Below are 224,978 nucleotides of genomic sequence, written 5' to 3' on the forward strand. Positions count from 1 at the left end.
TCAGCGAGGGCCACGGGATCGATCGCGCGACGGGCGAGTTGGTCCGCACCGCGCTGACACATCATCCCGATGTTGCGGCCGTGTATTCGATCGGCGGCGGAAACGCCTCCATCGTGCAGGCATTCGCCGAGATGAAGCGGCCCTGCCTTGTGTTCATCGGCCACGATCTCGACGCCGACAATCTCGACTTGCTGCGAAGCCGGCACATCTCGGCCGTGCTGCATCACGATCTCAGGCAAGACATGCGTTCGGCCTGCATCCACATCATGCGGGCACAGGGCGCGTTGCCGAAATCGGTCGCGCCGGGCGCGTCCAACATCCAGATCATCACGCCGTTCAACATGCCGGCCTGAGCAGACGGTGCATCAGATCCGCAGGCCGAACCTGATCCCGTCATAGATGGCGGCATGGATGTTGCGTGAGGCGACCGCGTCACCGATGCGGAACAGCACGAAGCCCGCCCCTGGATTGCGCGCCGGGAAAATGTCGCCGCCGCCGACCAGACGTTCGTAGTCGACCGCCCCGCCATTCTTCGACAGCGGCTTCAGGCTGAGATAGAGATCGTCGAGCGGCGCCGTGCCGTGCTCGACCACCACCTGGTCGACCCTGCGCTCCCCGCGCCAGCCATCGGCAAAGTCCGAAGCGAGTTCCGCGACCAGTTGATTGCCCTCGCGGCGCACCGAGCGCAGGCGCGTGTTGATGGTGATGGTGACGCCCTTTTCCTGGAAGGCGCGCATATAAGGCACGTGGTTCATGCCGCCCATTTCAGGAGCGAAGAAACGCTCCGGCGAAACCAGTTCCAGCCTCGCGCCGCTGTTGGCGATCAACTCGGCCGCACCCATGCCTTGATGGCCGCCATTGTCGTCATAGATGAGCACGTTCTCGGCCGGCTTGACGCTGCCGGCCATGATGTCCCAGCTCGAAGTGACGAGATTGTCGCCCGCTGTCAGCGGTGGGTTTTGCGGCAGGCCGCCGGTGGCGACGACGACCACATCGGGCGCCAGCGCCAGGACATCATCCTGCTCCGCCCAGGTGTCGTAACGGATTTCGACACCGAGCCGGTCGAGTTCGGCCAGCCGCCAGTCGATGATGCCGATCAGTTCCTTGCGGCGCGGGTTCTGCGTCGCCAGACGCACCTGGCCGCCGGCCTGGCTCGATGCTTCAAGCACCGTGACCTGGTGGCCGCGCTCGGCCGCGACACGCGCCGCCTCCAGTCCGCCGGCCCCAGCGCCGACGACAACGACCTTTCTTCTCGGCCCTTCGGTCTTGACGATGATGTGCGGAATCTCGGCCTCGCGGCCGGTCGCCGCGTTGTGCACGCACAGCGCCTCGCCGCCCTCATAGATGCGGTCGAGACAATAGGTGGCGCCGACACAAGGACGGATCTCATGCTCGCGGCCCTCCATCACCTTCCTGATGATGTGCGGATCGGCGATGTGCGCACGGGTCATGCCGACCATATCGAGCTTGCCGGTGGCGATCGCATGGCGCGCGGTGGCGACATCGGAAATGCGCGCCGCGTGGAAGGTCGGGAACTTTGTCGCCGCCCTCACCTCGCCGGCGAAATCGAGATGCGGCGAAGATCGCATACCGGCCACCGGAATGACCTTGGTCAATGCCGCGTCGCTTTCAATCGAACCACGGATGATATTGAGGAAATCGACCTTGCCGGAGCCGGCCAGCCGCCTGGCGATCTCGACGCCTTCCTCCTTCGACAGGCCTTTCTCGAAATCCTCGTCGGCGACCATGCGGATGCCGACGACGAATTTTTCGCCGACCGCCGCGCGCACCGCGTCCAGCACCATGTTGGTGAAGCGCAGCCGGTTGTCGAGCGAGCCGCCATACTCGTCATCGCGATGATTGGTGGCCGGCGACCAGAAGCCATCCATCAGATGGCCGTAGGACTCGAACTCGATGCCGTCGAGGCCGGCGGCCTGGCAGCGCTGCGCGGCCGACGCATAGTCGGCAACAATGCGTTCGATGTCCCAGTCCTCGATGGTCTTGGGGAAAGCGCGATGCGCCGGCTCGCGCACGGGCGAAGCCGAGAGCACCGGCAGCCAGTCGGCCTTGTTCCAGCCGGTGCGGCGGCCGAGATGAGTGATCTGGATCATCACCTTGCAGTCATGCTCGTGGCAGGCGTCGGCGAGTTCGGCAAGCCACGGCACGATGCGGTCATCATAGACATGCAAATTGCCGAAGGCGGCCGGGCTGTCGCGCGAGACGATCGCCGAGCCCGCGGTCATCGTCAGCGCCATGCCGCCCCTCGCCTTTTCGGCATGGTAGAGCCGGTAGCGTTGTTTCGGCATGCCGTCCTCGGAATAGGCCGGCTCGTGGCTGGTCGACATCACCCGGTTCTTCAGCGTCAGATGCTTGAGCTGGTAGGGTTGGAGAAGCGGGTCGCTGCTGGTCATCGTCTTCCTGCCGTTTCAAATTGTGTTGGAGCAACATGTGCCGCTCCAGTTCCTATTCAAGCATCGGATTTATCCGAAAACCGCTGCGCACTTTCCGGTCCGATGCTAAGGAGCGGCGAAAATCGAAAGAGATCCCGCCCATGATCGATACCAAGACCCTTACCCAGCTCGGCGCCCACGTCGAGACGCCACAGAGCCCCGAACAGGCGGTCCTGGAGACCGTGCCGTTTTCGCGCGGCGACGGTCCGCCGGCGATCGTGCGTTTCACCTGCCCGGAATTCACCTCGCTGTGCCCGGTGACCGGCCAGCCGGACTTTGCCCATATCGTCATCGACTACGCACCCGATGCGGCTTTGGTGGAATCGAAGTCGCTGAAGCTGTTCATGACCTCGTTTCGCAACCATGGCGCCTTCCATGAAGATTGTACCGTCATGATCGGCCGCCGCATCGTGGCGGCTACCAAGCCGCTGTGGTTGCGCATAGGCGGCTATTGGTATCCGCGCGGCGGCATTCCGATCGACGTTTTCTGGCAGACCGGCGCGCCACCCGAAGGCGCCTGGCTGCCGGACACCGGAGTGGCCCCCTATCGCGGGCGCGGCTAGTTCAGCCATCATTCGCACTGATATTGGCTGAGCGCCCATTCGCCCGTCACCGACAGCAGGTCCGATATCTTCCAGTCGCCGCCGACCTTCTTGAACTTCCATTCGAGGCGGTGCTGATGGCCTTCGACGACGAAGGCGACCACCACCTTGGCTTGATCGCCGTTCACGGCCTCGATGCTCTTCAGGCTCTTGTCGATTGCGAGCTTGTCGTAGTCGGCATTGTCGAGCGCCATATTGGGGTCCAGACACTCGCCCTGCCCCGAAGCCCGCAGCGCATCGCTCTTGTCGAGCACTGTCTTGGCCGGATCGACAAAATTCTTGCGCTGGGTCGGATCGAGCTCCAGCCCGGGATGGTCGTAGAACGGCTTGACCACCGCCGTCGGCGAGCCCGGCAACACGGGCGCGGCCGGCTCGGATGGCGGCCATGCCAGCGGTGGCGTTGCCGGTTCCACCGCGTTGCCGGGTGGGTTTGCAGGGGGTGCATCGCCGCTGCCCGGCGTGGCCTGCGCCGGGGCGTTTGCCGGCGGGGCGCCGAACAGTCCCTGGGCAACAGCGCCGCTCAAACCCGCCGCCAGCAGGCACATTGCCGACAGGGCCAAGAATACGCGACGGGCCATCGCATCACTCCGGATCTTGGCCCGCCACGCATTCGAGCTGGCTCAGCGTCCAGTCGCTGGTCTTCGAGGCAATGTCCGAGACCTTCCACTTTCCGCCGACCTTCTTCAGCGACCAGTTCATCTCGCGTTTTGAATCGTCTCCGTCCGAAAAAAGGCTGAAGCTCGCCACCACTTGCGCCGTATCGCCATCCACCGTCTCGGACAGTTTCAACGTCTTGGAGACGGTCTTCTGGTCGAAATCCTGCGCATCCAGGCCAGGATCGAAGTCGATACAGGCGACCTGGTCGGGATTTTTCCTGGTCGCCTGATCGTTGAGATCGAACAGTTTCGTCACCGGCTCGGTGAAGCGGTCCCGATATTGTGCGTCGGCCTCGAACCTGACCGCCGGGACATAGAAGAACTTCACGGCGTCGGACGCCGGCCCCGCCAAGGCGGCCGCGGGCAAGGCTGTCGTAAGGGCGGCAAGAAGCACTGTCCGTCTCATGCAGAATCTCCGGCTTTTGATGGCTTGAAGCTATCAACACCACGCATCCTGCATATCGGCTTTTTTGCGGCTCATGAAGTCCCTGCCCGGTCTCCTTTCAGCCGTCGAGCCAAACGTTCTGGAGATCCATTTCGAAGGTCTGGTGGACCCCGTAATTCCTGACCTTCTTGTTGGTGTGGCTGAAGAGCTTCTGCCAGAACGGCTGAATGATGACGCCCGAATCCTGCAGGATCTGCTCGACGTCCTTCATCACCTCCTTGCGCTTGGCCACGTCGATCAGCGATAGCGCCTGTTTGAGCTTGGCGTCGAAGTCGGGATTGGAAAAGGCGGATTCATTCCACGCCTCGCCGGTGCGATATCCCAGCGCCAGCACCTGAACGCCGAGTGGGCGCATGTACCAGATGGTCATCGAATAGGGATATTTCGTCCAGTCGTTCCAGAAGGTCGAACCCGGCAGCACCGTGCGCTTTACCTTGATGCCGGCGTCGCGCAGCTGACCGGCGATCGCGTCGCCGGTGTTCTTCTGCCAATCGTCCTCGATGGTGATAAGCTCGTGCTCGAAGTCGGCCTGGCCGGCTTCCGCCATCAGCTTCTTGGCGCCGGCGGCGTCGCGCTCCTTCTTCGGCAGGGGATAATATTCAGGATGGATCGGGCTGACATGGTGGTTCTCGCCGACCGTGCCGCGCCCGTTATAGCCGAGTTGCAGCACGGCGTTGTTGTCGACAGCCATCTGCAGCGCGTTGCGCACCCGTTTGTCGTCATAGGGCTTATGGGTGACATTGGTGCGGGCAACGAGTGTCGTCGCCGTCGCGACCTCGGATTTCTGCAGACCCATCTTGTCGAGAATGTCGATGAAGTCGGCGGGCGATTCGAAATTGAGGTCGATCTCGCCGGAGTCGAACGCGTTGACCGTGGCGTTGAAATCGGTGCCGTAGTCGATGAACTCGACGCCGTCGAGCGGCGCCTCGCCACCCCACCATTTGCCGTTCTCGCGGCGCTTCACCACCGCCTTCTGGCCGACATCGTAGGAGACCAGTTCGAATGGTCCCGTGCCGACCGGCTTCTTGATCGGATCGGCGCCGTCGGCGTCGAAGTTGCGGTGCACGACAAGCGCGGGATAGTCGGTGAAGTTCGGGATCAGCGAGATGTCGGGTTCGCTGAGCTTCAGCTTGACCGTGTTGTCATCGACCTTGGTGATCGCGCCATCCCTCGCCTTTCCGGTTTTTGCGTCGATCAGCGCGCCGACGCGGGCGGCCATCGAATTGCCGGCGACGCCTTTCTCGCACCAGCGCGTGACGTTGTGAACCACGTCATCGGCGTTGAAAGCATCGCCATTGTTCCAGGTGATGCCCTTGCGCACATGCAGGACGTATTCGGTGGCGTCGTCGTTGATGTCCCAGCTTTCAAGCAGCACCGGCTCGAAGGTGAACTGTCTGGTATAGCGCACCAGCGGCTCCAGCCAGCTGCGCGAGATATTGGCAAGCTCCACCCAGTCATAGGTGCGCGGGTCCTTCTGCGCCTTTACCGACATCGAGACGTGCAGCGTGCCGCCCTTCTTCGGCTCCTCGGCCAGAGCCTGCTGCGGGGCGGCAAGACCGATCATGCCATAGGCCAAGGCCGTCGATGCGCCGAAAGCGCTTGCCAGGGCCAGGAACTCACGCCGGTCCATGCGGCCCGCGCGCGCATCTTCCGCCATCGCCTCGATAGCGCTTGGGACACGATCGCCATTGCTTCTGAAGAATGTCATTTCTCTCTCCCATTGGTTCCGTCGGGTCGTTGCCCGTTCTTTCTCAACTGACGGTGTCCGGCAGCTTCTCCTCCCGCCGCGCGATCAAATCCCTGAGACCCTCGGCGATCCCCTCATCCAGCTTCGGCTCCTCATAATCGGCCAGCATGTTGCGCGCTTTCTCGCGGCCGCGTGTATCGTGATCCTTCGCCCCTTCGGCATTCCACTGCTCGTAGGAATTGAAGTCCATGATCGAGGGCATGAAGAAGGCGGACTCGAAGTGTTCGAGCGTGTGCTGGGTGCCGAGGAAATGGCCTTGCGGCCCGACCTCGCGGATCGCCGCCATCGCTTCCTTGAAATCGTCGAAGGAGAGCCCGCCTGCGTATTTGTACCAGCCGACAAGCTGTTCGCAGTCCGTGGCGAATTTCGAATAGCCGCAGGTCAGGCCCGCTTCCAGCCAGCCGGCGGAATGCCAGATGTAGTTGGCGCCGGCGAGAATGGCGGCATGCATCAGCATGTTCGATTCGTAGCCAGCCTGGACGTCGTTCAGCTTCGAGCCGACATGGAAACCCGACGTGCGCCATGGCAGGCGATATTTCCGTGCCAAGGCGCCCATCAGGTACATCATCTGGGCGGCTTCCGGCGTGCCTCCCATCGGCGCGCCGGTCTTCATATCGACCGTGACCATGAACTGGCCGTAGATCTGCGGCGAGCCTGGGCGGATGAGCTGGGTCAGCGCCACGCCGGCAAGCGCCTCGGCGTTGACCTGCGCCACCGCGCCGACGGCGGAAGCCGAGGTCGAAGCGCCGCAGAGCGCGAAAGGCGCCAGGATCAGCGGCTGATTGTGGCTCGCGTAGACCCGCATGGCGTCGATCATGGTGGCGTCCCATACCAATGGCGAATTGCAGTTGGTGATCGCCACCAGCACAGGGTTGTCGCGTACGAACTCCTCGCCGAAGACGATGCCAGCCATCGCCATCGTGTCCTCGGCGCGCTCTTTCGACGTCACTATGCCCATGAACGGCTTGTCGGAATGCTTCAGCGCCGAGTGGATGATGTGCAGATGCCGTTTCGGCACCGCTATCTCCATCGGCTCGCAGATGACCGAACTCGAGGAATGCAGCGCCGGCGCCATGTAGGCCATTTTGTGGAAATTGTTGAGGTCGGCGAGCGTGCCGTAACGCCTGACATTGTCGAGGTCGCGGACGTAGGGCGCGCCATACATCGGCACGAAAATCGAGTTCGTGCCGCCGACGCGCACCGTGCGCTCGGGGTTGCGCGCATGGAGCGTGAACTCCGATGGAACCTTCGAGACGAGTTCCATCAGCAGCGCGCGGTCGATGCGGACACGCGTATCCCTGACATCGGCGCCGGCCGCCTTCCAGAGCTCGATCGCGCCGTCGTCGCGGAATTCGCAGCCCACCTCCTCGAGGATCTTGAGCGATTCCTCGTGGATCAGTTCCACCGCCTCGTCAGGCACGATCTCATAGGCGGGGATCTTGCGCACCAAGGTCGGAAAGGAAGCGATCGGAGCGCTTCTGAGCGCCTTGCGGCCAAGACGGCCACCGCCGCGGCGATGGGTCTGTTCGGTCAATTCGACGGCCGGTGCGTTCATGGAGCCTCCTTCTTCCCGCTACACACGTTAGCGACCCGAAATATGGCTGTGACGCTGGAAAATCCTGATCTTCTGTATAAGCTGTGCTTATGCGAAGCCTGCGCCACCTCCTGCCCTCCGCCGGCAGCCTGATCGTCTTCGAGGCAGCCGGCCGGCTGTCGAGCTTCACCGCCGCCGGACGCGAGCTCGGCATGACGCAGGCAGCCGTCTCCTATGCGGTGCGCGGGCTGGAAGAGCAGCTCGGCGCCAAGCTGTTCCAGCGCCGTCATCGGCAGGTCAGCCTGACGGAAGCCGGCGAACGCTTCCACGCCGATGTCTCGCTGGGCCTGTCGCACATCCGCAAGTCGGCCGAGGATCTGCGCCTGCAGGCAACCGGCGGCCATGTGACGCTCGCCGCATCGACCGCTTTCGGCTCCTTCTGGATGATGCCGCGCCTGCAGCAGTTCCGCGACGAATTGCCGGGCATCGATCTGCGCATCCAGACCGCCGACCGCGACCTCAACATCATCGCCGAGGGTATCCCGCTCGGCGTGCGCGGAGGCGTGCCCGGACAATGGCCGGACTATCATTCGATGCCGCTCTCCGACGAGGAGATCTTTCCGGTCGCGGGCCCCAGCTATCTCGCCAAGTTCGGCCTGCCCAGGACGGTCGCTGAATTGGCCGCGCACCGTCTCATCCATCTTGAGGAGCCCTATCGAGAGGCCCCCAATTGGGACGAATGGTTTGCATCCGCCGGAACCAGCCTGCGCAATGCCGAGCGCGGACTGCGCATCAATGACTATGCCCTGGTGATCCAGGCGGTCATGGAGGGGCAAGGCATCGCGCTCGGCTGGCGGCATCTCGTCGAGCGGCTCGTGGCATCCGGCCTGCTGGTGCCGGTCACCGACCATGTGATGAGGACCGGCATCGCTTTCTACGTCATCTGGCCGAAGAACCGCGACCTCAGCGAGAATGCCCGTAAGGTAAGGGATTGGCTGGTGGCGCAGGCGTAAGTTCAATGCAATCCGGCGTGTGGCCGGATTGCATTCGCAGGCTGGAGCGATCAGACCGAACCGTCATTCTTGAGGCCCAGCACGTCGACCTTGTCGATGGTCGGCGGGCCAGCGAACAGCGTTTCGGCATTGGCCATCAGCGCCTTTGCAATCTCGCCAGTGAGATGGGCCTGCCGCCCTGCCTCGTCATGAAAGGCATCGAACACACCGAAGACGCTTGGCGAAAGCTGCAAGGCAAACCAGATCGGTGTTCCTGCTTCCCGATTGGCCAGCTGCAGTCCGGCTTCGAGGAACTCGGCGACGTCCTTCTCCTTGCCCGGTTTGGCTTCGAAGCGTGCGAACAATGCGAGTTTGATCATTTGTCTTCTCCTCGTCGTTTGTGCGGCCGAGGCGGCCGTCGAAACAACAGTTGCAGCATCAAGTCGCAAAGCGTATTGGCAAAAATGACATCTTTGATACCATTATCGCCATGAACATTTCCGTCCTTGCGCTTGATGGCGTCTTCGACACCGGACTGGCCACGATGCTCGACGTGTTCGGCACCGCCAACGAACTGGTCGGGATGCTGGCGTCGCCGCCCGGCCGCTTCGCAACGACTATCGTCGGGGTGAGCGCCTCGGTCCGTACGGCACAGGGCCTTCAAGTGCCGGTCGTGGCGATGGGCAGCCAGCCAGATCCCGATTGGCTGGTGATCCCGGCGATCGGCCAGAAGATGCCGGGCCCGCTTGCCGACGCCCTGAAACGCAGCGATATCGCCGACGCAACCAAGGCGTTGCGCGCTGCCGCCGAAACAGGCACACGCATCGGAGCTGCCTGTATCGGCACTTTCATCCTGGCGGAAACCGGCCTGCTCGACCACAGGCCGTCAACGACGACCTGGTGGCTGGCGCCGATGTTCCGCCAACTTTATCCGCGAGTGCGGCTCGATGCCGCGCGCATGCTGATCAATGACGGGCAGTTCGCAACTGCCGGAGCCGCGCTTGGCCACATCGATCTCGCTTTGATGATCATTCGCCAGACAAGCCCGGAACTCGCTGCGCTGACGGCGAAATACCTCATCGTCGACAGCCGGCCGTTGCAATCGGCCTATGCGATCTCCGACCACCTTGCCCATTCCAACCCGCTGGTCGAACGCTTCGAACGCTGGGCGCGCGACCATCTCGCCGCCGGGTTCAATCTCGACGAAGCAGCCACGGCACTCGGCGCCAGCAAGCGCACGCTGTCGCGACGGGTCAACGATGTGCTCGGCAAGACGCCGCTATCCTATTTTCAGGATCTGCGCGTCGAGCAGGCTGTGCATTTGTTGAAAACCACATCCGACAGCGTCGACGAGATCGCCGCGAAGGTCGGCTATAGCGAGGGGGTGACGCTGCGCAATTTGCTGCGCCGACGGCTGCGCAAGGGTGTGCGCGAAATCCGTACCGCCAACTGATCCACCGCCAACGCAATTCTGCCTCTCCCGCGAAGCCCGAATCCGCCTATAGTGCCCCATGCCCATTCGTCAGCTTTCCGAAACGATGATCAACCAGATCGCCGCAGGCGAAGTCATCGAGCGTCCGGCAAGCGTGGTCAAGGAGCTGGTCGAGAACGCGCTCGATGCCGGTGCTTCGCGCGTCGAAGTCGTCACGGCAGGCGGCGGGCTGAACCTGATCCGCGTCACCGATGACGGTTCCGGCATCCCCCAGCGGGAGCTGGCGCTGGCGATTGCCCGCCACTGCACCTCCAAGCTCGCCGAGGATATCAACGACATCCGCTCGCTCGGCTTTCGCGGCGAAGCGCTGCCGTCGATCGGCTCGGTGTCGCGGCTGTCGATCCGCTCGCGCACGGCATTGAGTGACAGCGCCGCCGAAATCGGCATCGAGGGCGGCCGCGTCCTGCCCGTCAAGCCGGCGGCGGCCAATCGGGGAACCACGGTCGAGGTGCGCGACCTGTTCTTCGCCACGCCGGCGAGGCTGAAATTCATGAAAGGCGAGCGCGCCGAAAGCTCGGCGACCAGCGATGTCGTCAAGCGTATCGCCATCGCCTTTCCGGCCGTGCGGTTCACGCTGGCCGGTTCCGACCGCTCGACGCTGGAATTGCCGGCGACCGATGACAGTCCGGAAGGCAGCCTGCGCCGCGTCGCCCAGGTGATGGGGAGCGAATTTCCCGACAATTCCATTGCCATCGACGCGATGCGCGAAGGCGTGCATCTGACCGGCCATGTGTCGATCCCGTCCTTCACCCGCGCCAATGCGCTGCAGCAATATGCCTATGTCAACGGCAGGCCGGTGCGCGACAAGCTGATCGCCGGCGCCATCCGCGGCGCCTTCGCCGATGTGCTGCCGCGCGACCGCCACGCCGTAACGGTGCTGTTCCTTTCGCTCGATCCGGCCATCGTCGACGTCAATGTCCACCCGGCCAAGGCCGATGTGCGCTTCCGCGATCCGGGCCTGGTGCGCGGGCTGATCGTCGGCGCCATCCGCCAGGCCCTGGCGGACGCCGGCATCCGCTCAGCCACGACCGGAGCCGCCGGCATGATGGCGGCGTTCCGGCCGGGCGCCGCTCCCTACAATCATGGCGGCCCGGCCAACGGCCATCGCTCCTACGAAGCGGCATTCCACGCATCCGGCTCCACCGGTTTCGACCCCTCGCGCTCGCCGCAGCGGCCGCTCGACATGCAATTCGAAGGCTCTGGCTTTGAACGCGCCGGCGCAAGGCATGGCGGCTTTGGGGAACCCGGCCAGGCCACGTTCGATACCGGCCCGCTTGCCAGCGCCGATGCGCGCGCCGGGCAGAGCGAGGCGGCGGAGACGCTGCTTGGCACGGCGCTGGGTGCCGCACGCGCCCAGGTGCACGAGAACTACATCGTTGCCCAGACCAGGGATTCGCTCGTCATCGTCGACCAGCACGCGGCGCATGAGCGGCTGGTTTACGAAGCGCTGAAGAACGCCCTGCATTCGCGCCCCGTGCCTTCGCAGATGCTGCTCCTGCCGGAAATCATCGATCTGCCGGAAGAAGATGCCGAGCGGCTGGCCATGCATTCTGAAACATTGGCCCGCTTCGGCCTGGGCATTGAGCGTTTCGGCCCGGGCGCCGTTGCCGTGCGCGAGACGCCATCGATGCTTGGCGAGACCAATGTCCCGCAATTGGTGCGTGATCTCGCCGACGAGATCGCCGACAACGACACGGTCGAAACGCTAAAAGAACGGCTGGACAAGATCGCCGCCACCATGGCCTGCCACGGCTCGGTGCGTTCCGGCCGGCTGCTCAAGGCCGACGAGATGAACGCGCTGCTGCGCCAGATGGAGGCGACGCCGGGTTCGGGCACGTGCAACCATGGCCGCCCGACCTATATCGAGCTCAAGCTGGCGGATATCGAGCGGTTGTTCGGGCGGCGGTAGGTGTGCCCTCCGACCGCCAACACCAAGGCCCGATGCCCCGCGTCATTTCTTTTTCTGATATTTCTTGGTCGCGCGATTGAAGACGTAGTCCGTCGTGTAGCCCGCGCCGCCACCGCGAAAATTCACTGAAACGACGTCCTTGCCGTGCTCCACCGACTTCTGGACGTTCATGTAGATGGGCGTCATCAGCATGCCCGCATTGCAATCATCGTCATCGAAGCGGATTTGCTGGACGACCTTGCCGGTGCTCTTTTTGATCACCTGCATTTTCGTCATGCAAATGCTGGCGCTGGTGTTCGCATAAACGCCGGCAAACCTGTCGGCGGCGGTCTCGGCCCAGAAGGGAATCTCCACGGTGCCGACGATCTTTGCGTCGCCGGTGTCATCAAGGCTCGCGACCTTCTTGAGAATGACGGGCAACCTGTCGGCGCCCTTGCTCAAGCTTCCCGTCGCGCCGTCCGCGTTAACATCAAGGACGATCGGGCATCCGGCGGTGTCGACTGGCGTCTTTGACCCCATCACCATGACCCGATAGAATTCCTTGTCATCCGCGATCTCGCAAAGCGAGATTTTGGTGCCGTTGACGGTGCCATACAGTGCGGTCGGCCTCTGTTCTGTGTCGCGGAAGTAAGTTCCCTCGACGGTAATGCCGCTGCCAAAACTGTCATATCTCTGCAGCGACAAATGAACCGGATCAGGCCCAATGGTTCCTTCGTAGTTTTCGACCTGATACCAGCCTGCGACGGCTTCCCCGGTCAGTAACAAAACGCAAAAGAGCGCCGATACGAGCAGTTTTCCCATTCCGTCCCCCAGTGAAAGCAGCTCACCATAACGGCCCTTCCTCTGGGTGTCTGCACGCCGGTGGATACGGTTTCCGGTTTGAGTCCGCAAACGCCTCCAACCTTCTGTTTTACCTCTTTAAATTCACCACGATGACGCCGCCGAGCGCCAGCACGCCGCCGAGGATACCGAGCAGCGTCGGCACTTCGCCCAACCAGAAGAAACCGATCAGGGCGGACATGGGCGAGACCAGGTAGAGAAAGTTCGATGCACGCGCCGCCGGCAGGCGCGACAGGGCCGTCGCCCAGGCCGCATAGGCGATCAGGCTCGGCACGATGCCGAGATAGATGACGGCGCCGAGGCCGGCTGTGTTGGCGACAGCCGCCTGCTGGAAAGCGGCGGGCAGGAAAGGTGCCAGGCAGAGCGCGCCGAGCGCCATGTTTGACGCAGCGATGGTCAGCGGATGGTGGCGGGCAAACAGCGGCTTCTGGACGATGGTGTTGACCGCCGAGCAGAGCGCGGAGCCGAGCACCAGCAGTGCGCCGGCATTGAAGTGCAAGCCATGGCCGTCGGCCACGGCGATGATGCCGATGCCGGCGAAGGAGATGGCCGTGCCAAGCCAGGCCAGACGCGAGAAACGCTCGCCGAGAAGCGCCATCGCCATGATGGCGGTGAAGATCGGGCTGACATTGATGATGAAGCCGGCGGCTCCCGCCGAAACGGTCAGTTCGCCGAAATTGAGCATGGCCGTATAGAGCGCGACGAAAATGGCGCCGCCAAAGGCGAAGCGCCACAATTCGCCGACCCTGGGCAGCGCCGGGCGTTTGACCGCAAGAAAGATCGCCGCCGGCACCGCGGCGATGGCAAAGCGCAGGGAGCCAAGCTCCAGCGGCTGGAAGGCGGCAAGGCCGGCACGGATCGCCGGAAAGGCCGACGCCCAGCCGACAACCGTCAACGCCACGGCGACGGCGGCCGTGGTGTCCATCCGCTGTGTCTGATTCAACGTGCCCGTCATTGCGCTCATCTCACTGTCCTCGTGTTCCCCGTCCTGAAAGCCACAAAACGCCCTTTCCCGCTTGTTGACAAACGACCAAATCGAGGATCACCTGTGACTATGGATCACAGCTCAGACACAATGGTGCCGCTCGAAACCCTGCGTGCGTTCGATGCGGCGGCGCGGACAGGCAGTTTTTCGGCGGCGGCCGAAAAGCTCAACATCACCCATGGCGCGGTCAGCCGGCAGATCGCCAAGCTCGAGGACTGGCTGGGGCTGAAGGTGTTCGATCGCGGTGCGCGCGGGGTGACGCTGACGATCGAAGGCAACCGGCTGCATCTGCGCACGTCCGAAGCTTTCGCGCTGATATCGACCCATTCCGACCGCTGGGTCGAGCCGCGCGGCACGGCGGTGGTGCGGCTGACCTCGATCCCCTCGGTGAGCGGACTGTGGCTGATGCCACGCATGGCGGCCCTGGAGAACAATCCGACCAAGCTGCGCATCGTGCTCGATGTCGACATCCGCCAGGCCGACCTTGCCGATGAAGGCATCGATCTGTCGATCCGTTGCGGCCGCGGCGGCATTCCGGGCCGCGTCTCGGTGCAGCTTTTCGAGGAGCATGTCTTCCCTGTCGCCTCGCCGGAGCTTGCACGCGAGATCGGCCGCGGCGACCCGGCCCGGCTGCTCAAATTCCCTCTGATCAACGATTCCGACGCCTCAGGCTGGCGCGCTTGGTTCGCGGCACAAGGCATGGACTACCGTCCGCGTCCGCAGGACCGGCGTTTCGAGGACTATAATCTGGTGCTGGACGCCGCCGCCTACGGGCTCGGCATCGCATTGGCACGTCCGCCGCTGACCGGGCATCAGCTGAAATCGGGCCGCATCACCGCGGTCGAAGAGCGCACGGCGCTCAATCCGGTGTCCTACTGGCTCGACCGGCCAATGGGACGGCCACGCACGGCCGCGGCCGATCTTGCCCGCCGCATCGCGCAGCAGGCCGGATTGGCGCCCGAGAAGATCGAAGCGTTTATCGAGGCGGATCGATAGGCCTAGGCTGGCCGGCCCGTCAACCGGTTCACACTCAGCGAAGCAGCAACAGAACGAACCCGAAAATCACGGTTGCCAATAGACCGGTCATGATCGAAACAAAACCGATCCTCACCAGCATGCGCTCGGGGTTCGGCGCCGCACCACGGGATTGATTGCCAGGCCTTCGGTGTCCCGCCGGTGTACCCAGGGCGGCTGCGTTTTTCGGGACCGGAACCTGCGGTGGGATAAACGACAGCAAGGACACTCCCGCAGCCCTGGCGGGAGCGTTGTCATTGGCCGTTGCCGTGGGTGGCAAGGCACCTCGCTGCGTTTCGGTTTGCGGCGCCGCTTTCCTGGCCACGACGGTTGCCAACGCCGCCTCGTCCCTCGTCTCGATCTGGGCCTGATAGGCCTCGACGATACCGGCTGACGCAATCTGCTGCGATTTGACGGCCATTGGCGCCGCGGGCATTGCCGACAGGGCCGGCGCCGTACGTTCCGCGAACAGGGAAGGCGCCGGGGGCTGGACCAGTTCCCTGACCAGGGCCGTCCTGACCGGATCTGCCTTTGCCAACGGCACGGGTTGCGGCGTCATCGCCTCCTTGAGCAAGGAAGCCAGGCGGGCGGAAGAAATATCCATCATGCCCCCGATAAAAGCGCTTTTCAGCCTCTCGTAGCGCCTCAGCATTGTCCGAGGCTTGTCGCGAGCTTGACCTGGCCGGAGATTTGTGGCGATGAAATCTCCATGAACCTCGGCACCACCGCATGATGAACCGTTTCGAAGGCCCGGGCGGCAAGGAAGCCCGCATCCGCTACCTCGATGGCGATTTCCAGGTCACCAGCCCCGGCTCGTTCGTGCGCTGCGCCGTGACCGGGGAAAACATCCCATTGGATGAACTGAAATACTGGAGCGTCGCCAGGCAGGAGCCCTACGTCAGCGCCGCCGCCTCGCTGCGCCGCGAAATCGAAGCGCATCCGGAGCTACGCAGCCGGCGTTGAGTAGGTGGAAGCACCTCTGAGTTCGTTATGGGCGACGCCAATCGCGCCTTACCCTCTCAGCTTTCGCTGCCGCCAGGCATCGAGCGTTTCCTCGATGATGCGTTCAGGCACGTGGTCAAGCTCGAAAACCGTGTCGATCTCCAGCACGTCGAGACCGTCGAGAAAGCCCTGCGGGGCGCCGTGACGCAACCGGGCGGCGTCCTTGGCGGTGGTGATGAGGCCGAGGCCTTCGGTGCGTGCCGTCGCCGCCAGTTCGGCAAGCTCGTCCTCGGCATAGAAATGATGGTCCGGAAAGGGCTTTGAAAGAACCACCTCGCCGCCGGCCTCGCGTACCGTGTCGAAGAATTTGTCGGGATGGCCGATGCCGGCGAAGGCGAGGAAGCGCTTGCCGGCAAGCCCTGTCTTGCTGCTGGGCTGCGTATGGGCCTCGAAGATCGGCCGGCCGGCGCGCGCCGCCTGGCGCACCACGGCGTCGGCGGCGGTGCCCTCGCCCATCTTCAACAGCCCGCTGGTGAAGACCAGCTGGTCGACGATTTTGGCCCGAAGCGGGCCGCCAGGAATGACGCGGCCATTGCCGATGCCGTAGCGGGCATCGACGACGACCAGCGCGTAGTCGATATGGATGCGCGCACTCTGAAAGCCGTCGTCCATGATCAGGAAATCGCAGCCGTGCCTTTCCAGCAGCAGCCGGGCGCCGGCGGCGCGGTTCGGCGTCACGGCCACCGGCGCGTGTTCGGCCAATAGCAGCGGCTCGTCGCCAACATGCCTGGCGCTGTCATGACTGATATCGACGACATGCGGTTCGGCGAAGGAGCCGCCATGGCCGCGGGACAGGAAACCGGGCTTCAGCCGCATGCGCCTGGCCTGTTCGGCGAGCGCGATGGCGACCGGCGTCTTGCCGGTGCCGCCGACGGTGAAATTGCCGACACACAGAACCGGCGCCTCGATCTTCTCGCGCCGGGCCCGCCGCATGCCGCGGCCGGCGACGAGCGCATAGACGGCCGACAGCGGCGACAGCGCCAGGACTTTCCAGTCCGGCTCTTCCCACCAGAATGGTGGTGCTTCGGAGGCCACCTTAACGCCCGTTCGCGCCCTTCAGGCGCGACTTGACGACCAGCGGCTGGATATAGGGTTCAAGCGATTTCAGCGTGCGCGCCAGAGCGCCGCGCATCTCATCGACGGTCGCCACCCCTGCCGCCATCATCTCATGGCGCGCCACTTCGTTGGTCAGAAGGAAGTTGACGGCGCCGGCCAGCATGTCGCGATCGCGCACCAGCTTGGCGCCGCCGCTGTCGATCAGGCGCTGATAGGCTTCGCGAAAATTCTGTACATTGCGGCCGGCAAGGACCGCGGTGTCGAGCATGGCCGGTTCGAGCGGATTCTGGCCGCCCTCGGAGGTCAGCGAACGGCCGACGAAAGCGATCTCGGTCAACCGGAGATAGAGCCCCATCTCGCCGATCGTATCGCCGAGCAGGATATCGGTGTCGGGCCCGATACGATCGCCCTTGCTGCGCCGCGCGACCTTCAGCCCCATGCCCGAAATCTGCGCGGCAAGGGCCTCGGCACGATCGGGATGGCGCGGCACGACGATGGTCAGCAGGCCGTGGTGGCGCTTGTGCAGCGTGGCGTGGACCTCCGCCGCGACCACTTCCTCGCCATCATGTGTCGAGATCGCCGCCCAAGTCGGACGGCCGCCGATCTGCCGCTGCAAGGTGGCCAACGCGCGTTGGTCAACCGGAGGCGGATTGGTGTCGACCTTGAGGTTGCCCGACACCGTGACCGGCCGGGCACCAAGCGCGCGGAAACGCTCGCCGTCGACATCCGACTGGGCAACGACATGGGCAAGGTTCTCAAACAGCGCCTCGGCGATGTTTGCGCGCTTTTTCCAGGAGCTGAACGAGCGGTCGGAAAGCCTGCCATTGACCAGAACCTGCGGCACATGGCGCGCGCCAAGCTCGAGGATGGTCATCGGCCAGATTTCCGATTCGGCGATGATCGCCAGGTCCGGCCGCCAGTGATCGAGGAAGCGGCTGACCGCCGGCTTCAGGTCGAGCGGCACATATTGGTGGATGATGCGGTCGCCGAGCCGCTCGTCGGCTACCTGGGCCGATGTCACGGTGCCGGTCGTCAGCACGATGTTGACCCCATAGTCGAGAATGCTCTCGACGAGGGGCACGACGGCTATGGTTTCGCCGACGCTCGCGGCATGGATCCAGATAACAGGCCCTTCGGGGCGAGGACGACCGGCGACGCCGTAGCGCTCGCGGCGGCGGTTGCGGTCTTCCTTGCCGCGCGAGGTGCGCCAGGCGACATACGGTCCGACCAGCGGATAGGCCGCGGCACCTGCGAAACGGTATGCCCCCAGCATGGCGCGCGCCCAGCGGCCACTCATCGCCGGCCATCCACGAGACGGTAGGCCTCGGCGGTGGCGGCGTTGAGCGCGGTCGTGACTTCCTGGCGCTTGCGCTCCATTTCGGCGTCATCGGCGTCCGCCGCCACAAAGATCGGCTCGCCGATGGTCACCGCGGAACGGCCGAACGGCAGGTTGATGGTGGTCTTGTCCCAGCTTCTTTCCAGCACCTTGCGGCGGCTGGTGGCAATGGCGACAGGCAGGAGTGGCCTGCCCGAGAGACGCGCCAGGAGAACGATGCCGAGCCCTGCGTCGCGGGGCGTGCCGTGGGGAATGTCTGCAATCATGGCGACGTTCTTGCCAGCCGTGAGCGACTTTTTGAGGGCGATCAGGGCCTTGGCCCCGCCCTTGTCGAGATGCCTTGCATTGTCACGCCCGCCCGAACCGCGCACCGCCTCGATGCCGAATTTCTCCAGCATCAGCGCGTTGAGCTCCGCATCGGCGCTGCGCGACACCATGGCGACCAGCGGCTTGCGCTTCGGATAATAGGCCGGCGTCAAAAGATGCTGGCCGTGCCACAAAGCGATGATGCCGGGCTCGAATTCAGCGTAGGCGCCGCCCGAAAAGCGCGCCGATCCGGCGACCAGCGGGCTGGTCAGGCGAACCAGGCGCACGAACTGGGCGAGCAGGCTGGCAATGGCGTTCTTGACGAATCGCGATTGCGCGAGCGGTTCGCGTATCTTGCGCCAGAAGGTCTTGGTCGTGCGGCTGCCGCCCCTGCCCTTGGGCGCGGCGTCGCTGGCTGGCCCTTTCGCCAGGTCCTGCTCCATCGAAGTCAACCGGCGTCCTTGCTGTCGGGATCCAGCAGGCGGTGCAGATGAACGACGAAATAACGCATATGGGCATTGTCCACGCTGGCTTGCGCCTTGGCTTTCCACGCTGTGTGCGCGGATTGATAGTCTGGATAGATGCCGACAATGTCGAGCCCATCGAGATCGCGGAACTCGGTACCCCCAAGTTTCTTCAGTTCGCCGCCGAACACCAGATGCAAAAGCTGTTTCTTACCGTCTTCCGCGGTCATGTCGGTCCTTCACATATTGTGAGTTTGTGACAGGTCTAGACCAAAGCCGCCGACTTTGGAACCTTCGAAAATGCTTTCACGCATCCAGCCCGGCGATGACATCGACGAGCACCGCCAGCAATTCACCGCTGCCGGCGGCGAGCGCGCTGTGGCGGGTCACCTCGCCGGCATAGAGCGGCGCGCGGCCATTCGGGTCAAGCAAGCGGCCGCCGGCCTCGCGCAGGATGAGATCGGCGGCGGCAATGTCCCAGTCATGCGCGTTCGGCTTGACGAAGGTGGCGTCGAGCGTGCCGTTGGCGATCATCGCCAGGCGATAGGCAAGCGATGGGCTGTAGGGCGCCCGTGTCAGCCGCTTCTGCCAGCCGGCCGGCACCAGGTCGATCAACTGCTTCAACCCTGATATCTCAGCCTTGTCGCCAAGCGCGCGCACGGCGATGCGCTTGCCGTTGCGGAACGCGCCCTGGCCGGGCAGCGCCCAGTAGGTCTCGTCCATTGCCGGGCATTCGAGCACGCCGGCGAGCGTGCGGCCCTGCTCGACGACGGCGACGCTGACGCACCAGGTGCGCTGGCCCTCCAGGAAGCCGCGCGTGCCGTCGATCGGATCGACGACGAAGGTGCGGCGCGCCGAAAGCCGTGCCGGATCGTCAACCGTCTCTTCCGACAGCCAGCCATAATCCGGCCGCGCCGCCAGCAGGGTGCGGCGCAGATAGGCATCGGCCGCATGATCGGCTTCGCTGACCGGCGAGGTGCCGCCCTTCATCCAGACTTGCGGGCTGTTGCCGAAATAGCGCATGGCGATGAGGCCCGCTTCGCGGGCGGCATCCTGCAGCAGCGGCAGATCCCCAGCGGCGTCAGAAGGGGCACCGGCGGTGGTCAGCTCAGGCTCCGGCAAGGGTCATGCCTTCGATCAGGAGCGTCGGCGCCGCGGTGCCGAAATTGCGGTCGAGGTCGCTTGCCGGCACCATGTTGAGGAACATCGTCTTCAGGTTGGAGGCGATGGTGACTTCGGCGACCGGATAGGCCAGTTCGCCATTCTCGATCCAGAAACCGGAAGCGCCTCGGCTGTATTCGCCGGTGATCATGTCGACACCCTGGCCAAACACTTCGGTGACATAGAAACCGGTCTTGAGCGACTTGATCAGATCCTCGGGTGAGCGCTCGCCCGGCTCGATGGCGAGATTGGTTGAGGACGGCGAAACGGAGGAGCCGCTGCGCGATCCGCGCCCGTTGGTGATCAGTCCCAGTTCGCGCGCCGCCGAAGTCGACAGGAACCAGTGGTTGAGCACGCCCTTCTCGATCATGAGAAGCTTTTCGCCCTCGACGCCTTCGCCGTCGAAGGGACGCGAGGCCTGGCCACGCGGCCTGAGCGGCTCGTCGGTGACCGTGATCGCGGATGCGGCAACCTGCTTGCCCATCATATCACGCAGGAACGAGGTCTTGCGCGCGACGGAGGCGCCATTGATGGCACCGGCAATATGGCCGGCGATGCCGCGCGCCACGCGCGGATCGAACACCACGTCGACCGGCCCGGTCGCCGCCTTGCGCGCGCCAAGGCGGCGCACGGCGCGCTCGCCGGCCTTGCGGCCGATATCCGCCGGCGCGTCGAGATCGGCAAAATGCTGGCGCGAGGAGAATTCATAGTCGCGCTCCATGCCGGTGCCTTCGCCGGCGATGACGCTGGCCGAGCGCGAGAAACGCGAGCCGACATAGTGGCCAAGGAACCCGTGCGAGGTGGCCAGCACCAGGCCGCCAAGACCCGCGCCGGCGCTGGCGCCGGCCGAATTGGTCACGCCCTTGACGGCAAGCGCTGCCTCTTCCGCCGCAAGGGCCGCTTCCTTCAACTGGTCGGCGGACACTTCGGTGGCATCGAACAGGTCGAGATCGCGCGTTTGCCTTGCCAGCAGCGCCGGATCGGCCAGCCCCTGATAGGGGTCCTCGGGCGAGACCTTCGCCATGGCCACAGCGCGCTCGGCAAGCGCTGCCGGGTCGGACGCAGCGGTGGCCGAGACACTCGCCACTCGCTGACCGACGAAGACGCGCAACGAAACGTCCTCGGCCTCAGACGATTCGGTGGCCTCGACCTTGCCGAGCCGCACCGACACGCCGGTGGATCGGCCGCGCACGGCCACAGCGTCGGCTGCATCGGCGCCTGCCTTCTTGGCGGCCTCGACTAGCGCCGCGACGCGGTCGGTCAGTTTTGCTGCATCTGATGTATCGGCCATGCCCAGGATCCTGCTGCTACGGCCAGCCCATGGCCGCCGCACACCATCTATTGTTCCAATCAGGCTTGTGCAATGGCGAAGGCCGGAATCAGTGGATCGATTGCAGGTGTCGGCGCCGGCTTCCTGGCGGGCAGATCAAGGGCGAAGCCGGTGGCTGACCGGTTCACGGCTCGCCACGGGCGTCCAGATCACATCCTCGATCTTCCGGGCACCGGTCGCCAGCATCGCCAGCCGGTCGAAACCGAGCGCGATGCCGCTGGCCTGCGGCATGATGGCAAGGGCGGCGAGAAAATCCTCGTCCAGCGGGTAACGTTCGCCATAGATGCGCTCCTTCTCGTCCATCTCGAGGATGAAGCGCCGACGCTGCTCTTCGGCATCGGTCAGTTCGCCAAAGCCATTGGCGAGCTCGACGCCGCAACAATAGAGCTCGAAGCGCTCGGCGACGCGGGCGTCGCGCGGGCTTGGCCGCGCCAGCGCCGCCTCGGCGACTGGATACTCGCACAGGATGGTGGCGGAGCCGATGCCCAGGTTGGGCTCGATCTTTTCCACCATCACCCGACTGAACAGGTCGGCCCAGCTGTCGTCAGGCGCGGTTCGCAGGCCGGCCTTGATCAAGGCGGCGTGAAGTGCTTGCCGCTCCGTGCCGCCATCGGCGGCGACGGTGGCCAGCAAATCGATGCCGGCATGGCGGGTGAAGGCATCCGCCACCGTCAGCCGTTCGGGCTCGGCGAACGGATCGCAGTCACGGCCCCGGAAGGAAAAGCGCGTCGCCCCTGCCCTCGTCGCGGCCAGTGCCAGCAGATCGGCGCAATCGCGCATCAGGCTCTCATAGGTCTCGCCCACACGGTACCATTCGAGCATGGTGAATTCGGGATGGTGCAAGGGGCCGCGTTCGCGATTGCGGTAGACTGGACCCAGGCTGAAAATCCTGACCTCACCGGCGGCGAGCAGCTTCTTGCAGGCGAATTCCGGCGAGGTGTGGAGATAGAGCGGCGAGCGCGCGCCATCCGGGCCGACCGCTTCCGTGGCGAAAGCCGCCAGATGCGCCTCGTTGCCGGGCGATACCTGCAGGGCCGATGTTTCCACCTCGATGAAATCGTTGCGAGCAAACCAGTCGCGCAGGGCAGCCGTCAGGCCATTGCGCAGCAGCAGGCGCGGGCGGCGGTCCGCGTGAACATCAGGCGTCCACCAGGGTGAAGCGGCGGTCATGAGCGGACTGAAGGCGCGCTGGTGCGGGCCATGTCAGTTTGCAGCGGGGGCTGGCGGTTCGCGCCAAGATGCGCTACCAGCGCCGCACAAGCCGGCAAACGCCCGTCAACTCTCGCAGGATTTAAAACCGTGGTGAAAGTCATCGCCAGTTCGCTCCGCAAAGGCAATGTCGTCGACAAGGACGGCAAGCTTTATGTGATCCTCTTTGCCGAAAACATCCACCCAGGCAAGGGCACGCCCGTGACGCAGCTCGACATGCGCCGCATCGGCGACGGGGTGAAGGTTTCGGAGCGCTACCGCACCACCGAACAGGTGGAGCGCGCCTATGTCGAGGAGCGCGAGCACACCTTCCTCTATGCCGACGGCGAAGGCTATCACTTCATGAACCCGGAGACCTACGACCAGGTGGCGGTGACGGAAGCCGTGGTCGGCGACGCCGCCCCCTATCTGCAGGAAGGCATGCCGGTACAGGTCTCGCAGTTCAACGGCATCGCGATCGCCCTGGTGCTGCCGCAGCGCGCCACCTTCGAAGTGGTCGAGACGGAGCCGACGACCAAGGGCCAGACGGCGTCGTCCTCCTACAAGCCCGCCGTGCTCTCCAACGGCGTTCGCACCACCGTGCCGCCGCACATCGCGCCTGGCACCCGCGTGGTGGTGATGACAGCCGATGGGGCTTATGTGGAGCGCGCGAAGGACTAGAGCGTTTCACGGAAACGGCGAAACGCTCTATCTCATTGTTTTGACGCATTTTCCCAAGGGAAAGCGCTCACACTTTTCCTGGAATTGCTCTAGGCCCGCCGTCAGAGCACGTCTTGTGATGGCTTGGCGCCCTATGACGCAAGGTTTGGCAATTCGTTGCGCTCACTGACGCCGCGACTGCTGTAATCCGGCCGACAGCCGGATTGCAAATAGGGCCTTCGGATGTAAACTATCATTCGGGAGAAGGTGCGCGGACAGGTGGATGTCTCGCGGGCCCAGTACCGAGATGTTCGTAGGGCATAACCCCTACCTGGTCGCGCTCTCGGTGGTGATCGCGATCCTGGGAGGATACACAGGTTTCGGGCTCGCAGCCCGCGTGCGCGGTACCGCCGGTGCCGGGCGTAGGCTTTTGCTCGCCGGCGCCGCCTTTTTCCTGGCGGTCGGTATCTGGACCATGCACTTCGTCGGCGTGCTGGCGGCACCGCTCCCGAGCGACGCCGTCTATCTCGTCCTGCCGACCATCGTCTCCTTCCTGATCTGCGCCCTGGTCGTCGGCGTGTCGCTGTTCTTCGTCTCGGTGGGCGAGCCCTCGGACGGCCGTGTCATGGCGTCGGCGCTGTTGCTCGGGGCCGGTATCGTGTCGATGCATTATGTCGGCATCCACGGGCTGGCCGGCGCCTTCCGCGTCGAGCACGAGCGCGCCATGGTGCTGATGGCGGTCCTGATCGCTGTCGGCACGGCGTATGGCGGCCTGCGTGTGTTCCTGGCGCGTCATGTCGGCAGGCGCCTGGCGCTCAGCGCGGCGGCTTTCGGGGTTGCGGTTTCCGGCATGCATTACACCGCCATGTACGGCATGCGCTTCGTGCCGGCGCCGGCTCTGGACCACGGCTCGGACGGCCTCATCGCCTCGCCGCAGGTCCTGTCCCTGATCGTCTCGCTTCTGTGCTTCCTGATCGTGGCCGGCTTTCTGCTGTTCCTCGTCCCCGAGCCGCGCCCTCGCGTTTCGGTCGCGTCCGGCGCGGCCGATGGGCAGGATTTCGATGCCGAGGAAAGCACGAGGCCCGATGGAAGCGGTTTCGACCTGACGGGCCTGCAGGCGCAACGGCATTTGCCGCTGCGAGGACTGGGACAACCGCGCATCGCCGCCGCGACGCGACTGCCCGTCGAGGGCAGCGACGGCACGCATTTCATCGATGTGGGAGAGATCCGCAGCGTCAAGGCGGACGCCCACTACACGCTTGTCCATGACGGCAATCGCGAACGCATGTGTCCATGGGCGATCTCCCAGGCCGAAACGCAGCTCGATCCAGCCACCTTTATCCGCGTCCACCGCAGTCATATCGTCTCAATCCCCCACGTCACGATGATCCGCAAGGAGGGAGACGGCGCCGTGGTGGAACTCGACGGCGTCGTACCGCATCTTGTGCCGGTGAGCCGTGCCAAGATCGCCGAACTCAGGGCGCGGCTGGGCCTGATCCGACGCGCCACCTGACCACCTCCCCGGCATAGGTCACGATGACTGACGCAATTCGTGCGGAATTTACCGCATTTCGTGCCTTTCCGCGCTCTTCGTGACGCCTGGACCCCGCATGTCTTGCGCATGCCGGACAGCGGGGACAGCCTCCCCACCATGTTATTCGTGACCGGAACCGCATCCGAGTTCCGGCTCGAGGGAGGATAGACCGACATGATTCCAGGACCTTTCAGCTATCACCGCCCGGCGAGCGTCGCCGATGCGATCAAGCTGCTCGCCGACCTTGGCGAGGAGGCGCGGCCGCTGGCGGGCGGCCACAGCCTGATCCCGATGATGAAACTCAGGCTCGCGACGCCCGACCATCTGATCGACCTCCACGGTATAGATGGCCTCAAGGGCATCAGACGCGATGGCGACCGCATCGTCATCGGCGCCATGACCACCCAGCACGACCTGCTTGCCTCGGACGTGATCGCATCCTCCTTGCCGGTCCTGCACGAGACGGCACTGCTGATCGCCGACCCGCAGGTGCGCTATCGCGGCACCATCGGCGGCAATGTCGCCAATGGCGATCCCGGCAACGACATGCCGGCGCTGATGATGGCGCTCGGCGCCGACTACCTATTGGAAGGTCCCGACGGCATCCGCACTGTGGCCGCGCGGGAGTTCTACCAGGGCGCCTATTTCACCGCGCTCGAACCCGGCGAGATACTGACCTCGGTGTCGGTCCCGGTACCGCCGGTCGGCCATGGCTACGCCTACGAGAAGCTGAAACGCAAGATCGGCGACTATGCGACCGCCGCTGCCGCCGTGATGCTGACGATGAGCGGCGGCAAGGTCGCGACCTGCGTGATCGGGCTCACAAACCTGTCGGAGACCCCGCTGCTGGCCGAGGACGCCGCACAAGCGGTCATCGGCACCAGCCTCGACGACGCTGCCTTGAAGAGATCGGCCGAGGCGGCGGAGGCGGTGATGGAGCCTGCCGGCGACGGCAGGGGGCCGGCCGAATACAGGAAACATGTCGGCGGCATCATGGTCCAGCGGGCGTTGAAACGCGCCGCGGCCAAGGCGGCCTGAGGAGGAGACCCAGATGGCAACCCAGGCAAGGAAAACCCAGGTCAGCATGAAGGTGAACGGTGTCGAGGTCGACGGCCTCGTCGAGCCGCGTACCCTGCTCGTTCATTTCATCCGCGAAAACCTGCAACTCACCGGAACCCATATCGGCTGCGAAACGACGCATTGCGGCGCCTGCACCATCGATCTCAACGGCATGTCGGTGAAGAGCTGCACGATCTTTGCCGTGCAAGCCGACGGCGCCGAGATCACCACGGTGGAGGGCATCGCCAACGCGGACGGCACGCTGGCGGCATTGCAGGAAGGCTTCAGGCAGATGCACGGACTGCAATGCGGCTTCTGCACTCCGGGTATGATCGTGCGCGCGCACCGGCTTCTGCAGGAGAACCCGAACCCCACTGAAGAAGAAATCCGTTTCGGCATCGCGGGCAATCTGTGCCGCTGCACCGGCTACCAGAACATCGTCAGGGCAATCCAGTACGCAGCCGCCAAGATCAACGGCACGGAATTCCAGGAGGCAGCGGAATGAACGACATGACCCCCACGCGCGAACAGCGCGAAGCGAAACTGGAAGGCATGGGCTGCAAGAGGAAGCGGGTCGAGGATATCCGCTTCACGCAAGGCCGGGGCAATTATGTCGACGACATCAAGCTGCCCGGCATGCTGCATGGCGACTTCGTGCGCTCGCCGCACGCCCATGCCCGCGTCAAGTCGATCAACGCCGAGAAGGCGCTCAAAATCCCCGGCGTGCTCGCCGTGATCACGGCGGAGACGCTGAAGACCGTGAATCTAGCCTGGATGCCGACGCTGGCGGGCGATGTGCAGATGGTGCTGGCCGACGGCAAGGTCCTGTTCCAGAACCAGGAAGTCGCTTTCGTCGTCGCCAGCGACCGCTACACCGCAGACGACGGCATCAATGCCGTGGAGGTCGAGTATGAGGCGTTGCCGCCGCTGGTTGATCCTTTCAAGGCGATGGACACCGATGCGCCCGTGCTGCGCGAGGATCTTGCCGGCAAGACGACCGGTGCGCATGGCCCGCGCAAGCACCACAACCATATCTTCGAATGGACGGTGGGCGACAAGGATCTCACCGACGCCGCCTTCCGCAAGGCGGAGGTGACGATCAAGGAGATGATCTCCTACCATCGCACCCACCCGTCGCCGCTCGAAACCTGCCAGTGCCTCTGCTCCTTCGACAAGGTGAAGGGCGAACTGACCATTTACGGCACGTTCCAGGCGCCACACGTCATCCGCACCGTGGTGGCGCTGATCGCCAAGATTCCGGAACACAAGATCCATGTCATCGCGCCCGACATCGGCGGCGGCTTCGGCAACAAGGTCGGCGCCTATCCCGGCTATATCTGCGCGGCGGTGGCATCGATCGTGACGGGCAAACCTGTCAAATGGGTCGAGGACCGTATCGAGAACCTGACCGCCACCTCCTTTGCCCGCGACTACCACATGACGACGGAGATCGCGGCGACCAAGGAAGGCAAGGTCACCGGGCTGCGCGTCCACGTGCTGGCCGATCACGGCGCCTTCGACGCCTGCGCCGATCCGTCGAAATGGCCCGCCGGCTTCTTCAACATCGTCACCGGTTCCTACGACTTCCCGGTGGCGCATCTGGCAGTCGACGGCGTCTACACCAACAAGGCGCCGGGCGGTGTCGCCTATCGCTGCTCGTTCCGGGTGACGGAAGCCGCCTACTGCATCGAGCGGGGCATGGATATCCTTGCCCAGAAGCTCGGCATGGACCCGGCGGAGTTGCGGCTCAAGAACTTCATCAAGCCGGAGCAGTTCCCATACCATTCCGCGCTCGGCTGGGAATATGATTCCGGCGACTACCAGACCGCCATGAAGAAGATGATGGAGACGGTCGACTACGCAGGGCTGCGCAAGGAACAGGCCGCCAGGCGCGAAGCGTTCAAGCGCGGCGAGACGCGCGAGATCATGGGCCTCGGTGTCTCCTTCTTCACCGAGATCGTCGGCGCCGGCCCGTCGAAGAACTGCGACATCCTCGGCATCGCCATGTTCGATTCCTGCGAGATCAGGCTGCACCCGACGGGCGCCGGCATCGCGCGGGTCGGGACCAAGAGCCAGGGCCAGGGTCACGAGACGACGTGGGCGCAGATCATCGCGACCGAGATCGGCATTCCGGCCGACGACATCATGGTCGAGGAAGGCAATACCGACACCGCGCCTTACGGACTTGGCACCTACGGCTCGCGCTCGACGCCGGTGGCGGGCGCCGCCATCGCCATGGCCGCGCGCAAGATCAAGGCCAAGGCACAGATGATCGCCGCCTACAAGCTCGAGGTCCATGAAGACGATCTCGAATGGGACATCGACGGCTTCCGGGTAAAGGGACTGCCGGAGAAATTCCTCGGCATGAAGGACATCTGCTGGATCGCCTACAATTCCCCACCGCCCGGCATGGAGCCGGGCCTGGAAGCGGTGAGCTATTACGATCCGCCCAACATGACCTATCCGTTCGGGGCCTATATCTGCGTCATGGATATCGACGTCGACACGGGAGTCTACAAAGTCCGCCGCTTCTACGCTCTTGACGATTGCGGCACGCGCATCAACCCGATGATCATCGAGGGCCAGGTGCATGGCGGACTGACCGAGGCCTTCGCCATCGCCATGGGCCAGGAGATCGCCTATGACGAGGCCGGCAACGTCACCACCGGCTCGTTCATGGATTTCTTCATTCCGACCGCGGTCGAAACGCCGCGCTGGGAAACCGACTTCACCGTGACGCCGTCGCCGCATCATCCGATCGGCGCCAAGGGCGTCGGCGAAAGCCCCAATGTCGGCGGCGTGCCGGCCTTTTCCAACGCCGTCAACGACGCTTTCTCGTTCCTCGGCTCCACGCACATCCAGATGCCGCATGACTACTGGCGCAACTGGCGGGTGGCGAAGCAGCTGGGGGCGGTGGGGTAGTCCTTCCCATGGCCCTCCCCCGCGACGAGATCGCCGGCCGCCTTGCCGCGGCAGGCTACATTGCCGACGCCGAACTGGCGACCGCCATCGGCATCATGCAGTTGCTCAAACGGCCGCTGCTGCTGGAGGGCGAGGCGGGCGTCGGCAAGACCGAGGTTGCCAAGGCGCTGGCCTTCGTGCACGACACGGAACTGATCCGCCTGCAGTGCTACGAGGGCCTCGACCAATCGGCGGCGCTCTACGAATGGAACTATCAGCGCCAGTTGCTTGCCATCGAGGCGCACAAGGCCGGCACCGACCGCAACGCCGACACGATCGAGGACAGGATATTCTCCGAAAAATACCTGCTCGAGCGGCCGCTGCTGGCCGCCATCCGGAGGAAAAAGCCGCCGGTACTGCTGATCGACGAGGTCGATCGCGCCGACGAGGAATTCGAAGCTTTTCTTCTTGAACTGCTTTCCGATTTTCAGGTCTCGATCCCTGAACTCGGCACCATCACGGCCATATCCGTTCCGCACGTCGTGCTGACCTCGAACGGCACCCGCGAACTGTCCGATGCACTGCGCCGGCGCTGCCTCTACCACTATGTCGACTATCCCGACGTCGATCGCGAGGCACGCATCATCATGGCGAGAATCCCGCAGGCAGGCGCCGCGCTCTCGCTGCAGATCGCCCGCATGGTCGAAAGCATCCGCAAGGAGGAATTGCGCAAGGTGCCGGGCATCGCGGAAACGCTCGACTGGGCCGCGGCGCTTGTCGGCCTCGATGTGACGGACTTGCACGAGAAGCCCGAAAACGTGCACGAGACGCTGATCTGCCTGATGAAAACCCGGGAGGACAGCGCGCGCATGACGCGTGAGGTCACGCAGCGCATATTGGGGAGAGTGGCATGAGTTGCTGCGGCACCCCTCCGACCCTCGACGAGATGGACGAGGTCTCGCGCCTCGTCTCGCGCAAACTCTCGGCCTTCCTTGCCACGCTGCGCGGCGCCGCCTTCGCGGTGGGGGCGCGTGAAGGCCAGGATGCCGCGGCGCTGCTTGCCGCTGGGTACGGGAAAAAACCGGGCCTGCTGCGCTCGGCCTTCAAGCATCTGTTCTCGGCCCGCAAGGCCGACTGGGAGAAATTCGACGGCATCTTCGATGCGTTCTGGCTGAAGAAGCGTGTGCGTTCGCGCATTGCCGCTTCAGGCAGGCCCGCCAACGCCAACAATCCGTCGGTGAAGTCGCTTCAGGACGGGCAGGACAAGCAGAAGGGTGGCGAGGCATTCGACCAGATCGCCTCCGGCGGCGAGGCAAGCGCCGAGGAACGGTCCGGCGAAGGACGCGCCGAGGGCGCCTCGCGGACGGAAACCATCGCCGAAACCGATTTCCGCAAACTCTCCGACCCCGCCGACATAGCCGAGGCGCATGCCATCGCCGAACAGTTGGCGCGTCTCATGCGCACAAGGCTGACGCGGCGCGACCTCGCGCGTCGGCGCGGCTACCGGCTCGACCTCCGGCGCACCATCCATCGCAACATCAGCCATGGCGGCGTGCCGGTCAGCCTGGTCAGGCGGCAGCGCAAGCAAAAGCCGCTGCGGCTGGTGATCCTGCTCGATGCGTCGGGTTCGATGAGCATGTATACCGGCGCCTTCCTGCGGTTCATCCACGGCGTCCTCGACGCCTTTCGCGAAGCCGAGGCCTTCCTGTTCCACACCAGGCTTGCCCATGTCTCCGACGCCATGAGGGAGAAGGATGCGGCGCGCGCGCTCGACCGTCTGTCGATGATGGCCCAGGGCGCTGGTGGCGGCACGAGGATCGGAGAGAGCCTGCAGACCTTCAACCGCTGGCACGCCGCCCGCGTCATCCATTCACGCACCTGCGTGATGATCGTCTCGGACGGCTACGAGACCGGCGACGCAGCCCTGCTCGGCCACGAGATGGAGCAGCTTGGGCGGCGTTGCCGGCGCATCGTCTGGCTGAACCCGATGATGGGCTGGGACGGCTACGCGCCGGAGGCCGCCGGCATCAAGGCAGCGCTGCCGCATGTCGATCTGTTCGCGCCGGCGCATACGCTGAAGAGCCTGGCCGCGCTCGAACCCTATTTGAGCAAACTGTGACGGAGACGGGAGGTTTTGCCATGAACGCCCATGTCGATGTGCTCGATATCGTATCGCGCCTGAAGGCGGCCGAAGAGCCCTTTGTGCTCGCCACCGTGGTGCGCACCGTGTCGGTGACGGCGGCCAAGGCGGGCGCCAAGGCCGTGATCCGTCCGGACGGCCGCATCGAGGCCGGCTGGATCGGTGGCGGCTGCGCACGCGGGGCCACGCTCAAGGCGGCGCGCGAGGCGCTGGCCGACGGGCAATCGCGGCTGATCTCGATTCAACCGGAAAATCTTCTGGAGGAACTGGGAGTGCACGCGGGCGACGATCGTGACGGGATAAAATTCGCCAAGAACATGTGCCCGTCCAAGGGCACGATGGACATCTTCGTGGAGCCGGTGCTGCCGCGCCCGTCCCTTGTCGTGCTGGGTTCCAGCCCGGTGGCGCTGGCACTGATCGAGCAGGCGAGGCCTCTCGGCTACCACGTCACGCTGGCATCGCCGATGGCGGACCTGTCCGCCATGCCCGACGCGGATCTGCTCGTCGACGGATTTCGGGCCGAAGCACATCATGGCGCAAGACGCTTCGTCGTCGTTTCCACGCAAGGTAAAGGCGATGAGGCGGCACTGAAAGCGGCGCTCGGCATGGATGCCGACTACCGCGGCTTCGTCGGCAGCCGCCGCAAGATCGCGGCGTTGCGCGAACAACTGATAGCCGACGGCGTCTCGCCTGTGGCGCTGGACGGCATCAAGGCGCCGGCCGGACTCGACCTCGGCGCCATCACACCCGAGGAGATCGCCTTGTCGATCCTCGCCGAAATCACACAACGCCGCCGCGAAGGACAGCGCTCTACGGCGGCAAATCAATCCGCAGCAGAAAAGGCATAGACGATGGATATGAACGGGCAAGAGCGCATCGAGGCGCCAATCGACGCGGTATGGCGAGCGCTGAACGATCCGGAGACCCTGCGTGCCTGCATTCCGGGCTGCGAGACGCTGGAGAAGACGTCGGATACCGACATGACCGCGACCGTCGTGCTGCGGGTCGGACCGATCAAGGCGCGTTTCGAAGGCACGGTGGAACTGACCAATCTCAACCCGCCGCGCTCCTACACGATCTCCGGAGAGGGCAAGGGCGGCATTGCCGGCTTCGCCAAGGGCGGGGCCGATGTCTCGCTGACCGAGGATGGGCCAAATGCCACGATCCTCTCCTACACGGTGAAGGCCGATGTCGGCGGCAAGATCGCCCAACTCGGCAGCCGGCTGATCGATTCGACCTCGCGCAAGCTTGCCGGCCAGTTCTTCACCAATCTCGGCAGCCAGATGACCGGGCAACCGATCTCGGCCTGACAAGGCAGAAGGAAAAGCTGCCAGCTCGGCACCCGCCGGTGCACGCGACTACTTCAGGGTGCAAGGCGTCGGCTTGAAGACGGTTGTCGTTTCGGGCGGATGACACGCTTTTCACGCGCCTCCACCACCCTCTCCAGCTCCCGCTTGAGCTGATCCTTGATATCAGCCGTCTCGCTCATAAGGGCGTCGATCTTCAGGAAATCGAGCACGCGGTATTTTGATACTGCCGGGCGGACCAGTATGTCGGGGCGGCATTGTTGCAGCTTGTTGGCGATGATCGACTGCATCATCAGCTGCGTGGCGCCGAACATCAGGTCGACCGAGGTGGGCTGCTTGCGGTCGACCTCTTCCGGCGCGCCGACGACGTCGACGCCGATGATGATGTCGGCGTCGTTCTCGATCAGGTCGAATGGCACGGGATTGTAGATGCCGCCGTCGATCAGCAGCCTGCCGTCGCGCATCACCGGGCGGAACACGGCGGGAATGGCCGCCGAAGCGGCCAGCGCGGAATGCAGGTCGCCATCCGCGAACACCGCCAGCTTGTGGCCGAAGTAATCGGTCGCCGTCACCTTCAACGGGATTTTCAACTCGGCGAAGGTTTCGGGGATGGCCTCGGGCAGAAACGCCTTCAGGATTCGCTCGACATTGAACTGGCTGACACGGATGCCGTTCTGCATGGCTTCCGCGATCGTGCCCGGACGAGCGCGCCACATGCGGCTCGCCACCTCGGCGCGCCGGCCGAGGATCGAGCGGGCATAGTCGCGGATATCCTTGCCGGTCATGCCCGCGGCCATGCCGGCGCCCATGATGGCACCGATCGATGAACCGGCGATCGTCACCGGCTTGATACCGAGTTCGTCCAGCACCTCGATGACATGGATATGCGCCAGCCCGCGCGCGCCGCCGCCGCCGAAAGCTATGCCGAAGGTCGGGCTCATCCCTTGCCGGCCCTCGACAGCGGAGGCCCGACCACCATGATGGTCGGCTCGGCCGTCAGCAGCTTCTGCGCAGCCGCCTTGACCTGGTCGAGCGTCACCGCGTTGATGTAGCCGGCGCGGCGCTGCATATAGTCGATGCCGAGATCGTCGAGCTGCAATTCGACCAGCGTCGCGGCGATGGAACTCGATGAGTCCAGATTGTTGATGGCATAGGCGCCGATGAGATATTTCTTGGTCGCCGCGAGTTCTGCCTCGGTCGGACCGTTCTCGGCCAGTTGCTTGACGACATCGCGCACGATACCGAGCGTCTCGGCCGCACGGTCGGAGCGCGTTCCGGTGGTGACAATCAGCGCGTTGGCATGGTCCTGGTTGACCAGCGAGGAGTTGACGCCATAGGCCAGCCCGCGCTTTTCGCGCACCTCTTGGAACAGGCGCGAGGTGAAGGTGCCGCCGCCGAGGATCTCGTTCATCAGCACCGCCGGGAAGAAATCCGCCGACTTGCGCTTCACGCCGGGCCAGGCGAGCTGCAGCGAGGTCTGCGGCAAGTCGTAATTGACTTCCAGATGCTGCGCCAATTTAGGCTCGATATCGGCGACAGGCGCGAGCGCCTGGTTCTGCGGCAGGTCGCCGAACACCATGTCGAGCTTCTTCTTCAGCGTCTCGGCGTCGATGGCGCCGACCACGGCGATATGCAGGCCGCTGCGCGCGAACACCGCCTTGTGCAGGGCCTTCAGATCATCCCGCGTGATGGCCGCGATGCTCTGCCTGGTGCCCTGGTCCGAGCGCGAATAGGGATGGTCGCCATAGATGGCGCGCGCCCATTTGTTCTGCGCCACCGTGTCGGGGTCGTTCTCGTTTGCGATGATGCCGGACAGGATCTGGGCGCGGATGCGATCGATCGGCGCCTGGTCGAAGCGCGGCTCGTTGACCGCCAGCCGCAACAGGTCGAACGCCTCGTCGCGCTGCTCGGCCAGCATGCGCATCGAACCATAGACGCCGTCGCGGCTCTCGTCGAAGCTCATCTCGGCTCCGGCATCGTCGAGCTTGATCTGGAAGGCTTCCGAATCGAGCGGGCCGGCACCCTCGTCGAACAGGCCGGTCATCAGATTGGCCAATCCTTCCTTGCCCACCGGATCCTGCGTCGAGCCGCCGCCGAAGACGAAACGAACGGCGACGACCGGTACGGAATAATCCTCCACCAGCCAGGCCGTGACGCCCTTCGACGAGGTGACGGACTGGATTTCCATGGCGCGGGCGGCAAGCGCCGGCAGGACCAGGAAGAGGATGGTGAGGAAGAGGATTGCGAGCGCGGTGGCCACGCGCGGTCTTCCCTTCTCCCCTTGTGGGATAAGGTGGCCTCGCGAAGCGAGGTCGGATGAGGGGTGTTCCAGCTTGGCGAGGACGGCACTCCGTGGCGCACCCCTCATCCGTCTCGGCGCTATGCGCCGATCCACCTTCTCCCACAAGGGGAGAAGGGAAGGCGCTTTCACCGCCTCGCGCATATGCATAGAGTTCATCATCAATTCCCCGCCTGTTGCTGCGGCAAGAGATAGCCGGTGGTCGAGCGAGCCAGCACCAGGTAACGTGCGGCGACGGCCTTGACCTCGTCGGCCGTGACCTTTCGGATACGGTCCGGCCATTGCTGGACATCCTGCACATTGCCGCCGGTGGCGAGCGTCGAGCCATACATTTCAGCCATGGAGTCCTGTTTGTCGCGGGTAAAGACCATCGACCTGATATAGCGGTCCTTGGCCTTTTCAAGCTCATCGGATGTGACGCCATCGCTGACGATACGCGCCACCTCGGCATCGACCGCGGCCTCGACGTCGGCCAGCTTGGCGTCGCCGCGCGGCGCGCCATAGACGGTGAAATTGGTGTCGTCGAGCATGGTGCCCTGGAAATACGCACCGGCATTGGACGCGATGCCCTGCTTGACCACAAGCGCCTGGTAGAGCCGGCTGCGGTTGCCGCCGCCGAGGATTTCGGCAAGCAGGTCGAGCGCCTCGGCCTCGCCCGCCTTGGCGGTGTGGTAGGACGGCACCACCCATTGCGTCGAGAAACTCGGCACGCTGACGCGGGCGTCGGAGAGTGTGACGGTGCGCTTGGTGTTCTGCTCCGGCTCGACCGGGCGCACGCGCGGCGGCAGGTCCGGGCCGCGCGCCACCTTGCCATAGGTCTTCTCAGCCAGCGCCTTCACCGTCTCCGGTTCGACATCGCCGGCCACGATCAGCACGGCATTGTTGGGCCGGTAGTATTTGTCATAGAAGGCGGTGGCGTCGGTGCGGTTCAGCTGTTCCATCTCCTGCATCCAGCCGATGACCGGAATGCGATAGGGCTGGTTCTGCCACAACGTGGCATCGACTTCCTCGTCGAGCACCGCCTGCGGATTGTTGTCGATGCGCGAACGGCGTTCCTCGAGGATGACATCGCGCTCGGTCTTGATGACATCATCTGTGAGGATGAGGTTGCGCATCCGGTCCGCCTCGAAGCCCATCATCTGCTCGAGCGCCGACGGCGCCACCGTCTCGTGGAACGCGGTATAGTCGTAGGAAGTGAAGGCGTTGTTGGAGCCGCCAATGTCGGAGACGGCGCGGTCGAACTCGCCGGCCGCGTGATTTGTCGTCGCCTTGAACATCAGATGCTCGAAGAAATGGGCGATGCCGGATTTGCCTGGCGGCTCGTCGGCGCTGCCGATCTTGTACCACACCATGTGAGTGACGATCGGCGCGCGATGGTCGGGAATGACGACCACTTCCATGCCGTTGTCGAGCAGGAAGTTGGTGACCGTGCCATCATCGGCCGCAACGGCGGGGCTGATCAGCGCCAGAGCGGTCGTCAGCAGCATTGCGCGCAGCCATTCAGGACGTTTCATCGATGGCTCCGGTTGTCATGGCGGGGACGATAGGCGGGGTTGCCAGTCGAGGCAAAGCGAATTTGTTCGTCATTTTGAAGGCACTCGGCCTACCCGTTGCCTTCGGAAGGGATCACAAACGCGGGTGTATCAGGCAGCCTCGATGAAACGGATGACGGTTTCGCCGTAATTGCGCTCATCCAGCACGGAAAAGCCCGGGCCTGGTTCGAAGGGAACCACCGCCGTCTCCTCGACCACGCACAGCGCGCCGGGGCGCAGCCAGCCGCCGGCTTTCGCCGACCGCAAGGCAAGCTCGCCAAGACCCTTGCCGTAGGGCGGATCGGCGAAGACGAGGCCAAACGGCGCCAGCGTGCCCGCCTCGCCAAGGCCTGTCGCATCGCGACGAAAAATCTTGGTGCGGCCGGTCAGGCCGAACGCCTCGACATTGTCGCGGATCAGGCCACGGCCTTCGGCCGATTCCTCGATGAAGACACCATAGGATGCCCCGCGCGATAGCGCCTCCAGACCCAGCGCGCCGGTTCCAGCGAACAGGTCGAGCACGCGCGCGCCGTCCAACTGTTCGGCAAAACGATGCGCCAGCACGTTGAAGACGGCCTCGCGGGTGCGGTCGGTCGTCGGACGGATGGCGCTGCTGCGAGGCGTCGCCAGCGGACGCCCGCGAAACTCACCGCCGACGATTCTCATCTTGTCCGGGGACCCTTGGGGCCGCCGCGCGGCCGCTCACCGCCGCCGGCGCCGCCAGGACGCTCGCCACGCGGCTTGCCGAATGGCTTGGCGCCTGCCGGTTTGCCGCCGGGTTTGCCATAGGACGGTTTGAACGACGCCTTGCGCGCCTTGGCGTCGGCCGCCTTGGCGGCATCGGCTTCCGCCCTGCCCTTGCCGATCGGCCGGGCACCAGGCGCCATCCAGACATTGGCCTTGCGCTGGCCGGGCGGCTCGATCGGCCGCTGCTCGCGCTCGGATTTCTTGCCGCCACGAGGTTTGTCGCCGAAGCCACCGCGCGGCTTGTCGCCAAAACTGCCGCGTGGCTTGTCACCAAAGCCACCACGCTCTGGCCTCGGACCACGCTCGCCAAAGCTCTTTTCCGGCCTCTCGCTTCTGTCGGGGCTTGTCGACAGTTTGCCGAGCGCCTCGTCGCGGCTGCCTTCCCGGCGCTTGCGGTTCTTGATCAGCCCGCCCTCGCCGATCGGCCGGCGCTCGCCATCACGCGTGAATTTCGGCCGTTCGGGTTCCGGCTCGCGAACTTCAGTGCGCCGCACCGGCTTGTTGGAAAAGGGTTTTGCTATCTCGGCGTCGAAATTGGCGCCGGATTCCTCCACCAGGCGTTCGCCAAGCTGGTCGCGCAGCACGCGGCCCTTGATCTCCAGCACGTGACCTTCGGCAAGGTCCTCGAGCTGGAACGGACCGTAGGAGATGCGGATCAGCCGCGTCACGTCGAGGCCGAGCGCGCCGAGGATGTTCTTCACTTCCCGGTTCTTGCCTTCGCGCAGGCCGATCGTCAGCCAGGCATTGGAGCCCTGCTCCCGGTCGAGGCTGGCTTCGATGGCGCCATAGAACACGCCGTCGACGGCAATGCCTTCGCGCAGGCCGGCAAGCGCGCTCTCCTCGACCTTGCCGTGGACGCGCACACGGTAGCGGCGCAGCCAGCCGGTGGCCGGCAGTTCGAGCACGCGCGACAGGCCACCATCATTGGTGAGCAGCAGCAGGCCTTCAGTGTTGATGTCGAGCCGGCCAATGGTCATCAGCCGCGGCAATTCGGCCGGCAGCACGTCGAAGACGGTCTTGCGGCCCTCGGGATCGCGGTTGGTGGTGACGACGCCGGCCGGCTTGTGAAACAGGAACAGGCGTGTGCGTTCGATCGGCGGGATTTCCATGCCGTCGAGATGGATGATGTCGCCAGGCATGACATTGAACGCCGGCGAAGACAGCGCCCGGCCATTGACCTTGACGCGGCCGGCGGCGATCAGCTCCTCGGCATCGCGGCGCGAGGCAAGCCCGGCGCGCGCCAGCCGCTTCGCGATGCGTTCGCCGGCTTCTTCCGTGGCCTCGGCGGGCCGCGGTCGCGGCTTGAAGCCGCCTGAAGCCCCTTGCGGCCGATCACTGAAGTCGCGCTTGGGACGATCGCTGAAGTCGCGCTTCGGACGGTCAGAAAAGTCACGCTTCGGACGATCGCCGAAATCACGCTTGGGGCGTTCGAAACGCTTTTCGCCACCCTCTGCCGAAGCGGCAACCGGACGGTCGCCACGCGGCGCGTAGGGTTTGCGTGGCCCTTCACGTTTTTCATACGGCTTGCGTTCGCCTTCGGCCGCCATCGGACGGTCGCCGCGTGGGGCATAAGGCTTGCGTGGTCCTTCACGCTTCTCGTAGGGCTTGCGTTCGCCTTCAGCCGCCATCGGACGGTCGCCGCGCGGGGCGTAAGGCTTGCGCGGTCCTTCACGCTTCTCATACGGCTTGCGTTCGCCTTCAGCCGCCATCGGACGGTCGCCGCGCGGCGCGTAGGGCTTGCGCGGTCCTTCGCGCTTCTCATACGGCTTGCCCGCTGGGCGCGGCCCCTTGCTGAACGGCTTGTCGCCGCCCTTGAAGTCACGCTTCGGGCGCTCGCCCTCGGCGGCCATCGGACGATCGCCGCGCGGCGCGTAGGGTTTCTTGGCGCCAAAGGATGGCTTGCCGCCCCTGTCGCCTCGCGGAGCCGCGGGTTTCTTGCCCGGACCTTTTTGGCGCGGAGATTTCCTGTCGTTGTCGTCCATGTGGCCTTTGTCCGTTTGCGCTGCTACAGCGTGGCGCATCCTTTCGGGCGCGCAACGAACGCTGTAGCACTTTGATTTGGCGCATGATCTTTTCTGAAAATCGAGTCCGATTTTCAGGCTGATGCGCTCAATAACAGGATCATCAGAGTTTGTCAGGGAAAAGTGGCGACCGGTTTTTCCGGCAAGACGAACGAAAATCAAAAGTCTGGAGTGGCGAGGAGATAATCGGAATGGAAACCGCGTGAAGCGGCCGGATTTCATGGCGGCGGCGCTTAAGGAGGCCGAAGCGGCAGCCTTGCGCGGCGAAGTGCCGGTCGGCGCCGTCATCGCCACGGGCAACACAATCGTGGCCAGTGCCGGCAACCGTACCCGCGAACTGGCGGACCCGACTGCGCATGCCGAGATGCTGGTTATCCGCGAAGCCTGCGGGAAACTCGCTAGCGAGCGGCTTACCGGCCACGATCTCTACGTGACGCTGGAACCGTGCGCCATGTGCGCAGGCGCCATTTCCTTCGCCAGGTTGCGCCGTCTCTATTTCGGTGCCGCGGACGAAAAGGGCGGTGCGGTCGTGAACGGCGTGCGCTTCTTTGCCTCGCCGACCTGTCATCACACGCCCGACATCTATCCGGGCATGGGAGAGACCGAAGCGGCCCTGCTGCTCAAGGAATTTTTCAGGGAGCGTCGCGACTGATCCCACGCCATGCCGTCCGAAAAGGCAGCGCGGGCGTTCCTAGAGCATTTCACCGTTTCACGGAAAAGGCGAACCACTCCAACTCTTTGTTCTGACGCAATCCCCTAGGGAAAGCGCTACGCGCTTTTCCCGGGAAAACCGTTCACACTTTCCCTGGAATTGCTTTAGAGCGACGGCAGCCAGTCGAACCAGCCGCCCTTCTTGCCTTCCGCCTGTTTCTTCAAACGGCGTTCCTTCTTGTACTCGTCCTCGCCGAGTTCGTTCTGTGGCGCGGTGTCCGATGCGACACGGTAGGCCAAGGGCGGCTCGCTCAAATACTTGCGCGTGTTCGGATCGCCCTGCTTGCTCTCGGCGAGACGGCGCTGGATTTCGGCGGCGCGACCCTTGTCGGAATCAGCGGGCGACCAAGCCGGAGGATGGCTGGAGCCAGACTCTTCCATGGCCTTTTTCACCGCGGCCGGATCCGTCTGCACATCGTCAACGATCTCCGCCTGGTAGTTCGGATCGTTCTGGTGGGCGGTGGCGTCGGCACGCAAGCGCGCACGGCGCTGCTCGGGCGATTCGGGCCATTCGGCGCTTGCCGTCATGCTGTCCTGCGGTGCAGGCAGGGCTTCCTTCTGTCCGGGAGCGGGCTTTACCAAGGTGGGGCGCGGCTTGTAGTCGATCGGGTCCTTGCGCTTCGGCGCGAAGGAAACGGCGCCGGTGAGATCGCCGGCCAGCTGTTCGGCGGCGGTCTTGTCGGTGCCATAGGTCGGAGAGCCCATGCAGCCGGACAAAGCGAGGCCCGATGCGACAAGCGGCGCCAGCAGCGCAAGGCGCGCATTATATCTCTCGGTCATGCCAAAAAGTCCCACTCTAGACAGCCTCTCGATCGCCACCGGTCTTGATGTCCGGCCCCCATCGTCCAAGCACTTGCGACGGAAATCCGGCGACAATTTGTCTTCCGGAGTTTCGCGTGTTTACCTCAACCGCTCGTTAAGGGCAACGCACGGGCGGATCCGCGCCGCCCGGCGTGGCATTTGTGCACCGATATGCCTCGCATTCCGGCCACGCGCGCCGTGACCCCAAAACCGCCGCACACCTTCGGGTCAGACCCGAGGGTGTGGTTTTGGGCGACATGCATCAAAGCCGGCCGAGCGCCTGCAGCTCATGCAGCACGGCAGCGTCGCGGGCCGAGACATCGGGGAATGCAGCATCCTGGCCGACATCGGCCGTGTAGCGCCAGGAACGCGCGCATTTGACCAGACCGCGATCCTCGGCCTTCTCGACCACCACGGCAACGCCCTTGACGTCGTCGAGCGTGAAGGCACCGTCCGGCGCCTGGCCATGGACAATGACGAGATCGCTGGTGATCGCCATCTCTGCCATGTCGACGTCCGATATGGCAGCCTCAAGCGCAGCGTCGTTGATCGTGACCACCGGCACCGCCTCGAGCGAGGAGCCGATCACCTTCTGCGCCCGCGCAATCTCCAGCGCGCCGGTGACGACACGGCGGACCTGCCGCACCTTGCGCCATTTTTCCGCCAGCGCGTCATTCTTCCAATCCGCCGGGATTTCCGGGAACTGGTCGAGATGCAACGAAACGGCATCGGGATGCCGGTCGAGCCAGGCCTCTTCCATGGTGAAGGGCAGCATCGGCGCCAGCCATTTCACCAGGCAGTCGAAGAGATGGCGCACCACCTGCACCGAGGCCTTGCGCTTCACGCTCGACGGCGCGTCGCAGTAAAGCGCGTCCTTGCGGATGTCGAAATAGAAGGCCGACAGTTCGACCACCATGAAATCGAGCAATGCACGGGTGATGCGCTTGAATTCGAAGGCGTCGTAGCCCTGGCGCACCACCTCGTCCAGTTCGGCCAGCCGATGCAGCATCAGCCGTTCGAGCTCCGGCATTTCTTCCAGCGGCACCGCCTCGCCATCGTCATGGGCGAGCGTGCCCAGCATCCAGCGAATGGTGTTGCGCAGTTTGCGGTAGGCGTCGATGTTGGTCTGCAGCACGTTCTTGCCGAGCCGCTGGTCTTCCCAATAATCCGTCGTCACCACCCACAGGCGCAGAATGTCGGCGCCGGATTGCTTAATCACGTCCTGCGGCACCACGGTGTTGCCGAGCGATTTCGACATCTTGCGCCCGTCCTCGTCCATGGTGAAGCCATGGGTGACGACGGTGTCGTAAGGCGCCCTGCCCCTGGTGCCGCAGCTTTCGAGCAGCGAGGAGTGGAACCAGCCGCGATGCTGGTCGGAACCTTCGAGATAGACGTCGGCCGGCCATTTCAGGTCGGGACGGTCCTCCAGCGTGAAGACGTGCGTCGAGCCCGAATCGAACCAGACATCGAGGATGTCCATCACCTGCTTCCAACGGGAGGCGTCGTGATTGCCGAGGAAACGCTCCTTGGCGCCGGCGGCGAACCAGGCGTCGGCGCCTTCCTTCTCGAAGGCATCCATGATGCGCTGGTTGACGGCCTCGTCCTTCAGCACATTGCCGTCCTCATCGGCGAATACGGCGATCGGCACGCCCCAGGCGCGCTGGCGCGACAGCACCCAGTCGGGGCGCTCCTCGATCATGGCACGGATGCGGTTCTGGCCGGCAGCCGGCACGAAGCGCGTGTCGTCGATGGCCTTCAACGCGCGGCTGCGCAGCGTCGTGCCGTCGCCGAGGTCCTTGTCCATGTAGACGAACCATTGCGGTGTGTTGCGGAAGATGACCGGCTTCTTCGACCGCCAGGAATGCGGATAGGAGTGCTTCAGCCGGCCGCGCGCGAACAAAGCGTTGCGCTTGATCAGTTCGTCGATGACCGCCTGGTTGGCGTTGCCCTTCTTACCGTTGTCGTCGATGACGCGTGCCGGTCCGCCTTCGCGATCCGGGCCAAAGCCCGGCGCGTCCTTGGTCAGGAAGCCGGCGTCGTCGACGGTAAACGGGATCGCGGTATCGACACCGCGCGTGCGCAGTTCGGGTGCCGCATCCATCCAGGCGTCGAAATCCTCGCGGCCGTGGCCGGGCGCCGTGTGGACAAAACCCGTGCCGGCATCATCCGTGACATGGTCGCCGGCAAGCATCGGCACGGGGAATTCGTAACCGCCGCCAAGGCCCTTGAGAGGGTGCGAAAGCACAAGATTTCCAAGCTGTTCGGTGCTGATGCCGTGAAGGCGCTTCAAGGTCACCTTGGCCTTGGCCTGGCTTTCCTCGGCCAGGGCGTCGGCAAAGATCAGCTTCTCACCGGGTTGCGGACCAAACGCATTCTCGGCCGCTGTCACCTCGTAGAGCCCGTAGGCGACGCGCGGCGAATAGTTGACGGCGCGATTGCCCGGGATGGTCCAAGGCGTCGTCGTCCAGATGACGACATGTGCATCCAGCAAATCCAGCGACCGCCCGCTCAGATCCGGATTGAGTTCCGCCGGCTGCCCGTCCACGACACTGGCAACGACAAGATTGGCGACAGGAAACTTCACCCAGATCGTATCGGACTCGTAGTCCTGGTATTCGATCTCTGCCTCGGCCAATGCGGTGCGCTCGACGACGCTCCACATCACCGGCTTCGAGCCACGATAGAGCTGGCCCGACATGGCGAATTTCAACAGCTCGCCGGCGATGCGCGACTCGGCGTGGAAGGCCATCGTCGTATAGGGATTCTTGAAGTCGCCGACGACGCCGAGCCGCTGGAACTCGCCACCCTGCACAGAGATCCAGTGCGCGGCGAATTCACGGCATTCCTGACGGAATTCGTTGACCGGCACCTCGTCCTTGTTCTTGCCCTTGGCGCGGTACTGCTCCTCGATCTTCCACTCGATGGGAAGGCCGTGGCAGTCCCAGCCGGGCACGTAGTTCGAGTCATAGCCGCGCATCTGGAACGAGCGGGTGATGACATCCTTGAGGATCTTGTTCAGCGCGTGCCCGATATGGATGTTGCCGTTGGCGTAGGGCGGGCCGTCATGCAGCACGTATTTCGTGCGGCCGGCGGCACTCTCGCGCAGCTTGCGGTAGAGGTCCATGTCCTGCCAGCGCTTGACCAGCACCGGCTCCTTCTCGGGCAAGCCGGCGCGCATCGGGAAATCCGTCTGCGGCAAGTAAAGCGTCTTGGAATAGTCGATCGTCTCGGCCTTGTCGGCGGTAGGGGTATCGGTCATTGATCTGCCATCTCAATTGCCCGGCGGCGGGAAAGCCCCGGGGCTTGAAGTCTTGGGTTGATGCATATCGTTTTCCCAAAACCGGACCCACTTTTGGGCGATATGCGTCGATGTTCTGGAAAAAGCGCGAGGGTGCGCGCAAAAGTCCCGGCGGCTCCGGCGGCGCTCAGGCCGCCCGGAACACCGGGCCGGTAATTCGTATCGTCAGCACACGAAAGCGCGAAAAGCTCATCATTGGTGGGCTTTTAGCGGAGATAGGCGCAGGAATAAAGCGTCTCGTTCGATTCGCCTACATCTTGAAGTCGAAGCGATAGGTGGTCGACACACCGACCATGAACTGATTGCGATCGCCGCGCTCCCTGACCAGGCTGGAATCGGCCGCCGGACCCTCCAGGCGCGAATATTCGCCGAACAGGCTGGCGGTCATCGGATCGGTCACCTTCCAGGTCACCGCACCGCCGAGGCCGACGGATTTCAGGCCGCCACCAGGATTATACTGGCTCAGGCCCGAGGCCACGGCTTCCTGTGCGTTGACGCCATAATAGGCGTCGAAATAGTTGGCCGAGGCAAAAGACACGCGCGGGCCACCCGAAATCCTGACTGTTGGCGTCACATCGTAGAAGGCGTCGGCGGCGATATCGGCGACAAAGCCATTGTGGGCACGGATGCCGTGCCGCAATTCGGCGCGCGCGCGCATCCAGTCCGTCGGATAGAATTCGAAAAAGCCGCCGACTTCACCACCCCAACGGATCGGATCGAGGCCCTTGAGCTCGTCGGCATCGCCGTCGTCGCGCGAGAACAGGAACTTGCCGGTCAAACCGGCGCGAACGCCGCCGTCGTCGACGAGCGCCAGCGAGATGTTGTCGTTGCGCGAGGTGAAGCGTGCCTGGGGACCGGCCTTGCCCAAAGAGATGATGGGCTGGGCGCTAAGCATGTATTTCTTGCCGCCCTCGAAATTCGGCGCAACCAGGCCAGTGGCGCCAACCGTCAGATACCAGTCGCCGGACAGCCAGCCGAAAGCGCCGTCGCCGGCCTCGGCCGCGCCCGATGTGGCCAGCATGACGGTAGCCAAGGCTGCAGAAATCTTTCCGAACGGACTCATGGCTACTCCACTAACACGATACAACTGCCCTTCGGCGACAGCTTTGACGAGGCTTTGGTAAAATTTGATTTAAAGCAGAGACATAAGCCTCGCATTGCTTGCATCATCCGATCCGCCCTCGGCTGGACGCCGGTCGGCCCCAAGGGTAACTTCGTTTTATTCTGGCAGTCCTCAAGGGAGGTGGCGACATGACACTGCACGGCGATACACTGAAGAACGCGATCGGCCAGACGCGAGCAAAGTGGGGATGGTTTGTCGGTCTGGGCGTATTGCTGTTGATCCTCGGCGGCATTGCCTTCGGCAATTTGTTCATCGCCACTGTGGCTTCCGTCTACGTCGTCGGCTGGCTGATGCTGGTGGCCGGCATCATCGAGATCATGCATGCTTTCGGGGTCAAGACCTGGGGGCGCTTCTTCTACTGGCTGCTCAGCGGCCTGCTTTACGCGGTCGCCGGGTTTTTCGCTTTCGACAATCCGCTGCTGGCCTCGGCGGTGCTGACCTTCCTGCTGGCCGTCGCGCTCGTCGCGTCCGGCGCGCTGCGGGCATGGGTCGGCTTCAGTCACCGTCCGGAACAAGGCTGGGGCTGGATTGTCGCGGCAGGCGCCATCAGCGTGCTTGCCGGCCTGATCATCGCCATGGGTTGGCCGGTCAACAGCGTGTGGGTGCTCGGACTGTTCCTGGCGATCGACCTGATCTTCCAGGGCTGGACCTTCATCGCCGTCGGCCTGGCGCTGAAAAAGTAAAGTAGAGCCTTCCCGGGCACGGTCTTGCGCGAAAACCGGTCCGCCGGCGCGGATATCCGGTCCGGGATAGCGCTTTTAAAAGGCGATGGCAGCGTCGAGTTGTGAAAGCGGCTTGACGCCTGCAAGCAGCGCCCTCGCCTCGGCTTCGTCCCTCTTCATCTGCATGACCAGCGCGTCGAGCCCGTCGAATTTGATCTCGCTGCGCAGGAAGCCGAAGAACGAGACCTGGCAGATCTCGCCATAGAGATCGCCGGAAAAATCGAAGACAAAGGTCTCCAGAAGCGGCGCGCCATTGTCGTCGACGGTCGGGCGGCGGCCGAAGCTGGCGACGCCATCATGCAACGTGCCGTCGGCGCGCCGAAAGCGGACGGCATAAATTCCTTCCTTGAGGGTGGCTTCCGCGGGAAGCCGCATATTCGCGGTCGGAAAGCCGAGCGTTCGGCCGAGCCGCTGGCCACCGACCACCTCGCTTTCCACAGTGAAGCGATAGCCGAGCAGACCGGCGGCCTCGGCCACCTCGCCATCGCAGAGCAAGCCCCGGATCCGGCTTGACGAGACCACCTCGGCGCCCTCGTCGCGAAAAGCGTCGACGAGCGTGACGCCAAAGCCATGGAGTTCGCCGGCTGCCATCAGATAGGCCGGTCCACCCTGGCGGTCCTTGCCGAAATGGAAATCGAAACCGGTCACGGCATGGGTGATGCCGAGCGTCCTCTCCAGCACGTCGGTGACGAAAGCTTCCGCCGACAGCGAGGCGAAGTCACGCGTGAACGGCTGCTCGACGAGCGCGGCAAAACCGAGCAACGACAGAAGCTGCGCCTTCATCGGCGGCGGGGTCAGCACGAACAACGGCATGTCGGGCCTGAAGACCTTGCGCGGGTGCGGTTCGAAGGTCAGCACCAAGGCCGGCACGTCGCGCCGCCCAGCCTCGGCCAACGCCCGCTCGAGCACCGCCTGATGGCCACGGTGGACACCATCGAAATTGCCGATCGCGACAACGCCACCCCGCAGATCGGCTGGCAGCGGCGCGGTTGCCGAGAGATGCTGGAAGGCCACCATTGTCACCTACTGCAGTCTGGCTATGACGGCCACCGGACGATAGCCGTGCCGTTCCAGGAAGAGACCGAGCTTTGCCGGATCCGGCCGGGACGCTTCGCCGTAGTCGCGGGCATGGATGCCGCCGGAGACATAGAGAACGTCGAAACCATTGTCGGCCGCGCCCTTCACATCGGTCATCATCCCGTCGCCGATGGCCAGCACCTGCGAACGCTCAACCGGGCGCCCAAGCACCTCCGCCACTTCTTTCATCGCGACGTCGTAGATCGGCGTGTAAGGCTTTCCCGCGATCAGCGTGCGGCCGCCGAGCTGGGCATAGTCGCGCGCCAGGGCACCCGCACACCAGATGATCCGTTCGCCGCGCTCCACCATGATATCGGGATTGGCGCAGATGAACGGCAGGTTCCTGGCACGCAATCGGCGCAAGAGATCCGTATAATCCTCAGGCTTCTCGATCTCGTCGTTGAACAGCCCGGTGCAAACAACACCGGCGGCCTCGAATTCCTCGACGAGATCGACATCGAGGCCGTCATAAAGGGTCAGATCGCGTTCGGCGCCGATGTGGAAGATCTTGCGCGGGCCCTCCGCGATCAGGTCGCGGGTCACATCACCCGAGGTCACCACACGGTCGTAGGCCGATGGCGGAACGCCGATCACGCTCATCTGAGCCACGACGTCGGCGCTGCGGCGAGGCGAATTGGTGATAAGGACAACCGGGATACCGGCTGTCCTGGCCTCGGCAAGCGCCGCCGCGGCCGCCGGAAAATGCCATTCGCCATTGTGCACCACGCCCCAGACATCGCAAAGGATTGCCGAATAGGCTTTCGAGACGTCTTCGAGCGAGCCGACGATTTCAGGCGAATTCGCCATGCCGTTTCCTTCAATATGAGCGTTGCGAGTACCGCGGCCGACGGGCCGCCGCAGCGGGTTCGAATTATCCGAACCGCTCCATGCTGTCACCAGCTTTCGCCTGGCAGCCTCGTCAATTGATCAATGAGGTTTGGACTGGACGACCATGAGCGCCGTCTTATCCTTGTTATTTGTCAGCCCGATATGCCCACGTCCTGCCTCGGCAGGCGTCTTTCTGGGCGGCGTCAGGGCCGTGGCCTTTTGATTGGTTAGCGGTTGGTGAAGCGCCGACCAAGCAATAGAGCGGTTTCCCAAACCCGTCTTTCAGCGTTTTGTGAAAAGCTGGCGCAGACCGAGAATCCGCCGGCGGGGGCCGCTGCAAGACATGCATGAAATCTGGCGTCAGTTTCGCCGCGACCGGCGCGGCAACTATGCTCTTATGACAGTCGTGGCGATGGTACCGCTGATGGGCGGCCTGGCGATCGCGGTCGACTTCACGGAAATGAACCGTGAAAAACAGATGGTGACGAATGCGCTCGATGCCGCCAACTTCGCCACGGCGCGTCGGCTGACGGAAGGCGCGACCGACGACCAGTTGAGGGCCTACGCGCTCGACTTCTTCAACGCCAACCTGAACGATGTCGATCCGGCCAGCACGACGCTCAACGTCATCTTGCCGAGCAACACTAGCGGTGGTGGCCTGCTCACCATGACGGCGCAGCTTGCCTACAAGCCCTATTTCTACCCGGCCTTCGCGCAGCTTGTCGGTAAATCCGCAATCGACGCGAACCAAAGGATCAGCTTCAACGTCAGCTCCCAGGTGCGGCTGAAGAACACGCTGGAAGTTGCCCTGGTGCTCGACAATTCCGGGTCGATGACCACACTCGGCACCGGCTCCGGACAAAAGCGCATCGATCTTCTCAAGACCGCGTCCAAGCAACTGGTCGACACGCTGGCCCAGCAGGCGGCCATGATCAAGCAGGTCGACAAGCCGGTGCAGTTCGGCCTCGTGCCCTTTGCCGCTTCGGTCAATGTCGGCCCCGGCAATGGCAACGCGTCGTGGATGGACACAGAGGGCCTGTCGCCGGTGTCGAACGAGAATTTCGACTGGTCGACGCTGAATGCGGCCAACAAATACGCCCAGCAGACCAACGGCATCTGGTACAAGCGCGGCACCGGCTGGGGCAGCGAGGAAGGCCAGATGCTGACCCGGTTTTCGCTCTACCGGGACATGCAGGTCGTCACCAACCACGAGCGCGTCGTCAACAGCAAGCGGGTGGTTTGCGACGCATACAATTCGAACAACACCTGCAAGCGCAGCCACGACGAATATGACTACATCGACTCCTACGGGCCGTTCGCCAGTTGACAAGGCTGCGTGGAGGCCCGGCCCTACCCCTACAATATCAACGACACGCCGCCATCCGGCGGCACCGCCAACACCGGCATAGGCGTCGGCGATCCGGCAACGATGTTCGTGCCCATGTTCGCCCCGGACGAGCCCGGCAACCACTGGAAGCTCACCCAGGATCCCGACGAGGCCGCACCGGTAACCTATGGCGCGGTGAACAGCTGGTGGAATGACGATCCTTCGAGCAGCACCGGCCAATCGCGGCTGCGCAACATGGCCAAGTATTTCCAGCCGCGGCCGATCAATGCGCCGGCGCTGCCTGCCGGCAACGGCCCGAACTACAGCTGCACCACCAATCCAATCACGCCGCTGACCGATGTCAGCGTCACCGATGGGCTCACCTCGATCAAGGCCGCCATCGACCTGATGCAGCCGAATGGCGGCACCAATGTTCCCGAGGGCATGGCGTGGGGTTGGCGCGTGGTTTCGAGTGGCGAGCCGTTCACGCAAGGGCGGGCGGAAACCGAGAAAGGCAACGACAAGGTGGTGATCGTGCTGACCGACGGCGCCAATACCTATTATACGCCGTCCTCGCTGAGCTATTCCGATCCCGCGAACTCGAAATCGACCTATGCGTCCTATGGCTATCTCAACCCCGGCTACAACGGCACTTCGGTCGGCCGCCTGTTCATGGGCACATCGAGCGCCATCGGTCAGTTCGACTATTCGAACGGCAACTACACCAACGCGCTCAACGAGCAGATGGCAGCGCTTTGCAACAACGCCAAGGCGGCCAACATCATGGTGATGACGGTGGCGCTCGACCTGTCGACGACCAAGGCCAGCGACAAGCTGGCGATCGACGCGCTGAAATCCTGCTCCTCTGACTCGCGCTTCCGCAAGGATCCGACGAACCCGAGCAAACCGGCGAAGCTGTTCTGGAATGCGACCGGCGCCAGCCTGTCGAACGATTTCAAGGAAATCGGCAATGAACTGTCGAACCTGCGGGTGGTCGGCTAGAGCGCGTCGCGTCGAACGGAATCATGCACCCGCTGGCGCAATGCCTGCGCCCCCCAAGCCCTTGCGGGCGCCCGCCGCGACAGGCAGATATTGGCCGCTCGCGGGATCGCGCATCCATCGCGGCACGCTTGGGGACAAACAATGCCCGATACCGCCAACCATCTCGCCTTCGCGCTGGTCTGCCTCGGCATGGTGCTGACGCCAGGCCCGAACATGATCTACCTGATCTCACGCTCGCTGTCGCAAGGGCCGAAGGCCGGACTGATCTCGCTTGGCGGGGTTGCGGTCGGCTTCCTGTTCTATGTGCTTTCGGCGGCGTTCGGGATCACCGCACTGCTGCTCGCCGTGCCCTATGCCTACGATGCGTTGCGCTTTGCCGGCGTGCTCTACCTCTTGTGGTTGGCCTGGCAAGCGGTGAAGCCTGGCGGACGTTCGCCCTTCCAGGTGCGCGACCTGCCGAAAGACGGGCCGCGCAAGCTGTTCGCCATGGGGCTGATGACCAATCTGCTCAATCCGAAAGTGGCCGTTCTCTATCTGTCGCTGCTGCCGCAATTCATCAGCATCGGCAAAGGCCATGTCCTGTCACAGCTACTGGTTCTGGGCGCGACGCAGATCACGATCAGCCTGACCGTCAACGCCATCATCGCGGTGACGGCCGGTTCGATCGCCACATTCCTTGCCGGACGGCCGCTGTGGCTGGTCATCCAACGCTGGATGATGGGAACCGTGCTGACGGCACTGGCGCTGAAGATGGCGACCGACGCGCAGCGCTGAGGCCCTCCAGCACGACCTTTCCCAAAACCGGTTCCCGCTTTTGAGGATCATGCCCTATCCAAGCATGATCTTTTCCCAAAACCGGTTCCCACTTTTGAGGATCATGCCTTAGCCTACATCGGCCGGCGGATCGGCCGGATCTGCGCCGGCTCGATCACCTTGCGGTAGAGGTGCCAGGTGGCGTGACCCAGGATCGGCATGACCACGGCCAGCCCGGCAAACAGCGGGATCGAACCGATCACCAGAAGCACGGCGACCAGCAGCCCCCACAGCGCCATCTGCAGCGGGTTGGCCATCACCGCCCGGGCCGAGGTCTCGATCGCCGAGACGGCACCGACATCACGGTCGAGCAGCAGCGGAAAGGCGATCACCGTCGTGGCCAGCACCACCACCGCAAAGACAAAACCGGCCGCGTTGCCAAGCAGAATCAACGTCCAGCCCTTGCTGGTCGTCAGCACATCACGGACAAAAGCGCCGATCGAAGCCGGTGGCTGGTCGCCGAACAGGCTGGTGTAGATCGATTGGGCGGTGAACAGCCACAACAGGAACAGCGCAAACAACATGATGCCGATGACCGCGATCGACGGCAGCGCCGGGGAGCGGCGCACATCGAGCGCATGGCGCCAATCCGTGTTCATGCCGAGTTCGCGCCGACGGCTGATCTCGTAAAGCCCGATCGCGGCGAAAGGCCCGACCAGGGCAAAGCCCGACATCAAGGGATAGACAAGCTGGATGGCGTTGGAGCCCGATGTCCACTGCGTCAGGATCAGGCCGACGACCGGGTAAATCAGGCACAGGAACACGTAGTGCGAGGGCTTGGCCCAGAAATCCTCGGCGCCGAGCCTGAGCGCGTCCCAGAGATCCGCCGTGGTGATGCGGCGCACCGTGGGCTGCACATGCATCCCGTAGGCGTCCGCCATGACATGAAAGCCGGCCATAACCATCCTCCGTTTTTCTTCGGGGGGCGGTCACCGCCTGGGGTGGCCGCCCGTAGCTGCCACTTCATGAACGAAGGCATCATAGCCGATCTTCCCGGGATTGTCGCTGCGTGGACGGCGTTTCGGCTCTCCTTACGGGATTTTCGTCTCCGGCCCGGCAGAACCCAATCCGGCCGCCATCAGGGCGAATTGAAAACCGCCTCTAGGTGATGGCCATCCGGATCGATGACAAACGCGGCATGGTAGTGCGGGCCATAGTCGGGCCGCGGGCCTGGCGCGCCGTTGTCGCGCCCGCCGTGAGCAAGCGCGGCCGCATGGAACCGCGCGATGCTCTGACGATCCGGCGCGGCGAAAGCCAGATGGAAACCCGGACCGGGCGGGCGCTGTCCTTTCGGGCGAAGTTTCAGCGCCAGCTTGTCGCCGCCACCGGCAATCCCGTAGCCGACGGCCTGATCGGGCTCGCCGGGTCTGAGATCGTCCCAGACCCTGACATAGCCGAGCGGCGCCAGCACGGCATCATAGAAGGCAGCAGAGCGCTCGATGTTGGAAACGCCAAAGGAGATGTGATGCAGCATGTCTTGGATCTCCTTTTCGAATCGGCTCGTGGCCTGTGGTAGCGATTTTCACCGCCCTGCCCGGCAAAAGCCATGATCGCGACTATGTCAGACGGGCATGACAGCTGAAAAAGTCGAAATCCGTCAAAAAGGCCTGAACAGGCGCACATGGCTCAAGGCAGCCGGCCTCGCGGCCTTGGCCGGGCTCGCCGCCTGCGGCACCGTCTCGCTGCCGACCGGGCAAGGCGCCGGGGTTTCCTCCTCCGCGACCGGCACGCTGGCGAGCCTGCGCGCCTCGGCGGGGCTTGGCCCGCTCGTTCCCGACGCCCAACTCGAACAGGCGGCGCTTCAGCAGGCCGGCTACATGGCATCGCGGGAGCGCATGAGCCACACCACGGGCTGGGGCAAGGACTTTGCCTCGCGCGTCAAGGACAATGGCATTGCCGGTGCCGCCGCCGAAAACATCGCCGAGGGCCGCTTCGACCAGCAGAAGCTGTTCGACATCTGGGCGCATTCGCCCGGCCATCGCCGTAACATGCTCGACCCGCGCTTCACCCGCTTCGGCCTTGCCTATGTGCGCGACGGCCGCGACTCCAGCCTGCGCTACTGGGCTCTCGTGCTCGGAAAATAGAACTTCCCTGCCCGGCCTACTTGGTCGTCGCCTTGAATTTTCCCATCAGATAGGGGCCGGAGCGCACAGGCTCGTATTTCGGCGCTTCGCCGTCGGCGAGGCAGGCGTGCAGCACCTTGATCTCCGCGTCCCAGTTCGGCTGGTGGAAGAAGGCCATGGACTGGCGCCGGTCCTTGCCACCCTCATCCGCCGGCGGATTGACCACGCGATGCACGGTGGAGACCCAACGATCGTTGGTCCAGCGCGCCATCAGGTCGCCGATATTGATGACGAAGGCTCCCGGGATCGGCGGCACCTCGGTCCATTCTCCATCCGGCGTGATGATCTGAAGGCCGCGTGATCCGGCCTGCGGCAGGAGGATGGTCAGGCTGCCATAGTCGGTGTGGGCGCCGGCGCGGATCTGGCCGGGTTTCGGCGCGACATGCTGTTCGGGATAGTTGAGCGCCCGAAGCGCGCTGATCGGCGCATCGAGATAGCTGTCGAAATGATTTTCGGGCAGACCAAGCGCGGTGGCGAAGACACGCATGACGCGCAGCGCCAGATCCTCGAGCGCCGCATAGTAGGCTTTCCAGGCGTCGACGAACCCCTCCGGTTCTCCGGGCCAGATCGTTTCGGCATAGCAGAAGGCGAGCGCCTCGGGATCGGACATGCCTTGCGGCACGCTCAGGGGGCCGCCGTTGAAACTCTCCTTGAGGTCGGGCGGCGTGTCGACGTTGCGGGATTTGGCCAATGCTTCGAGTTCAGGGCCAAGATAGCCGTAGGGATAGCCCTTGTAGGGCGCCTTCGAGCGCTGCTTTTGCTCCGGCGCCAGATCGAAAAAGGCCCGTGCCTTCGACCATGCCGCATCGATCACCGCCTGTGGAATGCCGTGATTGGTAACAGCCAGGAACCCGGTGTCGCGGCAGATGCGGTCGACCTCGGCGCCGAGCGCCTGCTTCTCCTCGGCGCCGGCGTCTTCGAACCGCCCGAGATCGAATACCGGAAATGTCTGGTGCCGCATCGTTCTTACGCCCCGCTGGGTCAACGGCCAAACGATGCAGGCCGCTTCCGCAATGAGCTAGCACCAACCGACGCGGCAATCCTAGTCCATATCGGCGGCAGGCATATTGCCTGCCGCGGCCTAGTCCATATTGGCGGCGGGCACATTGCCTGCCGCGGCCTAGTCCATATCGGCGGCAGACAGATTGCCTGCCGCGGGGCCTAGTCCATATGCGCGGCGGGTGCGCCGCCGCCGGCCGGGCCGGCTTTCGGCTTGCGCAGCAGGAAGACGAACGGGATGGCGAGCAGCGTCATCATCATCAGTATTTTGAAGTCGTTGACGTAGGAGATCATCATCGCCTGGATATTGACCATGCGATCGACCTCCGACAGCGCCGTGGGATCGCCGCCGGCGGCCGCGGGCGAGACTGCCCAGAGGTTGGGATTGAACGGGTTGATGAAGGCAGAAAGCTCGGCGTGGTTGATCTGCGTGTTGCGCACCAGCAGCACCGTCACGACCGAAACGCCGATCGACGAGCCAAGATTGCGCACCAGGCTGAACAACGCGGTCGCATCGGTGCGGAAGCGTACGTCGAGCGTGGCGAACGTAACCGTCGACAGCGATACGAACACCATGCCCATGCCCAGGCCCTGGATCACCCCGGAGCTGATGATCAGCCAGTTGTCCATTTGCGGCGTGAAACTGGCCATGGTGTAGAGCGACTGCGCGGTCAGCAGAAAACCGATGACGACGAGAATTCTGGCGTCGATCTTTCCCATGATGCGCCCCACGACGAGCATCGAGATCATCGTGCCGACACCGCGCGGACCGATGACGATGCCGATGGTGATGGTCGGATAGCCGAATATGGTCGAGAGCATCGGCGGCAGCAGCGACATCGAGGCCAGGATGAGCACACCCATGACGAAGATGAACGCCAGGCCGGTCACGAAATTGCGATCGAGGAAGATCTTGGGGTCGATAAAGGGATGTTCTGCCGTCATGGTGTGGATGATGAACACCCAGAAGCCAGTGATGGCCAAACCGAGTTCGATCCATATCTCGACCGAGGAAAACCAGTCGACCTCACCGCCGCGATCGAGCATCAGTTGCAGCGCGCCGACGCCGAGCGATATCATGGCAAAGCCGAAGAAATCGAAGCTGCGCACCCGCCGGGCAACGGCCGGCAGATAGGCGGCCATGCCAATGAAGGCGACGATGCCGACCGGCAGGTTGATGAAGAACACCCAGCGCCAGTTGAAATTCTCGGTCAGCCAGCCGCCCAGCGTCGGGCCCAGGATCGGTCCCAGCATGATGCCGGCGCCCCAGATGGCCATGGCCTGGCCGTGACGCTCCTTGGGGTTGATGTCGAGCAGGAAGGTCTGCGACAGCGGCACGATTGCGGCGCCGAACACGCCCTGCATCAGCCGGAACAGCACGATGGTTTCGAGGCTCCATGCCAGGCCGCACAGCATGGAGAAGATGGTGAAGCCGACCACGGCCGTCAGGAATAGCTCCTTGCGGCCGAAGCGGTCGGAGAGCCAGCCGGTGACCGGCGTCATGATGGCGGCGGCCACGATGTAGGACGTCAGCACCCAGTTGATGTTGTCCGGAGAGGCGCCGAGATCGCCGGTCATGGTCGGCAGGGCGACGTTGGCAATCGTGGTGTCGAGCGCCTGCATGACGGTCGCCAGCATGAGCGCGACCGTGATCAGGCCGCGATGCGGCACTTCTTTGAAGGATTCGGGCGTGCTCATCCGCGGAACTTCCAGCCGGTAACAAAAACGTGTACATAGGGTTTCCGGGCGGCAAAGCCTTCCGTTGAGAGCCTCATCGCGGTGGGACGCGATTATCGATGTGGGGGTTACATCGACCGAGGGTCTCTGATGAGCGGATGCCTGCCGCCCGGAAACATGAGGACCGACGGGTCCGTGTCGAAGATTTCAGATTCGGCCAAGCCGCAACGCGGCTCGAACCAGGCGCTGATCCTTCCCACTCCTCCCATCAGACCAATCCTTTTATCCACGTCCACCCGCCTGGTCCGCGCGGGCTTCCGCTGACTTATTGCGCGGCCTCGCCAGCCTTGGCGTGACCGAATATCGCGGGGAAACCGCGGGCAACGCCGGTGTCAACGGTGACAGAAGCGCTCATGCCCGTCCGCAGCGCCATCTTGGCGTCGGGATCAGTGAGTTCCAGGCGCACCGGGATGCGCTGCGTGACCTTGACCCAGTTGCCGGTGGCGTTCTGTGCGGGCAGCAGCGAGAATTCAGCACCCGTTCCCGCACCGATCGCCTTGACCGTCGCCTCGAAGGTCTTGCCCGGATAGGTGTCGACCACGATCTCGGCCTTCTGGCCCGGCTTCATGTTGGTGAGCTGGGTCTCCTTGAAATTGGCATCGATCCAGGTGTCGCCGGTCTCGACCAGCGAAAACAGCGGCGTGCCGGAGCCGACAAACTGGCCGACCTTGAACGACGAGGCCTGCGAGATGACGCCATCGGCGGGCGCCTTGACCGTGGTCTGCGCCAGGTCGTAGGCGGCCTTGTCGCGCGCGGCGAGCGCCGACATCACGGTTGGATGCTTGTCGGTTTCGATGTCGGGGTTGCCGCCAAGTGCTGCCTTGGCACTGACAATGCCTTGCTGGGCGACGGCGACCTGCTGCTTTGCCTTGTCGAGGTCGTTGCGGGCCTGATCCAGCGACGACTTGGCGTTGATGCCCTTCTGCGCGAGATCGGCGGCGCGGTCATATTGCGACTGGGCGTAGTCGACCTCGCTGCTGGCGGACTTCTCCTGCGCCATCGACTGGCTGTAGGCGGCACGCAGTTGCTCGACATTGAGGCGTGCCGCGGCAACCGCGGCGTCGGCCTGGGCGAGCGCGATCCGGTAAGGCTCGGGGTCGATTGCGAACAGGAGATCCCCCTGCTTGACTAACTGATGGTCCGATATGGCGACCTGGACGATGCGGCCTGCCGTGTCCGAGGCGATCGACACCTTGGCCTGCTGCAGATTGGCGTTCTCCGTCTCCTGATAGCGCCCACCGGTCACCCAGACATAGCCGCCGCCGATGATCAGCGCGGCCGGCAAGGCGAACATCAAAAAGAAGCGGCCCATGCGGCGCTTCTTCTTTGGCGCCGCCGGCACCGGCACTACGGGCGGGGCGACCGCGACAGGGGCGGCAACCGGCTGGGCCGGTGCTTCCATCTCGACCTTGGGGGCGTTTTCGTCGACCTTGGCTACCGCATTCATGCTGCTGCGCCTTCCGCACTCTTTACCTTTTCAAGCGACGAAGCCTCGCCGTCCGTCAGATTCTGCACGATTACATCGAGCGCCCTGATCAGGACGCGGCGGTCCTCGGGCGAAACGCCGACAAGCGATTCCTCATAGACTTCGCCGGCGAGGCTCTTGACCTCGGCATAGGCGGCGCTCGCCTTGGCTGTCGGGAAAATCATGCGCACGCGGCGGTCGGCGGCGTCGGCGCGGCGTTCGATCCAGCCGCCCTCCTCCATCCGGTCGACGAGGCGCGAGACGCTGATCGGCTCGATTTCGAGCAGTTCCGCGAGCCGCGCCTGGGTAACGCCTGCCTCCTTGGCGACACGCACCATGAGGCGCCATTGCGCCGACGAAAGGCCAAGCCCGCTGGCACGCGTCTCGAAGCGCTTGCGCAGCAGACGTTGCACGTCGTGGATCAAAAAGCCCAGTCTATCTATGCCATCAGAAACCATGAGCGATACATATAATAAGCGTGCTTACTATTCAAGATGTCACGTGACGGCCGAAGCCGGCAAATGTGCATGGCGGTCTTGCAACGCGATCGCGGCTGGCAATCAGTGAACCGCTGGAGACAGCCGGCCAGGCAGGAATCGGCCTTTTCACAGGCGGTTTCGGACGACCAGCGTGACGACGAAGAAGGCACCGAGTGAGCTGGTGATGATGCCTATCGGCAGTTCCTGCGGCGGCAGCAGCGTCCGGGCGAGAAGATCGCTTGCCAGCAAGAGCACCGCCCCGAACAATGCACAGCTTGCGATCAGGCGCAGATGCAAGGGGCCGGCCAGCGGCCGCGACAGATGCGGGATCATCAATCCGACAAAGCCGATGACGCCGGCGACCGAGACGAGAATTGCCGTCGAGAAGGCCGCAATGAGAAACGTCGCTCTGCGCATGCGCGCCACCGGCACGCCAAGGCTTTCGGCAGCACTTTCACCGGCTAGGAAGGCGTCCAGCCTGCGGTGGTTCCACAGCCCGTAGGCCGCGATCGTGCCGGCTCCCAAGGCGCCCAGCCAGACATTATCCCAGCGCGCCAGCCCGAGCCCGCCCATCGTCCAGAACAGCACCGAATGGGCCGCACGCTGGTCTCCGGCAAAGACCAGATAATTGGTCAATGCCGTGAACAGGAAGGAGACGGCAAGGCCGGCGAGGATCAGCCGCTCCGGTCCCTGCCCCCTTACCCGTGCGACCAGCAGCAGGACGATGCAGGCGGCCAGTATGCCGCCGGTGAAGGCGGCGACCGGCAAGGTCCAGATGCCAAAACTGTCGCCGAAGACGGTGATGACGGAAACAGCGCCGGCGGCGGCCCCCGACGACAGGCCGAACAGGAAAGGATCGGCGAGATCGTTGCGGGTCACCGTCTGCAGCAAAGCACCTGTTATACCGAGGCCGGCACCGACACAGACCGCCAGGATCGTGCGCGGCAGCCTGAGATCGACGACGATCTTGCCGACCGGGCCCGACACCTGGTGTTCATGCATCCCGACGGCATGGCCAAGCGAGGCGATGACGTCGGTCAGCGGGATCAGCGTCGAACCATAGGCTATCGACAGCAGCACGAGGGCGACGACCGCCACCGTGCCCGCCACCATGGCCAGCGCGAATGCCTTGTGCCCCGAAAGCGCGCCGGATTTTTGCCCTGGGGCAAGAAGCATCAGAACGCTTCCGGATGCATCGCCTTGGCGATCTTGGCGATCGCCTCGATGTTTGCCGGTCCAGGCGTCAGTTCGGCATAGCGAAGGGCCACGAAACGCTCGTTCTTGACCGCGTCCGTCTCCTTCATCGCCGGATGCGCCTTCAGGAAATCGAGCAGTTTCCTGTAGCCGCCGCCATCCTGGTAGTCGAGCAGGATGAGGAATTGCGGATTGCGCGAGGCCACTGTTTCCCAGTCCGTGTTGCCCCAGCTGGTGTCCATGTCGGCCATGATGTTGTCGCCACCGGCGGCTGATATCATGGCGCTGGGGATGGCGAATTTTCCGGCGGTGAACGGCTTGTCCTCGCCGGAATCATAGAGGAACACGCGGGTTCCCTTGGCGTCGCCGACCTTCGTGGTGATGTCGGCGAGTTGCGCCTTCCAGCCGGCGACAAGCTTCTGCGCCTCGGTCTCCTTGCCAAAGATCTTGCCCAGCTTTTCAACATCGTCATAGAGCAGGTCCATGGAAGCCGCCGGGCGGTTCTTGTCGAGATGGACGCAGCTCTCGGTCAGCACCAGTGTCTTGATGCCATGTGGGGCGAGCGTGTCGGGCGTCACGTCGCCGCCCGGCTTCATGCCATAGTACCAGCCGGCGAAGAAGAAATCGGGCTCGACGGCGACCAGGTTCTCGAGCGTCGGGTATTTGGGCGCGAGTTCCGGGATAGAGCCCTGCTCGGCCTTGAATTCGGGGCCGACCTTGTACCATCCGGTGATGCCGGTCAGGCCGACGATCGACGGCTGCAGCTTCAGCGCGAAGGCCATCTCGGCCATGTTGAGATCATGGATGACTGCGCGCTTGGGCGGCCCGTCGAAGGTCAGCGGCTTGCCGCAACTGTCGACGGTGACGGGGAAAGCGAAGGCGGTAGAGGCCAGCAAGGAAAAGACGAGCGACAAGGCGAGACGTTTCACGGATTTTGCTCCTTGGTTGAACAGTGCTGATGAGGGATGGTTCGATCAGGATGGCGGCGCGGCGCGGTTCGGAACATCGAACACCGTCAGTTCACGGTCCTCGGTGGGGTGGCGCAGGCGAAACACGTCGACGCCGAAAATCTCGCGGATCAGCTGTTGCGTCAGCGCTTCGCGCGGTGCGGCCAACGCGTGCAGCCGCGCTTCGTTCATCACCGCGACCCTGGTGGCGAACGGCGCCACCAGGGCCAAGTCGTGCAGCACCGCGATCACCGTCATGCCGAAGCCGGCGACGAGTTCGAGAAGCTCGCCGCGAGCACGCGGGTCGAGATGGTTGGTCGGCTCGTCGAGGAACAACACTTTCGGTTGCTGCGCAATGGCGCGCGCCAGCTGGGCGCGTTGGCGCTCCCCGCCAGACAGCGAGCCAATGGTGCGGCCAAGCAGCGGCAGAAGGCCGGTCCGGCGCAGCGCGTCCACCACGATGTCACGCTCCTCGCTCCTGCGCCTCAGGCCGGCATGCGGAACGCGGCCAAGTTCGACATAGTCGATCACCGCCAGCCGCGGATCCGGCTGGTCGGTCTGGCCGACGACGGCCATGTGCAGGGCCCGCTCGGCTGTCGAGATCCTGTCCAGGCGTCGCCCGCCAAGCTTCACCTCGCCCGAACTTGGCCTGAGCATGCCCGACAGCATGCGCAGCAGCGTCGTCTTGCCGGCGCCATTGGGGCCGATGATGGCGAGACGATCGCCGGTGGCGATAGAAAGGCTGACCGCATGGACCAGATTCCGGCCATTCGCCACGGCACCCAGGTCGCGCGCCTCGAGGAGTGGCATTGTCATCGGCTATCACCCGCCAGCTTGCCCGGCGCCGGGATGCGGGCCAGCGTCTTGCCGGCCAGTCGCGGCGGACGTTGGCCGGAATTGCACCAGCCGTCGGCGAGCGAGGCGTAAAGCCAGGCAAATCGCACGAGATCGCCAGCGTCGGCCTCGGCATCGATGGAGCCGAAGAGATAGGTGGCCTTGCCCGGCGCCTGGAAGGCTACCGTCAGCGGCCGTGCGCAGCCCGCCATGCATTCGACGCCCTCGATCGTGAAGCCATGCGACACGGCGGGTTCATCGTGGGCCGAGAGCCGGGAGCGCAAGTCGGCGCACAGGCTTTCGCCCGACCGGATGCCGGTCGGAACGTCACGGCAAAGCGTGCACACGATGATGCGGTGATCGATGGCGCCGTCCAACTTTCCGTCACTTTCCAAAACTGGCGACGGAAGGATGTTGGCGAGCCGGCAGACAAGACCGACGTCCACGTTTCCTCCCGGCACACCCCGTCCGGTCAACTCAGTGATGGCAGGTCTCCTGGCTCGCGGGTCGTTGCGCAATCCTGCCTTCCCAGCCTTGCCGGCCAGTGGCATTTCGGATCTTGCTCACCGCTTACAGTTGCGGGGGCAGCCACGGCTTCGACCTATTGGGTCTCACCGTGTTCCCTTTTCACCCCTCGCCTTTCGACTCGGGGACCATCACCACTCGATCGTAGTTTTCCCCCAATTGCTTCGCAACGGATTTCTCGGTGCATTGTCGATCCCGCGGCGGCGCTCAAATTGTACATGTTATGTAATTACATTACATCTTAGATCATGCCGCGCGGGGACGTCAAGTGAGGGCTTGCTGCCGGAAGAAGACAGCGAGCCAGTCTCGCTCCTGGAGATGCGGCTGGCCGCGGAGCGTTGCCGTCCGGATTGCACGGCAAGCGCAATTTCGATCAAACTGCCGCGCGCGAAGGCCGCAAGATGATCCGCTCAATGCGAGGAACCCATGAACCCGACCGAGAAAGCGCTGTGGTTTGTCGAGAGCCATCTGCCGGAGGCGATCTCGCTCGACGATGTCGCCCAAAGCAGCGGCGTGTCGCGCTTTCATGTGACGCGCGCCTTCGGCGCCGCCACCGGCCGCTCGGTCATGGGCTACATGCGCGCACGCAGGCTGACCGAGGCGGCGCGCAGGCTGGCCGGCGGAGCGCCCGACATCCTCTCGGTGGCGCTCGATGCCGGCTACAGTTCGCATGAGGCTTTCACCCGCGCCTTCCGCGAACAGTTCGGCACCACGCCGGAGATGGTGCGCGCGCGAGGCTCGACCAAGACCCTCGACCTCGTGGAGCCGATCCTGATGGACCAATCCTTTCTTTCGGCCCTCGAACCACCGCGCTTCGAGACCAGCCGGCCGTTGCCGATCGCTGGGCTCGGCGAACGCTACACCTGTGAAACCAGCGCCGCCATTCCGATGCAGTGGCAACGCTTCGGTCCCTATATCGGCAACATTCCAGGCGAGACCGGCGACGTCGCCTACGGCGTCTGCGCCAACGGCGACGATGCCGGCAATTTCGACTACGTCGCCGGTGTCGAGGTCACCGATTTTTCCGACCGTCCAAGGGAACTCAGCCGCGTGCGCATACCCGCCCAGAAATATGCGGTGTTTGCGCATCGCGAGCACATCTCGACCATCCGCCGCACCGTCAACACGATCTGGAACAAATGGCTGCCGGCCTCCGGGCACGAGATAGCGGACGCGCCGGAATTCGAACGCTACGGTCCGGAGTTCGATCCGCGCAGCGGCGATGGCGGGCTAGAGATCTGGGTGCCGATCAAGGATTGACCGGCACTACAATTCCAAGTCCCAGGTCTGGCCAACCAGATCCTTGCCGAAGGAGTGGTGAGGTTCTTCCTCGGTCAGTCTGAAGCCGACCGCCTGGTAGATGTGCCGGGCGGCTATCAGGATATCGTTGGTCCACAAGGTCAGCGTCTTGTAGCCCTTCGCACGGGCAAAGCCGATGCATTCCTCGACCAGCCGCCTGCCGATGCCGAGGCCACGCACCGAAGGTTCGACATAGAGCAGGCGCAGCTTCGCCACCTTGGGCGATTTGCGCACGACGAAGACCGAGCCGACGACCTCGCCATCGCGCTCGGCGATCCAGCTTCGTTCCCATTTCGGATCGAAGGATTTGACGAATGCCGCGAGGATTTCGGCAACCAGCGCCTCATAGGTTTCGTCCCAGCCATAGTCCTGCGCGTAGAGCATGCCTTGCCGGCGGATGATCCAGCCAATGTCGCCGACCTGCAGCGGCCGCAACAGATAAGGGATCCTTGGCTCGGCGCTTTCACCCAGCAGAGCCTGGACCGTCCGCATGGATTTCACCAGCCGGTCCTGCTCCGACGCAGGCAGCCGATCGAGGAGCGCCGCGACCTGGTCGTGCGAATCCTTGTTCAGCGGCGCGAAGGCATTCCTGCCCGCCAGCGTCAGCGCAATCGACGATTGCCTGGCGTCCGAAACCATCGTCGACCTGGAGATGAGGTGAAGGCGCTCGAACTTCTTCAGCAGACGGCTGACATAGCCGGCGTCGAGACCGAGGTCGCGCCCGAGGTCGGTCGCGGTCAGACCGTCGCGGTGCGCCAGTTCGTAGAGCACGCGCGCCTCGGTCAGCGAGAAGGCGCTTTTCAGCAGCCCTTCGTCGAGCAGCCCGATCTGGCGGGTGTAGAAGCGGTTGAAAGCCCGCACCGCGTCGATCAGGTCTTTGTTGGGCGCTTCGTTACCGGGCTGATGGTGAATCGTCATGGGCATCTCCTGTCCGCACAGGATTGATCATTTGGTTGACTGAGTCAATAAAATGGTTGACCCAACGCACCTCACAACTTCATCATTCTAGGGCGGAGCAAGGAGCGAAGCGACGCGCGCAGACCCTGGAATCCATTCCGTGACGGTGGCCGAAGCGCGCCACGCCGCAGAACGGGCTTCATGTGTCTGCATTAGGCGCCAAGAATCCATTTCGTTGCATAGCGGAAGGGGGCATGGATTCTAGGGTCTGCGCTCCGCTTCGCGTCGCTCCGCCCTAGAATGACGACATCGCGGGGTCGGTGCGCCAATCACGACCGCAGTGGCGCCCCTCAACCCATCGGCAACACCGGCCAGCGATCAACGATCTTGCCGCCAGAAAATACCGCGATCGGCCCGAATTGCTGCAGCACAGCCTCGCTCTGCGTCGGCCTCAGAAAGGCATAATCCCCCGGCTTCACCTGCGCTGTTGCCGGCAAGCTCATGAATTGCTGGTTGGAGGAAAACCCCATCAGACCGTTTGGTTTCATTCCTTCCGGGAACACCGCTTCGGCCATCCACTTGCCGCCATAGAGATAGCAGCCTTTGCGCGGGAAGAGGCCGAGCGCCTGCAAGGCCTTCGAGAACCAGACCGGGCCTGGCAGCGCCGCATCGGCCGCCTTGAGGATCGGGGTGGCGATGAAGGCGGCCGGCTGGAATCCGTTGAGCCCCGGCTTGTCGAAATCGCTGGGCAGGACGAAAGCCGAGCCGATCGAGACTTCGTTGGCAACGCCCGCGCCATGCAGCAGCGCCGTCTTCGAGCCGCCGATGTTGAGGATGCGGCGCTGATCCGGTTCGAGTGCCACGACGAAATCTGCCGCCAGCGCCGAGGCTTTCATCAACGCCTTGGCAGCACCGCCAAACAGCCCGGGGATTTCCGGCGCATGCGCCTCATAGGCCATGATGCCTTCGCAACACAGGCCCTTCGGCACCGTCAGCGCCTTGATCTCGGCCGGGCGGGCAAACCCGCCGCGATGGAGGCCGACATCGACCTCGAAGGCGATACGCAGCTCGATAGCGAGATCGGCGGCCAGAGCGCCATATTCCGCCAGTCTTTCGTCGCTGTCGACCAGCCAGCAGACACGCGACCAGTCGGCGTCGCCCTTCACCAGCACCGCTCTTGCCGCGCTGACCGGCATTGGTTTGCCGTACAGCAGATCCGCATGCGGGAACGCCTTCAGCACCGCCGCGCTGATCGGCGGATGGAAAGTCATGAAGCGATCGCTTCCAAGCGTCTTGCCGATATGCGAAAGCAGCGGCAGGCAAGCGAGCGACTTGTCGACCAGCCGCACGGCAAGGCTGGGGTCAAGCCTGTCCTTCACCAGGGCGATGTTGCTGTCCAGCCGGTCGCGGTCCAGCACCAGACAGGGCTGGAAGATACCGGCCTGCTTCAGCGCCTGCGATAGAGTGGCGAAATAGGCGCTCATGGTTCGATGCCGAACAAGCCAGCCATGTAGGGCGAGACGAAACGGTTTCGCGGATCGATGTCGCGGCGCACCGCCATGGCATCGTCCCAGCGCGGATAGAGCTTCTTGAAGTCCGCCGCCTTCAGGCTGTGCATCTTGCCCCAATGCGGCCTGCCGCCATATCTGCGAAAGACCGGCTCTGCCGCCTGCATGAACGGCAACGGATCGTTCGCCGCGTCGTGGTGGATGGCGATCGAACAGGTCGGCCTGTTGTAGAAGGGCGAGAGCCAGAACTGATCGGCCGCGACGCTGCGCACCTCCATTGGGAAATAGACTTCGGGAAAGCGCTTTTCGGTCAGCTCGATGATTTCGGCCAGCGCCTTCGGTCCTTCCTCGAACGGAAGGTGATATTCCATCTCGTTGAATCTGGTCTGTCGGTCGCTGGCATAGACATTGAGCCAGTCCTGCACATAGTCCTCGGCCGGCACCTTGGCGACGGCGCCCTGGATCAGCCGGCGGCGCAGTGACGGCAGCCAGGCTAGCCCGGTGCGCAGCCGGCGCAGTGTCCGCAGTCCGGCCTCGTCATTCTCGGTAGGACGCGCGGTGGTCGCCGCGTCGCTCAAGTCGCTGGCGATGAACTGCGCATGGCCGGAGAACGGGATGTAGTAAAATTCGGCCGACCGGTGCGTGCTCATCATCGTTTCGAAATCGCGCAGCATGTCGGCGATCGGCAGCACCCATTTGCGGCGGCGCAGCCTGTAGGTCGCAATGTTGTTCAACGTCACTTCGCTCATGACGCCGAAGGCACCGAGCGCGACGCCTATGGCGTGGATCGTGTCCTGATCCCCTGCCCTGGTGAAGTCGCGAACCTTGCCAAACCCGTCGACGATCTGCACCGTCTCCAATTGCGTGTGATAGGCGCCGAGCGTCGGTCCCGAACCATGGGTCGCGGTTCCCAGCGCCCCGCCGATCGCCTGGCGGTCGATGTCGCCCATATTGGGCAGGCCCTGGCCGATATCCTGCAGGATGTGCATGAGCGAACCAAGCCGCGTGCCCGCCCGCACGCGCGCCTGATGCTTTTCAGCGTCATGCGAGACCAGCCCCTCCAGTTTCTCCAGGGACAGGATGGTGCCTTGCGATTTCACCAGCGGCGTGAAGGAGTGACCGGCACCGACGACACGGATCGGGCCGGGTGCGGTGCGAATGAGATCACCTACTTCACCGGCATCGGCGGGGCTGGCGATCAGCCGCGGCTCGGCCGTGACATAGCCCGACCAGTTGCTCCAGCTGGACATATTACCCCCGGTCAGGCAACGGCGCGGCGGTGCCGCGAGACGAGGACGAACAGGCCGAGCAGCAGCACGCTGGCCAAGGCACTGCCGACAGCGAATTCCGGAACCGGGCGAAAATCCTTGCCGTCAATGAGCAGCGACGCCGCGACGGGCCCGGCCGCCAGGCCAAGGAGCTGCGCGGCAGGCACCAAGAGCACGGCCGTGCGGGTCTCGTCCGCCGTGATCGTCAGCCGGATCTGATAGGGCACGATGAACAGGAGAATAAAACCCATGACCAGGGCGGCGACCCAGAACGTGGTGAGGCCGGGTCCGCTGGCGAGGATGAGCGAGGCGACAAGTGCGACGGTGCCAATTGCCGCTATGGCAAGGCGATAGTCGATGCGGGCCTCGAACACGGTCGCGGTCATCGCGCCCAGAACCTGCATCGCGAGGCTGGCCGATACGATCAGGCCAACGGTGCGGCCGTCGATGCCGAATTGGGCGCCAAGCGGCTCCAGAAAGGCCCAGATCGAGCCAAAGAACATGAAGTAGCAGAAGATGCACAACAACGCCGTGATCGAAGGAACCGTCAGCACATTGGCCAGATCCTCGTCCTTGGGCAGATCGGCATAGTCGGCGGGGACCGTGAAGGCGACCCCCAGCGACAGGACGCAGACGACCGCCAGAACGAGGAAGCCGCCGGCCGACCCGGCCGCTGGAATGACATAGAGCGCCAGTAGCAGGGCCAGAGGGCACTGCGCCAGCGTCTGCATGGTGACGAAATAGCCGCCGATGCGCTCGGCCCGGCGCGAGCGGGCGATCAGTTCGGTGGCGACCGCGACAAGGCCGCCTTCGGCAAGGCCGGCCACGGCGCGGGCCGCCATCAACATGTTGGCGCCGGCGGCATAGGCGGTCCAGACATTCGCCAGTGCCAGCAGGAGCAGGAGGGCCGCACTTTTCCAGCGCATGTTGCGGGCCGAGAGCAGCGTTGCAACGATCGCCGAACCGATGGCGATGGCGATCAGTTCGGCGGTGGCGACCAGTGCCAATTCATCGCCGCTGACATGGCCCTCTGTATAAAGGGCGCCGAGCAAAACCGGCTGCATACCGAGAATGAGCAGACCGACCGATCCGATCCACAGGGCGGAGGCAAGCTGGCCGCCGGTCGGGTTGCCGACCAGCCAGTCGCCGCTTCCGGTATGCGAGTCACCAGATGTCAAAGGCGCCTCCCAACATCCTTGCCGCACGGCAGAAAAGCTGACAATCTGTCAGCATTTTCAGGACCTGATACTTGATCATATTTCTTGTCAACCAGAATTTGGCAGTTCGAGCGAAAGACCGGTGCATGACACAAGCAAGGCGAACAGCGACCGAACCGAGGCGCATGCCGAAGCAGGAGCGCAGCCGCGAGCGCATCGACGCCATCCTGTCGACGACCATGAAGCTGATCGGCGAGAAGGGCATCGACGCCGTCACCATGAAGGAGGTCGGCATGCTGGCGGGCGGGCCGATCGCCACAGTCTATCACTACTTCCCCAACAAGTCGGCGATCCTGGCGATGCTCTATGAGCGGTTTTCGGAGGTCAGCCGCGCGCGACTGACTGATATCATCGCCGATGTCCGCGAAGCCAAGGACGTCATCGTCGCGGCCGACCGGCTGCTTGACGATTACCTCAGCCGCGTCGCCGGCGATCCGGCCATCCAGGATCTGCAGAACGCCATCCAGGCCGACAAGGCGCTCAAGAATCTCGACATCGCCGAAACGCGGCACCAGGCCAGGATGTTCTGCGACCACGTCATCGGCCTGATCGAGCCGCGGAAGCACGAGCAGTTCGAACGCATCGTTCTGCTGATCTTCCAGCTCGCCGGCGGCGTGGTGCGCCTGGCACTTGCGGAGGGCGAAGCGGAAAGCCGCCGCACCATCGAGGATTACCGGTCGATCATTCACACCCAGTTGCGGCTGTTTCTTTAGACGGAGCGTCGGCCTCAGCCGCTTGTTAGCCTATCTTGCCTGACGGATGAAGCCTTCGAAGCCGTCGGCCAGATCGGCGGCGCCGGCCGCGAACATCTTCGCGAGACTCTGGGGACGGCCGGGAGTCTTGTTGGCATCAAGCAGAATGGCCCTGCCCTCATGCAGGACGAAATCGAACTTTCCGTAGTCGAAGCCGAGTTCGCGCCGCCGCTCACGCATTTCGTCGGGAACCGGGACGGGCTCACGCCGGATCGTTTCGGATGCCTTGACCAGGCTGTTTGGCGAGACGTAGCGGGTACAGCGCTCGCGCTCTCCGCAAAACACCCAGAAACGCGCCGCAAAACCGTCGGGTTCTCTTTCCGGGATGAACTTTTCCACGACCAGATCGTCGTTTCCGAAGATGCCGTCCGGAACCTCACCGAGAGATCCATAGACCTCATAGGGTTGCAAGGTTGGCAGATGCGGAAAAGGCGGCGGCTTCCCGGCGCGCCTCGATCGCCGGTTGAGGAGTGTCTCCGGAATACCCCGATTGTTGAGGTCACTCTTGACGATGACCGGGCCCTGCCAGGCGTCGCCTTCCGATATCAGAGCCCCGCTGATCCGCCGTTTCGAGATATCGGACGCCCCGACATTGAGGCAGAACGCAAAGCCCTTGGCATAGTCGACATGGTCCGCGGGCGTTACTGTCGCATCGACGTGCAGAACCGCGATATCGGCATTGTATATCTTCGATGGGCCTTGCTGGATCCGGACCGAATGGCCGCGCCGCTTCAGTTGTTCCAGAACATCGAAAAGCAGATAGGGGCTGCCCCTCCGCAACATAAGATTGCGCTTGCCCAGGAACCGGTCATGCTCATGCGTTATGACGACGATATGCGACACAGCAATTCCCCTTGGCTTCCATGCCCGCTTCCATTAAGCGGCTCTCATCGCTCGATGCCAGACCTTCCTGGGCTCCAACGGGTTTGAATGCCAAATCATTGGGATAATTATCATCGGCACTGGAAGCTCCTGGACGCCCCGCTCCGGCCGACCGCGGAAACCGTCGACATATTCGATCGCGAACTTGGTCTCGGGAATGCCGATGTCCTTCTGCTCGGCGTGACACCCGAACTGGCAATCCTGGGCAGGTCGATGCTGGCGATCGATCAATCGGCAACCATGATTTCCGGCGTGTGGGCGGGCGACAACGCCTCGCGAAGGGCGATGGCCGGCAATTGGCTAAGCCTCCCCCTGGAACAAGCCAGTTTCGACGCCGTCATCGGCGACGGCTGCCTGTCGGCAGTCGATTCCAAAGCCGCCCGCCATGCGCTGCTGGGCGAAATCGCAAGAGTGCTGAAGCCCGGCAAGCGCGCGGCGATCCGGGTTTTCGCCCGGCCGGAAGCGGCGGACGATCTGCTCGACATCGAAGCTTCGGTGCTGGCTGGCGGGGTCGAGAATTTTCACGCGCTCAAATGGCGCATCGCGATGGCATGCACGACGGACGACGGCGACAATACCGTCAAAGTACAGGCAATCCGTGCAACATTCGACAGGCTGTTTCCGGATCGCGAAGCCCTTGCCGCACGGACGGGATGGAGCATGGTGTCCATCAACACGATCGACGTCTATGCAGGTTCCGAAACCAGGTACAGTTTTGCGACGCTTTCCACGCTGTTGGATGAGGCAAGCGCCTGGTTCGACCAGGTGCGCGTCGTGCCGAGCGGCTCTTACCCGCTGGCCGAACGCTGCCCGCTTCTGGTGCTTGAATCGCCGAGGCGCCGGCAGGAAGAACAACCCGTGGTTCGATCTTGACACTCCGGAAAATGGCTTGTGCCTCGGATACCGGGTTCCGCTTGACAGGACTGCATTCGAACGGGAGTTCGCGCGGCAACCGGGATTTTTCGGCACCGCCGGTCAGCGCGAGAAAAATTTCCCATGACTGCCCCTTCCCGTGCGCCTTGACTCTCGCAGGTCGGCGGCCTATTTCAGCGCCACGTTAGCACTCGCCCTTGGTGAGTGCTAACCATATGTCCGGCTTCGCCGGACGGAGGAACTGTTTCTCACCGTTCTCATTCGAGGAAGAAAAAATGGCAAAGTCGAAGTTCCGCCCGCTTCATGACCGCGTGGTCGTTCGCCGGGTCGAATCCGAATCCAAGACCGCCGGCGGGATCATCATCCCGGATACGGCGAAGGAAAAGCCGCAGGAAGGCGAGATCATCGCCGTCGGCTCCGGCGCCCGCGACGAAAGCGGCAAGCTCGTGCCCCTGGACGTCAAGGCTGGCGACCGCATCCTGTTCGGCAAGTGGTCGGGCACCGAAGTCAAGCTCAATGGCGAAGACCTTCTGATCATGAAGGAATCCGACATCATGGGCATCATCGGCTGATTATCGGCCTCACCGTCAACTGAATTCCGGGCTTACCCCAAGCCCCTGCCAGGAGCTTAAAAATGGCTGCCAAAGACGTAAAATTCTCCCGTGATGCCCGCGAGCGCATGCTGCGCGGCGTCAACATCCTCGCCGACGCGGTGAAGGTGACCCTCGGCCCCAAGGGCCGCAACGTCGTCATCGACAAGTCGTTCGGCGCCCCGCGCATTACCAAGGACGGCGTCACCGTCGCCAAGGAAATCGAGCTTGAGGACAAGTTCGAGAACATGGGCGCGCAGATGGTCCGCGAAGTCGCTTCGAAGACCAATGATATCGCCGGCGACGGCACCACGACCGCGACCGTTCTGGCGCAGTCGATCGTCCAGGAAGGCCACAAGGCGGTTGCCGCCGGCATGAACCCGATGGACCTGAAGCGCGGTATCGATCTGGCCGTCACCGAAGTCGTCGCGGCTCTCGGCAAGGCTGCCAAGAAGATCAAGACCTCCGAGGAAGTTGCCCAGGTCGGCACGATCTCGGCCAATGGCGACGAGTCGGTCGGCAAGATGATCGCGGAAGCGATGCAGAAGGTCGGCAACGAAGGCGTCATCACCGTCGAGGAAGCCAAGACCGCCGAGACCGAACTCGAAGTCGTCGAAGGCATGCAGTTCGACCGCGGCTATCTCTCGCCCTACTTCGTCACCAACGCCGACAAGATGGTTGCCGATCTCGAGGACGCCTACATCCTGCTCCACGAGAAGAAGCTCTCCAACCTGCAGGCCATGCTGCCGGTTCTCGAAGCCGTCGTGCAGACCTCGAAGCCGCTGCTCATCATCTCGGAAGACGTCGAAGGCGAGGCTCTGGCCACGCTCGTCGTCAACAAGCTGCGTGGCGGCCTGAAGATCGCCGCCGTCAAGGCACCGGGCTTCGGCGATCGCCGCAAGGCCATGCTGGAAGACATCGCCATCCTCACCGGTGGCCAGGTCATTTCGGAAGACCTCGGCATCAAGCTCGAGAATGTTGGCCTCAACATGCTCGGCCGCGCCAAGAAGGTGTCGATCTCCAAGGAGAACACCACCATCGTCGACGGCGCCGGCAAGAAGGCCGAGATCCAGGGCCGCGTTGCCCAGATCAAGCAGCAGATCGAAGAGACCACCTCGGACTACGACAAGGAAAAGCTGCAGGAACGTCTCGCCAAGCTGGCGGGCGGCGTTGCGGTGATCCGCGTCGGCGGCGCGACGGAAGTCGAAGTCAAGGAAAAGAAGGACCGCGTTGATGACGCCCTGAACGCGACCCGCGCGGCCGTGGAAGAAGGCATCGTCGCCGGCGGTGGCGTGGCCCTGCTGCGCGCTTCGGCCAACATCAAGGCTGCCGGCGCCAATGCCGACCAGGCTGCTGGCATCAACATCGTGCGTCGCGCACTGCAGGCTCCGGCCCGCCAGATCGCGTCGAACGCCGGTGCGGAAGCTTCGATCGTTGCCGGCAAGATCCTTGAGAACAAGGGCGCGACCTTCGGCTACAACGCCCAGTCGGGCGAGTATGGCGACATGATCGCGATGGGCATCGTCGACCCGGTCAAGGTCGTGCGCACCGCTCTCCAGGACGCGGCCTCGGTCGCCGGCCTGCTCGTCACCACCGAAGCCATGATCGCGGAGGCTCCGAAGAAGGAGTCGGCTGGCGGCGGCATGCCTGGCGGCATGGGCGGCGGCGGCATGGGCGGCATGGGCGGCATGGACTTCTAAGAAGTCCATAAGCACGCCCATGAGCCACCTGGCTTATGCATACGGAAGGGCGGCAGCGATGCCGCCCTTTTTGTTGTGCGGTTGGCCCGGCCGGTAATAGCTCTCTTATGCGGCGGTCTCTGCTTGCTGCGCCACCTCTCCAGCCAGCACCGCGCCTTCAATCAGCGCCGCCACCTCATCAGCGACCGCGTGTAACGGGGCGCGGTCGCGCGTGGCACGGGCGATCACCATAAGCCCTTCCAGCGACGATTCGACCAGCAATGCCAAAGCGTGGGCGCGGCGCTCGGGCACCCCTGCCCTGACGAAGGCCTCCCGCAGAAGGCCTATCCACTGCTCGAAGGCCGAGCGGCACAAATCCGCCAGCTCAGGCACGTCGGTCGGCGAGTCCAGCACCACCGGTGCGATCGGACAGCCAAGCGAAAACTGGTTGTCCTCCAGCATGCGCGCCACCGACTGGTAGATATGATGGACGGCCACCGCCGGATCCCTTTCAGCGGCCAGCGCCTCGCCCAGCCTCTCCGTCACCTTGGCGACACTGTCACGCGTCACTTCGATGACCAGCTGATCCTTGCCGCCGGGAAAATGGAAATAGAGCGAGCCGCGCGGCGCGCCGCTGGCGCTCAATATGTCGTTGAGCGAGGTGCCGTGATAGCCGCGCTTCCGGAGCAGCAGCGCCGTCGTCTCGAGTATGCGGGTGCGGGTGTCGTTCGCCATGTCAACCTCTGTCAGCAGCGGTCATTATAGGCCTTGCACCTAATATGACAATCGGTCTACATAATATGTAGATCAGTCTATATATTAGAGGAAGCCGACATGCGAACTTATCGTCTTGAAGGGTCCGGTGGCACCGAATGCCTGGTGATGCGCGACGGGGCGCAGCCGCGGCCGAACTCGCATGAGATCGTGGTGCGCGTTCACGCCACCTCGCTCAACCGGCGCGACACGATGATCCTCAACGGCACCTATCCGCTGACGCCGCGCCAGGGCGTCGTTCCGCTGAGCGACGGGGCCGGTGAAGTTGTCGCCATCGGCGATGCCGTCACCCGCTTTGCCGTCGGCGATCGCGTGACCGGCAGCTATTTCGCGCGCTGGATCGACGGCCGCATGCATCCGGGCGTGGTCGACCAGCTCGGCTGCACGCTGGACGGCATGCTAAGCGAATTCGCCCTGCTCGACGAGCAATGGGCGGTCCGCTTGCCGGAGCATCTCTCCTGGCATGAGGCTGCGACACTCACCTGCGCCGGGCTGACGGCCTGGAGCGCGTTAACGGGCGCGGACGCTCCAAGGCCCGGACAATGGGTTCTGACCATCGGCTCGGGCGGTGTCGCGTTGTTTGCCTTGCAGTTCGCCAAACTCATGGGCTGCCGTGTCGCCGCCATCACCTCGCGCACCGAGAAGGCCGACAGGCTCCGCGCGCTCGGCGCCGATCTCGTCATCGCCACCGCCAACGCGCCGCAATGGGGCATGAAACTGCGCGAGCAGACCGGCGGAATCGATCTGGTCGTCGAGACCGGCGGCCCGGCGACCTTTGGTCAATCGCTGATCGCCAGCGCTCTCTACGGGCGTATCGTGCTGCTCACCGTGCAGGACCAGAAGGGCAGATCGGTGGAGATTCCAGCCGCCGTCTACCAACGCAGCCTTGCCACCATCGGCCGCGTGTTCGTGGGCAGCCGCAACGGGCTGGAAACGATGCTCGCCGCCGTCGCCGCGCATCGGCTGAAGCCGATCATCGACAGGATCTTCCCGTTCACCGATGCGCGCGAGGCCTACCGCCATTTCCGGCAGGGCGACGTCTTCGGCAAGGTCGTCATCGACGGCGCGTGATAGCAGCATTCCCCAAACCAGAGAGGAGTATCAGCCATGACAATCCGCGAAGCATCAGCCCAATGGCAGGGCACGCTAAAGGAAGGAGCCGGCCGGCTGCGGCTGGGCAGCGGCGTGTTCGAGGGCGCCTATTCCTTCCCCTCGCGTTTCGACAATGGTCCGGGCACCAATCCGGAGGAACTGATCGCGGCCGCGCACGCCGGCTGCTTCTCGATGGCGCTTGCCGCCGTCCTCGACAGCGAAGGCCGCACGCCCGGCAGCATCCATACGATCGCACAGGTGCATCTCCGCGCCACGACAGCCGGCCCGACCATCACCCGTATCGAACTGAAGACGCAGGCAAGCGTCGCCGGCCTGGCGGCTGAGGACTTCGAGCGGCTGGCGCAATCGGCCAAGGCGGGCTGCCTCGTCTCACGGGCGTTGGCCGGCGTCGCCACGATCTCGCTGAAGGCCGACCTCGTCGACGCCGCCATTGACCACGAAAGGAAGGAACCCATCCAATGACCAGGGAAGTCATCATCGACATCGCCACCGCAAAGCGCTCCAGCGAAACGGCCGAAATCATGCAGCGCTACAACGACGTGTTCCAGCGCCACGATCCGTCCGCGCTCCACGAACTGGTGGCGGAGGACTGCGTGATCGAGAACACCACGCCGGCGCCGGACGGTGCCCGTCGCGCCGGCAAGGCCGCCTGCGTCGAACTGTGGTCGGCGATCGCCACCGGGCCGGGCACGCGCTTCGACATCGAAGAGACTTTCGTCGCCGGCGACCGCGCGACCATCCGCTGGTGCTACTGGATGGCCGACGGCAACTCACTGCGCGGCGTCAACCTGATGCGCGTCGCGCACGGACGGATCGTCGAGGCGATGGGCTATGTGAAGGGGTAGAGCGTCGGGCCACCCCACAGAAGATTTCCTGCCGGCCTTGCATCAGGAACCGGATGACGACAAATACAGGAGAGCGGATCTGCTAAACCGCGCTGCTCCCCGCACCAGGCGTGCGACACGACAATTCGTGGCACGGCGCGATGGCGAAGATGCGCCGCCTTGCGCGCCTCCCTGCCATCAAGGATAACGGCCGACTATTCCTCGGTCTGTTTCGTCAATAAAATCAGATACTTCCATCAATTCTCCGTGATCCTGTAAAGACTGCCGGACAATATTTCTTAACACATTCGCCATTACTAAAGGGTGAGAGCAAGGCGAAGCTGCTCGAGCGTGTGGTGTCGGGTAACCAGCGATGCAATTTTTCCGGCGATTTTTGCGGAACCGCGACGGCAACATCCTGATCATCTCGGCACTGGTAATGCCGGTCCTGATCGGCATGGCCGCCCTGGTGACCGAATATGGCGCCGCGCTGGTCCAGCAGGCCGACAATCAGCGCGTTGCCGACCTGTCGGCCTATGCAGGCGCGCTCGCCTACAATGCCAACAAGTCCACCGACCAGATGACTGCCACAGCTGTCGGCGTCGCGGTGCTCAACGGCGTCGCCGCCGCCAATGTCCAGGTCAGCCTGGTTGCCTCCCCCAGGACAGCCGGCGTCAACGCCGTTTCGGTGTCGGTCAACACCTACAGGACCTTGTTCCTGGCCCGCATCCTGAACGATCGCCAGCAGCTGCAGATCTACGCCAATTCGGTGGCCGAGGTCGGCGCGCAACCACAGACGCCCGGATGCATGCTCGCGCTCGACGGCACGCAGACCGGCGTGACGCTGAGCGGCGGCACCTCGATCTCGGCGCCGAAATGCACCGTCTCTTCCAACAACACGGTGACCGTACCTTGCGGCACCAGCATTTCGGCGATCGGCGTCAACTATAATTCCGCCGCGGCTCCAAGCCAGCCCTGCAATGGCATCACCGGCCCAGGCGGGGCGGCTGCGGTGATCACCAAGAAATCGACCCCTGACCCGCTGGCCGGCAATGCCGCGGTCACGGCCGCCGTGGCCCGCTTTTCAACCGTGGCCGCCCTGTCGGCGACGACCGCCCCTTCTGCTCCGACCAATACGACCGGCACCAACATCGACTTCGCGTGGGACCAGACCGCGACAATGAACGCAGCTGCGGCCGCTGGCTGTACAGCGTCCTGGTCGCAGCCGACCTGGACGTTCAGCTGTGGCAGCAAGACGACCGTCAATCTGGGGACCGTCACTATCGGCGGCGGCATCAACCTGAATTTCGCCCTGAACGGTGCGGCAACGACCACCTACAATTTCGCCGGCGATTTCACCACCAGCGCCACGACGAGTTTCGGTCCCGGAATCTATAATTTCGCCAAGACCCTGACGACGGCGGGAACGACCACTTTCAAGGCCGGTACCTATAATTTCGGCAAGCAGGTGACCACCGCCGGGACCACCACCTTTGGCGCCGGCACTTTCAACTTCACCAAGGGTTTGACCACCGGCGGCGGTGCCACCACAACCTTTGGAGCCGGCACCTTCAAGATTGGTCGCAGCGACACCGCCTGCAGCGGCTCGGGGCAGGTCAGCATCTGCAATACCTCCACCTTGACCTTTGGCGGACCCAGCGTTTTCGAGCTGCCCGGCGGCTATACCAACACCGGCGGTTCGACACTCACCTTCGGCTCGGGCACGACCAATTCCTACAAGATCGGCCCCGGCAGCAACGGCGATGCCATCACGATCGGCGGCGGGTCCACGACCATCATGGCCGATGCGACCGGCGCGAGCAGCGTCTTCCAGGTCGTCGGCAATGTGAATGGCGGCGGCGGCGGCAGCTGCTTTGTCGTCAGCGCCGCGGCACAGCACGACATCTCCGGCAACTTCATCGGCTCGGGCGCCATCCTGCTCGGCGCCGGCGTCTATACAGTGGACGGCTATTTCGCGCTTGGCGGCAATGGCGGCGGCAGCGCCAACTGCAACGGCAGCACGATCAGCGTCAGCGGCGCCAATGTGACGCTTGTGCTGTCAGGCAAGGCCAAGTCCAGTTCGGGAAGTTGCAACGGCTATGTCTTCTGCGTCGCCGCCGGCTACAGCAACATCGTGCTCACAGCACCGCAGTCGGGAGCAACGGCAAAGCTGGCGGTTATCGGTCCGACGGCGACCACAAACACCGGCGGCGCGACATTCGCCGAAGGCGGCTCCAACGCCCAGATATCAGGTGCATTCTACTTTCCCTATGGCCCGATCGTGATGAATGGCGGCTCGAGCGTGCTGGGATCGAAAACCGACTCGACCAAGTGCCTGCAGATGATCGGCTCGCGCATCACGCTATCGGGCGGCACCGCGGCAGCTTCGGAATGCATCGCCGCGCCCAGCACCGGCGCCAGCAGCAAGGTGAGCCTCGTGGAATGAGAAATCCGTCACGCCTCTGCCTCAGCCTGCTCGCCGGCGGGGCTCGTTCATTCACGGACTTCCTTCGGCGTCAGAAAGCAGGCGTATCGGCGGTCGAGTTCGCGCTCGTCACTCCGGTGCTGCTCGTCATCCTTGCCGGAACCGTCGACATAGGCGGCTCGCTGAAGGCCAAGTTCGAACTGAGCTCGGCGGTCTCGGCCGGTTCGAACTATGCGCTGCTCAATGGCGACAAGGTCAACTCCTCCGGCGGCAGCGCATTGGCCGGCAACATCGCCACGGTGGTGACGAGCGGCCTGAGCGGCAATGCCGGCAACATTCAGGTCGTCGTCAACAACGGCCCGACGATTGCGTATGACGCCAGCACATCCAAGGCGACCCAGAGCGGCACGGCCGCGAATGCGGACCTCTGCTACTGCCCGGGCAATTCCGGGACCGTCGCCTGGAGCACCCCGGTCGCATGCGCCAGCATCTGCAGTGCCGGCGGGATCGCCGGAAAATTCGTGACGATCGCGGCCAGCAAGCCCTACACGCCGCTTTTCGGCGGCTTCGGCATCGTCACCAACGGCAATATCACCGTCAACTCGGTGGTGCAGCCGCAATGAGCCGTTGCCGGTCGTTCCTGCGCGACAGATCCGGCGCCAACGCCGTCGAGTTCGCGCTGCTGTCGGTGCCGTTGCTGATGGTGTTGATGGGCACGTTCGAGTTCGGTCGCATGTACTGGGCGCAGCACGTGCTGAATGAAATCGCCGCCGCGGGGGCTCGTTGCGTCGGCGTGCTGCAGAGCGGATGCACGCAGAACGGCGCCTACAACGCCGCCAGCGCCATCAGCTATATCAGCAACAGGGCGGCAACCGACGGCATTGTCCTGAGCACGACCAACATCACCGTCAGCAACAACACCACCTGCTCGGGCCTGTCCGGCTTTTCGAGCGTCCAGGTCTCCTACACGTTCGCGACCGTGCTGCCGGCCTTCCTGACCTCGCTGGCGAATGGCCCCAACCTCAGCGCCAAGGCTTGCTTCCCAAATCAGGGTGCCTGATGCAGTTCGCCCATAAGCGATCTCGGTTTTGAGAGAGCGACACGCATCGAAACAAGGGCGTGGAGCTACCGATCGGCAAGTGCCAGCTTGGCGCCGAGCATGACAAAGGCGCCCGCGAACGTCCTGCGCATCCAGGTCAGCACCATCGGTCGCGACACGACGTGACTGCGGATCGAGGCGGCGAAGATGCCGTAGCCGACGAAAACGACGAAGGTCAAAAGCATGAAGACGGAGCTGAGTTCCAGCATCTTCGACAGCGCGTTTGGCTCGGTGGTGCTGACGAATTGCGGCAGGAAGGCGAAGAAGAAGATCGACAGTTTCGGATTGAGCACGTTGACGAGGATGCCGGTGGCGATCACCTTGCCGGCCGAGCGCGGCGCGACATTGTCCTCGACGCTCAAGCCGCCCTTCTCCTTCAGCGTGTTCCAGGCCATGTAGAGGAGATAGGCGACGCCGAGATATTTCAGCGTCTCGAAAGCAACCGCGCTGGTGTGCAGCAGTGCCGCAAGGCCGGTGATGGCCGCCGCCATGTGCGGGATGATGCCGAGCGTGCAGCCGAAAGCCGCAATGATCGAGGCCCGCGCACCGCGCGAAAGTCCGGCGCTCAGCGTGTACAGAACGCCGGTGCCGGGCGAAGCCACGACGATCAGCGACGTCAACAGGAATTCGATGCTCACGATGGTTCCTCCGGCACCCTGCCCTGACGCAGCGTAGCCAGCAAGGAGGCTTCGTCAAGCCGCCCACAATTCTAGGACGTCGGCAGTCCGTGCTCCCGGCGTGCCATCAAGCACTCTGCGTCGCCAGGCATGCAGGCGCGGCATACGTCCGGTCGGACGTCGTATACGCCGCACGCGGTCGCTTTGCCGACTTCGCCTGTCAAGGCCGAACAGCGCACGCCCTCACAGCGCATGCCCGACAGGTCGGCCGCTACATATTTTTCAGGGATGCGGTCGAGCTGCGCATCGTCCTCGGTGGAGAAGCGTGGCCATTCGGCCGAATAGGAACAGCACGCGCCGCAGCTCTGGCAGTCGAAGGCGGGCGCCAACAGGCCGCGCGGCGCAAGAACGGCAAGGTTGCGATCGGCGTCCTGCGGCAAGGCGCTACTTCTTCTTGCCTGTCTTGCCCTTGGGTGCGTCCACCGGCGACTTGAACAGATCGGTCGCCGCCTCGGCGACCTTCGGTGCGGCAGCCGGCTTGGCCGGCTTTGCAGCGGGAGCCGGCGTTGCCGGCTGGTCCTTGGCGGAGAATTTAATGGCCATGTCAGTCCTCGTCGGCGAAACGCGATGATGGTGCGCGCGGATTGCGCAAGCGGCCGATCAGCGCCGAAACCGCCGTGATGTTCATTTCCTCGGGCGACCAGTTCCTGGCTTCCGCGATGTGATGCGGCGCCAGTTCACGATGCGTGCTGCCGCTATAGGCGGCATCCTGGTAGGTCACCCGCTCCTGGGTCTTTTTGTCCTCGCGGACATATTCGATCAGGTAGTTCGGGGCTTCGGCACGGCCACGCACGCCAACGCGCACCTGGGCATCGCCATGGGCGCGCTTACAGCGTTCGAGTTTTTCCAGCACGCGCCGGACGTATTCGACCGGCTTGTCCAGGGTTTCGACCATGTCGGCAATGGTCGCATCGGCCGCGATCGGCGTCTGTGGTACGCGCTTGGTGGCCATCAGCGTTTTCCGGCTCGTTTCGGCTGCACCGCAAGTGCTGCCGCCGCCGCCATCTCGTCGGCTTCCTTTTCCAGGCGCAGTTCGCGCAAACGGGCGGTCTTGGCTTCCCGCGCCTCGCTTACGGCATCGCGCTCGGATATAATGCGGTTGAGCGACATTGACTGGGTTTGCGTCCTGCTGAACAGCGACGCCGCCGGATCGGCGGTCTTCGAATGGGCGGTCAAAATCTTTCTCCTGTCAGGAGCCTGGTGCCGATAGGACGAGACCGGCTCTTCGGTCAGGACCACGCACGAAGCAACACGGCATTGGGGCAATAGGGCAGCGGATTCAAATTGCTGAGGCGTTCCTTAGCACGTTCAGCCCGACGCGCAGCGCATTTTCGGCAGCAACAAGCGTAAAATGAAAAAGGCCAGGCACCGCCTGACCTCCGTAGGAGTACCGCACATCCAGATGGATGCATAGGAACACTCCGTTCATGCTCATGATGTGCCTTGGAAACTCAGGTTTCCGAGGCCATGCGCCCGAATTCGCCCATCACCGGTGCCAGTACATCCGTGGTCACCGGGAGGGCTGAATTCTTTCTTCAGGCCGCCTTCAACTGGTCGGCGGACATCTTGCCCGACTTGTTGTCGCGGACCATCTCGTAGCCGAGCTTCTGGCCCTCGACGATGTCGCGCATGCCGGCGCGCTCTACGGCCGAGATGTGGACGAAAACGTCGGCCGAGCCGTCGTCAGGCTGAATAAAACCAAAACCTTTGGTGGCGTTGAACCATTTAACTGTGCCGGTGCTCATAAACGAACCCTTTCCATGGCAAATATTCGTTAATCGCGGTGCGAATGCACAACGATTTTTGTCTCGATTTTTGATGGGGAAGTTCGTCAAAGGCGCGCAAGCGTGCGCGGATAACAAAAGTCAGTCAAACAAATATCGACATATTTCTTGTAGGCTTCTTTTGCCGCCGAGTCAATTTGTGGTTTTCCATCGGCCTGAATTCAACCTATGATTGCCCAGACATAAGACCTCAACTGGCGAAGCGGCCGAAAGACAACGTCCAAAAACGCACCACAACCGGAACCAACTTGTATGTGCCAGGAGGCCGAAGCCGGGCCGCGAGCCTGGCTATATAATGGCGCTGATCAGCGGCAGGATCTCGTAGTGGAAACCGCGGCCGGAACGCGACACTGGATCGCCATCGATCACGGCCCTCGCCTCGGCTTCGCTCCCGACACGCAGGATCAATAGGCCCCAGGGGCCGGCCGGGTCGGCAACCGGGCCAGCCACGATCATGCTACCCTCGCGAAGCTTGCAGCGAAGGTAGTCGGCATGCCGCCCCATCAGTTCCTTTTCTTCCTCGGTCATTGTGAAGGCGAAATCCGGTCGAGGCGGGATCAGCCGGCAATGAAATATCAATGGCGCTGTGGGCGGTCCGTCGTTGCTGGCCATCGGCCCTTCTCCAAAACCCCGTCAATCGGCCATCGGTATTCCGCCTCGATTGACCTATTCGTCCGGTCCCGGTTCCGGCCAGGGCTCCTTCGCCGCTTCCGCGTACCAGTGCCGCATCGCCGGCGTGGCCAGCACGGCGTCGACATAGGCCCTGGTGTCGGGCGCGAGTTCACCGCCATAGGTGTCGAAGCGGGTGACGACCGGCGCGTACATGGCATCGGCCGCGGTGAAATGGCCAAACAGGAAGGGGCCGCCCTTGCCGTATTTTTCGCGACACGCGCGCCAGATGGCCTCGATGCGAGCGCGCTGCACTTCGCCTTCGGCGTCGAGCGGCTTGTGGCCCTTGGGCCGGCGCAGATTCATCGGCCAGCCATAACGGACCTCGCGAAAGCCGGAATGCATTTCGGTGGCCACCGAGCGGGCCAAGGCCCGGGCGCCGATATCGTCGGGCCAGAGCCCTCTGTCCGGAAACAGGTCGGCAAGATATTCAAGAATGGCAAGGGTTTCCCAGACGATCCTGCCCCCGCCCTGCGACGGCTTGTGATCCAAGACGGGTACCTGTCCGGTCGGCGAAACCTTGGCAAGATTGGCAAAGGTCTCGGGCGTCCGCAGGCGCACGAAGCTTTCCTCGAACGGGATCTCCAGATGCTTCATCGCCACCCATGGCCTGAGCGACCAGGAGGAGAAACATTTGTTGCCGATGTAGAGCGTGAATTCAGCCAAGGCGATTTCCCCCAAATTTTCGTCACACTAGAGCAATTCCAGGAAAAGTGTGTAGCGGTTTTGCCGGGAAAAGCGCGTAGCGCTTTCCCTTGGGAAATGAGTCCAAACAAAGAGTTAGGGCAGTTCGGTGTTTCCGTGAAACGATGAACTGTTCCAGCCACGCAACGCAATGGCAGCAAAGCGTTTCGGCCGCCTTGCAGCTTTCACCCGGCGATGAACTCAGTTTGCCTGCGCAGCCAATTGCGCCCCAGGCGAAACCCCGGCGCGGGCGCGGATCGCGGCGACCGCGCTGGCAATATCGGCATTGACGCGCAGCGCCTCGCGTCCGGCTTCTATGGTGAGGTCGACCTCTTCGACCGGCAGCTTCAGCCGGGTCGGTATGGCGTTGAGCCTGATTTGCACCGCCGGATCGAGGTCGGCGAAAGACAGGTGCTGCACCACGAGCCGGACGTCGCGGCAATTCCAGCCGCCCGTCGAGCCTCGATAGGCGGCCACCGTCGGGGTCGGCAAGGCGCAGCGGTAGCGCACCAACTCCTCCTTCCACTGCGAGACGGCCAGGGTCAGGGCATCGAATTCGTCGCGCACCGAGGAAGAAAGCGTGGTGCTGGTCACGGCGTCGAGCAGTTCCGAGGCCTTTGGCCCATGGAGTGATTTCGCCCAACTCACATCCCTGTTGCTGCCCGCATCGGCGACGATGAAGATCAGCGTCGTCAGGCGAACGGCCGCCGAAGGCGACAGCGGCCCGTAGGGCGTGCCGGCGGCCGAGCGCTCGAGCGAAAAGCCGGTGACGCCGATATTGTCGGTCAAGCCGCCGTCGAGCAGCTTCACATAATCGAGCGGATCGGCGTTCTGGTAGGAATCGAGCGCGCTGGCGTAGGCCTTCAGCCTGAGCGAGGCGTTGCGGTCGGCAAGCGCCCGGCTCAGCCACAATGGCTTGCGGTAACCGCAATTCGGCTTGGTGGCGGCGACCACGATCGGGGCGAAGACGATGGGCACGGCGGCGGAGGCGGCAACCGCATCGGCCAGCCGCACCTTGTCGAGGTCACTGCACAGAGCCGCGAAGGTGTCGTAGGTGAACATGAACGGCGTGCGGTTGTAGATATCGGACGCGTTGACCCAGACGATCGGCCGGTCCGGCTTGCGGAACGCCTCGAAGGTCGCGCCGTCGAAAAGATGGTCGTTCAGCCATTTGGCGAAGCCGCTGCGGTCATTGACGCCGCCATAATAGGCGCGCACGAGATTGAGCGGCGACACCGATGTCCTGAGATCGGCTTCCGCGTCCTGGATCAGGAAACGCTGGCGAAAATCCTGGTAGCCGTCCTTGCCCTTGTAGCCGAAATAAGCCGCCGCGATGGCGCCGCCGGACGCTCCGGAAATCATCCTGATGTCGTCGACCAGCGTGCGGCGGTACGGCCGCTCGTCGATGACGATGTCGTCCAGGGCCTGCAGCACGCCATAGGAGAAGGCAGCCGCCCTGGTGCCCCCGCCGGAAAAGGCGAGGCCGACCACGGTCGAACCATCGTCACCCGGATCGGGGATGAAGGTCGGTGAAGGGTGGCCTGCTTCGGATGTCAGGACGTTGATCGGTCCGACATCGTCGGCGATGCAACCTGCCGTCAGCACGCAGACAGCGACCGCCAAGGCAAGGCGAAACAGAAAACGCATAGAACTCCCCCGGCCGCCCGTAGGCTGGTCCCGCGCAGACCCTAGCCGCATTGCCTCGCCAGAGGCAACCAGTTGTCTGGCGGCACCCTGCGGCCTGCGGAACCTAAGCAAGGCTGGACCGTTTGCCCTTCGCGAGTGAAAATCCCGAAATCCCAGGAGATGCGAAATGGTGAACAAGGATCAGGTCGCCGGCGTGGCTAAGCAGGTCAAGGGCTCGATCAAGCAAGCAGCCGGCAAGGCCACCGGCAACCGGCGGACCCAGGCCGAAGGCATGGCCGACAAGGTCGCGGGCAAGGTGCAGAGGGCCTATGGCGACGTGAAGGACAAGGTCAGGAAGGCGTTCTGATTCAGCATCGGGAAGATCGGAAAAGGCGGCTGCCCGAGGCCGCCTTTTTCATGTGCTCCAGCCCTTGCTGAAAGCGTTGGTGAAAGCGATCTCGCCGTGGTCGTCGGTCGCCTCGCCCAGCACCACGTCCATGCCGTCGCTGGTCACCCTGGCCAGAGCGAAACCTCCCATATAGGCAGCCTTCGGCTTGAACAGGTCGAGCCCGTCACGGCGGTAGATCAGCGAGGTTTCGTGCTGATGGCCGTGGAAGACGGCAATGACATTGTAACCCTTCAGCGCCGCCACCAGCGCCTGCCTGTCGGCCTCGCCCCACCAGTGCGGCGCACCGGCGCCGCCATCGTCATAGGTCCGCTTGGCGGGATCCCACCGCTCCGTCGAAAATGTGTCCCAGCCATAGTGCTGGAACAGGATGACAGGACGGCCATCCGACGCATAGGTCGCCAGATCCTGCTTGAGCCATGGCAGGCTCGAATCGGCGCCATGGCCGGTATCGCCGGCGAAACGATGCGTCTGGACGAGATGCAGGCCACCCCAATCCCATGAATAGCAGTCGGTCTCGACATCGTAGTCGGTGGCCGGCACGGGCGGCTTGAAGAACACGCCGGCGCGATGGTTGACTTCGACATAGTCACGCAGTTCGCGCCGATACCAGTCGACATGATGCGGCGGACCGTTCTGGTCGAGATCGTGGTTGCCGAGCCCGATATAGACCGGCATGTGAATGCGATCCGGGCCGACGCCCTGGCTGTAGCGCTGGCTGAATTGAAGCAGCTGCGTACCCTCGCTCGGCTGGGTGATCTGGCCGCCGCCGTCGTCGGTGATATCACCGCCGATGACAAGGCCGAGCGGCATGCCGATCCGGCGGCCCGCTGAACGCAAGCGGGTGGCGACGCCATTGATCTCGGCAGGCCAGTCCTTGTCGCCGATGGCATTCAGTGCCGCGACATTGCGCAGCAACGCGGCGTCGGTCTTGCCCTCCTGCTGGCAGTTGGGACTCAAGCCACTCGCCATGCGGCAGGCATGGATATCGGCGATGAACAGGAAGGTGGCGTCGATGGGCTGGATGCGCTGCCCTGTCTGGCTGAACGCCGGGCGTGAAACCGCACCAGCCGTGGCAAGACCGGCTACCTGCATCAGAAAGCTGCGTCGTGAAAGCAATTTTGGCCGCCGGTGATTCATCATCGGCGGAATTTCAGCACAAGCGGCGTCCGTCCGTCCAGTTTCGGCGATGTCGTCAGCCGATGTGCGTACCCCTGACGCATGAGTGGAAATTGAAATGAAGCGCCGGAAGCCTTTGGACTGGTCTGGTCAAAAGCGGCTTGGACGGAAGTTCGCAAGCAGCGGATGCCCAGTGCCGCTGGCGATCTCGCCGGCGAGCAGTTCGCCCGCAATCAGGCCAAGCGTTGCGCCGCTGTGGCTGAAGGCGACGTAATATCCCTGGATGTCCTTCAGTTGGCCGAAGACCGGCTCGCCGTCGCCGGGGATCGGCTTGGGGCCGACGCCGTAGCTTTCCAGTTCCAGTTTCGGATGGCCTTCGAGAACCTTCGAGGCTTCATCGAGAAGCCCCTGGACGGTCGAACCCTTCACACCATAGGTGCCGTCGGAATTGACGGCCACCTCTTCTTCCGACCAAGCGGAATCGAGCACCAGGGCTCCGTCCGGCGTCGGGCGGATGGCGACGCGCGGTGTGTTGAGCACGGCCCGGAGGGGCAAGTCGACCGACTTGGTCCTGACCAGCAGCGCGATCGGCGTTCCGTCGGCGATATGCTTGCCGGTGACCGCAACCATTCGCGGCACGTCGCCGCCGGTCGCCAGCAGTACCGCATTGGCAGCGAAGCTGGCGCCGCTTGTCGTGGTGACGCCAGTGGCGCGGCCGTCGATGACCGTGACCGCGGCGCTTCCGGCGTCGGTGACCAGCTGCCCGCCGCGCTGCAGAAATTCCGCGATCAATATCTCGATCAGCGACGGCAGGTCGACCCAACCCTCGCCCGGATTGAAGATCGCGCCTTGAGGCGTGACAGCGCTTGCAGCGATGCCGGGCGTGGCTGAAGCTATCGCGCCCGCGGACAGATGTTGCGCGTCATAGCCGAGGCCCTTTTCATGGGCGAAGACATCCGCGATCTCGTTCGAGGCGTCATCGGCATCCCATGTCAGGCCGCCGTCAAAGCGCAGCCAGGCAGCATCGGGATATCTTGCCGACAGCGTGCGGTAGCGGTCGATACCGATCATGCGCAGGCGATGATACTCCGCCGATCGCCTGCGCGCGGAATTCAGCCAAGCGAGCGAGCGGCCGGAAGCTCCCTTGGCGAGCGGTCCATTATTGACCAAAACGGTTTCGATCCCGAGCCTCGCAAGATGAACGGCCGAGGAGACACCGAAAATGCCGCCCCCGACAACAATGACCTTTGAGACCGAACGTGATGTAGCCATGGGGTATTCTTTCACTGGTGGAGGTTGGATCGGGCGACCGTCTCAGGGTCTGCGATCGTGGGATCAAAGCACTTCGGCAAGGAAGTGTTTCAGACGCGTGCTCTTTGGAGTGTCGAAGATCGCGGCGGGCGTGCCGGCCTCAATGACGCGGCCTTCATCCATGAAGACGACCTGATCGGCGACCTTGCGGGCAAAGCCCATTTCATGCGTCACCACGACCATTGTCATGCCGCGCCGGCCGAGGTCCGCCATCAGGTTGAGAACGCCCTTCACCAGTTCGGGATCGAGAGCGCTCGTCACCTCGTCGAACAGGATAACCTCCGGGTCCATCGCAAGCGCGCGGGCGATCGCCACGCGCTGCTGCTGTCCACCGGAAAGACCGCCGGGACGATGGTGTTTGCGGGCGGCGAGCCCGACATCGGCAAGGCGCGCCTCGGCGATGCGCTCGGCCTCCTGCACCGGAATGCCCTTGACCTTGGTCAGCGACAGCATGACGTTTTCCAGGGCTGTATGGTCCGGAAACAGGTTGAAATGCTGGAAAACCATGCCGACACGCCGGCGCAGTTTTTCAGGCTTCATCGCCAGGATGCTCGCGCCATCGAGCAGCACGTCACCACCCTTGGGCTCGACCAGGCGGTTGAGACAGCGCAACAAGGTCGACTTGCCCGACCCTGACGGGCCGATGACGCAGGTGACCGTCCCCGGCTTGACCGCCAGGCTGACGCCCTTGAGGACATCGAGATTGCCATAGGCCATGTCGAGATCGGTGATGGTGAGACTGCCGCCCTTGAAGCGGGGAAGCGCGGAATTGTCCTCAAGACCGCTCTGCGCAGGTGGATTGCTGACGGCGTTTTCCAGTTCATCGACCTCGGCAAGACCGCTGGTGACGTGGCCGGCCTTTTGCTTTCCAGCCCGCAGCGAGTTGTCGATGTAGTTGACCATGTGGGTCAATGGCACAGTGATGACGAGATAGAACACGCCGGCCAGAAGCAATGGCGAGAGGTTTCCGGTGACCACCGCCTGGTCCTGGCCGACACGGAAAATCTCGCGCTCCGATGCGAGCAGGCCGAGGAAGTAGACGAGGCTCGAATCCTTGACGTTGCCGATGAACTGGTTGACCAGGGCCGGCAAGACACGGCGGACGCCTTGCGGTATCACGATCAGGCGCATGCCTTGGCCGTAGCTCATGCTGAGCGCCCGGCAGGCCTCCATCTGCCCGCGCTCGACGCTCTGGATACCCGAGCGGAAGATTTCGCCGATGTAGGCGCCGGCGATCAGACTGAGGGCGAGAATGCCGAGCGGATAAGGCGAAGGCCCAAAGATTTCACGGCCGATGCGGGCAAAGCCCTGGCCGATCAGCAGGATGGTGACGATCGCCGGAAGGCCACGGAAAATATCGGTGTAGACCCGGGCGGGAAGGCGTAGCCAGCGCGATTGCGAGATGCCCATGACTGCCAGGATCATGCCGAGAACGACACCCAGTACCGTGGACGCGGCCGCGAGGATCAACGTGTTCTTCAATCCGATGGTGATCATGCTGGGCAGCACGTCCGCCATGGCCTGCCAGTCGAGGAAACTGCGCCGCAGGTTTTCAAGCCAGTCCATTCGCACCCCTTTCGGTTGCGCTGTCCGCATCGTCCGCCATCGAGTGCGGCAGCATAAGGCCCGGCCGCCGGTGTGAAAGCCGGCGGCCGGGTGCGATTACTTCTTGGGGAGATACTGGTCGGGCATCGGCGAACCGGGGAACCACTTCTCGTAGAGCGTCTTCCAGGTGCCGTCCTGCATGGCCGCATGAAGGGCGGTGTTCAATGCCTCGCGAAACTTGTCGTTGCCCTTGCGCACCACGAAGCCGGCGGGTGCGTCAAAGGAAGGAATATTGACCGCGATCTTCAGGTTCGGATAGCGAACGCCATAGTCCTTGGCGGCCTCGTAATCGAGGAAATGCGCGTCGACGGTTCCGTTGTTGAGTGCTGAAACGGCAGAATTGTTGTCGGGGAATTTGACGAGATCGGTTCCGACAAAATTCTTCGCCGCGTAGATTTCCTGGAGCGTCCCCTGCACGACGCCGAGACGCTTGCCCTTGAGCCCTTCCGCCGACGTGATCGCCTTGTCGGCGGTCAGCACGGAGAGATAGCCTGCAAGATACCCGTCGGAAAAGTCGACGGTCTTCTTGCGCGCTTCCGTCGTGCCGATTGCCGCGACCGCGACATCGAAGCGCTCGTTCGCAACCGAAGGCATCAACGCCGAGAATTCCTGGCCGGTGAAGATCACCTGGTCCGGCTTGAATCCCAAGCGGCTCGCGACGTTGCGGAACAGTTCGATGTCGAAACCGGTGAAGGTGCCATCCGCCTGGGTGAAAGCGTAGGGTTTGGCATCGCCCATGGTCCCAACGCTGATGACTTTCGCATCAATAAGACCGTAGGGATTGTCATCCGCGGCGGCGGCTGTCGAAAGCAAGCCGGCGCCGATGCACACGGCCATAAGAGCCATTGCGCCGGTCCGCACCGGTGACATCAACGACTTGAGAATTCCTATCCTGCTCATGTCTTCTCTCCACTCTGAAGGTCTGTTCTTCTTGGTATTTGTGTCGAGCCCGCACTCTCGCGCCTGACATCGCCCGCCACCGCAATCGCGGGACGTTCCGTCACAGCCTCCTGGCTCGCAATTCTCTAAAAGAGACCGGTCTCTTGTTGATTGAGACCGGTCTCTTTGATAATCGTTATCGCCAGATTGACCTTCCGTCAACAACTCTTGTAGTCGTTCATCCGATGAAAAGAACCGCGCCCAAGACCCCGTCGATAACGGTCAGCGATGTCGCCCGCGCGGCAAACGTCTCGAAGGCGACAGCCGCGCGCGTGCTCGGCGGATACGGCGTCGTCAGCGACACGATCCGCGCTGATGTCGTGGCCGCGGCCAAGGCACTGGACTACCGTCCGAACGAGCTGGCTCGCAGCATGACGACCGGCCGGTCCGGCATCATCGGGGTGGTTGTCGGCGACATCGAGAACCCGTTCTTCAGCCTCGCGGTGCGTGGCATCAGCGACGCCGCAAGGGCAGCCGGGTTCAACGTCATTCTGGCTAACTCCGGCGAGCGGATCGAGGTTGAAAAGGCAGCTGTGCGGCTATTGATCGGCAAGCGCGTCGACGGGCTGATCGTCACGCCATCGGAATCGCGTGACATCTCACACCTGCGCGACATCCATCGTTCAGGCCGGCCGCTTGCCCTGCTCGACAGGGCGCTGCCCGATCTGGATGTCGATACAGTCACGGTCGACGATCGCGGCATCGCCATGCGAGCGACCCGCATTCTTGTGGATGCCGGACACCGCAAGATCGCCTATGTGACCGCGGTCGACGCCGAAGGGCACGAGTACCGCGATCTCGGGCAAATCTATACCTCCTCGGTTCGCGAGCGCATCGACGGTTACCTCACCGTGTGCCGAGATGCCGGAATTGATCGGCCAGAACGTTATGTCCGCCTTGGTGCAACAAGCCCCGCCGAAACGCGCAGGGCTGCCGACGAGATGCTGTCCGGGCCGGATCGGCCGACGGCGGTCCTTGCCTCCGACAGCGTCATAGCACTGGAGATATTCAGGGTGATCCGCGAGCGCGGCTTGCGGGTTCCCGAGGACATTTCGCTGATCACCTTCCACGATGCGGACTGGACGAGTGTGACAACGCCACCCATCACCGTCATCGACCAGCCCGTCTACGCGCTTGGCAAGAGTGTCGCGGAATTGCTTATCCGTCGATTGAAGGGAGAGCCACGCCCGGCGGAAAGACTCATTCTGCCAACATCGATATTTGAGCGCGGGTCCGTTGGCCCGCCCTCGTCAACTTCGCGATCATTGGTCCGGCGTTAGGCTCCCAATGCCTCGATGATGGCCCCGGCGACAAAGGCCGGATCCTCCCAATGCGGGTTGTGGCCACAGGCTTCGGCGCGCGCGAGTCTCGCCCCCGCCAGGCTGCGCAACAGCGCCTCCTGGTGCGCCTCGCCAAACAGCGGGTCGCACGCGCCGGCGATGATCAGCGTCGGGGTCCGCACTGCCTGTGCCGCACTGGTCAGGTCGGCCGGGCATATCTCTTCCAGAATGGCGCGCCAGCGCGCCGCGGGCATGGCCGATGCGTCTTTCGCCAGGCCGGCTAGAAACGGCTGGGGCACATCGGACCGGCAGGCATGCCACCAGTCATAGAACGGGTCGGCTGGCGATATCGGGTCACGCAGGGCCTGAACACCCGTCACGAGTGGATGGTCGCGTGCGAAATCGGGCTTCAACGTGCCTGCCATGACCACCAGCCCCCCGAGGAGCTCGGCGTATCGCGCAGCCAGAGCGATGGCCACCATGGCGCCCAGCGAATGGCCCACGACAACAGGCCGATCGAGTTGGAGATGCCGGATCAACCCGGCAATGTCATCGGCGAAGTCGGTAATGCCGCAACCTTTGCCCGACGGCGAGGCGCCATGGCCGCGCAGGTCGGGCATGATCAGCCGGCGGCCGGCCAGGTGAGGCGCCAGCAGCGAAAAGCTGCGGCTGGTGTCGGTGAAGCCGTGCACCAGAACCAGTGCCGGCTCGGCGCCCGATATCTCGACATAGGCGATCTCGAGGCCGCCGGGATTGACGAATTGCTTGCGGCCGGCCCAGGCGTCCTGCTCCGCAGCCGATGCCGCCTTCAGTTCGACCGCCGTCACAGGCCGAGCTTCTCCTTGACCGCGGCAAGGCCGGGCTTGCCGTCGAAGGTGGTGACGCCGGCGAGCCAGGTGTCGAGGCGGTCCTTGTTCAGCGTGATCGCCTTCGATGCCCCGTCCTCCGGCTTCATGCCGTCATTGATCAGGTAGCCCATGCCGACATTCTCGAAATCGATGTCGAAGGCGAGATTTTTCAGGAACTGCGCGACATTGGGACATTGCTGCAGATAGCCCTTGCGGACCTGCGTCGTCACCGTCGCGGCGCCGAAGTTCGGGCCAAAGAACTTGTCGCCACCAGTCAGATATTTGAAATCGTACATGGTGTTCATCGGATGCGGGGCCCAGCCCTGAAAGACGATGAACTGCTTCTCCTTGATCTCATAGCCGACCTCCGAGAGCATGCCCGCTTCGCTCGACTCGACCACGTGCCAGCCGTCAAGGCCGAAGGCCGGATCGGCGATGGCGTCCATCATCAATTGATTGGAACCGGGTTCGATGCCGTACATTTTCTTGCCGAACTTGTCGGCGAATTTGTGCAGGTCGGAAACGTCCTTGACCCCGGCCTCCCAGACATAAGTCGGTACGGCGAAGGTGTATTTGGCCCCGACGAGATTGACGCGGACATTCTCGATCGAGCCGTCCTTCTTGTAGGGCTCGTAGTAGGTGACCATCGCCGGATCCCAGTAACCCAGGAACAGGTCGAGATCCCTGTTTTTCATGCCCTCGTAGATGACGTTGATGCCGAGCACTTCGCTCTGCGACTGATAGCCGAGCGCTTGCAGCAGGATGTTGGCCACACCAGTGGTGAAGGCGAGATCGTTCCAGCCAGGCTCGGCCATGCGAACGGTCCTGCACTCTTCGGCCTCTGCCGCCTGGGCCGCGTGAGACGCCAGCACCAAAGCGGCAAGGCACACGCCATTTGCAAGGATGCGCAACATTTCGGTTCTCCTCTTGTCCTTAATTGACCAATTGGTCTTTTTATTGTCCCGTCGGTCAATAGTTGATCTAGGCGGACGAAGATGTCAACGTGGATTCGCAATGCGTGGATCGAACCCGTGAAACTCAGGCGTCTCGGTGACATACGCCGCAAGGAGTTGCGGCAAGCCGCTTTCGCGGTGCTGGAGCGCGAAGGCATTGCCGGCGCGACCCTGGAAAAGGTTGCCGCCCATGCCGGCGCCTCCAAGGGCATCGTGCTGCACTATTTCCGCAACAAGCAGGAATTGTTCGAACATGCGATGCGCGAAGCCAACGCCGTGCTGCGCGACGCCGTGGTCGCCCGGCTTCGTCGGGCGCGCTCGCCAAGGGAACGCCTCGATGCGGTGATCGATGGCAATTTCGAGGAGCATCTGTTCCAGCCATCGCTTTGCCATGCCTGGCTTTCGCTCTGCGCCGAGGTGCCGCGCGACGAGAAGCTGGCGCGGATCCAGAAGGTGCTTCACGCGCGCATGCGCTCGAACCTGTTGTCCGGCCTGCACGGCCTCACCTCGCCCAAGGTTGCCGATGACATCGCGCTTGGCGTCACCGCGCTGATCGACGGGCTTTGGTTGCGGCTCGGCCTGGAGCCGGGCAGCGTGTCGCGTGAACAGGCCATCCGCCAGGTCAAGGATTTCGTCGCCGCGCGGCTGGCCATGCACCAGCCTGCGACCGTCAGCGCATAGGCCGGCCCCGGCCTTTGGGCAGGCCGAATTCCATGCCAAGTGAAGGGCGTACCGTCAGGGTGGCCAGCCGGTCGCGCGCTTGCGCCGCTCAAGGCCGGATTTCAGGTTGCCGCCGGCGGCGGCGTGATCCTTCAGGAGCCTCGCCCATGCCGCCACCGCTGCCGCGCGTGTCAGGCGGGTCCTGGCGAAATCCTGCGCCTCCGCGGCTATCTCGGCCTCCAGTTTCGGATTGGCGCGCAGCCACTCTATGCGTTCGGCCAGATCGGACAGGTCGCGCGCCACCGGGACATAGTGGCGAAACGGTTCGATATCGTCGAAAAACCACTCGCGCCACGGCCGATCCTGCAACAGCACGACCCGTTTGGTGTGGAGCAGCATCTTGAAGCGGCCACTGTAGCCCGCGCCCTCGACGTCGATCATGTACCTGTAGGTGGCGACCTGGTCTTCCATTGTCTTGAAGGTCGCGGAATACCGATTGATGCTGGTGTTGTAGTTCGGCTCGGTGTTGTAGGCCTCAATCAGATCCGGCCGCGCCTTTGCAATCTCGACTATCGCCTGGCGAGCATGGTTCATGCAGCGCCCCGCCCAGAACAATCTGTCATCGCGCGGCGGCTCTTCGGAGGCGGCAGCCATCGCCCGCGTTTTCTGGTCGTAATCGTCGAACTTCGCGTCCGGCCAGCCATCGAAAACGAAATCCGGCGCGGCTACCTCGCCATAGCCGTCGGCTTGAGAGAAGGCAAAGCGCGTGCGGAAATAGCGATACCTTCTGCGCGACGGCGTATCGCCGAGCAGCATATAGAAGGGCGGCAGGCTTTCGACGCCCAGGGACGCCAATGCCTCGGCGATCAAGGTCAGGACCTGCACGTGCCGCTCAAGCCAGGCAGCGCGGGAGCGCACCTTGAGCGTCCCGCCTTCGAAACGGCAATGGATCTCGCCGCGATTGAGCCCAGGCAGAAAGCGCCTGCCAACCTCGACGACATCGACAGCCATGGGAAGCGCTTTCGGTCCATTCTTGAGTGGTGCCATTTTCAAAAGACGCTCGCCGCGGCCCGTTTCGATCAAACGCGGCTATCCCGTTGGCGCGGCGGATGCAAGGGCAGACAATCCCGGCGTCGGCACCTGACGAAGTTCATACCGTGGGATAGGCCCGCGGCTTGACCCGGGCCGCGACCATGCGGTGCTCTGGCCTGACCCAAAACTTCGGAGCGCCAAATGAGGCTTCAAGACAAGCATGCGCTGGTGACCGGCGGCTCGGACGGCATCGGCCTGGCAATCGCCGAGGCGTTCCTGCGCGAGGGCGCCGATGTCCTGATCGTCGGCCGCGACGCCGGCAAGCTCGAAGCCGCGCGCGAGAAACTGGCGGCTGCCGGCCCAGGGGGAACCGTGGAGACATTGTCGGCCGACCTTGCCACAAGCCCCGGCATCGCAGCGGTTGCCGAACACGTGAAAGGCTCCGGCCGGCCGCTCGACGTTCTCGTCAACAATGCCGGTGTGGCCTATCTCGTGCCATTCGAGACCGTAAGCGAGGCACAGTTCCAGCACTCCTTCGCGCTCAATGTGACAGCCGCGTTCTTCCTCACCCAGGGACTGCTGCAGCATTTTGGTGCTGGCGCCTCCGTCATCAACATCTCCTCCTATTTCGCTAACAAGATGATCCCGAAGCGGCCGTCCAGCCTTTACTCCCTGTCCAAGGGCGCGTTGAACTCGCTGACCAAATCGCTGGCCTTCGAGCTCGGCCCGCGCGGCATCCGTGTCAACGCCATCGCGCCCGGCACGGTCGACACAGCCATGCGGCGCCGGTCGATCGAGAACCTGCCGGCGGCCGCGCAGGCCGATCTCAGGGCCTATGTCGAGCGAAGTTATCCCCTCGGCCGCATCGGCCAGACGAGCGATCTGGCCGGCATCGCGATCTATCTGGCGAGCGATGAGGCGGCGTGGACCAGCGGCGGCATCTTCTCCATCGACGGCGGCTACACCGCGGGGTGAACTGCGGGCTGGCGTCTTGCGCCGTGGACAAGCCGGTGTACTTGACCGACGTCCGATTCCGCGTCTGTCACGAAGAGCGAGAATATCCCGGACACGCGTGCCGCCATGTCGTCAGACGATCCGCTGATCCTCTTCTACACGACGTTCTTCGGCAAGCCCGTCGACATTGGGTCCATCCATTGCGAATTGCCGGGGAGGTGGACGCTGGACAAACGCCGGATTTCCGAGGCGGCGGCAGTCGTTTGCCACATTCCGAACTTCCGCGAAATCGGCGACGCCTACAAGTACCCTGGCCAATACTGGGTGGCCTGGTCCATGGAGAGCCGCCAAAACCACAACCGCATTGCCGATCCCAAGATCATGCAGCACTTCGACCTCACGATGACGCATGAATCCGGGTCGGACGTCTGGGTGCCCTACCTTCCGCCCAAGCAATGGTGGGAAGAAATATTGGCCAAACCAATCGGGCCGAAGACGGAAGAGGCACCGGTCGCACTCTTTCAATCGGCCGGGCTGAACCACAGCGGTCGCGTCGATCTGGCGACCGAACTGTCACGCCACATCAAGATCGATTCCTATGGCCGACACTTCAACAACCGGTCGATCATCGGCCCCGATCTCGGTCAGAAGACCAAGATCGAAACCATTGCGCGGCACAAATTCTGCTTTGCCACGGAGAACTCGATAGAGCCCGACTATGTCACCGAGAAGATCTACGACGCATTCGCGGCCGGCACCGTGCCGATCTACCTTGGCGCCCCGAATGTTGATGAATTCGTCCCTGCAAATTCATACATCGACGCCAACGCTTTCCCCAACGCCAGGGACCTGGCGGCCTATCTCCAGCATCTGATCGAAACGCCGCAAGACTACGAGACCTACTTTGCCTGGCGCTCGACGCCACTGCCCGACAGTCTCGTCAAACGTCTGCAAGGCTTGGAAATCCCTGCCTTCTGTCGGTTGATGAACCTTGTGGGTCAACGCCGGGAAGAACGGCCAAATCCGCCATCGGGACGGCCAATTCTCCCTTTCGGCCGCATCTCCTTCCTGCGTACGCGGTTGCGTCGCTGGAAGAAAAAGGTCCGGGGCTGACGATCGGGGCATGAGGGGAGAAGGAGGAATGCTCCTTCAACCGATTTGCATTCACACCACCCGCAATCTCCGCTTGAAGGCCATTGTGCAACGCGATACGCCCTTGCCCAAATCGACAGACCGGAGACTTGCCGTGAGCACGCCAAAGACCAGAACCGAAACCGATACGTTCGGCCCCATCGAGGTTGCAGCGGACCGTTATTGGGGGGCGCAGGCGCAGCGCTCCCTGGGCAATTTCAAGATCGGCTGGGAAAAGCAGCCGGCTTCGATCGTGCGCGCGCTCGGTATCGTCAAGCGGGCCGCGGCGGAAGCCAACATGGAGCTGAAGCGGCTCGATCCGGCGATCGGCAAGGCGATCATCGCGGCCGCGCAAGAGGTCATCGACGGCAAGCTCAACGACCATTTCCCGCTGGTGGTCTGGCAGACCGGCTCCGGCACGCAGTCCAACATGAACGCCAATGAGGTGATCTCCAACCGGGCGATCGAGATGCTTGGCGGCGTGATGGGGTCGAAGAAGCCGGTGCACCCCAACGATCACGTCAACATGAGCCAGTCGTCGAACGACACCTATCCGACGGCCATGCACATTGCCTGCGCCGAGCGCATCGTGCACGATTTGCTGCCGGCGCTGAAGCACCTGCACAAGGCGCTGGACGCCAAGGCCAGGGCCTTCAATCACATCATCAAGATTGGCCGCACGCACACGCAGGATGCCACTCCCCTCACTCTCGGCCAGGAATTTTCCGGCTATGCGGCGCAGGTCGCCTCCTCGATCAAGCGCATCGAAATGACGCTGCCCGGCCTGCAGGAACTGGCGCAGGGCGGCACCGCCGTCGGTACCGGCCTCAATGCGCCTGTCGGCTTCGCCGAGCGGGTGGCTGATCGCATCGCCGCCATCACCGGCATCGCCTTCGTCACCGCGCCGAACAAGTTCGAGGCGCTCGCCGCACACGATTCCATGGTGTTCTCGCACGGCGCCATCAACGCGGCTGCCGCAGCACTCTTCAAGGTCGCCAACGACATCCGCTTCCTCGGCTCCGGCCCACGCTCCGGGCTCGGCGAATTGTCGCTGCCGGAGAACGAGCCCGGCTCTTCGATCATGCCCGGCAAGGTCAACCCGACGCAGTGCGAAGCGATGACACAGGTCTGCGTGCAGGTGTTCGGCAACAACGCCGCGGTGACCTTCGCCGGCAGCCAGGGCCATTTCGAGCTCAATGTCTACAATCCTCTGATGGCCTACAACTTCCTGCAGTCCGTGCAGCTCCTCGCCGACGCGTCGGTCTCCTTCACCGACAATTGCGTCGTCGGCATCGAGGCCCGCGAAGACAACATCAAGGCGGCCCTCGACCGCTCGCTGATGCTGGTAACGGCGCTGGCCCCGACCATCGGCTATGACAACGCCGCCAAGATCGCCAAGACGGCGCACAAGAAGGGCACCACGCTTCGCGAGGAAGCACTGGCCACCGGGCTGGTCAGCGAGGCTGACTATGACCGGCTGGTGCGGCCGGAGGACATGACGCATCCGGGATAAGGTGTTTTCGGCGGGAGAATTTCCTCCCGCCGCCCCGCCTTTCGACACGAATTTCGCGCGTCTTGCCCGATCATGGAAATGTGCGGACTGTGAACAATGTGTCGCCAGATAGGCGGCTTTGGTGAACAGTCGGCATCGTCTATCTCTGGCTCATTCAACCCATTCGGAGAGCCACCATGTCCATCAACACTTCAGCCGCCGGCGCCGGCACCGCGTCCAACAGCTCTGTCACCATCCTCCTCGGCCGCATCCTGCTCGCGGTCATTTTCCTGCTTTCCGGTTTCGGCAAGCTCACCGCCATTTCCGGCACCGCCGCCTATTTCGGCGGCCTCGGCTTGCCGGCGCCAACGGCAACGGCCGTCATCGTCGGTCTGATCGAACTGCTTGGCGGCCTTGCCGTCCTCGTCGGCTTCCAGACCAGGCTCGCCGCCTGGGTGCTCGCTGTCTTCACCGTCGCCACCGGTCTGGTCGCGCACACCGGCTGGGCCGACCAGATGCAGATGATCCAGTTTCTCAAGAACCTCGCCATCACCGGCGGCTTCCTGCTGCTGGCTTCATCGGGCGCCGGCGCCTACTCCATCGACGCCAAGCGCGGCTAATCCTTCTTCCCATACCTGAGAGAAGCGGTGCGGAATTTTCCGCGCCGCTTTTTCGTTGTCTGGAATAGCCAGTTCGGTTTCGGCTCCAGCTTCGCAGGCGTAAGCTGCGCGGCGCCGGCTCGATCCCAATCGGGCGCCGGCAAGGGAGGTGGCCATGACCCGCAACGCATTGCTTCTGGTTTCGCGACTGCTGTTTGCCGTGCTGTTCGTACCGTCCGGCTTCCAGGCCCTCGCCAACATTGCCGGCACGACCAGTTATTTCGCCGGCCTCGGCCTGCCGCTGCCATACCTTGCCGCCTGGGGCACGGGCCTGTTCGAGCTGATCGCCGGATTGCTGGTCCTCGTCGGCTTCCAGACCCGGGTCGTGGCGCTGCTGCTGGCGGCCTTCTGCGTCGTTGCCGGCTTCATCGGCCATTACGGCCAGGGCGCTGACGATGCGACGCTCGCCTTCCTGCACCAGCAGATGCTGATGAAGGACATTGCGATCGCGGGTGGCTTCCTGGCGCTGGCCATGGCCGGTGCCGGAGCGTGGTCGGCCGACGGACGCAGTTTCGGCATCGGTGCGGACGCGACCTGAGCCTCGATCCACCGGAACGTGCTATTTGACCGAAACGCTCGGCCCGCCTTCCACTGCCAGCACCAGCCTGCGGTTGGTGATCCGCGCCAGCTGCGCCAGCCGGCCGGCCGGCCGCTCGCCGTAGAGGTCGGAGAGCGAGGCCGGCAACACCAGCGCCAGCACGCCATTGGCGCGCGGCTCCCATTTCAGCCTGGGCATGATGCCGGGCATCGAGGCCGTCAGCAGATAGACGACGCGCATCATCGCCGCCAGCACCCGGGCACGCTCGAGGTAGCGTGGCGTCGCCAGCGCCTTGATTTCCGGCGCGATGGATTCGTTGAAGATGCCGTCATGACGATAGGCGTTGGCCAGCGCCAGGAAGGCACGGCCCGGATGGTCGACGCCGAAGAAAGAGGCATGGGCAATGATGTTGAGCGATTGCCTGCCGCGATACTCGGGATGCGCGCGCCAGCCGATGTCGGCCAGCAGTGCGGCGGCATGGCGGTAGCGCGCCTCGTCTTCGGTCTCGTCGATGCCGAAGGCGGCGAAGGATTTGGCCGTCCAGTCGACCAGTTCATGCGCATGGGTGACCGAGCGCGAACGCAACCGGGCGAGCTCCTCGGACGCCGAAATCAACGGATCCGCCTTCTGCTCCGCCTCATCGAGCAACGAATAGAGGAAGCCTTCGCGCACACCGAGTGCCGAGACGATGATCTTCGACGGCTGCATCGCCGCCATGATCTCCTGCAGCACGATGGCGCCGTAGGGCAGCAGCGAACGGCGGTTCTTCGAGACGCCTTCGATCCCCTTGACCTTCTCGATCTCGGCTTTGCCCACCTGCTTGAGAAAGTTCGCCGCACTGTCGGCTGATATCTCGTAATGGTGCATGACGCCGAGCGGGTAGTTGGTCATCTCCATGTGCAGCCGGGCGAGGTTTCGCCAAGTGCCGCCGACGGCGTAGAAGGGCCGGCCCTGCCCGCCCTTCAACAGCTTGGCCCGCGCAAGCTCTTCGCGCGCGATCTTCTGCGCCTGGGTGAGCGAGTTCTTCGCCATGTCCTGAAGGCGCAGGCCACCGAGCGGCAGCGTTATGCCGTCACCGATTGCCTCGCCACTGACGTCGACAAGCTCGAGGCTGCCGCCGCCCAGATCGCCGGCGATGCCATTGGCCGGATGGAAGCCGGAAATGACGCCGAGCGCCGAATAGTGGGCCTCCTGACGCCCGCTGATCACCCGGATCTCGGTCTTGAGCACGTCCTCGGCCCGATGGATGAAATCGGGTCCGTTGATTGCCTCGCGCGCGGCGGCGGTGGCCAAGACATACATATGCTCTGCGCCGGCCTGATCGGACAGCGCGCGAAAGCGGCGGAACTCTTCCATCGAGCGCGTCACCGCCTCGGGGTCGAGTTTGCCGGTCGAAACGATGCCGCGGCCAAGACCAGCCAGCATCTTTTCGTTGAACAGCATGGTCGGCGAGCGCGCCAGCCCTTCATAGACAACGAGGCGGATCGAATTCGACCCGATGTCGATGATGGACAGCGGTCGGCGGTCCTGCAGCCGGCCCTGGGAATCAGACAGCATCAGGTGGACGCTGCGGCGTTCTTCTTGCGGCGCTTGAACTGCGCAATGCGTTTGGGCGCATGCGACTTCAGCGCGTCACCCCGTCCGGACAGGCTCGGATTGGTCATGAAATATTCCTGCGCGTTGAACGGTTCCTCGCCCTCCTCCAGCACCACGCGCCGGGAGGTTCCATCAGCCAATACGTCGAAACTTTGCTGATTGTCCATGATGTTGCCGAGCATGATCTGGCCGAGCACCTGTTCATGCACAGTTGGATTGGTGATCGGCACCATGGTCTCGACGCGACGGTCGAGATTGCGCGGCATCAGGTCGGCCGAGGAGATGTAGACGATCGCCTCGTCCGACGGCAGGCCATGGCCGTTGCCGAAACAATAGATGCGGCTGTGCTCCAGGAAGCGGCCGACGATCGATTTGACCCTGATGTTTTCCGACAGGCCCGGCACCTGTGGCCGAAGGCAGCAGATGCCGCGCACGACGAGGTCGATCTCGACACCGGCGCGGCTGGCATCATAGAGGGCGTCGATGATGATCGGGTCCACAAGCGCGTTCATCTTCATCCAGATGCGCGCCGGCCTGCCTTCCAGCGCATGGGCGACTTCGTCGGAAATGTGCTGCAGGATGCGGTTGCGCAGCGTGAACGGCGAGATCGCGAGCCGCATTTCGGCGGTCGGCTCGGCATAGCCGGTGATGAAATTGAACAGCTGCGCGACGTCGCGGGCAATCGTCGGGTCCGTGGTGAAGAAGGACAGGTCGGTGTAGATGCGCGCGGTGACCGGATGGTAGTTGCCGGTGCCAAGATGCACGTAATTGCGCAGCTTGCCGTCCTCGCGCCGCACCACCAGCGACATCTTGGCATGGGTCTTCAGTTCGAGGAAACCGAACACGACCTGCACGCCGGCGCGCTCCAGGTCGCGCGCCCAGCGGATGTTGGCTTCCTCGTCGAAGCGCGCCTTGAGCTCGACCAGTGCGGTCACCGACTTGCCGGCCTCGGCCGCGTCGACCAGCGCGCGCACGATCGGGCTGTCGTTGGAGGTGCGGTAAAGCGTCTGCTTGATCGCCACCACTTCGGGGTCGGCCATTGCCTGGCGCAGGAACTGGACCACCACGTCGAAGGATTCGTAGGGGTGGTGGACGATGATGTCCTTCTCGCGGATGGCGGCAAAGCAATCGCCGCCATGCTCGCGGATGCGCTCGGGAAAGCGCGGATTGTAGGGCCTGAATTTGAGGTCGTCGCGGGGCACGGCGACGATCTCGGAGATCTGGCTGAGCGCCAGCGGCCCGGTCAGGACGCTGATGCGGCTCGATGAGACGCCGAGTTCGCTGGCCACGAAATCGCGCAATTCGCCAGGCATCAGCTTGTCGAACTCGATGCGGATCACCGATCCGCGACGGCGGCGCTTCAGCGCGGTCTCGAACAGGCGCACCAGATCTTCCGATTCTTCCTCGACCTCGATATCGCTGTCGCGGATGATGCGGAACGTGCCTGAGCCCTTGACCTCGTAGCCGGGAAACAGCTTGCCGATATAGAGCCCGACCGCCTCTTCCAGCGGGATGAAGCGGACATGGTGCTTGCGATCCGGAAGACGGATGAAGCGCTTCAGCGCCACTGGCAGGCGCAGGAGCGCGCTCATTTCTTCGCCATTCTTGCGATGGCGAAGCTGCAGCGCCATCGAGAAGCCGAGATTGGGAATGAACGGGAACGGATGCGCCGGGTCGATCGACAGGGGGGTAAGCACCGGAAACACCTGGTCCTGGAAATGCTCTTCCAACCAGATCTTCTCGTCCTTGGTCAGAGCGTCGCGGGTGATGGTCTCGATGCCTTCCTTGTTGAGCAGCACAGTCAACGCCGAAAGGCTCTTCTGCTGGTCTTCCTGCAGCCGTTCGACCTCGCGCAGCAGCTGTTCGAGCTGCTGTTCGGGAGTGCGGCCATCAGGGCTCTTCAGCACGATGCCCTCGCGGACCTGGCCGGCGAGGCCGGCGACCCGCACCATGAAGAATTCGTCGAGATTGGCAGCCGAGATCGAGAGGAAACGAACGCGCTCCAGCAGCGGATGATGGGTGTTCAGCGATTCCTCGAGCACGCGGCGATTGAACTGCAGCCAGGAAAACTCGCGATTGACGAAACGATCGGGATTGCCGCCTTCCGGGCTCGCCGCTTCGACATTGATGAATTCGCTCTGCACCGGCTTCAGTTCGTTCATGGTTCCTGCTCTTTCCACCGCTCAGCCGGTTAACCGGCTTAACTTATCCTCTGACAGGCTTTTGCGACAGTTTCATTTCATCGATCTTGCAAAGAGACCTGTTATGATCCAGATGCATGCGAGACTGCGTTAAGGAGACGACGATGGCAGGCGGTTCCATTCCCCATTTCCAGAACGATGCGGGCCATCCGGCGATCGACATCGGCGTCAGGGAATTCATGTGCACGGGCGCCAACCCGCCTTTCGATCACCCGCATGTGTTTCTCGACATGGGCGACGACAATGAGAAGGTCTGCCCCTATTGCTCGACGCTCTACCGCTATTCGCCGAAGCTGAAGGCGACGGAAACGCTGCCTGCCGGCTGCCTCTACATCGACCAGGCCGCCTGATTCCCTCGCGACGGACCTGATGGACGACCAAGGCTCCCGGCAAATCGTCATCGCCGGAGCGGGCGTCGCCGGGCTGACCTCCGCACTTGCTTTTGCCAGACGCGGCTACCCCGTGCAGGTGTTCGAGCAAGCGCCGCGCCTGGAAGCTGTAGGCGCCGGCCTCCAGCTTTCCCCCAACGCGACACGCATCCTGCGTGACCTCGGCGTACTCGACCGGCTGTTGCCGGCGGCGGTGCGGCCGGAGGCCGTGGTGCTGAAGGATGCGAGGACGTTGCGCGAATTGGCGCATGTGCCGTTGGGGCAGTCGGGTGAAGACCATTGGGGCGCTCCCTATCTCGTCGCGCACCGGGCCGACCTGCAGAGCGCGCTGATGGCGTGTGCTGCCGAGATGCCTGATATCCATCTCACCGTCGGGGCGCGCGTCCAAGGAATTGCGACTGGCAGCCATGGTGTCACGGCAACCGTCGAGATCGGCGGCAAGACCGCGGAGGAACAAAGCTTCTTGCTGGTCGGCGCCGATGGCGTCTGGTCGTCGGTGCGCGGGCTTGTCGATGCAAGAAGGATGGCATCGCCAAGAAGCCGTTTTTCGGGAGAGTTGGCCTGGCGCACCACCGTCACGGCCGACAGCAGCGCCGGGCGGGCCTTCGCCGCGATCGGCGCAGCCGATTGTGTCACGACGTTCCTGCATCCGGGTTTCCACATGGTCGCCTATCCCGTCAGCAAGGGCGACGCATTCAACCTCGTCGCCTTCACCAAGGGCGAGCGCATTGCCGAGGGCTGGTCCGGCCATGCCGATCCCGGCACCCTCGCCGCCGCCATGCGCGGCACCGCGCCAGGACTCGTGAAGCTGGTGGAAATAGCCGGGCCGTGGCTGACCTGGCCGCTGCATACCGTCGAACAGAAACAGCCTTGGACAACGCCGACCGGCATTGCGCTGATCGGCGATGCCGCGCATGCGATGACGCCATTCGCGGCACAGGGCGCGGCGATGGCGATCGAGGATGCCGCGACGCTTGCCACTCTGGTCGCCGACTTCCCCGCCGATCCGCGAAAGAGCCTCACCATCTGGGAGAATCTGCGGCGGCCGCGCGTGGAGAAGGTGCTCAAGCGCGGTGCGCTCAACCGGTTTGCCTGGCACGCCCGGGGCCCGGTGGCGCTGGCCCGCAACCTGGTGCTGGCGACGCGGCCGGCGGAGAAGCTCGCGGCTGATCTCGACTGGCTTTATGGCTGGGAGGAACCGAAGGTCGTTAGGCGGTAGGACGTCGGGACAAGTCAGCCCGATAGGTTGACGGGACAGCGCCTCTCTGTCCTGCCGGACATCTCCACCACCTGGGGAGATTGGCGGCTTTGGCGCCGGCGTCCATCTTGGAAACGTTGCCGAGTCTCAATTATACAACCGCATCGACCACCCCAGCGACACCGGCAGCGGGTTCCACCAGCCGGTCCGCAGGCCTGCGGTACGCAGAGCGGCAGCGGTCCAGGTGTTGCAGCCGACCAGCGCGTTGAAATGGCCTTTGGCTTCGAAAAAGCCGTCGAATTTTGAATAGGCAGCGTTCTGGACATGGATCGGACCGTTCGGCCCCTGCTGAAAACTGGCCTGGATGAAATCGAGCAACGCCGCGAACCGCTTCCCGTCAATGTCGAAGCCCGCGACATCCGGATGTGGTTCGGCGATGGCGCCGGCGACATCGACGTGCATCACCGAGGCATCGAGGGTCAGCGCCTTCATCACCGGACCGGCCTTGAGTTCGGACCAGGTCGGTGTTTCCAGATAAAAGGCGCGGCCGCCCCAGCCGAAGATGATGTAGCGCACCTCCGGACTATCGGCCGGGATGCCGGCCTCGACCAGAAAATGAAAGCGCTGGCGCACGGCATCGTCCACCGGAATGGCGATGTCGGTGTGGATCGGGTTCTTCAGCACCAATATATGCCGCGTGCCCTCGCCCGCGGATGCCGCCGGCCAGAGCGGACGCGGTACCAGCGTGCCGAGGGCCGCTGCAAGCACGATCACGGCGAGCGACATGGAAAGGAAACGCAGGACTTTTCTCATCGATGACGCCCGCTGCCCTGCCGCCAATCGCATCAGCCGATCCATAAGAAAAGAGCCCGGCCGCATTGCGGCCGGGCTCTTGCGCTCGGTGTGAAACCGGTCAGTGCAGGATCTGCGACAGGAACAGCTTCGTGCGCTCATGGCGCGGATGGTCGAAGAATTCGGCCGGCGTGTTCTGCTCGACGATCTGGCCCTGATCCATGAAGATCACCCGGTTGGCGACCTTGCGGGCAAAGCCCATTTCGTGCGTGACACACAGCATGGTCATGCCTTCCTCGGCGAGCCCCACCATGGTCTCCAGAACTTCCTTGATCATTTCCGGGTCGAGCGCCGAGGTCGGCTCGTCGAACAGCATGATGCGCGGGTTCATGCATAGCGAGCGCGCGATCGCCACGCGCTGCTGCTGACCGCCTGAAAGCTGTCCCGGATACTTGTTGGCCTGCTCCGGGATTTTCACGCGCTTGAGGAAATGCATGGCGATTTCCTCGGCCTGCTTCTTGGGCGTCTTGCGCACCCAGATCGGCGCCAGCGTGCAGTTTTCCAGGATGGTCAGATGCGGGAACAGGTTGAAGTGCTGGAACACCATGCCGACCTCGCGGCGCACCTCGTCGATCTTCTTCAGATCATTGGTGAGTTCCTTGCCGTCGACGATGATCTTGCCCTTCTGGTGCTCCTCCAGCCGGTTGATGCAGCGGATCATGGTCGACTTGCCGGAGCCTGAGGGCCCGCAGATGACGATGCGCTCGCCACGCATCACCTTCAGATTGATGTCCTTCAGCACATGGAATTCGCCATACCATTTGTGCATGGCGATGATGTCGATGGCGACATCGGTGGTCGAGATGTGCATCTTGGCGGCGTTGACCTTGATCTCTTCCGCGCTGACGGCATTTTCGGTGGCCATTGACAGGGTCCCCTTGGTCTTTCGTTTAGCGTTTGTAGCCGGTATCGAGCCGGCGTTCGGTGTACATTGAATAGCGCGACATGCCGAAGCAGAACAGCCAGAAGACGAAGGCGGCGAACACCAGGCCGGACCGGGCCGTTTGCGGCGTCGCCCAGTTGGCGTCCGAGAAGTTCTGCTTGACGACACCGAGCAGGTCGAACATCGAGATGATCAGGACGAGGCTGGTGTCCTTGAACATGCCGATGAACGTATTGACGATGCCGGGAATGACCAGCTTCAGCGCCTGCGGCAGAACGATCAGCCCCATCTTCTGCCAATAGCCGAGGCCGAGCGAATCGGCGCCCTCATACTGGCCTTTGGGAATTGCCTGCAGGCCGCCACGCACGACTTCGGCCATGTAGGCGGCGGCAAACAGCGACACGCCGATCAGCGCCCGCAGGAACTTGTCGAAGGTGACGCCAGCCGGCAGGAACAGCGGCAGCATGACGCTGACGAAGAACAGAACGGTGATCAGCGGGATGCCGCGCACCGTTTCGATGAAGATCACGCACAACGTCTTGATGATCGGCATTTTCGAACGCCTGCCCAGCGCCAGCACCGTGCCCAGCGGCAGCGACACGGCAATGCCGACGAAGGACAGGCTGAGCGTGACCAGCAGGCCGCCCCAGCGCGAGGTCTCGACATGCGGCAGGCCGAACACGCCGCCGATCAGCAGGAAAAAGGAGACGATCGGCAGCACCAGGAAAAGCAGGATGGCGTTCAGCCCCTTGCGGGGGACACGCGGGATCAGCATCGGCACCAGCAGCGCCACGAACAGGATGGCAACCAGGATCGGCCGCCAGCGTTCCTCGATCGGATAGGTGCCGAACATGAACTGGCCGAACTTGGCATTGACGAAAGCCCAGCAGGCGCCGGTCCAGCCATCCGGCTGAATGCCGCCTTGTGCAACGGTCGCACAGACGGTGCGGTCCGGCCCTGTCCACTGCGCGTTGAGGAACGCCCAGTTGATGACCTGCGGCAGGATCCAGGCAACGATGACGATGCCAAGGATGGTGAGGATGGTGTCGCCAACCGTGCCGACCAGGTTCTTGCGCACCCAGGCCATCGGGCCGCGGACGCTTGTCGGCGCGGGCTGCGCCAGGGCCATTTCGGTGCGCACCCAGGACATATCGTGTTCCTGCATGGCTCTACCTTTCCACCAGCGCCATTCTGGCGTTGACCACGTTCATGACGGCCGAGGTCACCAGGCTGAGGATGAGATAGGCGATCATCATGATCAGCACGCCTTCGACCGCCTGTCCGGTCTGGTTCAGAACCGTGCCGGCTGTCGCCGTCAGGTCCGGATAGCCGATGGCGATCGCCAGCGACGAGTTCTTGGTCAGGTTGAGATATTGGCTGGTCAGCGGCGGGATGACGATGCGCATGGCCTGCGGCACCACAACCAGCCGCAGGATAGACCCGGATCGTAGCCCGAGGGCCGCCGCCGCTTCGGTCTGCCCCTTGTTGACACCCCTGATGCCGGCGCGCACGATTTCGGCGATGAAGGCCGCCGTGTAGCAGGACAGCGCCAGATAGAGCGACAGGAACTCCGGCTTGACCTGGAAGCCGCCGGTCAGGTTGAAGGTGGATTGTTTCGGAAGATCAAAGCTCAGCGGAAAACCGCTCAGAATGTAAGCGAGCAATGGCAGGCCGACGATCAGCGCCACGGAAGTCCAGAACACCGGAAATTGCTGGCCTGTCACCATCTGCCGCTGACGCGCCCTGCGGGCGACGAACCACGCCATGGCGATGCCGACAAGCAGAGCGACGAAGATCAACCAGGAGCCCTCGCCCCACACTGCGCGGGGAAAATAGAAGCCACGCTGGTTGAGGAAGGAGCCGAAGGGCAGATGATAGCTGTCACGCGGTGCCGGCAGCACCGCCAGCACGCCGGAATACCAGAAGAAGATGACCAGCAGCGGCGGGATGTTGCGGAAGACCTCGACATAGACCGTGCAGATCTTCTGGATCAGCCAGTTCTGCGACAAGCGGCCGATGCCGATGACGAAGCCGATGATCGTTGCGGTGATGATGCCCGCGACGGCGACGATGATGGTGTTGATCAGGCCGACGAGGATGGCGCGGCCGTAGGTCGAGTCCGACGTATAGGCGATCGGCGTATCCGAGATGTCGAACCCGGCGCGTCCCCTGAGGAAGCCGAAGCCGGAGGCGATGTGGAGGCGCTGCAGATTGTCGATGACGTTCTGCACGATCCACCAGACAGAGCCGAACAGGACGATGACGACCAGCGTCTGGAAGAAGAGACTGCGGACTTTCGGATCATTGATGAAGGAAGCCCGGCTGGGCTCTTCGCGAAGAACTTCCTGCGATGCCATGTGACCGTCCCCTGGAAAGAGAAACCGGAAGGCAGAGTATCTGCCTTCCGGATCACATTTCGGTCAGCGGATCGGCGGAGCGTATTGGAGGCCGCCCTTGGTCCACAGCGCGTTGATGCCGCGCGCGATCTTGAGCGGGCTGCCCGAGCCGACATTGCGATCGAACATTTCGCCGTAATTGCCAACGGCCTTGACGATGTTGACGACCCAGTCATTGGAGACGCCGAGATCGGTGCCGATCTTGGTGTCGGCCTCCTGGCCGAGCACGCGCTTGATCTCCGGGCTGGCCGAATTCTTCATCTCATCGACATTGGCCTTGGTGATGCCGAGCTCCTCGGCGTCGAGCAGCGCGAAATAGGTCCACTTGACGATATGATACCACTGGTCGTCGCCCTGGCGCACGGCCGGGCCGAGCGGCTCCTTGGAGATGATCTCGGGCAGCACGACGTGATCGGCCGGCGAGCCGAGCGTCAGGCGGATGCCGTAAAGGCCCGACTGGTCGGTGGTGTAGACGTCGCAGCGGCCAGCATCATAGGCGGCATTGACCTCTTCGAGTTTCTCGAAGACGACCGGATTGTACTCCATCTTGTTCGCCTTGAAGTAGTCGGCGAGGTTGAGTTCGGTGGTGGTGCCGCTCTGCACGCAGACGGCGGCGCCCGAGAGCTGGAGGGCCGAATTGACGCCCGGCAGCTTCTTGGCGTTGATCATGAAGCCCTGGCCGTCATAGTAGGTGGTGCCGACGAAATTCAGGCCGAGCGCGGTGTCGCGGTTGATGGTCCAGGTGGTGTTGCGCGACAGGATGTCGACCTCGCCGGACTGCAGCGCGGTGAAGCGTTCCTTGGCGCTGAGCGGCGTGAACTTGACCTTGGTGCCGTCACCGAAGACGGCGGCCGCGACAGCGCGGCAGAAATCTGCATCGATGCCCTGCCAGTCGCCCTTGTCATCCGGCGCCGAGAAGCCGGCCAGACCGGTCGAGACGCCGCACTGGATGAAGCCCTTCGCCTTGACGGTGTCGAGCGTCGTGGCCGACGCTGCCGACGCCATCAATCCAAGCGTAGCGGCGCCAAGAATGCCGATAGCAATATGTTTCATGACCCACAGACCCTTTTCTCTGTTTTTCAGGCAAACCCTGATCTTTTTTCCCGTGTGAACGCAGCTCCCATCCCGGCCCATTTCCGGAACCCCGCATCGTAACCGACGCGCCGCCTCCCATTCACGAATGGCATCGAAGGCGATAATTCCTGTGAGGTCAAGGAAAATGACCGAATCCGAACGTGTTTGAAAATCGATTGCCTGAAATGCCCGAACCGCAGACAAACGCGCTCGATATCCAAGCCGTGACCCCATAAATCTGCCGGGCGGACTGCATGCAAGATCCTCTGTGACCCGATAGCCAACTTATTATTACTGCACAGCAGCGCATCAACGCTGCACCAACAGCCGACATTTCTTGATCAGCTGGCGCTCAAGCGCTCGATTTTGCCGACAGCATCGTGAATGCTCCACATGGTCCCGATCTCGTGAGCGATCCGGCCAGCAGCGGCTCGAATTCTGGAATCGGCGAGTGCTCTCTCTATTGCCGCGCGCAGCGATGTCGTATCGGGGTTCGGCAGCGCGATGCCTGCGCCGGCTGCTTCCACCCTCCGCGCATTTTCGGGCTGATCGGCGTTCAAGGGTGTGAGGACGATCGGCAACCCGTTTGCCAATCCGGCCAGGACCGTGCCTGCACCGCCGTGGCAGACGAGAGCCGCTGCCCGTGGAAATATCTCGCGCTGAGGTACCCAAGCCTCGACCGTCACATTCTCGGGAACGGCACCGAGCAGCGACCGATCCATCTCCGCGCCGGTCGAAAACAGCGCCCGAACAGGCAAGTCCGCGACGGATTTCAGGGCCGTGCGAAACAGCTCGTGATTCTTGGACGATCCCGCCGCCAGCGTGCCAAACGTAATGAAAACCAGCGGTCTTCCATCGTCGAGCGCCCATGTCGGAACGGCACTTTCCGGGTCCAGGCTCTCCCTCTCCGTCCGCACACGGAACGGCGCCAATGAGCCGACCGTCTCCACATCGCCGTCCAGGGACGCGGGAAATGACGTGAAAGTCGGCGTGGCGCGCAGAGCCGCCCCGACATCCGGTTCGAGTCCGGCTTCCTGACGCAGGACGTCAACCGGCGCCACTGCGCTTGCCATTGCGACCGCTTCTGAAAGACCGTTGATGGTCGCGACGCTGGCAACCGGAATGTCATTCTCCGCGGCCACAATCGCGGCCGCAAACTCCAGCGACTCACGCACGATAACGTCCGGCTTCCAGGTCCGGAACGTTTCGCGAAGCCCTGGCAGTGCGGCTCGCGCGTTGAGGTCTGCGAAAACGTCGCGGACCATTGTGCGGCCCATTTCCTCGGCGGTCATATTGGAGGTCGTCGCCCATACCTTGCCAAGTTTCTCGTCACCCGGATGACCGAAAGGCGCGTGCGCCAACCCTGTGTCCCGAAGTATTGGACCGGCGCTCTCCGGTGAGGCGAACAAAACTTGATGGCCGTGCTTCATCAGCGTATGCGCGTAGGGCAGCAATGGTCGTATGTGGCCTGTCATCCGCATGGATGAAAATAGGACGCGCATGCCGCTCCCCTGATCTTGTAAGCAGACCGACTTTGCAGACCGTCCAAGTGACGATGTGCATGAAATGAATGGACCCTGTTTTACAAAACAAAGCAATGCCGCGGCATGTCACCCTCGGCCCACTCGCGACCGGTCAAATCGGCGGATGGCGTTGCCCGAGACGTGATCCAAGCTCCGAGACCGAAGCCCGAGCCATGCGCTAGGAAGCGATTATGACTGGACCGGTGTCAAGCCGTTGCTGCTGCCCGACAAATCGCGCGAGGTCGGCGGGCACATGACAGAAGACGGCCTCCGCGAAAGAAATTGGCATATCCGAAGTCGGTTTCCTGGCGAACGCCATGCTGTTGCACGGCCCATGCCGCCGCACTATGGCTAGCGGCTTATCAGAAGAGGCAAGATGAATGGCAAAAGACGGCAACGAGCAGGGTTCAGGCAAAGTGGGCATCAACACGCGGCTTGCCCATTCGGGTAACAACCCGCACGACTATTTCGGTTTCGTCAATCCGCCGGTCGTGCATGCCTCGACGGTGCTGTTTCCCAATGCCGCCGCGATGGCGAGCCGCAGCCAGAAATACACTTACGGCACGCGCGGCACGCCGACGACGGACGCCCTTGCCCAGGCCATCGACGCGCTGGAAGGATCCGCCGGCACGATCGTGGTGCCGTCGGGCCTTGCGGCGGTGACCATTCCGCTGCTCGCCTTCGTATCGGCCGGCGATCATCTGCTGATCGTCGACAGCGTCTACCATCCGACCCGTAATTTCGCCGACACCATGCTGAAGCGGCTCGGCGTCGAGGTGGAGTATTATGATTCGCGTATCGGCGCCGGCATCGCCGCCCTGATCAAGCCCAACACCAGGGTGGTGTTCACGGAATCGCCGGCGTCCAACACATTCGAGGTGCAGGACATCCCGGCGATCGCCAAGGCGGCGCATGCGGCCGGCGCCATCGTGATGATGGACAACACCTGGGCGACGCCGCTCTACTTCCGGCCGCTCGACCATGGCGTCGACATCTCCATTCATGCCGCGACCAAGTATCCGGCCGGCCATTCCGACGTGCTGCTCGGCACCGTGTCGGCCAATGAAAGCCACTGGAAGCATCTCTATGAGAGCTTCTGCACGCTTGGCTGCTGCGTAGGCCCCGACGATGCCTACCAGGTGCTGCGCGGCCTGCGCACCATGGGCGTGCGCCTGGAACATCATCAGCGCAGCGCGCTTGCCATCGCGTCGTGGCTCGAAGGCCAGCAGGGCGTGGCGCGCGTGCTGCACCCTGCCCTCCCCAGTCACCCGGACCACGAATTGTGGAAGCGCGACTTTTGCGGTTCGAGCGGCATCTTTTCCATCGTGCTTGCCGGAGGCGGCCAGAAGGAGCAGCACGCTTTCCTGGACGCGCTGCAGATCTTCGGGCTCGGCTATTCCTGGGGCGGCTACGAGAGCCTTGCGGTGCCGGTCTGGCTTGGCGACCGCGTCGTGGCACAAGCCGCTTACGAAGGCCCGCTGATCCGCCTGCAGATCGGCCTTGAGGATGTCGACGACCTGAAAGCCGACATCATGCGCGGGCTGGCCGCAGCCGCGGCCTGAGCGGTGCGCGCGAGCTGACTGCCGCACAGAGTCAGCAAACGGTCGCAAGGCCTTGACGCTGATGACAAAGCGCGAGCCGCTCGCGGCATCCCATTGCCGCGCGGCGCGCAATATTATTCTCCCGGGCCGCGACTTTCCGGATTTGTTTGACTTTCAAATCCGCGGATTCGGCCGCATTGCGTGCTGCACGGCATTCCGACCAATCCATTTGTCACAAAGCTTGCCATGGCCTTTCGTCTTTTTGTCCCCATCCTTGCCGGCGCGACGCTGCGCGAACGCATCCTTGCGTGTATCGGCGCCATGATCGGCATCGCGCTGACCGGCGTGATCAGCGGGCTGGCGATGGGTGGCGGCCCGCACGTGGCCCTGCTGGTGGCGCCGATGGGCGCCTCCGCCGTGCTTCTCTTCGCCGTGCCCGCGAGCCCTTTGGCGCAGCCCTGGTCGATCATCGGCGGCAATTCCGTGTCGGCGCTGGTGGGCGTGACCGTGGCGCATTTCGTCCATGATCCGGTCATTGCCTCGGGCCTCGCTGTAGCTTTCGCCATCGCGGCGATGTCGTTCACGCGCTGCCTGCACCCGCCAGGCGGCGCGGCGGCGCTGACGGCCGTGCTCGGCGGGCCTGCCGTTGTCAGCGCGGGCTTCCTGTTCCCCTTCGTGCCGGTGGCCTTGAATTCAATCATCCTGGTCACGCTCGGCTTCCTCTTCCACAGGCTGGCGCGGCGCAACTATCCGCATGTCGCAGCACCCGCCGCCAACAGCCATGGGACAGCCGATCCGCCGGCGCAGCAGCGCGTCGGCTTCCGGCCCGAGGATATCGACGCGGCACTGACCACGCTCGACGAAACCTTCGACATCGACCGCAACGACCTGGAGCGGCTCCTGAGACAAGTCGAGCTGCAGGCCATGGTGCGCTCGCACAGGACGTTGCTCTGCGAGGACATCATGTCCCGCGACGTCGTGTCAGTGCCGGAGCAGGCCACCATCGAGGAGGCGCGCCAGCAACTGCTCGATCACAATATCCGGACCCTGCCGGTGGTCGACGCGGACGCCCGTCTGGTGGGCGCGGTCGGCCTGCGTGAACTGACGAGGGCCAGCGACACGGTGAAGGGCGTCATGTCGAAGGCCGGCACCGCCTCGCCCGACACGCCGGCGATGAGCCTGCTTCCCGTGCTGACCGACGGGCGCAGCCACGCCGTGGTCATCGTCGACCGCGAACGGCGCATTCTCGGCCTGATCACCCAGACCGATCTTCTGGCGGCGGCCGCGCGCGTTCAGGCCGCAGACAAGGGATTGGCGGCGGCTTAGAATAGCGAAGCCAGGTTGCCGAAATCCGGGAACCTTTTTCCGGCGGGCGCATCCAACGTGCAGTCATGCGCTGTTTGGGGAGATCCGGTCGCGATGAGCAAGCTCGTAATGCCCGCCAAAATGCCGGAGGCGGCTGAAGGCCCTTCCGGCGACGTGCTGCTCGTGCAGCGTGCGCTCGCACGCGAGGCTGGTGCTTTTCGCGTTATCATCAAGACACATAACCAGTTGCTCTACCGGATCGCCCGCGGCGTGGTGCGCAACGACGCTGAGGCCGAGGACATCGTGCAGGAGGCCTATATGCGCGCCTTCGCCAGCCTCGGCTCCTTTCGCGGCGACTCCTCGCTCGCCACCTGGCTGTCGCGCATCGTCATCAACGAAGCCCTCGGCCGCCTGCGCAAGAGGCGCCACACCGTGGCGTTGCCCGAGAACCCGGAAGCGCAGATCATCCGCTTTCCCCTCAATCCCAGCGACGACCCGGAGCGGACCATGGCGCAGCGGCAGATTCTCGCACTTGTCGAACGGGCGACCGACAGCCTGCCCGACATCTACCGCGTGGTCTTCGTGGCCCGTGTCATAGAGGGCCTCAGCATGGAGGAAACCGCCGATCTGCTCGGCGTGCGGCCAGAGACCGTCAAGACAAGGCTGCACCGGGCGCGCACCCTGTTGCGCAAGGCGCTGGACGACGAGATCGGCCCGGTGCTGCTCGACGCCTTCCCCTTCGCCGGCCGCCGCTGCGAACGGCTGACCCAGTCCGTGATGAGACGCCTGGGCTTCGAATGATCCTGCTCTGATTTTGCGGGAACGTTTCTCCCGGCCGCGCATCCAATCAGCGTCAACTGAAAAATCGAGCTCGGCGCCTCCGCGCGGCCGGGCGAAGGAGAATGCCATGCTCACCCGACATACCGCGGCCCTTGCCGCCCTGCTTCTCGTCAGCGCTGCCCCGTTCGCGCAAGCCGCCGACAAGCCGACCGACCCGCAGATCGCCCATATCGCCTATACAGCCGGCGTCCTCGACATCGAGGCGGCCAAGCAGGCGATCAAGACATCGAAGAACAAGGAGGTCGTCGCCTTCGCCAAGGACATGGAGCGCGACCATGAGGCGGTGAACAAGCAGGCGCTCGACCTGGTGAAGAAGCTCAAGGTGAAGCCCGAGGACAACGCCACCAGCCAGGCGCTGAGCAAGGCGGCGGAGGCCGAACGCGCCAAGCTCGCCAAGCTGACGGGCGCAGCCTTCGACAAGGCCTATATCGAGAATGAGGTTGCCTATCACAAGCAGGTCAACGGTGCGCTCGAAACCCTCCTCATCCCCTCGGCCAGCAATGCCGAGCTGAAGAGCCTGCTCGAGACCGGCCTCAAGATCTTCCAGGGCCACGAACAGCACGCCGAACACGTCGCTGGCATGCTGAAATGAAAGCGGACGTCTTGATCCATCCGTCCTGGCTGGCCGCCCTGGCGCTGATGCTTACAGCGGCGCCGGCGGCGGCCGCGACCATAGAGGTCACCATCGACAAACTCGTCTTCTCGCCGGCGACCATCGATGCGAAGGTCGGCGACACGATCGAGTGGGTGAACAAGGACGTGATTGCCCACACGGCCACGGTGAAGGGCGGCTGGGAGGTGATGATCCCGCCGAAGAAGTCGGCAAGCCTGACGTTGAAGGCGGCGGGCGCGGTCGACTATTTCTGCCGCTTTCACCCCAACATGAAGGGCCATCTCGACGTGTCGCCCTGATCAGCGGCCCTGTCGAGCCGTAGCGAGGCGCGCCTGGCCTCGTCAGGTCGGGCGACATGTGTCCACGAGCCATCGTAACTTGCTTTGCGCCGCTCGATCCAGGCATCGAGCCCTTCGCGCAAATCAATGGTCGGAGCCATGCGGGCGAACTGCTCGGCTTCGACCAGAAGGCCTTCGGCGATGCCGTGGTTGAGCCCGCGCGCCACGGCGGTGAGAATGCTCGCGACCGCAAGTCCGGAGTGCCGAAGGATACGCCTGGCCAGATCAAAAGCCGCCGGCATCAGGTCTTCGTGGGGGACGACCTGGTTGACAAGACCGAGTTCAAGAGCACGCGGCGGCGGAAACCAGTCCCCCGTCAACAGCAATTCGAGCGCCCGCTTGCGCCCGGCGAGCCTCGGCAGGCGCTGGGTGCCGCCGAAGGTCGGCGGCATTGCGAGGTTGATTTCCGGCTTGGCGAACAGGGCGCGGTCGCTGGCGATCGCCAGCGGCACCGCTTCGGTGATTTCGCAACCTCCGCCAAAGGCAATGCCATTGACGGCGGCGATGACGGGCTTGCGGAAGGCTTCGAGCCGTGCCGTCAGCCGCTGGCCGCGCATGACGAAGTCCCGTAACGCTGTGTCGGTACCGGCGGCAACGCTGCCCGAGAATTCGTGGATGTCGCCGCCGGCCGAGAAGGCCCGCTCTCCCGCGCCGGTCAGAATGATCGCGCGAATGCCGTCGTCGACTTCAATGTCATCGAGGATCGCGAGCAGGCGATCAATCAGGGCATAGTTCAGCGCATTGAGCTTTTCAGGGCGGTTGAGGGTAAGAACAGTCACCCCGTCGCGGGTCTCGTTCAGGACAAGATCGGTCATGGTTCTTCCTTTCCAAATACGATGGGAAGGGACCACGCTTTCGATTGTATGTATATTCACTAGTCGGTATACATGACGTATGATCCAGGCACAAAGCCCCACCCGCGAACGCATCGTCGAAGCCGCGACCAAGCTCTTCTACGCAGAGGGAATCGGCCGCGTCAGCGTTGATGCCATCGCCGAAAAGGCGGGGCTCACCAAACGGACGCTTTACTATCACTTCAAGAGCAAGGACGACCTGATCGCCGCCTATCTCGATGGTCGCGACCAGCCCAATCTGCGGCAGATGGCCGGCTGGTTCGATGCGGCGGAAGGTGGCGCGGATCACAGGGTCGAAGCGATCTTCACCAACCTTGCGCGGGTCGCGCGTCATCCAAAATGGAAAGGATGCGGCTTTCTGCGCACGGCCGCCGAACTCGCCTCGATGCCCGGTCACCCGGCTGTCAAGGTCGGAGCACGTCACAAGTCAAATTTTGAAGCCTGGCTGGCTGGCGCGTTGTCCGACCACGGCATCAAGGAACCACGCGCGGTGGCCCGCGAGATCGTGCTGCTGATAGACGGCTCGTTTTCGATCATGCTGATCCACCGCAATCCCGACTATATAGAAGCCGCCGGGCACGCCGCCGCCACTCTGGTCAGGGCGCGCATTTGAGGCAGGAACTAAGTGCTTCTTGGTTTGTCCCTAATTCCCATTTCAGCCCAGAATGCGCGTTGCTCGGGTGTTCGTCTCAAGCTCGCATGACTTTCATGTATTGCCAGACCAGGGGTGGTGTTGGCCTCGACAATGACGATGTCATCGTTCGTCAACGCGACATCCCACCCGATGAGGCCCGGATAGGGTAGTTGGCTTGCCAGCCTCAACATACGCGACTTGACAACATCCCAGTTGGGTATGACCGCGTTGCGGATTTGGACACCAGAGTCCGGATGACGTTCACTGACTTGGCGGCCCCTCGTTTCCGAATTGTAAGAGAGGCCGGGGCCAAGAACGCCGTTCAGCGGATCCACCAGCGCCGAGATTCCGCCACGCCCGATCTTCCAGTTGTCGGTCGGGTAGGTTTCCGGACGGCCCATCTTCATGGTCGCCGCCAATATGACAGTGCGGTGGTTGGAAAAATGCGTCCCGGTCAACACCCGAAGCGTGTTCAACGTGGGTGGAAAAAATGTCTCGCTCCATGTTCCCTGTCGGATGATCTCCGAGATCGTGTAGGCATCGGGCTTCTGGCGCAAAAAACCGTCAAGCCATTCCCGAGCGTGCACGTTGCGGCCATTGACCTGCAATCCTTCGGGGGCATGAACGAGCCTTAATGCACCTTTCGCGTGTCCGCCCGCAGCAGGTTTGAGAAACAATTCACCCTTCTGATTTACAAGCGAAAGTATCGTTCCAAATTCAAGACGTTCTTCCGGTTTCGCGAGATCAACAAGATGCTGGCCGGCCACATAGTGCGTCATTGGCGGCGCTACGGAGGGCATGACATGGTCAAGCCATGCCTTTTGGTTCAGCTTATTGAACAAGAACTGGTCAATGCGATTGTTGTAGGCTGCGAGCCGGCGAGTGTACAAACTGAGGGGGGTATATTCTTTTCGAAGAAACGCCTGCTCCTCGAGCATGATCAATGCTTGCGACTGGTGGCCTCGAAGCAAGCCGCGCAACCGCCAGAGGCCGCTTGGCGCTGGGTCCTCGAATTCGGTCCGTACAAAAGCGCTGTATGCACGCCATCGACGTGCCATTGCGACCACCGCCCCCAAAGGATCACCTCTCCCACCACAACTCAGAAACTGCCCCAAAATCTATCGTGAGCACGCCGGCGCCAGATATCAAGTCCGCACGCCGAGTTTGTGTTCATGGTGCGCGGCCGAATTGGTTCCGAGAGCTAACGGCTGCTTTTTCTTAATGCCCCAGCGCCAGCCATGCCGTGCCGGCCACGAGCGTGATCAGCGTCAACGGCAAGCCGACCTTGAAGAAGGCACCGAAAGACAGTTGTGTGCCGGCGGCCCTGGACTGTTCGGCGACGATCAGGTTGGCGACCGAGCCGAGCAGCGTGAAATTGCCGGCGAGCGTGGAACTCATCGCCACCACCAGCCAGGCCCGTTCGGGATTTTCCAGCCCGGGTATGAAGGGTCGCAATGCCAGTACGGCCGGCACATTGCTCATGATGTTGGAAAGCACCGCGGTGAATCCGGATAGCCGCCAGACGTCATCAAGGCCGAGATTCTTGGCCGAGGCGATGATGTCGGGCGTGAGCAGCGTCCTTTCTGCGCCGGCAACCACCACGAACAGACCCGCGAACATGAACAGCAGCGGTCCGTCGATCTCGCGGTAAATACGCGCGGGCTTGATGGCGCGGGTGAGCAGGAGAATGGCGCCACCGATCAGTGCCGCCTTGGCGACGGGAACGCCGGCGAAGAAGGCAACGGCCAATCCGATGCAGACGATCACCGCCTTCAGCACCTGCCCGCGATGCATGCGCCCGCGCGACACATGCGGCGTCAACTCAGCGCTGCGGGTGAATTCTGTGCGATAGACGATGCGCACGATGACTATGACCGCGACCAGGCCGAACAGGGCGACCGGCGCGAGCGCCGCCGAAAAGGCGGGATAGGAAATGCCCGACAGCGCGCCGATGACCATGTTCTGCGGATTGCCGGTGATGGTGGCGACGCTGCCGCAGTTCGACGCGGTGGCGGTGGCGATCAGATAGGGGATCGGGTTGCGGTTGATGACGCGGGTGACGTGGACGACGATCGGCGCCATGACCAGGCAGATGGCATCGTTGACCAGGAAGGCCGACAGCACGCCGGTCAGCAGCGAGACCATGACCAGCAGCATGAACGGCGCGTGCGCGTGTTCGATGGCGATGGCGCCAAGGCCGCGAAAGGCGCCGGAGACCTTCAGATGCGCGACCACGATCATCATGCCGAGCAGAAGCGTGATGGTGTCGAAATTGATCGCGCGGTAGGCGTCCTCCATGCTGATCGCGCCGATGGCGATCATCGCGGCGCCGCCAAGCAGCGCAATCCCCGCCCGGTCCAGACGCAGTCCAGGTATGCGGCCGACAGCTACGCCGGCATAGGTCAGGACCAGGATCAGCAGTGCCGCCGCGCCCATCAATGTCATTGGTAAGAAGCCCCGCTCGATCTGGTGGCGCCGATGCGGTCCGCCCGGTGGTTCTTTTGCATGTCAACTTTGGCGATGTCGAGATTGATGACAAACGGAGTGGGCAGCTGTCGTTGCGGGCGGTATCGCTAACGTCGGTAGAAATCCAGTCGCTGTTGCAATGCCTGCGGCGAAAACAGCCGCTCGACAGTCTGCCGCGCTTTGTGGCCCACACCAGCCCTCAGCGCCGGATCGGCCTTGAGCTCGGCCAGGATTTGCGCCGCCTGTTGCGTCGTCTCGAAGAGAAAACCGTTCTCGCCATGGATGATATGGTCGGCATAGCCGCCATGCGAATGGCAGACCACGGGCAAACCGCAAGCCATCGCCTCGAACACCACGCGGCCGAAGGTCTCCACATGCGAGCCGGTGCGGTAGTAGAAGACGTCGAGCGTCGGCAAGAACTGTTCGGCGGCAAACTGGCCTTGCGGCAGGAGTTCCAGCTGCGGATGTGGCGTGAGCTTGTCCTTGAGCGGCGTCCCGCCCTGGATCCGCACCGCAACGCCATCGGCCAGCAATGCCTCATAAAGCGCCGCATCGTCGGCATGATGCTTGTCCGCCGTGTCGCGGCTCAGACGCCCGACCGTGAACGGTCGATCCGACCTTGCCGGCCATGGCGAGAAACGCTCGATATCGATCGGCGACGGATGCACGACGCCTTCGACCTGCAGCATGCGCTTCTGAAAATCGGAGATCAGCACCAGTTCGGCGTCGGGCCAGCCCAGCAGGCGCGGCATGCCGCTCGTCAGCGCGATGATTTTTGGGTGGAAGGTGTTGAAGACATAGATCAGCCGGCGTGGCCGCCGGATCAGGTAAGGCCAGATCTTGTTGCGCCAATGCGCGCCGAGGAAGACGTAGGTGCCGCCGTCCGGCACGTCGCGCTCTGCCGGCGAGACGCGGTGAATCGGGAATTGCCGCATCAGTTCGTCGGACACGCGCGAAGAGGTTGCCCAAAGACGCACCTGCTGGTCGGCGCTCAACAGCCGGTACAGGTCGAGGGTTTCGCGCTCGCTGCCGCCAAACGGGTTTTGAAAACTGTTGAAGAGATGGATCATGATCGCCGCGCTTGCCTGGCCTTGCCCGGGGCCATCCCGCCACTCGTTCGCCGGCACCGAAAGGTCGCGACTGCGCCAGCGGGCCGGAAGACCGAGGAGATCAAGAAAGCAGAAATGTCTCTGGCGATGCCCAATACATCACCTTAGCCGGAGGAAGCACACCGACAAGAAGGCGTCAAGGAAGCGGCCGCCTTCACGCGTTGCAAGGCTGCCTTCAATGCACCGTGGCGACGCTGGGCTGAGATACCAGGGCGGCTTCCGCCGGGTCGAAACTGACCTGGTCGCGCCCATTCGACTTGGCGGCATAGAGCCGTCGGTCGGCGGCCGAGAATATCGCCTCGTAGGTGGTCGGGCCACTGAAGCTGGTGCCGCCGATCGAGACGGAAAGCGGACAGGCGCGGCCGCCGGGCGAAAAGTCCATCTCGCGGATCCGCCGGCGGATCCCTTCGGCAACCAGCCAGGATTGCGAGGGGTCGACACCGGGAAGAAACACGCCAAACTCCTCGCCGCCGATGCGGCCGACGATATCACTGCCGCGCAATTGCCCCTTGATTGCCTGCGCGATCAGCTTGAGCGCCTGGTCGCCGCAGTCATGACCGAGACGGTCGTTGATCGACTTGAAGTGGTCGGCATCGATGATCAGCAGCGCGCCGGAACGGGCATGCTCCTGCTTGCGGGTCTCCTCGAGATAGGCCTCGACCAGCATCGAGAAGGCTCCGCGGTTCAGCACCGCCGTAAGACTGTCGGTCGCGGCGATGACGCTGAGTTCGCGTTGGGCTATGGCCAGTTGGCGGATCTTCCACATGAGAAGAAACAGAAACGAGCCGCCCAGCACCAGGGGAAGAAGCAGGTCCGTCAGTTGCGCGCGCCAGACAGCCTCGGGCGAGAGATAGGGGAAATTGAACGAATCAACAAAAAACGCCACGGCAATGAAGAATGCCGTGCCGGCCGCGGTGACAGCGATCACCCTGCCCCAGCTGGTCGGCGACAGGTCGAGCTTCATCCCATTCCACTCCGTTAGCCGCCTCTACTATGACGTGCCAACGCAAACAAAATGATAAGACTTTCCTTCAATTCGAGATCAGTGAGCCGGAGCACGCCCGCCCTATCGGTGGTCGTGCTCCGGCGGTGAAAGCAGTTCGGTGCTTAAATTTCGCGCGATGCGGGAGTTCCCGAACGTCAACGGCCGGGCGCCGGTCGACTCGCCTCCACAACGAAGGATGCGGCGATCAAGTCGTCGGCATCCAGTCGTAGCGAGCCGTCGCCTGCTCCCATGATGGCGGCGACCTTGTGGAAGGTCTTCATCTCATAGTCGGAAATTTCGGCATCCTGCATTCTGGCCTTGAGTTCAGCGATACGCCGCCCCAAGGCAGGGGACGTTCCAATTTCTCGTTTCGACATGGCCTGGCTTCTCCTCCCCCAACCCGCACTTGTTTTGCCCCGCCCATTCGCTGGCCCGCACATTGCCCTTTTATGAGGTTCCGCGAATACAAGGCCCCGAACGCCTCATGGGGCCTAAGGTTCCAATCTCGGCAGATCACGAAATAATTCCGGATCGCCCGTCGAGCTTTGCGCACCGTCAACAGCCATCTGTATGCTGTCTCGTTCTGGATCAGCCAAGTTGGCATCGCAATTGCGTGGCCGGGATCAGCAGGGGGAACAAAGCACCCGGCATGATCCCTGGGCGGGCGACCTGCCGTCGAGAGAGGCGCGACGGGTTTCGTGAGATCTTCCGAAGCCGCCGGTTTTTAAGGTAAGTCCATGGCCGACAACAAACCGTCTTCCCCATCCGTAGAAATCTCCCGATCCCTGGGCGAGTGGTTTGTCCGCATCGTAAGAACGAACCGCAACACGTATTCCAGAGCCTTCGAACGGGAGGCCGATGCAGTCGCTTTCGCTGAGGATCAGCGTGCGCGTCTGACATTGCAAAATCCCACCAGCATCTAGTCGTGCGGAACTGGTACCTTGGCGCAGTGAACGATGTGAGATCCTGTTTAGCGCTTTGCCCTTCTGGACTGGCTCGGGGTCAGGAATCCACCCATTATCAGGTCTAAGGCGTCGAGTGCCTCTTCATCGAGCAAATTTGTCAAGGCCACTCCACCAACGAGCACAACCTCGTCGTTGTCTATGTCGTAGACCTCCCAGAGCCCATCCTTGACCCTTCGAATTGCGTGCCGACGCTGCATAAGGGTGTCCTAATAGGCGAGTCTCGGAAACTCCTGCAAGAAAATCGGTCCGGGTGCTCGGATTAACGGTGGAAAACTATGATCCAAACCCAACTAGCGGGTTTAGCCATGCCTTACCAGCGGACCAGTTCCTCCAAGTTCCATTGCGAAACGAAAAACCCGAACGGTGGCAGACTTCTTGCGAAAGCTGTTTGCGTGTTTAGCAAAGCAGCCATCACGGGCGCGGAAGCAAACGCCAGGACACCAGGGGCCGGATCGTCCGAACGGCCGTGGGAACGGGGAACTGCACACGCGCGTTAACATTCGTTAACATCTCTAATTTAGCATCCGCTCATTATGCGTTTCTCCATTCTACTCTTTTGCTGGTTGGCATTCTTCGGTTGGGACTTCGCCGCTCACGAAGGTCAGTTCACCATCGGGCTCGGAACACGAATCGTACGTTTGTTTCAGTAGCCGGCCGTTGGCCGGAGTTCGATCTCGACATCGAACGCCCTGCAAAGACATACCAGCTGGTTGATCTGGAGACGGTTCGACAGGCAGATTCTGCTCGCAGATCGGGTATCTTTGAAATTGTTGGCGATCCCGACAGGATTCGAACCTGTGACCATCGGCTTAGAAGGCCGGTGCTCTATCCAGCTGAGCTACGGGACCGCTGGCCGGCCAAAAAAGGGCCGGCTGGATATCTGGCGCTGGCCGCCGTTCAATGCGTCCAGGGCGTCCTGCGGTCATAGCGGAAATTTTCCGCATAGGAAATCTGGCGGCGCTTGGTCTCTTTCGGCTCCTCGACACGGAAGGCAAGCCCTTCCTTTTCGGCGTAAGCCACGGCCTCTTCCCGCGTGTCGAAGGTGAGCCTGATCTGGCTTCTCATATCTCCAGAGGTCGTATAGCCCATCAGGGGATCGATCTTCTTGCGCATCTCGGGATCGAATTCCAGCACCCAGTGGCCGGTCTTGGCCTTACCGGACTGCATCGCGGTTTTGGCTGGGCTGAAAATGCGCGCGGACATGGCCACCTCATTGTTGTGCAAGGCAGCATCGCCGCCCTTTGCCCGTCATTACTGCGCAATGCGCATGGCGGCAAGGTTTTTGCACTTGCCATGCAGCACCGAAATGAATAGGCAACAGACCGTTCGGAGTGTAGCGCAGGCTGGTAGCGCATCTGGTTTGGGACCAGAGGGTCGGGAGTTCGAATCTCTCCACTCCGACCATCCCTTAAAAAAACGCAGTATCGATAGCCATTGGCGTGATCGCATGGTCATTTTTGGCCGCTTCCGGCCGTGCGGCGATGCCACGGTGGGCCGCGACGATCAGGGCCTCGGCGGCCTTTCTTGCCGGGCTTCGCCCAGCCGCGCCGCCGCATGGCCGTGGCGGATCAGAATGGTCGCGGCCGCCGCACGGGTGATCGCTCGATACGTTTGAAGGTAAGCTCGCCGGGCGAGAACCCCAACAACCTCATTCCCGGCGAGCCTACAACCTGATTTGGAACGCAATCAGGACCGGGGTCAGCCGGCAACCTAGCGGTGCAAGATGGATGCCAGCTGTTATTTCCCAAAATGGGACACGCTTCGCGTTTGCCGACCGTCTGAACACCGAGTCACCCAGAGCGCGTTGCACCAAAACATCGATGCGGCCCGCTCCATGTCCTGTTTGTGCATGTCGTGTCCCAAGGGCACGTCTGGGCGACATGCGTCAAATCTCGAACGCGCCCTGCCCTTCGTCCATGGCGCTGACCGCTTCGGCCGCCAGCGCCCGCGTGATCGGCGTCTTGCGCTCGAGCGCGGTGCGGTCCAGCCGCTCCACCACGCGCATGGCGGTCGCCAGCGAGCGTTCGATGCGCCGCACCAGATACTGCACGACATGCGGCTCGACCTCGACCTGGCGGTCGGCGAACAGCTTGGTTATGACGCCGGCGAGCAGGAGATCATCGGGCTCGTGGATTTCGACCGTCGCCGCCGCTTTCAGCCGCGAGGCGAGATCAGGCAGGGAAACACCCCAGGCCGACGGAAAACGGCGCGCCGTCAACAGCAGCGTCGAGCCGGCGCCACGCACCGCATTGATCAGATGGAACAGGCCTTGTTCGTCGATCGCGCCTGTGTCGACATCGTCGATCAGCACCGGCCGGGCGCCAAGGTTTGCAATGCTGTCGCCAATGCGTGCGGCATTCACGGCCACCGCGTTGGCACGCGCGCGCCAGATGGCAGCCAGATGCGTCTTGCCGGAGCCGGCGGGACCTGCCAGCACCACCACCGGCGCCGGCCAGTCCGGCCAACGGTCGACCAGCGCCGCCGCCTGGTTGTTGGTGCCGGAGACGACAAGTTCGTCGCGCGAATACCCGGTGCCGTGGCCGAGATCGAGCGGCAGCTGGCGCGGCGGGTCGGTTCGCTGAGCAGTCACTTCAGCGACGCGGCTGCGTGCGGTGGCCGCCGCCGCGATCTGCCGGCAATGGCGGCAAGGGCTCGGTCGCGCGGCCCTTGTAGAGCGGCGATTCGAGATAGCGGGCGATGGCAAAGCGCACCAGGACCGCGACGGCCGCGGAAGCCGGAACGGCAATCAGCAGGCCGACAAAGCCGAACAGCGCGCCGAAGGCGAACAGCGCGAACATCAGCCATACCGGATGCAGGCCGACGCTTTTGCCGACCAGCCTGGGCTGCAGGATGTTGCCTTCGATGAACTGGCCGATGAAGAAGACCACAGCGACGGCGACGATCATCGTCCAATCCGGCCAGAACTGGACGAAGGCGACGCCGACGGCCAGCACCAGCCCGGTCAGCGAGCCGACATAGGGGATGAAGGAGATCAACCCGGCGAACAGGCCGATGAGGATCGCAAAATTCAGCCCGGTCAGCGTCAGGCCAGTGGCGTACATGGCGCCCAGCACCAGACAGAGCGTGCCCTGGCCGCGCACGAAGCCGGCGGTCGCTGTGTTGATGTCACGCGCGATGGCGCGCACGGTCGCGACGTTGTCACGCGGCACCCAGCTGTCGATGACCGCCACCATGCGGTCCCAGTCGAGCAGCATGTAGAAGGCAACGACCGGCGTCACCACGAACAGGCTGACCACCGAGACCAGTGCCATGCCGGAACTCCACAGCGAAGTGAATACGGTGGTGATCAGGCCGAAGCCCGAGGTCAGCAGCGAATTCAGTCCGTCACGCAAGCCATTGGCATTGACGCCGAATCTCTGCTCCAGCCATTTCGGATCAAAGGAGGTGATCAGGCTCTGCAGGCGGGTGAGATATTCCGGCAGCTTGCCGGCGAAATCGGCCATCTGCGTCGCCAGCACCGGAATGAGGATGACGAAGGCCAGTACCAGCACGATGAGGAAAGTGATGAGGATGACCACCGTCGCCATGAAGCGGGACAGGCCGAGCCGCTGCAACCGGTCGGCGACCGGGTCGAGGAAATAGGCAAGCACCATGCCGGCGACGAAAGGCAACAGGATGGCGCTGAAGACATAGAGGAAAAGCGCCAGGATCGCCGCGCCGGCCAGCCAGAAGAAGATCTGGCGGCGGAACGCGGAGGACGCGGCAAGATCGGCAGCCGCGGCCTCGATCACTGCCGCTTCTTTCTCAGATGTCCTGATTGGAGCTTTCGCCATAGCCGCTCATATGCCTCAGCCAAGCCACGAGATAGGCTGCGGCCGAAGCCACGGTCAAGACCCCGGACAGCAATATGAGGCCCTGCCTCAAAGGGTCGAGGCGCACGGCAAAGGCGAGTTCGCCCAGCACAACCGCCGCCAGCACGATCTGGATGGCTGTATTGGCCTTCGATACCAGAAACGGCTTTATCTCGACGGGATGAGCCATTACCGTGGACAACAGGATCGCGCAGACGATCAGCGCATCGCGCGATACCATGGTGACGACCAGCCACAGCGGCAACTGCCCGGTGAAGCCCATGACGACGAACACCGAAACCAGAAGCAGCTTGTCGGCCATCGGGTCGAGATAGGCACCAAGCCTGGACTGCTGGTTGAAACGGCGTGCGATAAAGCCATCGACACCATCCGACACGCCGGCAATGACGAAGCCGGCAAAGGCCCAGTCCCAGCGCGCCTGCAGCATGGCCAGCACCACGGCAGGCACCAGGACAAGGCGCAGGATGCTGATCAGGTTGGGGATGGTCAACGTATTGTCCCGCCATATTCTCTTTCGGGATAGATGAGGGAGACGGAAGGGCGACACAAGGGAGAAGCAGTCCGTTCCAAGCGCGAGCGCCATGCGGGATGCCAGGCTATCCACGTTTTTGTCAGGCCAAATGGCGCTCGGTTCGGCCGTTATCCTTGCGGACCGAAACCGTTCATGCGAAGAGCCCGCAAACGAGCAGGAAAATTGTGATGAGCAAGCGCGAAACTGGCCAGCACAAAACGGGCCAGTCCAAAACGAGCAAGCGCAGGAACGGGCTCACCTATGCCGAGGCTGGCGTCGATATCGATGCCGGCAATCTCATGGTCGAGAAGATCAAGCCGCTGGTGCGCGCCACGCGCCGGCCGGGCGCCGATGGCGAGATCGGCGGTTTCGGCGGCCTGTTCGACCTCAAGGCCGCCGGTTTCACCGATCCGGTGCTGGTCGCCGCCAATGACGGCGTCGGTACCAAGCTCAAGATCGCCATCGATGCCGGCAAGCACGACACGATCGGCATCGACCTCGTCGCCATGTGCGTCAACGACATCGTGGTGCAGGGCGCCGAACCGCTGTTCTTCCTCGATTATTTCGCCACCGGCAAGCTCGACCCCGACCAGGGGGCGGCGATCGTCGGCGGCATCGCCGAAGGTTGCCGTCAGGCCGGCTGCGCGCTGATCGGCGGCGAGACGGCGGAAATGCCAGGCATGTATCACGGCAAGGATTATGACCTCGCCGGCTTTGCCGTGGGCGCGGCCGAACGTGGCCAGCTTTTGCCCACGGACGACATTGTCGAAGGCGATGTGCTGCTCGGCCTCGCCTCCTCCGGCCTGCATTCGAACGGTTTCTCGCTGGTGCGCCGCATCGTCGCCGCCAGCGGCCTGGCATGGAGCGATCCGGCGCCATTCAACGACGAGGCGACGCTGGCCGAAGCGCTGCTCGAACCGACCCGCATCTATGTCAAATCGATCCTCAAGGCCATCCGCAACACGCACGGCATCAAGGCGCTGGCCCACATCACCGGCGGCGGCTTCCCGGAAAACATTCCGCGCGTGCTGCCCAAGGACTTTTCGGCCGAGCTCGACCTCGAAGCGATCGACGTCCCGCCGGTGTTCTCGTGGCTGGCCAAGACCGGCGGCGTGGCGCCGGAAGAGATGATGCGCACCTTCAATTGCGGCGTCGGCATGATCCTGGCGGTCGCGTCCGGCCAGGCGGCACAGGTCGCCGCCGTGCTGCAGGAAGCCGGCGAGACAGTGACGCCAATCGGCCGCATCGTGCCGCGCCGCGATGCCGGCGTCATCTATCGGGGCTCGATCGGCCTATGAGCAGAAAACGCACAGTCGTCCTGATATCAGGGCGCGGCTCCAACATGACCGCGCTGATCGCCGCCGCCAGCGACCCGGCCTTCCCGGCCGAGATCGTGGGCGTCATCTCCGACAAGGCGGACGCTGCCGGCCTCGGCATCGCCAAGGCGCGCGGCATCACCACGCAGGTCATTGCCCGCGCCGACCATGGCAGCAAACAGGCGCATGACGTGGCGATCGACGCCGCGCTTAACGCCTTCAATGCCGAGATCGTGGCGTTGGCCGGCTACATGCGCATCCTCACGTCAGGCTTCGTCCAGAAATGGCAGGGCCGCATGATCAACATCCACCCTGCCCTGCTGCCGGCGTTCAAGGGCCTGGACACCCATGCGCGCGCGCTGGCCGCCGGCCTGCGCATCCATGGCTGCACTGTGCATTTCGTCACATCCGAGATGGATGACGGGCCGATCATCGCGCAGGCGGCCGTGCCGGTGATGGTTGGCGACAATACGGATGCGCTGGCTGCCCGGGTGCTGAAGGCCGAGCACCGGCTTTATCCGCTGGCCCTTGGGCTGGTCGCCGAGGGCAAGGCGCGCATGGAGGGCGGGCGCACGATGCTTGCCCACTTTGCCGATGACGCCGACAACGGCACCTCGGTGGTGATGGCGCCCGACCCGCTGCGCGAGGAAGCCGACCTGGAACATCTGGCGCGGATCACGCCCTGAGCCGAGAGTGCGGCGATGAGACAACTTCTTCTCCTGCGCCATGCCAAATCGAGTTGGGACGATCCTGATCTCGACGACTTCGATCGGCCGCTCGCCGAGCGCGGATTGAAGGCGGCCAAATTGATGGGGCGCGAGCTTGCGGCGCGCGACTGGCTGCCGGACCAGGTGCTGGTGTCGTCGGCGCTGCGCACCCGCGACACCTGGCGGCTGGTCGCCGCGGAGTTGCCCGCGCATCCACGGGTCGCGTTTGCCCAGCCGCTCTATGAAGCTTCGGCTGCTGATATTCTGGGCCAGATCCACAAGGCCGACCGGTCGAGCGGCTGCCTGATGGTGGTTGGCCACAATCCTGGACTGGAGAACCTGGCAAAACAGCTTGCCGGTCCGGGCTCGGATGCCAAGGCGAGCAAGAGGTTCGAGGAAAAGTTCCCCACGGCAGCCCTCGCGCGCTTTGTCTTCGACGGCGAGTGGTCCGCCCTGGGCTCCGCGCGGCTGACGCATTGCCTGCGCCCGAAGGATTTGGGCTAAAAGCCCATGCCGGGCGGATGCGGCGGACAAGTCCGCCGCATCCGAACCCTCAGTTCCCCCAGATGCCCTGGCCGGGTTCCGGCCAGTCGGTGGCGGTCTTCATCTTGGCGTCGGCTGCCTTGTGCTCGGCCATATCCGTGTTCTTGACCGCGCCGGTGACGGCATGATCGACGCCGGCAATCGAAGCAACCGGCTGGTTGGCATTGTCGGAGCCAAAGTGGTCGCTGCCGGCAAAGGCGCCGCCTGTCGCAAAGAAAAGAGCGAGGGCAGCGAAAGCAATCTTGTTCATTTCAATCTCCTGTTCATCCGTTGGGCGGCGTCTTGGGAGGACGGTTCCGCTGGGGATAAGACCCGGGGCCACCCGGTTTTATTCCTGGAGGTGGACGCTTTTTCTGCCGGATGCGCAGATTGGCCAAACCGATGCCACCTGCCCTGTCGCACAAAAAACAAGAGCGGCGGGCAGGCCCACCGCTCTTTGTTATTGTCGAAGCCTGCTTGAGCGTCGGCTCAGTTGCCCCAGATACCCTGGCCGGATTCCGGCTGGTTTGAATCGGGCGTCAGCTTGAAGCCGTGATGCTCGACCGGCTTGCGGATCGAAGCCGTGTGGCTGTGGTCGATATTGCCGGCGGGCGCCGTGATGGCCGGCTGGTTGACGTTGTCCGAATTATAATGGTCGCTGCCGGCAAAGGCGGTGCCCGTGGCAACGAGGATGGCGGCGGCAGTAAGTGCGATCTTGGTCATTTTCTTTACTCCAGTATTTCCAGTTCTGTCCGTCTAGTGGCGTGCCCTTGGGAGGAATTTCGCGTCGCTCGGACAGGCTGGAAGTGGTTTTTTCATTCGCCGACTTCCAATCACGAAGATGTTCCATCACACACCGGATCGAGACGTCCGACCTCGGCCAAATGGCAGAACACCAGAAATTTTATTTAACAATATCATATGGTTATAGGAAATCGCCCAATACATGGCACGGCGATTTGCTGAATCAGCAGTCCCCATCCGCTCACGGCTCGTCAACATAAGTTGAACCGACCGGTTCGATTTCGATCAACCCCCATGTGAACCGCTGGAGCCCTGCCATCCCCATAACCCGATCGGCATTGGCACTTATACCCATGCACATAAAACAAGAGCGGCGGGCCAAGCCCACCGCTCTTTGTCGTCTACCGTGGTTTGAAGGATTAACGGCCCCAGATGCCCTGGCCCGACTGAGCCGGCACGTTGGCATTGGCGTCGCCCTGTACCTTTACGGACTTGGCGATCGAACCGGTATGCGTGTTGTCGACGTTGGAGATCGACTGGTTGGCAACCGGCTGGTTGACATTGTTGGAACCATAATTGTCGCTGCCGGCAAAAGCGGTGCCCGTGGCAACAAGGATGGCGGCGGCGGTAAGAGCGATCTTGGTCATTTTAAGTACTCCTGAATTCGAGATGGAATTGATGTCGACAGTCGCGATTAGCGGCCGAAGAGGTTGCGGTCAGCGCCCTGCGGAGCCTGGGTCTGGACGGTTGCGGTCGACTTCGAGATCGAAGCGGTGACCGAATGGTCGACAGTGGCGGCGGGCTGATTGACGTTGGCCGAGTTAAAGTTGTCGCTGCCGGCGAAAGCGGTGCCCGTGGCAACGAGGATGGCGGCGGCGGTAAGAGCGATCTTGGTCATTTTCTTTACTCCAGTATTTATCTGTCCTGTCCGTCTAGTGGCGTGCCCTTGGGAGGAATTTCGCGTCGCTCGGACCACCCCGAAGTAGGGAATGCCTTTTGGGATTTCCAGTCGCCCCGGTCCTGCAGGATTTCGTTATATTATAGACAATGAATATTGCGGCGCGGCAAACCCGGCGCAAATTATCCAATCATTTCATTCTGTTAAACTCTTCCCTTCTGACGAAGGCCTAGTGATTTTGGAGGCCATTGTTCACCGTTTGCGGTACAATCTGTCAATCAGAACCGAACCGTTCGGTTCGATTTGTGTGCGGAAACAGGCTGACTTGAACCAGGAAGGGTCTGCTGTTACCCCGCGCCAGAGCCGCATTTGTCTTGCGTTGCGATCGATACTGTCGCTCATTCAAGAAAGATCAGGGGTGCCGCGGCCGATCAAGCCTTGGGCGTTCCGCTGGGAGATGGGATCCGGGCCGCCATAGATATGCGACTGCTGCTTGTTGAGGACAATCGTGAACTCGCCGACTGGTTGGGCAAGACCTTGCGCCAGGCGAATTACGTGGTCGACATCGTCCATGACGGCGAGGATGTCGAGCATGCGCTGGCGGCGGGCGATCATGCGCTTGTCATCCTCGACCTGGCACTGCCGCGCATGGGCGGGATGGAGGTGCTGCGCATGCTGCGGACACGCGGCAACGCAGTGCCGGTCATCGTGCTGACCGCCAACGCCAGTCTCGATGGCCGGGTCAAAGGCCTCAACGAAGGCGCGGACGACTATCTCGCCAAGCCGTTTCAGATCGAGGAGCTCGAAGCACGCATCCGCGTGCAGCTGCGCCGCGCCAATGACCGCACCGCGCCTGTCGTTACCTGCGGCGATCTCGTTTTCGACACCAACACGCGGCTGTTTTCGCTCGCCGGCGAAATGCTGGCACTGACGCCGCGAGAACACGCGGTGCTCGAACAATTGATGGTGAAGGCCGGGCGTACCGTGAGCAAGGCCGCACTGTCGGCTGCCATCTACGACTTCGAGACCGATGCGGATCCAAGCGCCATCGAGATCTATGTGCACCGTGTGCGCAAGAAGCTCGAAGGGTCACGGGTCCAGATCGCCACCTTGCGCGGCCTCGGCTATCTGTTGCGCCATGAGGATTAACAGTCTTCGGCTGCAATTGCTGGCCTGGGTGGTGCTGCCGCTCGCCGGGCTGGCGACCATCAATCTATGGACCAGCCAGCGCAATGCGCTGGCGACCGCCGATCTGGTTACCGACCGAATGCTGGTCGGCTCGGCGCGGGCGATTGCCGAGCAGGTCGCGATGGTCGATGGCGTGCTCGACGCAACGGTGCCTCCGGCTGCCATCGAGATGTTCGACACCGGCGACCGCGACAGCGTCTATTACCGGGTCGAGACCGCCGGCGGGCGCTTGCTGACCGGCTATCCGGACCTCCCCGAGGCGCCGCAGCATGCCAGCGTCGGGGCCAGCTATCGCGACCACGCGCTACGGCTCCTTACCCTCAGCCATGCCGTCATCGGTGCCGGCGACGACTCGCCGATATCGGTCACCGTGGGCGTTACGCTTGCCGGCCATGACGCGATGGTGAAGCGGCTGTGGTTCAGTGCCTTTGCCCAGCAGCTGGCTCTGGTGGCGATTGCCGGCGTGTTCGTGCTGCTCGGCCTGCGCCGGGGCCTGGCGCCGCTGATCCGGCTGCGCGACGCGGTGCGCTCGCCGAGCCGCAGCGATCTCGACCCGGTTGAAGTGCCGGGCGCGCAAAGCGAGATCCGGCCGCTGATCGACGCGCTGAACGTCTACATGGAGCGCGTGCGGGGGCAGATGGCGGCGCAGCGCCGCTTCATCGCCAATGCCGCCCACCAGTTGCGCACGCCGCTGGCGCTGCTTTCGACGCAGGCGAGCTATGCCTTGAGGGAAACTGTGCCCGACGCACGCCAGGAAGCGCTGGTGGCGCTGCAGGCCAGCTCCGGCAAGCTGGCCCGGCTGGCCGAACAGTTGCTCACCTTATCGCGGGCCGAGCCCGGCAGCCGGCGGCCACGCGCCGATCGCATCGACCTGACCGAGGCCGCCAGGCACGTGCTGGAAACGCAGGCGCCGGCGGCGATCGCCCGCAATATCGATCTCGGCCTTGAAGAGACCGGCCCGGTGCCGGTCGTCGGCGACGGCACCATGCTGCGCGAAATGATCGTGAACCTCGTTGACAATGCGCTACGCTATTCCTCGTCAGGCGGCAGCGTCACGGTGAGACTGGCGGCCGTCGATGGCGAAGCCGCGCTGACAGTCGCCGATGACGGGCCTGGCATTCCGCCGGACGAAAGAGACCATGTGTTCGAGCGCTTCTACCGCATCGCCGGTTCGACCGAGGAAGGCAGCGGCCTGGGGCTCGCCATCGTGCGCGAGGTCGTCGAAAACGCCGGCGGCCGCGTCACCCTGCGGGATGGAGCGGCCGGCGGTCTGGTGGTCGAGGTCAGGTTGCCCCTTGCCTGACCCGAGCCCAGCGCCAGGCGCCGGGCTCGTACCGTCGTCAAAACGAAGTCAGGTGCCTTGCTCGTTGAAGGGCGCCGGGCGCCATTTGACGACATAGTTCTCGAAGCGGGTGATGATGAACTCCACCACCAGCGCCATGACAGCCAGGATGATCATGGCGGCGAAAACGCCATTGGCGTTGAAGGCACCCTGCGCGGTCGAGATCAGCAGGCCCATGCCTTGCTTGGCCCCGAGGAACTCGCCGACGACGGCACCAACCAGGGCAAAGCCGAAGCTGACATGCAGGCTGGCGAGGATCCAGCTCATCGCCGAGGGGATGATCACCGAGGTGGTGATCTGGAACGTCGACGCGCCGAGGATCTGGGCGTTGGCGATCATCGCACGGTCGGCCTCGCGCACGCCCTGAAAGGCGTTGGCGAAGACGACGAAGAACACCATCACCACCGCAAGCGCTACCTTCGAGGCCATGCCAAGGCCGAGCGCGATGATGAACACGGAGCCCAGCACAACGCGCGGCACCGAATTGGCGATCTTGATGTAGATCGAGAAGACATCCGCCAAGAGCCGGTTGCGGCCAAGGATGATGCCGGCGGCGATACCGCCAACGGCGCCGATGACGAAGCCGAGGAAGGTCTCCTCCAGCGTCACATACATCTGCAGCCAGAGCGACCCTTGCGACGTGCCCTCGGTGACCCACACCCAGATCTGGTCCCAGATGCCGGAAGGGCTGGCGAAGAAGAACGGGTCGATGACATTGTAGTCGGCGCCGAGTTCCCACAGGCCGAGGAAAACGACCAGGATCGCCAGGCGCAGGCCGATGACGAGCGCATGGCGGCGGCGCAGCCGCGCCCGCGCCCGGGCTTCGGCAACGGCGATCGAAGCATCGCGGACGGCGGCCTGATTGGCGGTCGGAGAGATTGCGGTCATGCTGTTTCTCCTTTCAATGGCTGGCCTGCCGGCCACGGCTCTGGCCGAGTTGCACTTCCTCGCGCAAATCGCTCCAGATCACCTTGGCGATCTCGATGAATTTCGGGTCGTAGCGGATGTCGGCCATGACGCGCGGTCGCGGCAGGTCGATGCGGTAGACGCTCTTGACCGTGCCCGGCCCGGCGGTCAGCACATAGACCTTGTCGGCCAGTGCCACCGCCTCTTCCAGGTCGTGTGTGACGAAGACGACAGAGGATTTCTGCTCCGACCACAGGTCGAGCAACTCGTCCTGCATGGCGGTGCGCGTCTGCATGTCGAGCGCGCTGAACGGCTCGTCCATCAAGAGGATCTTGGGCTGGTTGATGAAGGTCTGCGCTAGTGCGACGCGCTTGCGCATGCCGCCCGAAAGCTGGTGCGGATAGTGCTTTTCGAAGCGGCCGAGCCCGACGCGGGCGATCCAGTCGCGCGCCCGTTCATAGGCCTGTGCTTTCGGCGTGCCACGATAGAGCGGACCGGCGGCGACATTGTCGAGGACGCTGCGCCACGGGAACAGCGCATCGGCCTGGAAGACGAAACCAATGTCGCGGCTGATGTCGGTGACCGGATTGCCCATGACGCGGACATTACCGGTCGTCGGCCGCAGCAGTCCGGTGACGAGGTTGAGCGTCGTGGACTTGCCGCAGCCGGTCGGCCCGACCACGCAAGCGAATTCGCCGCGCGCCACGGTCATGGTGAAGTCTCGGATCGCCGTCATCATATGGCCGTCGGGCGTGACGAAGCGCAGCGTCACATCATCGATGGCGATAGCGGCGTCGGCGGGTGGCGCGGCCTGAGACAGCTTCTCGGCCGCCATGGTTTGCACTTGCATGGCGCACTCCTGAGGTGTTGGCGCGGAGACGCCGCCGGTCGCCCAGCAGAGCCTCCCGTCATCGGCATCCGGAAAGGCGCCGCTGCCGAACTGATTCAGCCAAGCGGCGCAACTTGTTGTTCTTCAACGCGGAGCGGAAACCCGCACCCGTCGGACGGCGCTATTTGGCGGCGTCGACGAATTCCGTCGTGAAGGTCTTCGACAGGTCGATCTGCTTGCCCTGGAGGCTCTTGGAGAAAGTCGACAGAACTTTCAGCACCGTCTCCGGGCCATCGGCCGGCATGCGGCCGTCGGGCGTGAACATCGCCTTGCCGCCGGCCAGGCCCTGCACATAGAGGTCCTTGTTGCCGGCGTAATAGTCCTTCGGCATCTTGTCGGCGATTTCCTCGGCCGAATGCGTGGCGATGAATTTCATCGTCTTGACGAAGGCATGGGCGAGTTTTTGGGCCTCGTCCTTGTGGCCTTCCAGCCAGGAAGACTGGACATAGAAGGACGCCGCCGGATAGTCGCCGCCCAGCGCTTCCCTGGTCTTTTCGGGCGTGCGCATGTCGACCAGCACACTGGCCTCGCCGGTCTTGAGCAATTGCGCGATGGTCGGCTCGGTGGTCATGCCGGCCTGGATCTGATCCTGTTTGACGGCGGCGATGAAGGTGTTGCCGGCGCCGACCGGCAGCAGCGTGTAGTCGCCGGGCTTCAACCCGTTGCGCACGGCAAGGTACTGGGTGAGGAAATCGGTCGAGGAGCCGAGACCGGTGACGCCGAGCGTGGCGCCCTTGAAATCGGCCGGCGACTTGATCTCGGGATGCTTGGCGGAGACCAGCTCGACCTCGCCCGGCGCCTGGCTGAACTGGACGATCGACTGGATGTACTTGCCCTTGGACTGCAGGTCGACAGTGTGGTCGTAGAAGCCGACGACACCCTGCACGGCACCGGCCAACAATTCGTTTTCGGCCTCGACGCCGGCACGGGAATTAACGAGCTCGACATCAAGCCCTTCATCCTTGAAGTAGCCGAGCTGCTGGGTGAGCATGGCCGGCAGGTAGATCTGCTTTTCCATGCCGCCGACGATGATGGTGATCTTGTCCGCCGCCGATGCTGCCGTCGCACCAGTGGCAACGAGGGCAAGCGTCAGGGCTGCTGAACGCAAAACGCGTTTCGAGATGAAACCGGTCACTTTATTTCCTCCACCTGGGCGGCGCGCCATCCCGGCTGTGCCGCATTCCTCCTTGCCGGCCGCTCCCGCACCGGTCACACGGCGAACGCCGCTAGCCGTCATTGCACGCCCAAGCTTTCAGCTGGCTTTCAGTCGTTTTGACGGTTGTTGAAAGGGAAGCCGCCGTGGGTCACGAGGCGGCAAAACCAAGCACGTCGCGCATATCGTATTCGCCGGGTGACCGATCGGCGACCCAAAGTGCCGCGGCGATCGCGCCACGGGCGAACATGATGCGGTCGCCGGCCGCATGCGACAAGGTAACGAGTTCACCCTCGGTACAGAAGCTGACGCTGTGCTCGCCGATTATGCTGCCGCCACGTGCCACCGCAAAACCGATCTCGCCGGCCGGACGTGCGCCGATGAGCCCGTCGCGAACGCGCCTTGCGACCGCGTCCAGTTCGACACCGCGTCCGCCGGCAACGGCCTGCCCCAGCATCAGTGCGGTGCCCGACGGCGCATCGACCTTGTGGCGATGATGCGCCTCGAAAATCTCGGCATCCCAGTCATTGGCATCGAGCGCTCTCGCCGCCTGTTCCACCAATCCGACCAGCATATTGAGCCCGAGCGAAAAACTGCCGGAGCGGACAATGGGAATCGTTTTCGCGGCGTCGGCGATATCAGCCAGTTCGGCGGCATCGAAACCCGTCGAACCAACCACCAAAGCGGGGCCGCCCCGGTTTGCGCAAAACCGCGCCAGGTCGGCCGAAGCCGCCGGCGTGGTGAAATCGATCACCACGTCGGCCATGGCAAGCGCGTCGTCGCGGCTCACCAGCCCGTCGCCGACACTATCCGGGCGATGAAAGCGTGCAACGAGCGCCAGCCGCGGATCGGCCTGCACGGCCTCCACCATCTGGCGGCCCATGCGGCCCAACGCGCCGGCGATGGCGATCCTGACCGGTGGCCGCGCCATGATTTCAGCTATTTCCACATGCCGCGCATGCGCGCGCCGATGTCGACGCGCACTTCCGGCCGGGGCACCCTGCCCTGCGCCGCTTGTACGCCCGGCCACGACATCTGCTGGAACGCGGCGAGGATCGAGGCCGGGATAAAACGCGTGCGCGAGGCGTAGAGATGGCGGTCGCCGCGTGCCGCCTGGCCATGCGGAAAGAAGCGCTGCGGCATGACCAGGTTGAGGCTGTCCTTGGCCCGCGTCATCGCCACGTAGAGCAGCCGGCGCTCCTCCTCGACATCCTCCTTTGTGCCGACACCGAGATCGGCCGGAATGCAGCCATCGACCGTGTTGAGCACGAAGACGTTCTTCCATTCCTGGCCCTTGGCCGAATGGATGGTTGACAGGATCAGATAGTCCTCGTCGCGATGTGGCGGTCCAGCCTGGTCGCTGGTGGCGTCCGGCGGATCGAGGGTCAGCTCGGTCAGGAACCGTTCGCGCGAGGCGTAGCCCGAGCCGATCTGCTCGAGCTGCAGCAGGTCGGCACGGCGCGTGATGACATCCTCATGGATGCGCTCCAGATGCGGCTCGTACCAGAGCCTGACCTGTTCGAGATCCGCAGGCCATTTGGCGCCGGCCCGCAGGCCGGAATAGAGCGCGACGAAGCTCGGCCAGTCGTCCGCCGCGCGTTGTGGCGGCCGCCAGCCGGCCAGCCCCATCGCCTCATCAAGTGCTGTCGTCATCGTCTCGACGATCTGTGCCGCGGCTGAAGGGCCGATCCCCGGCATCAGCTGCAGCACGCGGAAGCCGGCGACGCGGTCGCGCGGATTTTCGGCGAAGCGCAACACCGCCAGCACGTCCTTGACATGGGCGGCATCGAGGAATTTCAGCCCGCCGAACTTGATGAAGGGAATGTTGCGCCGCGTCAGCTCGATCTCCAGCGGCCCGCTATGGTGCGAGGCGCGAAACAGCACCGCCTGCGATTTCAGTGCCGTGCCGGCCTCACGCTCGGCAAGGATCGTATCGCAGACGAAGTTCGCCTGCTCGACCTCGTCGCGCACGGTGACCAGCCTTGGCTTGTCGGTGGATTTGCGCTCCGACCACAGGTTCTTGGTGAAGCGCTCCGAAGCCTCGCCGATCACCGCATTGGCGGCCGCCAGAATGGTCTCGGTCGAGCGGTAGTTGCGCTCCAGCATCACCACATCGGCGGCCTGCGCGAACTGTTTTGGAAAATCGAGGATATTACGCACCTCCGCGGCGCGGAAGGAATAGATCGACTGCGCATCGTCGCCGACCACCGTCAGCCCGGCACCGTCGGGTTTCAACGCCATGAGGATCGACGCCTGCAGCCGGTTGGTATCCTGGTATTCGTCGACCAGCACATGGTCGAAACGCCCGCCCAGATGCGCCGCGATTTCCGGCTCGGCCGCCATCTGCGCCCAGTAAAGCAGCAGATCGTCGTAATCGAGCACGTTCTGCGCCTGCTTGGCCTCGACATAACCGGCGAACAGCTGCTTCAGTTCTCCCGCCCAGCCGGCGCACCAGGGGAAGGCCGCCCCCAACACTTCGCCGAGCGGCGCCTGGGCGTTGACGGCGCGCGAGTAGATGGCAAGGCAGGTGCCCTTGGTCGGGAAGCGAGCCTCGGTCTTGGAGAAGCCGAGCTCGTGACGCACGAGATTCATCAGGTCGGCGGAATCCTCGCGATCATGGATGGTGAAGGCCGGGTCGAGGCCGATCTCCAGCGCATAGTCGCGCAACAGCCGCGCGCCTATGCCGTGAAAGGTCCCGGCCCAAGTCAGCGCATCGGTGATGACAGCGGCGTCGCGGCCGAGCACCTCGCCGGCGATACGCTCGACACGTTTTGCCATTTCGGATGCGGCGCGGCGCGAAAAGGTCATCAGCAGGATGCGGCGCGGGTCGGCTCCCCTGACTATGAGATGGGCGACGCGATGCGCCAGCGTGTTGGTCTTGCCCGAGCCCGCGCCGGCAATGACCAGCAACGGCCCTGCGATCTTGCCGTCACCATGCTCGACGGCCTGACGCTGAGCATCGTTCAGCCGGGCGAGATAGGCAGGCTGGGCAGGCGGCTCCAGAAAAGTCGAATCATGGGCGGCAAGGTTCATCGCCCATCAAGCATCGTTTCCGCTTTGTTCGCAACAAGGAAGCGGTGATATGCCATAGCGAAGCAGAGCCACCCGAGGAGCGGGATTTGGTTCCCGGCCGACTGCCGAGGGCCGCGCGGCAAGGATAGAGAGCTGCGACGCTTCCGCGAGCGAAACGCCTGGCGACTCCAGCCCGCGCCAGACCGTTGAGTGACAAAAGCACCGACTTGGTGGCTCAACGCCACGTCGGATTCACCACCGCTTCAAGCGCCGATTGCCGGCATTGCCGCCAAGGCCTTACGGCTTGCTTGGTGATCATCGATCATTTGTGTAAATCGCATTGATGATCGCCTCAGCCAATCTTTCAACATCGTCTGTATTGGTGGCGTAAGACATAACGAACCTTGCAGTTATCCCTTCGTTCTCTTCATCTATCAAATAGAATTTGAATCCACATTTTCGCAGACGTTCATATGTGCCCATGTCAGCTTTCAGGAAGACCATGTTGGTCTGCGCTGGGTAGCAAGGCGCTATGCCGTTTTGCGAGAGTGCATCTCCCAACCGACACGCCATCGCGTTCGCGTGTCGGGCTGACTCCCTCCAAAGGTCATTGTCGAAATAGGCTTCGAGCTGGGCCGCAAGAAACCACAGGCGGGAGGGCAAATGGCCTGACCGCTTCATCAATCGCTTGAAATCATCGGCCAGGTCATGCTCGAAGAAAACAACAACCTCAGTCCCTATCGCGCCGCCCTTCGTCGCACCAAGGCACAGGACGTCGACGCCCGCGCGCCAGGTAAGCTCGGCAGGAGTCGAGCCAGATGCCACGACGACATTGGCGAATCGAGTGCCGTCCATATGCACTGCCGCGTCATGGCCTTTGGCCCAGCTGGCCAGCCGCAACACTTCATCCGCTGAATAGTATGTCCCGACTTCCGTTGCCTGACTTAGCGAAAGCGCGGTCGTTCGCAATTGGTGCACGTCATCAAGAAATCCGAAGCCACGGGCGCAGGTTTCGGTATCCAGTTTTCCATTCTTGCCATCCAGAGCTTTCAGCCTTCCCTGGCTGTGAAACTCGACCGCGCCGCATTCATCCCGATAGACATGCGATAACCTATGGCAAAGAATCTGACCGAAACGTCCGGACATCTGGGCGAGAGCGAGGGCGTTTGCCGCGGTTCCCGTCAGAATTGGAAATGCCGCAACCTCGTGCTCGAATATTTCGGCAAGTCTTTCTTCCAACCTGCCTGTGATTTGATCGTCACCATAGGCGTCCATCCACATGCCGCCTCCTTGGACGGCTGCTTCAAGGATTTGTGGTAACGGCGGAGCGACATTGTCGGATCGAAAATCCTTGTTCATTCCGAGGCCAGGATTTCCTCACGCGAAACATCGGTCAGCAGGTGACCAAGGCAGTCGCCCCTGCGAACCCTGCCGATGGCCCGGCTGCAAATCCATGTTCCGGATTCCGGGAAAAATACCCGCACCCCGGCTTGCACCGGGGTTTCAGGATTGAGGATTGTGCCCGCAAGGTCGCCCCTCCCGACCTCGTCGCCCAGGGCGGCGGCGGGTTCAAAGATTCCGTCGCGATCGGCATAGAAATAATGCCGCTGGCTCGCGTTCATCAGCCGGCTTTCGATCTCCTCTTTCCATTCGCTTGCCAGCGGAAGAATTTTCAGATGCGCCATAAGGCGGTACATTGCGCGCTCGGCCACCCGGGTGGCCTGTCTGGAAATCCTGCCGCCACCGCCGAATTCGCCACTGAGGTAGACAACGCCGTTTCGGTACGCGGCACGGCCGGCCTCCGATCCCTGGGGTATACCCTTGTGAGCCCAGGCGATGGGAGCATTCATGAACTCAAGTGCATCGAGAGTATCTGCCGCCTTGTCGGGATCGTCGGAAACAGTCGCATAAGTGCATGGCATATATTCCAGGGAGCTGCCGCCTGAATGGAAGTCGAAGAAGACGTCACACATCGGCAGGATGGTGTTTGCTATGTAATCGGCGATCCGGGACGTGGGATTGTCGGAAATCGAGTCGCCAAAACAGCGGTTCAGGTTTCCGCCGTCGAGTGGAGACACTCGTGATCCCTCCAGCGCGGCCGGCAGATTTGCCGCCGGCAACACGATGATGCGGCCCGACACCGAGTCTGCATCCAAGGTCTGGATCAGGCGGGTCAGGATTGCCTGGCCCTCATATTCGTCCCCGTGCGACCCGGCCATCAACAGCAGCGTCGGTCCGCTTCCGTTCTTGAAAAGCGAGATAGGGATCGGAACGATCCCGTAAGCGGAGCGATGGACGGAATGCTCCAGGTTCAGGAAAGAATCCTGCCGTCCAGCACGGTTCCAGTCGATGTCCGTCCACAGCGGCGACAATGACAAATCTTCCTCCTGCTCAAAAAGATCCCATCATGGAGAACAGGGTTGATCCGGCTCTCCATGAGATCTCCATCGCTTGTGGTGTCAGGCCGAGAACCAGACGCGCTCGGCGGCGCGGTCACCCGACAAGTCCGAGACGGCACTCGGCTCAAATCCATGAACGCGAGAACTTCTTGCATCCAGGAAGTCGGCAAATACGGGGATTACGCTGGGTCCTTCATTGTTGAGAATTGCCTGCATCTCACCGTAGATTTCCTTGCGCTTGCCGAAATCCAATGCCGATTTCCCTTCTGCAAGAAGCTTGTCGAATTTCTCGTTTGACCAGTAGGACTCGTTCCATGATGCGCCCGATTTGTAGATAAGCGAGAACGTCTGATCGATCGGCCGGGTCAGCCAGACCGACATGCAGAAGGGCTTTTTCATCCAGGTATCCGTCCAGTAGCCGTCCGCCGGCCGCCGCTGGACTTTGAGATTCACATCGCCCGCAGACGCGCCGTTTTGATAAATGGTGGCCATGTCGATCGCCTCAGGGAAAGCGGCGTCGGACGTGAATAGATCAAGTGACAGCGAATCCAGACCAGCCTGCTTCAGATAGAATTTCGACTTGTCCGGATCGAACTGATGCTGTGGCAGCTCGGCGTTGTAGTAAGGGCTCAAGGGAGAAATCGGTTGGTCGTTTCCAATGATGCCCAAGCCCTTGAACATGAGGTCCAGGACCTTCTGGCGGTCAAACGCGTATTTGAGGGCCAGTCGCACATTGTTGTCGGACGTAGGCTTGACGTTGTCGAGCGCGATGAACGTCCAGTGAATTCCGCCAGGGCTGCGTACGATTTCAATGTTGGGAATCGCAGCCATGAGGCCGGCAATCTTGCGGTCCACGCGGTTGATGATGTCCGCCGCACCGCTCCTCAAAGCCGTGACGCGGGCGGTCGCATCATTCATCACCGTGGTCTCGACCGCATCAACATGCGCCCGATCAGGCTTCCAGTAGTTTTCATTGCGTTCCACGATCGAGCGAATTCCCGGTTCGAAAACACGCAGTTTGTACCCGCCGGTCCCGACAAGATTTTTGAAATCGGTGAACCCATCGGGAACGATCATCGCGTGATAGTCCGAGAACGCGTACATGAAGTCCGCATTCGGAGCGTCCAGTTCGATTGTCAGCTGGTTCTTGCCATCGGCTTTCACGTCCTTGATCGAGTTGAAAATAGCCTTCGCGCCTGATGAGGTTTCCCCTCGATGCAGGTTGATCGAATAGATAACGTCAGCAGCTTCGAGCGTCTTGCCATTGTGAAATTGCACATCCCTGCGCAAATTGACGATCCAGGACTGGGCGCCTTTCGTCTCCCAACTCTCGGCAAGCTCGGAGACGAGCTTGTTGTCTGGCGTTATCTCGACCAGCTGGTTGCAAATGGAGACACCGACGTTTCGAGCCACTGTTTCGGCGTATGTTCGTGGATCCAGCGAGTCGCCCGAGCTTCCGCCCGCCAGCGCCATGCGCAAGGTACCACCCTTCTTCGGCGCCTCGGCGCGAGCGCTTCCAATTCCGACACCGGCAACAGTTGCAGCAAGTCCAAGTTTGGCCGCGCCCGACAGGATTTCGCGTCGCGTTGGCGACCAGCGCAAATCGGATGGCAGTTTCATGGCATTCCCCTTTGTTGATTGTTTGTCAGGCTGACCGACGGCGCAGTTCGGCAAAATCGCGCAGATCGTCCGCAAGGCTGCTTTCGCCGTGCTCGCGAATTGCTTTTTCGGCAACATTCGGATCGCCCGACAGAATTGCCTCGACGATCGGGCGATGCCAGCTGGTCAGGTCTATTCGGCTTGGCCAATGACTTTCCGACCAGCGATAGAGCCACTCGACTTTGTTTGAGAGGCCGAAATATTGGCGGGACAAACTGGCATGCCCCGCAAGATCAACAATCGTCCTGTGGAAACCGAGATCCGCATCGACGCGCTCGCCGCTGTCCTCGCTGGCCTCCGCCTGTTGAAGGCGGGCAAATGCCGCCTTCAATTTGCTCTCGATTTCCTTGTTTTTGCCAACAGCGACCAGACGAGCTCCAAGGCCCTCAAGAGCGCCACGAAGCGTGTAGGTCTCCCATAGCTCTTTCTCGGATATGTCTCGAACCGACCAGCCGGAGTACGGCTGCTTCACGATCAAGTCTTCCGTCTCCAGGGCGGAGAGGGCCGCACGGACGGTGCCACGGCCCGTACCAAGCTGTTCCGACAGGTCAATTTCGGTAAGCCGAGCCCCCGGCAAGAGCCGCCCGTGCAGTATCTCGATACGAAGCTGGGCAGCGGCTCTGTCCACAAAACTGAGTTTGTCGATTTTCATATCGGTCTCCAGCGCTATGCTTGGCGATTGTCGACAATCGATAATCGCCAAGCATGGTGCTGTCAATCGTCTTCCAGATCGATTTGGATGGCCTTTCGGTGCGTGGAGCCGGACTCTTCTTGTTAGCGCATGGGACGGAGGGAACGCCTGCATCAATCCATCGCCAGCAGCGATGGTCTGCGACCTCGGCCATCGGTCAGAACACTCCGTCGTGTTCCCCGCAGGCGATGCGGCCTTGCACGTGCTGCTTCACGTTCATACCGGCGCAGCATGCTGCATTGTGGAAATGAGATGATACTCGAGAACGTGGACTAACGCTCGAGTCTCTCCGGTATTTCGGCGATGCATTCCTCGAGACGCTTCAGGCGGAACTTGGCATTGCGAAGTTCGTGTCCTGCTTCAAGCCGCCGATGCCTCCCTTGAGAGGAAGTCGTCATCAGGTCGCGCTCCAGTTCGGCGATGCGCGCGCGCACCTGCCGTGCCTCCTCCTGACGCAACGCCTTTATCCAGCTCCGCCCGCGCATCTGTCTTCCCGCAACACCCCAAAGACCTGCGGCTTGCATGCCAGAAAGACCCTAATTTCCTGCAAGTGCGAATATTCTAAATTTAATTAGTGCTAATTTAGCAGGCGTTCGCCGCAAGGAAGAAGGCCGGCGCCGCTTGGGAGGTGTCTGATAGCGCCGGCCAGGCGGATATCAGGTCCGCCGCAGGGTAAGGCTAGCTGAGTCTTGCCGCGACGTCATGCGGGATCGCGGATCTCGGCCTTTTCGAGGCGTTTTCCCCCGCCAAATGCATCCGTAGCCTGTCAAACCTCAAGCCGTAGCCGGGCGATGGCGACATGGAAATTGGCGCCGAACAACAGCCCGTCATCGTTGAAGTCATAGCTGGAATTGTGGAGCGGTGCCGAAGCCTCGCCATTGCCGAGGAAGACGAAGCAGCCCGGCACGTGATCAAGGAAACGGGCAAAGTCCTCCGATGCCGTCATCGGCTCCCGGGCGACCGCGATATTGCCGGGCTCGAAGACATTTCCCGCGGCGGCGAAGGCCGCATCAACCAGTTCGGCATCGTTACGCAAAGGCACGAATTCGCGCGTATAGGTAACCTCCGCGGCAACATTGTAGGCAGCAGCGGTACCCTGGGCGATGACGCGCATCTGGCGTTCGATCCCGGCGCTGACCTCGGGATGGAAGCTGCGGGCATCGCCAAGGATGCGGGCAAGACCGGGCAATGCATTGCGCGTGCCGTCGGTGATCAATTCGGTCACCGAAACCACCGCTATGTCGGCTGGGCTCAGCCGGCGTGAGACAATGGTCTGCAGATTGGTGACCAGCGCGCAGGCGGCGACCAGTGTCTCGTTGCCCGAATGCGGCCGCGCCGCGTGGCCGCCGATCCCCTTCAGCACGATCTCGAAATTGTCCTCCGCCGACATCGCGGGACCGGCGCGGGTCTCGAAGTGCCCGACGGGAAGGCCGGGCATGTTGTGCAGGCCAAATATCTCGTCGAAGGGGAAGCGCTGCATCAGGCCATCGTCGAGCATGGCCAGGGCGCCCCTGCCCCACTCCTCGGCCGGCTGGAAGATGAAGCGCACGGTGCCGTCGAAACCGCCCTCGCTTGCCAGCAGCTTGGCCGCGCCAAGCAGCATGGCGGTGTGACCGTCATGGCCGCAAGCATGCATTATTCCTGCATTGCCGGAGCGATAGGGCGCGCTCGATTGCTCTGATATGCGCAGCGCATCCATGTCGGCCCGCAGCGCGATAGCGCGGTTGCCGTTGCCGCGCTTCAACGTGCCGACGACGCCGGTGCCACCGACACCCTCGGCGACATCGTCGAGGCCGAATTCGCGCAGTTTGGCCGCGACGAAGGCAGATGTGCGTTTCTCCTCGAAGCCGAATTCCGGGTGCGCGTGCAGGTCGCGCCGCCAACCGGTCATCTCGCGCTTCAGCGTTTCGAGATCGAGTTCAGCCATGTCCTCACCCTTCGAATTCGGCAAGCTCGGTGATCACATCAAGCAGGATGTTGGCGCCGGCAACAAGCTCGGCATCCTCGGTGTGCTCAAGCGGGCTGTGGCTGATGCCTCCGGCGCTCGGCACGAAAATCATCGCCGCCGGGGCGATGCGCGCGATCATCTGCGCGTCATGGCCGGCGCCCGAGGTCATGCGCCTTGAAACGAGCCCGCGCTTCCTCGCGGCGGTCTCGATCAGCTCGACCACTCGGCGGTCGAAGACAACCGGCTCGAAGCGCGCGAGCCTTTCGACCGTCACGGCGATGCCCTCGACGGCGAGTTGTTCGAGAAAGGCGGCCAGCGCCGCCTCTTCCGCCTGCAAGCGCTGCTCATCGGGATCGCGCAGATCGACTGTGAAGACGGCGCGCGATGGAATGACGTTGATGGCGTTCGGCTCCAGGCGCATCGTGCCGACCGTGGCAACGGTTGGCGCGTTGGACGCCGCTGCCCGGTCATGCAGGAAGGTGACGACGCGTGCCGCGGCATATCCGGCGTCGCGGCGCATCGACATCGGCGTGGTGCCGGCATGGTTGGCGACGCCATCGAGGGTGATGCGCTGCCAGGAGATGCCTTGCAGCGTCTCCACCGCGCCGATTGGAATGCCTTCGCGCTCCAGCACCGGCCCCTGTTCGATATGCAGCTCGACATAGATGTGCGGCTTGAGAAAGCCCGGTTCGCGGTCGCCGGCATAGCCGATGCGGACGAGTTCCTGCCCAAGCGTGCTGCCGTCGGTCCCGACAGCGGCGAGTGCCGCCTCGACATCGACGCCGCCGGCATGGACCAGCGAGCCCATCATGTCGGGAGAGAAGCGTACGCCTTCCTCATTGGTGAAGGCCGCGACGGCGAGCGGGCGCGACGGCGAGAGGCCCGACGCCTTCAGCGTCTCGATCACCTCCAGCCCGGCAAGCACGCCGTAGCAGCCATCATAGATACCAGCGTCGATGACGGTGTCGATATGCGAACCGATCAGCAGCGGCGCCTTGCCTGCGTTGCCGGCGCTTTGCCAGATGCCGAAAATGTTGCCGATACGGTCGATGGCAACATCGAGCCCAGCCTGGCGCAGCCAGCCGACGAAAAGATCGCGGCCTTGCCTGTCGGTGTCGGAAGCGGCCAGCCGGGTCAGCCTGCCCTCACTGTCGCGGCCGATCGCGCCCAGTTCTCGGATGCGGCCAAGCAGGCGCTGTGCATCGACGGCGATCATGGTGTTGCCTCGGCGGCAAGCTTGCCGGCCAGCACATCGGCCGGGCTCATGCCGACCAGTTCGGCATAGCGATGCGGGTCGGTGGCGCCTTCGGTGTTGATCACCAGCACCCGGGATTTGCCGTCAAGGCCGAGGTCGGCCTTGTTTTCGGCCATCGCCCGGATCAGCCCGGCAAGGCCGACGCCGCCGCTCTCGCCAGAGACGATCACCGGATCGTCGCCGGCCGGCCGTGCCAGCCGCCGCATCACCGCAACGGCGTCGTCCTCGTCCACGGTCATGAAGGCATCGGCGGCGCGCGCCAGCACACGCCAGGCGACCTGCGAGGCCTCGTAGCATTCAAGCATCGCCATGACAGTCGGCTGATCGTGCGCCACCTTGACCACACGCCCAGCCACAGCGGCTGCGACGATGCATGCGGCACGCGCGGGCTCGACGACAGTGAAGGTTGGCCTGGCTTCGCCAAGCACGATGGCGAGATGGCCCGCCACCGCGGCGGCAATGCCGCCAACGCCGGCCTGGACGAAGACGTGGGTTGGCGGTTCGCTGAGCTGGCGCAGCGCTTCGCGCACGATCGCCGTATAGCCCTGCATCACAAGGCCAGGAATGCGTTCATAACCCGGCCATGACGTATCCGACACCACGGTCCAGCCCTTCTCGGCCGCGACTTCGGCGGCTTGCCTGACCGAATCGTCATAATTGCCGTCGACACGAACCATCTCCGCGCCATAGCGCACTATTGCCGAGATGCGCTCGTCGCTGACCCCGGCATGGACAAAGATCACGGACCTGGCGCCGGCAAGCTCGGCGCCTTGCGCGACAGAGCGGCCATGATTGCCGTCGGTGGCGCAGGCAAAAGTCATCTGTGCGGCGACCGCGCGAACATCGGCTCGATCGAGATCACCGACAACGACAGATCGGCCAAGGCGCTTGCCTGCCTGCTCCAGCACCAGTTGGAAGACCGCATAGGCGCCGCCCAGCGCCTTGAAGCTGCCGAGGCCGAGACGAAAGCCCTCGTCCTTGACGTGCAATGCGCCAAGGCCGAATTCACTCGCCAGAGCCGGCAGCGCGTGCAGTGGCGTCATTGTGTGATTTTCACGGTGGGCAAGGAAGCGCTCGATCGTGTCCGCGCCCTTGACCCCGAGGATTTCGGCATCGGCCACATCAAGCGGCTTACCGTGCAAGGCATTGCGATTGAGTAGGAACACTGGCGGTCTCCTTGGCAGTCAGCGAGAATATATTGCAAGGCAGGCGCAAAGAGCGCTGTAATTAGGCCTTCAAAATGCAAGTTTCTTTCGCCGGGATAGCTCCATTGCCTCCATCGCCGCCCCCGCTCGACAGTTTCGACCTCGCCATCCTTGCCATCCTGCAACGGGACAATACCACGCCGCAGAGGCTGATCGGCGAAGCAGTGAACCTGTCGGCGCCAGCGGTACAGCGGCGCATCAAGCGCATGGAGCAGACCGGCGTCATCGCCGCCAATGTCGCGGTCATCGAACCCGCGACAGTCGGCCAACCCATCACCATCTTCGTCGAGGTGGAACTGGAGAGCGAACGCACCGAACTGATCGACGCCGCCAAGCGGCAATTCTCCGAAACGCCTGAAGTGCAGCAATGCTATTACGTCACCGGCGAAGCCGACTTCATCCTCGTCATCACCGTGGCCGACATGGGCGCCTATGAGGCGCTGACGCGAAAACTGTTCTTCGGCAGCAACAATGTCCGGAAATTCCGTACCTTCGTCGCCATGGACCGCGTCAAGGTCGGGCTGACGGTGCCGTTGCCGGACTGAGCCTTGTAGGCAGGCAGGACTCCGGCCAGGCCGCCATGCTTTTGACATTCTCAGGACGCGAATTGAGCGGCGGAGGCGCGCTTGGACGACACCATCCCAGTTGCTATCATCGGTGCCGGGCCGGCGGGCTTGGCTGTTGCCGCATGCCTGCGCCAGGCCGGTGTCGACTTCATAATCATCGAAAAAGAGCAGCAGGCCGCACCCGCATGGCGGCGGCACTACGAGCGCGTCCACCTGCATACCACCAAGCGCTTTTCGTCCCTGCCCTTCGCGCCCTTCCCGAAGCATTATCCACGTTATGTGCCGCGCGATCTCTTCGTCGACTATATCGATGCCTATGCGCAACGCTTCGACCTGCGACCCCAATTTGGGGAAACGGTGAAGGCGATCGCCCGGGAGGACCACGGCTGGCGTGTGGAGGCGACATCCGGTCCGTTGCGCGCCAGGCATGTGGTGATTGCGTCAGGCTACAATGCCGAGCCCTTGCGACCCGGATTTGCCGGCATCGACACCTTTACGGGCAAGACATTGCACAGCGCCGACTATCGCAATGCCACGCCTTTCGCCGGCCAGTCGGTGCTGGTCGTCGGCATGGGCAACACCGGCGCGGAGATTGCGCTCGACCTGGCCGAAAACGGTGCACGACCGACGATTTCCGTGCGCGGCGGCGTTCATATCGTGCCGCGCGAACTGTTCGGCGTGCCCATCCAGATGGTCGGCATGGCGGCGCGGCTGGGGCCGCAACGCGTCAATGACGTTCTCTTCCCGATCATCCTCGACCTGGTGCTGGGAAGGCCGGAAAAATATGGGCTCAAACGGCCGAGACAAGGACTGCTGCAACAGATTGCGGTCGCATCGCGCATTCCGGTGATCGATGTGGGCACCATCGACAAGATCCGCGAAGGCGCGATCAAGGTCGCGCCCGATATCGCCGAGATCTCGGAACGCGGCGCCCGTTTCGCCGACGGCAAGCACGGCGAATTCGACGCGATCATCTTCGCCACCGGTTTCCGGCCGGGCTATGCCAAATTTCTCGAGCCCGGCATCCAGCCGGGCCGCAGTGGCGTCACCGCACAGGCCTCGGATCTCGGCCTCTACCTCGTTGGCTTCCACAATGCGGTCACCGGGTTGTTGCGCGAGATCGCGATCGAAGCCCAGGCGATCGCCGATGACATCCATCACCGGCTGAACAGAAAAAAGGCCACCGAAATCCTGCCGGTATAGTCGGCCCAGCGCTTCGCCCGGCTCAACTTGCCTTGCGCAGCCAGACCTTGTTGTCGTGGAAGGCGGCGCCGCCATAGGGCGCCGGCGCATCAGCGCCGGTCAGCACATTGATGCCCTCGCCCCGCTCATGCGCGCTGTTTGGCCAGATGCCTTCGGCGATCACCACGCCGCGCTTGATGCCGTCGAAGAATTTCGCGTGCAGCACCAGGTCGCCCCGCCGGTTGCCGACCTCGACACGATCGCCATCGGCAAGTCCAAGGTCCGCCGCATCGTCGGGATGCAGGAGCAGTGCGGGCCTACCTTCCTTTTCCTTCGACACCGGCGTCTCGGCAAAAGTCGAGTTGAGGAAGTTGCGCGCCGGCGAGGTCGTCAGCCGGAACGGATGCGCCTCGTCGGCGACCTCGATCAGATCGACATGGTCGGGAAATTCGGGCAGGCGCTCCACCGGTCCGAACAGGCCCATGCTCTTCGGCGGCCGGTTGGGAGCCGCCTGACCGGTCCAGTCGGCACGGAAACGGAATTTTCCATCCGCGTGGCCAAATCCTCTAATGAAATGCGCGGTCTCGAAATCAGGCTGCAAATCGACCCATTTCTGCTCCTTCAAGCTGTCGAAGCTGCCCAACCCGCGCTTGCCGAGAATGATGTCGATGTGCTGCTGTTCGGTCAGGCCAAAGCCCGGCCGATCGGCGACTCCGAGGCGCTCGGCCAGTTGCTCGATAACGAAATGGTTGGTTCGCGGCCCTTCCGGCGGGTCGATCAGCTTCGGACCGAGCGTGATGTGCTGGTTGCCGCCGCCCCTGTAGACATCGTCATGCTCGAGGAACATCGTCGCCGGCAGCACCACATCGGCGAGCTTGGCCGTGTCGGTCATGAATTGCTCGTGCACGCAAGTGAACAGGTCTTCGCGGAGAAAGCCCTGCTTCACCAGCCGCTGCTCGGGCGCGACATTCACCGGATTGGTGTTCTGGATCAGCATGGCCGTCACCGGCGGTCCGCCATAGAGCGCGTCACTGGCACCGGTCAGCACCGGCCCGATGCGCGAATGGTCGAGATAGCGGATCGAGGGATCGCGCATCCTTGAGCCCTCCAGCACGTCCTGATTGAGCTTGAAGATGCCGGAATTGGAATGGAAGGCGCCGCCGCCCTCATATTGCCAGCTGCCGGTGACCGCGGCGATGCAGGACGCGGCATGCATGTTCACCGCGCCATTGCGCTGACGGGCAAAGCCATAGCCGAGGCGGAAATAGGTTTTCCTGGTCGTGCCGACCAAGCGGGCAAAGGCCTCGATTTCGGCCACTGAAAGGCCGGTGATCCCGGCTGCCCACTCCGGCGTGCGCGTCCTCAGATGCTCTTCCAACCCCTTCGAGTCATCGGTGTATCTTTCGAGATAGGCACGGTCGGCCAAGCCTTCCCTGAACAGCACATGCATGACCGCGCAAGCCAGCGCGCCGTCAGTGCCGGGCTTCAGGACCAGGCCCATATCGGCCTGCCTCATGGTCGCGTTTTCATAAACGTCGATGACGACGATTTTAGCGCCGCGCTCCTTGCGCGCCTTGATGGCATGGGTCATCACATTGACCTGGGTAACCACCGCGTTGGTGCCCCAGATCACCACGCAGTCGGATTTGGCCATCTCGCGCGGGTCCGGCCCGCGCAAGGCGCCCGCCCCCATCATCCAGCCGGTCCAGGCCAGATTGGTGCAGATCGACCCGAAGAAGCCCGAATACTTTTTGGCGTGGCGCAACCGGTGGATGCCGTCGCGCTGAACCAGTCCCATCGTGCCGGCATAGAAATAGGGCCACACCGTCTCCGAGCCGTATTCCTCTTCGGCCGCGACGAACTTTTCGGCGACGAGGTCCAGTGCCGCCTCCCAGCTCGCTTCCTTCCACAGCCTGTCGCCCTTGGCGCCGGCCCTCACCAGCGGCTTCAGCAGCCGGTCGGGATGATGGACGCGGTCGGCGTAGCGGGCGACCTTGGCGCAGACCACCCCCGATGTGTAGCTGTTGGCCTTGGCGCCATGGACGCGGCCGATGCGGTTGCCATCGAGCAGTTCGACCTCGAGCGCGCAAGTTGACGGGCAATCATGCGGACAGGCCGAATGGCCGATGCGGAGCTTGGCGTGCTGGTTCATGGGGGGTGTTTAGCGGGTTTTGCGGGTGGCGTGTAGGGCCAGAAGGAGCCTTCCCTTCTCCCCTTGCGGGAGAAGGTGGATCGGCGCGCAGCGCCGAGACGGATGAGGGTGTTCCAGCGGAGTGAGGCGTTGGCGTTCCCTGGAACACCCCTCATCCGACCTCGCTTCGCGAGGCCACCTTCTCCCACAAGGGGAGAAGGAAGAACGCTCCTACTCCGCCGTGCCTTCCTCATACTCCGCCGACATGGTCAGCCATTTTTCCTCGTGGCCGGCCAGCGTCTGGGCAAGCTGCGAGCGCTCCTTGGCCAGGCGTGTCGCGGTCGACGGGTCCTTTTCGTAGATCGCCGGGTTGGCCAACTCGTCCTCGATGCCGTCGATGCGCTTGCGGATGCGGTCCATCAGCGCCTCGGTGGCGCGGATTTCCTTGGCCAGCGGCTCGAAAGCGGCGCGGCGCGCGGCCGCATCGCGGCGGCGGTCAGCTTTTGACGCCTTGTCGGCCTCGCGCTTGCCGCGGCGGTCGCCGGACACGCCGGTGACCAGCGTCTTGTAGTCCTCCAGGTCGCCATCATACGGGTTGACCGCGCCGTCCTTCACCAGCCACAGCCGGTCGGCGGTCGCCTCCAGCAGGTGGCGGTCGTGCGAGATCAGGATGACGGCGCCGGGAAACTCGTTGAGCGCATGGATCAGCGATTCACGGCTGTCGATGTCGAGGTGGTTGGTCGGTTCGTCGAGGATGAACAGGTTCGGCCCCTCGAAGGCCGACAGGCCCATCAACAGCCGCGCCTTCTCGCCGCCGGACAAGTCCTTGGCGGGCGTATTCATCTTCTCGGTGGTGAGACCGAACTGGGCGACGCGGCCGCGCACCTTGGATTCCGGCGCCTCCGGCATCAGCCGGCGGACATGCTCATAGGCGTTTTCCTCTGGACGGAGATCGTCGAGCTGGTGCTGGGCGAAGATCGCCACCTTCAGCCCGGGCGCCACCGTCATGGTGCCGCTCTCCTGCTTGAGCCGGCCTGACAGCAATTTGGCGAAGGTCGACTTGCCGTTGCCGTTGGCGCCGAGCAGCGCGATGCGGTCGTCGGCGTCGATGCGCAGCGTCATCTTCTTCAGGATCGGCTGGCCTTCGGTGTAGCCGACATTGACGTTGTTCAGCGCCACGATCGGCGAGGCGACCGTCTTCACCGGCTCGGGGAAGGAGAACGGCCGCACCGAATCGTTCACGATGGCCGCGATCGGCTTCATCTTTTCCAGCGCCTTGATGCGCGACTGCGCCTGCCTCGCCTTGGAGGCCTTGGCGCGGAAGCGCTCGACAAAGGATTCCATATGCTTGCGGGCGGCTTCCTGCTTGACCCTGCCCTTTTCCTGCAATTCCTTCTGCTCGGTATATTGGCGCTCGAACTGGTCGTAGCCGCCGCGCCAGAAGGTCAGCTTCTTCTGATCGAGATGAACGATCGAATTGACGGCGCGGTTGAGCAGGTCGCGATCGTGCGAAATCAGAAGCACCGTGTGCGGATACTTCGACACATAGTTCTCCAGCCACAGCGTGCCTTCGAGATCGAGATAGTTGGTCGGCTCGTCGAGCAGCAGCAGATCGGGCTCTGAAAACAGCACGGCGGCGAGCGCCACGCGCATGCGCCAGCCGCCGGAGAAGGACGAGGCCGGACGGCGCTGCGCCGCATCGTCGAAGCCGAGGCCGGCCAGGATGGTGGCCGCACGGGACTCGGCCGAATGCGCGTCGATGTCGGCCAGCCGCATGTGGATGTCGGCGATGCGGTGCGGATCGGTGGCGGTCTTTTCCTCTTCGAGCAGCGCCGTACGCTCAAGGTCGGCCTTGAGCACGATCTCGATCAGCGGCTCCTCGGTTCCCGGCGCTTCCTGCGCCACCTGGCCGATGCGCGTGTTCTTGGGCAGGCTGATCGAGCCTGTCTCGGAGGGAAAATCGCCGGTGATCGCCTTGAACAGCGTCGTCTTGCCGGTGCCGTTGCGACCGACAAGGCCGGCCTTGGTGCCGGCCGGCAAGGTCAGCGAGGCATGGTCGAGAAGCAGGCGCCCGGCCATGCGGAGCGAAAGGTCATTGATGATCAGCATGGCCGCGCTTTTGCACCGGACATCGACGCTTCGCAAGACCTTGCGGACCGGTTGGCCGCACAAGGTCTGAAAACGGCGCATGCAATTGCGCCGTCACAGCCGCCGATCAATGGCTCGCCGAGCCGGCCGGCAAGGCCTCAGGCCGTGGCCTTGCCACGCTTTGTCGCCTTGGCGACGGTGGCCGGTGCCGCCGGCTTGCGGCCAAGTCCCGTCGACTTCGCCAGCGCCGACCGGGTCGCCGAGTAGTTCGGAGCAACCATCGGATAGTCCGGCGGCAAGCCCCATTTGGCCCGGTAATCGTCCGGGCTCAAACCATAGTCTGTCCTGAGGTGTCGCTTGAGCGACTTGAATTTCTTTCCATCCTCAAGGCAGACGATGTAATCGGGAAACACCGACTTTTTCGGATTGACAGCCGGAACCAGGCTCGGGCTTTCCACGACGGCCGCGCCAGCCAGCTTTCGAACCGAGGCGCTGACGCTGGCAATCAGGTCAGGCAGGCCGGAGGCCGGAAGCGGATTGTTGCCTACATAGGCCGAGACAATATCGGCCGTCAGCTCGATAACGGTCTTATCCTCGATATTTGACAAATCTTTCATCCTATTTGCGACAAAGTCATCCACCCCAGCGAAGACTTTTGTCGATGTATCTCTTTAACCTCGTCCCCCAACGGGCCGCCAAGTTCCAAAACGAATCAAGACTTGGCGTCAACTACTTTTATGGAAAATCGACGTCACGCAAATTAGAAAATCTAATACTTGGAAGCGGCAGACTTGGTCGTCCGGCCGTCGGCCAATATCTCAAGAATACGCTTCCAGCGGGCACAGCGCCCGAAATCCTTCTGTTCAATCGCCTTTTCCGCCTTCATCGCTGCGTAAAGCGGTGCCTCGATGCCGAATTCCTTGATCAGCCAATGCGCTTCCTGCCTGGCGAGACGTTCATTTTCGTCAAACATGGTCTTGTGCCTCCGAACGTTCCAGGCCGATCGCTATACAACTGCCGATGACAAGGACGGCTCCGGCGATAGCGGTCGTCGTCAGTCGTTCGCCGGACAGGGTCAGCAGCAACGTCGACGCGATCGGCGTGAGATAGGCGATGACAGCGACCTTGCCGCTGCCTTCGAGCTTCAAGGCGCGTGACCAGAGGTAATAACCCAGGCCCATAGGGCCGGCGCCAAGATAGAGCCCAAGGGCCAGATCCATGCCGGTGGGCCATGCAACGCCTTCGCGAGCCGACCATAAAAGTGTCAAGGCGATGCCGACCAGCGACGAGGGCAGCAACAGCCGCTCGGGCGAAGTGGCGAGCCGTCCCACCATCACCGAATAGAAGGCCATGCACAGCGCAGACCCGAACGCGGCGAAATAGCCGACAAGATCGCCCTGGAACCAGGCGCTTTCACGCCCTCCCGAAATCACCAGTGCGACGCCGACGAACCCAAGTGCCGCGGCAAGCCCCAGCAAAGCCGGACGCCGCGGATTTTCGAAGACGATCACCGCCGCGGCCACCATCAATGGCCAAGTGTAGGCCACGAGATTGGCTTCGATCACTGGCATCGATGCGAAGGCAACATATTGCAGCACCATGGTGCCGACCAGACCGATAAGGCCGACCGCGAAAGGCGCGAGTGCGGCCCGGGGCGCCACCGGCGGAGCCCTCTCTAGGCTCATGAACCGGATCAGGGCGAAGACCAGTGCGGCGCCCGCAAATTGCAGGAACTGCACCTGCGACACCGGATGGGTCGCCAGCAGGGATTTGCCGACCAACGCATTGGTCGACCACAAGGCCACCGCGCCGGTGGCGAAGACCAGCGCGGATATCGAGCCTGATCCATGCCGAAAGAATCGGCATGGGGCTCTATCTCCAGGCTCGACCATGATCTTGTCCGAAAACCGGGTCCCACTTTTCGGAATCATGGTTCGCTACCATGATTCCCGTGCCCCGCCCGGAACCTGTGCTTCGGCTGTTGGGGCGGGCGTCGGATGCTCCGCCTCGAACCGGCGATAGGCAGGCAACTGGTTGGTCCAGACATCTTCGGCGAGTTCATTGACCCACTCGCGGTCGTGGTCGTTGTCGGCGGCAAGATAGAACATGCGGTTGTCGTCGACATAGGGCTTGGCCACCGAACGCTGGTTGAGCACCAGTGTGACGCGCTCGCCATACTGGATCGGCGCCGTGCGATGCAGCACGCCAAGGAACTGCCCGAGTGTCGCGTAGTTCATCTTGTGATCGATGCGCATGATGCGGTTGCGCGGAATCTCGCGGCCGGATTCGAGGAGGGCCCGACCGGTCTCGGAATCGTCGCAATAGATCTCGAGATGGCCGCCGACCAGCGGATTGCTGATCGACAGCGGAATGAGTTCGGTGACCGGAACGCCGTCGCAATGCCACTCGACGGCGCCGTCCCTTGGATTCATGAAGGTGACGGTCGAGCCGACGATCGATAGCGGATAGGGCTCCAGCTTCGTGCCCATCATGTCGGACAGTCGCTCCAGGCGCAGCTTGTCGTGCAGCAATTCCCTGATTTCGGGGATGAAACGGTCAGCGCCGGTGATAAAGGTCAGGTCGAGGTGCTTGTGCACGGCATGGCTGGCCTTGAGCTTCAGGGCAGCCTCCTCGATTGCGGCAAGCAGGGCCGGATCATAGCCATGCAGATACTGCGCAACGCCGAAACTCGACACTTTCCAGGCGGTTTCATGTCCGATAATGGCCTCACGGCTCATCGCATAGCGCAGTTCGGGTATGGTGTGTGCGTTCATTGTACTTCTCCAAGTGGGGGCAAACACTTGGTTAACAGTCGATTAAATTAGTCCCCCCTGTAAAATTAGGAATGCTAGTGCTACCGTAAGCCCAGCTTAAGGTCGAAAGCCGTGCGTCTGCTCAGTCAGGTCAACCTCAATTCGCTGAAAATCGTGGAGAGTGCTGCAAGGCACGGCAATTTCACGCGTGCGGGCGAAGAGCAGTTCATCACCGCTTCCGCGGTCAGCCAGCGCGTCAAGAGCCTGGAGGACCAGCTGCGCTTCAAGATTTTCCAACGCGGTGGCAATGCGGTGTCGCTGACGCCGGAGGGTGAGACCTATGTCTCGCGCGTTCGCGAGGCGCTGGAGCGAATCGTTGCGGCCAGCATGGAAGCGACCGGGCAATCGCAAGAGCATGTGCTGAAAATATCCGTGCTGCCGACCTTTGCCGCACGCTGGCTGTTTCCGCGCCTGCCGCTGTTTCAGCGGCAATATCCCGATATCGTGATGCGGGTTTCGACTTCCTATGCCACGCATGAATTCACGACCTCCGATTTCGATCTCGAAATCCGCTATGGCGACGGCCACTTCAACGGGCTGCCATCCGATCTGCTGTTTCGGGAAGACCTGACGCCGGTGTGCAGCCGCAAGCTGTTCCATGAGGTACTCGGCGAAAAGCCGCTGTCGAAGGTGACACCGGACGACCTCAAGCTCTTCACGCTGTTGCATTCCGATACCTGCACCCAGAACTGGCAATCCTGGCTGGCCTTCGCCGGTGCCAGCTTCGTGCTCAGCGAGACCAAGAGCATCTATTTCGACTCGTGCATGATGTCCTACGAGGCGGCCAATGCCGGAATGGGTTTCGCCGTCGCCAACCGCGCCTACATGGCCAGCGACATCCGCGCCGAAAGGCTGGTCGCTCCCTTTGCCGTCCACCACCCGAACACGGCCGGCTGGTATTTCGTCTCCCCGCACAAGAGCCTTGCCGCACGCAAGGTGCAGCTGTTCAAACAATGGGTCATGGCGGAAGCGGCCCTGACGCAACGTCAATTGGATAGCGAAATCAGAGACTTGGCTGCTGAGGCCGTCTGAAGTTCGGATCGACCCTCATTCGTCCCTCGATGACGAGGCGAACCGCCCGCTTTCGAACTGGATCAGGCGAAAGCCCTGCCCTCCTCGGTGCGCTGGAAATGAGCCAGATCGAGCTGCACGGAAGGGCGACCGAGAACCGTCAGGATCATATGCGCCTGACCGCGATGATGGGTCTGGTGGTTGAAGACATGAGCCAGCGCTGGCGCCAGGCGCTGCGAGACGGTGCGCATGTCCGATACGGTCATATAGGTGAAGCGGCCCGACAGCGCCTTGTCGCTCAAGCCGGCGAGCCAGTCGATGATCCGCCGGTCCTCCGCCTCGCGCGCCGTTCTCAAATTCGGCAAGGCGCGGTGCAGCACGGCGTCCAGTGCCGTCGGCGCGTCGCCTTCGCCGGTGAAGCGCTTCATCCAGATGCGATCGGCGGCGAGCAGGTGATTGAGCGTGCCCATCAGCGAGCCGAAGAAGGCGCCGACATCGCGATTGAATTCCTCCTCATCGAGATCGGCGGCGGCGGTATAGATGCGGCCATTGGCCCATTGATTGTACGCCGCAAACATCATGAAGTGCTGTTTCATCTTTTCTCCCGCCGCCCCGTCTCGGGGTGTCGGGAGCGATACCTAGAGCAATTCACCGTTTCACGGAAACGGCGAATTGCTCTAGCCTTGTTTTGACGCAATTCCGAACGGAAAACCGCTCGCACTTTTCCTGGAATTGCTCCAGACTGCAAAGGTACCCGCGCCAATGACCATTCTGCTTTATGATCTCGTCGGGCGTGACGAGAGCCGTCCGTTCAGCCCGCATTGCTGGAAGGCAACGATGGCGCTTGCCCACAAGGGGCTCGATGTCTCAACTGCACCGACGCGTTTTCTCGAGGTCCCCACCATAGAAGGCGGCGCTTCGAAAAGCGTTCCGGTGATCCGCGACGGCGACAAGGTGGTCATCGATTCCTTCGCCATCGCGCTCTATCTCGACGAAGCCTATCCGGACCGGCCGACGCTGTTTGGCGGCGAAGGCGGCAAGGCGATGGCGCGCTTCATCGAGCGCTGGTCGCAATTGACCATCCATCCCTACATCACCACGGCCGCGCTCACCGACCTCCATGCCATGCAGGACGAAGAGAACGCTGTATATTTCCGGCAGAGCCGGGAACAGCGTCTCGGCAAGCAGTTGGAAGATGTCGTCGCGGCACGCGACGGCGGGTTGGCGGCGTTTCGGGCCTCGCTTGAGCCGCTGCGCTCGATGCTGAGCTATCAGCCCTTCATCGGCGGTGCCTCGCCGCTGTTTGCGGACTATATCGTCTTCGGCGCGTTGCAATGGGCGCGCATTGCCACGCCCTATCAGCTGCTCGAAAACAGCGACGTGGTGGCGCAATGGTTCAGCCGCTGCCTCGACCTGCATGGCGGGCTGGGACGAAAGGTGGCTGCGGCGGCGTGACGGCCGCAAAACACCTGCCCTGCCCTCAAGGCAGATCGGGCGCCGTCAATCCATGGCGAAATCAGCGGCGGGATAGCTGGCCTTACTTGGCCGCCTTCTTTGGCTTGCTGGTTTTCGGCTTGCTGGCTTTCGTGGCGGCCTTTTCTTCCTTGGTCGCGGCCTTTGCCTTGCCAGCGCCAGATGCCTTCTTGGCTGGCGTCTTGGCCGCCGACGGCTTGCCCGCGTCCTCCCGATCGATGTCGGCCGCCGCCTGGTGCCAATGGCGTTCGTGGTGACCGGCTGGTTGCCCTTCTTCCTGCCAGATCTGATGTGCGCGATTGCGAATGCGCTCCTGACGATCGTCTGCCATGGTCATGTTGTCTCCATTCGGGCCGACTTCAGCGCGGCGCCGATACGCGACTATAGCAAGCAAAGCGTTGCTGTGCAGCCGTCTGATCCGGCCCAGGGAGCACCCGGCTGACATGGAAGCGTCCCGCCGGCCCGGCCCTTCGCTGTCGCTGCGGGCGTTCGTCGTCCGCTTCGCGGACCGGTTCCCGGCCCTTCGCTACCGCTGCGGGCGTTCGTCGCTCGGAAAGCCAAGCAATTGGCTTTCCGTCCGCTTCGCGGACCGCTCCTCACCCCTTGGCAATGGGGCGGGCGGCTTGTATAGAGCCCGCCACTCTCAATTCCATTCTCAGACAAGGACGACCCATGGCGCTCGAACGCACCTTCTCCATGATCAAGCCGGACGCAACCCGGCGCAACCTCACCGGCGCCATCACCAAGATGCTCGAAGATGCCGGCCTGCGCGTCATCGCTTCGCGCCGTGTGTGGATGAGCCGCCGCGAGGCAGAAGGCTTTTACGCCGTCCACAAGGACCGCCCGTTCTTCGGCGAACTGGTCGAGTTCATGTCCTCGGCTCCGACGATCGTCCAGGTTCTGGAGGGCGAGAACGCCATTGCCAGGAACCGCGAAGTGATGGGTGCCACCAACCCGGCCAACGCCGCCGAAGGCACCATCCGCAAGGTGCATGCGCTGTCGATCGGCGAGAATTCGGTGCACGGCTCCGACGCGCCGGAAACCGCCGCGCAGGAAATCAAGTACTGGTTCTCGGACACCGAGATCGTCGGCTGAGCCGACATCGCCAAGTCTCATGCGAAAAGGCCGGCATCTCGCCGGCCTTTTTCATTGGCGGTCAGCTCGCGGCGCTGAAGCGAAGGATTTCGCGGCCGTCCTTGTCCGATATGGTGAGCTTGCCGGCATCGACCTTGTAGGAAGCCGCCCTGGCTAGGGCACCGAACAACGCCTTTTCCTCGGCCATCACCTCGGGCGCGCAGGCCTTGTAGGTCGAACCGATATTGCTGATCGCGATCGCCTGGCCATCGACCTTCGCCGTGGCAAAATAGGCGTTGCAGGGGCCACTGCCGCCAGCCTTGCCGGCCTCGCTGATCCTGAACGTCGCCTGCGGCGCGGTGATGGCGCCGATGCCGTCGACATAGTCGACCACCCAGAGCTGGCCAAAGACGGAAGCCGGCGGCTCTGTGCCTGACGCGACCATCTTGAGCATGATGGTTTGCGGCGCGTCGGTCAGCGGATCGAGCTGATGGCGCACATCGGAAATGAACATCAACTTGCCGTCGACAGTGATCCGCGCCTGCAGCGCATAGGTCATCTGTGACCGGATCGCCGATGGATCGAATTTGATCTCGAAGCTGATCGGCACCTGGCCGGTCGGCTTGATAGTCTGCTCGCCGATGACCCTGGCCGGCGCGTCGGCCAGCGAGACATCGACAAGCTGGACGGAAAGCACGGCGCTGGGCGGCAGGGCGATGCGCTCGCGATAGATCACCTCGCCCCTCACCGCCTTTTCGGCGGCCACGGACAGTTCCGGCACCGCCAGGATACCGATGATCAGAGGCACGAAACCGAAGACGAAGAACTCCGCGAGCCTGTCCAGCATGACCACCTCCCTTGCCCGGGATCGCCAATCCCCGGGCTGCCAATAGCTGACCACGCCGTCCATCTGGCCAAAGGATTGCGGTCAATGCATGGCTGCGACAGGGATTTATTCGGAAGGCGATTTCCAGCGCCCTGCCGCTTGGGCGTCGGTTTCCTTGGCCTCGACCCAGCCGCCCTCGGAGCCATCGGCGCGGTGCTCCTTCTTCCAGAAGGGTGCACGCGACTTCAGATAATCCATGAGGAAATTCGCCGCCTCGAACGCCGCCTGACGATGGGCGGAGGCGGCCACCACCAGCACAATATTCTGACCCGGGACGATCTTGCCATGGCGGTGGATGACGGTGAGGCCTTGCAGCGGCCAGCGCTGAACCGCCTCAGCGGCGATACGACCAATCTCGGCCTCCGCCATGCCGGGATAATGCTCGAGCTCAAGTGCGGACAGGGCACCCTGCTCATCCCGACAAAGACCGGAGAATGTGACCACCGCGCCAATATCGGCGCGGCCTTGCGTCATGCCGGCAATTTCGGCGGCGACGTCGAAATCCTGGCGCTGGATGCGCACGCTCGGCACCAGGACGGCCGACATGGGTATCAGCCCCCGGTCATTGGCGGGAACAGCGCGATCTCGCGCGCGCCCGAAATCTTCTCGCGGTGGTCGACATGTTCCTGATTGATGGCAACACGAATCACGTCGGGATACTGCAGCGCCTGCTCGTAGCCCTCGCCACGCGATTGCAGCCAGCGCAACAGGTCGGCGACCGTCTCGATGCCCGCCGGCAATTCAACGTCTTCCTCCGATGTGCCGATCCGTTCGCGCACCCAGGCGAAATAGATGAGACGGGTCGTCATCTCACTCATCCATGATGTGCTTGAGGCCGGCGCGGAAATAGTCGTAGCCGGTGTAGAGCGTGACGAGCGCCGCGATCCACAGCAGCACCAGGCCGGTCTGCGTGGTCAGCGGGAATATCTTGTCGCCGGCCGGCCCCGCCAGCAGGAAGGCGATGGCGACCATCTGGATGGTGGTCTTCCACTTGGCAAGCTGCGTCACGGGCACCGAGACCTTGAGCGCCGCCAGATATTCGCGCAGGCCCGAAACCAGGATTTCGCGGCACAGGATGATGATTGCCGCCCAGAGCGACCAGCCGGCGATGCCGGCATGGCGATCGGTGTCGGCCGCAAGCAGCAAAAGGCACGTGGCGACCAGCAGCTTGTCGGCGATCGGATCGAGCATCTTGCCGATGTTGGAGGTCTGCTGCCAGGCGCGCGCAAAATAACCGTCGAAATAATCGGTGATGGATGCGAGCAGGAAAATGATCAGCGCCGACCAGCGGGCGAAGTCGCTGGATTTGAGATGGCCTTCGAGAAAAAAGCACAGCACCACCAGCGGCACCGCGATAATGCGGGCGTAGGTCAGTATGTTGGGCAAGTTGAACGCGCGCTGGGCCATGTCTGGGGGACTCTTTCTGCCTGCGTACTCAAATCAGAAGCGAATGTAGGGGGTCAACAGGCCAGATTCGACTGACCAGCTGAAACTGCCGAATTTTTCAACTTTCGTGAAAATGATTGTAGACCAGCTTGGCGACCTGTTCGGAAATGCCGTCGACTTTCCTCAGATCCTCGATTGCCGCACGGCTGACCGCCTTGGCGGTGCCGAATGCCAGCAGCAGCGCCCGCTTGCGGCCGGGACCGATGCCGGCAATCTCATCGAGCGGGCTCTTGACCATTTCCTTCTTGCGCCGCGCCCGGTGCGAACCGATGGCGAAGCGATGGACCTCGTCGCGCAGTCGCTGCACGAAATAGAGCACGGGGTCGCGCACCGGCAGCGAAAACGAGTCCCTGCCCCTGACGAAAAAACGTTCGCGGCCGGCATCGCGGTCCTGGCCCTTGGCGATGCCGATGGCCACGACGCGGTCCTCGATGCCGAGATCGGCGAGAATCTTGCGCACCGCCGTCATCTGGCCCTGACCACCGTCGATCAGGATGACGTCGGGCCAGGCCGGGAAGCTGCCGGAGATGTCGTCGTCGATATCATCGGCCGCCTCGCCTGCCGCGGCGTCGTCGGCCACGGCAACATCGCCATGCTCCTTGAGCAGCCGCGAAAAGCGCCGCTCCATCACCTCGCGCATCATGCCGAAATCGTCGCCCGGCGTGATCTCGGTCGAGCGGATGTTGAATTTCCGGTACTGGTTTTTGACAAAACCTTCCGGCCCCGCGACCACCATGGCGCCGACGGCATTGGTGCCCATGATGTGCGAGTTATCGTACACTTCGATGCGCACCGGGGGTTTGGCCAGCCCGAAGGTCTCGGCGAAACCGGCAAGCAATCGCCCTTGCGTCGACGTTTCGGCCAGCCTGCGGCCCAACGCCTCCCTGGCGTTCTGAAGGGCGTTGTCGGTCAGGTCCTTCTTCTCGCCGCGCTGCGGCACCGAAATCGCCACCTTGCGGCCGGCGCGGGTGGAGAGCGCCTCGGCCAGCAGCTCCTGGTCTTCGACCCCACGCGACAGCAGAATGGTGCGTGGCGTCGGCTTGTCGTCGTAGAACTGCGCCAGGAACGAGCCCAGCACCTCCGATCCCTCCAGTGCCGGGTCGGCCTTGGGGAAATAGGCACGGTTGCCCCAGTTCTGGCCGGTGCGGAAGAAAAAGACCTGGATGCAGACCTGGCCACCTTCCTGATGGATGGCGAAGACATCGGCTTCGTCGACGGTCTGCGGGTTGATGCCCTGATGGCTTTGCACGTGCGACAGGGCCGCCAGCCGATCGCGATAGATGGCGGCGCGCTCGAAATCGAGGTCTTCGGACGCCTGCTGCATGGCGGCCGAAATCTCGGTCTTCACCTTCTGGCTACGGCCAGACAAGAAATCCTTCGCCTCGGAGACCAGTTCGGCGTAGCCCTCATGCGAGATTTCGCCGGTACAGGGGCCGGCGCAACGTTTGATCTGGTACAAAAGGCATGGCCGCGTGCGGTTCTCGTAGAAAGAGTCGGTGCAGCTGCGCAGCAGGAAGGCGCGCTGCAGCGAATTGATGGTGCGGCCGACGGCGCCGGCCGAGGCAAAGGGGCCGAAATAGTCGCCCTTGCGAGACCGCGCGCCGCGATGCTTGTAAATGCCGGGCGAGGCGTGGTCGCCGGTCAACAGAATGTAGGGGAACGACTTGTCGTCCCGCATCAGCACGTTGAATCGCGGCCGCAAGCGCTTGATAAGGTTGGCCTCAAGCAGCAGCGCTTCGATCTCGGTGCGGGTGACGACGAATTCCATCGTCGACGTCTCGCGCACCATGCGGCCGATGCGGTTGGTGTGGAACCGGCCCTGCGCGTAGTTGGTGACGCGCTTCTTCAAGCTCCGCGCCTTGCCGACATAGAGCACGTCGCCGGCGGCGTTCATCATGCGGTAGACGCCGGGCGCATTGGGCAGCCGCTTGACCAGCGTCTGGATCACCTCGGCGCCGACCATGCCTTCGGCATCGCCGGCATGCGGCGTCCAGTCGATGGCCGTGAAGGCGACATCCGGGCCAACTGGTTCGACGATCTCCTCCAGCGCCTCGTCCTCGAGGTCGATTTCGGGAGGAAGATCATCGGCGCCGCCGCGCGCCTTGCTTTTGTGATCCAGTGGACTCATTCCGCCATGCCTGTCACATCGGGCGTCTGCCATGCAAGATGCTGGCCGCCATCAAGCGCGATCATCTGACCGGTGACCGAGCGCGCATCCCAGAGATAGCGGATGGTGGCGCCGAATTCAGGCAATTCCGGGCCGCGCTTCAGGATCAGGCCGGCGACCTGTGCGTTAAAATCGGAATCATCCTGGCGCATGTTCTTCAACGTCGGCCCCGGACCGATCGCGTTGACACGAATGCTTGGGCCCAGCGCCTGCGCCAACATCCGCGTTTGCGTCCACAGGGCGGATTTGGACAGCGCATAGGAAAAATAGCGCGGCGTCGGCCGCCAGACGCGTTGGTCGATGATGTTGACGATCAGCCCCTCCTGCCCTTCCGGCAAGGCGCGGGCGAAATTCTGCGCCAACAGCGCCGGCGTCTTCACATGAATGGCAAAGTGGCGGTCCCAGGCCTGCCAGTCGAAATCGTCAACTGAATCATCGACAAAGAGCGAAGCATTGTTGACCAGAAGCGAGATGGGCCCCAGCGCGACTTCCGCCTGACCGACGAGGTCGCTGACGGCATTCATATCGGTCAGGTCGGCGCTTACCACCGCCGCGCGGCCGCCGGACTGGTTAATCCCCGCGGCCAAGGCGTCAGCCTCACCGCGCGAGCGATTGGCATGGATGGCGACTGCAAAACCATGGCTGGCGAGGTCCTCGACGATCGCCTTGCCGATCCGTTTCGCCCCGCCGGTCACCAGCGCCGCGGTGGCTTTGCTCATCTTCAGTCAATCCTCAATTTCGGCACGAAAAGACGGCGCCGGCAAAATATGGCCCGCCATCCGTTAAATGGCGTTCGCACCTGGGGCAACATTGTGGCGAAACCGCCTGGCGGACATTCAGACTCGCCTCATACCAAGGCCAGTCATATCCCCATATAGGGCGCTGGACTCCTTGCACCAAGCGGTGTGCAGCGCAACATGGCCAAGCTGCTGACATTTCGCTGTTGCGAAGATGCAACGTCAAGGTTCTGCCTCATTCGTGCCGGGGAATGACCCAAGTTCAGGTTCGCTTCAGCCGCATTTTGACACGACATTTGGAACCGACGAACGCCAGATCCGTTTCACCTCCCGGACGGGTTGATGGCGATCGTAAGAAACAAGCCTGTGTCCTGTGGCTTAAGGAGTAAAGAACAATGCAAGCCAATCTCAAATTCGCACGGCCGCTGGCCGTCGCGCTCGGGCTCTTCGCCCTCGGTGGAACCGCTTATGCCGCGGACGTCGTTCAGGAAGAGCCGCCGGCACCCGCTCCGGTTGCCGAACTGCCTGTGGCATCCTGGGCCGGCCCCTATGCCGGTATCAACCTCGGCTATGGCTTCTCCGGCCGTACCAAGGAAAAGGATACCGGTTTCGACACCAGCACGAAGGGTTTCGTCGGTAGCGTCTTCGGCGGCTATCAGTGGCAGCAGGAGAACTTCGTGTACGGCGGTGAAGCCGAACTCGGCTACAACGGCGTCAAGGGTGACGACAATGGCATCCACTCCAAGGGTGGCTTCGAAGGTTCGCTGCGTGCCCGTCTGGGCTATGCAGTGACCCCGGAAATCCTGCTCTACGGCACTGGCGGTCTCGCCGGCAGAAGCCTGAAGGTGGAAGACTCCGACCTCCTCGCCAGCGACACCGGCACGATGATCGGCTGGACCGCGGGCGTCGGCACCGACATCAAGCTGACCGACAATGTCTTCGGCCGTGTCGAGTATCGTTACACCGACTTCGGCAGCAAGAGCTTCGATGGTATCGGCAAGGTCAAGGCCACCGACAACCGCGTCACCTTCGGCGTCGGTATGAAGTTCTAAGTCGTTCAAGCCACGACACGAAAAAGCCGGGCCTTGCGCCCGGCTTTTTTTGTGGCCGCCGGTCAACCCGGGATCGCGGACTTCAACTCCGGGAATTTCTCGTCGAAACGCGCCGCCCAGCGGGTCAACCGGCCGCGGCCCTTTTCCCATTTGCCGGTAAAGCGCAGTGAGAGATAACCGAGGCAAGCCCGCAGAGCCATCTGGCCGGCGGTGATCTTCTTCGGCAGTTTCGGCGGGTTGGCGTTGAGCAGGTCGAGAGCGGAGGTGATCTTCGCCCACTGCCGGTCGAGCCAGGGCTGATAGACCATCTCCTCAGGCCGGGTGCGGCGCTCATAGACCATCGACAGCGCGCAATCGCAAATGCCGTCGGCCAGCGCCTCCAGTACTTCCGCCTCCAGCCGCTTGTCGGGATTGCGCGGAAACAACGCGTTCTTCGAAATCCGGTTGAGGTGCTGGGTAATAGCGCGGCTGTCGTGGATCGAACGGCCGTCATCAAGCACCAGCACCGGGATCTTGCCGAGCGGATTGGCACCGATCAATTCGGCCGGTCGGTCCTCGGTTTTGACCGGCACCAGATCGATCTCTATCCCGGCATAGGCCGCAGCCATCCTGACCTTGGAGCTGTAGGGAGAGGTGGATGCGTAGAGCAGCTTCGACATGATCGGTTTCCTGTTGCGGACGTCCAGTGTTGACTGGACGGGCACTTGCGATCAACCGCCAGAGCGCAAAAAAAGAGCTGCCAGAAACCGATTGCGGTTTCCGCCCCAAGCATAGCCTACAGAGTGGTATGTTGGAAACACGAGCAAGCTACGGCAGCAGGCTGATTATCTTCAAACCTGCATTCGCATCTCACCAACCAGGCACTGCGCCGGGGCCTTCGCCAAGCGCGACAAGGAGACAGTTCAACGGGCGAGCGAGGCAGCCAACCGGCGCCTCGCTTTGCTTGCCCCCTCGGTCTGATCCCGATGTTCAGCCCCGAGGGCTGAACCCGCTGCCGGACTTGCTTCGATCCAGTTCGTCAGAGCGTCCTTGCCGAGCCCCGAAGGACACGCGACGCCCCAACGACCGGTCTACTTCTTGGCCGGAGCCTTCGCCTTTGCAGGCGCTGCCTTGGCCTTCGGCGCGGCGGCTTTCTTCACCGCGGGCTTTGTAGCGGCCGCTGCTGCTTTCGCAGCCGGCTTTGCCGCTGCCTTCGCGGCGGGCTTTGCCGCAGCCTTGGCGGGCGCTGCCTTCTTGGCCGCGGGTTTTGCCGCCGCCTTGGCCGCAGGCTTCTTCGCCGGTGCTGCCTTCGCTGCAGGCTTTGCCGCTGCCTTGGCGGGCGCCGCCTTCTTCACTGCGGGCTTCGCCACAGCCTTGGCCGCTGCCGGCTTCTTGGCCGGTGCTGCTTTCGCTGCGGGCTTTGCTGCGGGCTTTGCCGCCGCCTTCGCAGGCGCTGCTTTCTTCACTGCCGTTGCGGCCTTCGCCGCGACTGCTTTTGCGGGTGCTTTCTTTGCCGGTGCTTTGGAAGCCGGCGCTTTAGATGACTGCTTAGCCATGTCATGCCCCTTCACGTTATGCCGATGGCCGTGAATGACCCCGGCGCGCAATGCATATCTGACTCGCGGCTCGCTAGCCAGCGAAGCAATGGTATGATTTTCTCAGCTTAAATTTTCGTTGAGATCGAGACGCGATCGCACTCATCATCGCAAAAATCCGTCGCTGATCTTCTGATACCACCGGCAATTTGACACCGGCATTCTCGATGCGAGCCTACCATCGAACTCCGAAGACTAGCGAGCAACTTTACGTATGATCGTCGGCCGTGAATATCATGACCTTCCACCTCATCGAGGCGATCATCTTCCGCAAGCGAACGGTCTATGCGGATCAGGAGCGCGATACGGCGACCGATCTGAGGATCACCTTGTCAAGCATGCATCGATACCTCCAATTGACAGACAGCTCTGCATGACAGAGTATTCTGCAAAGATGCGATTGCGCTTTGTCGATCGCGCAAGAAGCAAGTGGCGCTGCCGCTTTCCGAGAGCGCCGTGCCACATGACGACAATCCAAGGCCTTGCCGCATTGGAGCCCATCGATGAGCGCCGACGACATCATCCATCAGAATACACGGCTCAGGATCATGGCCATCCTCAACACGCTGGAAAGGCGCGAGGCGCTGGAGTTCACCCAGTTGAAGATCATGGTCGAAGCCACCGATGGAAATCTCGGGGCACACCTCGATACGCTGGCCAGGGCGGGCTATGTCGATATTGAAAAGCTCTTCGTCGGGCGACGGCCGCAGACACGGGTCAAGGCAACAACGATCGGGCGGCGGGCCTTTCGCGGTCACATTGCCTTTCTTCGCAAGATCATCGATCAGGCGCAGGCAACGCGGCGCGGGAAATAGCACTGCAATTGAGCAAACACCGTTGGCGCGTCGCGACGACGGTGGCGCCCCGCGTATAAGGCAGGCGCATGGATTTCGTCACGGCTGATAGCCGAGGCAGATGGCGCCGAGCGCCACGACGGCGCAGGCGCCGACCCGCCGGGGTGTCAGCGTCTCGCCGAGAAACAGCCGGCCGATGAAAGCCGCGAAGACGACACTGGTCTCGCGGATCGCGGTGATCGGACCGGCAGGTCCGAGCGCGAAGGCCGCCACCACGACGCCATAGGCCAGAAGCGCGAACAGGCCGCCGCCCAGTGCCTTCCAGGTCTCCGGCCCCCGCGGGTCGACAGCAAGCCGGCCACGACTGGCGACGAAGGTCGCCGGCAGCAATGCGCCATAGGCCAGCAGGACCCAGGCGGTGTAGGCGCCGACATTGCCCGCCGCGCGAACGCCGATTGCATCGACCGTCGCATAGGCGGCGATGATAGCTCCCGTTGCCAGCGCATAGAGGATCGATGTCGCGGCGGCTCTTCCTCGTCCGAGCGAAAGCCCCATGATGCCGCCACCGACCAGGGCGACGCCGACGGTCTCCAGAACGGTGAGCTGCTGGCCGGCCAGCAGGAAGCCGCCAAGGGTGACGAGCAGAGGCACGCTGCCGCGAACAATCGGGTAGACCTGTCCCAATTCGCCATGTCTGTAGGCGGCCACCAGGAACACGCTGTAGCCAACCTGCAGGCAAGCCGAGAGCCCGACATAGAGCCAGGCCGACGTGGCCGGAAAACCGTTGAGGATTGCCAGGGGAATGGCCAGCATCGTGCTGGAGAAGCTCATGACGGTGACGGTCCACAACCTGTCGGCGCCTGTTCGCAGGAAAGCGTTCCAGCTCGCGTGCAGGATCGCCGCGAACAGCGCGAGGCCGACGACCAGCGGACTCATTGCGGTCTGCGCGAGGCAGCGATGATGTCCAGGGCCGCCTTGCGGGCTTCACGAAGAGCAGTACCCGCCTGCCCCATCTGCGCCATCAGGGTGGCCCCTTCGATCAGCATCAACAGCGTCGCCGCCACGTTCTCGGCGCGCCCGCGCGGCATCACCTGCGCGAGGATCGATCGCATGCGCTGCTTGAAGCCGTCCTTCTGCCTGGCGACGGCCTTGAATACGGCATGCTGCGGGTCACCGAACTCAGCCAGCGCATGCGCGAACAGGCAGCCGTGGAAATCCGGGCTACGGAACCAGCGGCCATGCCAGTCGAAAATCTTCGCGATCTTCTGCTCCGGCGTCATGCTCTCCCGCGCAAGCTGGTCGAGCTGTTCGTCAAAACGCCTGGCGCGATAGTCGAGCACCGCGACGATCAGTTCATCCTTGCTGGGGAAATGGCGATACATCGTCATCTTGGCCACATCGGCCTCGGCGATGATCCGGTCGATCCCGGTGGCATGGAAGCCGGCACGCTTGAACAGCGCGTAGGCGGTTTCGACGACGTGCTGGCGTTTGTCGGAGACAGGCGACGGCGTCATGATGCGCACCAAGTGATGAGACAGGTCTGTCTCATACCTATGCGATGGATCTCACCGTCTGTCAACACGGCACGGAAAAGGCCTGCGGCTGATCAAGCCGCAGGCCTTAAAGAAAATCGAGAATTTGGAAGATCGCGCTTAGGGTGTGCTGAGATTCAGGTCAGGCCGAGTCGAAAACGGTAGCTTCCGAGAATCGGAGCGGAGCGTACTCAAAGTACGAGAGCACCGGAAGCGCAGGAAGCTACCGTTTGCAGGCCGGCCTCACCTGAATATCAACACACCCTTAGCGTAGGACGCGGCAGCGGCCGTTATAGACCATCCAGCGGTCGAAGCCCGAGACGCAGAATTCGACATTGTCGCCGATCGAGGCAAAGCCCTGGCCTTCCTCGATCAGGTACCAGATAGACCGGTCGCGCCCGTCGGAGAGGCTGACGGTGGCCCCGCAGTAGCGGCGGCCGATCGGCCAGGTGTCGTCTGCCGGCAGATAGCGGTGCTGATGGATGCGCCGGAAGTCGGTGATCTGCACATCCGGCAGATGCGGCACATGATGCACTTGGTAGGAGAAGCGGGAGGTGATCTTGCTCAGCACCCAAGGCTGGCCGCAGACGCCGCCATCGTCGTCCGAATAGACGCCAAGGTCAGCCGCCTGGACCGCATGGGTAATGCCAAGAGGCGCGGCGAGCGGGGTACAGAGCGAAATCAGGGCAGCAAGTGCGGATTTGGCGAAGCGAGTCATGACAGCCTCTCAAGGTCGATTGCGCGCACTGTGCGGATTCGCTTGGCGTCGGTCAAGCGGTTGCTCAGACAATGGTTTCCAGAAACCAGCTGAAGCGTCTACCAACGTACCTACCGGCTACACGTTCCTCTCCAGCATCAGTCTTCCGGAAGAAAGGCTGGGTTGAAGACGACCTCCCAGAGATGGTCGTCCGGGTCCTGGAAATAGCCGGCATAGCCACCCCAGAACGTATTCTGGGCCGGCTTGACGAGACGGGCGCCTGCCCTGACGGCCTGCACCATCACGGCATCAACCTCAGCCTCGCTCGTGACGTTGTGACCGATGGTGAACTCGGTCGGGCTTCGGTCTGTCTGGCCGATGCCGGCGTCACGGGCGATGTTGGGACGTTCGAAGATCGCGAACTTCAAGCCGCCCTGCAGATCGAAGAAGGCGACGGCGCCGTGCTCGAACTCCCTGCCGATGATGCCCTCGGTCGGAAGCCCAAGTCCGTTTCGGTAGAATTCGAGCGAAGCTTCCAGACTATCGACACCAAGCGTGATGACACTGATGCGAGCTTTCATATTGATTTCTCCCTTCTATATTCAGGACTTGCGCGGTGACGTCAGCGCGGATGTGGTCGCTAATGCCAGCGGAAGGCTTCATGTGATTTGCCACGGCTGGAGCGGCGCAAATTGAAGATTTCGGCCAAAATGGCGGAGAGCGCGAGCCGAACGGCGAGCTTATGATTGCTGGCCAAGCAGACGGATGATGGCTGAAGGGATGGAAGCGGTACTGGCGCAGACCACCGGCTTTTTCCGGGAACGCCCGGCAGACAGGCGGCTGGGTGCCGTCTTCGCGTCCGTCTGGATCCACCGCATGCAGGACAAGGACGCTCCACCTGTCGTGATAACGCCGGATGCGACGATCGACCTGCAGTGGATCGACGGCCGGTTCCGGGTCGCGGGGCCGGACCGGGAGCCGCAGATCGAGGTATTGCCGTCAGGAGCGACGATTGTCGGATTCAGATTCCGGCCAGGAGTGGCCGCCGCGTGGCTGGGCGTGCCGGCCAACCGGATCGTCGGAGAACGCCTCGACCTCGGTGACCTTTGTGGCACCATGGCGCGCCATCTGGCATGCCGCGTGCGGGACACGCACGATCTTGCCTGGCTGGCGGGGCAGTTGGAGAAGGCAATCGGGGAATACACGCAAGAACACCGTGCGCCCGATGTGGTCATGGGCAATGCATTCGACGTCATCGACCGGGGGCTGCCGGCCGGCAAGCCGCTGGTGCCGTTCCTGCTGCGCAGCTTGCATATGAGCGAGCGGTCGCTGCGTCGCCGTTTCGAGGAGAGTTTCGGCTATGGCCCCAAGACGCTCGACCGCATCCTTCGCTTCCATCGTTTCCGGCGTCTGCGGCAGGCATCCGGCAATGCCTCGACCGCTGTCTTGGCGGTCGAGGCCGGCTATGCGGATCAGGCCCATTTGATACGCGAAAGCAGGCGGCTGTCCGGCATCACGCCGTCGGCACTGGCCGCCACCGGAGCATAGCAGCGCCTCGGCCGACAGCGTTCAAGCCGTGCCCGCCTGCTCCCCGGCCAGCCACTCCAGCGACCAGTGCGCCGGCTTTTCCACCGCAAGCAATTTGTGGAGGGCCGGCAACAGCGTTCGCAATTCGCCTTCCAGCGTGAAGGGCGGGTTGACCACGACCATGCCGCTGCCATCGAGGCTGGGCTCAGAAGAGGCCGGCCGGATCTCGAATTCGATGTCGAGGATTTTCGGGATGCCGGATTGCTTCAGCGCCTTCCTGAAGGCGATGATCGCCTTGCGGTCCTTGATCGGATACCATAGCGCGTAAATGCCACCGGGCCAGCGCTTGTGCGCCCTTATGAGCCCGTCGACAAGACGGCCGAACTCGCCCTCCTCCTCGAACGGCGGATCGATGAGGACCAGGCCGCGCTTCTCCTTCGGCGGCAGATGCGCGCCGAGCGCCAGCCAGCCGTCGAGTTCCATCACCCTCACCTGGAAGTCGCCGGCGAATTCCGCCTTCAGCTTGGCGGCGTCTTTCGGGTGCAGTTCGATCGCCGACAACCGGTCCTGCTTGCGCAGGAGATGGCGCGCCAGCATCGGCGAACCCGGATATTTCTTCACGCCGTCCCCGGGATTGAGCGACCGCACAGCCTCCAGATAGGGCGCCAGCAACGCGCCCGCCCTGGCGTCGAACGAGGCATCGATCAGCCTGCCGATGCCGCCTTGCCATTCGCCGGTCTTCTGCGCCTCGAGCGACGACAGATCGTAGCGGCCAATGCCGGCATGGGTATCGACGACGCGAAAAGCCTTGTCCTTCTGCTTGAGATAGTCGAGCAGCCGCGTCAGCACGACATGCTTGACGACATCGGCGAAGTTTCCGGCGTGGTAGGCGTGGCGATAGTTCACTTGGGTCCCCTGCCCCAGCGCGGCGGCGGCGGTTGCGAGTTCGGATTGTCCGGCCGGCCACCACCGGAACGCCGGGACAGCAGGAACCCGATCAGGCCGACCGCCATCAGCGAGAAGCCGACCGGCCGCGCACGACGGTCGGCCTCGCCGACACCGGAGCGCAGCACAAGGTCGACCGCCCGCATCGGTATGTCCTCGGCGTCGCCCGGACCGACGGTGAACACATACGGGCCGGGACTGACGGGCGCGATGACGCCCGCCTCGTCGCGAAAGATCTTGTCGGGCAGTTGCGGGCTGGCCTGGCGCGGGTTGTCGACATGGTTGAACTGCAACGTCGATGCAAGCACCGTGCGGCCATTGGTGGCGGCGGTCAGCGTCAACACCGTGCGTTGCTGCGAAACGATGCGCTCGGCTCTCGCCGTCAAGTCGACCAATGCCCGCACCGGCGCGTCGCGGCCCGAGAGCGACACGGTCACCGGTTTGAAGCGGCCTTGTTCATAGACCCGCCAGGTGCCGATTTCGCGGCCGGAAAAATTGGTCATCGCCCAGGGATAGATAAGGCCTATACCGGTGCCGGCCAGCAGGATCAGGACAAACAGAAAGCGCATTCAGACAGTCACCTTGTAATCATGCCTTGCCGGGCAACTGGCCAGTACCGGCACCGTCGCGCAGGCGTTCCATTTCGTCCAGCAGCATGTCGAGGCCGAGTTCGAATGTCTTGTCGAATTCGGCGGTGCCGAAAAAGCGACCGGCCGCCGTGACATTGGGAAAATCCCGGGCCAGTTGCTCGTCGTTGACCGTGTTCACAGCCGACGGGCCCCTGGCATAGCCCGCGTTCTCGTCCAGCACCGCCCCCATCAAATAATAACCGACGGCGCGAAACAGCCGCGCGCTGAGTTCGGTGTCAAAGCCGGCATCCCTGAACAGGCCGATAATGCCGTCCAGCCAGGCAAGGCAGATGGGCGAGTTCATACGGTAGGTGACGAAGAAAGCGGCATAGGCTGGATGGTCGCGGCCGATGCGACGAAAATCCTCGATGGCGATGCGCATCCTTTGCCGCCATGGGAGGCTGGCGTCGGGCATTTCAAGCGCACCGATCAACCGGTCGACGAGGGCTTCGTGCAAATGCGCCACCGAAGGAAAGTGGTGGTAAATGCTCATCGCCTCGCAACCGAGTGCCGCCGCCAGCTTGCGCATGGAAAAGCCGGCGAGCCCCTCCTTCTCGATCACCTCGAAGGCCGCGTCCTCGATCATCTCGCGCGACAGGCGGCCACGCGTTCCGGCTTTTTTTATCGATGAGTCCATGGCGCCGCTTGACAACTTACACCGTAAGGTTCACTTTTCGCATCACCTTACACCGTAAGGCTTGGAAAAACCAGAGGAGAATGTCATGTTCGACTATCGCATTCTTTCATCCGTGCCTCCTTCCATCCGCCGGACCTGCCTGCTCGCCGTTACCGGCTGTGCACTGACGCTGGCCGCGGCACCTGCCCATGCCGACGACTATGATGCGACCCTCAAGGATATCCAGTCGACCATGGGTGGCGTACCGAGCTTTGTGAAGCAGTTTCCCAAAGCCGGTCTGCCCGGTGCCTGGGCCGAGGTCAAGGCCATCGAACTCAGCGACAAGACGGCGCTGCCGCCCAAGATCAAGTCGCTGATCTCGCTGGCGGTGGCGGCGCAAATTCCGTGCAGCTATTGCATCTGGTCGGACACCCAGGACGCCAAGCGCGCCGGCGCCACCGACGAGGAGATCCAGGAAGCCGTGACAATGGCTGCGTTGACCCGCCACTGGAGCACCATCTTCAATGGCATGCAGGTCGATTTCGACACGTTCAAGAAGGAAATGGGCGGGCAATAAGCCCGCCGGCAAGAAGGAAATGGGTGGGCAATAAGCCGGACGGCAAAAGGAAATGGGGAAGTGGCGAACCAGCCGATGGCTGGTTGTCATCACCCAAGAGGCCCGTCAAATGGCGGGCCTCTTCGTGGGTAGCCCATGCAACCGATACGCGGTTGCATGGCGAATGCTCCCTGTCCGAGCCTGGCAAGCCACCTTCTAGTGTCATTGTCGGTAGCGGCCGCTCTACCTAGGCGATCAATAAATATGGCTAAATTAACCATTAGCAACGTAATGAAGGGCCTATCCGCGCTTTGCTGGCGATTCGGATTGTGGACGAGCACTTTGGCGCTGGAGGGACTTGATGCGCGAATACAACCGCAGTTCAGGCACTCGTTGCAACACATCAAAAGTCAATCTAGCGTTGAAATTCAACTATAAACTCTTAGCTTTTGGTCTTTCTCTGATTATAAGCGGTTGCCAATCCTCAAACATGGGCGACCATGCTTTCTCTACGCCGAAGCCAGACCAAAGTATCAAGACAAACAGCATAAACGACTCACAAAAATCGGTAATCTGGAACCCTCAGATCGGAAACTCCGCACATATTTGCAGCCCGAGCGGATTTGGCCGGCAGTCCCATTGCTTCTTGCGAATATAGCAACGCCAAGCCGGTTGAAATTCATTCAAAAAATTTACATGCCACTGCGGAACCTTATTAATAATAGTATATCCCTGTTATTTATTTACGCGCAGTTCTCGGTTTTTCTTTTTGTTGCTTGTGAAAACCGAGGGCATTCAATTTGCATGCCTACCCGGCATCGGACCGCAGCCCGATGGATTAGGCGCGCACTATCACGGTTTCGGCATCGCGATTAACCACTCACGAACGTTTGTGGTTAACAATCCCCTAATTTAGTTGACTGCCTTGTCCACAGGTATATTTTCAACCTCGTTGGGATGTGCAATTTGCGCGAGCAATGGGCGATGGTGGCGGCAAACGTGTAATCACGAATTTCGGGGCATCTGAAATGCCGTGCGGCAGCAATAAGCCGCGCTGCATCGATCCTGCGAGCTCAAAGAGCAGTTAGCGCACATCATAAATGGCGAATCCGCGTGAGCGGAGGGTTTTGTCACGTTCGCAAGGACGCGGCCGGGCAGTGCTCTGTCCGGCCCGGTCGGTGGCGTGCGCAGTGCGTAAGGGAAAGACCATGAGTAAGGTTATCAAGGTTCTGAAACTGCAGGATGGGATCGGCCGCAAGGGCGCGCGCCGAAGTCGCGCCCTGGTCGCCGGCGGAGCAGGATTTCTGGGCTCGCATCTGTGCGAGCGGCTGCTCGCCGACGGATATGAGGTCCTCGCGCTCGACAATTTCCATACCGGCAAGAGATACAATCTCAACGCCATACTGGGCAATCCGGCGTTCAGATGCATCGAGCATGACATCGTCGACGCGTTGCCCGAAGATATTCCCGTCGACGAAATCTACAATCTGGCCTGCCCCGCTTCCCCGCCGCACTACCAGGCGGATCCGATCCACACATTCAAGACCAGCGTGCTCGGCTCGCTGAACCTTCTGGAACTCGCCCGGCGCCATAGTGCCAAGATCTTCCAGGCCTCCACCTCGGAGGTCTACGGCGACCCGCTGGTGCATCCGCAGCCGGAGAGCTATCTCGGCAACGTCAACACGCATGGCCCACGGTCCTGCTACGACGAGGGCAAACGGTCGGCCGAGACGCTGTTTTTCGACTATTCGCGGACGTTCGGCATCGATATCCGCGTCGCACGTATCTTCAACACCTATGGCCGCCGCATGCAGCCCGACGACGGTCGCGTGGTGTCGAACTTCATCGTCCAGGCGCTGCGCGGTGAAGACCTGACCGTCTATGGCAGCGGCATGCAGACACGATCGTTCTGCTACGTGGATGACCTGATCGAGGGCTTCATCAGACTGATGAGGGCTCCGACACCTCCACCGCATCCGGTCAACCTCGGCAATCCCGCAGAATTCACCGTGATGGATCTGGCCAGGCTGGTCGTCGATTACACGAACTCGCGGTCGCGGATCGTGCACCGGCCGCTGCCCATCGACGACCCCAGGCAACGCAGGCCCGACATCTCCTTCGCCAGGCAATATCTGGACTGGGAGCCGACGATCGACCTGAGCCAGGGGCTTGCCCGCACCGTGGAGTATTTCGACGCCCTGCTCTACGGCCACCGGCCCGTCAGAGAAGCCGCCGTGTCATGACACTGCCCGCCATACTCGTGACAGGTGGCGCCGGCTTCATCGGCAGCCACACCTGCAAGCTTTTGTCGGCAGCCGGGTATCTTCCGGTGGTCTACGACAATCTGAGCCGCGGCAACGAGAAATCCGTTGCCTGGGGCCCACTCGTCGTCGGCGACATCCGGGACAGACGCGAACTGGAGCAAGCGATCGGCACATATAAGCCGAGGGCGATCATCCATTTCGCGGCGCTGGCCTATGTTGGTGAGTCCGTTCACCAACCGGCCGAATATTACTCAACCAATGTCGCCGGCACCATCGCGGTGCTCGACGCGGCTCGCGCCACGGCGATCAGCAACATCATCTTCTCCAGCAGTTGCGCGACCTACGGCGTGCCCGAGGTGCTGCCGGTGCGCGAGAACTCGTCGCAGAATCCGATCAGCCCGTATGGACGCAGCAAGCTGATGGGCGAGCAGATCATCGGTGACTATGCGGCAGCCTACGGGATGAAATACGCCATCCTGCGCTATTTCAACGCCTGCGGCGCCGACCCCGACGGCGAGCTCGGAGAATGGCATTCGCCGGAAACGCACCTGGTTCCCAGGGTGCTGATGGCCGCGTCCGGATTGATCGACGAGATCGAGGTTTTCGGCACCGACTACGACACGTCGGATGGCACCTGCGTGCGCGACTATATCCATGTCAGCGACCTCGCCCGCGCCCATCTGAAGGCGCTCTTGCACCTTGAGGCCGGCGGCGAAAGCCTGGCGGTCAATCTCGGCACCGGGCGAGGCGTTTCGATCAAGGAGATCTTGCAGGCGGTCAGCCGAATGACCTCGCGATCGGTCCCGGCCGTCTACAGAACCCGGCGCCCCGGGGACCCGGCCGCGCTCTATGCCGATCCGGTCAATGCGCGCGAGCATCTGGGCTTTGTGCCCGAGCTTTCCGACATAGACACCATTGTCAGGACAGCGGCCCCGTTCTTTGGCCTCGAGGCGACGCGATGAGATCCGGTCTCGCGCCATCGCATTGGCCTTCCGCCGGAGCTGTCGATGCAGTTCCGCATCGTGCCGGTGAGCACAATTCGTTCCTGGTGTCCCTGATGACCCGGCCGCAGAAGGCTGCGTACGTATCGGCCTATCTGCTATGGCTGGCTTCATTGTGTTATTTCTGGTCGTGGTGGCTTGATCCGGCACACAATGTGGGAACCGTGCGTTTCCTGATGGTGTCGGTGCTGGTGGCACTGACGATGGCCATGCCGCTTTACACGCTGACGATATTTCTGCGGTCGAGGGTTCCGGCGCCCCAGATAAGTCTGTCGCCTGCCAGCCGCGTGGCCATGGTGGTCACCAAGGCGCCTTCCGAGCCATTTTCCATCATTGCCGAAACGCTTACTGCGATGCTCCGCCAGGATCTGCGGCACGACACATGGCTGGCGGACGAGGATCCATCCGAGGAGACGCTGGCCTGGTGCAGGGAGCATTCGGTTTTTGTTTCGACGCGAAAGGGACGCGACGACTATCACCGGCCGCAATGGCCGCGCAGAACCCGATGCAAGGAGGGAAACCTTGCCTTCTTCTATGACAATTACGGCTACGACCGGTACGACTTTGTTGCCCAGCTGGATGCCGATCACGTTCCTTCGCCATCCTATCTCAGGCATATGCTGGCGCCCTTTTGCGACCCGCGAGTGGGTTATGTCTCGGCGCCAAGCATCTGTGACCGGAACGCAGGAAACAGCTGGTCGGCCAGAAGCAGGCTCTATGCGGAAGGCATACTGCACGGCGCACTGCAAGCCGGATACAATGGCGGCTGGGCACCGATCTGCTTCGGATCCCACTATGCCGTTCGGACCGCCGCGCTAAAGGATATTGGCGGCCTGGGTCCAGAGCTTGCCGAAGACCACTCCACAACCCTGATGATGAATGCAAAGGGCTGGCAGGGAGCCCACGCCATCGATGCGATCGCCAACGGTGACGGGCCGCAGACATTCGCCGACCTTGCCACGCAGGAATTCCAGTGGTCGCGAAGCATCATGACGCTTCTCATCAAATATACCCCGGATTATATCGGGAACCTGCCCCCGAAGCTGCGGTTTCAATTCATTTTCTGCCAGCTTTGGTACGCGTTGTTTTGTTCGACGATGGTTCTCTCATTTTCGATTCCCATTGTCGCGCTGCTGTTCGACATGAACTTCGTCGGAACGGATTTTCCGCAATTCCTCAAGCATCTCCTGCCATCAACGATCATTCTGACATCGATAAACACCTTGTTTCGCGCCAATGGCTGGTGGCGGCCGACATATGCCAAGGTCTTCAGCTGGGAAGGTATCCTGTTTCCATTCGCCAGGTGGCCATGGGCACTGGCTGGCATATTTGCGGCTTTTCGCGATTGGGCGACCGGAACATTCGTCGATTTTCGCGTGACGCCGAAAGGTGGCGGGCCTGCGGATGTCCTGCCCTTCCGGGTGATCGCGCCGTACGCAATTCTGTCCATCGCCTCGGCGCTGCCGGCGATCTTTGTGGAGGACGCCACGGCCGGGCGCGGTTTCTACTTCTTCGCCATATTCAATGCCATCGTCTACGCGCTGATCCTGGTCGTCATCATCTTCAGGCACGCCTACGAAAACGCGATCAAGCCCAATATCGGCCTGCTCAAGCAAGGCGCGTTCGCGGCCGCGGTCTCGACGGTCTCGGCGCTTTCGCTGTCGGCCCACGGCCTCGACGGTTTGGACACGATGGCGGCAGGTGCAGGGCCTCTCAAACTGACACGCCTCACCTACGGCCCGTCCGGAGCCGGCCTGACGGCGGTGAAAGCCGGGAAGTTGCGGTTCGAAATCTGGTGGGACAGCCAGGCCGTGACCACCGGGAAAAAAGGAAGCCAGTCATGAAGATAACCATCGTCGGATCAGGATATGTCGGCCGCCCGGCAGCCGCCCGGCCGCATGGATGGAATGTACACCGAACCCAGGAGGAAGGCATCGACATCGGGGGGACCTACGAAAAACCCGATGATGCTCAATACAGACAGGGAGTAATGTGATGAAACGGACGATGAAATCTTACCCGAGGAGCTTCGCGCTTCTTGTCGCGATAGGATTGGCCGCCAGTGTAACCATGTCGGCGAACCCGTCGCTTGGCGCGTCGACCGATCTATCCCAAAAGGCCACGCCGCAGGCCTCGGCCCCCGACTTTGGCGCGTACGACCCGTATGGCGCGTTCAGCAACGACAAGACGGTCAAGATCGAGCATCTGTTCCTGCCCTGGGAAGATGTCGATCTGGCTAGCCTGCCCGCGGCCGATACCTATGCGGCCGCAAGAGGACGGACCATCCTGATCACGATAGAGCCATGGACCTGGTCGCAGCAATGGCGCGTCACGCCGACCGAACTCAGGGACGGCATCCTGTCCGGCAAATACGATCCGAATCTCGATGCCATTTGCAGGATCGCCGGCGGGATGAAGACGCCCGTCACCATTCGCTTTGCGCACGAGATGGAAGACAAGAAGGGCCGGTTCTCGTGGGCGAACTGGGATCCGGCGGACTACATCAAGGCCTACAGGCATGTCGTTGACCAGTGCAGGACACTGGCGCCCCACGCGGCGTTCATGTGGTCGCCAAAGGGTGATGACGGCCTGGCCGCCTACTATCCAGGCGATAATTATGTCGACGTGATCGGCCTGTCGGTCTTCGGCTTGCAGAAATTCGACAGGGACAAATACGGCCGCGACCGGACCTTCTCCGAGTTGTTGAAGCCGGGCTACGACCGGGTTGTCCAGTTCAACAAGCCGATCGTCGTCGCGGAACTCGGCTATTCCGGCAGCAAGGAATATGTCGCGGCATGGGACGCGGAGGTGCGTCAGCCCTTGCCCGCTTTCCCCAAGCTTACGGCGATCGTCTATTTCAACGACAAGGAAGTCTACCCTTGGCCGGAGAATTACGGCCTGCCTGACTGGCGGATACGGCAGAACATCATCAACTGATAGCCGAGAAGGCAAGAATAGAAAGGAAGTTGGCTATGCGTGCATTCAAACTGGTTGTGGGCGCTGTCGGGATCGCCTGCCTCCTGGCAGGAGCGGCGTCGGCGCAGACGGTAAGTTCGATCGCCAAGCGGGCCGAACAGGGCAAGCCGCTGACCGCAGGTGACGTGCTGGCGATCTACAACAACAGGACCTGGGTGTGGAAGGATGGCGCCGGCTACTTCCAGCAGGAAAAACGGCAATTCGCCGGATGGAGCGGCACGGGCCAGGCCGCCGCCTACGGCGAAGGTGTCTGGTTCCTCAAGGATGACGGGACGTTCTGTTTCCGCGCGAAATGGACCAGCGCCAAGAAATCCAGCACAGATTATTCGTGCTTTGCCCACCGAAGGGTTGGCGGCACGATCTATGCGAAGAATACGGCGAAGGGAGACTGGTATGTGCTGACGGGCGACGCGAAGGGCTATGAGGAAATCAAGATGCTGAAGCCCGGCGACCGTGTCAGCAAGAGGGTTCAGGAAATCAAGGAATCGTTCAACCGGCCGGCAACCGCGGGCTAGAGCAATTCCAGGAAAAGCGTGAAACGGTTTTCCCACAGGAATTGCGTAAAAACAAATAGCTGGAGCAGTTCGCGGTTTCCGTGAAACGGTGAGCTGCTCCAAGCATAGGGCTGTCCAATCGGCTCACTGCCCGACATTGTCCCTTAGCAGTATTGGACTTGCCGGAGGGGGATGTTCGCCTCCGGGCTCGATGTCCTGAATGTCAGGCCGGTTGCAACGTCACGGCAGCGCCGCGAATTTGGTCGGATCGACACGCCAATCCGGAGAGCCGAAACCTTTCGGCCAATAATGGGGCTCCTTGTCGTTGAAATAGACAATGGTCCTCAGCAACGGAAATTTCGCACCGTTGGTTTCGCGATCCATGATTTCGGTCAGCCAGCGATCGACATAGCCCTCATCGCCCGAAATGCCGAGTTCAGAGATGATCACCGGCTTGGCGTAGGCGACCACGTTTCGGTACGTCTCCCAAAAAACTTCACGAAAAGCGCGATCACGCCCGCCATGCTTGCGGTCCCATTTCTGCAGCCCCCAGAGCGACACGCCGACATAGTCGACGTAGTCGGGGCCAGGATAATACTTCCTCAGGTCTCCATCGCCACGCGGCGACCACACGATGAGGGTGCTCGGGGACAGCTTGCGGCACCGTTGGACCACGTGCCGGAAGGCGGCAACGAAACTGGCGGGATCCTTGTGTGCCCAGGGATATCGGTCCGATGCCGCCTCCATCTCGTGACCCCAACGCAACAAGGTGCGGCCGGATGACCTGGCCAGTTCGGAGCAGACACGGTCGATCTGGCTATCATATCTTGACTGCGCGATCTCACGCAGCATCGCGTCGCCGCCACGGCTCATTCTCGACGCCTTGGGCCATGGCTCCACTGTGACCATAAGGTCACGGCCCCGCTTGGCCGCTTCGTTCGCCTTCTGTCTCAGCTTGCCGGCGTCGAACGGCTCCCAGGCGACAAAAACATGCTCGATGCGGAAATCAGTGGCCGACTTGAAGGCGTCGGCGGGATCGTACACGCCGAACCCGATCGGCGGGGGCGGTTGAAGGACAGGGTCTTGGCGCGGCGGCAGGGCCGTGGTTTCCATACGGTCGATATTGGCATGGTCGACGCTCGCAGTGAAAGCCATTGGAGCGAGCGAGGCGTTTCCTGGAAGTATCATCCCGAACGCCACACATATCTGCACTATGAGATGACCAAGCAGCATCGATGTATCCCCGATTTGCCGGGAATACTGCGCCGCGCTTCTTGATTAGAGATAAATAATGCATCTATTTCAATGGCTTAATGAACGAATGCTTTTTTGAGTTGCTAAAATTTTATTCGATTTCGAGACATTCGGCCAATGTCCGTACGCCTGTCTCCGACAAGCACCGGCTCCATCATCCCGGCACGGATCATCCGCGTCTTCGACTACCTGGTCGCGATGTCGGCCGTTTCGCCTTGTTGAGCCAGATGATACTCCGAAGCCTAGGCCTTGCGCTCCCAGCGGCGGTCTGAAGTCTGCTGCCAGTAGGTCACGGCATGGCCTGCGTCCTTCATGGTCTTCCAATGCGCGCGGGCCGCCTCGACCTGGGCAGCGTCATGGCCATCGAACAGGAACACGGCGCGCTCGTAGCCGGCGAGATCGGGCGCCGCCGCGCCGTCGACGAGGAACCTTATCTTGGCTTCATTGGGATTGCCGTCGCCGGTGGTCAACAGGATAGGCTGCTCCCCGGGATAAGCCTCGCGATCGGTCGCGTGCGCCAGGAACGAATCATCGCGGAAGGTCCACAGATGCTGGTCGAGCGCGTCGCGCCGTTCCTCGGTGCCGGTCTGCACCACGGCGCGCCAGCCGCGATCGACGCTGCGCTCGAGCAGGCCCGGCAGCGCATCCTCCAGCGTCGATTCGGTCAGATGGTAGAACAGCACGTCGGCCATGGATCGAGGTCAGCTTTCGTAATGATCGCGCACCAGCCGGTCGAGCAGCCGCACGCCGAAGCCTGAACCCCATGACTGGTTGATCTCGCTCGACGGCGAGCCCATGGCCGTGCCGGCAATGTCGAGATGCGCCCAGGGCGTATCCTTGACGAAGCGCTGCAGGAACTGCGCGGCGATGATGGCGCCGCCATAGCGGCCGCCGATGTTCTTCATGTCGGCGTTCTTGGAATCGATCAGCTTGTCGTATTCGGCCCCGAGCGGCATGCGCCACAGCCGCTCCTGAGTCGCCTGCCCCGCCCCCGTCAGCCTCTCCGCCAATTCGTCATTGTTGGAAAACAGGCCGGCATAGTGCAGGCCGAGCGCGACCATGATGGCGCCGGTCAGCGTCGCCAGATTGACCATGAATTTCGGCTCAAAACGGTCGTTGCAGTACCACAGCGCGTCGGCCAGCACGAGACGCCCCTCGGCGTCGGTGTTGAGCACCTCTATGGTCTGGCCCGACATGGAGGTGACAATGTCGCCGGGACGCTGGGCATGGCCGTCGACGGCGTTTTCGACAAGACCGATGATGCCGACGACATTGGCTTTCGCCTTGCGCGCGGCCAGTGCGTGCATGAGTCCGGTTACCGCGGCAGCGCCACCCATGTCGCCCTTCATGTCCTCCATGCCCGACGCCGGCTTCATCGAATTGCCGCCGGTGTCGAAGGTGACGCCCTTGCCGACGAAGGCGACCGGGCTGTCCTTGGGCTTGCCGCCGTTCCACTGCATGATCGCCATGCGCGCGCCGCGCGGCGAGCCTTGCGCAACGCCGAGCAGCGAGCCCATGCCGAGCTTCTTCATCTCCTTCTCGGCCAGGATCTCGACCTTGACGCCGAGCGCCTCGAGCTCCTTGGCCCGGGCAGCGAACTCGACCGGTCCCAGAATATTTGCCGGTTCGTTGACAAGGTCGCGCGCCAGAAGCACGCCGTCGACCACCGCCTCGGCATCCGCGAAGGCCTTCCTGGCGCCTGCCGGGTCGGCGGTGTGGATGGTTATCTTGACCGACTTCTTCGGATCGGCCTTTGCGTCATCCTTGTCCTTCCTGGTCTTGTACTTGTCGAAGGAATAGCCGCGCAGGAGGATGCCCGCCGCAAGATTGGCGGCGTCCTTGCCATCAGGCGAGGCGCCGGCAAGGTCGAGCACGACGGCAACGTCGGTTGCCTTGCGCAATGAGGCTGCAATGGTGCCGCCGAGTTTCAGCCAGGCATATTCGTCGAGTCCCGACGCCTTGCCGGCGCCGATCGCGACCAGCCTGTCGAGCGACGTTGCCTGCGGCGCCAGAACCTCGACGACGCCGGCGAACTTGCCCGTGAACTCGGCCACCGGGAACGCCCGTTGCAGCGTTTTGCCGGGATCGTAAGCAGAGGCGGCGTCGCTCAGGCTGCCGTCATCCGCCGACAGCACGAAGACCGTGCCCTTCCTGTTCGCCGCCGTCTGAGGCGCGGCAAATTTTGCAAAGGCGATCGACGGTCTCGGATTCATCATGTCCTGCTTTCGGGGATTGCGCGATGATGCGCGAAGCGGTTTGAAACGATCCGCGACATTTGGTCGTTTTCCGGCATTTGGCAAGACTTTGCCAAAATGGCTACCCATATGACACACGGAATCGATGGCGATTCGTCGCGGCACGGCCCCGCTTCATGCCGCAACATGTTGTTAACCATCGATGTTCGCCCTTTCTTATCCATTCCCTCCGACACTCCGATCCACTGCGGCACGCGACGTGGGACGCGAACCGGATCGCCTGCCTGATCGAGCCCACCGGAGCCAGTTGTGCGGTCGTCGCCGGACAGCTACCCTGAGCGTGGTGGCATGATGCCGTTCGAGAAAATCGAGTAAAGCCTTCATGAAGGTCGTTGAACGCTACATCATGCGCCGCGCTTTCGTGGTCTTCCTGGCAGCGCTGGTCTGGACGCTGGCCATCGTGTGGACCACGCAGGTGCTGGCCAAGATCGACCTCGTCACCGACAGTGGCCAGTCGTCGCTGACCTTCTTCGAGGTCGCCGCCCTCATTCTTCCCTCGATCATACCGATCGTCGTGCCTTTCGCGCTGGTGGTGGCGGTTGCCCAGACACTCAGTGTCATGAATTCGGATTCCGAACTCGCTGTCGTCAACGCGGCTGGCGCCTCGCGCTGGACGATCGTGCGGCCAATCATGCTTCTCGCCCTTGCGGCCAGCGTTTTTTCCTTTGCGGTCGACAATGGCATCGACCCCTATGCAAGGCAGAAGAATCGCGCCCTGGTGGCGCAATCGCGCGCCGACCTGTTGTCGCTGATCATCCAGGAAGGCACCTTCCGCAAGATCGAGGATGGCCTTTTCCTGCAGATTGGCGAGCGGCTTCCGGACAATCGGCTGGGCGGCATCTTCGTCGCCGATTCGCGCGAGGAAGGCGTCAATCTCGTCTATTATGCCAAGACGGGCAGCATCGTCGAACGCGGCGGCGAAAAGGTGCTGATGATGAATGACGGCGTCATCCACCGCAAAACGCTGACCGGCGACCTCAGTGTCATCCGGTTCACCTCCTATGCCTTCGACATGTCGGCCTTCATGGCGGCGGCCTCCGAGGTGACGCTGCTGCCGAAGGACCAGACAACCCAGTATCTGCTCAACCCAAGCCCCAACGACAAGAATTTCCAGCAAAGACCGCAGGAATACAGGGCCGAGATCGACCAGCGATTTTCGGAATGGACCTATTCCATGGTGTTCGCGCTGATCGCGCTCGCGGTCGCCGGCGACGCGCGCTCGCATCGCGAGGCGCGCGTCAATCCCCTGATCACGGCGATCACCATATCCCTGTTCGTGCGCTGGCTGGGTTTCTTTGCCGCCAGCAAGGCGGATGAGATTCCGCAATATGCCTATATGGTCTATGGCGTGCCCATCGTGGCTTCCGCCGTTGCCATCTGGTTCATCGTGTCGAACCGCACCATGGAACTGCCGGTGGCCTGGGCTGACTGGATGACGAACCTGGCCAGCCGCTTCGGTGACGGCTGGAACGCCCTCAAGCTGCGTTGGTCACGGCGCGGCACTTCAGGTCAGGGGATCGGCTGATGGGCTGGACACTGGGCCGTTATTTCTTCTTCCGTTACGTGACGATCACGATCTGGTTCTTCCTGGGCCTGCTGGCGCTGGTGTTCCTGATCGATTTCACCGAACTGTCCGGCCGCACCACCGGCCTGCCCGGCTTCACCTATGGAACGGCAGTGGCCATTTCGGGCCTTCGCATGCCGATGATCATGCTGCAGACAGTGCCGTTTGTCGGCCTGTTCTCGGCGATGGCAACGCTGGTGTCGCTCAACCGCCGCTACGAGCTGGTCATCGCGCGTTCCGCCGGCGTTTCGGCCTGGCAGTTCCTTTTGCCATGCTGCATCGGAGCACTGCTGTTCGGCTTCGTGTCGGTCGGGCTCATCAATCCGCTGGCCGCACACGCCTTCTCCTTGTCCGAACAGATCGAGACCCAGTTGCGCTCCGGCAAATCGAACACGGTTTCGGCCGATGCCGCCCCCTGGATTCGTCAGAAAACCGGCGATGGTGACACCATCATCGGCGCACGGGCCATTCTCAACCAGGGCCTGGAGATGGCCGACGCCGTCTTTTTCGTCCTCGACCAGCAAGGCAATATCGTCGAGCGCAAGGATGCCGCGCGCGCCTACCTGCGGGACGGCTATTGGGACTTGCAGGACGTAAAGACCTTCAAGAACGGCACCATCCAGCCTGCCGCAAGCGATCGTGTGCCGACCAATCTGAAGCCGGAATTCGTGCAGGAGCGGCTGGCGCGCCCGGAAACCATTCCATTCTACGACCTGCCCGGAAAAATCGAGGTTGCCCGTTCCTTCGGCCTCAAGGCAAATGCCTTTGCCATGCAGTTTGATTCGCTGGTGGCGTTGCCGTTCCTCCTCGTCGCCATGACGCTGATTGCGGCAACAGTTTCAATGCGATTTGCGAGGATGGGACAATCAGCAACGATGATTCTGGGTGGCGTCGTTGCCGGCTTTCTGCTTTATGTCGTTTCGGTGCTGGTGAAGGCATTCGGCGTGGCGGGGTTCGTGCCGACTGCCATAGCCGCCTGGGTACCAGTTGTGGTAGCTATGTTCTTCGGGGTGACTTTCCTGCTATACAAGGAAGACGGCTAGTGAGGGAGGCGTTTTTGCCCAGCAACAGGCAGGCCAGTTTGGCGCGCCTCTATGCGGCGAGCGCCTTGGCGTGCCTGCTTGCCTGCGGCGTTCCATTGCCTGCGTTCGCGCAGGAAGTCGGCGATATGGCGACCAAGGTTCCGTCCGGCTCGCAGATGCTGCTCGCGGCCGATACGCTCGAGTACAACAACGACAACCAGACCGTGACCGCTGTCGGCGGGGTTCAGATCGACTATGGCGGCAACCGCCTCGTCGCCCAGAAGGTCGTATACAACCGCAACACCAAGCGGATGGTTGCCAGCGGCAATGTCGAGATCGTCAACAGCGACGGCACCAAGATCAATTCGCAGCACATCGATATCACCGACGATTTCGCCGACGGCTTCGTCAACGCGCTTCGCGTTGAAACCGTCGACAAGGCCTATTTCGCCGCCGAAAGCGCCGAACGTATGGGCGGCGTGCTGACCACCTTCCACAATGGCGTCTACACCGCCTGCGAGCCGTGCGAGGACAAGCCCGACAAAGCGCCTACCTGGCGCGTGAAGGCCAGGAAGATCATCTGGAACGGCGAGAAGAAGACGGTTCGCTTCGAGAATGCGAATTTCGAGTTCTTCGGCTTTCCGCTCGCCTACCTGCCGGCTTTCGAGATCGCCGACCCGACGGTGAAGCGCAAGAGCGGCTTCCTGATCCCCAGCATCAGCTACAACAGCCACCTGGGGTACAGCGTCAAGGTTCCCTACTATTTCGCACTTTCGCCGACCTATGACCTGACGGTGTCGGGAAGCGGCTACACCAAGCAGGGCTTCCTCGGAGAGGCCGAGTGGCGGCAGCGCTTCAACAATGGCCAATACAGTTTGAAGATCGCCGGCATCCAGCAGCAGGATCCCGATGCCTTCATCGACAGCGCAGGCCGCAACGTCGATTCCGGCGCCGCGGGCGACCCGAACAAGTTCCGCGGCATGATGGGCACGCAGGGACAGTTCGCGATCAACGAACGCTGGAATTTCGGCTGGGACGTGCTGCTGCAGACGGACAAGAACTTCTCCAACACCTACAACATCGACAAGTACAATGCCGCCGTCCACCAGTCGTCGGTCTACCTGACCGGTCTCAATGGCCGTAACTATTTCGACGTGCGCGCCATGCATTTCGAGGTCCAGGAAGATACGCTCAGCAGCAATCCCGCGGCGCGAAGCGGCCAGCAGCCCTGGGTGCTGCCCTCGCTGGATTATGCATACATCCCCGATGCGTCCATCGCGGGCGGCCAGTTGTCGATGAACGTCAATACGCGGGTGATCCGCCGCGATGATCTCGATCAGGCTTTCTCGACCCCTTACAATTCTCTCACCCCAACCCAGCGTGTCCGCGGCATTGAAGGCGAATCCAGCCGCCTCACCGCAGAGGCTGAATGGAAGCGGTCATTTGTCACTGACAACGGACTGGTGCTAACACCCTTGCTGGCGTTGCAGGGCGACGTCGATTATCTGAACGCCTCATCCGGTTCTTTGGCGGCCATCAACGAAATGGCGGCAAACCCCGAGATAAATACGAACAATGACATGCGTTCGTCGTTTGCCCGTTACATGGCAACAGCGGGCCTCGAAATGCGTTGGCCGATGCTGTTTTCAATGGCCAGCGGGTCGAGCCATGTCATCGAGCCGATGGCGCAAGTATTCCTGCGTCCGAACGAACAGTATGTCGGCGGCCTCGCCGTCCCGAATGAAGACGCCCAGAGCATGGTGTTCGATGCGACCACGCTCTTCGAACGCGACAAGTTCTCCGGTTACGACCGCGTGGAAGGTGGCTCGCGCGCCAATGTCGGCTTCCGCTATTCCGGCTCCTATATCAACGGCTGGGGCACTAACGCGATTTTCGGCCAGTCCTACCAGATTGGCGGGGACAACTCCTTCGCCGCGCCGGATCTGGTCAATGTCGGTGCCTATTCGGGCCTCCAGAACACCAAGTCCGACTATGTCGGCCTGTTTGGCATCAACAGCCCGAATGGATTCGCGGCTTCCGTCAGCGGCCGCTTCGACGAGCAGAGCTTCGAGATTCGCCGCGCCGAGGTGAAGGCCGCCTATTCGGGCCTGCCGGTGTCGTTGAGTGCCAAGTACGCTTTCATCCAGGCCCAGCCGCTATATGGTTTCACGACCGACCGTCATGAGGTCACGCTGGGTGCGTCCACCCATCTTGCCGAGAACTGGCGCGTGTTCGGGACAGGAACCTACGACCTGCAGGAAAGCCTGCTGGTCAAGGATGGCGTCGGCTTCGCCTACAACGATTCCTGCTTCACCTATCTGATGACGTACTCGCAGTCGCGTGACCTGAACACCAGGGAAGTGACGCAGAGCATCGGCTTCAATCTGTCGTTCCGCACCCTCGGCGACTTCGGCTCGTCGACCAGCGCGATCGACACCATCCAGTAGCCGGCGACATCGTTTCGCCGCATAGGGCTGGCACGGATTCGCGCACCCGGAAGAGGACGAAATTGGGCGGAACCGGGATAGAATTGGGATGCTAATGATGAGGAAATACCTCTTTTCAGCAGGGTTCGCGCTGCTTGTGGCGGCAACATCCGTGTCAATGACCGTCATGACGCCGCCGGCCTTCGCCAGCGAGATCAAGTACGTCGTCAACGACATACCAATCACGTCAGGCGATATCGCGCATCGTGCCGCCTTCCTGAAACTGCAGCACAAGAAGGGTGGCGACGCCGCCCAGGAAATGATCGATCAGACGCTGCGCCTTGCCGAGGCCAGGCGGCTTGGCATCCGCATCAGCGACGCGCAGGTCGAGGCTGCCTATCAGCGCTTTGCTTCCGGCAACAAGATGCAACTCAGCCAACTCGACGGCGTCATGGAAAAATCCGGAGTCACCAAGGAACACTTCAAGGAGTTCATCCGCGCCCAGATGGCCTGGAACCAGGCCTTGAGCGCGCGCTACCGTTCCGGAGAAGGCGGCAGCGTAACCGAGCAGGACGCGGTCCGGCGCATGCTCGACAAGGGCGGCGCCAAGCCAAGCGCCACCGAGTACATGCTGCAGCAGGTCATCTTCGTCGTGCCGGCCGCCGAACGCAGCGCGACGCTGGCCAAGCGCAAGCGCGAGGCCGACGCCATGCGCGCCCGCTTCAACGGCTGCAACACGACGCGCGAGTTCGCCAAGGGCCTGATCGACGTCACCGTTCGCGATCTGGGCCGGGTGCTGGCGCCACAACTGCCGCCGGACTGGGCCGAGCAGATCAAGGCCACCAAGGTTGGCGGCGCCACCGTCACGCGCGAAACCGAGCGCGGCGTCGAATTTATCGGCATCTGCTCATCGCGCGAAGTGTCCGACGACAAGACCGCCCAGATGGTGTTCCAGAGCGAAGGCTCCAATGACAAGGCGGCCGACGATCTCAGCAAGAAATATGTCGAAGAGCTGAAGGCAAAAGCCCGCATCGTCAAGCGCTGACGTGAGCAGCGCGATGAAGGCCCTGGCGCTGAGCGTTGGCGATCCGTCCGGCATCGGCCCCGAAATCGCTATCGCCGCCTTCCTGGCGCGCGAGGCAGCCGGCTTGCCCGCCTTCTATCTCCTGGCTGATCCGGCGCTGATCGCATCGCGGGCAAGCCACCTCGGCGTGTCGGTGCCGATCGTCGAGACAACGCCGGCGCAAACGGCGCGAATTTTCGTCGACAGCCTGCCGGTCGTTCCACTGGCGGCCCGGTTCATCGACAGCCCCGGCAAGCCGGATCCGGCCAATGCGGCCGGCACGATCGAGGCGATCGACCGCGCTGTCGCCGCTTGCCTCGCCGGCGACGCAGCTGCCGTGGTCACCTGCCCTATCGCCAAGAAGCCGCTCTACGATGCCGGGTTCCGCTTTCCCGGCCATACCGAATATCTGGCGCATCTGGCGACCCGGCACAGCGGTGTCGAGGTGACGCCGGTCATGATGCTGGCGGGCCCTGATCTGCGCACCGTTCCCGTCACCATCCACATCGCGCTGGCCGAGGTGCCGAAGTCGCTGACCACCGAATTGATCGTGGCGACGGCGCGCATCACGGCCACCGATCTCGCCAGCCGTTTCGGCATCGCCAGGCCGAGGCTTGCCATTGCCGGCCTCAACCCGCATGCCGGCGAAGGCGGCTCCATGGGCCAGGAAGACGAACGTGTGGTGCGCCCGGCGGTCGACATCCTGCGCGCCGAGGGCATCGATGCTTTCGGCCCCCTGCCGGCCGACACGTTGTTCCATGCCCGGGCGCGGGCGGGCTACGATGTGGCGCTGTGCATGTATCACGACCAGGCCTTGATCCCGGCCAAGGCGCTGGCTTTCGACGAGGCGGTCAACGTCACGCTCGGCCTGCCCTTCATCCGCACGTCGCCCGACCATGGCACCGCCTTCGACATCGCCGGCAAGGGCATTGCGCGGCCCGATAGCCTGATCGCCGCATTGAAGCTCGCCAGACGGCTCGCCGACATCGACAGCAAGGCCGCCGCCGCATGAGCGCTCCCGTTTCGGGTCCGAACGCATGAGCCTTGACGGGCTGCCGCCGCTGCGCGATGTCATCGAGCGCCATGGGCTGCAGGCGAAAAAGGCGCTCGGCCAGAATTTCCTGCTCGATCTCAATTTGACGGGCAAGATCGCACGCAGCGCCGGCGACCTGACAAACACTGCTGTGATCGAGGTTGGTCCTGGGCCTGGCGGCCTGACAAGAGCGCTGCTTGCCAACGGCGCCCGCCGGGTTGTCGCCATCGAGCGCGACGAGCGCTGCCTGGCGGCGCTTGCCGAAGTATCCGCTCACTATCCCGGCCGGCTGGAGGTGATTTCCGGCGACGCGCTGAAGACCGACTTCGCCGTCCTCGCCGAGGCAGCGGCCGGAGATGGTGGGATGGTGAGGATCGTGGCCAACCTGCCCTACAATATCGGCACGGAATTGCTCGTCCGCTGGCTGACTGTGATGGACTGGCCGCCGTTCTACGCCTCGATGACGCTGATGTTCCAGCGTGAGGTGGCCCAGCGCATCGTCGCCGCGCCTGGCAGCGATGCCTATGGCAGGCTTGGCGTGCTGGCCGGCTGGCGCACGCAAGCCAGGATTGCCTTCGACGTGCCGCCCCAGGCCTTTACGCCGCCGCCCAAGGTCACCTCTTCGGTGGTGCATCTGGAGCCGCGCGCGACACCCCTGCCCACTGACGTGAAGAAACTCGGCCGTGTCACCGAAGCCGCCTTCGGCCAACGCCGAAAGATGTTGCGGCAGAGCGTGAAAAGCCTCGGCGGCGAGGCCTTGCTCGAGCGCGCGGGCATCGACCCGACAAGACGTGCCGAAACGCTCAGCGTCGAGGAATTTGTGCGGCTGACGAACGCTGTTTAGCTCGCTTCTCCCCGTTCACGGGGAGAAGATGCCGGCAGGCAGATGAGGGGCGGCACGAACTTTTCGCAGGTTTGGCGCTGCCCCTCATCCGGCCCTTGGGGCCACCTTCTCCCCGTGAACGGGAGAAGGAAAAAAGACCTCACGCCGTCTTCTCGTCCAACAGACCGGAGACGAAATCGAACAGGCCGGGCCGGCGGTCCCGCCGCAATCGTTCGGCGACGACGATGCCGCGCACCTCGGCGAAGGCGCGGTCGAGATCGTCATTGACGATGACGAAATCATATTCCTTCCAGTGCTCGATCTCATTGCGGGCGTTCTTCAGCCGCGTCTCGATCACCGCTTCCTGGTCCTCGGCGCGGCGCTTCAGCCGCGCCTTCAATTCCTTCATCGATGGCGGCAGGATGAAGATCGAGACGATATCGGCACGCATCTTCTCCTTGAGCTGCTGGGCGCCTTGCCAGTCGATGTCGAACAGCATGTCGCGGCCTTGCGCCAGCGCCAGTTCCGCAGGTTCACGCGGTGTCGCATAGCAATTGCCGTGCACTTCCGCCCACTCGAGCAGCGCATCGGAATCACGCAGCCGCTCGAAGTCGCGCATGGTGCGGAAATGGTAGTGAACACCCTCGATCTCCGAGCCGCGCCGCGGCCTGGTGGTGACCGAGACCGACAATTCGAGGCTGGAATCGCTTTCCAGGAGGTTGCGCGCGATCGTCGACTTGCCGGCACCGGATGGCGACGACAGGACGAGCATCAGCCCCCGGCGGCGGATGCGGCCCCCCAAATCCCTGGGAACCATCGGTTCCTTGGCAACCATCGGCTACTCCAGATTCTGGACCTGTTCACGAAACTGGTCGACCACGGCCTTCAGTTCCAGCCCGATCGCGGTGACGGCTGCGGCGTTCGACTTCGAGCACAGCGTATTCGATTCGCGGTTAAATTCCTGTGCCAGAAAATCGAGCTTGCGGCCGACGGCGCCGCCGCCCCCAAGCAGGGCCCGGCCAGATGCGACATGCGTTTTCAGCCGGTCGATCTCTTCGCGGATATCAGCCTTGGTCGCAAGGAATGCTGCCTCCATGTGCAGCCGGCTGGCGTCCAGATTGGCGGACGCGTCCATCAGCAGCCTGACCTGCTCGGCGATGCGTTCACGGATCGCCGCGGTGTCGCGTGAGGGATCCGCCTCCGCGCGCAACGTCAGTGCCTCGATGGCATCGATGTGACCGGACAGCAGCAAAGCCAGTGCCGCACCCTCGCCCTGCCGCGCCTGTTCCAGCCCTTTCAGCGCGACGTCAAGCGCAACCGTGATGGCGGCGTCGAGCGCGGCGCGCGCCTCCTCGGTTTCGACGGTTTCAGGAATGTCGAGCACGCCTCGCAGCGACAGCAATCCGTCGGCTGTCGCCGGGGCAACGTCGAATTGTTCCTGCAGACGCTTGGCGAGACCCGCAAGGTCTTTCAGAAACGCCTCGTTGACGACGGGTTGCGCCTGCGCGCCGGCGGCGCGGCCGATTGTGAGCGTCGCCTGGAAATTGCCGCGGGCGAAACGCTTCTGCAGCGTCTGTCGCACCGCTGGCTCCAGCCGCTCGAAACCTTGCGGCAGCCGCAGCCGCACCTCGACGCTCTTGCCGTTGACGGACTTGACCTCCCAGGCGATCGAGGTGCCGTCATGCTCGGCGACGGCACGTGCAAATCCGGTCATGCTCTGCAAATTCATGTCGCCTGCACATCCCTGGCGCATCACCCCGAACCAGTTTTCCGGACAGGGCAAGTGCTGCTTGAAAACAACCACGCCGCGGGCGCGTCGAAATCGGACGCGTGGCGTTCTTTCAAATGTCAGGCTGTCGCCTTCCGGGCAACGCCTTTCTTCGTCTTACTGGGCATCACCCGCATCGCCGCCGGCGTCACCATTGTCGCCACCGGTGCTGTCGGCGCCATCGGCGGGCTTGTCGGCAGCAGGCTTGTCCGCATTGCCGTTGGCACCAGCGGCAGCGGCCTTGGCCGCGTCATCGGCCTGCTTCTTCTGCAGCGCACGATAACGGGCGACGTTCTCATTGTGCTCGTCCAGCGTCGCGGCAAAGACATGACCGCCCGTGCCGTCAGCAACGAAATAGAGATCGTCGGTCTTCGATGGATTGGCCACGGCCTCAAGTGCCGCACGGCCCGGATTGGCGATCGGCGTCGGCGGCAGGCCGTTGATCACATAGGTGTTGTAAGGTGTCTGCTTTTGGATGTCCGACTGGTAGATCGGGCGGTCGGCAGGCTTTCCCTTGCCACCGAACAGACCATAGATGATGGTCGGATCGGATTGCAGGCGCATGCCCTTGGCCAACCGGTTCAGGAAGACAGCGGCGACGCGCGAACGCTCGTCACCCCTGCCGGTTTCCTTCTCGACGATCGACGCCAGGGTGACAAAGTCCTCGACATTGGCGAGCGGCAGATCCGGCGCGCGCCGCTGCCATACCTCGTCGACCAGCTTCTTCTGGTCGGCCAGCAGCTTGTCGATCATCTGCTGGCGCGTCGCTCCACGCGTGAAGCGCAGCGTGTCGGTGGCAAGGCTGCCTTCGGCAGGCGTTGTCGAAGGCATGTCGCCACTCAGGGCGGGTTCGTCGGCGACACGCTGCAGGGCCTGCTCAACCGTCAGCCCTTCCGGAATGGTCAGCGAGTACATCACCGACTTGCCGCTTTTCAGGAGCTCCATGATGTCGCGCATGGATGCCCTGGGCTTGATCTCGTATTCGCCGGCCTTGAGCGCGGAATCATTGCCGAAGGCACGCACGCCAAGGCGGAAGACGCGGGCGTCGCTGATCAGCCCGCGACGCTCAAGCTGGTCGGCGATATCCTGGACGCCAGTGTTCGCCTTGACCAGGAAGGTGTCGCCATTGGCCGAAGGGCCGGGTTCTGTGAATTCCTGCTTGCCGAAATAGACCGCCACGCCAGCCGCCAGAACCAACAGCATCACCGAGGAGATGACGAAGTTCATGAACACCACGACCTGGCTGCGCGAAGCGCGCGAGCGTTTCGGCGGCGGCGTTCCGGCTTCCGGCCGCAAGGCCTCGCTGGCTGTCTTCGGCACGATCGGCCCGGTGTTCGCCGGCCGTTGCCCGAATTCTCCGTTGCCCACCGGATTTGTGTTCATTTTGCCCTACCGTTTGATCGCCCAACGAATCCCCTGCGGCAGAGTAGGGGCGAATATGGCAAAATTGACGGCACGCCGAAGCATCGTCCGGCGGCCGGACGATCAGCCATTGTATCGCTGGAACACAAGCGAAGCGTTTGTGCCGCCGAAGCCGAAGGAATTGGACAGCGCCACGTCGATCTGGCGGGAGCGAGGCTTGTTCGGCACCAGGTCGATCGCGGTTTCACGCTCCGGGTTGTCGAGGTTGATGGTCGCCGGCGCGATATTGTCCCGGATAGCGAGGATCGAAAAGATCGCCTCGGCGGCACCCGCCGCGCCCAGCAGATGGCCGATCGACGACTTGGTCGACGACATCGAAATCTTCGACGCGGCATTGCCGACAAGCCGCTCGACGGCGCCGAGCTCGATCGTGTCGGCCATGGTCGAGGTGCCATGCGCGTTGATGTAGTCGACGTCGGAAGGCGTAAGCTTGGCCCGGTTCAACGCCGCCGTCATGCAACGGAAAGCGCCGTCGCCGTCTTCAGCCGGTGCGGTGATATGATAGGCGTCGCCCGTGAGACCGTAACCAGTCACCTCAGCGTAGATTTTCGCCCCGCGCGCCTTGGCATGCTCGAGTTCTTCCAGCACCACGACACCGGCGCCCTCGCCCATGACGAAGCCGTCCCGGTCACGGTCATAGGGACGCGAGGCCGTCTGCGGCGTGTCATTGCGCTCGGTCGACAGCGCCCGACAGGCGGCGAAGCCCGCGATCGACAGCCGCGTCACCGGCGCTTCGGCGCCACCGGCGACCATCACGTCGGCATCACCCCACATGATCAGCCGGGCAGCATCGCCAATGGCGTGCGCGCCGGTCGAACAGGCAGTGACGACGGCATGGTTCGGGCCTTTCAGCCCGTGCCGGATCGAAACCTGGCCAGAGACAAGATTGATGATCTGGCCAGGAATGAAGAAGGGGCTGATGCGGCGCGGACCGCGCTCCTTGAGGATTATCGCGTTCTCGGCGATGCCCTCGATGCCGCCAATGCCGGACCCGATGAGCACGCCGGTGGCGCACTGCTCCTCATGCGTCTTGGGCTCCCAGCCGGAATCCTTCAGCGCCTCGTCGGCGGCGGCAATCCCGTACAGGATGAAGTCGCCGATCTTGCGCAATTCCTTAGGCTCGAGCACGGCCTCTGGATTGAAGGTAGCATTGCTGCCGTCACCACGCGGAATGACGTGGGCGACCTTGCAGGCAAGATCCTCCACCTCGAACTCGGTGATGCGCTTGGCGGCGCTGCGGCCGGTCAGAAGTTCCTTCCAGCTGTGCTCAAAGCCCATGCCGAACGGCGACAACAACCCAAGGCCCGTGACGACGACACGCCTCATCGCAGGTCCTCCCCGGTGATGACTGCGGAAAGCGTCAGGCCGAAGCCTTGTCGATGTACTTCACGGCATCGCCGACGGTCAGGATGGTCTCGGCCGCGTCGTCGGGAATCTCGACGCCAAACTCTTCTTCGAACGCCATGACGAGTTCGACCGTATCGAGGCTGTCAGCGCCCAGATCATCGATGAAGCTCGCCTGCTCCGTCACTTTGTCGGCATCGACGCCAAGGTGCTCGATGACGATCTTCTTGACGCGCTCTGCGGTGTCACTCATTTGGGCATCCTCGTCTTTTGTTTGTCTGTCTTCGTTAGCGGGCAGAATGCCGCTAATCAAGCTGAAAGATGGTCCTGCCGGAAACGCAACGGCTACGGACCGGTTTTTGCCCGAACCGCCGGGTTGCGGGCCGCATTACACGAAAAATGGCCGAGGTCCAAGGTGAAATGGTCTCTTTTCACAACCCCGCCATGTCTGGTCAAATCATGGCCATGCCACCGTTGACATGGATGGTCTGCCCGGTGACGTAGGCGGCTTCGTTGGAGGCGAGGTAGGCGACGGCGGACGCCACTTCAACACTCGATCCCATGCGGCGCGTCGGGATCGCCGCCATGATCGCCTCTTTCTGCTTGTCGTTGAGCTTGTCGGTCATCGCCGATTCGATGAAGCCCGGGGCAACGCAGTTGACGGTGATGTTGCGGGTGGCGATCTCCTGCGCCAGCGACTTGGAGAAGCCGATCATGCCGGCCTTGGAGGCGCAGTAGTTGGTTTGGCCGGGATTGCCCGTGACACCAACCACCGAGGTGATGTTGATGATGCGGCCATGGCGGCGGCGCATCATCGGATGGGTGAGTTCGCGCGTCAGCCGGAAAACGGCGGTCAGATTGACTTCGATCACGCTATCCCAATCGGCGTCCGACATGCGCACGAACAGCCCGTCCTTGGTAATGCCGGCATTGTTGACCAGGATGTCGACGCCTTCGAGATCGGCCTCCGCCTTCTGGCCAAGCGCCTTGACCTCGTCGCGATTCGCCAGATTGGCCGGAAACAGCTTTACCCGGTCGCCGAGTTCGGCGGCCAGTGTCTCGAGTTTCTCGATGCGGGTGCCATGCAGGCCGACAATGGCGCCTTGCGCATGCAGCACGCGGGCGATCGCCTCGCCGATGCCTCCCGATGCGCCGGTGACGAGCGCCTTGCGGCCGGTCAGTTCGAACATTTTTGTCTCCTGATCTGAGAAAACACCCTTCACACGGAAGGGGTCAAATCGCCAGTGTATTATGCAAATGCGGCCAGTGCCGCCTCAACATCGGCCGACGTGCCGACAGCCGATGTAGCGATATCGCGGTTGATGCGCCGTGCCAGGCCCGACAGCACCTTGCCGGCGCCGATCTCGTAAAGCGTCGCGACGCCGTTGGCACCGAACCATTCCACCGTTTCGCGCCAGCGCACGCGGCCGGTTATCTGCTCGACCAGGCGCCGGGCGATCTCATCCGGATCGCTGGTCGGGGTCACGGTGACGTTGGACACCACGGGGACCGCCGGCGCGTTCTTCGCCACCCCGGCGAGCGCGTCGCGCATGACGTTCGCCGCCGGCGCCATCAACGCGGAATGAAAGGGCGCCGAGACCTGCAGCATCAGCGCCCGCTTGGCGCCCTTTTCGGTGCACAGTTTCGCCGCCAGCTCGACCGCGGCCTTGGCGCCGGAGATGACCAGTTGGCCGCCACCATTGTCGTTGGCGATCTGACAGACCTTGCCGGCCCCTTGCACGGCCTCGGCGCAAGCGGCTTCGACATCCGCCTGCTCCAGTCCGATGATCGCCGCCATGGCGCCCTCGCCGGCCGGCACCGCCGCCTGCATGGCGTTGCCGCGAATGCGCAGCAGGCGGGCGGCATCGGCGACGGAAACAAAGCCGGCGGCGGCAAGGGCCGAATATTCGCCCAGCGAATGGCCGGCGACATAGGCGACCTTGTCCTTCAGCGAGAAACCGCGCGCTTCCAGCGCCCTCACGGCAGCCAGCGAAACCGCCATCAGTGCCGGCTGTGCATTGGCGGTCAGCGTCAACGTCTCTTCCGGACCTTCCCAGATCAGCTTCGACAGGTTTTCGCCAAGCGCGTCGTCGACTTCCTGGAATATCCTGCGCGCCTCCGGAAAGGCATCGGCAAGATCCTTGCCCATTCCGACAGCCTGGCTGCCTTGTCCCGGAAAGGTGAATGCGACGGCCATGCTAGGGCTCCCGAAGACTGGTTGTGCTTGCCTGATAATACGAATTTTTCCTGCCTGTGGCGCAAGGCAGCCCGCCAAGTCAAGCCCGGCTGGACCCGTGCCCAAATCCGAACCATGCGCCGAGTGCCTGTTCCGAAAGGGCTTTTTGGCGATCACACCTGATGAAAACCGCTCACGAATCGTTTGCTGGCTCTTCTTATTTCCGCCACAGGCGCTAGCTTTGCGTGACAATTATATGACAATCGCGTGACTTGGGTTGTCGCTGGGTGGGAAGTTAAAGTGGCAAAGAGTTCGAAACGCGCCGGTAAAGCCGCGCCTCAGTTCCTGGAAGACGATCCGTCCACCGGCTATCTGCCGGGCCGGACATGGCCGGTCGTCCGTTACGGATTGATCAGCCTGGCGATCTCAACCATCCTGGTGTTCGCCATCGAATTGATCGTGCGCGGTGACTTTGCCGGCACCGTCTCCTTCTTCCTGCAGCCGCTCAAGCCGGGATGGACGACCATCGTCGTGTTCGCGCTGATCCTGATCGGCCTCGACGCCGTGTTCGGCCGCAGCCACCAGAGCCTGATGATCGTCGCGCCATTGACGCTCTCGCTGGCCTTTGTCGGCCACCAGAAATCGCACTATCTCGGCGATCCGCTCTACCCGACGGATTTCCTCTACGCCCGCCAGATCTTCGCCCTGTTGCCGCTCCTGGTGCGTGAACGGCCGATGACCGCGCTCGCCATAGTCGTCGGCATCGTCGCCGGCCTGTCGCTGCTCGTCTATGGCTGGCGGCTGTGGCGCCGCAAGGTTCCCGCGCTCAGCCACAAGGGTCGCCTTGCCCGGCTGACGCTGGCGGTGCCGCTGCTCGCCTTCTTCGTCTCGATCATGGACTACGCCACTTTCTCATGGACCAGGGATCGGCTGCAGATCATCCCGATCATGTGGGACCAGAAGGAAAACTACGCCTCCAACGGCTTTGCGTTGGCCTTCGCGCTCAACGTGCCGATGGCCCATGTCTCGGCACCCCCGGGCTATACGGAAAAGGCGATCGCGGCGATCGACCGGCCGCAGATAACGGCCTCGGTGCCCGATGAAAAGCCAGACATCATTATCGTCATGAGCGAATCCTTCTGGGATCCGACCAAGCTGCCCGGCGTCACCATCACACCGGATCCCATTCCCACCGTGCGGGCATTGCGTTCCGGTTCGATGTTCTCGCCTGAATTCGGCGGCATGACCGCAAACATCGAATTCGAGGCGCTGACCGGCTTTTCCAACGCTTTCCTGCCGGCCGGCAGCATCCCTTACCAACAATATGTGCGCACGCCGACACCATCGATGGCGACCTTCCTGAAGAGCGAGGGCTACAGGGCGCGCGCTATCCATCCGGGCACCAACTGGTTCTGGAACCGTGGCGCGGTGTACGCCGATTTCGGTTTCAACGATTTCAAGTCGGAAGAGACGCTGCCCCCCATGGAAAAGCGCGGACCGCTGGCTTCGGATGCGGCGATGACGGATGAGATCATCCGGGAAGCCGACGCCAGTGACGATCCGGTGTTCTTCTTCGCGGTCAGCCTGCAGAACCATGGCCCCTATGAACCGAACCGCTACTACAACCCGACCCACGCCGTGCAGGCGCCGATCAGCCAGTGGGCGCGCGATTCGCTGCTGAGCTACGCGGAGGGTTCAGCCGACGCGGACCACGGCCTTGAACGGCTGATCGAATGGGCCAAGAAGCGCGACCGGCCGACGATTGTCGCCTTCTTCGGCGACCATCTGCCGCCGCTGGGGCCGGTCTATGTCGAGACCGGCTTCCTGAAGGACAACGTCGCGCCACGCAAGGAGCCTACACCGCAAGCCGCCCTTGAGCATCACGAGACACCGCTGATCATCTGGTCGAACCGTTCCGGCCCGGTCGCGGACCTCGGCACGGTCAGCCCAGCATTCCTGCCCTATCATATCCTCACCGCGGCCGGCATCAGCCATCCCTATTACACGGGCTTCCTGGGCGAGATGCGCGAGCGCTACCGCGTCGTCGACCGTAACCTGCTGCTGACCCCGGCCGGCGAGGCCACGCCCGATTGGTCACGTCAAAAGGAGATCGACCCGGCAATCCGCGATTTCCGGCTCATCCAGTACGACATGATGTTCGGCAAGCGCCATGCCGCACCCGACTTCTTCCCCGAGACGGTCGACAAGGTCGTCGCCCATACGAGTTGAAGGTTCCGATCCTTCAGATGCGGCAGCCCTCTCGATATCGAGCACTCAGTTCGTGAGTTGCAGCTTCGAGAACTTGTTGGCGATTTGCTGAAAGACGTTCGGCAGTTTGGCCGGGTCGTTGACGGCATAGTAGTCGCTCGGGTTGGAAGCACAGGCGCTGTAGAGCGTGCGGTTGGCGGCGGTGTCGGACTGCAGCACCATCGTGTAGATCTGCACACCCTCGTTCTTCAATTGCGTGCACACGCTCTTGGTCCAACCGTCGACATTGCGGGCCGCCGTCGTCTGATTGTCCGACCCGAAGCGGCCACCCGCCAGGTATCCATAGGACGTGTAGTCGGACTTGGTCGGCTGATTGCTGGCGCCATAGACGACGTTCTCGCCATCGGTAAGCAGCATGACAATCTTGCTCACGCCCGGCGTCTTGAACGGCACCCCATCGGTATAGGGCGCGCCTGGCGAAAGCACCCGCATGCCCCACGACAGGCCCTCCGAGACATTGGTGCCGGAACCGTTCCACTCCGTCATCTGGCTCGCGGCCTTGCGCAATTTGTCGAAGTCGTCGGTCAAGGGAACGACGGGGGTCGGGCAGGAGCGATTCGGCCCAACGGTGATGGCGGTGCCGGTCTCGGTGACGAGCTTGTTCGTCGAGGCGACATATTTGGCGATCTTTTCCAGATCAGCGCCCAACAACGCGTCGATTACACCTCCGAGCAGGCCGCTGAGGTCGATACCCAGCACATTGATGCCGGACTGCTTGAGTTTGTTCTTGTCTATGGTGTCGTCGAGGTACGAATTGTTGTAGCCGGTCGCGGAGTTGCCATAGGAGCCGGACGGCTTGGTGGCAGATGATGGATCGTCGGGAGCGAAATAGGGCACGAACAGCGTGTCGGGCTTGTTCGGATCCGGTGGCGTATCGGAAATGTTGTAGGTGCCGGGGCGAGCCTCGACGCAGCCTTTCCACCCGGTGTCTTTCCATCCGCCCTTCAGCCCCAGTTGCTTGAACAGCGCCATGTGGGTCGGCCGCTTGCCGTCGATGGCGGGGAAATTGATGCCATTGGTCGAGGACTTCCCGTCCATGTCGATCCAGGACGGATCGAACCCATCGCCATTGACGTTGACCGCCGTGACAAAGGGAACCAGCGAGGCACGCACCTGGCGCGTCGGCGATTTTGTCGCCTCAAGCGTGTCCAGCAGGGACTTCGTTGCCGTCCTCAATGCCGTCATGCGGGCACCGGCCATCGAGCCGGTATTGTCCAGCACCAGCACGACTTCGAGCTGATTGTTCGATTCGACAGCCGAGGCATCGACGACGATGTGCCTGTTCTGGCCGAACAGGAAGGCGAAGTTCAAATTGACGTCCGCGGAGGCAACCGCCTTTGTCTTGATGAAGTTGACGCCCCTGTCGACGGTCAGCGTCGCCTGCGCGTTGGCGAGTTCGCCATGCCCGACGATGTTGGCCTGAAAATAGCGATCGAAGGCGTCCGTGCGGGTAATATCCAGATCGCCGAGATGAGAGGAGGCGAGATTTGCGGCGTCGAGCGCATTCTGCAGGTTGCTCTTGGCCCGCATGATGGTCGACACATCAACCGCGAAGGCGACGGCCGACAGGATGGCCGGCAGACCGAGCCCCATCAGAAGCGCGAAATTGCCGCTCTTCGAGCGCCAGAATCTGTTGAGAAGCATCCTTACCCCCGGAAATGCCCACCGCTTGGTCTGCGCGGATTGCCCGGGCTTTTGCGCCTTCCATGATGAATCGACCGTTGACGGCGGGGCTCAACCCTGTGCAACCTGACATTGTGGTTAAAGGCTGGTTGCGAGAAAATCGCCAGGCGGTACCGACGCGGCTGCTTCCTTTCCAGCGCCCTGCGACATCGGGAACGCCGCTTGCCCTTGCCTTCTCGGTGGATTGCTGTATAGACGCCGCCAATCTGCCGGTCCCAGCTGGGGGCTGAACGGAGGGCCGGAGGTTTTATCAAAAGCCTTCGTGTGAAGCCAGAAGTGCTTCCGCCTCCCGTGTCTCCGCTCTCGACCGTCTCGTCATGCTCCTTTCTTCTCCGTGCCTTCCTGGGCTCGGGTCAGAGAAGTTGCAGAGGCTTTTGCCGCCGGGAACCGGGAGAGAAACGAAGAAAGGCACTGAACCATAATGGCTCTTTACGAACATGTGTTTCTTGCCCGGCAGGACCTCTCGCAGCAGCAGGTCGATGCGCTTGTCGAACAGTACAAGGGCGTCATCTCCGCGAATGGCGGGTCCGTCGGCCGGGTCGAGAACTGGGGACTGAAGTCCCTCACCTACCGGGTCAACAAGAACCGGAAGGCATACTACACGCTCATGGACCTCGACTGCCCGCCGGCAGCGCTCAACGAGATGGAGCGCCAGATGGGTCTGTCCGAGGACGTCCTGCGTTTCCTGACCATCAAGGTCGAGGCGCATGAGGAAGGTCCCTCGGCCATGATGCAGAAGCGCGAAGAGCGCTCCGAGCGCGGCAGCTTCGGCGATCGCGATCGCGGCCCGCGTTCGTTCGGCGACCGTGATCGCGGCGACCGTGGCGATCGTCCGCCGCGTTCGTTCGGCGATGCCGGTGGTGATCGTGGTCCGCGCCGTCCGCGCGAAGGCTTTGAAGGGGGTGCAGAATAATGGTCGACATCAACCAGATCCCGACCCGGCGCCCGTTCCACCGTCGCCGCAAGACCTGCCCGTTCTCCGGCGCCAACGCGCCCAAGATCGACTACAAGGACGTGCGTCTCCTGCAGCGCTACATTTCCGAGCGCGGCAAGATCGTGCCGTCGCGCATCACCGCCGTCAGCCAGAAGAAGCAGCGTGAACTCGCCAAGGCGATCAAGCGCGCCCGTTTCCTCGGCCTGCTGCCCTACGTGGTCCGCTAAATCTCTCGGACGGGCGGCTCGCCGCCCGTTCCTTTCGCCGGCCATGACGGGCATGACCGGTTCAGGCATCAAATCCCGAGTTGAGGTCAAGGCCTCTAACTGCCGCGACAGGCAGGACAGCGACACCGGCGGCAACGCCCCTTTTGCTTCCTGACCTGTTCCAGAGAATTCGGCGCCTGCCTTGTGGACGGACGCCCAACCAAAAGGAACAAAACCATGGAAGTCATTCTTCTCGAACGCGTTTCCCGCCTCGGCCAGATGGGCGATACCGTCAAGGTCAAGGACGGCTTTGCCCGTAATTTCCTGCTGCCGCAGGGCAAGGCGCTGCGCGCCAACGAAGCCAACAAGAAGAAGTTCGAAGGCCAGCGCGCCCAGCTCGAAGCCCGCAATCTCGAGCGCAAGTCGGAAGCCGGCCAGGTTGCCGAAAAGCTCGACGGCAAGAGCTTCATCGCCGTTCGCTCGGCCGGCGAGACCGGTCAGCTCTACGGTTCGGTGTCGACGCGCGACATCGCAGATCTGCTGACGGCGGAAGGCTTCACGGTCAACCGCAACCAGATCCAGCTCAACCAGCCGATCAAGACCATCGGTCTCACCAATGTGGCGATCGCGCTGCATCCGGAAGTCGAAGTCACCATCACGCTCAACATCGCCCGTACGGCCGATGAGGCCGAACGCCAGGCCAAGGGCGAGACGCTGACCACCGCCGAAGCCATTTATGGCGACGACATCAACGACAATGCCCGGCCGGAAAACTTCTTCGATCCGAACGCCGAGTTCGAAGGCGGCGAAGACAACGCCTGATCGCCCACGACAAGCGAAGGAGCCGAGCTCCGATCACTTTGTCGTAATCCAGCCATTCTGGACCAATGCCCGGGCCTCTCGCCCGGGCATTTTTATACCAAATGGAACTTTTCGAACCCCTATATATTGTTGCAGAATTAAGGCAGCCGGTCTGACCGTGAGGGGACATTTGGTTATGAATATTCTGCTGAAGCGCGTTCTCGATCGCCTGGTTCGCACGGGCAATCTCAAGGTAACCGGGCCCAAGGGCTTGACAGTCATCTTCGGCGACGGCAGCGGCGAGCCAGTGCACATGCACATCAAGACCCGGCACGCCGAACGGGCCATCACATTCGATCCGATGCTGGCGGTGCCTGAAGCCTACATGGACGGCGAACTCGACATCCTCGAAGGCGGCGTGCTCGGCCTGATGCGCATTGCCTTCCAGAACATGGGCAGCGGCGGCATCGACGCGACATGGTCAAAAGCGATCGAGGGCCTGCGCCACGCCTTCCGCCGCCTGCAGCAGATCAACACCGCCTCGCGCTCGCGCCGCAACGTGCAGCGTCATTACGATCTGTCGGGCGACCTGTACCGGCTCTTCCTCGACGAGGACATGCAGTATTCCTGCGCCTATTTCGAGCAGCCGGACATGACGCTGGACGAGGCGCAGGCCGCCAAGAAGCGTCATATCGCCGCCAAGCTCAGACTGAAAGCCGGCCAGACCGTGCTCGATATCGGCTCCGGCTGGGGCGGGCTCGGCCTCTATCTCGCCAAGGCCTTCGACGTCGATGTGCAGGGCGTGACGCTGTCGACCGAACAGCATGGCGTGGCCACCGACAGGGCGCATGCGCAAGGCCTGGAAAACCACGTCCATTTCGAACTGAAGGATTATCGCGAACTCAACGAACGCTTCGACCGTATCGTTTCGGTCGGCATGTTCGAACATGTCGGCGTGAACCACTTCCGCACCTTCTTCGACAAAGCGGCAACGTTGCTGAAGCCCGATGGCGTCATGCTCCTGCATACGATCGGCCGCTCCGGCGTGCCGTGGGCGACCAGCGCCTTCATCCGCAAGTATATTTTCCCGGGCGGCTACATACCGGCAATGTCGGAGGTGCTGCCGGCGATCGAGAAGTCCGGCCTGGTGGTCACCGATGTCGAGATCCTGCGGCTCCATTATGCCGACACGCTGAAGCACTGGAGCCAGCGCTTCGCCGCCAATCGCGACAAGGCCAAGGCCATCTACGACGAACGCTTCTGCCGCATGTGGGAGTTCTATCTGGCCGCTTCCGAAGCCGCCTTCCGCTGGCAGGACCTGGTCATCTTCCAGTTCCAGATCGCCAAGAAGAACGACACACTGCCGGTAACCCGCGACTACATGGCAAAATGCGAAAAGGCACTGGAAATGCGCGACCTGGGCCGCCGCGAAGCGGCTCCCGTAGAGAAGGCCGCCAAGCCCGCCCGGCGCCGCAAGGTGGCGGAGTAGGAACGCAACGTTGGTGCGCTTTCGCCATTGCCGCTTGCCATTCCCGGCCCCTGCCCTGAAAAAGGCCTCGTGATCGTCACGAGGCCTTTTTCATGACCTATCTCCTCTATGCCGCCGCGGCACTGGCCGAGATCGCCGGCTGTTTTTCGGTGTGGGCCTGGTGGCGGCTCGAAAAATCGCCGCTGTGGCTGGCGCCGGGCTTCGTCTCGCTGCTGCTGTTCGCCTGGCTTCTGGCGCTGGTCGACACCAATGCCGCAGGCCGCGCCTATGCCGCTTATGGCGGCATCTACATCGTCGCCTCGCTTGGCTGGCTGTGGCTGGTGGAAGGCGTGCGGCCCGACCGCTGGGATCTTGGTGGTGCCGCGCTCTGCATAGCCGGTGCTTCGGTCATCCTGCTCGCACCGCGAGGAGCCTAGCGTGGAACTGCCGGCTCTTCTTCGACACGCCGTCGACCGCATCCTGGAGAAAATCCCGCTGCCGGAACTGAAGCAGGCGGCGAAAACACTCTCCGACCGCTACCGCGCCGAACTGCGCGACGGCCGCCTGCACATGGCGCAGGACATGGCGGTCAAGGCCTATCTGGCGACGCGGCTGCCGGCGACCTATGCCGCGGTCCGCGCCAGCCTCGACACGCTGAACGCGGCCCGGCCAAATTTCGCGCCGAAAACCCTGCTCGACGTCGGCGCCGGTCCTGGTACGGTGCTTTGGGCCACCCACGATCTCTGGCCCGATCTCGAACAGGCCGTTTTGCTGGAAGCAAGCGCGGCGGTGCGCAAGGTCGGCGAGACGCTCGCCGCCGACGCCATCGCGGCCCGAACCGTCTGGCAGGCCGGCGACGTCACAACAGACCTGGGCGACCTTCAGCCGGCGGACCTCGTCACCTGCGCCTATGTGCTGGACGAGATCGTGCCGGCATCGCTGCCCAAGATGGTCGACCGGCTATGGCAGCTGACGACAGACACGCTGCTGATCATCGAGCCGGGCACGCCGGCGGGCTGGCAGCGCATTCTGGCGGTGCGCGCGCAACTGATCGCCGCCGGTGCGCATGTGCTGGCGCCTTGTCCGCACAAGGCGCCCTGCCCGCTCAACCCGCCCGACTGGTGCCATTTTGCCCGCCGCGTCGCCCGATCGCGCCTGCACCGGCTGGCCAAGGACGCCGATGTGCCGTGGGAAGACGAGAAATTCATTTTTGTCGCCGCGTCGCGCCAGCCGGCCGCCTCCCACGCCGCGCGGGTCCTCGCACCGCCGAAATCCGGCTCGGGCAAGGTTCTGCTCAAGCTTTGCCGGGAAGACGGCACAGCCGTGGAGCAACTCTTCACCAAGCGTGACGGCGCGGACTTCAAGCTGGCCCGGCGGCTGGACTGGGGTGACAGGCTGGAACCACGCGGTACCTGAACGGCCGATTGTTCTTGCTTCGTTCCAATAGCGCGCGTAAGAATCACTGCTTGCCGAGTCAATCGGAATCGGGACACAGGAACACTGTCCTGTGGACGGTTTTCCGTTCCTGTGAACAACGGGCATCAAGGTTGGTTGGTCGTGCGGTGATGCAGAAAGGTCAGCACGGTTTCGTGTCGTTCTGATATCGAGAAGCCGGGATCGAAATCGGGGATATCATGGCAGAGGCAGCACGAAAATTCGGCGTGGCGGAGCAGCAACCGCTTTATCGCGAGGCGCCGAACAACATCGAGGCCGAGCAGGCGCTGCTGGGCGCTATCCTCGTCAACAATGATGCCTTCTATCGTGTCTCCGATTTCCTGAAGCCAGGCCATTTCTACGAACCCCTGCACAGAAAAATCTTCGAGATCGCGGCCGAGCTCATCCGCATGGGCAAGGTGGCGACGCCAATCACACTCAAGACCTTCCTGCCGGCCGACGAAAAGGTCGGCGACATGACGGTGGCGCAATATATCGTGCGGCTGGCGGTCGAAGCCGTCACCGTCGTCAACGCCACCGACTATGGCCGCGCCATCTACGACCTGGCAACGCGCCGCGCGCTGATCACCGTCGGCGAAGACATGGTCAACATCGCCTATGACGCGCCGGTCGACATGTCGCCTTCCGAGCAGATCGAGGATGCCGAGCGCCGCCTGTTCGAACTGGCCGAAACCGGACGCTATGATGGCGGCTTCGAGAGCTTCACCGACGCGGTCAAGACGGCCGTGGACATGGCCAACGCGGCCTATATGCGCGACGGCCATTTGTCGGGCCTCGCCACCGGCATGCGCGATCTCGACCGCCGCATGGGCGGCCTGCAATCGTCGGATCTTATCGTGCTTGCCGGCCGCCCGGGCATGGGCAAGACGTCGCTTGCCACCAACATCGCTTTCAATATCGCCGAGATGTATGTGCCGGCGCAGCAGGCGGACGGATCGTTCAAGGCGGCCAATGGCGGCGTGGTCGGCTTCTTCTCGCTCGAAATGTCGTCCGAGCAGCTCGCTACCCGTATCATCTCCGAGCAGACGGAAATCTCGTCCTCAAAAATCCGCCGCGGCGAGATCAGCGAAATGGATTTCGAAAAGCTGGTCGCCTGTTCGCAGACCATGCAGAAGATCCCGCTTTTCATCGACCAGACCGGCGGTATCTCCATTGCGCAGCTATCCGCCCGCGCGCGGCGCCTGAAGCGCCAGCGCGGCCTCGACCTGATCGTCATCGACTATATCCAGCTGATGCAGGGTTCATCCGCCAAGTCTTCGCAGAACCGCGTGCAGGAAATCACCGAGATCACCACGGGCCTCAAGGCGCTGGCCAAGGAACTGGCCGTACCGATCATCGCGCTGTCGCAGCTGTCGCGTCAGGTCGAAAGCCGCGACGACAAGCGCCCGCAACTCTCCGACTTGCGTGAATCCGGTTCGATCGAGCAGGACGCCGACGTCGTGATGTTCGTCTACCGCGAGGAGTATTACCTCAAGAACCGTGAGCCGAAGCTCGGCACGGAAGAATACGTCAAGTGGGAAAACGAGATGAACGAGATGCGCGGCAAGGCCGAAGTGATCGTCGCCAAGCAGCGCCACGGCCCGACGGGCTCGGTGACGCTCGCCTTCCATGGCGAGTTCACCCGCTTCTCCGACCTGGCGGAAGAGCACCATATCGCGGAGAGGTTTGACGAGTAAGCAGTTGGCCGAAATCGCAGCAAATATCCGGGCCGGCCGCGCTCCACGGCGCGCCCCCCGGTCTCACCGAACTGTTCTTTCATTTGCCGCAGGCCTCGCCTGATGGCCAAATCGCGTGTCCAGTTCATCTGCCAGAACTGCGGATCGGTGCATCAGCGCTGGGCCGGCAAATGCGATGCCTGCGGCGAGTGGAACACGCTGGTCGAGGAAGGCACGTCCGGCGGCATCGGCTCGGGGCCGGCCAACACGCGCAACGCCCGCAAGGGCCGCGCGGTGGTGCTGACCACGCTCTCTGGTGATATCGAGGATGCGCCGCGCATCATTTCCGGCATCGGCGAACTCGACCGCGCCACCGGCGGCGGTTTTGTACGCGGTTCCGCACTTTTGGTCGGCGGCGACCCCGGCATCGGCAAGTCGACGCTGCTCACCCAGGCTGCCGCTGCGCTGGCGTCGCGAGGCCACCGCATCGTCTATGTCTCGGGCGAAGAAGCCGTCGCGCAGATCAGGCTGAGGGCGCAGCGGCTCGGCGTCGCCGACACACCGGTGGAACTGGCAGCCGAGACTAATGTCGAGGACATTCTTGCCACCATCGCCGACGGCAAGCGGCCGGATCTGGTCATTCTCGATTCGATCCAGACGCTGTGGACCGACCTTGCCGATTCGGCGCCGGGCACCGTCACCCAGGTGCGCGCCGCCGCCCAGGCGATGATCCGCTATGCGAAATCCACGGGCGCGGCGATCGTGCTGGTCGGCCATGTCACCAAGGAAGGTCAGATCGCCGGACCGCGCGTGGTCGAACACATGGTTGATGCCGTGCTCTACTTCGAGGGCGAAGGCGGTCACCACTATCGCATTCTGCGCACGGTGAAGAACCGCTTTGGGCCGACCGATGAGATCGGCGTCTTCGAAATGTCGGACAAGGGTTTGCGCGAGGTCGCCAATCCATCCGAGCTGTTTCTCGGCGAGCGGCATGCGAAATCGCCGGGTGCCGCGGTTTTCGCCGGCATGGAAGGCACGAGGCCGGTGCTGGTCGAGATTCAGGCCCTGGTCGCACAATCCTCGCTCGGCACGCCACGGCGCGCCGTCGTCGGTTGGGACGGAGCTCGCCTGTCAATGATCCTGGCGGTTCTCGAAGCCCATTGCGGCGTCCGCTTTGGCCAGCACGACGTCTATCTCAACGTCGCCGGCGGCTACCGCATCAGCGAGCCCGCGGCCGATCTCGCGGTCGCCGCCGCGCTGGTTTCCTCGCTCACCGGTCTTGCCCTTCCCGCCGATTGCGTCTATTTCGGCGAAATCAGCCTTTCGGGCGCGGTGAGGCCGGTTGCGCACGCGCAGCAGCGCCTCAAGGAAGCCGAAAAGCTGGGTTTTGGTAGCGCGGTTCTGCCCTTGGGCAGCGAGGAACTTGCTGGAGGGATCGGGGCCGGCGCTTTCCAGCCCACCGAGCTTGCCGACCTCGTGGCGCGCATAGCCGGCTCACGGCGCAGCCGCGTCGACGATGAAGAATAACGCGGCTCGTCGAGCCGTGAAAAAGAGATCGGAGTGGGGCGAAAGACATGCCGATTACGCTGCTTGACGGAATCCTGGTCGGCTTCACCCTGGTCTCGGCGATGCTCGCCATGGTTCGCGGCTTCTCGCGCGAGGTCCTGTCTGTCGTCTCGTGGGCGGCGGCGGCGGCGGCGGCTTTCTTCTTTTACAAGCCGGTCCTGCCTTACCTTAAGCCGTACATCGACAATGAGAAGATCGCCATGGCGGCATCCGCCGGCGTCGTCTTCATCATCGCGCTGATCGTCGTCTCGGTCATCACCATGAAGCTTGCCGACTGGATCATCGATTCGCGGATCGGCGCGCTCGACCGCACGCTTGGTTTCCTCTACGGCGCCGCGCGCGGCATCCTGGTCGTCGCCGTCGCGCTGCTGTTCTTCAACTGGCTGGCTGGCGCCAAGGCACCGGCCTGGGTGACGGAGGCCAAGTCGCGGCCGCTGCTGGAGCAGATCGGCGCCAAGCTTGAAAGCCTGCTGCCCGAGGATCCGGAAAACGCCATCCTCAAGAAGCTCAATCCGAATCAGCCCGCTGCCGAGACGCCGGCCGCTCCGGACGCACCGGCGGCGGACGCTCCTGCCGGCGGCGACGACGCCAATGCACCGGCTCCCGACGACAATGATGCCGGGCCGGCGGACAACACGGCCAAGCCAGCAGCGCCGGCAGCCCCTGCAAACTGACTCGCCTGGACTGACGATGGTGTGAACGACTGCACGGCGCGCGTTGCTTTCGGCGCGAACTCGCACTATATGGCGATTTTAGCGGAGCTTAAGATGGCAGACGCAGACGACGTGCTTTCCGCCGAGGCCGACGACCATTTCCACGACGAATGCGGTGTGTTCGGCATTTTCGGCCGACAGGACGCGGCGGCCATCGTCACGCTAGGCCTGCATGCATTGCAGCATCGCGGCCAGGAAGCGGCCGGCATCGTCTCCTATGATGGCAGCCAATTCCACGTCGAACGCCATGTCGGCCTGATCGGCGACACTTTCACCAAGCAGCGTGTCATCGACAGCCTGCAAGGCAACCGCGCCATCGGCCACACGCGCTACGCCACGACCGGCGGCGCCGGCATGCGCAACATCCAGCCCTTCTTCGCCGAGCTTGCCGATGGCGGCTTTGCCGTCGCCCACAACGGCAATCTCACCAACGCCATGACGGTGCAGCGCGCGCTGCAGAAGCAGGGCGCGATCTTCTCGTCCACATCCGACACCGAGACGCTCCTGCACCTGGTTGCGACCAGCAAGGAGCGCGACCTCAACTCGCGTTTCATCGACGCCGTGCGTCAGGTCGAAGGCGCCTTCTCGCTGGTGGCGATGACGGCCAAGAAGATGATCGGCTGCCGCGATCCGCTCGGTATCCGCCCGCTGGTGCTCGGCGATCTCGACGGTGCCTGGATCCTCGCCTCCGAAACCTGCGCGCTCGATATCATCGGCGCGCGCTTCGTGCGCGACCTGAAGCCGGGCGAGATGGTCGTCGTCACCTCCAAGGGTATTGAAAGCCTGTTCCCGTTCGAGCCGCAGAAGACCCGCTTCTGCATCTTCGAGTATGTCTATTTCGCCCGGCCGGATTCCTCGGTCGAAGGCCGCAACGTCTACGAAGTGCGCAAGCGCATCGGCGCCGAGCTGGCGCAGGAGAACCCGGTCGAGGCCGATATCGTCGTGCCGGTGCCGGATTCGGGCACGCCTGCGGCGATCGGCTTCAGCCAGGCGGCAGGCATTCCCTTCGAGCTTGGCATCATCCGCAACCATTATGTCGGCCGCACCTTCATCCAGCCCGGCGATTCGATCCGCCACATGGGCGTCAAGCTGAAGCACAACGCCAACCGCCGCATGATCGAGGGCAAGCGCGTGGTTCTGGTCGACGATTCGATCGTGCGCGGCACCACCAGCCAGAAAATCGTGCAGATGGTGCGCGATGCCGGCGCTAAGGAAGTGCACATGCGCATCGCCTCGCCGCCGACCAGCGCGTCGTGCTTCTATGGCGTCGACACGCCGGAGAAGTCGAAGCTGCTGGCATCGCGCATGTCGGTGGAAGAGATGGCCGAGTTCATCCGTGTCGATTCGCTCGGCTTCCTGTCGATCGACGGGCTTTATCGCGCCGTCGGCGAGGCGGGCCGCGACAACGACCAGCCGCAGTTCTGCGACGCCTGCTTCACCGGCCAGTACCCGACCCGCCTGCTCGACTTCGAAGGCCACGACAATGTGCGCACGCTGTCGCTGCTGGCGAACAACGGGGCGTAAGCCAGACCACCTTACGGAAATTCTCGCATGACCCTCGACCTTACCGGCCGCGTTGCGGTTGTCACCGGCGCCTCGCGCGGCATCGGCTATTTCATCGCCAGGGAATTGGCCGCCGCCGGCGCACATGTGATCGCGGTTGCGCGCACTGTCGGTGGTCTCGAAGAACTCGACGACGAGATCAAGGCGGCCGGTGGCCAAGCGACGCTGGTGCCTCTCGATCTCGCCGACATGGCCGGCATCGACCGGTTGGGCGGCGCCATCCATGAGCGCTGGGGCAAGCTTGATATTCTCGTCGCCAATGCCGGCGTGCTCGGCGTCATCTCGCCGATCGGCCATGTCGAGGCCAAGACGTTCGAGAAGGTGATGACCATCAACGTCACCTCAACCTGGCGGCTGATCCGCTCGGTCGACCCGCTGCTACGGCTTTCCGATGCCGGCCGGGCCATCATCCTGTCGTCCAACGCAGCGCATTCGGCGCGTGCCTTCTGGGCGCCTTACGCGGCATCGAAAGCGGCGGTCGAGACCATGATGCGCTCCTGGGCGCATGAAACGCAGAGCCTGCCGTTGCGCGTCAATGCCGCCGACCCGGGCGCCACCCGTACCGCCATGCGGGCCCAGGCCGTGCCCGGTGAGGATCCGGAGACGCTGCCGCATCCCCAGGAGATCGCCAAGCGCATCGTGCCGCTGGCCAGCCCCGAACTGGAAGAGACCGGGCTGATCTTCCAGGCCAAGCACAACCGGTTCGTCTCCTACCGGCAGCCTGAATGAACTCACGCCTTCGGTTTGAAGGATCCCAAAGGGATTAAAAGGGCCTCCGGCTACGTTCTCCTGACGTAGGACATTCGAAACCGGAGGACCGATATGCGCAGACTTCTTCTCATTGCCACCACCGCCTTTGTGGCCGCTCTCGGCGTGACAGCAGGCGTGGCCGTCTCCCAAGATGCCAAGATGAGTTTCTTCGTCACCAGTGTCGGCTCCGGCAAGGGTGCCGATCTCGGCGGTTTGAAGGGCGCCGACGCGCATTGCGCTTCGCTGGCTGAAGCCGCCGGCGTCGCCGGAAAGACCTGGCATGCCTATCTCTCGACCAGCGCCGAGGATGCACGCGACCGTATCGGCAAGGGGCCCTGGTTCAACGCCAAGGGCGAGAAAATCGCCAATGATGTCGCCTCCTTGCATGGGGACGCCAACGGCATCACCAAGCAGACGGCGCTGAACGAAAAGGGCGAAGTGGTCAACGGCCGCGGCGACACGCCGAACAGGCATGACATGCTGACCGGATCGAAACCCGACGGCACCAGGATCGCCGACCAGACCTGCGGCGACTGGACGATGGGCGGCGGCGAAGGGGCGGCGATGATGGGTCATCACGACCGCACCGGCCTCGACGATTCGGCGGCGGCGAAGTCATGGAATTCCTCGCATGCCTCGCGTGGCGGCTGCAGCCAGGAGGCGTTGAAAGGCACCGGCGGCGACGGCCTGTTCTATTGTTTTGCGACCGACTGAGCGCTGCCCGCAGCAACATAACCGGTTTAGCAGCCTGCCGATTGATCACGCGGCTGTGATCTGAAGGGGAAAGGCTGCCCCGCGGTCATGCTTTCGTCATTTCCGAGGAGTTGTTAGGATCGGAACGACTCCCACAACAAGCGCCCCGCTGGGCAGAACAAGGAAATCCCCATGGCTACAACCGCAGCGTTGGTCTGGTATCTGGTAATCGCCGGCCCGCAGGGCGGCATGGTGGTGCTGCCCAGCACCTTCGACAAGCGCGAGCAGTGCACCGCCGCCATCACCGAGTATCAGAAGCAGCCGACACCAACCGGCTGGTCCGTGCAGTGCGTGCCGAGCGCCTCGCCCTTCACCGACGAAGGTGATGCCGAAGAGCCGGCTGCGCAGTAGGCATCAGGCATCACAAGGCCCGCGGCCGCTGCCGCGGGCCTTGTGATTTCAGCGCCGCGCTGAAACCGTCAGCTCCGGCTTCTGGTTGATGGTCTGGAACACCACGCAATAGCGTTCGGTCAACTTCAAGAGCGAGTCTATCCGCTCCTGCGGTTCATCCGTGTCGAGACTGAAATTGAGCCGGATGGCATGAAAACCGACCGGCGCGTCCTTGGCGACACCCAGCGTGCCGCGAAAATCAAGATCGCCCTCGGCCTCCACCGTGGCGGCGCCGAGCTTGAACTCGAGCGCTGTCGCCACCGCCTTCAGCGTCACGCCGGCACAGGCCACCAAGGCCTCAAGCAGCATGTCACCGGAACAGAGCTCGAGCCCTGAGCCGCCGGTTGCCGGATGCAGACCGGCGATGGCGACCGCCCTGCCCGTCTCCACCTTGCAGGCCACCGACTGGTCGTCGATCGAACCCTTCGCCCTCAATGTGATCAGCGCCTGCGAGGCGTCGTCGCGGTAGGCCTGCTTCAGCGGCGCCTGCATGGCCTTCAGTTCGGTGGCGTCCATTCGTTGCCTCTTTCGCTTTTGCGGCCAGCGAGCAACTGGCTTCATCTGATATAAGTGCCTATCGCCTCGCGGAAGCAAGACCACCAGGTCCTGCCCCAACGCAAGCTCAGGGCTGGCGTAGCGCTGTGCCAACTTTCGACCGTATAGCTTGGCAAGAAGGCCCGACTTCCCGGCCATCACGTTGATCCACGAAATTTCTGTCGCTTCCTGTAACACTGGTCCGCGCCTATGGCCGATGTCGCCATTCTCGAAACACGTGAAAGGGTTCTCGCCGGAATCCTGCTGACCGGTGCCGCCTATCTCTTGTTTTCGACGCAGGACGCCTCGATCAAGCTGCTGGTGACCGGCATGACGGTCTGGCAGATCATGTTCTTCCGCAGCATCACCATTCTGAGCGCCTGCGCCGCGATCGGCGGGCGGCAGCTGTTCGCCGACACGCTACGCTCGCCGATCGTGCGGCCAATGCTGGTGCGCAGCGCCTTCACGCTCGCCGCCTGGCTTTGTTACTACAACGCCGCCCGCAGCCTGCAGCTTGCCGAACTGACCACCGTCTATTACGCGGCCCCGATCATCGTCACCGTGCTTTCGGTGTTCCTGCTCGGCGAAAAAGTGCCTGTTCTGCGCTGGCTGGCGGTCTTGATTGGTTTTGTCGGTGTCTTCGTCGCTTGCGATCCCACCCATCTCGGCCTGTCGGTGCCGGTGCTGCTGGTGCTGGCGGCCGCACTTTTGTGGGCCATCGCCATCGTGCTCCTGCGCAAGACCGCGCTTGCCGAGCGCTCGATGATCCAGCTCCTCCTCAACAATTTCTATTTCCTGGTGTTTTCGGCGGTACCGGCGCTGTTGTGGTGGCATACGCCTGATCTGAACGAGTTGCTGCTTCTCGCCAGTGTCGGCGCGCTCGGCGGCCTGGCGCAATATCTCCTCTTCGAAGGCATGAAGCGCACGCCGGCATCGATCCTCGCGCCTCTCGAATACAGCTCGCTGCTGTGGGCGTTCGCGCTCGGCTTTGCGATCTGGGGCGACGTGCCGCGCCGCGAAGTGTTTCTCGGCGCGGCGCTGATCGTCGCAGCCGGGTTGCTGATCGTCGGCGGCGAACATTTCCGCAAGCGGCTGTGATGTTCATCATTGGTGACAGTACGATGTCAGGACCGAACGGCGTAGGCTATCGGCATGACTGACGTGACAGCCACTGCTGATACTGTCGCCGAGCGCACATTGGGTATTATCCTGGTGTCGTGTTCGGCGGCTGTCTTTGCCCTGACGGGCGTGTTGACAAAATCGATCCATGCCGACCCGCTGACCATCATTTGCTGGCGCGGTTTTGTCGGCTCGATCCTGATCACGCTCTACGTGTTGTGGCGACGACGCCGATCCGGCGGGCGCGAGAGCCTGCGGCTTGGCTGGCGCGGCTGGCTGCTGGCGGTTGAAGGGGCGCTGGCGAGCATTGCCTTCATTTCGGCGTTCAAATTCACATACGTCGCCAATGTCGCTGTCATCTATGCCACCGCACCTTTCGTGACCGCGGTTCTGGCCTGGATTCTGACGCGCGAACCTTTCCGCATGCAGACGATGGTCGCCGCCGCCGTCTCGCTTTGCGGTGTGGCCATCATGGTTTGGTCCGGTTTCGGCACCGGCCACCTCTTCGGCGATGGGCTGGCGCTGCTGATGACCATAGGCAGCGGTCTATACATGATCATGGTGCGTGCGTTCCGCGATACGCCGGTGGTCTGGGCTGGGGCGGTGTCGGCGTTTCTGCTGTTCGTCCTCGGCTGGTTTGTCGCCGACCCGCTGGCGGTTTCATCGAGGGATGTCGCGCTCCTCGTCACTTTCGGTGCGTCCTTCGCGCTGTCGTCGATCCTTTGGACGGAGGGCGCGCGGCTTATCCCTGCGGCCGAATCCGGGCTGCTCGGCTCGGCCGAGGTGCCGTTCGCAATGCCTTCCTGTTTCTTGGTGAGATCGCGCCAGAAGCCAGCATGATTGGCGGCGCCATCGTGCTCTGCGCGGTCTTCGCCCATGCCGGCCGGGACTGGCTCTCGGCCCGCTCCCAACGCATAGCGTCAAATATTTCTTAAAAAAGTGACACAGTCACGGAACCATCATCGGACTCAGACATTGTTGATGCGACGGGCCAACCCCCAAGTCCCCCCAAACCCCTCGGCCCGTCCTACTCCAAGCCGACCGTAAGGTCGGCTTTTTCTTTGCCAAACAGGCCCGACCGTAAGGTCGGCTTTTTCTTTGCTAAACAGGCTCCACCGTAAGGTTGGCTTTTTTCATAGTTTGTCGACGAGATCCGAGCCCTCCCAAGCGATCAGGCCAGAGCCAGGTTACCGCTGAGCAGTGTCGCCAGATCGCTCGCGGGAGTATCGGCCCCAGCGCGCAACCGGATCGCGAATTCCGCCATCGGAACCTGCGGAAGGCCAAGCTCGCGCGGCGCCTCGACGATGCCGGAATGAGCAAAGCGCGCGGTGCGCAGCGTCAATGCGACGCCGGCGTTCACGGCCGTGCGCAACCCAGCCAGGCTGGCACTTCCGGCGGCGATTCGATAGTTGCGGCCGGCGGCATCGAGCGCCGCGAGTGCGGCCTCGCGAAAACCGCAATGGGGATCGAGCAGCGCCAGCGGCAGTTCTTCCTGCCGCGAGGCCAGCCCTTTGTGTGAGCACAGCCATATCATCGGTTCGCGCAGTACGCCGACCTCATCCGGCGCCGCCGTCTGGCGCATGACGATCGCAAGATCCAGGCTGCCGGCCTGCAGGGCCTGCGCCAGTTCGGCGGAGCGGCCAACGCGCAATTCGATCCTGACGCGCGGATGGCTGGTGGCGAAGGCGCGCAAAAGGTCCGGCAGTCCGCTGTCGGCGAAATCCTGTGTCGTGCCGATGGCGACACGCCCGGCGGCCCGCGCGCCCTTCAACGCCAGCCACGCCTCGCGATGAACGGCAAGAATGCGCCTGGCATGACCAACGAGATCCTCGCCGGCCGGCGTCAGCCCACGGCCCCGCCCCTGCGGCGCCAGAAGCGGCTCGCCGACAATCTCCTCAAGCCGCTGCATCTGGGCTGTCACCGCCGAGGGCGAGCGGCCGATACTGGACGCCGCCTGCGCCAGCGAGCCGCTGTCGACGAAAGCGAGGAAGGTTTTGAGCAGGTCTGGGTCCAGCTTTTCCATAATTCGATATTATCGAATCTTAATTTGAAAACAATTCGATTTTTTTGATTCAAGGATGGTGACATGGTCCCTCCAACGGCGATCAGACGCCGCTCAACCAGGAGAAGAGAAATGCCCATCATCAACATCAGCCTCACCGGCAAGCCAGACGCCGCTTTATCGGCCAGGATTGCCGGGGAAATGACCGAGATCACCGCCAGGCAGTTGCGCAAGGATCCGACCATCACAGCCGTCGCCGTATCCTATATCGATCCGCAGCATTGGTTCGCCGGCGGCAAGTCGCTGGCCGAGCATGGCTCCAACACGTTCTGGCTGGATATCAAGGTGGTCGACGGCACCAACACCAAGCTCGAGCTGGAGGCCTACCTCAAGGCTATCTTCGATGCCTTCGACCGTCTGCTGGGCGGTGTGCACGAGGAAAGCTATGCCTTCGTGCATGAAGTACCTGCCGCCGCCTATGGCTATGGCGGCAAGACCCAGGAGTTCCGATTCATCAGCGGCCGGTTGAAGGCGGCATGACGGCCTTGTCCTTCCCCCTCTGGAGGGAGAAGGACAGCCCCTCTTCCACATTGACCTCACGCCCACTTCCGCTACCTTCTGCCCCGAAGCGGCCGCGGAAGAGCCGCGATGACAAAACTTGTTGGGAGAGACGCGGCATGATCCTGACACTGGCGCTGCTTGCGGGTCTTGTTGCAGCCTGGCTGCTGATCGGCGTGGTGGAAAAATTCCGCCTCGGCCTGCGCTTCACCCAGGCGCTGCTCTATGTGCCGTTCAAGCTCGCCTACCGGATCAGCGACAACCGCATCAGGATCGCGCGCAAGGCGCAGGTACCGGTCATTTACGTGATCTCGCACCAGTCGCGCTTCGAGCCGGCGCTGATGCTGTCGCTGCTGCCCGACGACACGCTTCACATACTCGACGAGGTCTCGGCACGCTCGCCCTGGCTCGAACCCTGGCGCGAACTTGGCCGCACCATTGCCTTCAACGCGGAACACCTCTTCGTCAGCCGCCGCCTGGTGCGCGTGCTGAAGGGCAAGGGCCGGCTCGCCGTCTATCTGCCGGATGCGGTCGAGCCAGACGTCAAGACGTTTCGCCTGTTTCGCGCCGTCACCCGCATCGCCATGCAGGCCGACGCCCGCATCGTCCCGATCTTCGTCGCTGGCGCGCGCAGTCTGCCTGTGTCGCTGACGCCTGCGGACAAGGCGCCGCGGCACTGGTTTCCGCAACTGTCGATCAGCGTGCTGGATCCGATGACCATCGCCGAACTTGTGGCGCGCAACCCGGACCAGGCCTCGAACACCAATGCGCTGTTCGACCGCGTCGCCGAGGCCCGGCTTTTTGGTACCGACCTCGATCGCGGCCTGTTCCTGGCCATGCGCGATGCGGCAGCCAGAGTCGGCGCATCGCATCCAATCATCGAGGATGTCATTTCGGGCGCGCTGAGCTATCGCAAGATGTTCATCGGCGCGCGCGTGCTGGGCAGGCGCTTCGAGGCGGTGACGGCGCCGGGCGAAGCAGTGGGGATAATGCTGCCCAACGCCAATGCCGTCGTGCTGTCCTTGGTCGGCCTTCTCTCGGGCGGACGAGTCGCGGCGATGATCAACTACACGGCCGGGCCGGCGAGCGTCACGGCGGCCGTGCGCACGGCCGTCATCCGCACCGTCATTTCGTCGCGCGCCTTCGTCGACAAGGCCGATCTCGCCGATATCGTCGCCGCGGCCGAGAATGGCGGCGCCAGGCTGTTGTGGCTGGAAGATCTGAGGGAAAGCGTCACCGCGCTGGACAAGCTTTCCGCCGCTCTGCTCTGGCGCCTGCCGCTGCAGCGGCAGGATGCGGCCAAGCCGGGGGTGATCCTGTTCACCTCGGGTTCGGAAGGCACGCCGAAAGCGGTCGTTCTGTCGCAAAAGAATCTGCTCGCCAACGCCATGCAGGCCGAAGCGCGCATCACCATTTCGCCGGCCGATATCCTGCTCAACGTGCTGCCGGTGTTCCACTCCTTCGGCCTGACGGGCGGCACCATATTGCCACTGGTGACCGGGGTGAAACTGTTCCTCTACCCTTCGCCTCTCCACTACAAGATCATTCCCGAGATCGCCCGCAAGGTGAAACCGACCATCATGTTCGGCACCGACACCTTCCTCGCCAACTATGCGCGCACAGCCAAGGACGGCGACTTCTCCAGCCTGCGCTTCATCGTCGCCGGCGCCGAGGCGGTGAAGCCGGAAACGCGTCGCGTCTACCGCGAGCGTTTCCAGGCCGAAATCATCGAGGGCTTCGGATTGACCGAGGCCGCACCCGTGGTTGCCGTCAACACCGCGATCCATGGCCGTGACGGTACGGTCGGGCGGCTCTTACCGGCCATGCGCATGAGGCTGGAGCCGGTCGAGGGCATAGCGGACGCCGGTCAGTTGTGGCTCGACGGACCCAATCTCATGATGGGCTACATGACAGCGGACCGTCCCGGCGAACTGCAGACCCTGACCGGCTGGCACGACACCGGCGATATCGTCGCCGTCGACCGCGAAGGCTTCATCAGCATTCGCGGTCGCGCCAAGCGCTTCGCCAAGATCGCCGGCGAGATGGTGTCGCTGGGCGCGGTCGAGATGCTGGTGCAGTCGCTATGGCCCGAAGAGCGCCACGCGGCGGTTGCGGTGCCGGATAAAAGGCGCGGTGAGCGCATCGTGCTGGTCACCACGGCCGACGATGCCAATCCCGAAGAACTGCGCCAGTTTGGCAAAAAGGCCGGGGCAGCCGAACTGATGGTGCCGAACGACATCGTCAAGGTGGAGGAAATTCCGGTGCTCGGTTCCGGCAAGACCGACTATGTCTCGACCAGGAAGCTGGCGATCGACAGGCTGGGGCGCGGCGTCGCGGCCTGAGTCAGATCAAGGACTTCTGCGAACCTTTTAACCTATGTCCGAAGGCGGTACCTTCTCGCCCTCGAGCTTGGCGCGCTTGGAGTAGGCGCGTACGGAGAACGGCAGAAAGATCAGATAGCCCGCGACCGACGCCGTCAGCGTGTACCAGGGATAGGTCATCAGCAAGAGGACGTAGAGCACGACAGCCAGGATGACCGGCAGTACCCTGTCGCCCGGGATCTTGATGCTCTTGCCGGAATAGACCGGCAGTCGGCTGACCAGCAGGAAGGCGACCAGGATGGTGAAGCCGGTGGCGACGAAAGCGGCCGGCCGGCTGGGCTCCACCCCGAGCCGCAGGAAATAGAGATAGAGCGGCAGCATCACCAGCACCGCGCCTGCCGGCGCCGGCACACCGACGAAATATTCGGACTGCCACAAGGGGCGTTCGGCCTTGTCATCATCGAGCACGTTGAAGCGGGCGAGCCTCAGCCCGCAGGCGATGGCGAACAGGAGTGCCGCGATCCAGCCCGGCGAGCCGGCGCGGTCGAGCAGGAAGGCATAGAGCACCAGAGCAGGTGCCACGCCGAAATTGACGATGTCGGCCAGCGAGTCCATCTGCGCGCCGAATTTGGAGGTCGCCTTGAGCATACGCGCCAGGCGGCCATCGATGCCGTCGAGAAAGGCGGCCAGCAGCACCATCACCACCGCCGGTTCGAAGCGGCCTTCAAAGCCGAAGCGGATGCCGGACAGTCCGGCGCAGATGGCAAGCACGGTGACGAGGTTGGGCAGCACCATGCGCATCGGGATCTCGCGGATACGCGGACCGCCGCTGGCATGTGCCTCGAACTTTTTGAACGGCGCGCCCAAGGTTCAGGAAATCCGCACAAGGGGAGTGCCGGCGACACCACCGAATTCGGCAAGCACTGTTTCACCGCCGACCGCCGTCTGGCCAACGGCAACACGAGGCGTCGCGGTCAGGGGCAGGAAGACGTCGACGCGCGAGCCGAAGCGGATCAGGCCGAACCGCTCGCCGGTGCCGATCGAGCCGCCGGCCTCGGCCCAGCAGACGATGCGGCGCGCCACCAGGCCGGCGATCTGGACGGCCGCCACCGTGCCGTTGGGGCTCTCGATGACCAGGCCGTTGCGCTCGTTCTCGGTGCTTGCCTTGTCGAGCTCGGCGTTGAGGAATTTTCCCGGCCGATGCTCGATCTTGGCGATACGGCCGCGCACCGGCGAACGGTTCACATGGCAGGAAAAGACGTTCATGAACACCGAGATGCGGGTCATTTCGACGTTGCCGAGGCCGAGCTCACGCGGCGGCAGGGCCGGACCAACCGCCGAGATGATGCCATCGGCCGGGCTCACCACCAGACGGTCGTCCACCGGGGTGACCCGCTCGGGATCGCGGAAGAAATAAACGCACCAGGCGGTCAGGATCAGGCCGATCCAGAACAGGATCGAAGAGAAATAGCCAAGGAAAAGCGTAGCCGCGCCAAAGGCGGCGATGAAGGGATAGCCCTCGCGATGGATCGGTACGAACGCGTTCTTGACCGTGTCGACAAGGCTCATGGGATGGGGGCGGTCCCTGTTTCAGGTTCGGCCTCAATAGCCGAAACACCCCCTGCCCGCAACGCGAC

Annotated in this window: 222 protein-coding genes, 2 tRNA genes, 2 pseudogenes and 1 riboswitch (1 of these 227 running past the window's edge); of the genes and pseudogenes, 94 read left to right on the top strand and 132 right to left on the bottom strand. The window is 63.0% G+C overall.

Annotated features, from left to right (window positions below):
• Positions 1-353 carry the final stretch of a LacI family DNA-binding transcriptional regulator gene (locus tag FJ977_RS02000; protein WP_140768078.1) on the top strand. It extends 667 nt beyond the left edge of the window, so the window shows 353 of its 1,020 coding nt (coding positions 668-1,020); its start codon lies beyond the left edge, outside the window; it ends in the stop codon at positions 351-353.
• Positions 354-365: 12 nt separating this feature from the next.
• Here the strand turns inward: FJ977_RS02000 and FJ977_RS02005 are convergent, their stop codons facing one another.
• Positions 366-2,411: an NADH:flavin oxidoreductase gene (locus FJ977_RS02005; protein ID WP_140768080.1), complete on the bottom strand. Its 2,046-nt coding sequence runs from the start codon at positions 2,409-2,411 to the stop codon at positions 366-368.
• A 140-nt stretch (positions 2,412-2,551) separates the two neighbouring features.
• On the opposite strand from FJ977_RS02005, the gene queF reads away from it, so the two are divergent.
• Positions 2,552-3,013 (top strand): preQ(1) synthase, encoded by a 462-nt coding sequence (queF, locus tag FJ977_RS02010; RefSeq protein WP_140768082.1) that lies wholly within the window; start codon positions 2,552-2,554, stop codon positions 3,011-3,013.
• An 8-nt stretch (positions 3,014-3,021) separates the two neighbouring features.
• On the opposite strand, the gene FJ977_RS02015 is transcribed toward queF, so the two are convergent.
• The 4 genes from FJ977_RS02015 to FJ977_RS02030 form a co-directional block, all read right to left on the bottom strand.
• Complete coding sequence (locus FJ977_RS02015; protein WP_140768084.1) at positions 3,022-3,630, bottom strand: hypothetical protein; 609 nt, start codon at positions 3,628-3,630, stop codon at positions 3,022-3,024.
• Between the two features lie 4 nt (positions 3,631-3,634).
• Complete coding sequence (locus tag FJ977_RS02020) at positions 3,635-4,114, bottom strand: DUF3828 domain-containing protein (protein WP_140768086.1); 480 nt, start codon at positions 4,112-4,114, stop codon at positions 3,635-3,637.
• Between the two features lie 97 nt (positions 4,115-4,211).
• Positions 4,212-5,861 (bottom strand): ABC transporter substrate-binding protein, encoded by a 1,650-nt coding sequence (locus tag FJ977_RS02025; protein WP_140768088.1) that lies wholly within the window; start codon positions 5,859-5,861, stop codon positions 4,212-4,214.
• Between the two features lie 43 nt (positions 5,862-5,904).
• Positions 5,905-7,455, bottom strand: coding sequence for a trimethylamine methyltransferase family protein (locus FJ977_RS02030; RefSeq protein ID WP_140768090.1), 1,551 nt, complete (start codon positions 7,453-7,455; stop codon positions 5,905-5,907).
• Between the two features lie 89 nt (positions 7,456-7,544).
• On the opposite strand from FJ977_RS02030, the gene FJ977_RS02035 reads away from it, so the two are divergent.
• On the top strand, positions 7,545-8,447 hold the full coding sequence (locus FJ977_RS02035; RefSeq protein ID WP_140768092.1) for a LysR substrate-binding domain-containing protein: 903 nt from the start codon (positions 7,545-7,547) through the stop codon (positions 8,445-8,447).
• A gap of 50 nt (positions 8,448-8,497) precedes the next feature.
• Here the strand turns inward: FJ977_RS02035 and FJ977_RS02040 are convergent, their stop codons facing one another.
• Entirely contained in the window at positions 8,498-8,806 is a 309-nt protein-coding gene (locus FJ977_RS02040) for an antibiotic biosynthesis monooxygenase (protein WP_140768094.1), read from the bottom strand.
• Between the two features lie 110 nt (positions 8,807-8,916).
• Here FJ977_RS02040 and FJ977_RS02045 point away from each other — a divergent pair, with 110 nt between their 5' ends.
• Positions 8,917-9,879, top strand: a complete 963-nt coding sequence (locus tag FJ977_RS02045) for a helix-turn-helix domain-containing protein (RefSeq protein WP_140768096.1) — start codon at positions 8,917-8,919, stop codon at positions 9,877-9,879.
• A 58-nt stretch (positions 9,880-9,937) separates the two neighbouring features.
• A complete protein-coding gene (gene mutL / locus FJ977_RS02050) occupies positions 9,938-11,827 on the top strand; it encodes a DNA mismatch repair endonuclease MutL (RefSeq protein ID WP_140768098.1) in 1,890 nt (629 codons plus the stop codon).
• 42 nt (positions 11,828-11,869) lie between these two features.
• Here the strand turns inward: mutL and FJ977_RS02055 are convergent, their stop codons facing one another.
• Positions 11,870-12,628: a hypothetical protein gene (locus FJ977_RS02055; protein WP_140768099.1), complete on the bottom strand. Its 759-nt coding sequence runs from the start codon at positions 12,626-12,628 to the stop codon at positions 11,870-11,872.
• A gap of 109 nt (positions 12,629-12,737) precedes the next feature.
• Complete coding sequence (locus FJ977_RS02060; RefSeq protein WP_140768101.1) at positions 12,738-13,631, bottom strand: EamA family transporter; 894 nt, start codon at positions 13,629-13,631, stop codon at positions 12,738-12,740.
• Positions 13,632-13,721: 90 nt separating this feature from the next.
• Between FJ977_RS02060 and FJ977_RS02065 the strand changes: the two genes are divergently transcribed.
• A complete protein-coding gene (locus tag FJ977_RS02065; protein WP_140768103.1) occupies positions 13,722-14,648 on the top strand; it encodes a LysR substrate-binding domain-containing protein in 927 nt (308 codons plus the stop codon).
• 34 nt (positions 14,649-14,682) lie between these two features.
• Here FJ977_RS02065 and FJ977_RS02070 read toward each other — a convergent pair whose 3' ends face one another.
• Positions 14,683-15,318 carry a hypothetical protein gene (locus FJ977_RS02070; protein WP_246682800.1) on the bottom strand — a complete coding sequence of 212 codons (636 nt, stop codon included), beginning with the start codon at positions 15,316-15,318 and terminating at the stop codon, positions 14,683-14,685.
• Positions 15,319-15,395: 77 nt separating this feature from the next.
• On the opposite strand from FJ977_RS02070, the gene FJ977_RS02075 reads away from it, so the two are divergent.
• On the top strand, positions 15,396-15,629 hold the full coding sequence (locus FJ977_RS02075; RefSeq protein ID WP_140768105.1) for a DUF2093 domain-containing protein: 234 nt from the start codon (positions 15,396-15,398) through the stop codon (positions 15,627-15,629).
• A 48-nt stretch (positions 15,630-15,677) separates the two neighbouring features.
• Here the strand turns inward: FJ977_RS02075 and lpxK are convergent, their stop codons facing one another.
• The 7 genes from lpxK to epmA form a co-directional block, all read right to left on the bottom strand.
• Positions 15,678-16,703 (bottom strand): tetraacyldisaccharide 4'-kinase, encoded by a 1,026-nt coding sequence (lpxK, locus tag FJ977_RS02080; RefSeq protein ID WP_140768107.1) that lies wholly within the window; start codon positions 16,701-16,703, stop codon positions 15,678-15,680.
• Between the two features lies 1 nt (position 16,704).
• Entirely contained in the window at positions 16,705-18,021 is a 1,317-nt protein-coding gene (waaA, locus tag FJ977_RS02085; protein WP_140768109.1) for a lipid IV(A) 3-deoxy-D-manno-octulosonic acid transferase, read from the bottom strand.
• A complete protein-coding gene (locus FJ977_RS02090) occupies positions 18,018-18,809 on the bottom strand; it encodes a lysophospholipid acyltransferase family protein (RefSeq protein WP_140768111.1) in 792 nt (263 codons plus the stop codon). Before FJ977_RS02090 ends, waaA begins: the two co-directional genes overlap by 4 nt.
• Positions 18,810-18,814: 5 nt before the next feature.
• On the bottom strand, positions 18,815-19,060 hold the full coding sequence (locus tag FJ977_RS02095) for a DUF4170 domain-containing protein (RefSeq protein ID WP_056562882.1): 246 nt from the start codon (positions 19,058-19,060) through the stop codon (positions 18,815-18,817).
• A gap of 76 nt (positions 19,061-19,136) precedes the next feature.
• Positions 19,137-19,952 (bottom strand): 3'(2'),5'-bisphosphate nucleotidase CysQ, encoded by an 816-nt coding sequence (locus FJ977_RS02100; RefSeq protein WP_140768113.1) that lies wholly within the window; start codon positions 19,950-19,952, stop codon positions 19,137-19,139.
• Positions 19,939-21,282 (bottom strand): TldD/PmbA family protein, encoded by a 1,344-nt coding sequence (locus FJ977_RS02105; RefSeq protein ID WP_140768115.1) that lies wholly within the window; start codon positions 21,280-21,282, stop codon positions 19,939-19,941. The genes FJ977_RS02100 and FJ977_RS02105 overlap by 14 nt, the downstream gene beginning before the upstream one ends.
• Positions 21,283-21,417: 135 nt before the next feature.
• Entirely contained in the window at positions 21,418-22,491 is a 1,074-nt protein-coding gene (gene epmA, locus FJ977_RS02110) for an EF-P lysine aminoacylase EpmA (protein WP_140768117.1), read from the bottom strand.
• A 129-nt stretch (positions 22,492-22,620) separates the two neighbouring features.
• On the opposite strand from epmA, the gene efp reads away from it, so the two are divergent.
• From efp to FJ977_RS02155, 9 genes are all read left to right on the top strand, one after another.
• Positions 22,621-23,190: an elongation factor P gene (efp, locus tag FJ977_RS02115; RefSeq protein ID WP_140768118.1), complete on the top strand. Its 570-nt coding sequence runs from the start codon at positions 22,621-22,623 to the stop codon at positions 23,188-23,190.
• Positions 23,191-23,476: 286 nt separating this feature from the next.
• The gene (locus tag FJ977_RS02120) at positions 23,477-24,682 is read left to right on the top strand and encodes an MHYT domain-containing protein (protein ID WP_140769675.1); all 1,206 of its coding nucleotides are present in this window, start codon (positions 23,477-23,479) and stop codon (positions 24,680-24,682) included.
• A gap of 195 nt (positions 24,683-24,877) precedes the next feature.
• The gene (locus FJ977_RS02125) at positions 24,878-25,741 is read left to right on the top strand and encodes a xanthine dehydrogenase family protein subunit M (protein WP_140768120.1); all 864 of its coding nucleotides are present in this window, start codon (positions 24,878-24,880) and stop codon (positions 25,739-25,741) included.
• A gap of 13 nt (positions 25,742-25,754) precedes the next feature.
• Complete coding sequence (locus FJ977_RS02130) at positions 25,755-26,267, top strand: (2Fe-2S)-binding protein (RefSeq protein WP_140768122.1); 513 nt, start codon at positions 25,755-25,757, stop codon at positions 26,265-26,267.
• Positions 26,264-28,684, top strand: a complete 2,421-nt coding sequence (locus FJ977_RS02135) for an aerobic carbon-monoxide dehydrogenase large subunit (RefSeq protein WP_140768124.1) — start codon at positions 26,264-26,266, stop codon at positions 28,682-28,684. Before FJ977_RS02130 ends, FJ977_RS02135 begins: the two co-directional genes overlap by 4 nt.
• 8 nt (positions 28,685-28,692) lie before the next feature.
• Positions 28,693-29,577, top strand: coding sequence for a MoxR family ATPase (locus FJ977_RS02140; protein WP_140768126.1), 885 nt, complete (start codon positions 28,693-28,695; stop codon positions 29,575-29,577).
• The gene (locus FJ977_RS02145; protein WP_140768128.1) at positions 29,574-30,782 is read left to right on the top strand and encodes a VWA domain-containing protein; all 1,209 of its coding nucleotides are present in this window, start codon (positions 29,574-29,576) and stop codon (positions 30,780-30,782) included. The genes FJ977_RS02140 and FJ977_RS02145 overlap by 4 nt, the downstream gene beginning before the upstream one ends.
• Before the next feature lie 20 nt (positions 30,783-30,802).
• The gene (locus tag FJ977_RS02150; protein WP_140768130.1) at positions 30,803-31,651 is read left to right on the top strand and encodes an XdhC/CoxI family protein; all 849 of its coding nucleotides are present in this window, start codon (positions 30,803-30,805) and stop codon (positions 31,649-31,651) included.
• Positions 31,652-31,654: 3 nt separating this feature from the next.
• Positions 31,655-32,113: a carbon monoxide dehydrogenase subunit G gene (locus FJ977_RS02155; RefSeq protein WP_140768132.1), complete on the top strand. Its 459-nt coding sequence runs from the start codon at positions 31,655-31,657 to the stop codon at positions 32,111-32,113.
• 53 nt (positions 32,114-32,166) lie between these two features.
• Here FJ977_RS02155 and FJ977_RS02160 read toward each other — a convergent pair whose 3' ends face one another.
• From FJ977_RS02160 to FJ977_RS02180, 5 genes are all read right to left on the bottom strand, one after another.
• Entirely contained in the window at positions 32,167-33,051 is an 885-nt protein-coding gene (locus FJ977_RS02160) for a patatin-like phospholipase family protein (protein WP_140768134.1), read from the bottom strand.
• Positions 33,048-34,370, bottom strand: coding sequence for a pitrilysin family protein (locus tag FJ977_RS02165; protein ID WP_140768136.1), 1,323 nt, complete (start codon positions 34,368-34,370; stop codon positions 33,048-33,050). Before FJ977_RS02165 ends, FJ977_RS02160 begins: the two co-directional genes overlap by 4 nt.
• 200 nt (positions 34,371-34,570) lie before the next feature.
• A complete protein-coding gene (locus tag FJ977_RS02170; protein WP_140768138.1) occupies positions 34,571-35,923 on the bottom strand; it encodes a pitrilysin family protein in 1,353 nt (450 codons plus the stop codon).
• A gap of 129 nt (positions 35,924-36,052) precedes the next feature.
• Positions 36,053-36,607 carry a 16S rRNA (guanine(966)-N(2))-methyltransferase RsmD gene (gene rsmD / locus FJ977_RS02175; protein ID WP_140768140.1) on the bottom strand — a complete coding sequence of 185 codons (555 nt, stop codon included), beginning with the start codon at positions 36,605-36,607 and terminating at the stop codon, positions 36,053-36,055.
• A complete protein-coding gene (locus FJ977_RS02180) occupies positions 36,604-38,670 on the bottom strand; it encodes a pseudouridine synthase (RefSeq protein ID WP_140768142.1) in 2,067 nt (688 codons plus the stop codon). Before FJ977_RS02180 ends, rsmD begins: the two co-directional genes overlap by 4 nt.
• A 241-nt stretch (positions 38,671-38,911) precedes the next feature.
• Between FJ977_RS02180 and FJ977_RS02185 the strand changes: the two genes are divergently transcribed.
• Positions 38,912-39,361, top strand: coding sequence for a nucleoside deaminase (locus FJ977_RS02185; protein ID WP_140768144.1), 450 nt, complete (start codon positions 38,912-38,914; stop codon positions 39,359-39,361).
• Between the two features lie 164 nt (positions 39,362-39,525).
• Here FJ977_RS02185 and FJ977_RS02190 read toward each other — a convergent pair whose 3' ends face one another.
• From FJ977_RS02190 to FJ977_RS02200, 3 genes are all read right to left on the bottom strand, one after another.
• On the bottom strand, positions 39,526-40,200 hold the full coding sequence (locus FJ977_RS02190; RefSeq protein ID WP_140769676.1) for a hypothetical protein: 675 nt from the start codon (positions 40,198-40,200) through the stop codon (positions 39,526-39,528).
• A gap of 283 nt (positions 40,201-40,483) precedes the next feature.
• Complete coding sequence (gene ileS / locus FJ977_RS02195) at positions 40,484-43,480, bottom strand: isoleucine--tRNA ligase (RefSeq protein WP_140768146.1); 2,997 nt, start codon at positions 43,478-43,480, stop codon at positions 40,484-40,486.
• A gap of 289 nt (positions 43,481-43,769) precedes the next feature.
• A complete protein-coding gene (locus FJ977_RS02200; protein WP_246682801.1) occupies positions 43,770-44,540 on the bottom strand; it encodes a MipA/OmpV family protein in 771 nt (256 codons plus the stop codon).
• Between the two features lie 230 nt (positions 44,541-44,770).
• Between FJ977_RS02200 and FJ977_RS02205 the strand changes: the two genes are divergently transcribed.
• The gene (locus FJ977_RS02205) at positions 44,771-45,325 is read left to right on the top strand and encodes an HdeD family acid-resistance protein (protein WP_140768150.1); all 555 of its coding nucleotides are present in this window, start codon (positions 44,771-44,773) and stop codon (positions 45,323-45,325) included.
• Between the two features lie 75 nt (positions 45,326-45,400).
• On the opposite strand, the gene FJ977_RS02210 is transcribed toward FJ977_RS02205, so the two are convergent.
• Both FJ977_RS02210 and FJ977_RS02215 read right to left on the bottom strand, forming a co-directional pair.
• A complete protein-coding gene (locus FJ977_RS02210; RefSeq protein ID WP_140768152.1) occupies positions 45,401-46,381 on the bottom strand; it encodes a bifunctional riboflavin kinase/FAD synthetase in 981 nt (326 codons plus the stop codon).
• Between the two features lie 6 nt (positions 46,382-46,387).
• Positions 46,388-47,248, bottom strand: a complete 861-nt coding sequence (locus FJ977_RS02215) for a TIGR01459 family HAD-type hydrolase (protein WP_140768154.1) — start codon at positions 47,246-47,248, stop codon at positions 46,388-46,390.
• 364 nt (positions 47,249-47,612) lie between these two features.
• Between FJ977_RS02215 and FJ977_RS02220 the strand changes: the two are divergent.
• Both FJ977_RS02220 and FJ977_RS02225 read left to right on the top strand, forming a co-directional pair.
• Positions 47,613-49,598, top strand: a pseudogene (locus tag FJ977_RS02220) (TadE/TadG family type IV pilus assembly protein).
• A 141-nt stretch (positions 49,599-49,739) separates the two neighbouring features.
• Positions 49,740-50,372 carry a LysE family translocator gene (locus FJ977_RS02225; RefSeq protein ID WP_140768156.1) on the top strand — a complete coding sequence of 211 codons (633 nt, stop codon included), beginning with the start codon at positions 49,740-49,742 and terminating at the stop codon, positions 50,370-50,372.
• Positions 50,373-50,485: 113 nt separating this feature from the next.
• On the opposite strand, the gene FJ977_RS02230 is transcribed toward FJ977_RS02225, so the two are convergent.
• Both FJ977_RS02230 and FJ977_RS02235 read right to left on the bottom strand, forming a co-directional pair.
• Positions 50,486-51,310, bottom strand: a complete 825-nt coding sequence (locus FJ977_RS02230; protein ID WP_140768158.1) for a DUF2189 domain-containing protein — start codon at positions 51,308-51,310, stop codon at positions 50,486-50,488.
• Positions 51,311-51,489: 179 nt separating this feature from the next.
• The gene (locus FJ977_RS02235; protein WP_140768160.1) at positions 51,490-51,885 is read right to left on the bottom strand and encodes a VOC family protein; all 396 of its coding nucleotides are present in this window, start codon (positions 51,883-51,885) and stop codon (positions 51,490-51,492) included.
• Positions 51,886-51,982: 97 nt separating this feature from the next.
• On the opposite strand from FJ977_RS02235, the gene FJ977_RS02240 reads away from it, so the two are divergent.
• Complete coding sequence (locus tag FJ977_RS02240; RefSeq protein ID WP_140768162.1) at positions 51,983-52,495, top strand: CAP domain-containing protein; 513 nt, start codon at positions 51,983-51,985, stop codon at positions 52,493-52,495.
• A 16-nt stretch (positions 52,496-52,511) separates the two neighbouring features.
• Here the strand turns inward: FJ977_RS02240 and FJ977_RS02245 are convergent, their stop codons facing one another.
• From FJ977_RS02245 to FJ977_RS02280, 8 genes are all read right to left on the bottom strand, one after another.
• Positions 52,512-53,495, bottom strand: coding sequence for a 2OG-Fe(II) oxygenase family protein (locus tag FJ977_RS02245; RefSeq protein WP_140768164.1), 984 nt, complete (start codon positions 53,493-53,495; stop codon positions 52,512-52,514).
• A gap of 200 nt (positions 53,496-53,695) precedes the next feature.
• A complete protein-coding gene (locus FJ977_RS02250; protein ID WP_140768166.1) occupies positions 53,696-55,231 on the bottom strand; it encodes a DHA2 family efflux MFS transporter permease subunit in 1,536 nt (511 codons plus the stop codon).
• Between the two features lie 304 nt (positions 55,232-55,535).
• A complete protein-coding gene (locus FJ977_RS02255; protein WP_140768168.1) occupies positions 55,536-56,717 on the bottom strand; it encodes an HlyD family secretion protein in 1,182 nt (393 codons plus the stop codon).
• Positions 56,714-57,193, bottom strand: a complete 480-nt coding sequence (locus tag FJ977_RS02260) for a MarR family transcriptional regulator (protein ID WP_140768170.1) — start codon at positions 57,191-57,193, stop codon at positions 56,714-56,716. The genes FJ977_RS02255 and FJ977_RS02260 overlap by 4 nt, the downstream gene beginning before the upstream one ends.
• 147 nt (positions 57,194-57,340) lie before the next feature.
• On the bottom strand, positions 57,341-58,390 hold the full coding sequence (locus FJ977_RS02265) for an iron ABC transporter permease (protein WP_181179497.1): 1,050 nt from the start codon (positions 58,388-58,390) through the stop codon (positions 57,341-57,343).
• Entirely contained in the window at positions 58,390-59,337 is a 948-nt protein-coding gene (locus tag FJ977_RS02270; protein WP_140768172.1) for an ABC transporter substrate-binding protein, read from the bottom strand. Before FJ977_RS02270 ends, FJ977_RS02265 begins: the two co-directional genes overlap by 1 nt.
• 45 nt (positions 59,338-59,382) lie before the next feature.
• Positions 59,383-60,171, bottom strand: coding sequence for an ABC transporter ATP-binding protein (locus tag FJ977_RS02275; RefSeq protein ID WP_140768174.1), 789 nt, complete (start codon positions 60,169-60,171; stop codon positions 59,383-59,385).
• Positions 60,168-60,635: a DUF1636 family protein gene (locus FJ977_RS02280; RefSeq protein WP_246682802.1), complete on the bottom strand. Its 468-nt coding sequence runs from the start codon at positions 60,633-60,635 to the stop codon at positions 60,168-60,170. The genes FJ977_RS02275 and FJ977_RS02280 overlap by 4 nt, the downstream gene beginning before the upstream one ends.
• A gap of 21 nt (positions 60,636-60,656) precedes the next feature.
• Positions 60,657-60,862, bottom strand: a riboswitch (cobalamin riboswitch).
• A 278-nt stretch (positions 60,863-61,140) separates the two neighbouring features.
• Between FJ977_RS02280 and FJ977_RS02285 the strand changes: the two genes are divergently transcribed.
• Positions 61,141-61,974: an AraC family transcriptional regulator gene (locus FJ977_RS02285; RefSeq protein ID WP_140768178.1), complete on the top strand. Its 834-nt coding sequence runs from the start codon at positions 61,141-61,143 to the stop codon at positions 61,972-61,974.
• A gap of 6 nt (positions 61,975-61,980) precedes the next feature.
• Here FJ977_RS02285 and FJ977_RS02290 read toward each other — a convergent pair whose 3' ends face one another.
• The 4 genes from FJ977_RS02290 to FJ977_RS02305 all read right to left on the bottom strand — a co-directional run bounded on the left by FJ977_RS02290 (position 61,981) and on the right by FJ977_RS02305 (position 66,864).
• The gene (locus FJ977_RS02290) at positions 61,981-62,931 is read right to left on the bottom strand and encodes a helix-turn-helix domain-containing GNAT family N-acetyltransferase (protein WP_140768180.1); all 951 of its coding nucleotides are present in this window, start codon (positions 62,929-62,931) and stop codon (positions 61,981-61,983) included.
• A 329-nt stretch (positions 62,932-63,260) separates the two neighbouring features.
• Entirely contained in the window at positions 63,261-64,394 is a 1,134-nt protein-coding gene (locus FJ977_RS02295) for an alanine racemase (protein ID WP_140768182.1), read from the bottom strand.
• Positions 64,391-65,668, bottom strand: coding sequence for a D-arabinono-1,4-lactone oxidase (locus tag FJ977_RS02300; RefSeq protein WP_140768184.1), 1,278 nt, complete (start codon positions 65,666-65,668; stop codon positions 64,391-64,393). The genes FJ977_RS02295 and FJ977_RS02300 overlap by 4 nt, the downstream gene beginning before the upstream one ends.
• 11 nt (positions 65,669-65,679) lie before the next feature.
• Positions 65,680-66,864, bottom strand: coding sequence for an MFS transporter (locus tag FJ977_RS02305; RefSeq protein ID WP_140768186.1), 1,185 nt, complete (start codon positions 66,862-66,864; stop codon positions 65,680-65,682).
• A 125-nt stretch (positions 66,865-66,989) separates the two neighbouring features.
• On the opposite strand from FJ977_RS02305, the gene FJ977_RS02310 reads away from it, so the two are divergent.
• Positions 66,990-67,616, top strand: coding sequence for a TetR/AcrR family transcriptional regulator (locus tag FJ977_RS02310; protein ID WP_140768188.1), 627 nt, complete (start codon positions 66,990-66,992; stop codon positions 67,614-67,616).
• A gap of 30 nt (positions 67,617-67,646) precedes the next feature.
• Here FJ977_RS02310 and FJ977_RS02315 read toward each other — a convergent pair whose 3' ends face one another.
• A complete protein-coding gene (locus tag FJ977_RS02315) occupies positions 67,647-68,498 on the bottom strand; it encodes a hypothetical protein (RefSeq protein ID WP_140768190.1) in 852 nt (283 codons plus the stop codon).
• Between the two features lie 87 nt (positions 68,499-68,585).
• On the opposite strand from FJ977_RS02315, the gene FJ977_RS02320 reads away from it, so the two are divergent.
• The 3 genes from FJ977_RS02320 to groL all read left to right on the top strand — a co-directional run bounded on the left by FJ977_RS02320 (position 68,586) and on the right by groL (position 71,700).
• Positions 68,586-69,410 carry a class I SAM-dependent methyltransferase gene (locus tag FJ977_RS02320; protein ID WP_140768192.1) on the top strand — a complete coding sequence of 275 codons (825 nt, stop codon included), beginning with the start codon at positions 68,586-68,588 and terminating at the stop codon, positions 69,408-69,410.
• A 275-nt stretch (positions 69,411-69,685) separates the two neighbouring features.
• Positions 69,686-69,982 carry a co-chaperone GroES gene (groES, locus tag FJ977_RS02325; RefSeq protein WP_010915433.1) on the top strand — a complete coding sequence of 99 codons (297 nt, stop codon included), beginning with the start codon at positions 69,686-69,688 and terminating at the stop codon, positions 69,980-69,982.
• 62 nt (positions 69,983-70,044) lie between these two features.
• The gene (gene groL, locus FJ977_RS02330; protein ID WP_140768194.1) at positions 70,045-71,700 is read left to right on the top strand and encodes a chaperonin GroEL; all 1,656 of its coding nucleotides are present in this window, start codon (positions 70,045-70,047) and stop codon (positions 71,698-71,700) included.
• Between the two features lie 105 nt (positions 71,701-71,805).
• Here groL and FJ977_RS02335 read toward each other — a convergent pair whose 3' ends face one another.
• Positions 71,806-72,414 (bottom strand): TetR/AcrR family transcriptional regulator, encoded by a 609-nt coding sequence (locus tag FJ977_RS02335; protein WP_140768196.1) that lies wholly within the window; start codon positions 72,412-72,414, stop codon positions 71,806-71,808.
• A 99-nt stretch (positions 72,415-72,513) separates the two neighbouring features.
• On the opposite strand from FJ977_RS02335, the gene FJ977_RS02340 reads away from it, so the two are divergent.
• The 6 genes from FJ977_RS02340 to FJ977_RS02365 all read left to right on the top strand — a co-directional run bounded on the left by FJ977_RS02340 (position 72,514) and on the right by FJ977_RS02365 (position 77,875).
• Complete coding sequence (locus FJ977_RS02340) at positions 72,514-73,524, top strand: NAD(P)-dependent alcohol dehydrogenase (protein WP_140768198.1); 1,011 nt, start codon at positions 72,514-72,516, stop codon at positions 73,522-73,524.
• A 36-nt stretch (positions 73,525-73,560) separates the two neighbouring features.
• The gene (locus tag FJ977_RS02345) at positions 73,561-74,028 is read left to right on the top strand and encodes an OsmC family protein (protein ID WP_140768200.1); all 468 of its coding nucleotides are present in this window, start codon (positions 73,561-73,563) and stop codon (positions 74,026-74,028) included.
• Complete coding sequence (locus FJ977_RS02350) at positions 74,025-74,411, top strand: nuclear transport factor 2 family protein (RefSeq protein WP_140768203.1); 387 nt, start codon at positions 74,025-74,027, stop codon at positions 74,409-74,411. The genes FJ977_RS02345 and FJ977_RS02350 overlap by 4 nt, the downstream gene beginning before the upstream one ends.
• Before the next feature lie 373 nt (positions 74,412-74,784).
• The gene (locus FJ977_RS02355) at positions 74,785-76,836 is read left to right on the top strand and encodes a pilus assembly protein TadG-related protein (protein ID WP_140769679.1); all 2,052 of its coding nucleotides are present in this window, start codon (positions 74,785-74,787) and stop codon (positions 76,834-76,836) included.
• Positions 76,833-77,438 carry a TadE/TadG family type IV pilus assembly protein gene (locus tag FJ977_RS02360; protein WP_140768205.1) on the top strand — a complete coding sequence of 202 codons (606 nt, stop codon included), beginning with the start codon at positions 76,833-76,835 and terminating at the stop codon, positions 77,436-77,438. The genes FJ977_RS02355 and FJ977_RS02360 overlap by 4 nt, the downstream gene beginning before the upstream one ends.
• Positions 77,435-77,875, top strand: coding sequence for a TadE/TadG family type IV pilus assembly protein (locus FJ977_RS02365; RefSeq protein WP_140768207.1), 441 nt, complete (start codon positions 77,435-77,437; stop codon positions 77,873-77,875). The genes FJ977_RS02360 and FJ977_RS02365 overlap by 4 nt, the downstream gene beginning before the upstream one ends.
• Before the next feature lie 65 nt (positions 77,876-77,940).
• On the opposite strand, the gene FJ977_RS02370 is transcribed toward FJ977_RS02365, so the two are convergent.
• The 9 genes from FJ977_RS02370 to FJ977_RS02410 form a co-directional block, all read right to left on the bottom strand.
• Complete coding sequence (locus FJ977_RS02370) at positions 77,941-78,552, bottom strand: LysE family translocator (protein WP_023766446.1); 612 nt, start codon at positions 78,550-78,552, stop codon at positions 77,941-77,943.
• 71 nt (positions 78,553-78,623) lie between these two features.
• Entirely contained in the window at positions 78,624-78,923 is a 300-nt protein-coding gene (locus FJ977_RS02375; protein ID WP_140769681.1) for a YkgJ family cysteine cluster protein, read from the bottom strand.
• 52 nt (positions 78,924-78,975) lie between these two features.
• Positions 78,976-79,134 carry a hypothetical protein gene (locus FJ977_RS02380; protein WP_140768209.1) on the bottom strand — a complete coding sequence of 53 codons (159 nt, stop codon included), beginning with the start codon at positions 79,132-79,134 and terminating at the stop codon, positions 78,976-78,978.
• Position 79,135: 1 nt separating this feature from the next.
• Complete coding sequence (locus FJ977_RS02385; protein WP_140768211.1) at positions 79,136-79,543, bottom strand: hypothetical protein; 408 nt, start codon at positions 79,541-79,543, stop codon at positions 79,136-79,138.
• Positions 79,543-79,767 (bottom strand): hypothetical protein, encoded by a 225-nt coding sequence (locus FJ977_RS02390; protein WP_140768213.1) that lies wholly within the window; start codon positions 79,765-79,767, stop codon positions 79,543-79,545. Before FJ977_RS02390 ends, FJ977_RS02385 begins: the two co-directional genes overlap by 1 nt.
• 359 nt (positions 79,768-80,126) lie before the next feature.
• Positions 80,127-80,336: a cold-shock protein gene (locus FJ977_RS02395; protein WP_010915421.1), complete on the bottom strand. Its 210-nt coding sequence runs from the start codon at positions 80,334-80,336 to the stop codon at positions 80,127-80,129.
• 327 nt (positions 80,337-80,663) lie between these two features.
• A complete protein-coding gene (locus tag FJ977_RS02400) occupies positions 80,664-80,987 on the bottom strand; it encodes a YciI family protein (RefSeq protein ID WP_140768215.1) in 324 nt (107 codons plus the stop codon).
• A gap of 54 nt (positions 80,988-81,041) precedes the next feature.
• A complete protein-coding gene (locus FJ977_RS02405) occupies positions 81,042-81,710 on the bottom strand; it encodes a glutathione S-transferase family protein (protein ID WP_140768217.1) in 669 nt (222 codons plus the stop codon).
• Positions 81,711-81,929: 219 nt separating this feature from the next.
• Complete coding sequence (locus FJ977_RS02410) at positions 81,930-83,375, bottom strand: patatin-like phospholipase family protein (RefSeq protein ID WP_140768219.1); 1,446 nt, start codon at positions 83,373-83,375, stop codon at positions 81,930-81,932.
• A 166-nt stretch (positions 83,376-83,541) separates the two neighbouring features.
• Between FJ977_RS02410 and FJ977_RS02415 the strand changes: the two genes are divergently transcribed.
• Positions 83,542-83,721: a CsbD family protein gene (locus tag FJ977_RS02415; protein WP_140768220.1), complete on the top strand. Its 180-nt coding sequence runs from the start codon at positions 83,542-83,544 to the stop codon at positions 83,719-83,721.
• A 48-nt stretch (positions 83,722-83,769) separates the two neighbouring features.
• On the opposite strand, the gene FJ977_RS02420 is transcribed toward FJ977_RS02415, so the two are convergent.
• The 4 genes from FJ977_RS02420 to FJ977_RS02435 all read right to left on the bottom strand — a co-directional run bounded on the left by FJ977_RS02420 (position 83,770) and on the right by FJ977_RS02435 (position 88,695).
• Positions 83,770-84,903 carry a metallophosphoesterase gene (locus FJ977_RS02420; RefSeq protein ID WP_140768222.1) on the bottom strand — a complete coding sequence of 378 codons (1,134 nt, stop codon included), beginning with the start codon at positions 84,901-84,903 and terminating at the stop codon, positions 83,770-83,772.
• A gap of 126 nt (positions 84,904-85,029) precedes the next feature.
• The gene (locus FJ977_RS02425; protein WP_140768224.1) at positions 85,030-86,151 is read right to left on the bottom strand and encodes an FAD-binding oxidoreductase; all 1,122 of its coding nucleotides are present in this window, start codon (positions 86,149-86,151) and stop codon (positions 85,030-85,032) included.
• Between the two features lie 63 nt (positions 86,152-86,214).
• On the bottom strand, positions 86,215-87,756 hold the full coding sequence (locus FJ977_RS36605) for an amino acid ABC transporter permease/ATP-binding protein (RefSeq protein WP_140768226.1): 1,542 nt from the start codon (positions 87,754-87,756) through the stop codon (positions 86,215-86,217).
• Positions 87,757-87,852: 96 nt separating this feature from the next.
• Entirely contained in the window at positions 87,853-88,695 is an 843-nt protein-coding gene (locus FJ977_RS02435) for an ABC transporter substrate-binding protein (protein WP_140768228.1), read from the bottom strand.
• Between the two features lie 224 nt (positions 88,696-88,919).
• On the opposite strand from FJ977_RS02435, the gene FJ977_RS02440 reads away from it, so the two are divergent.
• Positions 88,920-90,014: a LacI family DNA-binding transcriptional regulator gene (locus tag FJ977_RS02440; RefSeq protein WP_140769684.1), complete on the top strand. Its 1,095-nt coding sequence runs from the start codon at positions 88,920-88,922 to the stop codon at positions 90,012-90,014.
• Here the strand turns inward: FJ977_RS02440 and FJ977_RS02445 are convergent.
• Positions 90,011-90,841 (bottom strand): alpha/beta hydrolase, encoded by an 831-nt coding sequence (locus tag FJ977_RS02445; RefSeq protein ID WP_181179501.1) that lies wholly within the window; start codon positions 90,839-90,841, stop codon positions 90,011-90,013. The genes FJ977_RS02440 and FJ977_RS02445 overlap by 4 nt on opposite strands.
• On the bottom strand, positions 90,838-91,776 hold the full coding sequence (choX, locus tag FJ977_RS02450) for a choline ABC transporter substrate-binding protein (protein WP_140768230.1): 939 nt from the start codon (positions 91,774-91,776) through the stop codon (positions 90,838-90,840). The genes FJ977_RS02445 and choX overlap by 4 nt, the downstream gene beginning before the upstream one ends.
• A gap of 81 nt (positions 91,777-91,857) precedes the next feature.
• Here choX and betI point away from each other — a divergent pair, with 81 nt between their 5' ends.
• Positions 91,858-92,496: a transcriptional regulator BetI gene (gene betI / locus FJ977_RS02455; protein ID WP_140768232.1), complete on the top strand. Its 639-nt coding sequence runs from the start codon at positions 91,858-91,860 to the stop codon at positions 92,494-92,496.
• Positions 92,497-92,550: 54 nt separating this feature from the next.
• Here betI and FJ977_RS02460 read toward each other — a convergent pair whose 3' ends face one another.
• Positions 92,551-93,486, bottom strand: a complete 936-nt coding sequence (locus FJ977_RS02460; RefSeq protein WP_181179504.1) for a glycosyl transferase family 90 — start codon at positions 93,484-93,486, stop codon at positions 92,551-92,553.
• A gap of 222 nt (positions 93,487-93,708) precedes the next feature.
• Between FJ977_RS02460 and FJ977_RS02465 the strand changes: the two genes are divergently transcribed.
• The 5 genes from FJ977_RS02465 (at position 93,709) to FJ977_RS02485 (ending at position 98,281) form a co-directional block, all read left to right on the top strand.
• Positions 93,709-94,482: an SDR family oxidoreductase gene (locus FJ977_RS02465; RefSeq protein ID WP_140768236.1), complete on the top strand. Its 774-nt coding sequence runs from the start codon at positions 93,709-93,711 to the stop codon at positions 94,480-94,482.
• Positions 94,483-94,587: 105 nt separating this feature from the next.
• Positions 94,588-95,574 (top strand): glycosyltransferase family 10, encoded by a 987-nt coding sequence (locus FJ977_RS02470; protein ID WP_140768238.1) that lies wholly within the window; start codon positions 94,588-94,590, stop codon positions 95,572-95,574.
• A 133-nt stretch (positions 95,575-95,707) separates the two neighbouring features.
• The gene (fumC, locus tag FJ977_RS02475; RefSeq protein ID WP_140768240.1) at positions 95,708-97,105 is read left to right on the top strand and encodes a class II fumarate hydratase; all 1,398 of its coding nucleotides are present in this window, start codon (positions 95,708-95,710) and stop codon (positions 97,103-97,105) included.
• A gap of 176 nt (positions 97,106-97,281) precedes the next feature.
• Positions 97,282-97,704 (top strand): DoxX family protein, encoded by a 423-nt coding sequence (locus tag FJ977_RS02480; RefSeq protein WP_140768242.1) that lies wholly within the window; start codon positions 97,282-97,284, stop codon positions 97,702-97,704.
• Between the two features lie 154 nt (positions 97,705-97,858).
• Positions 97,859-98,281 carry a DoxX family protein gene (locus FJ977_RS02485; RefSeq protein WP_140768244.1) on the top strand — a complete coding sequence of 141 codons (423 nt, stop codon included), beginning with the start codon at positions 97,859-97,861 and terminating at the stop codon, positions 98,279-98,281.
• 21 nt (positions 98,282-98,302) lie between these two features.
• On the opposite strand, the gene ppx is transcribed toward FJ977_RS02485, so the two are convergent.
• Positions 98,303-99,838 carry an exopolyphosphatase gene (ppx, locus tag FJ977_RS02490; protein ID WP_140768246.1) on the bottom strand — a complete coding sequence of 512 codons (1,536 nt, stop codon included), beginning with the start codon at positions 99,836-99,838 and terminating at the stop codon, positions 98,303-98,305.
• Positions 99,838-102,039 carry an RNA degradosome polyphosphate kinase gene (locus FJ977_RS02495; protein ID WP_140768248.1) on the bottom strand — a complete coding sequence of 734 codons (2,202 nt, stop codon included), beginning with the start codon at positions 102,037-102,039 and terminating at the stop codon, positions 99,838-99,840. The genes ppx and FJ977_RS02495 overlap by 1 nt, the downstream gene beginning before the upstream one ends.
• Positions 102,040-102,182: 143 nt before the next feature.
• On the opposite strand from FJ977_RS02495, the gene FJ977_RS02500 reads away from it, so the two are divergent.
• Positions 102,183-102,428 (top strand): zinc-finger domain-containing protein, encoded by a 246-nt coding sequence (locus FJ977_RS02500; protein WP_056563026.1) that lies wholly within the window; start codon positions 102,183-102,185, stop codon positions 102,426-102,428.
• Between the two features lie 19 nt (positions 102,429-102,447).
• Positions 102,448-103,686 (top strand): FAD-dependent monooxygenase, encoded by a 1,239-nt coding sequence (locus tag FJ977_RS02505; protein ID WP_140768250.1) that lies wholly within the window; start codon positions 102,448-102,450, stop codon positions 103,684-103,686.
• 126 nt (positions 103,687-103,812) lie between these two features.
• Here FJ977_RS02505 and FJ977_RS02510 read toward each other — a convergent pair whose 3' ends face one another.
• The 6 genes from FJ977_RS02510 to FJ977_RS02535 form a co-directional block, all read right to left on the bottom strand.
• Positions 103,813-104,478 (bottom strand): TIGR02117 family protein, encoded by a 666-nt coding sequence (locus FJ977_RS02510; protein ID WP_140768252.1) that lies wholly within the window; start codon positions 104,476-104,478, stop codon positions 103,813-103,815.
• 100 nt (positions 104,479-104,578) lie between these two features.
• Positions 104,579-105,382, bottom strand: a complete 804-nt coding sequence (locus FJ977_RS02515; RefSeq protein WP_010915400.1) for an amino acid ABC transporter ATP-binding protein — start codon at positions 105,380-105,382, stop codon at positions 104,579-104,581.
• A 25-nt stretch (positions 105,383-105,407) separates the two neighbouring features.
• On the bottom strand, positions 105,408-106,565 hold the full coding sequence (locus tag FJ977_RS02520; protein ID WP_140768254.1) for an amino acid ABC transporter permease: 1,158 nt from the start codon (positions 106,563-106,565) through the stop codon (positions 105,408-105,410).
• Positions 106,566-106,569: 4 nt separating this feature from the next.
• Positions 106,570-107,757, bottom strand: a complete 1,188-nt coding sequence (locus FJ977_RS02525; protein WP_140768256.1) for an amino acid ABC transporter permease — start codon at positions 107,755-107,757, stop codon at positions 106,570-106,572.
• 63 nt (positions 107,758-107,820) lie between these two features.
• Positions 107,821-108,849 carry an amino acid ABC transporter substrate-binding protein gene (locus tag FJ977_RS02530; protein WP_056563038.1) on the bottom strand — a complete coding sequence of 343 codons (1,029 nt, stop codon included), beginning with the start codon at positions 108,847-108,849 and terminating at the stop codon, positions 107,821-107,823.
• 362 nt (positions 108,850-109,211) lie between these two features.
• Positions 109,212-110,372, bottom strand: coding sequence for a glycosyltransferase (locus FJ977_RS02535; protein ID WP_140768258.1), 1,161 nt, complete (start codon positions 110,370-110,372; stop codon positions 109,212-109,214).
• A gap of 401 nt (positions 110,373-110,773) precedes the next feature.
• Here FJ977_RS02535 and FJ977_RS02540 point away from each other — a divergent pair, with 401 nt between their 5' ends.
• The 5 genes from FJ977_RS02540 (at position 110,774) to FJ977_RS02560 (ending at position 114,991) form a co-directional block, all read left to right on the top strand.
• Positions 110,774-111,955 (top strand): cystathionine beta-lyase, encoded by a 1,182-nt coding sequence (locus tag FJ977_RS02540; protein ID WP_140768260.1) that lies wholly within the window; start codon positions 110,774-110,776, stop codon positions 111,953-111,955.
• 225 nt (positions 111,956-112,180) lie between these two features.
• Entirely contained in the window at positions 112,181-113,260 is a 1,080-nt protein-coding gene (locus FJ977_RS02545) for an HPP family protein (protein ID WP_140768262.1), read from the top strand.
• 93 nt (positions 113,261-113,353) lie between these two features.
• Positions 113,354-114,040, top strand: coding sequence for an RNA polymerase sigma factor (locus tag FJ977_RS02550; RefSeq protein WP_181179507.1), 687 nt, complete (start codon positions 113,354-113,356; stop codon positions 114,038-114,040).
• Positions 114,041-114,146: 106 nt separating this feature from the next.
• Positions 114,147-114,671 carry a DUF4142 domain-containing protein gene (locus FJ977_RS02555; RefSeq protein WP_140768264.1) on the top strand — a complete coding sequence of 175 codons (525 nt, stop codon included), beginning with the start codon at positions 114,147-114,149 and terminating at the stop codon, positions 114,669-114,671.
• A complete protein-coding gene (locus FJ977_RS02560) occupies positions 114,668-114,991 on the top strand; it encodes a cupredoxin family copper-binding protein (RefSeq protein WP_140768266.1) in 324 nt (107 codons plus the stop codon). The genes FJ977_RS02555 and FJ977_RS02560 overlap by 4 nt, the downstream gene beginning before the upstream one ends.
• Here the strand turns inward: FJ977_RS02560 and FJ977_RS02565 are convergent.
• Complete coding sequence (locus FJ977_RS02565) at positions 114,952-115,845, bottom strand: crotonase/enoyl-CoA hydratase family protein (RefSeq protein WP_140768268.1); 894 nt, start codon at positions 115,843-115,845, stop codon at positions 114,952-114,954. The genes FJ977_RS02560 and FJ977_RS02565 overlap by 40 nt on opposite strands.
• Positions 115,846-115,924: 79 nt before the next feature.
• On the opposite strand from FJ977_RS02565, the gene FJ977_RS02570 reads away from it, so the two are divergent.
• Positions 115,925-116,497, top strand: a complete 573-nt coding sequence (locus FJ977_RS02570; protein WP_140768270.1) for a TetR/AcrR family transcriptional regulator — start codon at positions 115,925-115,927, stop codon at positions 116,495-116,497.
• Between the two features lie 8 nt (positions 116,498-116,505).
• Here the strand turns inward: FJ977_RS02570 and FJ977_RS02575 are convergent, their stop codons facing one another.
• From FJ977_RS02575 to FJ977_RS02610, 7 genes are all read right to left on the bottom strand, one after another.
• Positions 116,506-117,576, bottom strand: a complete 1,071-nt coding sequence (locus FJ977_RS02575; RefSeq protein WP_140768272.1) for a sugar-transfer associated ATP-grasp domain-containing protein — start codon at positions 117,574-117,576, stop codon at positions 116,506-116,508.
• Positions 117,577-117,736: 160 nt separating this feature from the next.
• Positions 117,737-118,963, bottom strand: a complete 1,227-nt coding sequence (locus FJ977_RS02580) for an anion transporter (RefSeq protein WP_140768274.1) — start codon at positions 118,961-118,963, stop codon at positions 117,737-117,739.
• A 128-nt stretch (positions 118,964-119,091) separates the two neighbouring features.
• Positions 119,092-120,054 (bottom strand): glycosyltransferase family 4 protein, encoded by a 963-nt coding sequence (locus FJ977_RS02585; protein WP_140768276.1) that lies wholly within the window; start codon positions 120,052-120,054, stop codon positions 119,092-119,094.
• 214 nt (positions 120,055-120,268) lie between these two features.
• Positions 120,269-121,057 carry a GGDEF domain-containing protein gene (locus FJ977_RS02590; RefSeq protein WP_140768278.1) on the bottom strand — a complete coding sequence of 263 codons (789 nt, stop codon included), beginning with the start codon at positions 121,055-121,057 and terminating at the stop codon, positions 120,269-120,271.
• Between the two features lie 176 nt (positions 121,058-121,233).
• On the bottom strand, positions 121,234-121,455 hold the full coding sequence (locus tag FJ977_RS02595) for a hypothetical protein (RefSeq protein ID WP_140768280.1): 222 nt from the start codon (positions 121,453-121,455) through the stop codon (positions 121,234-121,236).
• Between the two features lie 1,359 nt (positions 121,456-122,814).
• Positions 122,815-122,891, bottom strand: a tRNA-Arg gene (locus FJ977_RS02605).
• 49 nt (positions 122,892-122,940) lie between these two features.
• Positions 122,941-123,246 carry an ETC complex I subunit gene (locus FJ977_RS02610; RefSeq protein WP_015318428.1) on the bottom strand — a complete coding sequence of 102 codons (306 nt, stop codon included), beginning with the start codon at positions 123,244-123,246 and terminating at the stop codon, positions 122,941-122,943.
• A 124-nt stretch (positions 123,247-123,370) separates the two neighbouring features.
• Here FJ977_RS02610 and FJ977_RS02615 point away from each other — a divergent pair.
• Positions 123,371-123,447, top strand: a tRNA-Pro gene (locus FJ977_RS02615).
• 481 nt (positions 123,448-123,928) lie between these two features.
• Here the strand turns inward: FJ977_RS02615 and hdaA are convergent.
• The 3 genes from hdaA to FJ977_RS02630 are packed head-to-tail and all read right to left on the bottom strand — an operon-like array spanning position 123,929 to position 126,366.
• Positions 123,929-124,633: a DnaA regulatory inactivator HdaA gene (hdaA, locus tag FJ977_RS02620; RefSeq protein ID WP_140768284.1), complete on the bottom strand. Its 705-nt coding sequence runs from the start codon at positions 124,631-124,633 to the stop codon at positions 123,929-123,931.
• A 1-nt stretch (position 124,634) separates the two neighbouring features.
• A complete protein-coding gene (locus tag FJ977_RS02625) occupies positions 124,635-125,837 on the bottom strand; it encodes an AI-2E family transporter (RefSeq protein WP_140768286.1) in 1,203 nt (400 codons plus the stop codon).
• Positions 125,809-126,366 (bottom strand): CDP-alcohol phosphatidyltransferase family protein, encoded by a 558-nt coding sequence (locus FJ977_RS02630; protein WP_140768288.1) that lies wholly within the window; start codon positions 126,364-126,366, stop codon positions 125,809-125,811. The genes FJ977_RS02625 and FJ977_RS02630 overlap by 29 nt, the downstream gene beginning before the upstream one ends.
• A 209-nt stretch (positions 126,367-126,575) precedes the next feature.
• On the opposite strand from FJ977_RS02630, the gene purM reads away from it, so the two are divergent.
• From purM to FJ977_RS02645, 3 genes are read left to right on the top strand one after another with little or no spacing between them, the layout of a single operon-like run.
• Positions 126,576-127,685: a phosphoribosylformylglycinamidine cyclo-ligase gene (purM, locus tag FJ977_RS02635; protein WP_065004974.1), complete on the top strand. Its 1,110-nt coding sequence runs from the start codon at positions 126,576-126,578 to the stop codon at positions 127,683-127,685.
• Complete coding sequence (gene purN, locus FJ977_RS02640; RefSeq protein ID WP_140768290.1) at positions 127,682-128,389, top strand: phosphoribosylglycinamide formyltransferase; 708 nt, start codon at positions 127,682-127,684, stop codon at positions 128,387-128,389. Before purM ends, purN begins: the two co-directional genes overlap by 4 nt.
• Positions 128,390-128,404: 15 nt before the next feature.
• A complete protein-coding gene (locus FJ977_RS02645) occupies positions 128,405-128,914 on the top strand; it encodes a histidine phosphatase family protein (RefSeq protein WP_140768291.1) in 510 nt (169 codons plus the stop codon).
• A 49-nt stretch (positions 128,915-128,963) separates the two neighbouring features.
• Here FJ977_RS02645 and FJ977_RS02650 read toward each other — a convergent pair whose 3' ends face one another.
• The 4 genes from FJ977_RS02650 to FJ977_RS02665 form a co-directional block, all read right to left on the bottom strand.
• Positions 128,964-129,203, bottom strand: a complete 240-nt coding sequence (locus tag FJ977_RS02650; RefSeq protein ID WP_140768293.1) for a DUF680 domain-containing protein — start codon at positions 129,201-129,203, stop codon at positions 128,964-128,966.
• Positions 129,204-129,421: 218 nt separating this feature from the next.
• Positions 129,422-129,655 (bottom strand): DUF680 domain-containing protein, encoded by a 234-nt coding sequence (locus FJ977_RS02655; protein ID WP_140768295.1) that lies wholly within the window; start codon positions 129,653-129,655, stop codon positions 129,422-129,424.
• Between the two features lie 440 nt (positions 129,656-130,095).
• Positions 130,096-130,323 carry a DUF680 domain-containing protein gene (locus FJ977_RS02660; protein ID WP_056563096.1) on the bottom strand — a complete coding sequence of 76 codons (228 nt, stop codon included), beginning with the start codon at positions 130,321-130,323 and terminating at the stop codon, positions 130,096-130,098.
• Positions 130,324-130,370: 47 nt separating this feature from the next.
• A complete protein-coding gene (locus tag FJ977_RS02665; RefSeq protein ID WP_140768297.1) occupies positions 130,371-130,574 on the bottom strand; it encodes a DUF680 domain-containing protein in 204 nt (67 codons plus the stop codon).
• Between the two features lie 480 nt (positions 130,575-131,054).
• On the opposite strand from FJ977_RS02665, the gene FJ977_RS02670 reads away from it, so the two are divergent.
• A complete protein-coding gene (locus FJ977_RS02670; protein WP_140768299.1) occupies positions 131,055-131,723 on the top strand; it encodes a response regulator in 669 nt (222 codons plus the stop codon).
• The gene (locus tag FJ977_RS02675; RefSeq protein WP_140768301.1) at positions 131,713-133,065 is read left to right on the top strand and encodes a sensor histidine kinase; all 1,353 of its coding nucleotides are present in this window, start codon (positions 131,713-131,715) and stop codon (positions 133,063-133,065) included. The genes FJ977_RS02670 and FJ977_RS02675 overlap by 11 nt, the downstream gene beginning before the upstream one ends.
• Before the next feature lie 48 nt (positions 133,066-133,113).
• On the opposite strand, the gene FJ977_RS02680 is transcribed toward FJ977_RS02675, so the two are convergent.
• From FJ977_RS02680 to FJ977_RS02740, 13 genes are all read right to left on the bottom strand, one after another.
• Positions 133,114-133,992, bottom strand: a complete 879-nt coding sequence (locus tag FJ977_RS02680; protein WP_140768303.1) for an ABC transporter permease — start codon at positions 133,990-133,992, stop codon at positions 133,114-133,116.
• A 13-nt stretch (positions 133,993-134,005) separates the two neighbouring features.
• Positions 134,006-134,860, bottom strand: coding sequence for an ABC transporter ATP-binding protein (locus FJ977_RS02685; RefSeq protein WP_140768305.1), 855 nt, complete (start codon positions 134,858-134,860; stop codon positions 134,006-134,008).
• A 160-nt stretch (positions 134,861-135,020) separates the two neighbouring features.
• Positions 135,021-136,034, bottom strand: a complete 1,014-nt coding sequence (locus FJ977_RS02690; protein WP_140768307.1) for an ABC transporter substrate-binding protein — start codon at positions 136,032-136,034, stop codon at positions 135,021-135,023.
• A gap of 169 nt (positions 136,035-136,203) precedes the next feature.
• A complete protein-coding gene (dapB, locus tag FJ977_RS02695; protein ID WP_140768309.1) occupies positions 136,204-136,983 on the bottom strand; it encodes a 4-hydroxy-tetrahydrodipicolinate reductase in 780 nt (259 codons plus the stop codon).
• A gap of 8 nt (positions 136,984-136,991) precedes the next feature.
• The gene (locus FJ977_RS02700) at positions 136,992-139,085 is read right to left on the bottom strand and encodes an ATP-dependent helicase (RefSeq protein ID WP_140768311.1); all 2,094 of its coding nucleotides are present in this window, start codon (positions 139,083-139,085) and stop codon (positions 136,992-136,994) included.
• Between the two features lie 294 nt (positions 139,086-139,379).
• A complete protein-coding gene (locus FJ977_RS02705) occupies positions 139,380-140,423 on the bottom strand; it encodes a beta-eliminating lyase-related protein (RefSeq protein WP_140768313.1) in 1,044 nt (347 codons plus the stop codon).
• On the bottom strand, positions 140,420-141,442 hold the full coding sequence (locus tag FJ977_RS02710; RefSeq protein WP_140768315.1) for a succinylglutamate desuccinylase/aspartoacylase family protein: 1,023 nt from the start codon (positions 141,440-141,442) through the stop codon (positions 140,420-140,422). The genes FJ977_RS02705 and FJ977_RS02710 overlap by 4 nt, the downstream gene beginning before the upstream one ends.
• A gap of 81 nt (positions 141,443-141,523) precedes the next feature.
• The gene (locus tag FJ977_RS02715) at positions 141,524-143,083 is read right to left on the bottom strand and encodes an ABC transporter substrate-binding protein (protein WP_181179510.1); all 1,560 of its coding nucleotides are present in this window, start codon (positions 143,081-143,083) and stop codon (positions 141,524-141,526) included.
• 25 nt (positions 143,084-143,108) lie between these two features.
• The gene (locus FJ977_RS02720) at positions 143,109-143,774 is read right to left on the bottom strand and encodes a GntR family transcriptional regulator (protein WP_181179513.1); all 666 of its coding nucleotides are present in this window, start codon (positions 143,772-143,774) and stop codon (positions 143,109-143,111) included.
• Positions 143,775-144,085: 311 nt separating this feature from the next.
• Positions 144,086-144,247, bottom strand: coding sequence for a hypothetical protein (locus FJ977_RS02725; RefSeq protein WP_246682803.1), 162 nt, complete (start codon positions 144,245-144,247; stop codon positions 144,086-144,088).
• 332 nt (positions 144,248-144,579) lie between these two features.
• On the bottom strand, positions 144,580-145,740 hold the full coding sequence (locus FJ977_RS02730; protein ID WP_140768321.1) for a M20 aminoacylase family protein: 1,161 nt from the start codon (positions 145,738-145,740) through the stop codon (positions 144,580-144,582).
• A 4-nt stretch (positions 145,741-145,744) separates the two neighbouring features.
• Positions 145,745-146,977 (bottom strand): Zn-dependent hydrolase, encoded by a 1,233-nt coding sequence (locus FJ977_RS02735; RefSeq protein WP_140768323.1) that lies wholly within the window; start codon positions 146,975-146,977, stop codon positions 145,745-145,747.
• Positions 146,974-148,182 carry a diaminopropionate ammonia-lyase gene (locus tag FJ977_RS02740; RefSeq protein WP_140768325.1) on the bottom strand — a complete coding sequence of 403 codons (1,209 nt, stop codon included), beginning with the start codon at positions 148,180-148,182 and terminating at the stop codon, positions 146,974-146,976. The genes FJ977_RS02735 and FJ977_RS02740 overlap by 4 nt, the downstream gene beginning before the upstream one ends.
• A gap of 104 nt (positions 148,183-148,286) precedes the next feature.
• Here FJ977_RS02740 and FJ977_RS02745 point away from each other — a divergent pair, with 104 nt between their 5' ends.
• On the top strand, positions 148,287-148,766 hold the full coding sequence (locus FJ977_RS02745) for an Lrp/AsnC family transcriptional regulator (protein ID WP_246682804.1): 480 nt from the start codon (positions 148,287-148,289) through the stop codon (positions 148,764-148,766).
• Between the two features lie 81 nt (positions 148,767-148,847).
• A complete protein-coding gene (locus FJ977_RS02750; protein WP_140768329.1) occupies positions 148,848-149,990 on the top strand; it encodes an NAD(P)/FAD-dependent oxidoreductase in 1,143 nt (380 codons plus the stop codon).
• A 22-nt stretch (positions 149,991-150,012) separates the two neighbouring features.
• Here FJ977_RS02750 and FJ977_RS02755 read toward each other — a convergent pair whose 3' ends face one another.
• From FJ977_RS02755 to FJ977_RS35665, 6 genes are all read right to left on the bottom strand, one after another.
• On the bottom strand, positions 150,013-152,121 hold the full coding sequence (locus FJ977_RS02755; RefSeq protein WP_140768331.1) for a molybdopterin oxidoreductase family protein: 2,109 nt from the start codon (positions 152,119-152,121) through the stop codon (positions 150,013-150,015).
• Positions 152,122-152,331: 210 nt separating this feature from the next.
• A complete protein-coding gene (locus FJ977_RS02760) occupies positions 152,332-154,209 on the bottom strand; it encodes an ABC-F family ATP-binding cassette domain-containing protein (RefSeq protein ID WP_140768333.1) in 1,878 nt (625 codons plus the stop codon).
• A 137-nt stretch (positions 154,210-154,346) separates the two neighbouring features.
• Entirely contained in the window at positions 154,347-154,805 is a 459-nt protein-coding gene (locus tag FJ977_RS02765) for a MucR family transcriptional regulator (RefSeq protein WP_181179516.1), read from the bottom strand.
• A 152-nt stretch (positions 154,806-154,957) separates the two neighbouring features.
• On the bottom strand, positions 154,958-155,161 hold the full coding sequence (locus FJ977_RS02770; RefSeq protein WP_140768334.1) for a hypothetical protein: 204 nt from the start codon (positions 155,159-155,161) through the stop codon (positions 154,958-154,960).
• Positions 155,154-156,080 (bottom strand): DMT family transporter, encoded by a 927-nt coding sequence (locus tag FJ977_RS02775; RefSeq protein WP_140768336.1) that lies wholly within the window; start codon positions 156,078-156,080, stop codon positions 155,154-155,156. Before FJ977_RS02775 ends, FJ977_RS02770 begins: the two co-directional genes overlap by 8 nt.
• Before the next feature lie 45 nt (positions 156,081-156,125).
• Entirely contained in the window at positions 156,126-156,962 is an 837-nt protein-coding gene (locus FJ977_RS35665; RefSeq protein ID WP_181179519.1) for a hypothetical protein, read from the bottom strand.
• Between the two features lie 111 nt (positions 156,963-157,073).
• Here FJ977_RS35665 and FJ977_RS02790 point away from each other — a divergent pair, with 111 nt between their 5' ends.
• Positions 157,074-158,033, top strand: coding sequence for a LysR substrate-binding domain-containing protein (locus FJ977_RS02790; RefSeq protein ID WP_140768337.1), 960 nt, complete (start codon positions 157,074-157,076; stop codon positions 158,031-158,033).
• Between the two features lie 62 nt (positions 158,034-158,095).
• Here FJ977_RS02790 and FJ977_RS02795 read toward each other — a convergent pair whose 3' ends face one another.
• Positions 158,096-158,608 carry a DinB family protein gene (locus FJ977_RS02795; RefSeq protein ID WP_140768339.1) on the bottom strand — a complete coding sequence of 171 codons (513 nt, stop codon included), beginning with the start codon at positions 158,606-158,608 and terminating at the stop codon, positions 158,096-158,098.
• 166 nt (positions 158,609-158,774) lie between these two features.
• On the opposite strand from FJ977_RS02795, the gene FJ977_RS02800 reads away from it, so the two are divergent.
• On the top strand, positions 158,775-159,467 hold the full coding sequence (locus FJ977_RS02800) for a glutathione S-transferase family protein (protein WP_140768341.1): 693 nt from the start codon (positions 158,775-158,777) through the stop codon (positions 159,465-159,467).
• Between the two features lie 82 nt (positions 159,468-159,549).
• Here the strand turns inward: FJ977_RS02800 and FJ977_RS02805 are convergent, their stop codons facing one another.
• Complete coding sequence (locus tag FJ977_RS02805) at positions 159,550-159,822, bottom strand: DUF2934 domain-containing protein (RefSeq protein WP_140769693.1); 273 nt, start codon at positions 159,820-159,822, stop codon at positions 159,550-159,552.
• 335 nt (positions 159,823-160,157) lie between these two features.
• Here FJ977_RS02805 and ndk point away from each other — a divergent pair, with 335 nt between their 5' ends.
• Positions 160,158-160,580, top strand: a complete 423-nt coding sequence (gene ndk / locus FJ977_RS02810) for a nucleoside-diphosphate kinase (protein ID WP_010915217.1) — start codon at positions 160,158-160,160, stop codon at positions 160,578-160,580.
• Positions 160,581-160,641: 61 nt separating this feature from the next.
• On the opposite strand, the gene FJ977_RS02815 is transcribed toward ndk, so the two are convergent.
• From FJ977_RS02815 to FJ977_RS02840, 6 genes are all read right to left on the bottom strand, one after another.
• Complete coding sequence (locus FJ977_RS02815) at positions 160,642-161,406, bottom strand: YbaY family lipoprotein (protein WP_140768343.1); 765 nt, start codon at positions 161,404-161,406, stop codon at positions 160,642-160,644.
• Between the two features lie 105 nt (positions 161,407-161,511).
• Entirely contained in the window at positions 161,512-161,991 is a 480-nt protein-coding gene (locus FJ977_RS02820) for a molybdenum cofactor biosynthesis protein MoaE (RefSeq protein ID WP_140768346.1), read from the bottom strand.
• Positions 161,992-161,996: 5 nt separating this feature from the next.
• On the bottom strand, positions 161,997-162,254 hold the full coding sequence (gene moaD, locus FJ977_RS02825; RefSeq protein WP_140768348.1) for a molybdopterin converting factor subunit 1: 258 nt from the start codon (positions 162,252-162,254) through the stop codon (positions 161,997-161,999).
• A 1-nt stretch (position 162,255) separates the two neighbouring features.
• Positions 162,256-162,852, bottom strand: coding sequence for a CDP-diacylglycerol--glycerol-3-phosphate 3-phosphatidyltransferase (gene pgsA / locus FJ977_RS02830; protein WP_140768350.1), 597 nt, complete (start codon positions 162,850-162,852; stop codon positions 162,256-162,258).
• 97 nt (positions 162,853-162,949) lie between these two features.
• The gene (uvrC, locus tag FJ977_RS02835) at positions 162,950-165,019 is read right to left on the bottom strand and encodes an excinuclease ABC subunit UvrC (RefSeq protein ID WP_140768352.1); all 2,070 of its coding nucleotides are present in this window, start codon (positions 165,017-165,019) and stop codon (positions 162,950-162,952) included.
• On the bottom strand, positions 165,016-165,777 hold the full coding sequence (locus tag FJ977_RS02840; RefSeq protein WP_140768354.1) for an SDR family oxidoreductase: 762 nt from the start codon (positions 165,775-165,777) through the stop codon (positions 165,016-165,018). The genes uvrC and FJ977_RS02840 overlap by 4 nt, the downstream gene beginning before the upstream one ends.
• Before the next feature lie 413 nt (positions 165,778-166,190).
• On the opposite strand from FJ977_RS02840, the gene FJ977_RS02845 reads away from it, so the two are divergent.
• Entirely contained in the window at positions 166,191-166,847 is a 657-nt protein-coding gene (locus tag FJ977_RS02845; protein WP_140768356.1) for an outer membrane protein, read from the top strand.
• 62 nt (positions 166,848-166,909) lie between these two features.
• Here the strand turns inward: FJ977_RS02845 and FJ977_RS02850 are convergent, their stop codons facing one another.
• Entirely contained in the window at positions 166,910-167,506 is a 597-nt protein-coding gene (locus FJ977_RS02850; RefSeq protein ID WP_140768358.1) for a glutathione S-transferase, read from the bottom strand.
• Between the two features lie 411 nt (positions 167,507-167,917).
• The gene (locus tag FJ977_RS02855) at positions 167,918-168,292 is read right to left on the bottom strand and encodes a hypothetical protein (RefSeq protein ID WP_181179522.1); all 375 of its coding nucleotides are present in this window, start codon (positions 168,290-168,292) and stop codon (positions 167,918-167,920) included.
• A gap of 365 nt (positions 168,293-168,657) precedes the next feature.
• On the opposite strand from FJ977_RS02855, the gene FJ977_RS35670 reads away from it, so the two are divergent.
• Positions 168,658-168,798 (top strand): hypothetical protein, encoded by a 141-nt coding sequence (locus tag FJ977_RS35670; RefSeq protein ID WP_181179525.1) that lies wholly within the window; start codon positions 168,658-168,660, stop codon positions 168,796-168,798.
• A gap of 126 nt (positions 168,799-168,924) precedes the next feature.
• Positions 168,925-169,236, top strand: coding sequence for a transcriptional regulator (locus FJ977_RS02860; RefSeq protein ID WP_140768363.1), 312 nt, complete (start codon positions 168,925-168,927; stop codon positions 169,234-169,236).
• A 78-nt stretch (positions 169,237-169,314) separates the two neighbouring features.
• Here FJ977_RS02860 and FJ977_RS02865 read toward each other — a convergent pair whose 3' ends face one another.
• The 4 genes from FJ977_RS02865 to FJ977_RS02880 form a co-directional block, all read right to left on the bottom strand.
• Complete coding sequence (locus FJ977_RS02865) at positions 169,315-170,151, bottom strand: DMT family transporter (RefSeq protein WP_140768365.1); 837 nt, start codon at positions 170,149-170,151, stop codon at positions 169,315-169,317.
• Complete coding sequence (locus tag FJ977_RS02870) at positions 170,148-170,729, bottom strand: TetR/AcrR family transcriptional regulator (protein WP_140768367.1); 582 nt, start codon at positions 170,727-170,729, stop codon at positions 170,148-170,150. The genes FJ977_RS02865 and FJ977_RS02870 overlap by 4 nt, the downstream gene beginning before the upstream one ends.
• A gap of 283 nt (positions 170,730-171,012) precedes the next feature.
• Positions 171,013-171,465, bottom strand: a complete 453-nt coding sequence (locus tag FJ977_RS02875) for a hypothetical protein (RefSeq protein WP_140768369.1) — start codon at positions 171,463-171,465, stop codon at positions 171,013-171,015.
• A gap of 137 nt (positions 171,466-171,602) precedes the next feature.
• On the bottom strand, positions 171,603-172,025 hold the full coding sequence (locus FJ977_RS02880) for a VOC family protein (RefSeq protein WP_140768371.1): 423 nt from the start codon (positions 172,023-172,025) through the stop codon (positions 171,603-171,605).
• A 187-nt stretch (positions 172,026-172,212) separates the two neighbouring features.
• On the opposite strand from FJ977_RS02880, the gene FJ977_RS02885 reads away from it, so the two are divergent.
• A complete protein-coding gene (locus FJ977_RS02885; RefSeq protein ID WP_246682805.1) occupies positions 172,213-172,992 on the top strand; it encodes an AraC family transcriptional regulator in 780 nt (259 codons plus the stop codon).
• Between the two features lie 21 nt (positions 172,993-173,013).
• Here FJ977_RS02885 and FJ977_RS02890 read toward each other — a convergent pair whose 3' ends face one another.
• From FJ977_RS02890 to FJ977_RS02900, 3 genes are read right to left on the bottom strand one after another with little or no spacing between them, the layout of a single operon-like run.
• Entirely contained in the window at positions 173,014-173,877 is an 864-nt protein-coding gene (locus tag FJ977_RS02890) for a 23S rRNA (adenine(2030)-N(6))-methyltransferase RlmJ (protein WP_140768373.1), read from the bottom strand.
• A complete protein-coding gene (locus FJ977_RS02895) occupies positions 173,874-174,485 on the bottom strand; it encodes a hypothetical protein (RefSeq protein ID WP_140768375.1) in 612 nt (203 codons plus the stop codon). Before FJ977_RS02895 ends, FJ977_RS02890 begins: the two co-directional genes overlap by 4 nt.
• A gap of 19 nt (positions 174,486-174,504) precedes the next feature.
• On the bottom strand, positions 174,505-175,182 hold the full coding sequence (locus tag FJ977_RS02900; protein WP_140768377.1) for a TetR/AcrR family transcriptional regulator: 678 nt from the start codon (positions 175,180-175,182) through the stop codon (positions 174,505-174,507).
• 85 nt (positions 175,183-175,267) lie between these two features.
• On the opposite strand from FJ977_RS02900, the gene FJ977_RS02905 reads away from it, so the two are divergent.
• From FJ977_RS02905 to FJ977_RS02930, 7 genes are all read left to right on the top strand, one after another.
• Complete coding sequence (locus FJ977_RS02905) at positions 175,268-175,738, top strand: carboxymuconolactone decarboxylase family protein (RefSeq protein ID WP_140768379.1); 471 nt, start codon at positions 175,268-175,270, stop codon at positions 175,736-175,738.
• Positions 175,739-176,925: 1,187 nt separating this feature from the next.
• Positions 176,926-177,960, top strand: coding sequence for a UDP-glucuronic acid decarboxylase family protein (locus tag FJ977_RS02910; RefSeq protein ID WP_140768381.1), 1,035 nt, complete (start codon positions 176,926-176,928; stop codon positions 177,958-177,960).
• Positions 177,957-178,943: a UDP-glucose 4-epimerase GalE gene (galE, locus tag FJ977_RS02915; RefSeq protein ID WP_140768383.1), complete on the top strand. Its 987-nt coding sequence runs from the start codon at positions 177,957-177,959 to the stop codon at positions 178,941-178,943. The genes FJ977_RS02910 and galE overlap by 4 nt, the downstream gene beginning before the upstream one ends.
• A 95-nt stretch (positions 178,944-179,038) precedes the next feature.
• Positions 179,039-180,826, top strand: coding sequence for a glycosyltransferase family 2 protein (locus FJ977_RS02920; RefSeq protein WP_140769697.1), 1,788 nt, complete (start codon positions 179,039-179,041; stop codon positions 180,824-180,826).
• A complete protein-coding gene (locus tag FJ977_RS35675) occupies positions 180,823-180,978 on the top strand; it encodes a hypothetical protein (RefSeq protein WP_181179530.1) in 156 nt (51 codons plus the stop codon). Before FJ977_RS02920 ends, FJ977_RS35675 begins: the two co-directional genes overlap by 4 nt.
• Positions 180,979-180,989: 11 nt before the next feature.
• On the top strand, positions 180,990-181,919 hold the full coding sequence (locus FJ977_RS02925; RefSeq protein WP_140768386.1) for a glycosyl hydrolase: 930 nt from the start codon (positions 180,990-180,992) through the stop codon (positions 181,917-181,919).
• A 35-nt stretch (positions 181,920-181,954) separates the two neighbouring features.
• The gene (locus FJ977_RS02930) at positions 181,955-182,473 is read left to right on the top strand and encodes a DUF995 domain-containing protein (RefSeq protein WP_140768388.1); all 519 of its coding nucleotides are present in this window, start codon (positions 181,955-181,957) and stop codon (positions 182,471-182,473) included.
• 219 nt (positions 182,474-182,692) lie between these two features.
• Here the strand turns inward: FJ977_RS02930 and FJ977_RS02935 are convergent, their stop codons facing one another.
• The 3 genes from FJ977_RS02935 to FJ977_RS02945 form a co-directional block, all read right to left on the bottom strand.
• The gene (locus FJ977_RS02935; protein WP_140768390.1) at positions 182,693-183,607 is read right to left on the bottom strand and encodes a beta-mannosidase; all 915 of its coding nucleotides are present in this window, start codon (positions 183,605-183,607) and stop codon (positions 182,693-182,695) included.
• 341 nt (positions 183,608-183,948) lie between these two features.
• Positions 183,949-184,398 (bottom strand): DNA polymerase III subunit chi, encoded by a 450-nt coding sequence (locus FJ977_RS02940; protein ID WP_140768392.1) that lies wholly within the window; start codon positions 184,396-184,398, stop codon positions 183,949-183,951.
• A gap of 9 nt (positions 184,399-184,407) precedes the next feature.
• Positions 184,408-185,919, bottom strand: coding sequence for a leucyl aminopeptidase (locus tag FJ977_RS02945; protein ID WP_140768394.1), 1,512 nt, complete (start codon positions 185,917-185,919; stop codon positions 184,408-184,410).
• A 364-nt stretch (positions 185,920-186,283) separates the two neighbouring features.
• Between FJ977_RS02945 and lptF the strand changes: the two genes are divergently transcribed.
• The 6 genes from lptF (at position 186,284) to rsmA (ending at position 193,913) form a co-directional block, all read left to right on the top strand.
• Entirely contained in the window at positions 186,284-187,486 is a 1,203-nt protein-coding gene (gene lptF / locus FJ977_RS02950; RefSeq protein ID WP_140768396.1) for an LPS export ABC transporter permease LptF, read from the top strand.
• Entirely contained in the window at positions 187,483-188,568 is a 1,086-nt protein-coding gene (gene lptG, locus FJ977_RS02955) for an LPS export ABC transporter permease LptG (protein ID WP_181179651.1), read from the top strand. Before lptF ends, lptG begins: the two co-directional genes overlap by 4 nt.
• Positions 188,568-190,994 (top strand): LPS-assembly protein LptD, encoded by a 2,427-nt coding sequence (locus FJ977_RS02960; RefSeq protein ID WP_181179533.1) that lies wholly within the window; start codon positions 188,568-188,570, stop codon positions 190,992-190,994. The genes lptG and FJ977_RS02960 overlap by 1 nt, the downstream gene beginning before the upstream one ends.
• Before the next feature lie 88 nt (positions 190,995-191,082).
• Positions 191,083-192,018, top strand: a complete 936-nt coding sequence (locus tag FJ977_RS02965) for a peptidylprolyl isomerase (RefSeq protein WP_181179536.1) — start codon at positions 191,083-191,085, stop codon at positions 192,016-192,018.
• 13 nt (positions 192,019-192,031) lie between these two features.
• A complete protein-coding gene (gene pdxA / locus FJ977_RS02970) occupies positions 192,032-193,048 on the top strand; it encodes a 4-hydroxythreonine-4-phosphate dehydrogenase PdxA (RefSeq protein WP_181179654.1) in 1,017 nt (338 codons plus the stop codon).
• Positions 193,049-193,073: 25 nt separating this feature from the next.
• Entirely contained in the window at positions 193,074-193,913 is an 840-nt protein-coding gene (rsmA, locus tag FJ977_RS02975) for a 16S rRNA (adenine(1518)-N(6)/adenine(1519)-N(6))-dimethyltransferase RsmA (protein WP_140768406.1), read from the top strand.
• A 139-nt stretch (positions 193,914-194,052) separates the two neighbouring features.
• Here the strand turns inward: rsmA and gmk are convergent, their stop codons facing one another.
• The 7 genes from gmk to fabD form a co-directional block, all read right to left on the bottom strand.
• Positions 194,053-194,709 carry a guanylate kinase gene (gene gmk / locus FJ977_RS02980; RefSeq protein ID WP_140769699.1) on the bottom strand — a complete coding sequence of 219 codons (657 nt, stop codon included), beginning with the start codon at positions 194,707-194,709 and terminating at the stop codon, positions 194,053-194,055.
• Between the two features lie 21 nt (positions 194,710-194,730).
• On the bottom strand, positions 194,731-195,621 hold the full coding sequence (locus FJ977_RS02985; protein ID WP_140768408.1) for a YicC/YloC family endoribonuclease: 891 nt from the start codon (positions 195,619-195,621) through the stop codon (positions 194,731-194,733).
• Between the two features lie 156 nt (positions 195,622-195,777).
• Entirely contained in the window at positions 195,778-197,043 is a 1,266-nt protein-coding gene (gene mltG / locus FJ977_RS02990; RefSeq protein ID WP_140768410.1) for an endolytic transglycosylase MltG, read from the bottom strand.
• 102 nt (positions 197,044-197,145) lie between these two features.
• Positions 197,146-198,408 (bottom strand): beta-ketoacyl-ACP synthase II, encoded by a 1,263-nt coding sequence (fabF, locus tag FJ977_RS02995; protein ID WP_140768412.1) that lies wholly within the window; start codon positions 198,406-198,408, stop codon positions 197,146-197,148.
• A 34-nt stretch (positions 198,409-198,442) separates the two neighbouring features.
• Positions 198,443-198,679, bottom strand: coding sequence for an acyl carrier protein (locus tag FJ977_RS03000; RefSeq protein WP_006203723.1), 237 nt, complete (start codon positions 198,677-198,679; stop codon positions 198,443-198,445).
• 199 nt (positions 198,680-198,878) lie between these two features.
• A complete protein-coding gene (gene fabG, locus FJ977_RS03005; protein ID WP_140768414.1) occupies positions 198,879-199,616 on the bottom strand; it encodes a 3-oxoacyl-[acyl-carrier-protein] reductase in 738 nt (245 codons plus the stop codon).
• Positions 199,617-199,675: 59 nt separating this feature from the next.
• A complete protein-coding gene (gene fabD / locus FJ977_RS03010; protein WP_140768416.1) occupies positions 199,676-200,623 on the bottom strand; it encodes an ACP S-malonyltransferase in 948 nt (315 codons plus the stop codon).
• Positions 200,624-200,869: 246 nt separating this feature from the next.
• On the opposite strand from fabD, the gene FJ977_RS03015 reads away from it, so the two are divergent.
• Positions 200,870-202,831, top strand: coding sequence for an LTA synthase family protein (locus FJ977_RS03015; RefSeq protein WP_140768418.1), 1,962 nt, complete (start codon positions 200,870-200,872; stop codon positions 202,829-202,831).
• Between the two features lie 45 nt (positions 202,832-202,876).
• Here FJ977_RS03015 and FJ977_RS03020 read toward each other — a convergent pair whose 3' ends face one another.
• Positions 202,877-204,514 (bottom strand): pilus assembly protein, encoded by a 1,638-nt coding sequence (locus tag FJ977_RS03020; RefSeq protein ID WP_140768420.1) that lies wholly within the window; start codon positions 204,512-204,514, stop codon positions 202,877-202,879.
• A gap of 460 nt (positions 204,515-204,974) precedes the next feature.
• Here FJ977_RS03020 and rpsF point away from each other — a divergent pair, with 460 nt between their 5' ends.
• The 13 genes from rpsF (at position 204,975) to FJ977_RS03085 (ending at position 216,768) form a co-directional block, all read left to right on the top strand.
• Positions 204,975-205,466 carry a 30S ribosomal protein S6 gene (rpsF, locus tag FJ977_RS03025; protein ID WP_140768422.1) on the top strand — a complete coding sequence of 164 codons (492 nt, stop codon included), beginning with the start codon at positions 204,975-204,977 and terminating at the stop codon, positions 205,464-205,466.
• On the top strand, positions 205,466-205,714 hold the full coding sequence (gene rpsR, locus FJ977_RS03030; RefSeq protein WP_006203718.1) for a 30S ribosomal protein S18: 249 nt from the start codon (positions 205,466-205,468) through the stop codon (positions 205,712-205,714). The genes rpsF and rpsR overlap by 1 nt, the downstream gene beginning before the upstream one ends.
• Positions 205,715-205,930: 216 nt before the next feature.
• Entirely contained in the window at positions 205,931-206,515 is a 585-nt protein-coding gene (gene rplI / locus FJ977_RS03035) for a 50S ribosomal protein L9 (RefSeq protein WP_140768424.1), read from the top strand.
• A 175-nt stretch (positions 206,516-206,690) separates the two neighbouring features.
• Complete coding sequence (locus tag FJ977_RS03040) at positions 206,691-207,983, top strand: cyclopropane-fatty-acyl-phospholipid synthase family protein (RefSeq protein WP_140768426.1); 1,293 nt, start codon at positions 206,691-206,693, stop codon at positions 207,981-207,983.
• A 92-nt stretch (positions 207,984-208,075) separates the two neighbouring features.
• Complete coding sequence (locus tag FJ977_RS03045; protein ID WP_140768428.1) at positions 208,076-208,399, top strand: YnfA family protein; 324 nt, start codon at positions 208,076-208,078, stop codon at positions 208,397-208,399.
• A gap of 1 nt (position 208,400) precedes the next feature.
• Positions 208,401-209,378 carry a small ribosomal subunit Rsm22 family protein gene (locus FJ977_RS03050; protein WP_140768430.1) on the top strand — a complete coding sequence of 326 codons (978 nt, stop codon included), beginning with the start codon at positions 208,401-208,403 and terminating at the stop codon, positions 209,376-209,378.
• 218 nt (positions 209,379-209,596) lie between these two features.
• Positions 209,597-211,093, top strand: a complete 1,497-nt coding sequence (locus FJ977_RS03055) for a replicative DNA helicase (RefSeq protein WP_140768432.1) — start codon at positions 209,597-209,599, stop codon at positions 211,091-211,093.
• 102 nt (positions 211,094-211,195) lie between these two features.
• Positions 211,196-212,599, top strand: a complete 1,404-nt coding sequence (radA, locus tag FJ977_RS03060) for a DNA repair protein RadA (RefSeq protein WP_096456421.1) — start codon at positions 211,196-211,198, stop codon at positions 212,597-212,599.
• Between the two features lie 47 nt (positions 212,600-212,646).
• Complete coding sequence (locus tag FJ977_RS03065; protein ID WP_140768434.1) at positions 212,647-213,312, top strand: CvpA family protein; 666 nt, start codon at positions 212,647-212,649, stop codon at positions 213,310-213,312.
• 93 nt (positions 213,313-213,405) lie between these two features.
• Positions 213,406-214,875: an amidophosphoribosyltransferase gene (gene purF, locus FJ977_RS03070; RefSeq protein WP_140768436.1), complete on the top strand. Its 1,470-nt coding sequence runs from the start codon at positions 213,406-213,408 to the stop codon at positions 214,873-214,875.
• Positions 214,876-214,902: 27 nt separating this feature from the next.
• Positions 214,903-215,643 carry an SDR family NAD(P)-dependent oxidoreductase gene (locus FJ977_RS03075; RefSeq protein WP_140768437.1) on the top strand — a complete coding sequence of 247 codons (741 nt, stop codon included), beginning with the start codon at positions 214,903-214,905 and terminating at the stop codon, positions 215,641-215,643.
• 93 nt (positions 215,644-215,736) lie between these two features.
• Positions 215,737-216,378: a hypothetical protein gene (locus tag FJ977_RS03080; RefSeq protein ID WP_140768439.1), complete on the top strand. Its 642-nt coding sequence runs from the start codon at positions 215,737-215,739 to the stop codon at positions 216,376-216,378.
• 171 nt (positions 216,379-216,549) lie between these two features.
• Positions 216,550-216,768: a hypothetical protein gene (locus tag FJ977_RS03085; protein WP_027045347.1), complete on the top strand. Its 219-nt coding sequence runs from the start codon at positions 216,550-216,552 to the stop codon at positions 216,766-216,768.
• A 48-nt stretch (positions 216,769-216,816) separates the two neighbouring features.
• On the opposite strand, the gene FJ977_RS03090 is transcribed toward FJ977_RS03085, so the two are convergent.
• Positions 216,817-217,323, bottom strand: a complete 507-nt coding sequence (locus FJ977_RS03090; protein ID WP_140768441.1) for an OsmC family protein — start codon at positions 217,321-217,323, stop codon at positions 216,817-216,819.
• Positions 217,324-217,551: 228 nt separating this feature from the next.
• On the opposite strand from FJ977_RS03090, the gene FJ977_RS03095 reads away from it, so the two are divergent.
• Together FJ977_RS03095 and FJ977_RS03100 are read left to right on the top strand one after the other, a co-directional pair.
• A complete protein-coding gene (locus FJ977_RS03095) occupies positions 217,552-218,439 on the top strand; it encodes a DMT family transporter (RefSeq protein WP_140768443.1) in 888 nt (295 codons plus the stop codon).
• Positions 218,440-218,493: 54 nt separating this feature from the next.
• Positions 218,494-219,395: pseudogene (locus FJ977_RS03100) on the top strand (DMT family transporter).
• 236 nt (positions 219,396-219,631) lie between these two features.
• On the opposite strand, the gene FJ977_RS03105 reads toward FJ977_RS03100, so the two are convergent.
• Positions 219,632-220,483, bottom strand: a complete 852-nt coding sequence (locus FJ977_RS03105) for a LysR substrate-binding domain-containing protein (RefSeq protein WP_140768446.1) — start codon at positions 220,481-220,483, stop codon at positions 219,632-219,634.
• Positions 220,484-220,594: 111 nt separating this feature from the next.
• Between FJ977_RS03105 and FJ977_RS03110 the strand changes: the two genes are divergently transcribed.
• Both FJ977_RS03110 and FJ977_RS03115 read left to right on the top strand, forming a co-directional pair.
• A complete protein-coding gene (locus FJ977_RS03110) occupies positions 220,595-221,002 on the top strand; it encodes a 4-oxalocrotonate tautomerase family protein (protein ID WP_140768448.1) in 408 nt (135 codons plus the stop codon).
• Between the two features lie 137 nt (positions 221,003-221,139).
• Positions 221,140-223,362, top strand: coding sequence for an AMP-binding protein (locus FJ977_RS03115; RefSeq protein ID WP_140768450.1), 2,223 nt, complete (start codon positions 221,140-221,142; stop codon positions 223,360-223,362).
• Positions 223,363-223,389: 27 nt separating this feature from the next.
• Here FJ977_RS03115 and FJ977_RS03120 read toward each other — a convergent pair whose 3' ends face one another.
• Positions 223,390-224,208 (bottom strand): phosphatidylcholine/phosphatidylserine synthase, encoded by an 819-nt coding sequence (locus FJ977_RS03120; RefSeq protein WP_056563308.1) that lies wholly within the window; start codon positions 224,206-224,208, stop codon positions 223,390-223,392.
• A 3-nt stretch (positions 224,209-224,211) separates the two neighbouring features.
• Positions 224,212-224,910, bottom strand: a complete 699-nt coding sequence (locus FJ977_RS03125) for a phosphatidylserine decarboxylase (protein WP_095204974.1) — start codon at positions 224,908-224,910, stop codon at positions 224,212-224,214.
• Positions 224,911-224,978: the final 68 nt, after the last annotated feature.

Origin of the sequence: Mesorhizobium sp. B2-1-3A (genome assembly GCF_006442655.1) — a bacterium.
In the GTDB taxonomy this organism is placed as follows: domain Bacteria; phylum Pseudomonadota; class Alphaproteobacteria; order Rhizobiales; family Rhizobiaceae; genus Mesorhizobium.

Excerpts from the sequence above, each read along its gene's own strand:
- FJ977_RS02255 (WP_140768168.1), bottom strand. The coding sequence starts at position 56,717 with ATGAATGCGGTAGCCAAGGTCGACGAAAACGCCCCCAAGGTCGAGATG.
- FJ977_RS02920 (WP_140769697.1), top strand. The coding sequence starts at position 179,039 with ATGACCCGGCCGCAGAAGGCTGCGTACGTATCGGCCTATCTGCTATGG.
- FJ977_RS02905 (WP_140768379.1), top strand. The coding sequence starts at position 175,268 with ATGTTCGACTATCGCATTCTTTCATCCGTGCCTCCTTCCATCCGCCGG.
- FJ977_RS02235 (WP_140768160.1), bottom strand. The coding sequence starts at position 51,885 with ATGCTGCATCACATCTCCTTTGGCGTTTCCAACATCGAGCGCTCTGCT.
- FJ977_RS03095 (WP_140768443.1), top strand. The coding sequence starts at position 217,552 with ATGGCCGATGTCGCCATTCTCGAAACACGTGAAAGGGTTCTCGCCGGA.
- FJ977_RS02365 (WP_140768207.1), top strand. The coding sequence starts at position 77,435 with ATGAGCCGTTGCCGGTCGTTCCTGCGCGACAGATCCGGCGCCAACGCC.
- FJ977_RS02070 (WP_246682800.1), bottom strand. The coding sequence starts at position 15,318 with ATGCTGAGGCGCTACGAGAGGCTGAAAAGCGCTTTTATCGGGGGCATG.
- FJ977_RS02815 (WP_140768343.1), bottom strand. The coding sequence starts at position 161,406 with ATGCTGGACAGGCTCGCGGAGTTCTTCGTCTTCGGTTTCGTGCCTCTG.
- FJ977_RS02145 (WP_140768128.1), top strand. The coding sequence starts at position 29,574 with ATGAGTTGCTGCGGCACCCCTCCGACCCTCGACGAGATGGACGAGGTC.
- choX (WP_140768230.1), bottom strand. The coding sequence starts at position 91,776 with ATGTTGCGCATCCTTGCAAATGGCGTGTGCCTTGCCGCTTTGGTGCTG.
- FJ977_RS02595 (WP_140768280.1), bottom strand. The coding sequence starts at position 121,455 with ATGTCGAAACGAGAAATTGGAACGTCCCCTGCCTTGGGGCGGCGTATC.
- mltG (WP_140768410.1), bottom strand. The coding sequence starts at position 197,043 with ATGAACACAAATCCGGTGGGCAACGGAGAATTCGGGCAACGGCCGGCG.
- FJ977_RS03000 (WP_006203723.1), bottom strand. The coding sequence starts at position 198,679 with ATGAGTGACACCGCAGAGCGCGTCAAGAAGATCGTCATCGAGCACCTT.
- FJ977_RS02015 (WP_140768084.1), bottom strand. The coding sequence starts at position 3,630 with ATGGCCCGTCGCGTATTCTTGGCCCTGTCGGCAATGTGCCTGCTGGCG.
- FJ977_RS02895 (WP_140768375.1), bottom strand. The coding sequence starts at position 174,485 with ATGCGCTTTCTGTTTGTCCTGATCCTGCTGGCCGGCACCGGTATAGGC.
- FJ977_RS02575 (WP_140768272.1), bottom strand. The coding sequence starts at position 117,576 with ATGGCACGTCGATGGCGTGCATACAGCGCTTTTGTACGGACCGAATTC.
- FJ977_RS02845 (WP_140768356.1), top strand. The coding sequence starts at position 166,191 with ATGCAAGCCAATCTCAAATTCGCACGGCCGCTGGCCGTCGCGCTCGGG.
- FJ977_RS02380 (WP_140768209.1), bottom strand. The coding sequence starts at position 79,134 with ATGGCCATTAAATTCTCCGCCAAGGACCAGCCGGCAACGCCGGCTCCC.
- FJ977_RS35665 (WP_181179519.1), bottom strand. The coding sequence starts at position 156,962 with ATGAACGCACACACCATACCCGAACTGCGCTATGCGATGAGCCGTGAG.
- FJ977_RS02530 (WP_056563038.1), bottom strand. The coding sequence starts at position 108,849 with ATGAAACATATTGCTATCGGCATTCTTGGCGCCGCTACGCTTGGATTG.
- FJ977_RS02685 (WP_140768305.1), bottom strand. The coding sequence starts at position 134,860 with ATGCAAGTGCAAACCATGGCGGCCGAGAAGCTGTCTCAGGCCGCGCCA.
- FJ977_RS02860 (WP_140768363.1), top strand. The coding sequence starts at position 168,925 with ATGAGCGCCGACGACATCATCCATCAGAATACACGGCTCAGGATCATG.
- fabG (WP_140768414.1), bottom strand. The coding sequence starts at position 199,616 with ATGTTCGAACTGACCGGCCGCAAGGCGCTCGTCACCGGCGCATCGGGA.
- FJ977_RS03040 (WP_140768426.1), top strand. The coding sequence starts at position 206,691 with ATGAATATTCTGCTGAAGCGCGTTCTCGATCGCCTGGTTCGCACGGGC.
- FJ977_RS02665 (WP_140768297.1), bottom strand. The coding sequence starts at position 130,574 with ATGACCAAGATCGCTCTTACCGCCGCCGCCATCCTCGTTGCCACGGGC.
- FJ977_RS03045 (WP_140768428.1), top strand. The coding sequence starts at position 208,076 with ATGACCTATCTCCTCTATGCCGCCGCGGCACTGGCCGAGATCGCCGGC.
- FJ977_RS02200 (WP_246682801.1), bottom strand. The coding sequence starts at position 44,540 with ATGCTGGCCACATCGGGCGCGGCCGAGGCCGGCGACGGCGCTTTCGGC.
- FJ977_RS02245 (WP_140768164.1), bottom strand. The coding sequence starts at position 53,495 with ATGCGGCACCAGACATTTCCGGTATTCGATCTCGGGCGGTTCGAAGAC.
- FJ977_RS02500 (WP_056563026.1), top strand. The coding sequence starts at position 102,183 with ATGGCAGGCGGTTCCATTCCCCATTTCCAGAACGATGCGGGCCATCCG.
- FJ977_RS02945 (WP_140768394.1), bottom strand. The coding sequence starts at position 185,919 with ATGAATCCGAGACCGTCGATCGCCTTTGCAAAATTTGCCGCGCCTCAG.
- FJ977_RS02295 (WP_140768182.1), bottom strand. The coding sequence starts at position 64,394 with ATGAGCGCCTATTTCGCCACTCTATCGCAGGCGCTGAAGCAGGCCGGT.
- FJ977_RS02545 (WP_140768262.1), top strand. The coding sequence starts at position 112,181 with ATGGCCTTTCGTCTTTTTGTCCCCATCCTTGCCGGCGCGACGCTGCGC.
- FJ977_RS02985 (WP_140768408.1), bottom strand. The coding sequence starts at position 195,621 with ATGAATTTGCAGAGCATGACCGGATTTGCACGTGCCGTCGCCGAGCAT.
- FJ977_RS03105 (WP_140768446.1), bottom strand. The coding sequence starts at position 220,483 with ATGGAAAAGCTGGACCCAGACCTGCTCAAAACCTTCCTCGCTTTCGTC.
- groL (WP_140768194.1), top strand. The coding sequence starts at position 70,045 with ATGGCTGCCAAAGACGTAAAATTCTCCCGTGATGCCCGCGAGCGCATG.
- FJ977_RS02410 (WP_140768219.1), bottom strand. The coding sequence starts at position 83,375 with ATGCGTTTTCTGTTTCGCCTTGCCTTGGCGGTCGCTGTCTGCGTGCTG.
- FJ977_RS02095 (WP_056562882.1), bottom strand. The coding sequence starts at position 19,060 with ATGACCGCGGAAGACGGTAAGAAACAGCTTTTGCATCTGGTGTTCGGC.
- FJ977_RS02850 (WP_140768358.1), bottom strand. The coding sequence starts at position 167,506 with ATGTCGAAGCTGCTCTACGCATCCACCTCTCCCTACAGCTCCAAGGTC.
- FJ977_RS02225 (WP_140768156.1), top strand. The coding sequence starts at position 49,740 with ATGCCCGATACCGCCAACCATCTCGCCTTCGCGCTGGTCTGCCTCGGC.
- FJ977_RS03020 (WP_140768420.1), bottom strand. The coding sequence starts at position 204,514 with ATGCTTCTCAACAGATTCTGGCGCTCGAAGAGCGGCAATTTCGCGCTT.
- waaA (WP_140768109.1), bottom strand. The coding sequence starts at position 18,021 with ATGAGTGGCCGCTGGGCGCGCGCCATGCTGGGGGCATACCGTTTCGCA.
- FJ977_RS02655 (WP_140768295.1), bottom strand. The coding sequence starts at position 129,655 with ATGACCAAGATCGCACTTACTGCCGCCGCCATCCTCGTTGCCACGGGC.
- FJ977_RS02700 (WP_140768311.1), bottom strand. The coding sequence starts at position 139,085 with ATGAACCTTGCCGCCCATGATTCGACTTTTCTGGAGCCGCCTGCCCAG.
- rplI (WP_140768424.1), top strand. The coding sequence starts at position 205,931 with ATGGAAGTCATTCTTCTCGAACGCGTTTCCCGCCTCGGCCAGATGGGC.
- FJ977_RS02585 (WP_140768276.1), bottom strand. The coding sequence starts at position 120,054 with ATGATCCATCTCTTCAACAGTTTTCAAAACCCGTTTGGCGGCAGCGAG.
- FJ977_RS02125 (WP_140768120.1), top strand. The coding sequence starts at position 24,878 with ATGATTCCAGGACCTTTCAGCTATCACCGCCCGGCGAGCGTCGCCGAT.
- FJ977_RS02625 (WP_140768286.1), bottom strand. The coding sequence starts at position 125,837 with ATGGCGAAAGCTCCAATCAGGACATCTGAGAAAGAAGCGGCAGTGATC.
- rpsR (WP_006203718.1), top strand. The coding sequence starts at position 205,466 with ATGGTCGACATCAACCAGATCCCGACCCGGCGCCCGTTCCACCGTCGC.
- FJ977_RS02795 (WP_140768339.1), bottom strand. The coding sequence starts at position 158,608 with ATGAAACAGCACTTCATGATGTTTGCGGCGTACAATCAATGGGCCAAT.
- FJ977_RS02400 (WP_140768215.1), bottom strand. The coding sequence starts at position 80,987 with ATGGCCAGCAACGACGGACCGCCCACAGCGCCATTGATATTTCATTGC.
- FJ977_RS02260 (WP_140768170.1), bottom strand. The coding sequence starts at position 57,193 with ATGGTTTCTGATGGCATAGATAGACTGGGCTTTTTGATCCACGACGTG.
- uvrC (WP_140768352.1), bottom strand. The coding sequence starts at position 165,019 with ATGAGTCCACTGGATCACAAAAGCAAGGCGCGCGGCGGCGCCGATGAT.
- FJ977_RS02800 (WP_140768341.1), top strand. The coding sequence starts at position 158,775 with ATGACCATTCTGCTTTATGATCTCGTCGGGCGTGACGAGAGCCGTCCG.
- FJ977_RS02240 (WP_140768162.1), top strand. The coding sequence starts at position 51,983 with ATGACAGCTGAAAAAGTCGAAATCCGTCAAAAAGGCCTGAACAGGCGC.
- FJ977_RS02550 (WP_181179507.1), top strand. The coding sequence starts at position 113,354 with ATGAGCAAGCTCGTAATGCCCGCCAAAATGCCGGAGGCGGCTGAAGGC.
- fabD (WP_140768416.1), bottom strand. The coding sequence starts at position 200,623 with ATGGCCGTCGCATTCACCTTTCCGGGACAAGGCAGCCAGGCTGTCGGA.
- FJ977_RS02510 (WP_140768252.1), bottom strand. The coding sequence starts at position 104,478 with ATGAGAAAAGTCCTGCGTTTCCTTTCCATGTCGCTCGCCGTGATCGTG.
- FJ977_RS02480 (WP_140768242.1), top strand. The coding sequence starts at position 97,282 with ATGTCCATCAACACTTCAGCCGCCGGCGCCGGCACCGCGTCCAACAGC.
- FJ977_RS02135 (WP_140768124.1), top strand. The coding sequence starts at position 26,264 with ATGAACGACATGACCCCCACGCGCGAACAGCGCGAAGCGAAACTGGAA.
- FJ977_RS02540 (WP_140768260.1), top strand. The coding sequence starts at position 110,774 with ATGGCAAAAGACGGCAACGAGCAGGGTTCAGGCAAAGTGGGCATCAAC.
- FJ977_RS02130 (WP_140768122.1), top strand. The coding sequence starts at position 25,755 with ATGGCAACCCAGGCAAGGAAAACCCAGGTCAGCATGAAGGTGAACGGT.
- purN (WP_140768290.1), top strand. The coding sequence starts at position 127,682 with ATGAGCAGAAAACGCACAGTCGTCCTGATATCAGGGCGCGGCTCCAAC.
- FJ977_RS02155 (WP_140768132.1), top strand. The coding sequence starts at position 31,655 with ATGGATATGAACGGGCAAGAGCGCATCGAGGCGCCAATCGACGCGGTA.
- ppx (WP_140768246.1), bottom strand. The coding sequence starts at position 99,838 with ATGCTGTCTGATTCCCAGGGCCGGCTGCAGGACCGCCGACCGCTGTCC.
- FJ977_RS02925 (WP_140768386.1), top strand. The coding sequence starts at position 180,990 with ATGAAATCTTACCCGAGGAGCTTCGCGCTTCTTGTCGCGATAGGATTG.
- FJ977_RS02035 (WP_140768092.1), top strand. The coding sequence starts at position 7,545 with ATGCGAAGCCTGCGCCACCTCCTGCCCTCCGCCGGCAGCCTGATCGTC.
- FJ977_RS02755 (WP_140768331.1), bottom strand. The coding sequence starts at position 152,121 with ATGAACCAGCACGCCAAGCTCCGCATCGGCCATTCGGCCTGTCCGCAT.
- FJ977_RS02205 (WP_140768150.1), top strand. The coding sequence starts at position 44,771 with ATGACACTGCACGGCGATACACTGAAGAACGCGATCGGCCAGACGCGA.
- FJ977_RS02515 (WP_010915400.1), bottom strand. The coding sequence starts at position 105,382 with ATGGCCACCGAAAATGCCGTCAGCGCGGAAGAGATCAAGGTCAACGCC.
- FJ977_RS02345 (WP_140768200.1), top strand. The coding sequence starts at position 73,561 with ATGACAATCCGCGAAGCATCAGCCCAATGGCAGGGCACGCTAAAGGAA.
- purM (WP_065004974.1), top strand. The coding sequence starts at position 126,576 with ATGAGCAAGCGCGAAACTGGCCAGCACAAAACGGGCCAGTCCAAAACG.
- gmk (WP_140769699.1), bottom strand. The coding sequence starts at position 194,709 with ATGGTTCCCAGGGATTTGGGGGGCCGCATCCGCCGCCGGGGGCTGATG.
- FJ977_RS03055 (WP_140768432.1), top strand. The coding sequence starts at position 209,597 with ATGGCAGAGGCAGCACGAAAATTCGGCGTGGCGGAGCAGCAACCGCTT.
- FJ977_RS02820 (WP_140768346.1), bottom strand. The coding sequence starts at position 161,991 with ATGTCGGCCGTCCTGGTGCCGAGCGTGCGCATCCAGCGCCAGGATTTC.
- FJ977_RS02420 (WP_140768222.1), bottom strand. The coding sequence starts at position 84,903 with ATGATGAATCACCGGCGGCCAAAATTGCTTTCACGACGCAGCTTTCTG.
- FJ977_RS02140 (WP_140768126.1), top strand. The coding sequence starts at position 28,693 with ATGGCCCTCCCCCGCGACGAGATCGCCGGCCGCCTTGCCGCGGCAGGC.
- pgsA (WP_140768350.1), bottom strand. The coding sequence starts at position 162,852 with ATGGCCCAGCGCGCGTTCAACTTGCCCAACATACTGACCTACGCCCGC.
- FJ977_RS02775 (WP_140768336.1), bottom strand. The coding sequence starts at position 156,080 with ATGGTCGAGCCTGGAGATAGAGCCCCATGCCGATTCTTTCGGCATGGA.
- FJ977_RS02610 (WP_015318428.1), bottom strand. The coding sequence starts at position 123,246 with ATGTCCGCGCGCATTTTCAGCCCAGCCAAAACCGCGATGCAGTCCGGT.
- FJ977_RS02360 (WP_140768205.1), top strand. The coding sequence starts at position 76,833 with ATGAGAAATCCGTCACGCCTCTGCCTCAGCCTGCTCGCCGGCGGGGCT.
- rsmA (WP_140768406.1), top strand. The coding sequence starts at position 193,074 with ATGAGCCTTGACGGGCTGCCGCCGCTGCGCGATGTCATCGAGCGCCAT.
- FJ977_RS02940 (WP_140768392.1), bottom strand. The coding sequence starts at position 184,398 with ATGGCCGACGTGCTGTTCTACCATCTGACCGAATCGACGCTGGAGGAT.
- rpsF (WP_140768422.1), top strand. The coding sequence starts at position 204,975 with ATGGCTCTTTACGAACATGTGTTTCTTGCCCGGCAGGACCTCTCGCAG.
- FJ977_RS02535 (WP_140768258.1), bottom strand. The coding sequence starts at position 110,372 with ATGCGCGTCCTATTTTCATCCATGCGGATGACAGGCCACATACGACCA.
- FJ977_RS02485 (WP_140768244.1), top strand. The coding sequence starts at position 97,859 with ATGACCCGCAACGCATTGCTTCTGGTTTCGCGACTGCTGTTTGCCGTG.
- ndk (WP_010915217.1), top strand. The coding sequence starts at position 160,158 with ATGGCGCTCGAACGCACCTTCTCCATGATCAAGCCGGACGCAACCCGG.
- FJ977_RS03065 (WP_140768434.1), top strand. The coding sequence starts at position 212,647 with ATGCCGATTACGCTGCTTGACGGAATCCTGGTCGGCTTCACCCTGGTC.
- FJ977_RS03125 (WP_095204974.1), bottom strand. The coding sequence starts at position 224,910 with ATGAGCCTTGTCGACACGGTCAAGAACGCGTTCGTACCGATCCATCGC.
- dapB (WP_140768309.1), bottom strand. The coding sequence starts at position 136,983 with ATGGCGCGGCCACCGGTCAGGATCGCCATCGCCGGCGCGTTGGGCCGC.
- FJ977_RS02525 (WP_140768256.1), bottom strand. The coding sequence starts at position 107,757 with ATGGCATCGCAGGAAGTTCTTCGCGAAGAGCCCAGCCGGGCTTCCTTC.
- FJ977_RS02310 (WP_140768188.1), top strand. The coding sequence starts at position 66,990 with ATGACACAAGCAAGGCGAACAGCGACCGAACCGAGGCGCATGCCGAAG.
- FJ977_RS02650 (WP_140768293.1), bottom strand. The coding sequence starts at position 129,203 with ATGAACAAGATTGCTTTCGCTGCCCTCGCTCTTTTCTTTGCGACAGGC.
- FJ977_RS02425 (WP_140768224.1), bottom strand. The coding sequence starts at position 86,151 with ATGGCTACATCACGTTCGGTCTCAAAGGTCATTGTTGTCGGGGGCGGC.
- FJ977_RS02265 (WP_181179497.1), bottom strand. The coding sequence starts at position 58,390 with ATGCTTCTTGCCCCAGGGCAAAAATCCGGCGCGCTTTCGGGGCACAAG.
- FJ977_RS02590 (WP_140768278.1), bottom strand. The coding sequence starts at position 121,057 with ATGAAGCTCGACCTGTCGCCGACCAGCTGGGGCAGGGTGATCGCTGTC.
- FJ977_RS02460 (WP_181179504.1), bottom strand. The coding sequence starts at position 93,486 with ATGGCTGTCGATGTCGTCGAGGTTGGCAGGCGCTTTCTGCCTGGGCTC.
- FJ977_RS02285 (WP_140768178.1), top strand. The coding sequence starts at position 61,141 with ATGAACCCGACCGAGAAAGCGCTGTGGTTTGTCGAGAGCCATCTGCCG.
- FJ977_RS02440 (WP_140769684.1), top strand. The coding sequence starts at position 88,920 with ATGAAAAGAACCGCGCCCAAGACCCCGTCGATAACGGTCAGCGATGTC.
- FJ977_RS02565 (WP_140768268.1), bottom strand. The coding sequence starts at position 115,845 with ATGACCGATCTTGTCCTGAACGAGACCCGCGACGGGGTGACTGTTCTT.
- FJ977_RS02340 (WP_140768198.1), top strand. The coding sequence starts at position 72,514 with ATGCGAACTTATCGTCTTGAAGGGTCCGGTGGCACCGAATGCCTGGTG.
- FJ977_RS02025 (WP_140768088.1), bottom strand. The coding sequence starts at position 5,861 with ATGACATTCTTCAGAAGCAATGGCGATCGTGTCCCAAGCGCTATCGAG.
- FJ977_RS02570 (WP_140768270.1), top strand. The coding sequence starts at position 115,925 with ATGATCCAGGCACAAAGCCCCACCCGCGAACGCATCGTCGAAGCCGCG.
- FJ977_RS02720 (WP_181179513.1), bottom strand. The coding sequence starts at position 143,774 with ATGAAAATCGACAAACTCAGTTTTGTGGACAGAGCCGCTGCCCAGCTT.
- FJ977_RS02320 (WP_140768192.1), top strand. The coding sequence starts at position 68,586 with ATGCCAAATCATTGGGATAATTATCATCGGCACTGGAAGCTCCTGGAC.
- FJ977_RS02880 (WP_140768371.1), bottom strand. The coding sequence starts at position 172,025 with ATGAAAGCTCGCATCAGTGTCATCACGCTTGGTGTCGATAGTCTGGAA.
- FJ977_RS02415 (WP_140768220.1), top strand. The coding sequence starts at position 83,542 with ATGGTGAACAAGGATCAGGTCGCCGGCGTGGCTAAGCAGGTCAAGGGC.
- radA (WP_096456421.1), top strand. The coding sequence starts at position 211,196 with ATGGCCAAATCGCGTGTCCAGTTCATCTGCCAGAACTGCGGATCGGTG.
- FJ977_RS02065 (WP_140768103.1), top strand. The coding sequence starts at position 13,722 with ATGGATCACAGCTCAGACACAATGGTGCCGCTCGAAACCCTGCGTGCG.
- FJ977_RS02105 (WP_140768115.1), bottom strand. The coding sequence starts at position 21,282 with ATGGCCGATACATCAGATGCAGCAAAACTGACCGACCGCGTCGCGGCG.
- FJ977_RS02765 (WP_181179516.1), bottom strand. The coding sequence starts at position 154,805 with ATGAAAGATTTGTCAAATATCGAGGATAAGACCGTTATCGAGCTGACG.
- epmA (WP_140768117.1), bottom strand. The coding sequence starts at position 22,491 with ATGACCGCCGCTTCACCCTGGTGGACGCCTGATGTTCACGCGGACCGC.
- FJ977_RS02495 (WP_140768248.1), bottom strand. The coding sequence starts at position 102,039 with ATGAACGAACTGAAGCCGGTGCAGAGCGAATTCATCAATGTCGAAGCG.
- FJ977_RS02160 (WP_140768134.1), bottom strand. The coding sequence starts at position 33,051 with ATGAGCCCGACCTTCGGCATAGCTTTCGGCGGCGGCGGCGCGCGCGGG.
- FJ977_RS02560 (WP_140768266.1), top strand. The coding sequence starts at position 114,668 with ATGAAAGCGGACGTCTTGATCCATCCGTCCTGGCTGGCCGCCCTGGCG.
- FJ977_RS03115 (WP_140768450.1), top strand. The coding sequence starts at position 221,140 with ATGATCCTGACACTGGCGCTGCTTGCGGGTCTTGTTGCAGCCTGGCTG.
- FJ977_RS02395 (WP_010915421.1), bottom strand. The coding sequence starts at position 80,336 with ATGAGCACCGGCACAGTTAAATGGTTCAACGCCACCAAAGGTTTTGGT.
- FJ977_RS35675 (WP_181179530.1), top strand. The coding sequence starts at position 180,823 with ATGAAGATAACCATCGTCGGATCAGGATATGTCGGCCGCCCGGCAGCC.
- FJ977_RS02120 (WP_140769675.1), top strand. The coding sequence starts at position 23,477 with ATGTTCGTAGGGCATAACCCCTACCTGGTCGCGCTCTCGGTGGTGATC.
- galE (WP_140768383.1), top strand. The coding sequence starts at position 177,957 with ATGACACTGCCCGCCATACTCGTGACAGGTGGCGCCGGCTTCATCGGC.
- FJ977_RS02045 (WP_140768096.1), top strand. The coding sequence starts at position 8,917 with ATGAACATTTCCGTCCTTGCGCTTGATGGCGTCTTCGACACCGGACTG.
- FJ977_RS02020 (WP_140768086.1), bottom strand. The coding sequence starts at position 4,114 with ATGAGACGGACAGTGCTTCTTGCCGCCCTTACGACAGCCTTGCCCGCG.
- FJ977_RS02290 (WP_140768180.1), bottom strand. The coding sequence starts at position 62,931 with ATGACGATTCACCATCAGCCCGGTAACGAAGCGCCCAACAAAGACCTG.
- FJ977_RS02645 (WP_140768291.1), top strand. The coding sequence starts at position 128,405 with ATGAGACAACTTCTTCTCCTGCGCCATGCCAAATCGAGTTGGGACGAT.
- pdxA (WP_181179654.1), top strand. The coding sequence starts at position 192,032 with ATGAAGGCCCTGGCGCTGAGCGTTGGCGATCCGTCCGGCATCGGCCCC.
- FJ977_RS02930 (WP_140768388.1), top strand. The coding sequence starts at position 181,955 with ATGCGTGCATTCAAACTGGTTGTGGGCGCTGTCGGGATCGCCTGCCTC.
- FJ977_RS02900 (WP_140768377.1), bottom strand. The coding sequence starts at position 175,182 with ATGGACTCATCGATAAAAAAAGCCGGAACGCGTGGCCGCCTGTCGCGC.
- FJ977_RS02885 (WP_246682805.1), top strand. The coding sequence starts at position 172,213 with ATGGCTGAAGGGATGGAAGCGGTACTGGCGCAGACCACCGGCTTTTTC.
- rsmD (WP_140768140.1), bottom strand. The coding sequence starts at position 36,607 with ATGAGAATCGTCGGCGGTGAGTTTCGCGGGCGTCCGCTGGCGACGCCT.
- FJ977_RS02730 (WP_140768321.1), bottom strand. The coding sequence starts at position 145,740 with ATGGCTGAACTCGATCTCGAAACGCTGAAGCGCGAGATGACCGGTTGG.
- FJ977_RS02275 (WP_140768174.1), bottom strand. The coding sequence starts at position 60,171 with ATGACAATGCCACTCCTCGAGGCGCGCGACCTGGGTGCCGTGGCGAAT.
- FJ977_RS02770 (WP_140768334.1), bottom strand. The coding sequence starts at position 155,161 with ATGTTTGACGAAAATGAACGTCTCGCCAGGCAGGAAGCGCATTGGCTG.
- FJ977_RS02965 (WP_181179536.1), top strand. The coding sequence starts at position 191,083 with ATGCTAATGATGAGGAAATACCTCTTTTCAGCAGGGTTCGCGCTGCTT.
- FJ977_RS02055 (WP_140768099.1), bottom strand. The coding sequence starts at position 12,628 with ATGGGAAAACTGCTCGTATCGGCGCTCTTTTGCGTTTTGTTACTGACC.
- FJ977_RS02935 (WP_140768390.1), bottom strand. The coding sequence starts at position 183,607 with ATGGCTTTCACTGCGAGCGTCGACCATGCCAATATCGACCGTATGGAA.
- FJ977_RS02555 (WP_140768264.1), top strand. The coding sequence starts at position 114,147 with ATGCTCACCCGACATACCGCGGCCCTTGCCGCCCTGCTTCTCGTCAGC.
- FJ977_RS02870 (WP_140768367.1), bottom strand. The coding sequence starts at position 170,729 with ATGACGCCGTCGCCTGTCTCCGACAAACGCCAGCACGTCGTCGAAACC.
- FJ977_RS02040 (WP_140768094.1), bottom strand. The coding sequence starts at position 8,806 with ATGATCAAACTCGCATTGTTCGCACGCTTCGAAGCCAAACCGGGCAAG.
- FJ977_RS02190 (WP_140769676.1), bottom strand. The coding sequence starts at position 40,200 with ATGACCGAGAGATATAATGCGCGCCTTGCGCTGCTGGCGCCGCTTGTC.
- FJ977_RS02675 (WP_140768301.1), top strand. The coding sequence starts at position 131,713 with ATGAGGATTAACAGTCTTCGGCTGCAATTGCTGGCCTGGGTGGTGCTG.
- FJ977_RS02075 (WP_140768105.1), top strand. The coding sequence starts at position 15,396 with ATGATGAACCGTTTCGAAGGCCCGGGCGGCAAGGAAGCCCGCATCCGC.
- fabF (WP_140768412.1), bottom strand. The coding sequence starts at position 198,408 with ATGAGGCGTGTCGTCGTCACGGGCCTTGGGTTGTTGTCGCCGTTCGGC.
- queF (WP_140768082.1), top strand. The coding sequence starts at position 2,552 with ATGATCGATACCAAGACCCTTACCCAGCTCGGCGCCCACGTCGAGACG.
- FJ977_RS02840 (WP_140768354.1), bottom strand. The coding sequence starts at position 165,777 with ATGAGCAAAGCCACCGCGGCGCTGGTGACCGGCGGGGCGAAACGGATC.
- FJ977_RS02760 (WP_140768333.1), bottom strand. The coding sequence starts at position 154,209 with ATGCTGATCATCAATGACCTTTCGCTCCGCATGGCCGGGCGCCTGCTT.
- FJ977_RS02350 (WP_140768203.1), top strand. The coding sequence starts at position 74,025 with ATGACCAGGGAAGTCATCATCGACATCGCCACCGCAAAGCGCTCCAGC.
- FJ977_RS02520 (WP_140768254.1), bottom strand. The coding sequence starts at position 106,565 with ATGCAGGAACACGATATGTCCTGGGTGCGCACCGAAATGGCCCTGGCG.
- FJ977_RS02660 (WP_056563096.1), bottom strand. The coding sequence starts at position 130,323 with ATGACCAAGATCGCTCTTACCGCCGCCGCCATCCTTGTTGCCACGGGC.
- FJ977_RS02865 (WP_140768365.1), bottom strand. The coding sequence starts at position 170,151 with ATGAGTCCGCTGGTCGTCGGCCTCGCGCTGTTCGCGGCGATCCTGCAC.
- FJ977_RS02470 (WP_140768238.1), top strand. The coding sequence starts at position 94,588 with ATGTCGTCAGACGATCCGCTGATCCTCTTCTACACGACGTTCTTCGGC.
- FJ977_RS02505 (WP_140768250.1), top strand. The coding sequence starts at position 102,448 with ATGGACGACCAAGGCTCCCGGCAAATCGTCATCGCCGGAGCGGGCGTC.
- FJ977_RS02150 (WP_140768130.1), top strand. The coding sequence starts at position 30,803 with ATGAACGCCCATGTCGATGTGCTCGATATCGTATCGCGCCTGAAGGCG.
- FJ977_RS03080 (WP_140768439.1), top strand. The coding sequence starts at position 215,737 with ATGCGCAGACTTCTTCTCATTGCCACCACCGCCTTTGTGGCCGCTCTC.
- FJ977_RS03090 (WP_140768441.1), bottom strand. The coding sequence starts at position 217,323 with ATGGACGCCACCGAACTGAAGGCCATGCAGGCGCCGCTGAAGCAGGCC.
- FJ977_RS02335 (WP_140768196.1), bottom strand. The coding sequence starts at position 72,414 with ATGGCGAACGACACCCGCACCCGCATACTCGAGACGACGGCGCTGCTG.
- FJ977_RS02030 (WP_140768090.1), bottom strand. The coding sequence starts at position 7,455 with ATGAACGCACCGGCCGTCGAATTGACCGAACAGACCCATCGCCGCGGC.
- FJ977_RS02170 (WP_140768138.1), bottom strand. The coding sequence starts at position 35,923 with ATGAAACGTCCTGAATGGCTGCGCGCAATGCTGCTGACGACCGCTCTG.
- FJ977_RS02705 (WP_140768313.1), bottom strand. The coding sequence starts at position 140,423 with ATGAACAAGGATTTTCGATCCGACAATGTCGCTCCGCCGTTACCACAA.
- FJ977_RS02875 (WP_140768369.1), bottom strand. The coding sequence starts at position 171,465 with ATGACTCGCTTCGCCAAATCCGCACTTGCTGCCCTGATTTCGCTCTGT.
- groES (WP_010915433.1), top strand. The coding sequence starts at position 69,686 with ATGGCAAAGTCGAAGTTCCGCCCGCTTCATGACCGCGTGGTCGTTCGC.
- FJ977_RS02210 (WP_140768152.1), bottom strand. The coding sequence starts at position 46,381 with ATGGTGGCCTTCCAGCATCTCTCGGCAACCGCGCCGCTGCCAGCCGAT.
- FJ977_RS03075 (WP_140768437.1), top strand. The coding sequence starts at position 214,903 with ATGACCCTCGACCTTACCGGCCGCGTTGCGGTTGTCACCGGCGCCTCG.
- FJ977_RS02090 (WP_140768111.1), bottom strand. The coding sequence starts at position 18,809 with ATGGAGCAGGACCTGGCGAAAGGGCCAGCCAGCGACGCCGCGCCCAAG.
- purF (WP_140768436.1), top strand. The coding sequence starts at position 213,406 with ATGGCAGACGCAGACGACGTGCTTTCCGCCGAGGCCGACGACCATTTC.
- FJ977_RS02735 (WP_140768323.1), bottom strand. The coding sequence starts at position 146,977 with ATGATCGCCGTCGATGCACAGCGCCTGCTTGGCCGCATCCGAGAACTG.
- FJ977_RS02680 (WP_140768303.1), bottom strand. The coding sequence starts at position 133,992 with ATGACCGCAATCTCTCCGACCGCCAATCAGGCCGCCGTCCGCGATGCT.
- FJ977_RS02230 (WP_140768158.1), bottom strand. The coding sequence starts at position 51,310 with ATGGCCGGCTTTCATGTCATGGCGGACGCCTACGGGATGCATGTGCAG.
- ileS (WP_140768146.1), bottom strand. The coding sequence starts at position 43,480 with ATGACCGATACCCCTACCGCCGACAAGGCCGAGACGATCGACTATTCC.
- FJ977_RS02670 (WP_140768299.1), top strand. The coding sequence starts at position 131,055 with ATGCGACTGCTGCTTGTTGAGGACAATCGTGAACTCGCCGACTGGTTG.
- FJ977_RS02435 (WP_140768228.1), bottom strand. The coding sequence starts at position 88,695 with ATGAGCAGGATAGGAATTCTCAAGTCGTTGATGTCACCGGTGCGGACC.
- FJ977_RS02910 (WP_140768381.1), top strand. The coding sequence starts at position 176,926 with ATGAGTAAGGTTATCAAGGTTCTGAAACTGCAGGATGGGATCGGCCGC.
- FJ977_RS02805 (WP_140769693.1), bottom strand. The coding sequence starts at position 159,822 with ATGACCATGGCAGACGATCGTCAGGAGCGCATTCGCAATCGCGCACAT.
- FJ977_RS02180 (WP_140768142.1), bottom strand. The coding sequence starts at position 38,670 with ATGGACGACAACGACAGGAAATCTCCGCGCCAAAAAGGTCCGGGCAAG.
- FJ977_RS03085 (WP_027045347.1), top strand. The coding sequence starts at position 216,550 with ATGGCTACAACCGCAGCGTTGGTCTGGTATCTGGTAATCGCCGGCCCG.
- FJ977_RS02250 (WP_140768166.1), bottom strand. The coding sequence starts at position 55,231 with ATGAGCACGCCCGAATCCTTCAAAGAAGTGCCGCATCGCGGCCTGATC.
- FJ977_RS02465 (WP_140768236.1), top strand. The coding sequence starts at position 93,709 with ATGAGGCTTCAAGACAAGCATGCGCTGGTGACCGGCGGCTCGGACGGC.
- FJ977_RS02385 (WP_140768211.1), bottom strand. The coding sequence starts at position 79,543 with ATGGCCACCAAGCGCGTACCACAGACGCCGATCGCGGCCGATGCGACC.
- FJ977_RS35670 (WP_181179525.1), top strand. The coding sequence starts at position 168,658 with ATGACCTTCCACCTCATCGAGGCGATCATCTTCCGCAAGCGAACGGTC.
- FJ977_RS36605 (WP_140768226.1), bottom strand. The coding sequence starts at position 87,756 with ATGGACTGGCTTGAAAACCTGCGGCGCAGTTTCCTCGACTGGCAGGCC.
- FJ977_RS02300 (WP_140768184.1), bottom strand. The coding sequence starts at position 65,668 with ATGTCCAGCTGGAGCAACTGGTCGGGCTATGTCACGGCCGAGCCGCGG.
- moaD (WP_140768348.1), bottom strand. The coding sequence starts at position 162,254 with ATGACGACCCGTCTCATCTATTTCGCCTGGGTGCGCGAACGGATCGGC.
- betI (WP_140768232.1), top strand. The coding sequence starts at position 91,858 with ATGTCAACGTGGATTCGCAATGCGTGGATCGAACCCGTGAAACTCAGG.
- FJ977_RS02715 (WP_181179510.1), bottom strand. The coding sequence starts at position 143,083 with ATGAAACTGCCATCCGATTTGCGCTGGTCGCCAACGCGACGCGAAATC.
- mutL (WP_140768098.1), top strand. The coding sequence starts at position 9,938 with ATGCCCATTCGTCAGCTTTCCGAAACGATGATCAACCAGATCGCCGCA.
- FJ977_RS02215 (WP_140768154.1), bottom strand. The coding sequence starts at position 47,248 with ATGGCGAATTCGCCTGAAATCGTCGGCTCGCTCGAAGACGTCTCGAAA.
- FJ977_RS02060 (WP_140768101.1), bottom strand. The coding sequence starts at position 13,631 with ATGAGCGCAATGACGGGCACGTTGAATCAGACACAGCGGATGGACACC.
- FJ977_RS02580 (WP_140768274.1), bottom strand. The coding sequence starts at position 118,963 with ATGACATTGATGGGCGCGGCGGCACTGCTGATCCTGGTCCTGACCTAT.
- lptF (WP_140768396.1), top strand. The coding sequence starts at position 186,284 with ATGAAGGTCGTTGAACGCTACATCATGCGCCGCGCTTTCGTGGTCTTC.
- FJ977_RS03110 (WP_140768448.1), top strand. The coding sequence starts at position 220,595 with ATGCCCATCATCAACATCAGCCTCACCGGCAAGCCAGACGCCGCTTTA.
- FJ977_RS02005 (WP_140768080.1), bottom strand. The coding sequence starts at position 2,411 with ATGACCAGCAGCGACCCGCTTCTCCAACCCTACCAGCTCAAGCATCTG.